Below are 230686 nucleotides of genomic sequence, written 5' to 3' on the forward strand. Positions count from 1 at the left end.
GGCGCCAATGCCAACGCCAGATCAACAAAATGCAAATGTAATTTTAATGTCTGCGCGGGTAGCCTCAACTCACGCAAGTTGTGCAGTAGATCTCGAAGTGTAGGTGCTATGGATAGCGAGTCAGGTCAGACGGATGACGCAGAACAACCGCTCTTTCGCAAGCGGAAGGGGCCGGAGACAACTTCCACACTCGGCGACCTAAAAGATGTGTTTCCCTCGTCCATCCGGATCTGGATTGGCTGTGGCTGTGTGCTTTTCCTCTTGCTGGCCACGTTTGTTCTGACCGCGTCCTACTCCAAGCGGGAGCACGTGTCGGGCCAGATCATTTCGACACATGGGCGAGTGGATATCCGCAGTGGAACGCCTGGCCTCATCCTGTCGACGACATTGAAGCCCAATGCCTTGGTCAAGAAGGGCCAAGTGCTTGCGGAGCTGTCAGCCGACATCACCGACGAAGCGGGTCGCTCTTTGTCCGATGAGACGATCAAGCGTGCGCTCACCCGATCAGAAGAGCTGACCAAGGAGCAATTGCAGACGCATGACTTTTCTGGCCAGCGCGAGCGGGAACTGACGCGTCAAGTCGAAGAAACGACCGGCGCGATGCAGGAAGTCGCTCGCAAGATCTCAATCTTGGAAAAGAAATACGCCAAGAACAAAGAACTTTTGAAGACCATTGAGCCGCTGCTTGCTGAGAAGTATGTGTCCAAATACACCTACCTCACCTACGAAAATGCTCTCTTGGATGCAGAGGCGGAGATCCAGGATGCCCGCGCGCAGCAGTCCACACTTCGTAATCAGCGTGCCGCATTGCTGGGTGAAATCACCGAGATAAAGACAGCCGCCAGCAGACAAGCGAGTGAGATCGAGCGTGAGAAGTCCACGATCGAAGATCAAGTGGCCAGAGCCAAGTCCGATCGGCTGCAAACCATCACTTCACCCTTGAGCGGCACTGTTGCAGCAATCTATGCATCCCAAGGTCAGCGCATTGGCACCGACTCGATCATCGCGTCCATCACCCCAAGCGAGTCGGTGTTCGAAGCCGAAATCCTCATTCCTTCCAGGGCCATCGGACATGTGAATGTCGGCACCGAGGTGCTGCTCAACATCGCCGCATTCCCGAAAGCAAAATATGGCGCCATCCAGGGGCGCATCGCATCGCTGTCAACGCAAACGAGTCCCCTCGGTGAGTTGGAGCGCCGCTATGGTCGCCAGTCGCCCACTGAGCCGGTTTACACCGCCAAAGTCGCCTTGCCTTCCCAGACCATTGGAGTTGCCCAAGAAGCGAAGCCCTTCCTGCCGGGGATGGAAGTGGACGCGGAACTGATCTTGGAGGGCCGCAAGATCTGGGAGTGGATGTTTGACCCCTTCCAAACCATGGGATCGCGCTTAACGGGTGAAAAGCGATGAAGGACGTCTTGACACCATCCGCCGATGGCGATGCCGAGCCGGATCGCTCTGCTGAACCAAGCCTGGTGTTCTCCTCGAAGCGCCGTGTGCCGCATATCCGTCAGACGGAGTCGAGTGAGTGCGGCCTGGCCTGCATTGCGATGCTGCTCTCCTACTACGGCCATGAAACGAGTCTTGGGGAGCTTCGCAACCGCTTTACGGTGTCAACCAGTGGGGCAACGCTCGCCTCGCTGATTGAAATCGCTGATGCCAACGGGCTCACGACGCGTCCGCTTCGCTTGGAGCTTTACGAACTGCCCAAGCTGTCGTTGCCTTGCATGGTCCACCTACACCACGGGCACTTTGTCGTGCTGACGGCTGTGAGGGGAGGGCACGTGCACATCAGCGATCCCGCAGCGGGCGTCAAAAAAATCAAGCTCGATGAGTTCGATGAGCTTTTTAGCGGCATTGCGTTGGAGGCGCATCCGGGTCCGGCCTTCAAGAAGATCAAGAGCGTGCCATCAGTGTCGCTTCGCGATCTGGCAGGCTCGCTTCGGTCCCTGGTGCCCGCGTTCTGGGGTGTGGGCATCTTGGCGCTCTTCTTGGAAGGCTGTGCGCTGATTGCGCCGCAATATCTAAGACTGACCATGGATCAGGTGCTCAGCGTCAAGGACGATGGTCTGGTCACCACATTGGCTATCGGCTTTTCGATCGTGCTCCTGGTCCAGCTCGTCTTGACCGTTGCCAGGAAGTGGACCTTGCTGTGGATCTCTTCGACCACTAGCTTACGGTGGAGCAGCAACTTGTTCCGCCACCTCGTGTCGCTATCCCAGTCGTATTTCGTAAAGCGGCACACCGGGGATATTTCAAGCCGCTTCCAGTCGATCTACTCCATCCAGCAGTCACTCACGACGAAGATGATGGAAGCGGTCATCGATGGGGTGATGTCTTTCCTCATGTTGTTGCTCTTGATGAGCTACGACGCGCCGCTTGCCTTCGCCTTGTTGGCTTTCACCATTGCCTATGTAGGTTCGCGCTACGCCTACTACGCCAAGCTCAAAGAAGCCAACCTTGATCAGATCAACATTGATGCACGCCGGCAAAGCTTGCTCTACGAAACGGTCCGAAGCATCCAGCCCATCAAGCTGTTCAACAAGTCAGCGCTTTGGGCATCGCGCTTCACGAACTACAGCGCGAAAGCCACCAATGCGACCATCGGAGCCGAGCGTATCCGCATTGGGTTCGATTCCGTCCAGCTTCTCATCCAAGGCCTGTGCCGCATTTTCGTGATCTGGGAAGGCACCCGGCTGGTGCTCAGTGGGGATATGACGGTCGGGGTGTTGACGGTCTTTTTGATCTACGCGACCCAGTTCAGCCAACGCAGCATCAATCTGGCCGACTACTTGATGCAGCTCCGGCTGCTTCGCTTGCACACCGAGCGCATTTCAGACATCACGCACAGCGAGCCTGAGTCGTTTCTGCATGGCAACGGCGCACTGGAAGACGCTGCGCCCACCATTGCAATTGCCAACGGCTATTTCCGCTACTCGTCTACGGACAAGTGGATCATGAGCGCCTTGCAGCTCAGGGCCCCGGCAGGCCAGGTGATTGCAATTGTCGGGAACTCAGGCGTGGGTAAGACCACGCTCATCCGCGTTCTGGCGGGGCTTGAAGATCTTCAAGTCGGGGACTTCTTAGTCAATGGAGAGGATCTGCGGAAAGTCGGTAAGTCGAGCTACCGGAGCAAGGTCAGCATCGTCATGCAGGGAGACAATCTGTTGTCGGGAACGCTGTCGGAAAATATCTCCATGTTCGATGAGCACATTGATCAAGAGCGTCTTGTGCAGGCTGCGAAATTGGCATGCATCCACGACGATATTCAGCGTATGCCAATGGGCTTCAACACCAGAGTCGGCGACCTGGGAAATACGCTGTCAGGTGGTCAAAAACAACGGGTCTTCTTAGCCAGAGCCTTCTATAGGCGCACCAAGTTGTTGTTGATGGATGAGCCAACGACTGGGATTGATGAGCAGATGGGCATACAGCTGATGAAGAATATCAAGAGCATCGGCGCGACCACAGTCATTGTGACGCATGACAAGAACATCTCTCGGATGTGCGATATGCACTATCTCTTCGTGGGCGGAGCTCTAAGGCCCTTGATCAAAGAGCAGCCTAGCAAATTTGAACGGGACGAGGCCGGGGAAACGGCTGAGAAATCCAGCCAACAATGAGGGGTTGTAACGCTTATCAAAATAAATTCGAGGGAAAAGGCGGCAAGGCGCATCCAATGAAAAAAACGATCAGAAAAAAAATCTACTCACAGGATGGAGTGCTGTAATGAGAGAATTGACAAGCGAAGAGCTGTTCTTAGTCGCAGGTGCGGCAGCCGCTGCGGACGTCGATCCAAGCGAGCCGCCTACGCTGCCGCCAGTGGTTGTTAACCCGCCACCTTCGGGGCCACCGTCGCTTCCACCCTCTCCGCCGATCGAGTTCCCGACACCGCCTCCGGGAGGTGGTGGAGGTGGAGTGCCTAACCCATTAGACAAGAATACGACCACGGATCTTGGAGCAGAGGTTGATATTTTGGTCAACAAGTCAGCGACCTTAGAAGGACTTGTTCAGTTGGCGCAGGCGAAAGGTTTTCAAATAGCGACCACGGATACATATTCTCGGACCGATTATGCTGCTACGGGCGGCGGAACGGTTTACATCAAAACCTATGCCAACGCGAGTGACACCGCGTCCCAATTAACGCATGAATTAGGGCATTCACTTTTTGATGGGGAGTGGAATACTGTAACAGATCGAGCATCGGCCATTAATATGGGTTTGGCAACTGAAGGTGAAGCAACAATCTACTCCATTGCGGTCCAGAGAGAGCTTACCGCACAGGGTATTGGTTTTAACATTGCCGCAGATCCCGCCAATGTAGCTTCTTACAACGCCACATATGACGCATATAAAGCTGGCCAGATAGGCTGGGATGCCGCTTCAGCGCAAATCGGCGAGTCTTTCAGGAATGGCGAGCATATTGATGTGAATGGAACCCCGGATAATAAAAGTGATGATATTACCTATGAGCAATACTATGGGAACTATTGGGACAGTAGGAATCCCGCTGGGGGCTGATGACATAGTATGAGGATCCTGAATTTATGAGGGTGTCTGGCATGATGTTTTCGAAAAAAATGGCGTTTTTGGTAATTCTCAATTTTTCTGCGGCGATGAGTGTGCACGCTGAAAATAAGGATTCTCAATTGAATTTGGATGAGGTTGTTAGTAAATTTTATAATCCTGCTAAGCCGATCAACTATGAAACTTTCCGTGATATCGGGTTCAGTGATTTTCGGCAAGTGAGTTCAAGCCGGTCCTTGAATATTGCTTTTCGTTCAGCTGCATTGAAGACAAAGGATCAGTATGGAGTCTCCTTTGTTGAGTTCAGGGTTCCACCTGAGCTCGACAAAGGAGTGAGCTTTGCGTATATGGAATTGACGCCCGGACGTTGTTATGAGGTTTCTAAGATCAAGCAGAAATTTGCGCTCACTCCATATGTCCTGCCACCCAATCCCCATGCGCCACTCGCCGATGCCAGCAAGGAGGTCTTTTACAAAACCGATCTTGGTGAAACATCTGTGTATGTGAAAGCGAGTTCAAAGGGTGAGTGCTTGCTTGGGCTAACGAGAAGTCGAAACTAGGAGGTTTGCTGGCGCTAGCCAATTAGGCATCTATCTAATTGGCTAGCGCTGAGATAAGAAGCCGACAGGCTTGGCGTGAAACGATGAGTTCAAGCATTACATAGTCATAAGCAGCCGCTATGGGCTTTGGGAGGCGATTGCGTGATGTCACTACGGCTTGGGCCGCGCTCTGAGGGTGTTGCGAATGATGAGCGAGTAGACAAAGAGGGCAGGCACGCATGTCAAGCAGATGCCAATGAAAAACATGCCATAGCCCCGGATTTGTCCGTAGTGGGTTGTGAGATAAGCCACTGCAAGGCCTGAGAAGCCGGCAAGCACCCTGCCGAAGATCGAGTAGAAGCTGGTTAGCCAAGCGTAGTGCTCTCCTGCGCGTCCAAGCGTGACCAGCTTTGACATGTAAGCAACCAACGCGATGCCGGTATAGCTACTGGAAAGGTTTTGAAAAATAACGCTAGCCCAAAGCAGTTCAGCAGACCGCTCATTGGACGAAAGCAATGCAAGAACGAGGAGGGCAAGGGCTTGGAGAGCTGCGCCAACAAGAATGGTCGTGCTCAAAGACATGCGCTTCAAGCTAGTGCCTGCAGCCAAAATTCCGAGGAAGGCCGCTGGGATCCCAAGCCAAATATGCAGGGATCCGACCACGCTCTTTCCAATGCCAAGGGCATAGAAGAAAGGATTGATCATGGGACCCAGAAGAATATCCGGTAGGCGATAGCAGCCAATGAAGACGATGACCGCGATCCATCCTTGGAGCGTGGAGGGTCGAAGGGATATCAGCGTAGACCCCTGCTTCTTCGCACTCGCGCGATCTGGGGTGAGAGCGCTATCGGGGGCAGATCGCAGAAAGAGCGTTCCGCAGATCGGCACCAACATCAGGGGCAGCAGAATTGCATAAGCAACTTGCCAGGACAGCCGCGCTGCGAGCAAGAACACCAGACCGTCGCTCAACAGCAGAGCAATGCGGTAGCCAAATTGGTAGGCAGTGAGGAGCTTGGCTGGCTGCTGGTGCACTGCCTCTTGTTCGATCCGGAACGCATCGACTGAGGCATCCAGGGTCGCACCGCCAAAGGCTGCTGCGATGCAGCTCAGTGCAATCAGCGGAAGGCTGCCAGCGACAACGCTCAGGACAAGGCCTAGGAGAGAGATGGCGACCATGATCGAAGACAAGACAATCCAGCCTTGACGGTGCGACATGGTGCTTCTAACGACCGGCGCACGACGTTGGTCGAGATGGCGGGCCCATAGGAATTTGAGAGAGTAGGGAAGTGCGGTCCAAGCCAAGGCACCGATGACTGCGATCGAAAGCGACTTTTCGCTGAGCCAATAGCCTAAGGTGCTGCCGATCAGCGGATAGGGCAAACCAGAACCGAAGCCCAGGAACAAAAATCCAGTCCAGGCCTTGGTCGACCTTGATGTCACTTCGTGCATAGGCTGCAACTGCCTTGTCGCTTCGGTTCGTCCATTCGTATCAAGGAAGCAACGTGTCTTCCTCAGCTATTTTTGCGAAGTCTGTGGGTCTTGGTTCCCAGCATAGCGCCCGTCTTATCTCGCACCAAGCGATGCGCTTGCTTGAAGTGAGGGCGCAAGCGATGCCGGAGTGCTCTCGCCAGGCGTCGGTGATGCCCTGGCATAGCCACGAAATCCAAGATCCAGAGTTGATCACCTTCGTTCCAGTCGCTAATTGGCAAGAACGGCGGATCTTGCAGAACCAAATGACTGGCGGTTTCAGGCGTCAGATAAGCCCATAAGGCGTAGCCGGTCCAGACCCCGTCTTCGTCTTTAATCGTGACGAGCTGGCCTAGGCGAATTGCAGGCCATAGCCACACATAAGCCGCTGCGATACTGAACTTCTTGCGGTCAGTCTTGAACAGGAGTTGCATTGCCAGGCCAAGCGCCTGCGCATCAACGGCATTAGGTTGCATGGGCGGTGGTTGAGCTCAATGTTTGCGCTGCAACTGCAGCGTCCGGGAAGGTGAGCAGTGCGGCAGCGATTGATGCACGCCCGTTCAAGCTTAGACCTACCAGGTAGCTGGTGGGTTCGCAGTCGACACGCGCGACGGTTCGATGGCCAGAATTGGTGATGCCGAGTGTCTCATCTGCGACTTCGGCACCGAAGATCAGTGTTCCCCCACGCACGCGTGGCCCCTCCAGCTGGGCTGTATAGGCCATACGATGCGTATCAAAGAAATACAAGGCGGTGGACACGTGATCGCTTGCGTAGCCCAAGACAAGCCAGTGTGGTGGTAAGCCTTTCCAGACACGGCGTGAGACCGCGACCTCGGTTGCGATAAAGGCCGAGACCCGCTCGGGTCCCGACGACCGATCGGCCAATATCGACCGCACCAGCTTGATCGCTCGGCGCTTGGAGACGCGATAGGAAAGGCGTGGTCGTGGTCTCAGCCAGCGGTTGGCGGCACAAAGATGGAGAGCTGCGTTCGGAAGTGCGCGCAGGAGCGAGTTGATCTCCTCGCCTGTCTGAGAGCCCTGGGTTGCTTTGCCTTTGATGTGGTCAGAGAGCCAATCGTGGCGCTCGCCGTGCTTTGTGGGCTGATCGAACGCATAGTCAATGCGCTGTTGCTCGCGGTAGTAGCGCGCAATGAGCGCTTTGAAATGCAACGCCTCTGGGCTTGACTGAGGCAAGGCACACGCTTTCGCACAGTGATGTAGAAACGCAGCTTCCATGTGATGCTCGATCTGGATGAGCAGCTGATCGATGTTGGCGATTGCCTTGTCAAAGCGGGAATACTTCTTGAAGAAGTAGGTAAGCGAGGGAAGCGAGTGGCGAACATCACGCATCTCATCGCCGAAAAAGTGACGATGCCCATCGGTGCCACGCTTCCAGGTGGGAACTGCGCGGAAGCCGCCGAAATCCAGAAACTGCGCGTTCGATGTGATGTTGTCGCTTGTCGGGCGTCCGGTCCAGAGGCGATGCGCGCGACTTGCGGCAATCTGCTCGGCAAGGCGGAGGTAGAGCGCAGACAAGTCAACGCCTAGGTCATTGGGTTTGCCGGCATCGCGCTGCGTGTGTTCGTCGGCAAAGTGGATGGCATCTTTGACCCGCAGGCTATCTTGAAATTGATCGCTGTTTGCACTGCCTGATGTCCCGAAATACAGGCTGCGCTCGAAATGCGCCAAGCGCAGGAAAGCAGGCCTGATCAGAATGGCGCACCGCTCCGGTTCGTCGGCATCGGTGCGCGCCAGGGAGAAGCCGGCATCAATGATGGCAACGATGGGGACTGCCCCATGGGGGAGTTCTGCGTTGAGGATTTCGCTGGCGACTGCCTCGCGAATGGCATCGTAAAGATAGAGACAGCCATGGGAGTGTGACCAATCATGGGCCTCGGAGACCAATGGCGTGGGGCCGGTTCCTTTGGCGACGAGCATGCCATCGGAGCCACAGCGGCCACTCCCCCCGTGGATCGCCCCACCGCTCCCACCATAGCGATCAGCGCCCAGTGTCTGTCCGCCGAAGGTGCCGGCAACGCAGTGGGCTTCGATAGAGGTCACGGCAAAGCGCTCAAGCAAGGACGCTGAGATGCGGGCCCGAGTTGGCGCGTCGTGGATGGCTATGCCTAAGTCGTGAAACCAGCGCTCATTGAGCCAGAGCAAAGAAGCATCCGGCAGTCTTCCCACTGGAAAGGGCACGAGCATTGAGGTGCTCACGCTGGCAAGGCTCAACAGGGTGGGGTGGTTCTTGTCATCCATGTCCCAGTAGTCATTGGGCATTTTGCTTCCTTGTTTCCGCAGCTATTGCGACTTAGCGTTCGATCGGCGTTGGTGATGCTACCAACCTGACGGCAATTCGTCCTGCGGCTGCTTGGATTTCCCGAGGCCACGGGACATCACTTCTGCATGGACAGTCAGCGTAAAAAACGACACATGGCGTTAGGGCGTAATCAGGCTCGTACAGGTCTTATTCATTCTTTGGTATAACTAATATTTATATGTGAAAAGAGCAATGGTTGATCCAACTGTCGCAAAAAAATTCAAAGAAAAAATTAAAGAGCAAGAGCGCACTTATGGTTTCTGCTTTGCAGAAACCGTGCGCCAACGCTGCGCGTCGGTGCGGTGGCTTTCGCCACCTCGTTGCCTATGCTTCGCAATGCAACACAGCCACTTCAAAACCTCGTGACCGAGGTCTCTGTGCTGTCGAGTTCGCTTTTCTCTCGACACGGGATGTTATGCCGCTTCTTTGTGTGCTCCACAAACAGGAGTTTCACAAATGGCGATTTATCACGCAACAATGAAGTCTTTCAGTCGAGGCAACGGCGACTCTTCGGTCGCAGCAGCTGCTTACCGCGCAGGGTTTGATCTGTTCGATATGAGCACAGGGCTTGGCCACAATTATTCCCACCGAGGCGGTGTCGATTTCCATCAGATGCTTGCGCCGAAAGGAGCGCCCGAGTGGTGCTTTGATGCACAGTATTTTTGGAACGCGAACGAAGCGGCCGAGACGCGCAAGAACGCACGCGTTTGCCGAGAAGTCGAGGTGTCGCTTCCGCACCAACTTGATCCACACCAACGGAGAGCGCTCGCTTTGGCGCTTGGCCAATTGCTCGTCAATCGGTTCAAAGTCGCCGTATTGGTCGCTGTGCACACACCAAGCAAATATGGTGATCAGCGCAATCATCATGTGCATTTGCTGATGTCAGCGCGACAAGTCGGACCGGGAGGACTAGGGGAGCGCGCCTGCGCTGAGTTTGATGCGCGACAAGGCGGCGGCACACGAGCGCTGCGGCAAATCCGCAAAGACATTGCAATGGTCATCAATGCGCACTTGAAAAATGCGGGCGCCCCGGCTCGGGTAGATCATCGCAGTCTCCGAGCACAGGCACACGAAGCCGCGCGTAATGGAGAGTTTGAACGCGCCCGCGAACTCACGCGCCGGCCAGGCAAGCACTTGGGCAAAGCCAAAGTGGCGGTGATGCGCAAAACGAAGTTCACAGCAGAAGTGAGAGGGGCAGGTGGGCGAGAAGCAGCACTGGCGCTTTCAAAGCTTGTCGCTGAGCACATGAAAAAAAGCGGTGGTCTCGTGCACGAGGTGCCGCCGTCTCATAGCCATGCGACAGCACTTCGGGATCGGGTCAATGCACAGGCTTCTGGATTGGACGGACGCACAGCGGTTGGGCAGACACGATTGTCAGGCGCAGAGCGGGTGCGGCAGATCAAAGAGCGCTTGGCCCGCCAACCCGCCCCCCGCCCAGGGCTCTACACCCCTTACAGTGGACAAGCGCGGCATCTCAGTAAGGTGACGCGTCTGGCTCGCTCCTCGGGCCGACAAGACGCGGAGGTCCTAAACCAAGAGGCGCAGCTGATCGAAGATTGGCTTGAAGCCCAGCGAGAGGTGGCGCAGCAGTCTTTGGAAGTGCTCCGCCAGATCCCGGGTATCCAGATTGAACCCGAGTTCCAGCGGGCGCACTCCACACTCGTTTGCCGGCGAGCAGATAGCTACGCCACCAAGCCATTTTTCTTTGAAGACACCGAGATGCTTGCTCGCTCAATCAGCAAGTATGCCCATGCGTTGGTGCGACCTTACAAGGCGCGCATGGCCGTGCTAGATGCGAAAGCCAAGCTCTATGAGCAAGAATACGATCCCGATACGAAAGTGGTGGCCAGAGCACAGCGGCGCTTGGCGCGAACGAAGAGGCATGTCTCCCCGCGCATCCAAGCGATCCAGCAGGGGCGGATCAAGCGGGCTCGAAAAGCGATGGTGGAGACGGCTGAGGCCTTGGAGAAGAACTTTGCCCCACAGCCGATCGAGGTGCTGACGCCTGAGGCAACGGTTGGGGATTTGCCTTTGCCTGATGGCGAGGCTGGGGTATGATACGCCCAGGGTTACGTAGACATCTCAAGGCCATGGAAAATGGCAGATCCGGAGGTGTCCATGAGCAGCAAGCGGTATACGGATGAGTTCAAGATCGAAGCGGTCCGGCAAGTGATCGATCGTGGCTTCAAGGTGGCAGAGGTCGCCGAGCGACTAGGTGTCACCACGCACAGCCTGTACGCCTGGCTGCGCAAGTTCGGCAAGCCTGGTGTGGTGCAGCGCGCCGAGGTGGACCAGAGTGCCGAGGTTCGGCGCCTGAAGGCCGAGTTGCGCCGGGTCACCGAGGAGCGCGACATCCTAAAAAAGGCCGCCGCGTACTTTGCCAAGGGATAAAGGCAAAGTACGCCTTCATGCAAGACCATCGCAGGGAATTCCGGTTGTGCGCGATGTGCCGAGTATTGCGCGTCAACCGGGCGGGTTACTACGCGTGGTTGCGCGCGCCCAACAGTGAGCGCGCCAAGGAAGATGAGCGCTTGCTTGGACTGATCAAGCAGCACTGGTTGGCCAGCGGCAGTGTCTATGGGCATCGCAAGATTGCCAAGGATCTGCGCGAGTTGGGTGAGCGTTGCAGTCGCCATAGGGTGCATCGGCTGATGCGCGCCGAGGGGCTACGTGCCCAGGTGGGCTATAGGCGCAAGCCACGTTTCCATGGCGGGACACAGTGCGTGGTGGCGGCCAACCTGCTCGATCGGCAGTTCGACGTGACGGAGCCGGATACAGCCTGGGCGAGCGATTTCACCTTCATCCGCACGCATGAAGGCTGGATGTATCTAGCTGTGGTGATCGATCTGTTTTCCAGGCAGGTCGTCGGCTGGGCAATGCGCGACCGGGCCGATACCGAGTTGGTCGTGCAGGCCTTGTTGTCTGCGGTGTGGCGGCGCAAACCCAATGCTGGTTGCTTGGTTCACTCGGACCAAGGGTCTGTCTACACCAGCGATGACTGGCGCAGTTTCCTGGCGTCCCATGGGTTGGTGTGCAGCATGAGTCGGCGTGGCAACTGCCACGACAACGCACCCGTGGAGAGCTTCTTCGGTCTGCTCAAACGCGAGCGTATCAGGCGACGGGCCTATCCCACAAAGGACGCCGCACGCGCCGAGGTATTCGACTATATCGAGATGTTCTACAACCCAAAACGCCGCCACGGTTCAACTGGCGACCTATCGCCTGTAGAGTTCGAACGGCGCTACGCGCAATGAGGGTCTTGAGTGTCTACGTAACCCTGGGCGTATCAGATGACATTGCTCAACGACCGCAGAACATTGTTCATCGTGTCCGATTGGCTGCCCAAGTCGCGCAAGCCCGGATGCTCGTTCCGGAGCAGCTTGAACAAATTGGTGATGGTCGCGCCGGCGGGGGCGTCAATCCCTTGGGCGTGACAGACCGCTTTGAGGTAAGCATGAAGTGCGGTGTGAATGCGGTCCACCGCGTGGGTCGGTCCTGCGCTTTGGATGAGCGTGTTGGCATCAGCCAATGCGCGCTTCAAGACATCGCTGGTGATAGATGGGCTGCTGTCTTGGACCGAAAGTCCGTCAGCACAGCGCGTGGCCAATTCCAACAACCGGCGGCAAGCCTGTTGGGTTCGAAGATGCTCACTGCCTTGGGGATACTTGCGAGCGATGCCCCGAAGGATCGCTGCTTGTTGATGTCCTTCGACCCCCGTCAGGATTGCAATAAAACGTTCCTTGGTCGTGTTGCCGGTGAAGGCATCCGGATTTAGGTCCAGATCACAAAAGCCAGGGTAGAACTCTCGGTGTGTCTTGTAGGAGAAGTCGCCCAGGTAGCCGCCCTCAACGCCAATGTAGCTGTGAACCACCCAGTGAATCTCGCTACTGCGCAACTCGCCCACAGATCCCCCAGATCGGCTGGAACACGCATTACATTGAGCGCATTATAGGCAAAAGCATTTGAGGAAGGCGCGGTGCTGCATCCCGCGCGTCGCGCTTCCTCTTAGGGGTGTCGATGGATCAGATGGCAGTGGCGCAGGCTGGCGAGGAGACTTCTTCGCTCCGGGGAGCAGGTAGCCTCAAAGACAAGGTTGAAAAAGCCCGTTTGGAGCTGTTGGATCTGTCGACACGCAATCGCCTGCTCCACACACCCAGAGGCGGGCGTGCAAAGACCATCGAGGTTGTCCATGAGCTTGCCAAGGCGATGTATCAGACCTTGGTGACCGAAGGAAAGCGTTTCACCTTTGTTGCTGGCAAGGAGGATCCGAAGCAAGCGAACGCTACTGATAGCCTTGGCGATGACGATGACATTGATGAGGTCCTACTTGACGAGGCACCGGAAGACCCAGGGCTGATCGCGCAACCCGATTTTGAGCTGGATGAGAACGGGCGTGTCAAAGCGCATTGGGATGCGCATCTCACAACACGCCTAACGCCGACAGGTCTGCAGAAGCGCTTATTGGATCTCTACATGGATGCGCGGACGCTTCAAGAAGAGCAGGGCGTCAATGTTCTTTACTTGGCCGTCGGCTACTTGCGTTGGCGTGCTACTTCCGCTCCTCAGACTGACCGCTTCGCGCCCTTGGTGCTCATCCCGGTGCAGTTGGAGCGAAGCACGGCAGGCGAGAAGTTTCACCTCAAATGGACCGGCGACGATATTCAAGCGAACTTGTCGTTGCAGTTGTTCTTGCAGCGCGAGTTTGGCCTTCGCTTGCCGAGCATTGATGAGTTCGAAACGCTCGATGTCGATGCCTACCTGGCCTCTGTGGAAGCCATGCTGGAAGGTAAGGAGACCTGGGGCGTGCTTCGTGATGACGCCATCCTAGGCTTGTTCTCGTTCGCTAAGTTCATGATGTATCGGGATCTTGACCCACAAAGCTGGGAGGCGCTGGGCGGACTCGACGCCATCCCGATGCTACGCGGGGTGGTTCAAGACGGTTTCCCAGGTGCAAGCCTAACCGACGAAAATAGCGAACTCGACCTTATCATCCCGCCAGAGAGGATGCGCCATGTCGTTGATTGCGACTCATCGCAAGCTCTGGTTGTGCACGATGTGCTTCAAGGCAACAACATCTTGGTCCAAGGTCCGCCTGGAACGGGGAAGTCCCAAACCATTGCCAACATCATCTCGGCAGCAGTAGCCGAAGGAAAGCGGGTGTTGTTTGTGGCCGAGAAGATGGCCGCGCTCGAAGTCGTGAAGCGCCGACTGGATCATGTCGGTGTGGGCGTGGCCTGTTTGGAACTCCACAGCAACAAAGCCAACAAGCGTTCTCTACTGGAGGAGCTTCGGCAAACGCTGCACTTAGGCGAGCCCAAACGAACCAGCACTTCGCCAATCATCGAGCAACTAACGGAAAAGCGCGACACACTCAACGCCCATGTTGCGCGGCTCCACGAAGCTCACCAGCCCTCTGGACTGACGCCATACCAAGTCTTCGGACACATGGTGCGCCTGCGTCGCTTGGGCTACACGACACAAAGCCTGCCCCTTGAAGCGCCGACCTCCTGGGCGTCCCATCAAAAAGAGGAGAGGGAATCGCTCCTGCGCGAACTGATCGAGCGAATTGAAGAAATTGGCGTTCCAGATGAGCACGCTTGGAGCGGCGTTCAGAACGATGGCCTCTTGCCGAGTGAGCGCGATCGGTTGCTCATCTTGGTCGCTGGATTGACCGAGCGATTGAACGATTGGGAGGTGTCGACCACTGAGCTTCACAGCGCACTGGATCTTTCACCTCCACTCCGATTTGATGACGCCGGCCTTGCCGTTCAGCGCGTTAAGGCTCTGCTTGAAGCGCCAAAACTTGGCTCCGATTCGCTTCAAAGCAAGGTCTGGGATGCGCCTGGTCGCGCTTCGACAGTCATCGATACGCTTGAAAACGCTCAGAAGGCCAGAGCTGCGGTCGAGGCCAAGATCCAGATGGAGGCGCTCGCGCGAGACTGGGATGCTACCAAGGCCACTTTGCGTGTTCTGCCAAACAGCTTCGTTTTGGGGAAAGAGCTGGCAACGTTGGGTGGGGCACACAGTGCCTTGGTTCGGCTCGGGCCTGATCTGACACGATTGACGCAGCTTCTAGCCGAGAAGGCACCACTTACGCTCGATCTGGCGCTTAGGCTGGTTGCCATCGCGGAGCGCGCCACGACCATTCCGGAACTTGACCGCGATGCGTTGGTCGCCCAAATCTGGGAACGGGGCGTCGATGCAATCGAAGAGGTCGTTGTGGCTGTTGAAACGGTCCAGCAGGCGAAGAGCCACCTGGCCTCTGTATTCCGCGACGCTGCATGGAGCAAAGACAGCGCGGAGCTTGAAGCGGCGCGTGGGCAGTTGGCGATGCGCGGCACGAGCTTGTTCCGCTTCCTAAGTGGAGATTGGCGTCGCGCCAATCAGACCATCCGCACACTCCTTTCTAACCCTAAGCTTCCGGCGTTGGACATGCTTGGATCGCTCGATGTTCTCCTGGATGCCAAGAGCGCTCAGAAGAAGATTGTTGAGCACGACGCCCAAGGACAAGAAGCGTTTGGCTCAAACTGGCAGCGCGAGCGCTCCAACCCATCCTTCCTCAGAGGCGTCGTGGCCTGGATGCGAACGCTCCGACCCTTGGGGAGCGGAGTTCGTGAGCGTTTGGCCGACATCAGCGATCGCGTATTGGCAACCGAAATCGCCAAACGCGTAAAGCCAGTTTTAGAAGAACTCGTTCGCGATTTGGCGCCTGTCCATGAGGCGTTGTTGTCTGCTGAGCGCAACCCATGGGGCGAGGAGACCGTCCTCAAGCGCGTTGCTCTATCGGAACTGGAAGAGAAGTCTGCCCTTTGGCAAGCTGCGTCCCAGCAATCAGCCCTATTGGCTAATGCGCAGGAACTCACGATCGAGCAGGCGCTTGCGGTCATTGAAGAAATCCAGCTGGCGCAAACTGCCATTACCGCTTACGACGCTCTGGCCGCTGATGGGACCTCAGCCTTTGGTCCGTTCTGGGGAGCACTAGATAGCAAGGTGCATGAGCTTCGCCAAGTCGCGTCTTGGATTGAACACAATCCAGAGCTTCGCTTGTTGGCTGTGCGCATTGTTGATCCCGAGTCATTGCTTGATCGGGCTGAGGGAGGTTCTTCTGCGGCAGGACTATTGGCCGGCGAAGTGATGGATCTTCTGCTTGGCTTGCAGTTTGAGGGCAACGCAGAGATCACGCGTAATCCGAGCCATGCACCTTTGGCAACACTCAAACTCCAGCTGGCAAGCTGGCAAGCCGACCCGGAAGGACTTCGGAGTTGGGTGTCTTACCTTGCCATTGCCAAGGAGGCCGAGCGTAAGGGCTTAGGTGCAATAGTCGATGGTCTTGCCAGTGCCAAGCCGACGCCCCCCCGATTTTGAGTAGCACCTCAGTTTGGAGTCCAATTCCCTAACTCGAGGAGATTGGACGTGAAGAAGCGTTTTTCTGAAGAACAGATCATCGGCTTCCTGCGCGAAGCTGATGCCGGTGTGGCGATCAAGGACCTGTGCCGGCGGCATGGCTTCAGCGAGGCTTCCTATTATCTGTGGCGCAGCAAGTTCGGCGGGATGAGCGTGCCCGATGCCAAGCGGCTCAAGGACCTTGAGTCCGAGAACGCGCGGCTGAAGAAGTTGCTGGCCGAGCAGCTGTTCGAGAACGACCTGATCAAGGATGCACTGCGAAAAAAGTGGTGAGCGCACCGGCGCGTCGCATGCTGGTGCGCGAGTGGATCGGGCGTGGTGCCAGCGAGCGTCGTGCGTTGGCAGTGATCGGCATGAGCGCCAGTGCGCTGCGATATTGCCCGAGCGAAGATCGCAACGTCGAACTGCGCGAACGCATCTGTGCGTTGGCGCATCGCCATCGCCGTTATGGTGTGGGGATGATCTATCTCAAATTACGACAGGAAGGACGCATCGTGAACTACAAGCGTGTGGAGCGGTTGTACCGCGAGCAGCAGCTGCAGGTCCGGCGCCGCAAGCGCAAAAAGGTGCTGATAGGAGAGCGTCAGCCGCTGCTGCGGCCATCGCAGGCCAATCAGGTGTGGTCGATGGATTTCGTGTTCGACCGCAGCGCCGAAGGCCGAGTGATCAAGTGTCTGGTGATCGTGGACGATGCAACCCACGAAGCGATCGCCATCGAGGTGGAGCGCGCAATCTCGGGCCATGGCGTGACACGCGTGCTGGATCGGCTGGCGCACAGTCGCGGCTTGCCACAGGTGATCCGCACAGATAACGGCAAGGAGTTTTGCGGCAAAGCGATGGTGGCCTGGGCACATGCGCGTGGCGTGCAGTTACGGCTGATCCAGCCTGGCAAGCCAAACCAGAACGCCTACGTCGAATCGTTCAATGGCCGGCTGCGCGACGAATGCCTCAACGAGCACTGGTTCCCAACCCTGCTGCATGCGCGTACCGAGATCGAACGCTGGCGACGCGAATACAACGAGGAGCGACCCAAGAAGGCCATTGGCGGCATGACGCCATCTGCGTATGCCCAACAGCTGGCCAACACCGATATCATCAACTCCGGACTCTAAACCCGGCCGCTACTCAGAGCGGGGGGACGTCGCCAGGCCCTACATCGTGATTTTTATTTTCTTGGTGCGGCTTCCTATTCATTTCAGAAATTTCCAATAAAATCAATAAATAACATTATTTAATTTTAAGTCAAGATATTGGTTATTGGTAGATTTTTGTATTTATTTTTGTTATTTTTCTAGGCAGGCAATTGCGTGGGACCAGCTGCGCACGCAGTTGGTGCGCGCGATGAAGCTTTGGCTTGCGCTTGGAAAGCAAGCGCCACAGCTGAGGCCATGTCCTCGGGACTCAGCCTCAACAACTGCTTTACCACCTCGTCCACAGCGGTGCCTGCGCCGCCCTGGCGTTCAAGCTGTTCAAGTTTTTTGCCCAGTGCCACGGGATCCGGGTTGAAGTAGCGCATGAAGGTTTTCAGATCCTTGTGGCCTGAGATCCTGGCTGCTTCCGCTGGGTTGAGGTGATGTCCCATTTCCGTGATGCGCGTGTGGCGAAGGTCGTGCATGCGCGCGGTCAAAATCTCTGGGTCTCCTAGCTTCTCGGCTACTTGCTCACGGACCCGATCCCAAGCTTGCGTGACGGTGTCTGCTCGAATACGCTTCCCGCGCGAGGTCACAAAGACCGCTCCCTTCTTTGTTTCGCTGGCCTCGAAGCGCGTGGCGATCAAGGCCATGGGCTCTGAGGTCAACGGGATCACGCGCCCGTTGTATTTGCCGTTTTTGGCCTTGGTTTCGCGAAGTCGCGCCGTTTTCTTCTTGAAGTTGATGTCCGCCCAATCAAGCTTGACGCATTCGGAGCGGCGGGCTGCGGTCATACGCGCAAAGCGAATGACATCGGCCGTTGCCTGGTCGGTCCGCCCAGCATCAAGCTGCGCAACGATGGCGTTCCATTCCTCCTCGGTGAGCGTCCGGTCGCGCGCGTCATCTGAATTGAGCGATTTCAAGCTCTTGATCGGCGAGCGCAGATCAATCTGCCAGTTTTCGTGGGCAATCCGGAAGAGGTTTCGGATCGTGGTCAGGGCTCGCTTTTTGCTGCCCTGGGCCATAGGGAGCGTGGTGCCGTCTCGCTTGACCTTGACGTATGAGTTCACGAACGAGCTGGCATGGCGCCCCAGGAAGTCATCCTGAGTCAAATCCTTGGCCAGCTTGCGGGTGAGGTGGGGCATGCCGGTCTGGCTCAACCCAAGACCTTTGCCGCCTCCCAAGAAGAGATAGGCATTGGAGTGGTCCGTCTTCACCGAAGCGTGCTTGATCAGTCCATCATCGATTTCTTGAACAAACCGGCGCAGCAGATCTCCAAAGGTCCAAGCCTCTGCCGTGTGCGCGTAGGGCGTTTGCCGAAGCTCCAAGGAGGCGTGTTCTCGTCGGACATAGGCCTCGGCCATGAGCCGAGCAGCATCGATGTGATGCTCAGTGTTCGGGGGCGCCTTCGGGTCGATGGGGTAGCGCACCAGCGGGAACTTCAAGGCTTGCCCGTTGAGGGACCTTCGGATGCGCGCCTCCCACCTGAGTTGCCCATCCGTCCTGAGCGTGACGCCTGCCACGGAGCTGATGGTCTGAGAGGCCTTGATGCCGCGCGGAAGCGTGCCATTGAAGGCCTTGGTGCGCCCAGGCTTGACGGCTGTTTTGGCTTTGCTCACTTAGCGTCTCCCTGTATCCTTAGACAGTTGGCCCCGTGGCACAATTGGATAGCGCGCGTCCCTCCTAAGGACGAGGTTGCTGGTTCGAACCCAGCCGGGGTCACCACTTTTTTTGGCAAACGGCGTGAGCAGCCCTGTGGTTACCACAAATTTGCCACAGCCGAGCCAGACACGCACGCAAAGCCTTGCGCTGCTTGGGTCTTAGCCTAGCGACGTTGTCCCTCCTAAGGGGAAGGTCGCCCGTTCGAATCGGGCCGGGGTCACCAGCAATCGATGGCTGATGCGCAAGATGGCAGCACATTCGTAGGAGCGGTCGGCTGGCATCGAGCAAGTCAATCTCGCCTCGCCCAGATGGGCCACGGTATCCGGCAAGGTGCTGCTCTGGTCGAGGGCGCCGCCGCTGCCGCGCTTGCTCGCTCGAAGTTGATAGGCCATGCCGCCATGCACGAATGGCAATACCGAGCCCGACGTCGCAGCCGTTGGACATGATCGAACGCTCCAGTGCCGCAGCCTGATTTACCGCGCGGGCATTAACGCATGGGGCGGTCAATACCACCCAAGATAGAGCGTCGTGACGCCCCAGGTATCGACGAGTCCGTGTGCCAGGATGAGCGCCAACAGATTGCGGTTAGAGCGCAGATACGCATAGCCGAATGCTGCGCCGACGATACCCGTCAGCACGATTCCCGAGATGCCTTGGCTCGCATGCATGGCGCCAAACACGACACCGCCGACAATGGCTGCGGTAAGGCGGCATAGGCTGCTGCGCTTGAACAAGGCTTCCAGTTGATGCATCAAAAATGCCCGAAACACCAACTCTTCACCGATGGCTGCGCTGATCCATGCAGAGCCGATTAGCTGCAGTGCAGCCGGTGCGTTATGACGAAGCGCGCCATAGGCGCTGTAGTCGGTCTTCGTGCCTGTCAGGTAGTCGATGAGCGGCTGAAAGATCGGCGTGATGAGAGCGGTGACCAGCAGCACCAGGACAGCTGTCCACCCAATTGTTGGACCAAACCGTTGCCAGCTCAGGCCGCACGCCCAACGGCTGCGGGTCTCTTGCCACACAAGTGCGGCCCCCATCAGGCCAACTGCTGGCATGCGCCAAGGAAAGGGCAGCCAAGGGAAGTAGGCGAGCGCCATCACCACGCAGATCATCGCCAGCCTAGCGAGTGGATGGCTTAGAACGGACGGGGCATTGCGATTAGCAAGAGCAGACCGCTTTGATTGAGACATGTCGACCGGATAAGCCACGGGCGTTTGATAGTAGCGAGCTGTCGATCGGCAAGACCGTGCCAAACGACACGATGACTTTTCAGCATTTGTCTCAGCGCGGACTTGGTATATGCAGGATCGATGCGCAACTCCGATTTTTTTCAGTGATCTCGCCAGCTCTCAAATCGCTTGCCACAATTCCGCTTTATTGCCGTCCGGGTCGATGACCCAGGCAAACAGGCCGAATTCGGACTTCACAATCTTCTCTGACACGCGGCAGCCCGCAGCTTTGAGCTTGGCAATCAGCGACTCCAGGTCGTCGACCCGGTAATTCACGATGAACGGGGCGGTGGTGTTCTCGAATTGGGCGCTTGTTTCGTCGTGAACAGCCCAGGCCAATGCGTTTTCAGCGCCTTCCACACCCGCGCTGGTGTCGAACACTGTGCCTCCCCACGTTTGCACCTCGATCCCCAGCTGCGTTGCGTACCACTGTTGCAATCCAGGCGCGTCCTTGGATTTGATGATGATTCCGCCGATCCCTGTCACTCCGTGCATGTCTGATCCCTTGCCAGCCTTCGTCAGTGGATTGAATGGCAGGCAACGCTGCCAGTCCTAAAAAAACGCATTGCCCACGGGATCAAGATATAGCATCGTCACTGCAGTCACTTGTCGGATCTTGCGCACATGCCGATCAGCGAAACGGTGCCCCTTACCGTAGTCCAGAGCGTGAACCGTGCGCTGGACTACATCGAGGTCAACCTTGCCGGGCAGCTGTCGCTGTCTCTGATCGCAGGTGCGGCTTGTGTTTCGCCGTTCCATTTTCAGCGCATGTTTCGCGCCGTGATGGGCGAAACCCCGCATGCATTCGTGCTGCGCCGACGGCTGGAAAATGCGCTGGGCGATATTTCCCAAGGCAATCGTCAACCTTTGACAGACATCGCGTTGGGTCGGGGATTTTCGTCGTTATCGGATTTTTCCAGGAACTTCCGAAGACACTTTGGATGCTCTCCAAGAAAACTGGATCTGGAGACGTGCCTGGCCGGCCGTCGGCGTGCGCTGGACGACACCTTGGCAGGTGTATCGGGCCTCGGTGGTAGTGCTGCAGACGATGCACAGGAATTTTCGGTCACGCTGCGCGATCTCCCGGAGCGCACGGTCCAGTACCTTCGCGTGCACCGCCCCTTTGAGGAAGGCTCCGTCCAAGCAGCAGCCATGCGCTTGGTGGCATGGGCACGAGACGCCGGCGTCGAGCATCATCAGTGGTTGGGCTACCTCTGGGATCAACCTCGTCTGGCATCTGCAGGGGATTGCCGGTACGACGTCGCGGTGGAGGTCACGCATGGGCGTCATTGCGGTGAGATCGGCGTTTTCCGATTTCCACCCATGAAGGTGGCCGAGGTCGTGATACGGGGAGGACTGGCGCTGGAAATGCGCGCGTTTGGTTGGTTACGCGATACATGGCTGCCTGCCAGCGGATATCTGCCGAAAGACCTGCCAGCGTTCGAGGCATGGTTGGGTCTTCCTTACGCGCACGGTGCCGAGCATTTCGAATTGGCATGTCAAATTCCCATCCGTGTCCCAACTGCGCCGGGCGGATGGGATCAATGACAACGGACTAATTAATCGTCAGATGGCAAGCCTGACCGATCCAGGAACGGCGGATTAATGTGGTTGTGCAGCGTCGTTGCGCACGCGTAGCGCGCAATGGATCGGCGTTAAAGCCGGCAATACCGTCGTGGCTTTATTATCTTTGCCTCCTGGCATGCCGTAAGTCATCTTGTCCGAAGCGTGCTTCGGGCCTACCACGATTGAGCAATTCCTGTTGCGGATGGCGTCCGAGCGTCTGGTGGATGAACGCCCGGGATTTCTTGATTAAGCCAATTGCTTCGCCTGGACTGGCGCCAATGATGGCTGACTCCGTGAGCGTTGTACTCACGGTCTGCATTGGGCTTATGCGAGCCTGCTGCATCTGGTATGACACTTCCTTGGATCGCCATGACATTATTGACGGCAAAAAAATCGCAATGGTTCGGCCTTCTCGGCTGGTTGGTGCTTTGCTATGCCGCAGCCGCGCTGGGCGCAACTGCATCGATCCAGGCCGCCAGCTTTTATGCGCAGCTGCAGCGGCCGGCATGGGCGCCGCCGGGGTGGTTGTTCGGGCCGGTGTGGATGGTGCTGTACGGAATGATGGCGGTGTCGGTGTGGTTGGTGTGGCGCCGTGGGAGATGGGCTGGTGCGCGCATGGCGCTGACACTGTTCGTCGTGCAGCTGGCGCTCAACGGGCTTTGGAGTTGGTTGTTCTTTGCGTGGCATCTGGGGGCGTGGGCATTCGCGGACATCGTGGCGCTGTGGCTCGTGCTGGTGGGCACCATTGGGGCGTTTGCGAAGAGGCACGCTTTGGCGGGGTGGTTGTTGGTGCCGTATCTGGCGTGGGTGAGCTTTGCGGCGGCGCTCAATTTTTCGGTCTGGCAACTCAACCCTCAGGTGCTTGGCTGATCTGCGCTGCTGACCTTGGCCTGCACCGATTCGGGGTTGCGATAGCGACGATCTGTTGCTTGATGCGAAGTTGTCTATTGCTTGAAGCGACCTGCTGCCTGCAGCGATGTGGTGCATCGAGTGCTGGCGATCCAGTCAGCCTATCGCGTCGGCCGAGCACACGACTCGATCAATGAAGGTTAGAAAGCTGCGCAGCATGGCTCTGCAAGGCCGGTCCAAAAGTTTCCATAGCAATCAATTGCTTGCACGCACAGTGCTTAAATCCCTGAGCAAAAAGGATTTCTGTTCCGTACGCCCAACGCATGCGCCTGCCCATTCACGCAATGCTTGACAGGCCTCGGCCCGGTGATGTCTTTTGCATGCATGGGTAACGCCTCCGCCACCGCTTCGCTTCTCTGCCAGCCGCTACTGCGGGCAGGTGCGGGCGTGGCCGGCATTACCACCATCATTACTACCGCCACCATTCGCCCGGTGCGGTCCGTCGTCTTCGCGTAACTTCCGAAAACAACGGCCCCGCACCCGGATCAGGATGCGGGGGCTTCCCTCTCTCATCCGATGCGGACGGGGCCTCCCCCAACGAGGTCTGTCGATGTCATCGCCCGCTGTTTCGTTCGAACCCGCTGCTGTTCTTGCGTCCTCTGCGCGCACTGTCGTGCACAAATTCGGCGGCACCTCGGTGGCTGATGCCGAGCGCTATCGGCATGTGGCGCAGCTGCTGCTTGCACGCGACGAGACGGTGCAGGTCACCGTGGTCTCGGCAATGAAGGGCGTCACCGATGCCTTGATCGAACTGGCCGAACTGGCGGCGAAAAATCGCCCCGAATGGCGCGAGCGGTGGCACGAAACACGCGCACGCCATCGCGGTGCGGCAGTGGCGTTGCTCGGCGAGCATTCCGGGCCAACGGTGGAGTGGCTGGACGAGCGCTTCGAACATCTGTCGCAGATCCTCGGCGCGCTTGCGGTCATCGGCGAATTGCCGCGCGAAGTGCTCGACCGCGTGCAGGGCCTGGGCGAGGTGTATTCGGCGCAGCTGCTGGGCGATCACTTCCGCGCGATCGGCGAGGACTGCGCGGTGCTGGACGCGCGCGACGTGCTGGTGGTCAATCGCGGCGAACTGGGTGTGGATGTGGACTGGGAGGCGAGTGCGCAACGTCTGGCAACCTGGCGGCAGGCGCATCCGCAAACGCGCGTGGTGGTCACCGGATTCGTGGCGCGCGACCGCGCCGATCGCATCACCACGCTGGGCCGCAACGGCAGCGATTATTCGGGTGCCATCTTTGCCGCGTTGTTCGATGCCGACGAACTGCATATCTGGACCGACGTGGACGGGGTGCTGTCGGCCGACCCGCGCGTGGTGCCTGAAGCGGTGCAACTGGAAACGCTGAGCTACGACGAGGCCTGCGAGCTGGCGTACTTCGGCGCGAAGGTAGTGCATCCGCAAACGATGTCGCCGGCGATCGAACGCGGCCTGCCGATCATCATCCGCAACACCTTCCAGCCCGAGCATCCCGGCACGCGCATCACTGCCAGCAGTGCGGTGAGCGGGCCGATCAAGGGGCTGACGTTGAGCCCGGATCTGGCGGTGCTGAATCTGGAAGGCACCGGTCTGATCGGGGTGCCGGGCACGGCCGAACGCGTGTTTGCAGCGCTGCGCACCGCGCAGGTGTCGGTGGTGATGATCTCGCAAGGTTCCTCTGAACATTCGATCTGCTGCGTGGTCAAGCAGCACGAGTCCGAACGCGCACGCAACGCATTGCTGCAGGCGTTCGCGCATGAACTCACGGTCGGCCAGGTGCAGCGCGTGCAGCTGACCACCGGCATCAGCGTGCTGGCAGCGGTGGGCGATGGTATGGCCGGCCAGCCGGGTGTGGCGGCACGGCTGTTCGAATCGTTGGGCCGCGCGCAAGTCAATGTCCTGGCGATTGCGCAGGGCTCGTCCGAACGCAACATCTCGGTGGCCATCGATGCGGCGCACGCCACCAAGGCCTTGCGGGCGGCACATGCAGGTTTCTGGTTGTCGCCGCAGACGTTCTCTGTGGGCGTGATCGGGCCGGGCAATGTGGGCGCAGCGCTGTTGGATCAATTGCGCACTGCGCAGCCACAGTTGCTGGGCAAGGCCAATCTGGATCTGCGCCTGCGTGCGGTGGTCTCACGCGGTCGCATGCTGCTGGACGAACGCGGCCTGGTCGGCGACTGGCGCGATGCGTTTGCATCGGCCGCCACGCCCACCGATCTGGAACGCTTCACCACGCATCTGCTGTCTGCGCATCTGCCGCATGCGGTGATCATCGATTGCAGCGGCAGCGCCGAAGTGGCCGACCGTTATGCGGGCTGGCTGGCCGCCGGCATCCATGTGGTCACGCCGAACAAGCAGGCCGGTTCCGGCCCGCTGGCGCGTTATGAGGCGATCCGCGCAGCGGCCGATGCCAGTGGGGCGCGCTTCCGTTATGAAGCCACCGTGGGCGCCGGGTTGCCGGTGATCACCACGCTGCGCGACCTGGTCGATACCGGCGATGCAGTCACCTCCATCGAAGGCATCTTCTCCGGCACGTTGGCGTGGTTGTTCAATAAATACGACGGCAGCGTGCCGTTTGCCGAACTGGTGACGCAGGCGCGTGGCATGGGCTACACCGAACCGGATCCGCGCGACGATCTGTCCGGCGTGGACGTGGCGCGCAAGTTGGTGATCCTGGCGCGCGAAGCAGGGCGCTCCATCAGCCTGGAAGATGTGCAGGTTGAAAGCCTGGTGCCGGAAGGGCTGCGTCAGGCCAGCGTGGACGATTTCATGGCGCGGCTCTCCGAAGTGGATGCGGTGTTCGCGCAGCGCCTGCGCGATGCGCGTGCGCGCGGCAACGTGCTGCGCTATGTGGCGCAGCTGCCGCCGGACCGCGCGCCCAGCGTGGGCCTGGTGGAATTGCCCGCCGATCACGCCTTCGCCAATCTGCGCCTCACCGACAATGTGGTGCAGTTCACCACGCGTCGCTACTGCGAGAACCCGCTGGTGGTGCAAGGCCCGGGCGCGGGGCCGGAAGTGACCGCGGCAGGCGTGTTCGCCGACCTGCTGCGCGTGGCGGCAGGCGAGGGCGCGCGACTATGACGCAGACTGTTGTCAGCCATGCCGGCGTGAGCCAGGCAGCGGTGGCGCAGGCGCATCGCTGCGATCGCGCATCTTTGGACAAACACGGCCTGCACGAAGCGCGCGCCTTCGCACCAGCATCGGTTGCCAATGTCGCGGTGGGATTCGATCTGCTCGGCTATCCGATCGATGGCATCGGCGACACCGTGACCGTGCGCCGTATCGAAGCGCCGGTGGTGCGCATAGCTGCGATTCGCGGCACGACGGTGGCGCTGCCCCTGGATGCCGAGCGCAACACTGCAGGCACTGCACTCATTTCGCTACGTGCCGCCTTGCAGCTGCCTTATGGGTTCGAAGTCGAGATCGACAAAGGCATCGCGCTGAGCTCGGGCATGGGCGGGTCTGCCGCGTCATGCGTCGCGGCCCTGGTTGCGGCAAACGCGCTACTGGCCTCGCCATTGGATCACCACCAGCTCTACCAATACGCGCTCGATGGCGAAGCGGTAGCCAGCGGCAGCCGCCACGGCGACAATCTGGGGCCGCTGTTTGTAGGTGGTTTGGTGTTGTGCACGCTGGAACGCCTGGTGCCAATCGCGGTGCCACCCGCTTGGCATAGCCTGCTGGTGCATCCGGATGCAGTGCTGGAAACGCGGCGCGCGCGCGAAGCCTTGGCGGGCAATTATCAATTGCGCGAGTTCGTCGCGCAGAGCACCAATCTGGCGTTGGTGTTGGCCGGTTGCCATGCCGGCGATCCAGACCTGGTACGCGCAGGCCTGCGTGATGTCCTGATCGAACCGCGTCGCGCCCCATTGATCGCCGGCTTCGCAGACGCCAAACAGGCAGCGCTGGACCACAACGCCCTCGGCGCCAGCATTTCCGGCGCCGGGCCAAGTGTGTTTGCCTGGTTTGAATCGCGTGCCGCTGCAGAGGCTGCGGCAACCGCAGTGCAGGCCGGGTTTGCGGCTGCAGGGTTCGATAGCCAGGCCTGGGTCTCGCCGATCGCAAGTCCTGCGGCGCGGTTACTCGGATGAATCGGGACGCATGCAATGAAAACGCGCCGCAGGCAGCAGGCAGCAGGTCTGGCCTGCAGCTCGCCAGGCGCTGTTTAGTCGACGACGACTTCGCTGATCTGCATCACCGGGGTCAGGTCGGTGTAGTTGGCGATGTCGCCCAGGATCTCCGCCGCATGCGGCCCGAAGCTGGCATTGAAGGCTTCCTGCGACGCGCAAAAGATGTGGCACATCCCGATGAACGCCGGCGGGCTGCCGGCCTCGCCGCCGCTGATGCCTTTGTCCACCGTATATTTCAAACAGGCCGGCCCCATGCGCGCGCTCACCAGCGGCATGTGCTGGTCGCGGTAGTAGGCGTGATCGAAGCGGGCGCCTTCGCGGTACGGGTACATCACACTGACCTTGATCATCTGCCGACTCCACGGAAGGGTGCGCGCAGCATAGCCCCGCGCCATCGACCGTGCGCACCCCTTCGGCCAAATGCCGGCGCAGCCCGACGCCCGGCTCCGTCACACGCGGCACCGCTTGTCATGGGTACCGCCCAGCCTTCGCTTTATCTGGAGTCATGCTGATGTTTATCTCCACCCGTGGCGGTGCCCCTGCCGCAAGCCTGAGCCAGGCCATCGCCGCCGGGCTGGCGCCCGATGGCGGCCTCTACGTGCCGCAGACCCTGCCGCCTGCGCGTACGCTGGTTGCGGCCGCCGGCCTGGCCGACACCGCCACTGCGCTATTGCAGCCATTTTTCGAGGGCGACGCACTGGCCGCCGAACTGCCTGCCATCTGTGCTGAAGCCTTCGATTTCCCGGCGCCGTTGGTGGCGCTGGGTACGCCGGGCGATTACGCACTGGAGCTGTTTCATGGCCCCACCGCCGCGTTCAAGGATTTCGGTGCGCGCTTTCTGGCCGCCTGCCTGACCCGCCTGCGTCGTGCCGAAGACCGTCCGCTCACCATCCTGGTCGCCACCTCCGGCGATACCGGTGCCGCCGTGGCCGCCGCCTTCCATCGCCAGCCCGGCCTGCGTGTGGTGGTGCTGTATCCGGACGGCCGCGTGTCGCCGCGGCAGGCGCATCAATTGGGGTGTTTCGGGGACAACATCCAGGCCCTGCGCGTGGCCGGCTCGTTCGACGACTGCCAGGCAATGGTCAAGCAGGCCTTGAACGATGCCGCATTGCAGGCGCAGGTGCCGCTGAGTTCGGCCAACAGCATCAGTCTGGGCCGGTTGCTGCCGCAGATGAGTTACTACGCACATGCCGCGCTGGAGCACCATGCAGCCTCGGGCAGCGCGCTCAACCTGGTCGTGCCTACCGGTAACCTGGGCAACGCGCTGGCGGCGATCATCGCGCGCGCACTCGGGGTGCCATTGGGCCGCATCGCGCTGGCGTCCAACGCCAATCACGTGTTGCCGGACTATTTCGCGGGAGATGCCTACGCACCGCAGCCCAGCGTGGCCACGCTGGCCAATGCGATGGACGTGGGCGCGCCGAGCAATTTCGAGCGGCTGCGTTGGCTCTACAACGGCGACGATGCCGCCTTGCGCGAGGAATTCCGGGCATTGTCGGTGGATGATGCGGCGATTCGCAACACTGTGCAGCAGCGCTTCGCCCGCTACGGCGAGGTGCATTGCCCGCATACCGCCACCGCGGTGCATGTGCTCGAACAATTGCGTGCCGAAGGCGCGGAGGGCGGCACTGGCGACTGGGCGGTAGCGGCCACCGCGCATCCGGCCAAGTTCGAGGGGGTGGTGGAGCCATTGATCGGCCGCGCGGTGGAGGTTCCGCCGGCGCTGGCCGCGCTGCTGCAGCGTCCAGCGCATGCCGAAGCACTGGCGCCGGACTACGCAGCCCTTCGGCAGCGCTTGCTTGCCGATGCCGCCTGACCCAACGCGTTCAGCCACCGGGGTTGGAAAGTGGCCCGCATGCGGCTATTTCTAGCCGGGTGCGGCCCCGTCGTGGCGCCGCGTCCGCTGTGGGTTGTTGCATGTCTTATCGAATGATCGCCGTTGCCGGCTTCTTGTGCGGATGGGCAGCGGCTGGTGCGGTCAGTGCGGCCGATGCATTGGCTGGATCACCGGTCGCGCCACTGGGCGCCCCGCGTGTGGGTCTGGTCGAGGCGCTGGCGCGCCAGGCGCCGTCGCTGGACCGTCAGGTGCTGGCCCTGGCCACCGAGGCGCTGCAATGCGCCCGCCAGCGCCAGCAGGTGGGTGCCGAACGGGTGCTCAGCGTCATCGACTACAGCCGCCCCTCGACCGAGCGCCGGCTCTGGGTGTTCGATCTGGATAAGCAGCGCCTGTTGTTTCGCGAATGGGTCGCGCACGGGCGCAATACCGGCGAGAACCTGGCGGCGAAGTTCTCCAATGACGATGGCAGCTTCCAGTCCAGCCTGGGCGCGTTCACCGCGCAGGAGTCGTACACCGGGCACAACGGTTACTCGTTGCGGCTCAAGGGTCTGGAGCCGGGATTCAACGACCACGCACGCGATCGCGCCATCGTGATCCACGGCGCGCCCTATGTCAGCGAAGCCATCATCCGCAGCCAGGGCCGGCTCGGCCGCAGCCTGGGCTGCCCGGCGGTGCGGCCAGCGGTGGCCAAGCAGTTGATCGATACCTTGCGCGACGGTGCGTTCGTGTTTGCCTACTACCCGGACCGGGCCTGGCTGCGCCAGTCGCGGCTGCTGAGTAGTGGCTGTGGCGGTGCGGCAGCGCGTGCAGTGGCCGGGCGCTGAGTGATCGCGCGTCACCGCCCCGACCGACTGCGTCGACAAGCACGCACCGACGCATCAATGAAATCCATCAATCAGCCGCCAACCCTTACACCGTATCGCCGGCCAGGCGGCGTAGTGCGGCGTAATCCAGGATCTGCACCAGCTGCAGTTGCGGTAGCGCGATCAACTGCTGCTGCCGCAGTTTGGTGAAGGTGCGGCTCACCGTTTCCACGGTCAGCCCCAGATGGTCGGCAATATCGCCGCGGCTCATCGGCAGCGTCACGGTGTCGCCGCTGGCGCCGGGCTGGGTGGAGCGAGCGGCCAGCCGCAGCAGGAAATGCGCCAGCCGTTCGCTCGGTTGCAGGCGTGCCAGCAGCAGGCCGGTGTCCTGCGCTGCAGCCAGCTCCATGCTGGCACGTTGCAGCAGCTTGCGTTCCAGCTGCGGGTAGCGCTCGCGTAGCTGGCGCATTTGCGCCATCGGCGTGCGGCACACCCGGCTGTCGACGATGGCTTCGATATCGTGGCGGTGCTGCGCGGTTTCGGTGAGCCCGACGTAGTCGCCGGGCAGCACGAAGCCGGTGATCTGGCGGCGCCCGTCGGCCAGCGTGCGCACCATGCGCAACGCACCGGAGGTCACGGTATAGACGTTGTGCCGGGTCTCGCCCGCACGCACCAGGGTGCTGCCGGGCGCGTAGGCCGCCGCGTGGGTGACCTGGTCCAGCGCGTCCATCTCCTGCGCCGACAGCGCCGCACAAATAGCCCGGCCGCGCACGGCGCAAAGGGCGCAATCTGAGTTGGGCGTGCCACTGGCGGATGCCGTGCTGGGCGCCGGGCAGGTCGCGCTGGGGTCGGAAAGCTGCCGGTACATGGGCCATGCACTGCTGGGACGCATTGAATGATACGCCATGCGGTCAGCGCGGCCGCCCAGCCGGTAGAATTGTGCGTTCGCCACATTGTCCTGCAGGAGTTTCGCTCGTGATCAAGCCCCGTACGCCGCCCGGCATCATGGAATTGCTGCCGCGCGAGCAGATCGCGTTCCAGCGCATGCTGGACGTCATCCGCCGCAACTACGAGCGGTTCGGGTTCCTGCCGGTCGAGACCCCGGTGTTCGAGCTGTCGGATGTGCTGCTGACCAAATCCGGCGGCGAAACCGAGCGCCAGGTGTATTTCGTACAGTCCACCGGCGCGCTGGCCAATGCTGCTGCGGCAGCCGATGCGGGCGCCGAGAACGGTGGCCTGCCCGAGCTCGCGCTGCGCTTCGACCTGACCGTGCCGCTGGCGCGCTACGTCGCCGAGCATGAGCACGAGCTGAGCTTCCCGTTCCGGCGCTACCAGATGCAGCGCGTGTATCGCGGCGAACGTGCGCAACGCGGGCGCTTCCGTGAGTTCTACCAGTGCGATATCGACGTCATTGGCAAGGATGCGCTGAGCATCCGCTACGACGCCGAAGTGCTGGCGGTGATCCATGCGGTGTTCGCCGAGCTGGGCATCGGCGATTTCAAGGTGCAGTTGAATAACCGCAAGCTGCTGCGCGGCTTCTTCGAAAGCCTGGGCGTGGCTGAGGGCGAGTTGCAGCTTGCCGTGCTGCGCGAAGTCGACAAGATCGACAAGCGTGGCGCCGATTACGTGCGCGACACGCTGGTGGGCGAGGGCTTCGGCATCGCCGCCGAGCAGGTGGCCAAGATCCTCGCCTTCGTGGCGGTGCGCTCTGACGGGCATGCCGATGCGCTGACGCAGTTGCAGGCGCTGGAAGCCTCGGTCGGGGCCAGCGCGACGCTGGGCGAGGGCATCGCCGAGTTGCGCGAAGTACTGGAGCTGGTCAAGGCGCTAGGCGTGCCGGAGAGCGCGTACTGCCTGAATTTCTCCATCGCGCGCGGGCTGGACTATTACACCGGCACCGTCTACGAAACCACGCTGATCGACCACCCGCAGATCGGCTCAATCTGTTCGGGCGGCCGTTACGAGAGCCTGGCCAGCCACTACACCAAGTCCAAGCTGCCGGGCGTGGGCATTTCGATCGGCCTGACCCGCCTGTTCTGGCAGCTGCGCGAGGCCGGCCTGATCCAGGGCATCGCCGAAAGCAGCGTGCAGGCGATGGTGGCGCTGATGGACGAGACCCGCCTGGACGACGCGCTGGATATCGCGCGCCGGCTGCGCATCGGTGGCATCAACACCGAGGTGCAGATGGAGCCGAAGAAGGTCGGCAAGCAGTTCCAGTATGCGGCTCGTGCCGGCATCCGCTTCGTGGTGCTGGCCGGCGACGACGAACTGGCACGCGGCGTGGTGGCGGTGAAAGACCTGGTGCGAGAGCAGCAGTTCGACGTCGCCCGCGACGAGCTGGCCAGCACCTTGCAGGTGGAACTGGAACAGGCCAGGGCAATGCTGGTGGCTGGCGGCGTCCAGGGCGACTGATATCGTCAGTTTGAAGACGTCACAGGCTTGGTGACCATTTCGCCGGCGACCCACGTGCCGTAGCGCAGAACGCGCCCACTGACATCAGATGTCAGTGGGCGTTTTCGTAACAGGCAGGTGGGCGAGCAGTTTCTCCATGAATGATTCGATGCGGTCGACTTGTCCCGAGGCGATGCTTGCGTTAATGTACTAACACGCTATTACATTAACGCAATGAAACAACGACCTGCCCCCCGCGAGAACACCGACATTGCCGCATCTCTGACGATGCTGGCCGATGCGCTGGCATGCCTGCGCGCGCCCGAGGCGGTCGAAGCGTTTCTGCGTGACCTCTGCACGCCTGCCGAGCTGGAAGCCATGGCCGACCGCTGGCGGGTGGTGCCGCTGCTGGTCAAGGGCGTGCCGTATCGCGAAATCCATGAGCTGACCCAGGTCAGCGTCACCACCATCGGGCGCGTTGCGCGCACCCTGGACCACGGTGCCGGCGGCTATGCCGCGGCCTTGCGCGAGCAGTCTTCGCGCCCTGACGCCTCCCACTGAGAGAACGAGATGAGTGCTTCCACGGCAGCGCCGGCACGTGACCGGCTGCGTATCGCCATCCAGAAGAGCGGCCGCCTGGCCGAGCCGGCGCGCAGCCTGCTGGCTGCCTGCGGGCTGAGCTGGCGGCAGAGCCGCGACAAGCTGTTCTGCTACGGCGAATCGTTGCCGGTGGACCTGCTGCTGGTGCGCGACGACGACATCCCCGGCCTGATCGCCGATGGCGTCTGCGATCTGGGCATCGTCGGCCAGAACGAACTGGAAGAGCAGGCCGCCGAGCGTCGCCGCAACGGCTTGCCGGCTGCCTATCACGCCGTGCGTGGGGTCGGCTTCGGCCAGTGCCGCCTGATGCTCGCCGTGCCGGAAGAATGGGACTGGCACGGCGTGGGGCAACTGGCGGGCAAGCGTATCGCCACCAGCTACCCGGCGATCCTGGCCGATTGGCTGGAGCGGCAGGGCATCGACGCGACGGTGGTGGAGTTGTCCGGTTCGGTGGAAATCGCACCGCGCCTGGGCACTGCCGATCTGATCTGCGATCTGGTCTCCAGCGGCGCCACCCTGGCCGCCAACCAGCTCAAGCCGGTCGAACTGGTGATGGAAAGCGAAGCAGTGCTGGCCGGCGCGGTGCGCGAGCCGGCCGATGCGCGTGCCGGCCTGCTGGCAATGCTGCTGCGGCGCATGGACGGCGTACTCAAATTGCGCGACAGCAAGCTGCTGATGTTCCGCGCCGAGCAGACCAATGTCGATGCGCTGCGCCGCCTGCTGCCTGACGCCGACCCGCTGGTGCAGTTGCCCGACGATGGCAACGGCGCGCTGCGCTTGCAGACCATGTGCCATGGCGCGGTGACCTGGCAGCGCCTGGAAGAACTCGAACGCGCAGGTGCGCAAGGCTTGATGGTGTTGACGGTGGAGCGCTCGCTGGCATGAAGATTCTCGATTGGTCCCAACTCGACGGTGCCGCGCGAACCGATGCACTGACTCGCCCGGTACAGACCGTGGCCACGCAGACGCGCGACGCAGTGGCTGCATTGATTGCCGATGTGCGTGCACGCGGCGATGCCGCCTTGCGCGAGATCACCGCGCGTTTCGATGGCGTATCGCTGGAGAGCTTCGCCGTGAGCGAAGCCGACTTCGCTGCCGCCGAAGCGGCCGTGGCGCCGGAGCTGCGCCAGGCCATGCAAGATGCGGTCGCACGCATCGACGCCTTCCACCGCGCCGGCATGAGCGAGGGCTATGCGGTGGAAACCGCGCCCGGCGTGGTGTGCGAAAAGATCGTGCGGCCGATCGGACGTGTGGGTCTGTACGTGCCGGCAGGCAGCGCGCCGTTGCCATCAACCGCCTTGATGCTGGGTGTGCCGGCGCGTCTGGCCGGATGCCGCGAGGTGGTGTTGTGCACGCCGCCGCGCAAGGACGGCAGCGTGGACCCGGCGGTGCTGGTGGCCGCGCAACTCACCGGCGTGCGCCGCGTGTTCAAGCTCGGTGGCGCGCAGGCGATCGCGGCGATGGCGTATGGCACCGAGTCGGTACCCAGTTGCGACAAGCTGTTCGGCCCGGGCAATAGCTATGTCACCGAAGCCAAGCAGCAGGTGGCCCAGTCCGGAGCGGCGGCGATCGACATGCCGGCCGGCCCCTCGGAGGTCTTGGTGATCGCCGATGCGGGCGCGCAGCCGGCCTTCGTGGCTGCTGATCTGTTGTCGCAGGCCGAACACGGGCCCGATTCGCAGGTGCTGTTGCTGTCCGACAGCGACGGGTTGATCGATGCGGTGCAAGTACAGCTGGAAGTTCAGCTTGCGCAACTGTCGCGTGCCGACATCGCGCGCCAGGCGCTGGCGCAATCGCGGATGATCAAGGTGCAGGCGCTGGATGAGGCGTTTGCGATCAGTAATCGCTATGCGCCGGAGCACCTGATTCTTGCGCTGCGCGAACCGCGCGCGTGGCTGGCGCAAGTCGAAGCGGCCGGTTCGGTGTTTCTTGGCGATTACACGCCCGAAGCGCTTGGCGACTACTGCAGCGGCACCAATCATGTGCTGCCGACCAGCGGTGCGGCGCGCGCCTACAGCGGGGTGAGTGTGGCCAGCTTCCAGAATATGGTCAGCGTGCAGGCAGCCAGCAAGGCCGGCATCGACGGCATCGGTCAATGCGCATTGATCCTTGCCCGCGCTGAGGGGCTGGATGCGCATGCCAACGCGGTGGCGCTGCGCATGGGAGTGGCGGCATGAGCGCGTCGTCGATTCTGGATCTGGTACGCGAAGATCTGCGTGCATTTGCGGGCTATTCGTCGGCGCGCACCAGTGCGTTGCAGGGCGATGTGTGGCTCAACGCCAACGAGTCCGCGTGGGCGAATCCCGCCGATCCCGACGCCAGCACGCGGCGCTATCCCGACCCGCAACCCAGGGGCCTGCGCAGCGCGCTTGCGGCGCTGTACGGTTGCGCGCCGGAGCAGCTGTTGATCGGCCGCGGCAGCGACGAGGCGATCGATCTGCTGGTACGCGGCCTGTGCGTGCCAGAGCGCGATGCAGTGCTGGTGACGCCGCCGGTATTCGGCATGTACGCGGTGTGCGCGCGGTTGCAGAACGCACCGTTGGTGGACGTGCCGCTGGTCGATGGGCCAGATGGTTTCCATGCAGATATCCCTGCAATAGTGGCGAGGGCATTGGCCTCGAACGCCAAGCTGGTGTTTCTGTGTTCGCCATCCAATCCCGCTGGTTCGGCCATTGCGCTAGACCAGATCGAACAAGCGCTGCAGGCCTTGCAAGGCAAGGCGCTGGTGGTGGTGGACGAGGCCTATGGCGAATTTTCCGATGTGCCTTCGGCGGTCGGTCTGCTCGGGCGTTACGACAATCTCGCGGTGTTGCGTACGCTTTCCAAGGCGCATGCGCTGGCGGCGGCGCGTATCGGCACACTGATCGCCAATGCCGAGTTGATTGCCCTGCTGCGCCGCTGCCAAGCGCCGTACCCGGTGCCCACACCATGTGCAGCCATGGCCGAGCAGGCCTTGTCTGCGCCGGCGCTGGAGGTGACCCGCCGGCGTATCGCCGAGGTGCGCAGTGAGCGCGAGCGCGTGCACGAGGCGCTCGCGCAGCTGGCCGGTGTGCGGCAGGTCTATCCCTCGCAAGGCAACTTCTTGTTGGTGCGTTTCGATGATGCCGAGGCGGCGTTCCAGGCGTTGCTCGATGCCGGTGTGGTGGTGCGTGATCAACGCGCAGTGCCGCGCCTGGCCGACGCGCTGCGCATCACGCTGGGCACGCACGAACAGAACCAACGCGTGCTGAGCGCGCTGCAACGCACGCAGGAGGCCGCCGCATGACCCCGATTCTTTTTGTCGACCGCGACGGCACGCTGATCACCGAGCCGGCCGACTACCAGATCGACGCGTACGAGAAACTGCGCTTTGTCGATCACGTGATTCCGGCGATGCTCAAGCTGCGCGATGCCGGCTATCAGTTCGTCATTGTCAGCAACCAGGATGGGCTGGGCAGCGAGAGCTACCCACGCGCGTCCTTCGACGGCCCGAACAACCTGATGCTGCAGATCTTCGCCAGCCAGGGCATCGAATTCCGCGACGTGCTGATCGATTGCAGCTGGCCTGCCGACAATGCGCCCACGCGCAAGCCCGGTATCGGCCTGATGGTGCCGTATCTGCAGGACCGCAGCATCGATTGGGCACGCTCGGCGATGGTGGGCGACCGCATCACCGACATCCAGTTCGCGCACAACCTCAACATTCGCGGGTTTCAGCTGCGCACCGACGAGTTCGGCGGCGAGTGGGACTGGCCCGGCATCGCCCATGAACTGGCCGACGCACCGCGTCGCGCGGTGGTCCAGCGCAACACCAAGGAAACCAGGATTCGCGTCGAACTGGATCTGGATCGCGTGGCCGAACCGAAGACCGCCACCGGTCTGCCGTTCTTCGACCACATGCTGGAACAAATCGGCAAGCACGGCGGCTTTGCGCTGGAGATCCGGGCCGAAGGCGATCTGCATATCGATGAGCACCACACCATCGAAGACACCGGCCTTGCGCTGGGTCAGGCGCTGCGTGAAGCGCTGGGCGACAAGCGTGGCATCGGCCGCTATGGCTTCGATCCGGAAAGCAGCCCCTGGCGCGTCGCCGGCGACAAGGCGCAGCATGGCTTCACGTTGCCGATGGACGAAACCATCGCAAGCGCGGCGCTGGATTTCAGCGGCCGGCCGTATTTCGTCTTCGACGGCGAGTTCAAGCGCGAGCGCGTCGGCGACATGCCGACCGAGCTGGTGCCGCATTTTTTCCGCTCGATCTGCGATGCGTCCGGCTTGAATCTGCATCTGACCGTGCGCGGTGAGAACGATCACCACAAGGTGGAAGCCTGCTTCAAGGCCCTGGCGCGTGCATTACGCCAGGCGATCCGCCGCGAAGGCACCGCGTTGCCGACCACCAAGGGTGCGCTATGACCGATGTTGCGTTGATCGATGCCGGTGGCGCCAACCTGGGCTCGGTGCGCTATGCATTGGAGCGCTTGGGCGTGGACGCACGCGTGGTGCGCGATGCGGCAGGTCTGCACGGCGCACAGCGCGTGATCCTGCCCGGCGTCGGTGCTGCGCCAGAAGCGATGTCGCGTCTGCGCACGCAGGGCTTGGTCGAGCCGTTGCGCGCGCTGCAGGTGCCGTTGATCGGTATCTGCCTGGGGATGCAACTGCTGTTCGAACATTCCGAAGAAGGCGATGTCGAGTGCCTGGGCCTGCTGCCGGGCATCGTACGGCATATGACGCCGGCACTCGGTATCCGTGTGCCGCACATGGGCTGGAACCAGCTGGTGCCGATGCGCGAATCTGCGTTGCTGGCCGGTCTGCCCGAGCGCGCCAGTGCGTATTTCGTGCATGGTTACGCTGCGCCGGTGACCGCCGACACCGTGGCCGCCTGCGATCACGGCGGGTTGTTCACTGCCGTCGTGCAGAACGGGCTGCGCTGCGGCGCGCAATTTCACCCTGAGCGTTCGGCCGACACCGGTGCACGCATCCTGCGCAATTTTCTTGAGATGAGCTTCCCATGAGTTTCACCGTTTACCCGGCGCTGGATATCCGCAACGGCCGCGTGGTGCGCCTGCTGCAAGGCGATTACGCGCGCGAGACGCAGTACGGCGACGACGTGCTGCCGCGTGCGCAGGCGTTCGCCGATGCCGGTGCGCAGTGGATGCATCTGGTCGATCTGGATGCGGCCAAGGCGGGCGGCTACACCTTGGCCGGCACGCTCGGCGAGATCGCGCGTGCCACCGGCTTGCGCGTGCAGACCGGCGGCGGTGTGCGCTCGCGCGAGGATGTGGCGCGCATTCTCGATGCCGGCGCCGCACGCGTGGTGATTGGCTCGTTGGCAGTGCGCAACAGCGAGATGGTGGTTGGCTGGCTGCAGGAATTCGGTGCCGACCGCCTGACCATTGCACTGGACACGCGCCAGGATGCCAGTGGCATCTGGCAGTTGCCGGTGCACGGCTGGACCGAAACTGCAGACGCTACGCTGGATCAATTGGCCGTGCGCTACGCGCAGGCCGGGCTGCAGCATCTGCTGTGCACCGACATCGCGCGCGACGGCATGCTGTCCGGCCCCAACATGGCGCTGTATGCGCATCTACGCGCGCTGACGCCGCAGTTGCAGGTGCAGGTCTCCGGTGGCGCGCGCAATCTTGCCGATGTCGCCGCGGCCAAGGCCGCAGGCTGTGCCGGCATCGTGCTCGGCAAGGCGCTGCTCGAAGGGCATCTGGATCTCGAAGAGGCACTGGCATGCTGAGCCGTCGCATCATTCCGTGCCTGGACGTGCGCGATGGCCGCGTGGTCAAGGGCGTCAAGTTCCGCGACCACATCGACATGGGCGACATTGTCGAGCTGGCCTTGCGCTACCGTGCGCAGGGCGCCGACGAACTGGTGTTCTACGACATCGGTGCCAGCCCGGAAGGGCGTTCGGTCGACTACACCTGGGTCGAGCGAGTGGCACGGCTGATCGATATTCCGTTCTGCGTGGCCGGAGGTATTGGCGATGTGGAAACGGCCCGAGCGGTATTGCATGCCGGCGCCGACAAGATTTCCATCAACTCGCCCGCGTTAGGCCGCCCGCAATTGATTTCCGAACTGGCCGATGCCTTTGGCGTGCAATGTGTCGTGGTCGGCATCGATTCGATTCGTGAGGAAGATGGTCAATGGCGCGTGCGCCGCTACACCGGCGACCCGAGCAAGACCCAGGCGTTGCCGATGCGTACACTGGACTGGGTGGCCGAAGCGCAGCGGCTCGGCGCGGGCGAGATCGTGCTCAATTGCATGGATAACGACGGCGTGCGCCGCGGGTACGATATCGCCCAACTGCGCCAGGTGCGTGCGTTGTGCCGGGTGCCTCTGATCGCTTCCGGCGGTGCAGGCGAGATGCAGCACTTTGCCGACGTCTTCGACCAGGCCGATGTGGATGGCGCACTGGCCGCCAGCGTGTTTCACAGCGGCGCGATTCCGATCCCGGAACTCAAGCGATTCTTGCGCGCGCAACAGATCGAGGTACGCGATGGGCAGTAACGAAGTGGCGACGGGCGACGCGCTCGCAACGCTGGATTGGAGCAAGGGCGATGGCCTGTTGCCGGTGATCGTGCAGGACGCCGACACCCTGCGCGTGCTGATGCTGGGCTACATGAATGTCGAAGCGTTGGCCGTCACCCGGCAGCGCGGTGACGTCACGTTCTTCAGCCGCAGCAAGCAGCGCCTGTGGACCAAGGGTGAGAGTTCGGGAAACGTGTTGCGCGTGGTGTCGATCCAGACCGACTGCGACGCCGACACATTGCTGGTGCAGGCGCGCCCGCATGGTCCGACCTGTCACCTGGGCCGCACCAGCTGTTTCCCGTCTGCGCCCGGGCAGTTCCTGGGTAGCCTGGATGCCCTGGTGGCCGAGCGCGAGCGCGAGCGGCCGCACGGTAGCTACACCACCAAGCTGTTCGAACAAGGCATCCGCCGCATCGCGCAGAAGGTGGGCGAGGAGGGCGTGGAAACCGCGCTGGCCGGCGTGGTGCAGGACGATGACGCGTTGCTCGGCGAATCGGCCGATCTGCTCTACCACCTGATCGTGCTGCTGCGCGCACGTGGGCTGGGCCTTGGCGATGCGGTGGCGTTACTGGAGTCGCGGCATCAATAACGTAGCCGCGTAGCAGCGCGCCCGGGCGCGATTGGCGTCCTTGGTAACGCCCCTTCGCGCCCCTTCGCGCCCCGGTGCGCTCCTACGGATATGCGGTCATGCCTTCCAACCTGAGTACTCGCGCTGTGCGCCTGGCGATGGCATGTACAATTTCCGCGGATCTTCGCGCGGGAAAACGCATGCAACCTCGCTTCGCTTTGTTGGCACTGGGCTTGCTCGCGGGAAGCGCATACGCGCGCGACACCGCGGTCGATGGCATCGTCTACGAAGAACGCGACGGGCGCGCCGGCCGCAGCGCCGATGAGCCGGGGGTGGCCGATGTGGCGGTTTCCAATGGCGAGCAGATCGTGCGTACCGATGCGCAGGGCCGCTACCGCCTGCCGGTACGCGACGGGCAGACGGTATTCGTGATCAAGCCGGGCGACCGCCGCTTTTTGCCCGCCGCCGATGGCCTGCCTGCATTCTGGCGCCACTACGCACCGCGTGGCTCGGCCAAGCATCAATACGGCGGTGTCGCCGCGACCGGCCGCAACACGCACAACTGGGATTTCGCGCTGACGCCACGCGCAGACACCGCGGCCGATGGCTTCCAGATGCTGGTGTTTGCCGACAGCCAGACCGCCAGCCTTGCCGACGTTGGCTACTACCAGCGCGACATCGTGGAACCGATCATCGGCAAGACCTCCGCAAGGCTGGGCACCACGCTGGGTGACATCGTCAGCGACGATCTGAGCTTGTACCCGGCCTTGAACAAGGTCACCACGCAGCTGGGCGTGCCGTGGTTCCATGTGCCGGGCAACCACGATCTCAACCTGGACGCGCACGACGATGCGCAGTCGCTCGACAGCTGGCACGCAGTCTACGGCCCGGACACCTATGCGGTGGAAGAAGCCAATGCCAGCTTCGTGTTCCTGGACGATGTGATCTATACGCCGGGCGGCAGGCAGGCCTACATCGGTGGCCTGCGCGACGATCAATTCGCGTTCCTGCAGAATTACCTGGCGCAGCTGCCACGCGACCGGCTATTGGTGCTGGGCATGCATATCCACCTGTTCGATGCAGTGCCGGGGCAGGAAACCTTTCGGCATGCCGATCGCCGCCGCCTGTTCGCATTGCTGAAAGAATTTCCGCATGTGTTGGTGCTCAGTGGTCATAGCCACACCCAGCGCCAGGTGGATCACGGTGCCGACGAGGGCTGGCAGGGTGCACGACCGTTGCACGAATACAACGTGGGTGCGGCCTGCGGCGCGTTCTGGTCGGGCGCCAAGGATGCCGACGGCATTCCCGATGCGACGATGAGCGATGGCACTCCCAATGGCTATGCGGTGCTGCAGGTTGCGCCCAGCGGTAGCTACACGCTGGCTTATCACGCTGCGCGCGCGGCCGACGATGCGCAATTGCTGCTGCACGCGCCCAAGGTACTGCGCAAGGGCGCGTATGCGGCGTGGGGCGTCTACGCCAATGTTTTCATGGGCCAGGACGACACCGTGGTCGAGATGCGCATCGATAACGGCCCATGGCAGCCGATGAAGCGGGTAGAGCGCGGCGATCCGCGTGTGCTGGCAGAGAATGTGCGTGATGATGCGGCCGACGCGTTGCGCGGTTACGACCGCTCGCCGGAGGCCACGCCGTCCACGCATCTCTGGCGCGGTGCATTGCCGACCACCCTGGCGGTGGGCGAACACACCGTCCAGGTGCGCGCAAACCTACCCACCGGGCAGTACAACGCCAGCACCGTGTATCGCCTGCAAACTGCTGAGCCCTGAGGCGGTTAACGATGTCGGTCGTCCAACGCCGCCCTTCTCGCACCGGGAGAGGGTGCCCCAAAGGGATGGATGAGGGTGCACACAGTGCCTGACATCGCCCAATACTGGGGTTGGGGTATCTCGCGCCAAGAAAATCTAGATCGCACCAAGCGATTGCTGGTGACGTTGTGTAGCGGCTCTTGAGCAACGATACGGAACCATGTCGTCGTGATCTCGGCACGGACAGAAGCGCGGCTGCGATAGCGCGACGTTGAAGCATGTGTCAGCTGCGCAGCAGTCTCCTGATCGCCACAAACACAAACGCCTCCACAAGGGAGGCGTTTTGGGATCCGGGCTGGCAGGCGTTGGCGCGCTGGCGAAGATCGTGCTGGCTGGCGGTTGCTGGCTGGCTGGCCGGGCGAGTGTAGCGAGGCCCGGTTGGTGCTGACGAAATGAGAATTAGTCTCAGCACCCGCTCTGGGTTATCGATTGGATGCTGCAGGTGCAGCTGGGAGCGTGCTTGAGGGCTTTGCGGTTGCCGGGGTATTCGAACGCGGCACGTCGCTCACCGGCGCAGCGTCCGCTGAGTCGGTTGAATCCACGCCCTGGTCCGACGCGGCATCCATCTCCACCGGCGGATACGGATACGCCACCGCCGGCCCCAGATGCACGCCCGCACGCCAACGCGCCAGCACCGGCGCGATGCGCTTGCCCAGCGATTGCTGCGGCAACGAGGGGAGCTCGCCTTCCTGCTTCTCGCGTGCGGTGAGGGCGGCCTTGGCAATGTCGAATGCGGCCAAAGGGTCGTCGCTCTGGTTCATCGCATCGATCAACCATGCCTGCCCGAAATAGGTGGCGTTGGAGGTATTGCCGCAGCCGAACGAGGGCCGGTCGGCACGTGCAGCGGTGAGGATCAGCGTTTGCGGCGAACGCAGTGCGGGAATGAAACCTCCCGAATAGCAGGCCGACAGCACGATGATGCGATTGTCGATGCCGGCATCGTCCAGCGCCTGGCGCAGATCCTGCGGGCTGATGAAATCCTCTTCCTTGTCGTCGACCTGCACGTACAGGCTGTGGTCTTCGGTACCGTGGGTGGTGACGAACAGCAACAGCGCGTCTTCCTTGCGATCCATGCGCTTGCCGATCGCGGCCAGCGTGTCGTAGAGATTGTCGTAGGTTGCCAGCGGAGCGTATGGATGCTCGCCCAGATTGTCCGGGTTGTTGACCAGCGTGACCACGCGCCCGCGCGCATCGAAGCGTTGCTCGAACAGCTGTTTGAGGTAGAGCGTCTCGTTGCGGAAGACATCGTCGCTGGCATCGCCGGCAAAACCGACCACGTACAGATCGGTGACGCCGGGGCGCTGCGGTTGCAACGCTTTCAATGCGTGCGCCAGAGCGGCCTGATCGACCGGATCGCCTGCATCGTGGCTCTCGGCAGGCTGGGCCTGCAGCGCAGCACCAGCGTCCGGATGGCAGCCGGCCATCAACGCCACCACGACGATCAGCGTGGAAAGTCGTCGCCATACTGCATGTGGTGCGAAAGGGGAAGGCAGCGACATGGCGCGCGCAGAAGTCCAGGAAAGACGGGTGGGGTGGCCGAGCGCGGTGCCCGCAGTGCAGGCCATTATCCCGTCAGATAGCTGCATGCGGCGCGTCGCAGCCGGAGCATATCAGCGGCCTGCGCGGCGCCAACCACCGATTGCGCTCAAACGGCAACGAGCGCAATCGGCTTGCAGATCGTGCTTACAGCACCAACTGGCTAAAACTCTCCACACGCTGGTGACTGCCGACATCGTCGGCCGAACGCGGCGTGGGATAGTCCTCCCGGCGGTCCAGTAGCGCGGTGCGCATGCCGGCACGCTTGGCGGCATCGAGCTCTTCGATCACATCCGACAGGAACAGGATCTCCGGTCCCGGCACGCCAATGCGCTCGGCGATGCGGCGATAGCTGGCGCTTTCGCGCTTGGGGCCGACTTCGGTGTCGAACCAGTCGGTGATCAGTCCGCTCAGGTCGCCCGCGTCGCTGTGCGCAAAGAACAGTTTCTGCGCCGGCACCGAGCCGGACGAATACACATACAGCGGAATGCCTGCTGCGTGCCAGGCTTTCAACTGGATCGCCGCATCGGCGTAGATATGCGCAGTGAAGTCGGCCGTCTTGTAGCCGTCGCCCCAGATCAGGCCCTGCAAGGCCTTGAGCGCGGTGTGCTTGCGGTCCTCGTCGATCCAGGTCTGCAGCGTGGTGATCAGCACCTCGTCCGGCACGTCCTCGCCGATTTCATCGGCCACCTGGTTGAGCCAATGGCGCACCTGCGGATGATTGCCGTGTTCGCGCACGTAGGCCGGCATGGCGCGGCGCGCATACGGGAACAAGACGTCCTTGACGAACGAAATGCTGCTGGTCGTACCTTCGATATCGGTGAGGATCGCTTGCGGTCGTGTCATCGTCAGCTGGCCTTGTGAGGTTTCTCGGGGGCGTAGCGGGGGAATTGTTTGGCGATTTCGGTGCCGGTGAAATGTCCGACCCAGCCGTCCGGCTCGGTGAAGAAGCGGATCGCCACAAAGTGCGGTTCCGGCCCCATGTCGAACCAGTGCAGGGTGCCGTCAGGCACGGCAATCAGGTCGTCCTTGACGCATTCGATCTCATAAACCTTGGCATCGACGTGCAGCGTGAACAGGCCTGAGCCGGCGACGAAGAACCGTACCTCGTCTTCCTTGTGGAAGTGCTCGTCCAGAAACTTGGCGCGCATTTCTTCGCGCTTGGGGTTGTCCGGCGCGATGCTGACCACGTCCACGGTCTTGAAGCCGCGCTCGGCGCTGATGCGATCGATATCGGCACGGTAGGCGTCCATCACCTGCTCGGGCGTGGCGCCCGGTTCGACCGGCACGCTGGCATGCCAGCGTTCGAAGGTCACGCCAATCTTCTGCAACTGAGCGGCGATCGCATCGCCGTCGCGGCTATCAAACTCGGGAGTGGCGGGATTGGTGTCGGCAAAGATACGCAGTCGGCTCATGGCGGTCTGGCTCACGAATGGGGGACGGACAGTACTCAGCGCGTGCCGCGCAGTTTCAGCAGTTCGAGTTCGCAATGCAGCAGGAATTCGAACGCTTCCAGGTGACGACGTGCCTCGGCCATGTTGCGGCCCCAGGCATACAGGCCGTGTCCTTCGATGAGATACCCCCACATGCTCTGTTTGTCCAGCAAGGCATCGACCTGCGCGGCCAGCACCTGCATGTCCTGGGTATTGGCGAACACCGGCACTTCCACTGCGGTTTCGTGGGTGGTGTTGCCATCGAAGGCCTTGAGCAATTCGTAGCCTTCGAGCCGAATCACACCGCTGCCTGCATACAGGCGGGAGGCAATCGTCTGCACCGGCGAGTGCGTATGCAGCACGCAACCGATCTCCGGAAACCGGCGATACAGCTGGGTGTGCAGCAGGGTTTCGGCAGACGGGCGCAACGGGCGGCCGACGGCCAGGCCATCGAAGTCCACCACCATGATGTCTTCTTCGACCAGGCGACCCTTGTCGCGGCCGGAGACGGTGATGGCCGCGTGCTGTTCGTCCAGACGGTGGGAGAAATTGCTGCTGGTCGCAGGCGTCCAGCCGGCATGGGCCAGCTCGCGGATATTGGCGATCAGCAGGTGCGCCAGCTCGTGCAGACGCGTGGTGCTGTAGGGCAGGGGGGCAGTGGTCGCATTCATGGACCTATTCTACTGCGCCCCCGGTGCATGGGCAGGTGCAGCGCAGCAGGCATCGTCCTGCCGCGCCAGACGCCCGATCATGCGTGGGCTCAGCGGCCGTCGCGCAGACGGCTGTGGCGATACCCATAGCCGAAGTAGATCACCAGCCCGACCAGCGTCCACAGGCCCATCAGCATCCAGTTGTGCAGCGTCATCGCCGATAGCAGCGCAAGGCAGCTCAACACGCCGGCGCTGCAGATCAGCCAGGCGGCCGGCATGCGGAACGGACGCGGCAGTTCCGGGTGCGTGCGACGCAGGATCAGCACGCCGGCGCAGACCGCCGCGAAGGCGATCAGGGTGCCCATCGACGTCAATTCGCCCAGCACATCCAGCGGGAACACCGCTGCCAGCAGTGCGATGCCGACACCGGTGATGACGGTATTGACATGCGGGGTGCGGTACTTGGGGTGGATGCGGGTGAAGATCGAGGGCAGCAGGCCATCGCGCGCAATGATCATGAAGATGCGCGGCTGCCCGATGATCATCACCAGCACCACCGACGATAGCCCGATCAACGCGCCCACTTCCACGACCACGCGCAACCAGGCCAGCTGCGGGTGCGCCGCCACCGCGGTCACCACCGGCTCGTCGGTGCCGAGCAGGGTGTACGGCACCAAGCCGGTCATGACCGCCGCCATCGCGATGTAGAGCACGGTGCAGATCACCAGCGACAGGATCATGCCGATCGGCAGGTCGCGTTGCGGGCGATGCGATTCCTGCGCCGCCACCGACACCGCTTCGAAGCCGATATAGGCGAAGAACACCATCGCTGCGCCGCGCAGCACGCCTTCCATGCCGTACTTGCCCGGGCCTTCGTTGGCCGGGATGAACGGCTGCCAGTTGGAGGTGTCCACGTATTTCCAGCCCACCGCGATCACCAGCAGGATCAAGCCCGTCTTGAGGATCACCATGGCCATGTTCATTGCCGACGACTTGCGGATGCCGACATAGCACAGCCAGGTCAGCAGCAGCACGATCCCGGCCGCCGGCAGGTTGGCGATCGCCCCGGTGGGTTGCAATTTGCCATCCAGCGGCGCGCTGACGAATGCGGCCGGCAGGTGGATGTCGAAATGCTCGAGCAGGCTCAAGAAGTAGCCGGTCCAGCTGACCGCCACTGCCGAGGCGGACACGCCGTATTCCAGCACCAGCATCCAGCCGATGAACCACGCGGCCAGCTCGCCGAAGGTGGCGTAGGTGTAGGTGTAGGCGCTGCCGGAGACCGGCACCATCGCAGCGAATTCGGCGTAGGCCATCGCACAGAACGCACAGCACACCGCTGCGAGCACGAACGAGAGCATGATCGCCGGGCCGGCATGGTCGGCCGCCGCCTGGCCGGTGATGACGAAGATGCCGCCGCCGATCACCGCGCCGATTCCCAGGGCGGTCAGCCCCCAGGGGCCAAGCGCGCGTTGCAGGCCCAGCCCGTCGGCCGCCTCATGGCTGGCGTGCGGGTGTTTGGTGGCCCAAAGTTGTTTGAACATGAAGCGGTTCCGGCTTGGCGCTACGCGCGGTCATTGAACAAGAAGACCGGCGTCGCGCGCCGGTCTTGAGAGAAGCTTAGGCCCGTTTCGCGAGGCGACTGTGGTGGATGCCGTAGCCGAAGTAGATCGCCAGGCCAATCACGGTCCAGCCCACGAACACCTTCCAGTGTTCCTGGAAGGCCTGGAAGAACAGGAACAGACAGGCCAACGCGCCCAGGGGGCAGATCACCATCGCCAGCGGCACCCGGAACGGGCGCGGCAGGTCGGGCTTGGTGAAGCGCAGCACCAGCACGCCGGCGCAGACCGTGGCGAAGGCGAGCAGGGTACCCATCGAGACGAGTTCGCCCAGCACGTTCAACGGGATCACCCCGGCCAGCAGCGCGGCGACCACGCCCACGAACAGCGTGCCGACGTAAGGCGTGCGGAATTTCGGGTGCACCTTGCCGAACAGCTTGGGCATCAGCCCATCCTTGGCCATGGTGTAGAAGATGCGCGGCTGCGCCATCAGCATCACCAGCACCACCGACGACAAGCCGGCAATGGCACCGATTTCCACCGCGGTCTTGAGCCAGGTCAGTTGCGGGTGGGCTTCCAGCGCGGTGGCCACCGGCTTGGCGGTGCCGAGCTGGGTATAGGGCAGCAGGCCGGTCAGCACCGCGCAGACGATGATGTAGATGACGGTGCAGATGGCCAACGACACCAGGATGCCGATCGGCATGTTCTTCTGCGGATCCTTGGTTTCGCCGGCCGAGGTGGAAACCGCGTCGAAGCCGATGTAGGAGAAGAACACGATGGACGCGGCGCGAAACACCCCGTCCCAGCCGAACTGGCCAGGGCCGGTGTTTTCCGGGATGAAGGGGTGCCAGTTCGCCGGGTCGATATAGGAAATGCCAAAGCCCACGAACAGGCAGATCACCACGACCTTGATCGCCACCACGATCGCGTTGGCGAACGCCGACTGGGTGACGCCGACGTAGCACAGGATGCTCACCGCCGCGACGATCAGCACGGCCGGCAGGTTGACCAGATTCCCGGAGCTGACAAAGCCGTGGCCGTCCCAGGCCAGCGGCGCACCCGCCAACTCTGCGGGGAACGGCAACCCCAGGGTGCCGGTGATGAAGCTGATCAGGTAGGCAGACCAGCCGACGGCAACGCTGGACCCGGCGAACAGGTATTCCAGCACCAGACACCAGCCGATGAACCAGGCGATGCCTTCGCCGAGCGTGGCGTATGAATACGAATAGGCGCTGCCGGAGACCGGCATCATCGCGGCGAATTCGGCGTAGCACAGGCCGGCGAAGGCGCAGGCGATACCGGCGAACACGAACGACAGCATCACCGCCGGGCCGGCGTGATTGGCCGCGGCCTGGCCGGTCAGCACGAAGATGCCGGCGCCGATCACCGCGCCGATACCGAGCATGATCAGATGCTTGGCTGTGAGGGTCCGCTGCAGCGTCGCTTCGCCTTGCAGGCTGCCTTCGACCGGTTCGCCTGCATCGACGTGGCCAGCGGGCTCGATCGGTTTGACCCTCAACAGAGACTTCAGCATTCGGTACATCCCTAAGTGGCAAAGCTTGAAGGCGCGGGCGCCCGGACGAATTGGTGCGCCGCATCCCGGTGGGACAGGCAAGCGGCCTACCTTGCCAAAGCTACACGCTCACGACAAGCGCGTACGCAGCATGAATGGCGATAATGGCCGCCTGGCCCGCACCGGGCGACCGAGAACGACAGATGGTGGATGCAACCCTGCAGCAGCAATTGGCGGCGTACCGCCTGCGTTGGCCGGAGGAGGCCGCGCTGGCCGAGCAGTTCGTGCAATTGCTGGACGATGCCACCGATCCGTTCGTGCGCGAGCGTGTCGAAGGTCATTTCACTGGCTCGGCGTGGGTGGTCAGCGCCGACGGCACATGCACCTTGCTGACCCATCACCGCAAGCTGCAGCGTTGGCTGCAGCTGGGCGGGCACGCCGATGGCGACCGCGATCTGGCGCAGGTGGCATTACGTGAAGCGGAGGAGGAATCCGGACTCGTCGGCTTGCGGCTGGCCGACGGAGAGTTGTTCGACCTGGACCGTCACTGGATTCCGGCGCGCGGCGACGTGGCCGGGCATTGGCACTTCGATGCGCGCTACGTGGTGCTGGCCGGTGCGGACGAGGCGTTCAAGGTCAGCGAAGAATCGCTGGCGCTGGCCTGGCGCCCGATCGCCGAGCTGCTTGCCGAGCCCGAGCTCGATCCATCGCTGCGGCGGATGGCGGAAAAGTGGCTGGAGAGCCGGGAGTGGTGATTCGGGATTCGGGATTGGCAGAAGCGGTGGGCCGGCGCCGATCCATTTAGCGGGCCATGTCTGCTTCCCACAGCGTGGTTGGACCGATGAACCCACCGGTTGCGGCGAACCGCTGTTACCAATGCCGAATCCCGATTCCCAAATCCCGCTCAATACAGGACCCGCGTCCGCAAGGTGCCGGTGATCTGTCCCAGCTCGTCCTTCAGCACGCCGGCAAGCTCCTCGCTGGCGCTGACATCGATGACCACATAGCCCACCTTGGGGTCGGTGCGCAGGAACTGGCCGTCGATGTTGACGTTATGGCGCGAGAACAATTCGTTGATCTGCGACAGCACGCCCGGCACGTTGCGATGGATATGCAGCAACCGTAGGCTTTCGGCGTGCTCGGGCAGGGTGACCTCCGGGAAGTTCACCGCCGACAAGGTGCTGCCGTTGTCGCTATAGCGCACCAGCTTGGCGGCGACCTCGATCCCGATGTTGTCCTGCGCCTCCAGCGTGCTGCCGCCCACGTGCGGGGTCAGGATCACATTGTCGTGCGCAGTGAGCGGCGATTCGAACGCGTCGCCATTGCCCTTGGGCTCGATCGGAAAGACATCCACCGCCGCGCCGCCGATCTGGCCGGAGGTGAGCGCCGCGTCCAGCGCGTCGATGTCGATGACGGTGCCGCGCGAGGCGTTGATCAGGTGCGCGCCAGGCTTCATGCGGGCGATTTCGGCTGCGCCGATCATGTCCTTGGTCGACGGGGTTTCCGGCACGTGCAAGGTGACCACGTCCGAGCGCGCCAGCAGCTCGTCCAGGTCGATGGCCGCGCGTGCGTTGCCCAACGACAACTTGGTTTCGATATCGTGGAAGATCACCTGCATGCCCAACGCTTCGGCCAGCACGCCGACCTGGGTGCCGATATGCCCGTAGCCGACGATGCCCAGCACCTTGCCGCGCGTTTCGTGGCTGCCGGCGGCCGACTTGGACCAGCCGCCGCGATGGCATTGCGCGTTCTTCTGCGGAATGCCACGCAGCAATAGGATCGCTTCGGCGATGACCAGTTCGGCCACGCTGCGGGTATTGGAGTAGGGCGCGTTGAACACCGGGATGCCGGCCAGCTCGGCCGCGTCCAGGTCCACCTGGTTGGTACCGATGCAGAAGCAGCCGACTGCGATCAGGCGCTTGGCATGCGCCAGCACCTCGGCGCTCAGCTGGGTGCGTGAGCGGATGCCCACAATGTGTGCGTCGGCGATGCGGGCGATCAACTCGTCTTCCGGCAGCGATTTGGCGTGCAGTTCGATCTGCGAGTAGCCGGCGGCGCGGAACACGTCCACGGCGGTCGGGCTGATGCCTTCCAGCAACAGCACGCGGATGTCCTGCTTGGGAAACGAGGTTTTCTTCGGCGACATGGGGGAACGCAATGCAGCAATCGGGCCGGCAACTATGCCAGATGGGGTGCGCGATTGGGTGGCCGCGATGCGCTGTTCGCACCGGCGAAGCCCTTGCGGCGCAACGGTTTCAGCTGAATCCAACGCTGCGTCGGCCGTGAGTACGCCGGCTGGACGAGGCAGGCCGGCGCTGGCACGCTGTGCGGTTCCTACCGCAGCGCCGCGTGCCATGACCGATCCCCGCCTCCTTTCGTTGCAACAGGCCGTGCCTGCGTTGCGTGTGAAGACCGACCCGGCCGACCTGGAGCATTACGGGCGCGACTGGACACGCCGCTGGACGCCGAACCCACTCGCGATCGCCTTGCCGGGCTCGGTGGAGGAAGTGCAGGCGGTCGTGCGTTGGGCAAATGCGCAAGGCGTGGCGGTGGTGCCGTCGGGCGGGCGCACGGGCTTGTCCGGCGGCGCAGTGGCGGCCAACGGCGAATTGGTGTTGAGCCTGGAGCGTTTGAACAAACCGCTGGATTTCAACGCAGTGGATCGCACGCTCACCGTGCAGGCCGGCATGCCGCTGGAAGCGGTGCACAACGCCGCGCGCGAGCATGGGCTGGTGTACCCCGTAGATTTTGCGGCGCGCGGTTCGTGTTCGATCGGCGGCAATATCGCCACCAATGCCGGCGGCATCCGGGTGATCCGCTACGGCAATACGCGCGAATGGGTGGCCGGGTTGAAGGTGGTCACCGGTGGCGGCGAGTTGCTGGAACTCAACAACGCGCTGGTGAAAAATTCCAGCGGCTACGACTTCCGCCATCTGATGATCGGCTCCGAAGGCACGCTCGGCATCGTGGTCGAAGCCACGCTGCGGCTGACCGACCCGCCGCCGCCCAGCAACGTGATGTTGCTGGCGTTGCCCTCGTTCGAAGTGCTGATGCAGGTGTTTGCCGCGTTTCGCGCGCAGTTGCGCCTGGAGGCGTTCGAATTTTTCACCGATCGCGCGCTGGAACATGTGCTTGCGCATGGCGCGCAGGCGCCGTTCGCTGAGGTTCACCCGTATTACGTGGTCACCGAATTCGCCGCAGGCGATGAGGCGCAGGAGGCGGCTGCGATGGCGGCCTTCGAGACCTGCATGGAGCAGGGCTGGGTCAGCGATGGCGTGATCAGCCAGAGCGATGCACAGGCCGCGCAACTGTGGCGCCTGCGCGAGGGCATCACCGAAGCGCTGGCGCGCTACACGCCGTACAAGAACGACGTGTCGGTGCGCATCTCGGCGATGCCGGCATTCCTGGCCGAAACCCAGGCGTTGCTGCACGATGCGTATCCGCATTTCGATGTGGTGTGGTTCGGCCATATCGGCGATGGCAACCTGCACATCAACGTGCTCAAGCCCGATGGCACCAGCCAGGCCGATTTCGTTGCGGCCTGCGATCAGGTCACCAAGTTGCTGGCGCAGGCCCTGCAGCGTTTCGACGGCAGCATTTCCGCCGAACACGGCATCGGCCTGGTCAAGAAGGCCTATCTGTGGAGCACGCGCTCTGCCGAGGAAATCGCCTTGATGCGCGGCATCAAACATGTGCTCGATCCTCATCTTTTGCTGAATCCCGGCAAGCTGTTCGAGATGCATGACGCACCTGCCAACACGCCTGCCGGTTAGTCTTCCCGCACCTTCACACGGAATCGATCAGCCCATGATGCGCTCCCTCGTGTTCTGCGCTTTGACGCTGCTGCCGCTGGCAGCGTTCGCATCCAGCCTGGCCGGGACGTCGGCAGGTGCCTCGTCGGCTGGCTCGTCCAATTCGTCCGGCAGCAGCTCCGGCGACGACAAGGTGGTGGCCGACGCCCGGGAAGATGCGGCCGGTTTTGTTGCCAGCGACGGCGTCATCCGCGGTGCGCGTCTGGAAGCGGCGTTGCTGCAGTTGCGCAGCCGTAGCGACGCGGCGCGGCTGGCCAGCGACCTGGAGCTGGCGCAGTCCATTCTGGCTCGGTGAGTCTGCGCCGGCGGTGCGGCTGGCTGCTGCTGGCCGCCTTGGTCGCACCGCAGGCGCAGGCCGAATTGTTGGTCGAGGTGGTTCGCTCGGACTTGCCTGCGGCGGAGATCGAAGCAAGCAACGCGCTGGTGCAGTTGGTCGCACGGCGATTGCCGCAGGGCTGGACGCAGCGGATGGCCGCCCCGATCCAGCTGCAATGGCGCACCGATCTGCCGGCGCAGGTACACGGCCGTGCAATCGGCAATCGCATCCTGCTCGATCGCGCGCTGCTGCAGGCGTGGAGCGCGCAATCCGACGACGCACGTTCCGATCAAAACGCAGCTGCCACGCGCGCGGCGATGGCAGCGCTCATACACGAACTTGCGCATGTGTTCGATCGCGGCGCACGCAGCGCGTGGTCGCGCGATCGGCGCCTGCGCGACCTTGCCGGCTGGCAGGTGCGGCCGTGGCGGGTGGGGCGCAGCGACAATCGGTTCAGCGACCGCAGCCCGGACGAATACGAACGCCACAGCCCGGCCGAGTTCGTTGCGGTCAATTTCGAGCATTACGTGCTGGACGCCGACTACACCTGCCGGCGCCCTGCGCTGGCGGCCTGGTTTGCGCAACGCATCGGTCCGCCGCAGGGTGTTACGCCCTGCGAGACCGCGCTGCCGTACCTGCAGGCCGATAACGACGCCGGTGCGATGTCGTTGCTGACGCTGGATCCGGCACGCGTGTATGCGGTGGACTATCTGCTTGCCGAGGGTAACGAGCAGCCGATGAGCCGCTGGGGCCATAGCATGTTGCGCCTGGTGATCTGCGCACCCGGCCGTGCGCCGGGCCCCGCATGCCGGTTGGATCTGCAATACCACCGCGTGCTGTCGTTCCGCGCGTTCGTGGGCGATGTGCAGATTTCCAGCTGGCGCGGGCTCACGGGTTCGTACCCGTCGCGGCTGTTCGTGCTGCCGTTGAACCAGGTCGTGGACGAATACACCAAGGTGGAATTGCGCGCCCTGTCGTCGGTGCCGCTGGCCCTGACGCCCGACGAGGTCGCGGCCCTGCTCGAGCGCGCCGCGCAGGTGCATTGGAGTTACGACGGGCGCTATTACTTCATCGGCAACAACTGCGCGGTGGAAACCTACAAGTTGCTGCATGACGGGGTGCCGCGTCTGGCTGCAGCGAACTTGTCCTCGATCACGCCGCGCGGTCTGCGGCAACGATTGCAGCGTGCCGGCATCGCCGATCTGCAGGTGCTGGACGACCCTGCACAAGCCATCCGCCAGGGCTATTACTTCGAATCGGCGGCAGCGCATTACCAGGCCATGTTCGACGTCCTTCGGCATGGCATCGCAGTGCCGCAAACAACCGTCGCGCAGTGGCTGGAGGCCGCGCCCGAGGTGCGGGCGCAATGGTTCGATCGCGGCGGTCTGCGCGAAACTGCAGCGGCATTGTTGCTGGAGCAGGCGGCCCTGCGTCGAGAGGAATTGCTGGCGCGCGATGCGCTCAAGCGCCTGTTGCAACCGGGCATGGGCGCGCGCGACGCGGTGCAGGGACAGCTGCAAGCGCTGTTCGCGCGCCAGGCGCAACTCAGTCATCCGGCGGTGCTGTTGGGCAGCGCGGGGTATGGCTTGCCACAAGCGGACGAGCAGCAACAGCTGAGCGCGCGCGTGGCGCAGGAAAGCGCGGTGTTGGTCGATGGCTGGAAACAGCTGCAGCTGGCTGGACGCCAGCAATTGCCAGCCAACGTGCGCAATGGACTGCAGCAGGGCGAAGCGAATGTGGAGCGTTTGCGCGCGCGCCTGCGCGTGCTTGCGCGCGGTGATGCCGCCGCCGACAAAGCGCACTCGGAGGTGCGCATCCCTATGCAGGTGCAATAGCACGCGTGCCGGCCCCTCTCCCGCTGGGAGAGGGTTGGGGTGAGGGCAGGGGCAGCCCGGATTCTCCGAATTGCCTCGCCCTCATCGAGCGGGCGGCGCGCCAACTTCTCTTGGCGAGAACGGAACGGCTGCAGTCTTCAGCCGTGAGTTGTGGCGACGCTGCCACTAGCAGGAGTAATCCACCTCACTGGCACGCAGCTGTCAGATCAGCCGATGCATCTCAGCCGGCCGGTTGCAGATCCGCTTGCTTGGAATACTGGCGCAGCCATTGGCTGACATGCGCATCCTTGCGGTACTGCCGCATCAACTTGGCCAGGCGTTCCGGCGCCGGCGTGCAGAACTGTGCCACGGCCACTTCGATTTCATGCCGGCGGTCGGCGTCATACGGCTCTTCGCCGGCGAAGTGCTCGCAGGTGTCGTAGTCGTCGACCAGTTTGCGCACATCCTCCGGCATGCCGCACAGGCCTGCCGGATGCTGCAGCCATTCGTCTTCCACCTTGGGATCGGTGCAGGCCACCGGCGCAGGCGTTGCGGTCTGCGTCGGTGTTTGTTGCACGCTGCAGGCCGCCAGCACACCCACGGCCACGACAACAGCAACGCGACGCATCAGTCGGCGCGACCGGCAAATTCGCCCGTGGTGGTGTTGACCAGCACGCGTTCGCCATTGGTGATGTACTCGGGCACCATGATTTCCATGCCGGTGTTGAGCTTGGCCGGCTTGGGCCGCTTGGTGGCGGTGCCGCCCTTCAATTCCGGCGGAGTCTCTACCACTTCCAGCGTCACCGTCTGCGGCAGTTGTACGGCCACCGGCTGGTCGTCGATCACTTGCACGTAGATGCCGGTCAGACCATCGGTGATGTAGCCGGCGTCGGTGCCGATCACGTCCGCATCCAGCGTGTACGGGGTGAAGTCTTCGTCGTCCATGAACACGAACGCTTCGCCATCCTTGTACGAGAACGTGGACTGCCGGCGCAGCAGCTCCACTTCCGGCAGGTTGTCGTCGGCATCGAAGCTGGCGTCGGTTTTCACCCCGCCCGGCACGCTGTACATGATGAAACGAAAGCGCACATTGCCGCCGCGGCCCTGCGGCGAGCTGCGTTCGATGTCGCGGATCTGGTAAATGCCGCCGTTGTATTCGACGACGTTGCCTTTCTTGATGTCGTTGGCTTTCATGGGAATCGGGAGTAGGGAATGGGAAATCGAAAAAGCCGGGGCCGGGGTGCTGAGAGCAGGGCGCCGTTACGATTCCCCATTCCCGATTCCCCAATCCCCGCTACTTGGGTACCAACCGCACGCCGCCGTCCAGGCGAATCACTTCGCCGTTGAGGTAGCGGTTGCGCAGGATGAAGGCGACGGTGTCGGCGTATTCGTCGGGCTGGCCCAGACGCGAGGGGAACGGGATGGAGGCGGCCAGCGATTGCTGCACGGCCTCGGGCATGCCGTCGACCATCGGGGTCCAGAACACGCCCGGCGCGATCGTCATCACGCGGATACCGAAGCGCGCCAGTTCGCGTGCCATCGGCAAGGTCATGCCGACCACGCCGCCTTTGCTTGCCGCATACGCTGCCTGGCCGATCTGGCCCTCGAATGCCGCCACCGAGGCGGTATTGACGATCACGCCGCGCTCGCCGTCATCGCCGGCGGTGTTGTGTTGCATGACATCGGCAGCGGCCTTGGCCACGTTGAAGCTGCCGACCAGATTCACCAGCACGGTGTTGCGGAAGGTGGCCAACGGCATCGGCGCTTCCTTGCCCAGCACGCGACCGGCGCCCAGGATGCCGGCGCAATTCACCACCAGGTTGAGCCCGCCCAGCGCCTGTGCAGCCTGCGCCACATTGGCGGCCACCTGCGCTTCGTCGGTGACATCGGTGGCGAAGTAATGCGCGTTGCCGGCACCGAGCAGCGCCAGCGCGGCCTGGGCCCTGTCGGCGTTGACATCGAACAACGCGACCTTGCCGCCGTCGACCACCAGACGCTGTGCGACCGCCAGGCCGAGGCCGGAAACGCCGCCGGTGACGATGGCAAGAACAGAAGATGGCTGCATGCGGTGGTTCCCTAAAATAGCGTTGGTGGCCGGTGTTGGCGGCAAACGAACGATCGGCGGAGCGGTCGGCAATTCTAGCCCAAGCCCCTGCGTGATCGCGGTGGTCGGTGATGCACGATTGCGCGGGCAGGAAAACCTCAGCCGGCGGCAGCCAACGCCTTGCCGACCTTGCTGCCGGTGTCGCGACCGAGCAGCTGCGCCAGCCAGCGGCCGGTGCGGGCCAGGGCAGGCAGGTCGATGCCGGTGGGCATGCCCAGCCCCTGCAACAGGTACACCACGTCTTCGCTGGCGACGTTGCCGCTGGCGCCCCTGGCATACGGGCAGCCGCCCGCACCGGACACGGCCGCATCGATCACGCGTACGCCTTGCTCCAGGCATGCGGCGATATTGGCCAGCGCCTGCCCATAGGTATCGTGGAAATGCACCGCCAACGCCTGCATCGGCACCGCCTGCGCCACCGCGGCCAGCATCTGACGCGCCTTGACCGGCGTGCCTACGCCAATGGTGTCGCCCAGCGAGATTTCATAGCAGCCGAGTGCGTGCAGACGTTGCGCCACATCGACCACATCGGCCACCGGCACTTCGCCCTGGTACGGGCAGCCCAGCACGGTGGAGACGTAGCCGCGCACGCGCACACCATCGAGCGCGGCCTGCTGCAGGATCGGCCGAAAGCGTTCGATCGATTCGTCGATGCCGGCGTTGGTATTGGTGCGATTGAACGCCTCCGACGCCGCGGTGAAGACCGCCACTTCCTGCGCCCCGGCCGCGCGTGCGCGTTCGTAGCCCTGCAGGTTGGGCACCAGCACCGGATATGCGATGCCCGGCACCTGCGCGATGCCGGCAAACACCTCGGCGGCGTCGGCCAGCTGCGGTACCCAGCGCGGGCTGACGAAGCTGGTTGCTTCAATCGTGCGCAGCCCGGTGGCCGAGAGTTGATCGATCAACGCGATCTTGTCGGCAGTGGCGATCGGCTGCGCTTCGTTTTGCAGGCCATCGCGTGGGCCAACTTCGACAATGCGGACGAAGTCGCTCATGCGCTCACATCGCGGCGCGCATGACGTCGTGCAGGCATCGCCGCAACTGCGTGCGTGGTGGCGGCCGAATGCGTGGACAAGGAAACCAGGGACATCGGAAAGAGACTCATGCGGGGAGGTGGCAGACCGCTTCGCAGTTGTGGCCATCGGGATCGAGCACGAAGGCGCTGTAATAGTGTGGATGGTAATGCGGGCGCAGCCCGGGCGCGCCGTGATCGCGGCCACCGGCGGCCAGCGCAGCACGATGAAACGCATCCACGCTGTGGCGGTCGCTCGCCGTCAGCGCGACATGGGTGGTGCCCGGCGCCTGCGCGTGGGAGCCCAGCCAGAGAAACGGGCGCTCGGTGCCGAAGCCGGCATGCGCGCGGCCGCCGGTTTGCGCGGCCGTCAGTTCCACCAGCAGCGTGATGCCCAGGGGCGCCAGCGCGGCCCGGTAGAACGCGGTGCTGGTTTGCAGGTCGCTGCAGGCCAGGCCGATATGGTCGATCGCGCTCACGCCATGCTCTCCGGCATCCACGCGGCGCTGCGCTTGTCCAGAAACGCACCCAGGCCTTCCTGGCCTTCGGGCGACACGCGCAGACGGGCAATCAAGGCCGCATTGGCGGCATCGATGGCATCGCGGTCGGCAGTTGGCAGCACCGAGCGCACCAGCGCCTTGGCGCTGCTGGTGGCCAGCGGCGCCGCTGCCAGCAACAGGCGAACCTGGCGTTCCACTGCGATATCCAGCTGGTCGGCGGCCACCAGCTGGTGCAGCAGACCCAGCAACTGCGCGGTGCCGGCATCGAAGATCTCGGCGGTTGCGAACCAGCGCCGCGCCTGGCGCGCGCCGATCGCTGCAACCACATAGGGCGAAATGACCGCCGGCAGCAGGCCGAGCTTGCTTTCGGTCAGGCCGAAGCGCGCCTCGGTACAACCGATGGCGATATCGCAACACGCCACCAGGCCGACACCGCCGCCGAAAGCAGCGCCGTTGACGCGCGCGATGGTGGGCTTGGGCAGTTCATCCAGGGTGCGCATCAGCTGCGCCAGCGCCAGTGCGTCGGCGGCGTTCTCGGCTTCGCTGGCGCTGACCATGCCGCGCATCCAGTTCAGGTCTGCGCCGGCCGAAAAGGCCGCGCCATCACCGGTCAGCACGACGACGCGGACCTGCGACGCCCGGCCCGCCTCGCGTAATGCATCGGTCAACGCCGCGATCAGCGTCGCATCGAAGGCGTTATGTACTGCGGGCCGATGCAATCGCAAGGTGCGGACCGCTCCGTGGTCTTCGACGATCAAGCCGGTGTCCTGCATTGCGTACGTCCATGAATGGGATGCGAACCATGATAGCGGGCCGGGTCGCCGGAGCCATGACGCGGTGCGTCGATGCTAGAATTGAGAACCATTCCTAACAATCAGGCCGTCTTTGTGACGCTGTCCGACATGCCTTTGCATCGCGCCGCCATCGTGGACTCCGTGGAGGATCGTCTCCCCAACGACACGATCGCCCGGCGCTTGCGGGAGTTGGGGTTTGTCGCAGGCGAGGAAGTCACGGTGCTGGCCACCGGGCCGGTCGGCCGCGAACCGTTGTTGGTGCAGGTGGGCTATACGCGTTTTGCCCTGCGGCGCAGCGAGGCTGCGCGCGTGCAGGTGCGCCATGCGGGAGGATCGGCATGAGCGCGGCCACCGTTCCGCTGCGTCTGGCGCTGGTTGGCAACCCCAACAGCGGCAAGACCGCACTGTTCAACCAGCTGACCGGCAGCCGGCAGAAAGTGGCCAATTACACCGGCGTCACCGTCGAGCGTAAGGAAGGCCACTTCCGCGCACCGTCCGGGCGCGACTTTGCGGTGCTGGATCTGCCCGGCGCCTACAGCCTGCAACCGGCGAGCCTGGACGAGGCGATCACCCGCGACCTGTGCCGTGGCTTTTATCCGGGCGAGCCGGCGCCGGACGTGCTGGTCTATGTGATGGATGCGACCAATCTGCGCCTGCATCTGCGCTTTGCGTTGGAACTGCGCGAGCTCGGCCGGCCGATGATCGTGGCGCTGAACATGATGGATGCCGCACAGCGACGCGGCATTGTCATCGACCTGCCGGCGCTGGAGCAGGCGCTCGGCGTGCCGGTGGTCGAAACGGTGGCGGTGCGGCGCGGTGGTGCCAAGGTGCTGGTCGAGCGGCTCGACGCGCAGGCGGCACGCCTGACGGCGCCCGCCGCCAATCCGCCGGCCGACGGTAATTATCACGCGCTGGTGCGGCAGATCCTGGGCGCAGCGGTGACCATGCCCACCCGCACCTCGCGCGTGGACGATGCGCTGGACCGCTGGCTGCTGCATCCGATCTGGGGCCTGGTCACGCTGGCGGTGGTGATGTTCATGATCTTCCAGGCGGTCTATGCCTGGGCTGCGCCGGTCATGGACCTGATCGACGGCGGCACCGCCGCCTTGGGCGAGTGGGTCGGCGCGACGTTGCCGGAAGGTCCGCTCAACAGCTTGCTCAAGGATGGCGTCATCGCCGGGCTGGGCGGGGTGATCGTGTTCCTGCCGCAGATCCTGATCCTGTTCGCCTTCATCCTGGCCTTGGAAGAATCCGGCTACCTGCCGCGTGCGGCGTTTCTGCTCGATCGCATGATGTCGGTGGCCGGTTTGTCGGGGCGCTCGTTCATTCCGCTGTTGTCGAGTTTTGCCTGTGCGGTGCCGGGCATCATGTCCACGCGCAGCATCCAGGACCCGCGCGACCGGCTCGCCACCATCATGGTCGCGCCGCTGATGACGTGTTCGGCGCGGTTGCCGGTGTATGCGTTGTTGATCGGCGCCTTCATTCCGCAGAAGACCGTGTGGGGCATCTTCAACCAGCAGGGACTGGTGCTGTTCGGTCTGTACGCTGCGGCCATCGTCAGTGCGCTGCTGGTCTCGTGGACGATGAAGAAATGGCGGCGCGACAAGAGCGAGCACCCGTTGATGCTGGAGCTGCCGTCCTACCGCGTGCCGCAGGTACGCGACTTGGCGCTGGGGCTGTGGGAGCGCGCCTGGATCTTCCTCAAGCGCGTGGGCGGCATCATCCTGGCGCTGACCATCCTGCTGTGGTTCCTGCTGTCGTTTCCCGAGGCGCCGGCCAATGCCACCTTGCCGGCAATCGACTACAGCTTCGCCGGTCGTATTGGCCACGCAATGGCAGTGTTCTTCGCACCGCTGGGCTTCAACTGGCAGATCTGCATCGCGTTGATTCCCGGCCTGGCCGCACGCGAAGTGGCGGTGGCCTCGCTGGCCACGGTATACGCGTTGTCTGCTGCCGACGACGACGCGGCAGCGCAGGCGTTGTCGCCGTTGATCAGCGACGGGTGGTCGCTGGCCACCGCGTTGTCGCTGCTGGTCTGGTACATCTACGCACCGATGTGCATCTCCACGCTGGCCACGATCAAGCGCGAAACCAACTCGTGGAAGCAGATGACCATCAGCGCCGTGTACCTGTTCGCGCTGGCCTACCTGGCGTCGCTGGTGACCTACCAGCTGGCCGTGCTGCTGGGGGCCGGCTGAGATGACGCTTTCGCTCACGCTGCAATACCTGGTGATCGCCATCGCAGTGCTGGTCAGCCTGTGGGTGGTGATGAAGAAACAGTTTCCCGGTGTGCTGCGTCGCCTGCGTGGCGCGCTTGCGCTTGGGCTGCTGCGCAGCGGGCGGCCGGCATGGGTGCAGGCACTGGGTCGTCGCGTAGCACCGCCTGCCGCCCAAAACGTCTCCGCCTGCGGTGGTTGCGACAGCTGCGGCCCGACACCGCCCCGCAGCCACTGACCCCCGTCGTCTGGTCTACACTTGCGCGGCCGCAGGACGCGGCCAGACAAGGGGGCGGTGATGCGTTTGCTGGTGTTGTTGGCGGTGCTGGCCGCCGTTGCGGGTCTCTATAACTATGGCGGCAACGCGCTCGACGAGAAGCAGGTGCGCGATTTCTATGCCGCGCACGACAAGGCGATGTTGAGCCAGGACGGCGAGGCGCTCTGCGCAATGACCGCGCCGGAATTCGAAATGGTGGTGCTGTACCGCATGGATTCCCATCAGCAGCGGCAGACCGCCAACCGCGAGAAATATTGCAAATCCAACGGCGAATGGGCGCAGGTGCTGCGGCAGATGAGCCACGTGGCCGATCCGGAAGAGCTGATCGACTACAAACAGTCCATCACCAAGATCGATATCGCCGCAGACGAACATTCGGCGATGGTCGAAACGCGTGCCACGCTCGGTCTGCCGGGCGTGCGCATGACCTTTCGCACACGCGACAAGGTGATCCGCAAGCGCTGGAAGACGCTCATCGCCCACAGCGAAGGCACGGCCTGGGTCGGCCCGGCGTATCAATAAGCGCAGCTGACCAAGCGACTGCGCTTGCCCCAGCGGCGCGGTCGTCGCTGGATGCGGCCTGTGCGATGCAGACAGGGCAGCTGCAATGCGCGCTCCACGGTTGGCTGGCGATTGCCGGCGACGTGCTGCCGGTCTCCCGGCTCCGTGCCGGGCCAGGCGAGCGGCCAGCGCTCCGTCGCTGCACTGCACAGCGCCGCAACCACTGGCGTTCGCTATGCTTGCGCCATGACGACTTCCTTCCAGATCTCCCGACGTGCGCAGGCGCTGACCAGTTCGGCGATTCGCGAAATCCTCAAGGTGACCGAACGGCCGGAGGTCATTTCCTTCGCTGGCGGCCTGCCGTCGCCGGCCACCTTTCCGGTGGAGCGCATGCGCGCTGCCAGCGACCAGGTGCTGCGCGACGCCCCGCAGGCGGCCTTGCAATACGGCCCAACCGAAGGTTATGCGCCGCTGCGCGAATGGGTGGCCGCGCGGCTGAGTCGCGATGGCGCCAGCATCCGGCCCAGCCAGGTGCTGATCACCACCGGCTCGCAACAAGGCCTGGACCTGCTCGGCAAGGTCTTCATCGACGAAGGCAGCAAGGTGTTGGTGGAAACGCCGAGCTACCTGGGCGCGCTGCAGGCGTTTTCGTTGTTCCAGCCCGCCTTCGTTGGCATGCCCTCGGACGAGGACGGTGTGGTGGTGGATGCGCTGGATCCGGCGCTGCTGGCCGATGCGCGCTTTCTGTACTGCCTGCCGAATTTTCAGAATCCCACCGGCCGGCGCTTGCCGCTGGCGCGTCGCCAGGCCTTGGTGGCGCGTGCTGCCGAGACAGGCGTGCCGATTGTCGAAGACGACCCGTACGGCGAGCTGTACTACAGCGGGCAGCCGTTGCCGAGTCTGTTGTCGATGAACCCCGAAGGCGTCATCTACATGGGCTCCTTTTCCAAGGTGCTCGCGCCCGGCCTGCGGCTGGGCTACGTGGTGGCGCCCGAAGCGGTGTTGGGCAAGCTGATCCAGGCCAAGCAGGCGGCCGATCTGCATACCCCATCGTTTACCCAGCGCGTGGTGTACCAGACACTGCAGGACGATTTTCTCCAGACCCATATTCCGCAGATCCGTGCGCTGTACGCGCGCCAGTGCAGCCTGATGCTGGAGGCACTGGACCGGCACTTCCCGTCGCAGGTGCAATGGAATCGCCCGGAAGGCGGCATGTTCTTGTGGGTGACCTTGCCGCCGGGGTTGGATGGGACCGCGTTGCTGGCGCGGGCCATCGCACGCAATGTCGCGTTCGTACCCGGCGCGCCGTTCTTCGCCACCTTGCCGCAGACCAATACGCTGCGTCTGTCGTTCGTCACCGTGCCCGGCGAGAAGATCGATGCCGGCATCCAGGTGCTGGGCGAGTTGCTGCGCGAGGCGCTGGCCGAATTGCCAGGGCTGGGTGCGTGACGATGGCGACCGCAGAGCAGGGTGCGCCGATCGCGATCAGGATCGACCACGTCGCCATCGGCAGCGCGCGCGACTTCACTCGACCTGGCAGCCGCAGTGCGATCGACAAACGTCCGCTTCAGGGAGCGGTGCAGGTCGGCCTCGAAGGCCTGGAGGGCGACGAGCAGGGCGACCGGCGCGTGCATGGCGGGCCGGACAAGGCCATCCATCATTATCCGCGCGATCACTACGCCGCCTGGCGCGACGAACTTGGTCCGCACGTGCTGCTGGAGACGGTAGGTGCCTTCGGCGAAAACCTCAGCAGTGTGGGCGTGACCGAAGCCGATGTCTGTCTTGGCGATCGCTTCACCTTGGGCACGGCGGTGGTGGAGGTGTCGCAGTTGCGACAGCCGTGCTGGAAGCTGTCGGACCGTTTTGGTGTGCGCGAGCTGGCGCGCCGTGTACAGGAAACCGGCCGAACCGGTTGGTATTACCGCGTACTGCAGCCGGGCAGCGTCGCGGCCGGCGACCTGCTGACCCTGCAGGCGCGGCCGCATCCGGATTGGCCGCTGTCGCGTCTTCAGCAGGTGCTGTACGCCCGTCAGGTCGATGTTGCAGCTGTCACCGCGGTATTGCAGCTGCCGCTCGTGCCGTCCTGGCGCACGCTTTTCGAACGCCGCCTGCAGCGTAGCGAAGTGGAAAGCTGGAGCAAGCGGCTGGACGGTGTCGGCGATTAGAGCGTGTTATGCACGTTGGGATGGGATGCGTTGGCCGCCAGCGGCACGGAGCAAATGCGGAGCGGCGCCGGCTTGTCTGGCGCCAACGCAAGCCAAGCCGGCGCGCGCTCTCCGTGCGCCGACGGCCAACCCTCCGGGAAGCGCCCTGTGACGCGCCGATGCCGCGTTGCGCCCCTTGCCCAGGCACCCAGCCTGGGGTCGCAGCGCACGCCTTCTTAACGCGCCACGGGACGCTTCGCGCTCACCGCAAGGCGCATAAAACGCTCTAAGCGCGGCTGACAAAGCTGCTGCGCAGTGTCAGGCGGATGTGGTCGCTGCGTCCTTGGCTAGTACAGCACCGTTATGCGCTTGCGCCGCGCATTCCAGGCCTGGGTGACGATGGCGCGCTACGTTGCGATAGCCACGCGTAGAGCGGCCGACATCACCGATTCCATGGTTGGGTGCATGCCGGGTGCGGAGTGGGCAAAGTCCAGTTGCATTCCCGCGGCTCTCTACTTCTCAGCACCCATCCAGGAGCCGTTCGCCAGGCCTCGTCGCCCGCCCCGAAGGCGACCGGTCGCCTCACCACGCAATGCCGCATCGTGCGCAATGCGGCGCCTCGGTGACGACTCGCTAATCGCAAATCCCCAATCCCGGCTATCGTGTACCACCCACATCGCCAAGCCAGCCGCCGCCATGACAACCTCTGCTGTGAAAGTTCTGATCCACGGGGCCTCCGGGCGGATGGGCAAGGCGTTGCTGCGATTGGCTGCCGAAGACCAGAGCTTGCAGGTGGTTGGCGCCGTGGTGGGCCGCTCGCCCTCCCAGCGCGTGGTCGATGGGGTGCCGTTCTTCGCTGCCAGCGAACTCGGCGGCGCGCCTGCGTTCGATGTGGCCATCGATTTCAGTCTGCCGCAGGGCTTCGCACCGATCCTGGCGTTGTGCGCACAGCGCGGCAAGCCGTTAGTGTCCGGTACTACCGGGCTCGACGAGGCGCAGCGTGCGGCCTTGCGCGATGCCGCCCAGCAGATCGCGCTGGTGTGGGCGTCTAACTTCAGTCTCGGCGTTGCGGTGCTGACAGAGCTGGTGGAGCGCGCGGCCGGCACCTTGCCGGGTTGGGACTGCGACATCCTCGAAGCGCATCACGTGCACAAGCAGGACGCGCCCTCCGGCACCGCGTTGACGCTGGGCGAAGCGGCGACCGGCAGCGGCGCCCAGCCGCGCTATGTCAGCTTGCGTGCCGGCGACATCGTCGGCGAACACACCGTGCAGTTCACCGGGCTGGGCGAGCGGGTCGAGCTGGTACATCGCGCAACCAACCGCGACATCTTCGCGCGCGGTGCCTTGCATGCGGCCAAGCGGCTGATCGGCAAGCCGGCAGGCAGCTACCGCGTGCGCGATCTGGTGCTGTAAGCACGCCTGCAGCCATGCATGAACGGTAGCCGCACGCCGCGGCCTATTCATGCCTCGGCATTGCTGCCGCGACTGCATCCGGTGCTCTTCAGACTGGCATGGCGGGGCAGTTGCCTTTACAATTCTCGCTTGCCCGAACCAGCGTCGGACCGGTCCCCAGCACCGCGTCCGCGCTTTGCTGCAACCGGAATTTGACCGGGAGCGCATCGGAGTCCCAGGCAGCCAGAGCGAGACCCCCACGTGACCCAACCCGCAATCCTTGTCCTCGAAGACGGCACCGTGTTCGAGGGCGAATCCGTAGGCGCCAACGGGCTTTCCGTCGGTGAAGTGGTGTTCAACACCGCCATGACCGGCTACCAGGAAGTCCTGACCGATCCCTCCTACGCCCGCCAGATGGTCACGCTGACCTATCCGCATATCGGCAACACGGGCTTCACCGATCAGGACGACGAAGCCCGCAAAATCTGGGCGGCCGGCCTGATCGTGCGCGATGTGCCGCGCCGCCCCAGCAACTGGCGCAGCCAGGTGGCCTTGCCGGAATGGCTGCAGGCCCGCGGTGTAGTCGCCATCTCCGGCATCGACACCCGCAAGCTGACCCGCCTGCTGCGGCAGAAGGGCGCCCAGAACGGTGCGCTGATGGCGGGCGAGATCGACGTCGAAAAAGCACTGGAAGCCGCGCGCAAGTTCCCCGGCCTGAAAGGCATGGATCTGGCCAAGGTGGTCTCGACCGAGAAGACCTACCTGTGGACCGAGGGCCAGCTGGATCTTGATGCCAACGCCTTCGTCAGCGTGCCGGCCAAGTACAAGGTCGTGGCCTACGACTACGGCGTGAAGCTCAACATCCTGCGCATGCTGGCCGAGCGCGGCTGCGACGTTACGGTGGTGCCGGCGCGCACGCCGGTGGCCGAGGTACTGGCGCTGCAACCCGATGGCGTGTTCCTGTCCAATGGCCCGGGCGACCCGGAGCCGTGCGACTACGCGATCGATGCGATCAAGGAATTGATCGCGCAGAAGGTGCCGACCTTCGGCATCTGCCTGGGCCATCAGTTGCTGGCGCTGGCCGCCGGCGCCAAGACGCTGAAGATGACCACCGGCCATCACGGCGCCAACCACCCGGTGCAGGATCTGGACGGCGGCCGGGTGATGATCACCTCGCAGAACCACGGTTTTGCGGTGGATGAAAGCACCTTGCCGGCCAATGTGCGGGTGACCCATCGGTCGTTGTTCGATGGCACCAACCAGGGCATCGCGCTCACCGACGCACCGGCGTTCTCGTTCCAGGGCCATCCGGAAGCCTCGCCGGGACCGCGCGATGTGGGGCCGTTGTTCGATCGGTTCGTGGATCTGATGGCGGCACGCGCCTGATGAAAACGGGGCTGGCCTCGCTGCCGCGCACACGCCATTGGCGGGTGTTTGCGTTGGCGATGCTGGCGCTGTCCGCGTATCCGGCCTTCGTGTTGGTTGCGGTGTATTCGCAGTGGCTGGGTTCGGGCCTCCCCGGCGGGCGCAACGGCCCGGCCGATGCCTACCGACACAGCCTTGCGAGCGCCATCGTCGCCTACAGCTTGTCCCCGCGTTGCGTGGATTGGGTGACTGCCGTGATGGAACGCGGTGGCGTTGGCACGCCGAGCCGCGCGATGGATGCGCATAACAACGGGATTGGCGCGCGCATCGGCGCCGCCGCTCCCAGCTGGGCCGCGATGCAGCGAGAGGTTCGCGCCGCGGTCGACCATGGCGCGATCAATGCCCGATCGCCCGACCAAATTACCTGGCTCGCCGCTACGGCGTGGCAGGACCGACTTTACTGAGGACCCCCATGCCAAAGCGCACCGACCTTAAAACCATCCTCATCATCGGCGCCGGCCCGATCGTCATCGGCCAGGCCTGCGAGTTCGACTACTCCGGCGCGCAGGCGTGCAAGGCGCTGCGCGACGAGGGTTACCGCGTGGTGCTGGTCAACAGCAATCCGGCCACCATCATGACCGACCCGAACATGGCAGACGCCGTGTACATCGAGCCGATCAACTGGCAGACGGTCGAAAAGATCATCGCCAAGGAAAAGCCCGATGCCCTGCTGCCGACCATGGGCGGGCAGACCGCGCTGAACTGCGCGCTGGACCTGGCCGACCACGGCGTGCTGGAGAAGTACAACGTCGAGCTGATCGGCGCCAAGCGCGAAGCGATCCGCATGGCCGAAGACCGCGAGCTGTTCCGCGTGGCGATGGGCGAGATCGGGCTGGATTGCCCGACGGCGGCGGTTGCCCACACGCTGGAAGAAGCGCTGGAGATCCAGACCCGCGTCGGTTACCCGACCATCATCCGCCCCAGCTTCACCCTGGGCGGTAGCGGCGGCGGCATCGCCTACAACCGCGAAGAGCTGATCGAGATCGTTGGCCGCGGCCTGGAACTGTCGCCGACCACCGAAGTGCTGGTGGAAGAATCGGTGCTGGGTTGGAAGGAATTCGAGATGGAAGTGGTGCGCGACACCGCCGACAACTGCATCATCGTGTGCGCCATCGAAAACCTGGACCCGATGGGCGTGCACACCGGCGACTCGATCACCGTGGCGCCGGCGCAGACGCTCACCGACAAGGAATACCAGCGCCTGCGCGATGCCTCGATCGCGGTGCTGCGCAAGATCGGTGTGGATACCGGCGGCTCGAACGTGCAGTTCGGCATCAGCCCGACCACCGGCCGCGTGGTCGTCATCGAAATGAACCCGCGCGTGTCGCGTTCTTCGGCGCTGGCCTCCAAGGCCACCGGCTTCCCGATCGCCAAGGTCGCCGCCAAGCTGGCCGTGGGCTACACGCTGGACGAATTGAAGAACGAGATCACTGGTGGTCTGACCCCGGCCTCGTTCGAGCCATCGATCGACTACGTGGTCACCAAGATTCCGCGCTTTGCGTTCGAAAAATTCCCGCAGGCCGATGCGCGCCTGACCACGCAGATGAAGTCGGTGGGCGAGGTGATGGCGATGGGCCGCACCTTCCAGGAATCGCTGCAGAAAGCGCTGCGTGGCCTGGAAACCGGCAAGATCGGCCTGGATCCGACCGGCCTGGACCTGAGCAGCGAAGACGACATCGCCACGCTCAAGCGCGAGCTCAAGGCACCGGGCCCGGAGCGTTTGTTCTACGTCGCCGATGCCTTCCGTGCCGGCATGACGGTGGCCGATGTGTATGCGCTGTCGTTCATCGACCCCTGGTTCCTGGACCAGATCGAAGAAATCATCAGCCACGAACAGCAGCTGGCCGACGACGGCATGGCGGCGCTGGATGCACCGCGCCTGCGCATGCTCAAGCGTGCCGGGTTCTCCGATGCGCGCATGGCGCAGCTGATCGGCAGCAACGAAGAATCGGTGCGCACGTTGCGCCGCGCGCTGAAGGTGCGGCCGGTCTACAAGCGCGTGGATTCGTGCGCTGCCGAATTCGGCACCAGCACGGCCTATCTGTACTCGACCTACGAGGACGAATGCGAGGCGCTGCCGACCGATCGCGACAAGATCATGATCCTGGGCGGTGGCCCCAACCGCATCGGCCAGGGCATCGAGTTCGATTACTGCTGCGTGCACGCGGCACTGGCGCTGCGCGATGATGGTTTCGAAACCATCATGGTCAACTGCAATCCGGAAACCGTCTCCACCGATTACGACACCTCCGACCGCCTGTACTTCGAGCCGCTGACGCTGGAAGACGTGCTGGAAATCGTCGAGCTGGAAAAACCCAAGGGCGTGATCGTGCAGTACGGCGGCCAGACTCCGCTGAAGCTGGCGCGTGCGCTGGAAGCCAACGGCGTGCCGGTGATCGGCACCTCGCCGGACTCGATCGACCTGGCCGAAGACCGCGAGCGTTTCCAGCAGTTGGTCGACAAGCTCGGCCTGAAGCAGCCGCCGAACCGCATCGCCCGCAATGCCGAAGAAGCCTTGGTGCTGGCACGCGAAATCGGCTACCCGCTGGTGGTGCGCCCGAGCTACGTGCTGGGCGGCCGTGCGATGGAAATCGTCTACGGCGAGTCCGACCTGGCGCGCTACGTGCGCGATGCGGTCAAGGTCTCCAACGATTCGCCGGTGCTTCTGGACCGCTTCCTGGACAATGCGGTGGAAGTGGACGTGGACATCATTGCCGACAAGGACGGCAACGTGCTGATCGGCGGGGTGATGGAACACATCGAGGAGGCCGGCGTGCATTCGGGCGATTCGTCGTGCTCGCTGCCGCCATATTCGCTCTCGCCGCAGACCCAGGCCGAGCTGCGTCGCCAGGTGGTGATGCTGGCCGAAGGCTTGAACGTGGTCGGCCTGATGAACACCCAGTTCGCGGTGCAGGTCAACGAAGCGGGCGACGACATCGTGTACCTGCTGGAAGTGAACCCGCGTGCCTCGCGCACGGTGCCGTTCGTGTCCAAGGCGATCGGCATGCCGCTGGCCAAGATCGCTGCACGTTGCATGGCCGGCAAGACGCTGGCCGAGCAGGGCGCCACCAAGGAAATCGTGCCGGACTATTACTCGGTGAAGGAAGCGATCTTCCCGTTCGCCAAGTTCCAGGGTGTGGACCCGATCCTCGGGCCGGAGATGCGCTCCACCGGCGAGGTGATGGGCGTGGGCCGCAGCTTCAGTGCCGCGTTCGCACGCGCGCAGGAAGCCGGTGGCATCAAGGCGCCGCCGGTCGGCAAGGCCTTCGTCTCGGTGCGCGACCCGGACAAGCAGCGCGTGCTGCCGGTGGCGCAGGCGCTGGTGGAGCGTGGCTTCACGCTGGTGGCCACGCGCGGTACCGGTGCGTGGCTGCAGCAGAACGGGCTGAGCTGCGAAATCGTCAACAAGGTGGCCGAAGGCCGCCCGCACATCGTCGATTCGATCAAGAACGGCGAGATCGTCTACATCGTCAACACCACCGAAGGTCGCGCTGCCATTTCGGATTCGTTCTCGATCCGACGCGAAGCGCTGCAGCATCGCGTGACCTATTCAACCACTGTCGCCGGCGCCAAGGCCCTGGTGCAATCGCTGGAATTCCGCGGCACCGGCCCTGTGTGGTCGCTGCAGGAACTGCACAAGGAGCTGGAAGCATGAGAGCACCCATGACATCGAAGGGCGCGCAGCGCCTGCGCGAAGAGCTGGAGCATTTGAAGTCGGTCAAGCGCCCGGAGGTGATCAATGCGATCGCCGAAGCGCGTGCGCACGGCGACCTGAAGGAAAATGCCGAATACCACGCTGCGCGCGAGCAGCAGAGCTTCATCGAAGGCCGCATCAAGCAGCTGGAAAGCGAGCTTTCGCATGCCGAAATCATCGATATCACCAAGTTGTCGGCCGGCACCAAGATCGTGTTCGGCGCCACGGTGACGCTGGCCGATACCGAAACCGACGAAGAGAAGCGCTACCAGATCGTTGGTGATCTGGAGGCGGACATCAAGATGGGCCTGATCGCGATCTCCTCGCCGCTGGCGCGCGCGCTGATCGGCAAGCTGGAAGGCGATTCGGTCACCATCGATGCGCCTGCCGGCCAGCGCGAGTACGAAGTCGTCAGCGTCGCCTACCTGGACTGACCGGCATCACTGCGCGATGACCACCGCCACGCTGCTGCTGCCGGAAAAACGCCGCCTGCCCGGAACCCTGGGCGACACGGCAGTGGCGCGTGCGCTTGCGCGCGCCGACGGACACAGCGCCGATGCCGGCGAAGTGGCGCAATTGCAGCGCCATTTCAGCCTGACCCCGGCGCACTGGCCAGTGGCCGCGTTGACGCGCCAGCTGGATGCCGGCGATGCCGCCGGCGCCACCTGGGTGCGCGCGGATCCGGCCTATGTGGTGCCGGACATGCAGGGTGCGCGGCTGATGGGCTACGGCGAGGCGCTTGGCCCCACCGCCGACGATCTGGCGGTGCTCTTGCCCATCCTCAAGCCGATGTTCGGCGATGCTGGCTTTCTGCTGGATGCGCCCACGCCATCGCGTTGGTATCTGCGCCTGTCGCCGGATGCGAAGTTGCCGGACTTCGCACCGCCGGATGTCGCCATTGGCGACGACTTGTTCGAGCACCTGCCGGCCGGCGACAGCGGGCGCCGCTGGCGGGCCCTGCTGACCGAAGCGCAGGTGCTGCTGCATCAACATCCCTGGAATGAAGGCCGCGTCGCCAGCGGCAAGCCGGCCATCAATTCGCTGTGGTTCTGGGGTGGCGGCGTCCTGCCGCACGCGGTGAGTTCGCCGCATCGCCAGGTGCGCAGCCGCGAATCGCTGCTGCGCGCGCTGGCGCTGGCGGCAGGTGCCGATGCGCAGGGCGAACAACGCGTCGATGCGCTGGTGGATCTGCGTCATCTGCGTTCGCTGCAGCAGTTCAGCGACGATGCGGTGGCGCCGCTGCTGGCGGCGATGGCGCGCGGCGAACTGGACCGGCTGGTGCTGGACTTCCAGGACGGCGAAAGCGTAGCGCTCACGCATGCGCAGCGCTGGCGTTTCTGGCGCAAGCCGCGGGTGCAGCTGGCGCAATGACGTCGCCTCCGCGGATCGTCCGGCGCCCCTCCGGGCAGGCCGGCAGCTGGCCCGATACCATGTTGCCGCTGCTGCGCCGCATCTATGCAGCGCGTGGCGTCACCGATGCGCAAGGCGCGCAGCCGCGACTGGGCCAGTTGTTGTCGCCGGAATTGCTACACAACAGCGGCGTGGCCGCCGAGCTACTGGCCGATGCGATCGCGCAGCAACGGCGCATTCTGGTGGTGGGCGATTTCGACTGCGATGGCGCCACCGCCTGCGCCGTCGGTGTGCGCGGCCTGCGCATGCTCGGTGCGCTGGATGTGCACCACGCCGTGCCCAATCGCATGGTGCACGGCTATGGCCTGTCGCCTGCGTTGGTCGACGAACTGGCGGCGTTGCAGCCGGATGTGCTGGTCACCGTCGATCACGGCATCGCCTGTCACGCCGGCGTGGCCGCAGCCAAGGCGCGCGGCTGGACGGTGCTGGTCACCGACCACCACCTGCCGGGCGAGATGCTGCCGCCGGCCGATGCGATCGTCGACCCGAACCTGGCCGAAGACACCTTCCCCAGCAAGACCCTGGCCGGGGTCGGGGTGATCTTCTATGTGTTGCTCGCATTGCGCAGCGTGTTGCGCAAACGCGGCGCCTTCGCCGGGCGCGCCGAGCCGGATTTGTCGGTGCTGCTGGATCTGGTCGCAGTCGGTACCGTTGCCGATCTGGTACCGCTGGACACCAATAACCGTGCGCTGGTGTCGGCCGGATTGCGTCGCCTGCGTGAGGGCAAGGGCTGCATCGGATTGCGGGCCTTGATCGATGCCAGCGGCCGCGATGTGGCGCGGCTGAGCGCCAGCGATATCGGGTTTGCGCTCGGGCCGCGCCTCAATGCCGCCGGTCGGCTCGAGGACATGGCGCTGGGCATCGAACTGTTGCTCAGTGAAAACTGGAGCCAGGCCCGCGAGATCGCCGGCACGCTGGAAGAGATCAACGCCGAGCGCCGCGCGGTGCAGCAGTTGATGACCGACGATGCCGAGCACGCCGTCACCAAGGTGGTGCTGGATGGCGATGGTGCATTGCCGATCGCCGCATGCCTGTTCGATGCCGAATGGCACCCGGGCGTGATCGGTCTGGTGGCCTCCAAACTCAAGGACCGCCTGCACCGCCCGGTGATCGCCCTGGCACCGGCCGAGCCGGGCAGCAGCCAGTTGCGTGGCTCGGCGCGTTCGATTCCCGGCCTGCATATCCGCGATGTGCTGGCGGCGGTGGACGCGCGGCATCCCGGGCTGATCCAGAAGTTCGGTGGCCATGCGATGGCGGCCGGGCTGAGTATCGACCATGCGGCATTGGCCACGTTCGAGCAGGCCTTCCTGGCGCAGGTGACGGCGATGGTGGATGCCTCGCTGCTGCATGCCCAATTGCACAGCGACGGCGAACTGGCCGCGCACGAACTCGATCACCTGCATGCCGAAGCGCTGCGCGTGGCCGGTCCGTGGGGGCAGGGCTTTCCAGAACCGCTGTTCGATGGTCAGTTCGAGGTGCTGCAGCACCGCGTACTCAAGGACCGCCACCTCAAGTTGACCCTGCGGTGCCCCGGGCGCGCCGAGCCGCTCAATGCCATCCACTTCAACGGCTGGCGCGGCAGCGACCCAGCGCGCTTGGTGCGGCTGGCGTATCGGTTGGTCGCCGACGACTACCGCGGCGGCACGGCGGTGCAGTTGATCGTGGAGCATTGCGAGCCGGTGACCGTCACTGGCTGATCTGCGATCTGATCGCCGCCCAGGTTTGTGACAGTCGCTTGGCGTCGTCTCGAACGTGCGATTGGCGAGATTGTTACGACGCGACTGCCGTAACACCGAGCCGGCGCGGCGCAGCCTGCGTGCGCCCACGCAAGCCGAACAACGGCCGCAACCAACGCACCCGCCGGATCACGTACTCATGCAGCGCCAGACAGCCGATCACCGTGGCGGCGATCACCAGCGCCGGTTCCAGCCAGGCGTTCAACTGCAACGGCATCAACCAGTACAGCGCCACGATGATCAGGCTCTGATGCAGGATGTACCAGGGAAACACCGCTTCGGTGCAATAAGGCAGCCAGCGGAACGGCCGGTTCAAACGCTGCCTGGCCCAGCCCAGCAGGGTCAGCAGCGCCAGCCAGGTATAGGCCGCGCGTGCGGCGTGTTCCAGGCCTTCCCATGGCAGCGCGGCCAATGCCGGCGGCAGCTGCGCGGGCTGCACGTGCATGCCCAGATAACGAATGCCCAACTCTGTGGTAATGGCCAGCACCGCAGTGACCAGGGTGAGCCAGCGCAGTTGCACGGCCAGCTGCCAGAAGCGTTCGCTGCGTGCCAACAGATAGCCCAAGAGGAACAGTGGGAACGATTCGGCATGCACGAACCAGTCGCCCACCAACGCATGGGTCGGCGGATGGCGCGGCATCACCCACATCACGCAGAACGCTTCCCACAGGATCGGCAACACCAGCAGGGCGGGCACCACCACTGCGGCGGGAAGCGGCGGTAAGGCCGGCAGCCGCACCAGCCTGGCCAGCGACACCAGCGCCATCAGGGCCACGGTGTAGGGCAGCAGGTAGGCCAGGTACCACAGGTGATTCCAGGTAATGCCGTGTTCCCAGCCATCGAAGCTGCCGGCCGGCCATGGGCGCACCTGCCAGTAGCGCAGCAGGAAGCTGCCGAAGCCGGTGGCGACCTTGCCGTTGCTCACGCCCTGGCAGTAGGCCTGCACCGCCACCACCACGAACATGCCGAACAGCAAGGGCGGCAGCAACCGCCCGCAACGACGCAACGCGAAGCGCCACGGCGCGGCTTGCGGCTGCGACAACCCGATCGCAATGCCGGAGATCATGAACAACAACGGCATGCGCCACCGGTTGAGCACGATCATCGGCCACTGCAGCCACTCGGCCGTGTGCACGCTCTTGAGGTGGAACCCCCAGTCGGACACATAGGCCATGCCCACGTGGTAGAGGATCAGCAGGGCGAAGGCGAAAACGCGCAAGGCGTCGATATCGTGGCGGCGCTCGGTCATGGTCGGTAGCTGGTGAAGAAGTGGATGCATCCTGCCCGCGGCCCCGCTCCAGCAGTGGTGTCAGGGGTGGAAAGCCGGGCCCACAGTGACCAGTCGTGCCCACCCGGGGACGAATCGGGATGGCAGGGATGGCGGTTTCGCCTTGCCGCGCAGGCCTCTATGATCGGCAGCTGCCAACAGCGGACGTGTGCAATGCAATCGACCGGGACGCGCCCGCCAATCCTCCACGACAGCGCCAGCCGCGCTGCCACACGCTGGGCGGTGGTGATCTGGTCGCTGGTGTTCTATCTGAGCGCGCTGGGCAACGTCTGGACCGCCTGGCTTGCCGCGCGCCGCGATGGCCAGCCCATCGTGGTGTGGCAGGTGCTGAGCTGGGAGCTGAGCAGCGCCACCGCAGCGCTGCTGCTGTTGCCGGCGGTGGTGTGGCTGTGCGCACGCTGGCCGTTGCATGCCGATGTCTGGGTGCGACGCCTGCCGGCGTATGTGATGGCTGCATTGGGCTGGTGGCTGCTGCATGTCGCCGGCATGGTGGTGCTGCGCATGCTGGTCTATGCCCTGGCCGGCGCACACTACGATTTCGGCGGCTGGCTGCAGTGGGTCTACGAGCTGTCCAAGGACCTGCGCACCTTTGCGCTGCTGGTGGCGGTGCAGCACACACTGGCCTGGTACGCACGGCGGCGTCAGGGCGAGGCGCACCTGCTCGCCGCACCTGACGAAGGCCCGCCAGTGGAGCCGCTGGATCGCCCGGAGCGTTTTCTGGTGCGCAAGCTGGGACGCGATTTCCTGGTCGCGACCGCCGATATCGAGTGGATCCAGGCCTCGGGCAACTACGTCAACCTGCATGTGCGCGGTCACGATTACCCGTTGCGCAGCACCATGGCGGCAATCGAGGCGAAGCTGGACCCGGCCGTGTTCGTGCGCATCCACCGCAGCTATCTGGTCAATCTGGGGCAGGTGCAGGCGATCGAGCCGTCCGATTCCGGCGACGCGCGCGTCCATCTGCGCGATGCCAGCGTGCTGCCGTGCAGTCGCAGTCACCTGGCAGGTCTGCGGACCCATGCCGGGCAGGGCGCTGCTGCTCCGAGACCTGACGCACTGGTGGTCTAACCCCTGCTGCGCGCCCGGGGTGACCAGCGTCTGGTCCCAACTTCGTCCCTGGCCCAGGCGCCGCCAGGTCGCAGCTGCTGCGACACCGACGCGCGACGGTGGCCATCGACGGAACCTGCGTTCGCGCGTGGCAGCCAGGCGCCTGGGGTGTGGCGGGTGTTGCAGCGCGCGCGGCCACGGTTCCACCGCGTTCCGCCGTCGCCGCCCGCTTGCTAAACTATCCCGCTTGTTTGCCGGAAGTCCGTCATGATCGAAACCAATCCGATCCGCCAGCGCATCACCGATCTCAACGATCGCGTGCTCTCGCTCAGGGGGTATCTTTGACTACGACGCCAAGAAAGAGCGTCTAGAGGAAGTCAGCCGGGAGCTCGAAAGCCCGGATGTGTGGAACGACGCCGAACGCGCGCAGGCCCTGGGCCGCGAGCGGTCGATGCTGGAAAAGACCGTGATCGGCATTGCCGATGTGCTGTCGGGCCTGGCCGATGCAGGCGACCTGCTGGAGCTGGCCGAGAGCGAACAGGACGAAGACACTGCGTTGGCGGTGATCGCCGATCTGGACAACTACCAGGCGCATGTCGAAAAGCTGGAATTCCAGCGCATGTTCTCCGGCCAGATGGACAGCGCCAACGCGTTCGTCGACATCCAGGCTGGCGCCGGCGGCACCGAGGCGCAGGACTGGGCCGAAATCCTGCTGCGCATGTATCTGCGCTGGGCCGAATCGCGCGGCTGGAAAACCGAGCTGATGGAAGTCTCCGGTGGCGAAGTGGCGGGCATCAAGTCGGCCACCGTGCGCATCGAGGGCGAATACGCCTACGGCTGGTTGAAGACCGAGATCGGCGTGCATCGGCTGGTGCGCAAATCGCCGTTCGACTCGGACAACCGCCGGCATACCAGCTTCACCTCGGTGTTCGTGTCGCCGGAAGTGGACGACAACATCGAGATCGACATCAACCCGGCCGACCTGCGTACCGACGTGTATCGCTCCTCCGGTGCCGGTGGTCAGCACGTCAACAAGACCGAATCGGCGGTGCGTATCACCCACATCCCGACCAATACCGTGGTCGCTTGCCAGACCGGTCGCAGCCAGCACCAGAACCGCGACAACGCGATGAAGATGCTGGCCGCCAAGTTGTACGAACTGGAAGTGCAGAAGCGCAACGCCGAGAAGGACGCCTTGGAAGCGACCAAGTCCGACATCGGCTGGGGCAGCCAGATCCGCAATTACGTGCTCGACCAGAGCCGCATCAAGGACCTGCGCACCGGCATCGAACGCAGCGATACGCAGAAGGTGCTCGACGGTGACCTGGACGAATTCGTCGAGGCCAGCCTGAAGGCCGGTCTGGCAGCAGGTTCCAAACGCCTGGACGCCTGACCGCCGCGCCAGGTCGCCGTTGCGACGGCATCCTGGCACATCGCTGCAGTGCCTGTGACGCAGCGTTGCCAATGCGATGCGGCTTTCGGGTAACCCGGTGACCGCGTGCCTTCGTCACGTCATCGTTGTAAATAAGCGTGCCGGCACCGCCGGTTCCTCATTCCCCCGGGCACCCGCCCGACCCAAGCAGACCGATCCCCGCCATGACCGAGCAGACCCCCGCGCCGCAGATCCCCGCCGACGAGAACAGCCTCATCGCCGAGCGTCGCGCGAAACTGGGCGCGTTGCGCGGGCAGGGCATCGCCTACCCGAACGACTTCGTGCGCGAACACTTCGCCGGCGACCTGCAGGCAGAATTCGCCGACGCCGACACCTGGACCCCTGAAGCGCTGGAAGCCAGCGGGCGCACGGTCAGGATGGCTGGCCGCCTGATGGCCAAGCGGGTGATGGGCAAGGCCAGCTTTGCGCAGATCCAGGACGAATCCGGGCGTGTGCAGCTGTTCCTGCAGGGCAATGTGCTCGGCGATGCCTATACCGCGTTCAAGGGCTGGGATGTGGGCGACATCGTGGCGGTGGAGGGTGGGCTCACCCGCACCAAGACCGGCGAACTGTCGGTCAAGGCCGGCGCGCTGCGCCTGCTGACCAAGTCGCTGCGCCCGTTGCCGGACAAGTGGCATGGCCTGTCGGACGTGGAGCAGCGTTACCGCCAGCGGTATGTCGACCTGATCGTGACGCCCGAAGCGCGCGAGGTCTTCATCAAGCGCTCCAAGATCATCCGCGCCATGCGCGCCTGGCTGGACGCGCGCCGCTTCCTGGAAGTGGAAACGCCGATGATGCATTACATCCCCGGCGGCGCCGCGGCCAAGCCGTTCACCACCCACCACAATGCGCTGGACCTGGATCTGTACCTGCGCGTTGCCCCCGAGCTGTATCTCAAGCGTCTGGTGGTCGGTGGGCTGGAGCGTGTCTACGAGATCAACCGCAACTTCCGCAACGAAGGCGTGTCGACCCGGCACAACCCCGAGTTCACCATGCTCGAGCTCTACGAGGCCTATGCCACGTACCACCAGATCATGGACCTGACCGAGCAGGTGATCCGAGACACCGCACAGACGGTGCTGGGGACCACCCAGGTGAGCTGGGATGGCGCCGATATCGATCTGGCGCCGGCTTTCCGGCGCTGGCGCATGGATGAGGCCGTTCGCCACCACAATCCGGAGATCAGCGCCGCCGACTGCACCGACCGGGAGGCGCTGCTGCGCCATTGCGAGCGGCTGAAGATCCGGGTCAAGCCGTCCTACGGCTGGGGCAAGCTGCTGCTGGAGATCTTCGAAGCCACCGTCGAGCACACCTTGGTGCAGCCGACCTTCATCACCGACCACCCGGTCGAAGTGTCGCCGCTGGCGCGTTCCAGCGACACCGAGCCGGGGTACACCGACCGCTTCGAGCTGTTCATCAACGGCAAGGAGCTGGCCAACGGCTTCTCCGAGCTCAATGACCCCGAAGACCAGGCCGCACGTTTCCAGGCGCAGGTGCAGGCCAAGGACGGTGGCGACGACGAAGCGATGCATTTCGATGCCGATTACATCCGTGCGTTGGAGTACGGCATGGCGCCGACCGGCGGCCTGGGCATCGGGATCGACCGTCTGGTGATGCTGCTGACCGGCAGCACCTCGATCCGCGATGTCCTGCTGTTCCCGTATATGCGTCCGGAAGCCTGATTTTTTTGTGCCGGCGGTGTGCCGACGGCACAGATACTGCATATGCTAGGGCGGAGCCTCGAACAGCGTATCGTTCGGGGGAGTCGGCACAGGGGCCGGCGTCATCGCTTTTCCGTTCTCGAGATAGAGGAGCAACGGCTATGCAGGATGTTTTAGGGGGTCCGGGCGGCGCATTGTCGACGGATACATGGGGAAGCTGGGCGGAAAAGGCGGATCTGGGATTGAACATCGTCATTGTCGATGACCAGATGTCCGCGCGAACGATGCTGCGCCATGTCATCGAGGACATTGCGCCGGAGCTCAAGGTCTACGACTTCGGCGATCCGCTCGACGCCCTGGCCTGGTGCGAAGCCGGGCGCGTGGACTTGTTGCTGCTGGACTACCGCATGCCGGGCATGGACGGTCTGGAATTCGCGCGTCGGCTGCGCCGGCTGCCCAGCCATCGTGATATTCCGATCATCCTGATCACCATCGTGGGCGATGAGCCGATTCGTCAGGCGGCGCTGGAAGCCGGCGTGATCGACTTCCTGGTCAAGCCGATCCGTCCGCGCGAGTTGCGGGCGCGCTGCTCCAACCTGCTGCAGCTGCGCCAGCAGAGCGAAAGCGTCAAGCAACGCGCGTTGTCGCTGGAGCAGCGCCTGCTGGCCAGCATGAACGAGGTCGAAGAGCGCGAGCGCGAAACCCTGTCGCGGCTTGCGCGCGCGATCGAGTATCGCGATTCGGGCACCAGCGCGTTCCTGGAGCGCATGTCGCACGTGGCCGGCCTGATCGCCGAGCAACTGGGGCTGTCGGAAGAGGAGGTGCGCATCATCGAGATGGCCGCACCGCTGCACGACATGGGCAAGATCGCCATTCCCGATTCGGTGCTGCTCAAGCCCGGCAAGCTTACCGATGACGAAATGAGCGTGATGCGGCGCCATCCGCGCATCGGCTACGAGCTGCTCAGCGGCAGCCAGAACCGTTTCATCCAGGTCGGCGCGTTGATTGCGCTGCGTCACCACGAACGTTATGACGGCACCGGTTATCCGGATGGCCTGGTCGGTGAGGCGATTCCGCTGGAAGCGCGCATCGTCGCAGTGGCGGATGTGTTCGACGCCTTGCTGTCGCCGCGCCCGTACAAGGAGGCCTGGACCATGGACGCCGCGCTGGCCTATCTGTATGCCCAACGTGGCCGCCTGTTCGACCCGCGCTGCGTGGATGCCTTGTTGCGCGGCCGCGCGCAGTTGGAGCAGATCTGTGGCGAGTTCTCCACCGCATCGGCGCGACCCGGGGTGTGAGGTGAGGGCGGCGCTTGCCCAGCTGCGTCGGCGACTCGCACGGCGCCCCGACAGCGAGCACGGTCAGGCGTTGGTGCGCATCGTGATGCTCTGGCTGATCCTGGCCTACACGCTGGTCTGCGCCCCGCATTGGCAACTGAGCGATGGCCATCTGCAGCGATTGCTGTGCCTGGTCGCGATCGGGCACGGTGGGGCATTGCTGCTGTTTGCGTGGATCGTTGCGAAGCCGCGGCCCTCGCACCTGCGCCGGACGCTCGGCATGCTGGCGGACTATGGCCTGCTCAGTCTGGCGATGACCTGGTTCGCCGCTCCGATGGCCTGCCTGTACGTGGTGGTGATGTGGGTCACGATCGGCAATGGCTTGCGCTTTGGCAGGCATGCACTGCACACGGCGGTGGCCATGGCCGTGCTCAGTTTTGGCGCGACGCTTGCCAATAGCCCATATTGGCAACAGCGGATCGAGCTCGGGATCGCCCTGTTGGCGGCGCTGGTGGTCATTCCTCTGTCGTTGTTGCGGCTGATGCAGGACAGTGCCGATGCCGCTGCGCGTATCGCCGCGTATGCCCATGGCGCCGATGCTGCAGGACCGCGCGGCCCACTTTCATCCCCATCGAAGCGACCGCAGGTCTGAGGCGTCTATGAAGTCTCCATTGCCATGGTTGAAGCGGCGTCTTTCGGGGCGGGCGGATTCGGAACACGCGCAGAACCTGATCCGCATCATCATCACCACGCTGTTCATTTCTTACCTGGGGTGGCGCTACCACCACACCCATGGCGATACGCTGATGGCCACCTGGTTGATCCTGGTCGGCGAGCTGGTGGTGTCGCTGGGGCTGATGGTGGCGATCCTGCTGCGGCCGCACGTGTCGCACACGCGTCGCCTGATCGGCATGGTGCTCGACTACACCTGCACCGGCGCAATCATGGCAATCCAGGGCGAACCGGCTTCGCCGCTGTATGCGGTCTGCATGTGGGTGACCATCGGCAATGGCTTGCGCTACGGCAGTCCCTATCTGCGTGCCGCCACGGCGATGGCCAGCCTGAGTTTTCTCAGCGCGATCCTGATTTCGCCTTACTGGAAGGCCAATCCCTATCTGAGCTGGGGATTGTTGCTGGGCTTGATCGCCGTGCCGCTGTACTTCGACTCGTTGTTGCGTGCGATGACGCGCGCGGTACGCGAGGCGCGGCATGCCAACCAGGCCAAGAGCCGTTTCCTGGCCAATATGAGTCACGAATTCCGCACCCCGTTGAATGGGTTGTCGGGTATGACCGAAGTGCTGGCCACCACGCGTCTGGATGCAGAGCAGAAGGAATGCCTGAATACCATCCAGGCCTCGGCGCGCAGCCTGCTGTCGCTGGTGGAAGAAGTGCTCGATATTTCTGCGATCGAGGCTGGCAAGATCCGCATCGATCGCCGCGATTTCTCGCTGCGCGAGATGATCGGCTCGGTCAACATGATCCTGCAGCCGCAGGCCAAGACACGCGGACTGGATTACGCTACCGAGGTGGCCACCGACGTACCGGACCTGCTCAAGGGCGACACCGGCCATCTGCGCCAGGTGTTGCTCAACCTGTTGGGTAATGCGGTCAAGTTCACCGAGCACGGGCATGTGCTGCTGCGGGTCGCGCGGGTTTCCGGCAATGGTGCCGACACGATGCGGCTGCGTTTCGATGTCGAAGACAGCGGCATCGGCGTGCCGATGGACATGCGTCCGCGCCTGTTCGAGGCGTTCGAGCAGGCGGACGTGGGTTTGTCGCGCCGCTATGAAGGTACCGGCCTGGGGACCACGATCGCCAAGGGCCTGGTCGAGGCCATGGGCGGCGCGATTGGCTTTGCGCCCAATCCATCCGGCGGCAGCGTGTTCTGGTTCGAGCTACCGCTGGAGATCGGCGTATTGGAGACGGCGGCGCCGGCTCGCTCGCCGGTCGGGGCGTTGCTGGAGACTCCCGACGAGCTGGAAGCCTCCAACGTCATCGCCTTTTCCAACCCGTTTCTGCGTCACCGCGCGCGCGTGCGCAGCATGCGCATGCTGGTGGCCGACGACCATGAAGCCAATCGCATGGTGTTGCAGCGATTGCTGGAGAAGGCAGGGCATAAGGTGGCGTGCGTCAACGGCGCCGAGCAGGTGCTGGACGCGATGGCCGAGGAGGATTTCGATGCGGTGATCGTGGATCTGCATATGCCGGGCATGAGCGGCCTGGACATGCTCAAGCAGTTGCGCGTGATGCAGGCCAGCGGCATGCGCTACACCCCGGTGGTGGTGCTCAGTGCCGACGTCACGCCAGAAGCGATCCGCGCCTGCGAACAAGCTGGCGCACGCGCGTTCCTGGCCAAGCCCGTGGTGGCTGCCAAGCTGCTCGATACGCTGGCCGAACTCGCCGTCAGCACCCGTGCGCTGGCGACGCCTGCGACGGTGGTGCAGGCATCGACCAGTTTCGAAGGCGTGCTCGATGCCAGCGTGCTGGACGAACTGGCGGCGTTGGGCATGGGCGAAGAATTCGAACGTCAGTTCGTCCGGCAGTGTCTGGATGATGCGCACAACTGCGTGGGCGCGATCGAGCGCGATGGCACGCGCTCGGATTGGGAGCAATTGCGCGAAAGCGCCCACGCATTGCGCGGCGTTGCCAGCAATCTGGGGCTGGCCCAACTGGCCGGCAGTGGCGGTGAGCTGATGCGCATGGCCGATTGGCAGCTGCAGGCCGAATGGCGACAGCGGCTGTCGGCGTTGCGCGACCAATTGCAGACCGGAAAGGATGCACTCGCCGCGCGCGTACAAAGCGCCAACGACGACGAGCGCTCCCCCCGGAGTAGTGAATAGCCCGCCGACGCATCAGCCGGCGTCAAGCCCTGAGCGGCGCGATTGCGCGCGAACCAGACGGTCCATGGTGCGCAATGACTTTTCGCCCAACTGCATCGCCGTATCGACCCAGATTTCGGTGATTCGCATCATTTCCTGCAGCGGCACCGCCGTGGTCATTTCGCGCACTTGCTGCATTGCCGCCCAGGCATGCGGCGTGCGCTTGCTTTCGCGGATCACTTGTTCGACCGCCGCCACGCCCTGACCGCGCGGCACGACGCGATCGACCAGGCCCATGCCGAGCAACTCCTCGGCGGAATACAGATTGCCTTCGAGCATGATTTTTTGCGCCAGTTGCGCACTGACACGCTGGCACATGAAAGAGTAGGCGCCCATCCCCGGGAACAGGTCGAACAGCACTTCGGGCAATCCCATCATCACCCCTTCCTCGGCGACGATGGTGTGGCAGCTCAACGCCGCTTCGAATCCGCCGCCGAGGGCATTGCCCTGCACCAGGGCGATGCTGTGCGCGCGTGCGCCCAGGCCGACATGGAACGCGTGCACACCGCGTACACAGCGTTGGGCGTAATCAAGCAGTCGAGCACGGTCGCCTTCGCGAATGAGTTGACAGAACAGCGCCAGATCGCCGCCCAGGTTGAACACATCGCTGTCCGATGCCAGCACCACGTGCGGAGCCAGCACGCCGGCGTTGTTCAGGCGTTGACCAAGGTTGGTCTGATAGCCGGTAATGTCGTCGACCAGGCGCGTCGAAAAGCAGGCACGCCCCGGGTTTGTGGCCAGGTCGGCATGCATATGGATCCAGTACACGTCACGCTGCGGTTCTTCGATGATGCGTAGGGTCGAGCCGATGTTGGTGCGAATGAAGGGTTGAACTGCAGACATGGTGGTTCTCCGTGATGACCGTCCGGCCGGCAGCCTTTCGGACGGAGATGAGGTTGAACGCGTGAGCGTGCGCCGACATCGGATTCTATGCGTGCAAAAGCGAACGCCCGCAAGGCCTTGCGGCAATGCGGGCGTCAAAGAAGGCTGAACGCCTTCGGGCTGCGGTATAAGCGGTATTACGTCTTCGGCGCGTCCCGTAATTCGCGGCGCAGGATCTTGCCCACGTTGGTCTTGGGCAACTCCTTGCGGAATTCGATCACCCGCGGCTGCTTGTAGCCGGTGAGGTTGGCGCGGCAATGCGCCTTCACATCGTCGGCCGTCAGGGCCGGGTCCTTCTTCACGATGACCGCCTTGACGATCTCGCCGGACTTGTCATCCGGCACGCCCACGGCGGCCACTTCCAGCACGCCGGGCATTTCGGCGATCACGTCCTCGATCTCGTTGGGGTACACGTTGAAGCCGGACACCAGGATCATGTCCTTCTTGCGATCGACGATGTAGACGAAGCCCTGTGCGTCCATGCGCGCGATGTCGCCGGTATGCAGCCAGCCTTGGGCATCCATGACCTTGGCGGTTTCATCGGGTTTCTTCCAGTAGCCCTTCATGACCTGCGGGCCCCTGATGCACAGCTCGCCGATCTCGCCCAGGAGCAGTTCCGCGCCGGCGTCGTCCTTGATGCAGGCATCGGTGGACGGAATCGGCAGGCCGATCGAACCGTTGTAGTCCTTCAGGTCCATCGGGTTGATGCACGCGGCCGGCGAGGTTTCGGTCAGGCCGTAGGCTTCGACCAGGGTCAGGCCGGTGACTTTCTTCCAGCGCTCGGCGACCGAACGCTGGACGGCCATGCCGCCGCCAAGGGTCATCTTGAGCGAGGAAAAATCCACCTGATCGAATCCGGGCGTATTGAGCAGCCCGTTGAACAGCGTGTTGACGCCGGTGAACGCGGTGAAGCGGGTCTTTTTCAGCTCCTTGACGAAGCCTGGCATGTCGCGCGGGTTGCTGATCAGGTGGTTGCAGCCGCCGATCTTCATGAAGACCAGGCCGTTCGCGGTCAATGCGAAGATGTGGTACAGCGGCAGCGCGGTGATCACCACTTCGTGGCCTTCTTCCAGCTTGCCGGTACCCGCCAGCCACTGGTGCGCCTGCTGCATGTTGGCTACCAGATTGCGGTGGGTCAGCATTGCGCCCTTGGCCACGCCGGTGGTGCCGCCGGTGTACTGCAGGAAAGCGATGTCGTCGGGTTCGATCTGCAGCGTCGGCACGCGGTGCTTGCGGCCCAGCGCCAGCGCCTCGCGGAAGCGAATCGCGCCATTGATGCGGTAATCGGGCACCAGCTTCTTGACGTACTTGACCACGAAGTTGAGCAGTGCCGCCTTCGGGAAGCCCAGCATGTCGCCCAGGCCGGTGGTGATGACTTGCCTGACCGGCGTGTCGGCGATGACCTGCTGCACGGTGGTGCCGAAGTTGTCGATGACCACCAGCACGCTGGCGCCGGAGTCGATCAACTGATGCTTGAGTTCGCGCGGGGTGTACAGCGGATTGACGTTGACCACGGTCAGACCGGCACGCAGCACGCCGAAGGTCGCGATGGGGTATTGCAGGCAGTTGGGCATCATCAAGGCGACGCGGTCGCCTTTCTTCAACTGCAGCTCGCCAAGCAGGTAGGCGGCGAATTGCTCGACCAGCTGATCCGCCTCGCGGTAGGTGATGGTCTTGCCGAAGCTATGGTACGCAGGCCGGTCGGCGAAGCGTTTCACGGAGGTGGCAAACACCTCGGCCACCGTGCGGAACTGCTCAAGATCGATTTCGGCGGCAACGCCGGCCGGATAACTTTGCAACCAAGGACGTGCCTGATTCATCTGCCCCCCTCCAGGGTGTTCTCGACGCGCCGCAGTGTGTTCCACGGCGTGACAACAGCTGGCAGCATACCGTCATGGATGGAAAAGGCGAAGCGTGATGCAGAGCAGCATTCAAGTGTCGTGGCGCCTGGCGTGGATGGGGTTTTGCATGCTGGTCTTGCTCGGGTGCACGCGTGCTGCGCCGGAACAACGTCTGCGCGCCACGCTGGAGCAGATGCATCAGGCGATCGAGGCGCGCGAGAGCGGTGATGCGATGGCGCCGGTGGCCGAGGATTTTGTTGGCGAACATGGGCTGGACGCCGCCGGGTTACGGCGCTTGATGCAAGTGCAGATGCTGGGCAATCAACAGCTCGGCGTGACCATGGGGCCGGTCGATGTGGCACTGCGCGGTGATACCGCCACGGTGCGCTTCACCGCGCTGTTGACCGGCGGCAACGGGCGCTGGGTGCCCGATCAGGCGCAGACCTATCAGGTCACCACCGGTTGGCGATTGCAGGGCAGCGACTGGCAGCTGTACCACGCGCAATGGGTGCCGGCAGCGCGTTGACCGCGCCGATGCAGTGGAACGCGGCTGCCGCTTGGTGCGGTAGGACGCATGGCGCCAGGGCATGGAGGGGGCGTGAGGCATCTGGCCTAAGCGCATATCGCCCGGTGACGCCGGCCCGTGGCGCCAAGGTGGAAGGTGGTCCTCCAGCTGGCCGCCGTTGGCTGGGCAATACAGCCTGTTGCCGCCTTCTTCTGCGCCAAATATCTCGCTGGTGAGATCGATGTCCGTGTGCCGGCGATGGCATCGGTCACCACCAACGGCGGAGGAGGGAATTCAGTTCGACGTCGGGATGCACGCGTCCTTTGTTCACCGCCGCGTGATCGCCGTTTTTTTTTTGAGAGGCCGGAAACGCCACTCCCGCCGAGCGGCGGGAGTGCGTTGCATCGTTGCAGCGCAATGCGCGCTGTGGTCAGGCTGCCTTGCGTGCCGCCAGCTGCCGCAGCACATACTGCAGCAAGCCGCCGTGCTTGAAGTACTCCACTTCCTTGGGTGTCAGCAGCAGCACCTTGACCTGGAACTGCTTGACGCTGCCGTCGGACTTTTTCGCATTGACGGTGGCACGACGGCTGGCGCCGTCCTGCAGGCCGGTGATGTCCAGCACTTCTGAGCCATCCAGGCCAAGCGTCTGTGCGTTTTCGTTTTCCAGAAACTGCAAGGGCAGCACGCCCATGCCCACCAGATTGGAGCGATGGATACGCTCGAAGCTTTCGGCGATCACGGCCTTGACTCCGAGCAGGTTGGTGCCCTTGGCCGCCCAGTCGCGCGAGGAGCCGGTGCCGTATTCCTTGCCGGCCAGCACCACCAGCGGCACGCCGTCGGCCTTGTACTTCATTGCGGCATCGTAGATGGCCAACTTTTCCGGCTGGCCGCCGCCGGCTGGGTAATACAGCGTGTTGCCGCCTTCTTCGCCGCCGAACATCAGGTTCTTGATGCGGATGTTGGCGAAGGTGCCGCGTACCATCACATCGTCGTTGCCGCGGCGGCTGCCGTAGCTGTTGAAGTCGGCCGGCTGCACGCCGCGTTCCTGCAGGAAGCGGCCTGCCGGCGAATCCTTCTTGATGTTGCCGGCCGGCGAAATGTGGTCGGTGGTGATCGAATCGCCGAACAGGCCCATGATGCGTGCGCCGTGCACGTCGTCCACGTTGCCCACCTGCATGGTCATGCCGTCGAAGTAGGGTGGGTTCTTGATGTAGGTCGAGGCTTCGTCCCACGCGTAAAGCGCGCCATCGGGCGAGGCGATGGTGTTCCAGCGCGTGTCGCCCTTGAACACGTCGGCATAGTTCTGCTTGAACATCTCCGGGCCGACGGTGGCGGCGATGGTGTCGCCGATTTCCTTGTTGCTCGGCCAGATGTCGCGCAGATACACCGGCTGCCCATCGCTGCCGGTGCCCAGCGGCTCGGTGGTGAGGTCGATGTCGGTGGTGCCGGCGATGGCATAGGCCACCACCAGCGGCGGCGAGGCCAGATAATTCATCTTGACCTCGGGGTGTACGCGGCCTTCGAAGTTGCGGTTGCCCGACAGCACCGAGGTCACCACCAGATCGTCCTTGGCAATGGCCGCAGACACGTCTTCCGGCAGCGGGCCGGAGTTGCCGATGCAGGTGGTGCAGCCGTAGCCCACCACGTAGAAGCCAAGCTTTTCCAGGTCGGTGAGCACGCCGGCCTTTTCAAGATAGTCGGTGACCACGCGCGAACCTGGCCCGAGCGAGGTCTTGACCCACGGCTGCGCCTTCAGGCCCTTGGCCGCCGCGTTACGCGCGAGCAGGCCGGCGCCCAGCATCACCGCGGGGTTGGAGGTGTTGGTGCAGGAGGTGATCGCGGCGATGACCACCGAGCCATCGCGCAGCTGCCAACCCGCACCGCTGGCGCCGGCGCTTTCTGCCTGCGACGCCTTCGCACCGACGGCGGTGCCGCCGCCACCTTCGTTCTTGAGGCGGTCTTCCTGCTTGAGATCGGCCAGCTTCTTGCTGCGCGCGTCGGCGAACGGCTTGAGGCTTTCGCGGTAGTTGGACTGCATGTCTTCCAGCAGCACGCGGTCCTGCGGGCGCTTGGGGCCGGCCAGCGACGGCTTGACCTGGCCCATGTCCAGTTCCAGCGTGGCGCTGTACCGGGCGGGCGGGGTAGTGGCGTCGTGCCACAGGCCCTGCGCCTTGGCATAGGCCTCGACCAATGCAATCTGCTCCTCGCTACGGCCGGACAGGCGCAGGTAGGTCAGGGACTCCTCATCGACCGGGAAGATGCCGCAGGTGGCGCCGTATTCGGGCGCCATGTTGCCGATGGTGGCGCGGTCGGCCAGCGGCAGGTGCTGCAGGCCGTCACCATAGAACTCGACGAACTTGCCCACCACCCCGAGCTTGCGCAGCATCTGGGTGACCGTCAGCACCAGGTCGGTGGCAGTGGCGCCCTCGGGCAACTTGCCGGTGAGCTTGAAGCCCACGACCTGCGGGATCAGCATCGACGACGGCTGCCCCAGCATGGCCGCTTCCGCCTCGATGCCGCCCACGCCCCAGCCCAGCACGCCGATGCCGTTGATCATGGTGGTGTGGCTGTCGGTACCGAACACGGTGTCGGGGTAGGCGACCAGCGTGCCGTCCTTCTCGGCGCTCATCACCACGCGCGCCAGGTTTTCCAGGTTCACCTGGTGCACGATGCCGGTGTTGGGCGGCACCACCTTGAAGTTCTCGAACGCCTTCTGGCCCCAGCGCAGGAAGCCGTAGCGTTCCTGGTTGCGCTGGAATTCGATCTTGCCGTTGAGGTCGAGCGCGTCCGGCTTGCCGAATACATCGACCTGCACGGAGTGGTCGATGACCAGTTCGGAAGGAATCTGCGGGTTGATCTGGTCGGCATTGCCGCCGAGCTTGACCACCGCATCGCGCATGGCGGCCAGGTCCACCACGCAGGGCACGCCGGTGAAGTCCTGGAGTACCACGCGCGCCGGCATGAAGGCGATTTCGATATCGGGCTCGGCGGTGGGGTCCCACTTGGCAACCGCTTCGATGTGGTCCTTGCCGACGGTCACGCCGCCGTCTTCATGACGTAGCAGGTTCTCCAGCAGGATCTTCATCGAATAGGGCAGGTGGCCGATATCGAAGCGTTCGCCCAGCTTCGGCAGGCTGTAGTACGCGTAGCGCTTGCCGTGGACCTCAAGTGAGGTGCGAGTGGAAAAGGAATCGCTCATGCATCACTCCTATGGCATCGAAGGCTTTAGGTAGGTGCCCATTCTGAGCGATTCAGTGTGTACGTACGGTGTGTCCAGACCGATCTGCCAACTTGAGTAGGGCGGTGCAAGTACGTATCATGTGTGCATACTTTCTGGAGCATGCTCATGGAAGCCACCGTTGCCGAACGCGGACAGATCACGCTGCCGAAGGCCGTGCGCGATGCCCTGGGCCTGACCAAGGGCACCACGTTGAAGATCGAGCTCGACGGCGGGCGCATCATCCTGCGCAAGGACGTCAGCGAGGCGCTGCGCAAGGTGCGCGGCAAGTTCAAGCTGGTCGACGGCCTGACCAGCACCGATGCGGCCATGCGCGTGATCCGTGGCCGCGCCCCCGGGGACCCGTTCGACCCATGATCGCCCTGGATTCCTCGGTCCTGCTGGACATCCTGATCGGCGACCCGGTCTATGGCGAAGTGTCGGAGGTCTGCATCGGCGACGCGCTGGCGCGCGACGAAGTGGTGGTCTGCGACGCGGTGGTGGCCGAGGTGCTGGCCATGCTCGACACCCAGGTCGACCTGATGGAAACCCTGGCCTCGATCGGCGTGCGCTACGAGGCCACCCAGGAAGCGGCGGCAGTGCGCGCCGGCCATATGAACAAGCGCTTTCGCGCGCGCGGCGGCAAGCGTGAGCGGGTGGTGGCCGACTTCCTGATCGGCGCCCACGCCATGCTCCAGTGCGACGGGTTGATCACCCGCGACGAGGGCTTCTTCCGCGATTACTTCAAGGGTTTGAAGATCATCGTTCCCAAACCCGCACCCTGATCCACGTTCGCGCTTTACCACCTTCACCGCTGCTTTTTTGGAGAACCCGCATGTTGGAAGCCTATCGCCACCACGTTGCAGAGCGCGCCGCGCTCGGTATCCCGCCGCTGCCGCTGACCGCGCAGCAGACCGCCGAGGTCATCGAGCTGTTGAAGGCTCCGCCGGCTGGCGAGGAAGAATTCCTGGTCGAGCTGCTCAGCCAGCGCGTGCCGGCCGGCGTCGACGACGCTGCCAAGGTCAAGGCCTCGTACCTGGCCGCGGTTGCCTTCGGCACCGAGACCACCGCGCTGATCAGCCCCACCCGCGCCACCGAGCTGCTCGGCACCATGCTGGGCGGCTACAACATCCAGCCGCTGATCGACCTGCTGGACAACGCCGAGCTGGGCGCCACTGCCGCCGAAGCGCTCAAGCACACCTTGCTGGTGTTCGATGCGTTCCACGACGTGCAGGAAAAGGCGCAAGCCGGTAACGCGCACGCCAAGGCCGTGCTGCAGAGCTGGGCCGATGCCGAGTGGTTCACCAGCAAGCCGGAAGTGCCGCAGAGCCTGACCGTGACCGTGTTCAAGGTGCCGGGCGAAACCAATACCGACGACCTGTCGCCGGCGCCGGATGCGACCACCCGTCCGGACATCCCGCTGCATGCGCTGGCCATGTTGAAGAACAAGCGCGACGGCGCGGCGTTCGAGCCGGAAGAAGACGGCAAGCGCGGCCCGATCCAGGCCATTGCCGACCTCAAGGCCAAGGGCCATCTGGTGGCCTACGTGGGCGACGTGGTCGGTACCGGTTCCTCGCGCAAGTCGGCGACCAACTCGGTGCTGTGGTGGACCGGCGAGGACATTCCGTACATCCCCAACAAGCGCTTCGGCGGCGTGTGCCTGGGCAGCAAGATCGCCCCGATCTTCTACAACACCATGGAAGACGCCGGCGCCTTGCCGATCGAGCTGGACGTCTCGCAGATGGAGCACGGCGATGTGGTCGAGCTGCGTCCGTACGACGGCAAGGCGCTGAAGGACGGGCAGGTGATCGCCGAGTTCGCAATGAAGTCGGACGTGCTGTTCGACGAAGTGCGCGCCGGCGGCCGCATTCCGCTGATCGTCGGCCGTGGCCTCACCGCCAAGGCGCGCGAATTCCTGGGCCTGCCGGCGTCGGACCTGTTCCGCCTGCCGATGGACCCGCCGGACACCGGCAAGGGCTTCTCGCTGGCGCAGAAGATGGTCGGCCGCGCCTGCGGGCTGCCGGAAGGCCAGGGCATGCGCCCGGGCACCTATTGCGAGCCGAAGATGACCTCGGTGGGTTCGCAGGACACCACCGGCCCGATGACCCGCGACGAGCTGAAGGACCTGGCCTGCCTGGGCTTCTCGGCCGACCTGGTGATGCAGTCGTTCTGCCACACCGCCGCCTATCCGAAGCCGGTGGACGTCAAGACCCACCACACCTTGCCCGAGTTCATCTCCACCCGCGGCGGCGTCTCGCTGCGTCCGGGCGACGGCGTGATCCACAGCTGGCTCAATCGCATGCTGCTGCCCGACACCGTGGGCACCGGCGGCGACTCGCACACCCGCTTCCCGATCGGCATTTCGTTCCCGGCCGGCTCCGGCCTGGTGGCCTTCGCCGCCGCCACCGGGGTGATGCCGCTGGACATGCCCGAGAGCGTGCTGGTGCGCTTCAAGGGGCAGATGCAGCCGGGCGTGACCTTGCGTGACCTGGTCAACGCGATCCCGCTGTACGCGATCAAGCAGGGCCTGCTGACCGTGGCCAAGCAGGGCAAGAAGAACATCTTCTCCGGCCGCATCCTGGAAATCGAAGGCTTGCCGAACCTGAAGGTGGAGCAGGCGTTCGAACTCTCCGACGCCTCGGCCGAGCGTTCGGCGGCCGGTTGCACCGTGCACCTGGATAAGGCGCCGATCATCGAGTACCTGACCAGCAACATCACCCTGCTGCGCTGGATGATTGCCGAGGGCTATGCCGATGCGCGCACCCTGGGCCGCCGCATCAAGAAGATGGAAGACTGGCTGGCTGACCCGCAGCTGCTGCAGCCCGATGCCGACGCCGAATACGCGGCGGTCATCGAGATCGACCTGGCCGATATCCATGAGCCGATCGTGGCCTGCCCGAACGACCCGGACGACGTGAAGACGCTGTCGGAAGTGGCCGGCGCGGCCATCGACGAAGTATTCATCGGCTCGTGCATGACCAACATCGGTCACTTCCGTGCCGCGGCCAAGCTGCTGGAAGGCAAGCGCGACATCCCGACCCGCCTGTGGGTGGCACCGCCGACCAAGATGGACGCCTCCGAGCTGACCAAGGAAGGCCATTACGGCACCTTCGGCGCGGCCGGTGCGCGCATGGAAATGCCGGGCTGCTCGCTGTGCATGGGTAACCAGGCGCAGGCACGCGAGGGCGCCACGGTGTTCTCGACCTCCACGCGTAATTTCCCGAACCGGTTGGGCCGCAATACCAACGTGTACCTGGGCTCGGCGGAACTGGCGGCAATCTGCTCGCGCCTGGGCCGCATTCCGACCAAGGACGAGTACATGGCGGATGTCGGCGTGATCAAGACCAGTGGCGATCAGATCTACCGCTACATGAACTTCGATCAGATCCAGGAATATCAGAACGTGGCAGAGACCGTCGCCGCCTGATTCTTCCGGCAGGTTTGCTGTCCCGAAATGCCCGGCACTGCCGGGCATTTCGCTTTTCGGGCAATGGTTTCGTGTAGTCGTCACGATGCCCGGCGTTAAAGCAAATACCAGCTGACTGGATTGTGGCATTGCAACAAAAATCTGAAGTGCGCAGGTCTAGAGTCCCGCCGCTCTACCACTGCCCGTTGATGCCCATGCCCACTTGCACAATCTCCGGTCAAACCCTGCATTACACGCAACATGGCCGCGGTTTCCCGGTCTTGCTCGGCCACAGCTATCTCTGGGACGCTGCGATGTGGGAGCCGCAGATCCAGGCGCTGTCGCAGCATTACCAGGTCATCGTTCCCGAGCTATGGGGACACGGGCAGTCAGGTCCGTTGCCGCACGGCACGCAGCAGATCGGCGATCTTGCCGGGCACATGCTGGCCCTGCTGGACGCACTGAAGTTGCCGCAGTGCGCGGTGGTCGGCCTGTCGGTGGGCGGCATGTGGGCCGCCGAGCTTGCCCTGATGGCGCCGGAGCGCGTGCGCAGCCTGGTGTTGATGGACACCTTCCTGGGCGCCGAGCCAGCCGCCACGCGTGCGCGCTATTTCGGCCTGCTTGATGCCATCGAGACGGCCGGGCAGGTGACGCCTGCGCTGATCGAGGCGATCGTGCCGATCTTCTTCCGCCCCGGTATCGATCTGAGCTCGGCATTGCCGGCCGCCTTCGCGCAGCGTCTGGCGGCGATGTCGGCCGAGCAGTTGCGCGCATCCATCGTGCCGCTGGGCCGGCTGATCTTCGGCCGAGCCGACCGCCTGGATGCCCTGTCCGCGCTGGATCCGGCCAATACCTTCCTGCTCGGTGGCGCCGAGGACATTCCGCGCCCGCCCGAAGAGGTGTGGATGATGGCCGAGGCAATCTGTTGCGATTACGAGCTGATCCCGGACGCAGGCCATATCGCCTCGCTGGAAAACCCGGCCTTCGTCAACGCGCAGTTGCTGGGATGGCTGAAGCGGACGGTGGGTGAGACCGAGGTGGAGCTGATGCGAGTGGGATGAGGGTAATGACCTCGCCCGACGTGGGATAAGGCGACTGGTTCCTTCTCGCCGCCTCACTTTCTTACGGACAGGAGGCGGGCCTGAAGCGCGCTCTCGTTGGAGATGGCTGAAGCGCCGCCGTTGTCAGGATGATGTTTCCCTTCTCCGGTCGGGACACTATCCTTCTTTATGGAGGAGAAGGTGCCCGCGGGGCGGATGCGGGTACGGGTACGGCGTCGGCACGATGCGTGGTTGGCCGTACCCTCACCCCAACCCCCTCCCGCGGGGAGAGGGGCTTAAAGCCCTCTTTCGTAGGGGAGGGCTTGCAGCGCGCTCTTCAGCAGGAGAAGGCTCATCACTTGCCACGCCATGGCCCGCCTTTCCTGGCTGGAAGGAAGTTCGAAGCGGTGATCGTTCGGCGGTTGCGTTATGACGGTTGCGCGCCCAGCCAGGCTTCCAGTGCCTGGGCCGGTAGCGGCCGCGAGAACAGATAGCCCTGAAGCACCTCGCAACCCAGGTCGGCGAGGAACAGGCGCTGCGCTTCGTTTTCCACACCTTCGGCGACCACGTGCTTGCGCAGGTGCTCGCCGATGCGCAGCACCGAGGTGGTGAGCGCGCGCGCGTCTTCGCTGTGTTCGATATCGCGGACGAAGCTCATGTCCAGTTTGAGTTCGTCGATCGGCAGGCGATGCAAGTGGCTCAGGCTGGAATAGCCAGTGCCGAAATCGTCCAGCGACAGCGAGATGCCGGCTTCGCGAATGGCGTGCAGGTTTTCCAGCACGCCCGGTTGCCCGGACAGCATCACGCTTTCGGTCAGTTCCAGGGTCAGATCGGACGGCTGCACGCCCAGTTCGGCGATCAGCTGCAGCAGGTCGGGAAGCATGCGCGGGCTTTCGAAGCCGCTTGCCGACAGATTTACCGACACGCGCGCCACCGGCACGCCACGCTGGCGCCAGTCCGCGACCTGTTCGCAGGCACGTCGCAGTACCCAGGCGTTGAGCTGCGGCATCATGCCTTGCTCTTCAGCCACCGGCAGAAACCGCGCCGGCGATACCGCGCCCAGTTGCGGATGATTCCAGCGCAGCAGCGCTTCCACGCCATACAGGGCATGCGGCGCGGCACTGTGCATCTGCGGCTGGTAGTGCAGCTGCAATTGATCGCGGCCAATGGCCTGGCGCAGCTCGGCCTCCAAGGCCACGCGTTCCTGCGCCATGCGGTTCATGTCGGAACTGAAAAAGCGGAAGCGCCCACCGCCTTCCTTCTTGGCGCGATTCATCGCCAAGTCGGCATGGCGCAGCAGGATGTTGATGTCGTGGCCATCCTCGGGAAACATCGCCACGCCGATACTGGCCGAGGGATGCACGGTCATATGGCCAACCGGCAGCGGACTGGCGATGCTGACCAACAAACGCTCGGCGGCGGCGCTGGCCTGCTCTGCGCTGCATTGCGGCAGCGCGAGCGCGAACTCGTCGCCGGATAGCCGCGCCAGCATCGCTGTGGCGGTGATCTGGTCGTTGACGCGCAAGGCGATATCGCGCAGCAGGCCATCGCCTGCGGCGTGCCCCTGGCTATCGTTGATGAGCTTGAAGCGATCGATGTTGATGAACATCAACGCGGCCGGTTCGCCGGCGTATTCGGCCTGAGTCAGTGCCTGCTCGGCACGCGCGCTGAACATGATGCGGTTGGGAAGGCCCGTGAGCGTGTCGTAGAACGCCAGTTGATGCACGCGCTGGCGGATCTGCTCGCGTTCTAGCGCCAATGTGCACAGCTGCTGGCACAAATCGGTGAGCCGCATATGCCAGGCATCGGCACGTTGCGGCTTGCGGTAATACAGCGCGAAGGTGCCGAGCACGCGCGCGCTGTTGGAGCGGATCGGCGTGCTCCAGCAGGCGCGCAGGCCCCAAGGCAAGAGCGTGTCGCGATATGCCTCGAACAATGGGTCGGTGGCGATGTCTTCCACCATCACCGCGCGACCGCGCCAGGCCGCGGTGCCGCAGGCGCCTGTGCCCGGGCCGATCTTCAAGCCGTTGACTGCGTCGGCGTATTCGGGCGGCAGGCTGGGCGCAGCCAGCGAATGCAGGCGACCTTGATTGTCCGCACTCATCACCGTGGCCAGCACATCCGGTGCGATGCGTTCGACCTCGGTGCAAATCAGCGTCATCACCTCGATCAACGGGCGTTCCTGCACCAGGGCCTCCAGCACGCGGTGCTGCAGCACCTCGTGCATCTTGGTGTCGGTGATGTCGGTCAGTACCGCCACGTAATGCGAGGGAGCGTGGTTGGCGTCGTAGATCGGGTTGAAGTTCAGCGAGATCCACAGCGGCGTGCCGTCCTTGCGATAGACCAGCAGGTCGGCACGGGTGTGCTGCAAGGCATCGGCGCGATCGCGAACGCGAGCGACCTCGCTTTGGTCGCTTTGCGCACGGGTCAGGACATCGGAGGGACGCAGACCGACCAGCTCGGCTTCGGTGTAGCCGAACATGCGCTGGAAGCCGTCGTTGGCGTACAGCAGGCGCGATTGCAGGTCGCAGATCAGAATGGCGCTGCTGCTGCCATCCAGGGCCTCGGCGAGCAGACGCGCGCGGCGTTGGTCGGGTTGTTCGCCAGCCTTGGCCATGCCGGCGGTGACCGGGCCGGGCCTGATCTGGCCCGTGCCTGGGGCGTTGGCATGGATCGGCTCAGCCGTCAGCGGGGTGCGGTCCATCGCTGCATCCACGCCAGCGCCCACCACGCTTCCCGGTGCCGGAGGAAGCGTTGGGTTGGTCGGGTGCGAGGGATGCGCGGCCATGCCGGATCAGCGCGCCTGCGCCGACAATGCGAGCAAGCGCTCGGCCACGCGGTCCAGCGGCACCACTTCCTGCGCGGCGCCAAGTTTGTACGCGGCACCGGGCATGCCCCAGACCACGCTGCTGGCTTCGTCCTGCACCAGCGTCGGCGCGCCGGCCTGCAGCATTTCCAGCAGGCCGCGTGCGCCGTCGTCGCCCATGCCGGTGAGGATGGCGCCCACCGCATTCGGGCCGGCATTGGCGGCAACGGAACGAAACAGCACGTCCACTGCCGGCTTGTGGCGATTGACCGGCGGGCCATCGTCGATGCGGCAGCGCCAGCGCGCACCGTCGCGAATGATGCGCAGATGCTGGCCGCCCGGCGGCAGATACGCATGGCCGGGCAGGATGGCCTCGCCATCGGTGGCTTCGCGTACCGACATGGCCGAATGGCGGTTGAGGCGCTCGGCGAATGCGGTGCTGAAGCTGGCAGGCAGATGCTGGGTCATCACCACCGCGGGCGCATCGGCGGGCATGTGTTCGAGCACCACGCGCAGCGCTTCGGTACCACCGGCGGAGGCGCCGATGGCGATCAAGCGGTCGGTCGTGCGAAAGCGCAGCGCGCTGCCGGCCACCGGTGCCGATTGCATATCCAGCGTGACTTTGGGCGCGCTCGGACGATTGAGTGCGCTGACCTTGGCTTTGGCGGCCATCTTGACCTTGCTGACGATTTCTTCGGCGTAGCCTTCCAGCCCGCGTGCGACGTCGATCTTGGGCTTGGACACGAAGTCCACGGCGCCCAGCGACAGGGCCTGCAAGGTGGTGTCGGCACCGCGCTCGGTCAGCGATGAAATCATCACCACCGGGGTAGGGCGCAGGCGCATCAGGTTTTCCAGAAATACCAGGCCGTCCATGCGCGGCATTTCCACATCCAGCGTGATGACGTCCGGATTGAGGCGCTTGATCTTTTCGCGCGCCAGCAACGGGTCGGCGGCCGAGCCGACCACTTCGATGCCGGCGTCGCGCGATAAAATCTCGGTGAGCATCTGACGCACGACCGCCGAATCGTCGACGATCAATACACGCACAGGGGTTTCCAGCGTCATTCGAACAACTCCACTCCACCGGTAACCGGTGCTTTGGACAGACGGGCGCGCACGGCCGATTCGGTGGCGGCGACTTCGGCTTCGTGTGCGTGCGGCAAGCGCTGCACGACGACGCGGCCAGTGGTCGCGAAGAACCACACCTTGCGCGGATGGATGCCACACAGATCTTCAGCGATGATGGGAATATGTTCGGCCTGCAGGTACTGGCGCACGAACTCGGCGTTGCGGGTGCCGACCGGGTTGCTGGTGAAGCCCTTCAGCACGTTGGCGCCACCGAAGACCTTGGCTTCGATGCGTTTGCGGTGCGCGCCGCGCTTGAGCATGTCGTTGATCAGCAACTCCATGGCATAGCTGCCGTAGCGCGTGGGCGCTCCGTCGCCGACCTGGCCTTCGGGCAACAGAAAGTGGTTCATGCCGCCGATCTTGAGCACCGGGTCGCGCAGGCAGGCTGCAACGCACGATCCCAAGGTGGTCGTCAACGCGGTGTCGTCGTCCACCACCAGGTATTGGGTGGGCAGCAGTTTGGCGGCAATGGTCTGGAACCGCGAATCGCGGTAGCGCATGACGTCGTCGACTTGCACGGCAGTACTCATGCTCAGGCTCCTGCGCGCGGAGCGCGCCGATACAGCGTGCGCCCGCACGGCTGGATCAGATCGGCCGCGTGCAGGTAGTTCTCCGAGTGCCCGGTGTAGAGCAGACCGTCCTCGCCCATGTGGCTGACCAGGCGCGACAGGATGCCGCGCTGGGTGGGCTTGTCGAAGTAGATCATCACGTTGCGGCAGAACAGTGCCGCATACGGACCGCCGACGTCGTAACGCGGTGCCAGCAGATTCAACTGGCGGTATTCGATGAGCTGGCGCAGCGCCGGAATGACCCGGCATTTGCCTTCATTGGGGCCACTGCCGCGCTGGAAGTACTTGCGCTTGATCGCTGCATCCAGCGAGGCGACACGGTCGATGGCATAGACACCGCGCGAGGCGGTTTCCAGTACCTGCGTGTCGACGTCGGTGGCGACGATGCTCACCGGCGGGGTCAGCGTGCCGAAGGCTTCGCAGGCGGTGATGGCGATGGAGTAGGGCTCCTCGCCGGTGGAGGCGGCGCACGACCAGATCTTCAACGGCGCCTGCGAGGCGCGCTTTTGCAGTTCTTCGCGCAGCTTGTCGAAATGGTGCGGCTCGCGGAAGAACGAGGTCAGGTTGGTGGTCAGCGCATTGGTGAATGCCTGCCACTCTTCTTCATCGTTGCCGGCTTCGAGCTGGTCGAGGTAGTCGCGGAACGAGCGCAGGCCGAGCACGCGCAGACGACGCGACAAGCGGCCATACACCATGTCGCGCTTGGCCGGCGCCAGTGCGATGCCGACACGCTGGTAGATCAGGTCGCAGACACGCTTGAAGTCGCGGTCGCCGAAATCAAATTCGCGTGTGTCTGAAGCGGAAGTCGTTGTCGTCATATCCATACGCGTCGTGAGCTATAACTGGATATCGGCCACGGAGCCGCGCAACTGAAGCGCCAATGCGTGGATTGGGCGCGGTTGGGCTCGCTAGCTCGTCCGATGGGGACGGCGGCTGGCGATGGGCGCACAGAGGCAAAGATGCCCCATCGGCGTGCTGCCGCAGCGGACGCGGGGATCAACGCAGGTGCCTGTCCCAAATGCACAACGCCCCGGCAGTGCCGGGGCGTTTTGGTGACAGCGGTGAATCAGAACTCTTGCCAGTTACCGTCGGCCAGTGCGGCCTGGGATTTGGCTGGCCGCGACGCGCTTGCTGCTGCGCGTGCCACCGGCTTGGCGGCGCTCTTCACTGCAACCGGGCGCGAGGCGATCGGCCGGACGCGTGCGCTCTGTGGCGCCTGCGTAGCCGAGTCGTCCAGCTTGAACACCGACACCGCTTCGGCCAGATGACCTGCCTGCTCTTCCATCGAGCGGGCGGCGGCAGTGGCTTCTTCCACCAGCGCAGCGTTTTGCTGGGTGGTTTCGTCCATCTGGGTGATGGTCTGGTTGACCTGCTCGATGCCGGACGACTGCTCCTGCGAAGCGGCAGAGATCTCGCCCATGATGTCGGTCACGCGCTGCACGCTGGCCACGATGTCGGCCATGGTGGCGCCAGCCTTGCGCACCAGTGCCGAGCCTTCGGCCACCTTGTGCACGGAGTCGTCGATCAGGCCCTTGATCTCCTTGGCCGCACCGGCCGAACGCTGTGCCAGCGTGCGCACCTCGGAGGCGACCACGGCAAAACCGCGACCCTGTTCGCCGGCACGCGCCGCTTCCACCGCTGCATTCAACGCCAGGATATTGGTCTGGAACGCGATGCCGTCGATGACGCTGATGATGTCGGCGATCTTCTTGGACGAGGCTTCGATGCCGGACATGGTGGTGACCACTTGCGACACCACTTCACCGCCTTGCGAAGCCACGCCGGTGGCGCCGATGGCAAGCTGGTTGGCCTGACGGGCGCTTTCGGCGTTCTGCTTGACGGTGGAGGTGAGCTCCTCCATGGACGCGGCGGTTTCTTCCAGATTGGCGGCCTGCTGCTCGGTGCGGTGCGACAGGTCGCTGTTGCCCGAAGCGATTTCGCCAGCGGCCGAATTGATCGCAGTGGACGACATCTTGATGCGCCCGACGATGTCGGCCAGCTGCTCGGCGGTGGCATTGGCATCGTCACGCATCTGCGCGAACACGCCGCTGAACTCACCATGCATGCGCACGGTCAGGTCGCCACGCGATAGCGCGGACAGCAGGGTCGAAATCTGTTCCAGGCTGCCGGCATTGGCATCCAGCAAGCCGTTGAGCTGCTGCGCCAGCTGCAGGAAGAAGCCCTGCTTGCCGTCGGTTTCCACACGCCCGCTCATGTCGCCACTGGCGGCAGCGCGCACGATGCGGGCCACTTCTTCTTCCACCTGCACTTCGATGGTGCGGTCGCGCCATTCGCAGACTTCGCCGCTGGTCTCGCCCTGTTCGTTCTTGATGGAGGTGACGGTCTGCGCCAGCACCACTTCGCCGAAACGCTCTTCGAAGCTGGTGACGCCATCGCGTTCCAGTGCGGCAATGGCCTTGCGCACGGTCGCATCCGACAAACCCAGGTAGCTGATGTGCTGGCCGATGACCTTGCTTGCGTCGAATTCGGGCGATGCCAGGCGGATGCTGCTTTCGTACTGCGCCACGATCTTCTTGAAGGCGTCGTTGGCGTAAATCATCACGCGCTCTGGATCGGTGATGAAGGTGCCGGTCGAGGACTTGTCCAGCGCGGTGCGGATGCGCAGGTTTTCGTCGGCAATCTCCTGGTCGCGTTCAATGCGTTCCTTCAGGTCGCGCTGCATGCGCTGCATGGAGCGCATCAACTCGCCCACTTCGTCCTGGCCCTGTACGTTGATCTGGCCGTCCAGCTTGCCGCCGGCAATTTCGGTGGCCGTGGTGACCGCGCCGCGCATGCTCTTGACGATGGAACGGGCGAACAGGAAGGCCAGACCCAGGCCGCCGGCGATGCCGATCAACAACACCACCAGGGTCAGCGTGACGGAGGTAGCGTGGACCTTTTCGGCCTTGGTCTTGGCCGCCTGCGCGAGCAGGTTGTCTTCGGCAATCAAGGCAGCCAGCGAATCCTTGGCCTTGTTGTGCAGGGTACGGGTCTCGCCGACGAAGGTGTCGATGGCGTCGTCGGGCAGATTCAGCTCCATCATTTCGTCGACGCTGGCATAGGAGGCCGATGCCTTCTTCCAGTCCGCCACGAACACGTCGAACAGCTTCTTCTGTTGCGGGCTTTCGATCAGACGCGGGTAGCCCTTGATGGTGGCTTCGATCTCGCCATTGAGCTTCTTGGCGCGGACCTTGGCTTCCTGCTTGACCGAATCGCTGGCGCGCACCAGGTTCTGGTAGGCCGCATTCCGGTATTCGCCGAGCATGCCGCGCAGATCGCCTGCCTCGCGCACGCTGGACATGGTGTTGCCGGCCAGGTCGCGGGTGACATTATTGAGCGACGCCAGGCCCGAATAGGCGATGACGCCCTGGACGAGCATGATCAGCAGCACGATGCCGAACGCCAGCATCAGCTTGGGCATCAGTTTCAGATTGTTGATCCATTGCATTGACACGATTCCCCGTAGAAGTCAGTCCGCATAGCCGCAACAGCACATCGCCACGCGCGAGGGCGTGGCGATGTGCGAGGCGATTACTTGATGGTGGCGAGCTTCAGGCTGGCCGGGGAGCTGACTTCGATTTCGGCGCGCGAACTGTCGCGCTGGATCTTGCCGAGGACGCAGACGTCTTTGCCTTCGAGCGTTTCCGGGGCGAAGCTGAACTTGCCGCGGTTGGCGCCGTCGATGCGTGCGGAGAAGGTGTGGCGCGGGAACATGCCGCCCATGTACAGGAAGGTGGGTTCGCCTTCCGAGCTCTGCGCGTACTTGGCCTTTTCGACCTTGCCGCACACCATGCCGTCCTTGCCGACGAAGCGCGTCGCCATTTCTGGCGGAATCATTTCCTGCGACTGGGCCGACAGCGTGGGAGCAACGATCACGAGAGCAGCGACGGGGAGGAGCGAGAGCAGGAACTTCATTGGGATTCTCCAGAAATCAAAAGTCGAACGGTGACCCGTTGTGTGGACGCGGGCTTCATTCAGCTATCGGCTAACCGCCGTTCAACTTGAATCCGGAAAACGTGATTTTTATCTCATTTCCATCGAGTGGTGCGTCGCGTGTCGGGAGCTTCCTGACACGCGATCGTCGTAGATGCGATCGCACAAAAGCGTTGCGGCCGCCGGAGCGGTGCAGTGGGTGCACGGCGCCACCGCATACGCTGAAAAGCGGCTACCGAACGGAGCGAATCAGCCAACAGTGGCGAGGGGCGCAGAAGCCGGAGTGCACATGTGCGACATCGGGATTCGGAGCGCCGACCACGCGCGTTCTGGCGGCCTGGCAGTCGTTTGGTAGCCGCTTGTCGTACATGGCGGCTCCTGCATTCCTCTACACCTCTCCGGCGACCGCAGGCGAGGCAACGCAGCCGTTTGAATCAGGCGGCTTCTTCCACCAGCTGCTGACCCAGCTCGGTGCTGTCCAGCAGGGTTTCGATATCCAGCAGGATCAACATGCGATCGTCCTGGGTGCCGATACCGGAGATGAAACGAGTGTCGACCGACGCACCGAATTCGGGGGTAGGACGGATCTGGTCGTCGTTGAGCGGAATCACGTCGGACACGCTGTCCACGACGATGCCGACCACGCGGTCCTCGACGTTGAGCACGATCATCACGGTGAAAGCGTCGTAGCGCGCTTCTTTCAGGCGCAGCTTCAGGCGCAGGTCGATCACCGGCACGATGGTGCCGCGCAGGTTGATCACGCCCTTGATGTAGTCCGGCGCGTCGGGCAGACGCGTGACCGAATCGTAGCCGCGGATTTCCTGCACCTTCAGGATATCCACGCCGTAGTGTTCTTCGCCCAAAGCGAAGCTGAGGAATTCACCACCTGTGCCGGTGGCAGTGCTTTTATCGTTCATGGAAACTCCGGGCGTTGCGGCTAAGTGTCGGGTTAGGCAGGACTGCGGCAGCAGAGACGGATGCGGGATGCCCTAGCAACATCGGCGGGGTAGGCGGCAACTTTAGGTGCCGGCCCCGCGTGGTACGCGAGGGTTCAGAACACGCCGCTCTTGCGCGCATTGCGCTGGCGGTCGACACGGAAAATGTAGCGCTGGATGGTTTCGTCGGCGCCGCGCGGCAGGTCGCTGAACTGCATGCCGATCCGGAAGCCTTCGCTGCCGTTGGGCAGGGCCTGCTTGTGCTGGCTGCACACGGTCAGCGGCAGCGTGATCGGGGCGGTGTCGGGCAATTGCAGGATGCAGTTGCGGTAGGTGCGTTGCAATTCGAGCAAGGGCATCCCGTCGGTGAGGGACACCGCCAGGCCGCCGCTGCTGATGTCGATCACGCGCAGCTGCAGGTTGAACTCGTTTCCCTGCGCCGCTTCCTGGCGGATGGTGCAGACGGGCGAATCGGTGATCGGCGTTTCCAGCCGGTACGATTCGCGCCGCTGCATGTGGTACATCGCGGCAGGCAGGTCGACGCGGAAGGCGACGTGGATGTCGCGCTCGATCCGTTCGGCGTTCTCCAGGCGGAAGCGGATGTTCACCCGTTCCAGTTGGGCGTAGCACAGCAGGTATTTGGCGCCTTCGATGGCGCGGTTGGAGGCATCGTTATGGCTGCCGTCCAGGATCACGCAGTCGTCGTCTTCGTCCACTTCCAGCACGGCGGTGGGCACGGCCATGTCGCGGCCAGCCACATGCATGGTCACGATGGCGCGTTGGTCGAGCAGCTGGCGCAGCAATCCACGGATCTGCCGCTTGTTGCGCAGCAGGTAGCGCTCGTCACCTTCGACGAGGTGATCGGCGTCGTGGTCCAGCTCTGAGGTATCGCCTTGGGACATGGGCACAAGCACAGTAGAAGCGGGAAGGCGCCTGGCGGGTTGTCCCGGCGTCGCCTTGATATCGGCGGCAAAGCCAAATCTTTAAGGCGGCCGACCAAACTCTATGCCGATCGGTGGCCAGGCGCAGCCGCGATGGTCTGTGTGCAGCGCGTTCAGCCAAGCAAGCGCCAAGGTCTGGCGCAAGGTCTTCGTTCTTCAATACGCCACCAGCGAACTATCTGGTGAGGGCACGGTGCCCTCTACGTGTTGTCGCTCGCTGCAGGATCCTTGCCCGCCCACCATCGCAGGACACGCTGCAACTACGTCCTTGTAAGCTCCTTGGCGGCATCCAAGCCGCCAAGGGTCCCGCGACGGTGGGCGGGCAAGGACCAGTCGCGTTGGTCGGTGTGCAGGGTTTCAACACCGCAACCAGCAACTCCAAGCCGCGCGAAGCGGTGTCCTAAGCACTTCAGCACCGCCACCAGAAAACTGTCTGGCGAGGTGTCCTTGCCGGTAGCCGGGCCGTTGGCGGCATGGATGCCGCCATCGAGCCCCATGGACGGGTTCACGGCGTGTCCCGCGGGCGGTGAGGGCAGCGCGCCCTCGATGCTGTGATCTGGCTGCAATGAATCGTCGTTGCCGTCTCAGCTGTAGGCATGGCGTGCGTTGGCCAGCAGGGTGCTCAGGCGGTCCTGTGGCTCCAGGCGGAACACTGCCACCGCATCCACCAACTGTGCGGCCTGGTCTTCCATCGAGCGCGCGGCGGCAGTGGCTTCTTCCACCAGCGCGGCGTTCTGCTGGGTGGTTTCGTCCATCTGGGTGACGGTCTGGTTGACCTGGGTGATGCCTGCGGCCTGCTCGCGCGAAGCGCTGGTGATTTCGCCCATGATGTCGGTGACGCGCTGTACCGAGGTCACCACCTGCTGCATGGTGCTGCCGGCTTCGGAAGCCAGTGCCGCGCCGTTGCCGATGCGGGTGACCGAGTCTTCGATCAGGTGCTTGATCTCCTTGGCCGCGCCGGCCGAGCGCTGTGCCAACGTACGGACCTCCGAGGCCACCACAGCAAAGCCACGACCCTGCTCGCCGGCACGCGCCGCTTCCACCGCCGCGTTCAAGGCCAGGATATTGGTCTGGAAGGCGATGCCGTCGATCACGCTGATGATCTCGGCAATCTTTTTCGACGAGGCGTCGATATCGGCCATGGTGGTGACCACGCGGTTCACCACATCGCCGCCCTTTGCCGCCACACCGGCAGCATCCAGCACCAGGCGATTGGCCTGGTCGGCGTTGTCGGCGTTCTGCTTGACGGTGGCGGTGAGCTCTTCCATGGAGGCTGCGGTTTCTTCCAGCGCGGCCGCTTGCTGTTCGGTGCGACGCGACAGGTCGCCGTTGCCGGTGGCGATTTCGGTGGCGGCCGAATTGATCGTCAGCGACGAGTCCTTGATGCGGCGCACGATACCGGCCAACTGGTCGGCGGTGGCGTTGGCGTCGTCGCGGATGGTGGCGAAGACGCCCTGCAGCGCGCCGTCCATGCGTGCGGTCAGGTCGCCTTGCGACAGCGACGAGAGCAGGGCGGAGACGCGCGACAGACCGTCTGCGTTGTTGTCCAGCAGCGTGTTGAGCTGTTGGGCCAGCAGCAACAGGAAGCCCTGCTTGCCGCGCACGTCGATCCGCTCGCTGAGGTCGCCGGCCGCGGCGGCTTCCACCACGTGCGCGACTTCCTGTTCCACCTGCACTTCCTGGGTACGGTCGCTCCATTCGACCACATAGCCCATGCGCTCGCCGGTGGCAGCCACGACCGGGCTGACCACTTCCTGCACGATGCGGCCGCCGATTTCGACCTGTGCGGTGTGCGTACTCTTGAGTTGATCCAGCAGGCGTGCCTGCTCGGGATTGCGATGGAACTGGTCGATGCGGGTATTGCCCAGTGCAGCGGCATCGAAGTTGGGAAGATCGTGCCGCAGGACGTCCTGCATCTCCGAAAGCATGCGCTGCAGCGGTCGATTGACGTAAATGATGCGGCGCTCGGCGTCGGCGATCATCACATTGGTGCTGACGTCGTCCAAGGCGGTGCGTACGCGCAGTGCTTCGCTGGCGATCAGGTGGTCGCGTTCCAGGCGCGCGCGCAGGTCATCGCGCATGGTGCGGGCGTTGAGCAGCAGGCGACCGAGTTCGTCATGCCGGTCGATGTCAATCGCGTTGTCCAGGCGGCCGGCCGCCACGTCGCCAAGCACGCGTTCCACTGCCAGCAGCGGGCGGGTGACCATCTTGCGCGCGGCAATGAACACCACCGCGATGCACAGTGCCAGCACCACCAGCGAGAACAGCAGCATGCTGCCCATCAGCGCGTCCAGCGGGCCGTCGATGGCACTGCGCGGCTGCGCGCCAATCACTGCCCACTGCCACGGCGCGTAGCGCTGTGCGGTGACTTCGAAGGCCTGGCTGGCGCCTTTGCCATCGCGCAGCTGCAGGTTGGCGCTGGGCTGCTTGCCGTCCAGCACTGCCTGCAACAGGGCCTGCTGTTCGGCCGGCACCAGTGCCGCCAATGTGGCCGGGGTGCCCGGCGGAGCCGCGATGATCTGGCCCTGGTGATCGCCCGGCGCCATGTCGGCAATGACGAAATAGCCGTCCTGGCCCAGTTTGGTGGTGCTGACCTGGGCCTTGAGCGCGGCCAGGCCTTGGGTGTAGTTGCGTCCGACGAACAGCGCGCCAATGACCTCGCCGGCGGCATCGCGCAGCGGCTGGTAATGGGTCATGTACTGCTCGCCGAACAGCTGCGCCTGGCCGGTGAAGCTCTTGCCTTGCGACAGGGCGGCGTAGGCCTTGCCCTTGCGATCGAGCAGGGTGCCGATGACGCGTTCGTTCTGCTTGTTACGCAGCGAGGTGGTGATGCGCACGAAGTCGTCGCCGGTACGGGCGAAGATCGTGGCAACGCCGCCGGTCGCCTTGGCAAAGCGGTCCACGGCGTCGAAATTGAGATTCAATGCCTGCTTGCCGGCACGCAGCGAGGGGGTGTTCTGCTCGCCGATGGTGACCGTGCTGGCGCTATCGAGTTCGCGCGCGCCGGTGGGGAGCATGTCGTCGAACACGCTGCCCAGACGCTGGGTGCCTTCGCTGAGCGTGACGTCGTACATCGCCACCGACTGCTGCATCAGTCGGGTGCTGGAGCGCAGCTCGGCCTTGACCTGCGATTCGATATCGCCAGCGGACTGGCGATAGATGGTCAGGGCCAGCAGCCCCAGCGAAATGGCGATGACCAGCGTGAGCAGTGCGGAGAGCCGCGTACCGACCGAGAGGCGGTTGAAGGAATGCATGAGGAATCGACCTTGCCCGGGGGAGGGCGTTACGAATGCGTGAGCTTGGTAGCGGCCGTTTATGCTCGAAATTGATTGTTCCCGTTGAAATCAGCACAAAATTAGGCATTCCATTCAGCATTCGCTGGCTGAAAGCGGTTTCACATCGTCCACCTTGTCACCGACGATTGTAAATTTTGGGTGAAACCAAAAGTGTCCTTGAGGGAGGCGACGGGCCGCATACGGCGGGCGAAATGGCGCCTTGCGGCCGCCCGTCCGAGCAACATCCTGGGCAACCAATGCGAGGGTTGCGCAGTCGCCAGGCGGTTATGGCCGGAGCCGGAATTGGCTCACATCCTCGGTTGCTACGCACCGCTTCGCCTGAAGAGCGCTGGTGCGGTCTGTCGGTCTTACTCCGGGATGGCAGCAAAAAAAAGGGCCGCTTCCCCTCGCAAGGGAAGCGGCCCACAAGATCTGCGGAGCGCGGATCAAAGGCTCTCGAAACGTCTGTGTTGCTGGACAACGGTGTTGCGTGAAACGCGCATCGGCAGCTGCGACCGGTTGACGATGAGTACGGCGGCCGAATGCACCACCGCGACTAAAAACGATCCCGCTGGCGGTGCCGGTCGCCCGCCACTGCCGGCGACCGGTGGGCTCCGGCGCCGTCGCTTAAAACTCCTGCCAATTGCCATCGCCAACGGTCGACGTGGTTGCACTCACTGCCACGCGCCGCGGTGTCGCCGCGACCACGGCGGCACGTGCAGCCGGGCGCGTCGCCGGCCGCTGGTGGCTCACGGCGCTGGCGATGGCTGACAACTTGCGTGCCACCGGTGCGTTCGCATCGACCTTGAAGACCGCCACCGCTTCGGTGAGTTGCTGTGCCTGTTCTTCCATCGCGCGCGCGGCGGCAGTGGCTTCTTCCACCAGGGCAGCGTTCTGTTGGGTGGCCTCATCCATCTGCGTGACGGTGAGGTTGACCTGTTCGATGCCGGCCGACTGCTCCTGCGAGGCAGCGGAAATTTCGCCCATGATGTCGGTGACGCGCTGCACCGATGAGACGATTTCGGCCATGGTGCGGCCCGCCTGGTCCACCAGCTGCGAGCCGTCGGTGACGCGCTGCACCGAGTCGCCGATCAGGTCCTTGATCTCCTTGGCGGCGGCTGAGGAACGCTGCGCCAGCGTACGCACTTCACTGGCCACCACGGCAAAGCCGCGGCCCTGCTCGCCGGCACGTGCCGCTTCCACCGCCGCATTCAAGGCCAGGATATTGGTCTGGAACGCGATGCCGTCGATGACGGAGATGATGTCGGCGATCTTCTTCGACGAGGCCTGGATGCCCGCCATGGTGTCCACGACCTTGCCGACGACCTCGCCGCCTTGCGACGCCACGCTGGCCGCACCGATCGCCAGTTGATTGGCCTGGCGTGCGCCCTCGGCATTCTGCTTGACGGTAGAGGTGAGCTCTTCCATCGAGGCAGCGGTTTCTTCCAGGTTGGCGGCCTGCTGTTCGGTACGTTGCGACAGGTCGTTGTTGCCGGCGGCAATTTCGCTGGCAGCCGCATTGATCGAGACCGCCGAGGTCTGGATGTGCCCGACGATACCGGCCAGTTGCGTCACCGTGGCATTGGCATCGTCGCGCATCTGCGCAAACACACCCTGGAATTGGCCATCCATGCGCGCAGTGAGATCGCCCGCAGCAATGGCCTGCAACATGCCCGACAACGCTTGCAGGCTGCCATCGGCAGTGGCCATCAGCTGATTGAGGCTCTCGACCATGATGCGGAAGTCGAACTGGAACTGCACTGCGTCGCCGCGAGCACTGAAGTCGCCGGCCGCGGCGGCTTGTGCCAGCTGCTTGATCTGCCGATTCATCGCGGCCAGGTTGTGTTTGACCTGCGCCATGGTCTCGGTGAGTTTGGCCTGTTCGCCGGGCAGGGCGTCCATGTCGTCGCTGAGGTCGCCGATCGCATAGCGGCCCATGATCTGCGCCAGGCGCGCGGTGACCTGGATGTGGCTGTCGACCAGCGCATTGGTGTCGCCGGCCATGCGGCCGTAGTCGCCGGGGAACACGCCGGCATCCATGCGGAAGCTCACCTGGCCGGCATCGTGGCGCTTGGCCATGTCCAGCTGGGCGGTAATGAGGTTGCGCACCTGCGACTGCATCTTGTCCATGGCCTGCAGCAGACGCCCGGTTTCGTCGCTGGCATCGCTGTGCACAGCGTTATCGAGCCTGCCCTCGGCAATCGCTTCGGCAGCGCGGGTGGCGCGGCTCAGCGGCCGGGTGAGGCTGCGGGTGATCAGCAAGCCCAGGGTGCCGCTCAGCAATACCACCATCAGCGAACCGCCCACCAGCAACTTGCGCGAATCGTCCATGGACTGCAATGCCACTTCGGCTGCTTCGGAGGCGAGCTTGTCCTGAAGGGCAATGTTCTCGCCGATCTTGTCCTGCCATTTCTGCATCGCCGGTGCGGCCTGGGTAAGCATCAGCGGCAATGCTTGATCGCTGTGGCCAGACATCACCAGGTCGACGACCTGGTTGTTCAAGTCGCGCACCGGCTGCCCGAGGCGGTCGATCTCGGTACGGATGCCGATGCCCTGCGGCGAAGACGGGATGGCGTACAGCGCATCGTGCGCCTTCGCGTAGTCGGCGCGCGCCTGCTTGATGGATTCGATGAATTTCAGATTGTCTTCGTTGCTGGTCGGCAACACGACATTGCGTAGCTCCGCGGCGATGACGTAGTTGGCATTCATCATGTCGTTGGAGAGGCGGATCTTGGTCATGTTCTGGTGCACCAGGGCATCCACCAGCGCACGTGCAGAGGTCAGCCCGCGATAGCCGATGAAGGCGATGAACCCGGACAGCAGGATCAGCACGGTGAAGGCGGCAGCCAGGCGCGGCCCGACATTGAAACGCAGCAGAAGAGAGTTCATGGAATCGCTCGGCTCTAAAAGGTGGAATGCGGTTGCGCTGACAGGCTGGAAAAACGCATTGCGCTCACGTTGCTTGTCGCCAAAGCAGCGTTATCGGCGCTGCCTGCAATCGATTGAGTGAGCTCGGACGCTTGATACAGCTGGTTCTCAGGAATAAACACGGCAGTCGTTCGCAACCGACTGCCGTGCGTGACGCTGCCTTTGCGATCAGAACTCCTGCCAATCGCCCAGCTCTGCGGCCGATGTGGCGTTGCCCGCAGGACTGCGACGTGGCGATGCGGCCGCCGGGGTGACGCGTGCTGCCGGGCGCGGCGCGAAGCGGGCATTGGCCGGTGCGCTGGCAATGGCCGACAACCGACGCGCCACCGGTGCATGCGCAGCCACCTTGAAGACCGCCACCGCTTCGGTCAGTTGCTGGGCTTGTTCTTCCATTGCGCGTGCGGCGGCGGTGGCTTCTTCCACCAGCGCGGCGTTCTGCTGGGTGGTTTCGTCCATGCTGGTCACGGTCTGGTTGACCTGCTCGATACCCGCATACTGTTCCTGCGAAGCCGAGGAGATCTCGCCCATGATGTTGGTGACGCGCTGCACGCTGGCGACGATCTCGGCCATGGTGGTACCGGCCTGATCGACCAGGGTTGCGCCTTGCGTGACCTTTTCGACCGAGTCGTCGATCAGGTGCTTGATCTCCTTGGCAGCACCGGCCGAACGCTGCGCCAGCGTGCGCACCTCGGAGGCGACCACGGCGAAGCCGCGACCCTGTTCGCCGGCACGCGCCGCTTCCACCGCCGCATTCAAGGCCAGGATATTGGTCTGGAATGCGATGCCGTCGATGACGCTGATGATCTCGGCGATCTTCCTGGACGAGCCCTGGATGTCGGACATGGTGGTGACCACCTTGGCCACCACATCGCCGCCTTGCGAGGCCACCGCAGCGGCGCCGATGGCGAGCTGGTTGGCCTGGCTGGCGTGCTCGGCGTTCTGCTTGACGGTGGAGGTGAGCTCTTCCATCGAGGCGGCGGTTTCTTCCAGGTTGGCGGCCTGCTGTTCGGTACGCTGCGACAGATCCTGGTTACCGGAAGCGATTTCGCCCGAGGCCAGGCCGATCGCGTCGGCTGCGATCTGGATGCGGCCGACGATGCTGGCGAGTTGTTCTGCGGTGGCATTGGCATCGTCGCGCATCTGCGCGAACACGCCCTGGTATTGGCCACTCATGCGGGCGGTGAGGTCGCCGGCAGCGATCGACTGCAACAAGCCAGAAAGCGATTGCAGGTTGCCGTCGGCGGTGGCCATCAAGGTGTTGAGGCTTTCCACCATGATGCGGAAATCGAACTGGAACTGCTCGGCATTGCCACGCGCGGTGAAGTCGCCGTTGGCCGCAGCCTGCGCCAGCTGCTTGATTTCGGTGTTCATGGTCGACAGGTTGTGCTTGACCTGGTTCATTGCCGCGGTGATGGCCGCCTTCTCGCCGGGCAACTGCTGCATGTCTTCGGACAGGTCGCCGATGGCATAACGCTCGATCAGGTGGATGGTCTGCATCTTCACCTTGATGTGCGCGGCCACCAATTCGTTGGTGTCATTGGCCATGCGGCCGAAATCGCCCGGGAACGCGCCGGCATCCATGCGGAAGCTGATCTGGCCTTCTTCATGGCGCTTGGCCATGCCCAGCTGTGCGGCAATCAGATTGCGCAGCTGGCCCTGCATGTTGTCCATGGCATGCAACAGGCGACCGGTCTCGTCGTTGGAGTTCGCGCTGACGTCGTTGTCCAGGTTGCCTTGGGCAATGGCTTCGGCCGCGCGCGTGGCGCGCGTCAGCGGAACCACCAGGCTGCGGGTGATCAGCCATGCCAGCAAGCCGCTGATCAGCACCACCGCCAGGCCGCCACCAATCAACATGGCTCGCCCGCGGGCCATCGCCGTGGTGGCCAGCGCATTGGCTTCCTGGGCACGTTGGCGCTGCAACGCCGAATACTCCAGCAGCGCGTCCTGCCATGCCTGCGTGGCCGGTGCGGCACGCTGCAACAGCAAGGGCATCGCTTCGTCGGTTTTGCCGGCCAGGTCCAGGTCGATCACCTGCTGGTTGAGCGCGCGGGCGGCCTGGTTGTTGGCATCGATCCTCTCACGTAGCGCCTGAGCTACAGGCGTTGCCGAGAAGGTGTAGAGCTTGTCGTGTGCTTGCTTGTAGATGCGGCGCTGCTCTTGGATGATCGCCACGAAGTGTTGATTTTCTTCGTCTGGCGTCGGCAATACGATGTTGCGCAGCTGCACGGCAATGACCGACACCGCGTTGTTCATTTCCTGCAGCCGCTGGACGATCACCATGTTGCGATTAGCGAGCGTATCCAGGCTTTGGCGCGCCTGCGCCAGCGTATACAGGCCAGCGACGACCAGGGCGCAGGACAGCAGGATCAGCGTGCCGAAGGCGAAGCCCAGGCGCTTGCCGACGTTGTAGCGTTGAAGAAGAGCAATCATGTTGGGATCTCGAGGGCGATGGGCAGGAAAGGGGCAGTGCGCTGGGCGGGGAGGCGTACTGGGTACGCTGGTGGCGCCGATGCGGGCATGCGTCGAACCGATCCATCGAGCGTTGCGACATCAAAAGGTCGCAACGCCAGCGATTGCAGGGCAGGTACACGTGCTTGAGGTTGGTAACGGCGCCCTGTCGGTGCTGCTGAACTCGCTAGCCCGGACGCGTATGGGTTGGCGTCACCGAGGTGAGCCTGGTGTGCACAACCGCCTGGAGATGCCTGTCAAACGGGGCATTCCTGGGGCTCTGAAAGATCGCGCCTTCACTTCCTGCTCACAGGCCTGACAGCCCAGCAGGCGTCTGGATCCAGGGCGGTTTGGCATGTGTGGCTTGGATCTGCGCCCGCGCAGGCCGCTCGACGCCTGCGCGCTGGCAATAGCGCTCTGCCGATCGCACTGGGCGAAGCGCGTACACGTTGAGGATGTGCGGCCGTTGCGCCGGTGCCTGACCGATGCAGGCAGCGGGCAGTGACCAAGGTGGGACGCAGGCGTGCGCGCAGCGTCCCAGGGGCCGGTCGATCGCCAGGCGTTGCCTCAGGCAGCGTGGCCCAGGCGGCGATGCGCAGACCCGGCCTGCAACTGGAACACCGAGACCGCATCGCGCAATTGCTGCGCCTGTTCTTCCATCGACCGGGCGGCGGCGGTGGCTTCTTCCACCAGCGCGGCGTTCTGCTGGGTGGCCTGGTCCATCTGCGCGACGGTCTGGCCAACCTGTTCGATGCCTTGCGACTGCTGCTGCGAGGCCTCGCTGATCTCATGCATGATGGTGGTGACGTTCTGCACCGAATCGACGATGTCCTGCATGGTGCGACCGGCCTGGCCCACCAGCTGGCTGCCGTGTTCGACGCGGCTGACCGAGTCCTCGATCAGGTGCTTGATCTCTTTTGCCGCACCGGCCGAGCGTTGCGCCAGCGTGCGCACTTCACTGGCCACCACCGCAAAGCCACGGCCTTGTTCGCCCGCGCGTGCCGCTTCCACCGCCGCGTTCAAGGCCAGGATATTGGTCTGGAAGGCGATGCCGTCGATGACGCTGATGATGTCGGCGATCTTCTTGGATGCAGTCTGGATGCCGGCCATGGTGCCCACCACCTCACCCACCACCGCACCGCCTTGCGAGGCGACCGTGGCCGCACCGACCACCAGCTGGTTCGCGCGGCGCGCATGCTCGGCGTTGTTGCGCACGGTGGAGGTGAGTTCTTCCATCGAGGCAGCGGTTTCCTCCAGATTGGCCGCTTGCTGTTCGGTGCGCTGCGACAGGTCCTGATTGCCGGTGGCAATTTCGCTGGCGGCATCGTTGATGGCATTGGTGGACTGCTGGATGCGCCCGACGATATTGGCCAGCTGGGTCACGGTGGTATTGGCGTCGTCGCGCATGCGCGCGAACACGCCATGGAAATCGCCGTGCATGCGGGCGGTGAGGTCGCCCGCCGCAATCGCCTGCAACACCGTCGAGAGCGCGTGCAGATTCGCATCGGCGGTGGCCATCAAGTGATTGAGGCTGTCCACCATCGCGCGGAAATCGTACTGGAAGCGCTGTGCGTCGCCGCGTACGCTGAAATCGCCATTGGCTGCGGCCTGCGCAAGCAGCTTGATCTGGCTGTTCATCGCCGACAGGTTGGCCTTGACGGTATCCATGGTGTCGGTGAGCACGGCCTTTTCGCCAGGCAGGCGCTCCATGTCCTGGCTCAGGTCGCCGATGGCATAGCGCGACATGATCTGCGCAAGCTTCATCTTGACCGCAATGTGCGAGCCCACCAGCGCGTTGGTGTCGTGCACCATGGTGGCGTAGGCACCGGGGAAACTGTCTGCCTGCATGCGGTAGCTGATCTGGCCGGCATCGTGGCGCTGCGCCATTTCGCTTTGCGCGCTGAGCACGCGCTGCAGTTGCCCTTGCATCTGGCGCATGGTGTCGAGCAATTGACCGGTTTCGTCGCGGCCGGCGGCACTGACCTGATCGTCCAGCCGACCCTGCGCGATATTGGCGGCCACCGTCGCGGCGCGGCGCACATTGCGGGTCAGGCGCGACAAGGTGTGCCAGCACAGCGCGGCGATCAGCAGCGCCAGCACCGATAGGCCGGCGATCGCTTGCCACATCGCGTTGCGTGCGTCGACCAGGTGACGTTCGGATTGCCGCTGCAGCGCTTGCAGGGACACGTTGCTGAGGTCCCGCATGGTCTGGCCCAGCGCATCGAGTGCGGCATTCCACTGTGCGTCTGCCTTGGCATCGCTGCCGTCCAGGGCGGACCCCAGTGCAGCCAGTGCGGCGCTTGCCTGGGTCGCTTCGGCCTTGGCGGCATCGGCCAGCGCAGGGTCGGGCTGTTCCAACAAGCCCATCGCCTTGTCCAGTTCATGGCGGAAACGCACATGGTTTCGGTCAAGTTGATCGAGCTGCTCGCGCAGCATGGCGCGGCTGTCGCCCGCCTGCGAGGGGTCGCTGGCGGCGTCCAGACGGGTCAGCGATTCGGTGGTCTCGGGGCTGTAGATCAGCGTGGACACCACCAGGTGGTAGCTCTCGATGTACGGGGTGTAGACCAGCTGGCTGTCGTCGCGCAATGCATCGAGCGCGGCGAAGGCCTGCTCGCTCACGGCGGCGTAGCCTTCTGCGGCGGCACCGGCAACATGGCGCTGCTGCAAGGCCAGCAATTGCTTCTGGCTGCGTTCGAAGCCGGGCATGCCGGCCGTGGTGGCGAGCAGCTGGGCGAGATCGCGCTCGGCGCGCTGCGCGGCGTCTTTGGCGGCGCTGCCGCTATCCACATGGGCTGCGTGCAGGTCGGTGATCAGGCCCAGCATTTGGCCAAGCGGCGCGTAGCTGCGCAATTCGTTGCTACTGATGGCGACGCTTTCATTGAGCTTGCCGCTATAGAGCAGCACCGGAATGACCAGCCCCACCAACGCAAGCACGCCGATGATGCCGAGTTTCCTGGCGATGGCCAGGTCGTCCCAACGGCTGGTCCAGCGGCGTGGCGAAGCGGGAACGGTCTGCGGCGACAGGGTGGGTGAGGTGGTCATTGTTGCGTCTCATGGATGTAAGCAGGCTATCGGCTAAGGAGGTGTACGCCTTTAACGGATCAGCAGCGCTGCCGACCCGTCCGGTTCAGTCAGTGCTGGCGATCTGTTCAGAACTCCTGCCAGCTGCTGTCGTTGCTGGGCGCAGCGACGACGGCGCGCAGCGTGGCGGCAGGGGCGCGGCCGGCTGCCGCCGCCCTGGCCGAAAGCGCGGGCGCTGCTGCCGGGCGTCGTGAGGCTGCACGCGATGCCTGCGATGCATCACTGCTGTCGGTCTTGAAGACCGCCACGGCCTCGGTCAATCCGAGCGCCTGTTCTTCCAGCGCGCGTGCGGCGGCAGTGGCTTCTTCCACCAGCGCGGCGTTCTGCTGGGTGGTTTCGTCCATCTGGGTGACCGTCTGGTTGACCTGCTCGATGCCCGACGACTGCTCCTGCGAGGCCGCGGAGATCTCGCCCATGATGTCGGTGACGCGCTGCACGCTGGTCACGATTTCGGCCATGGTGGTGCCGGCGCTGTGCACCAGCAGCGAGCCTTCGGCCACGCGCTGCACCGAATCGTCGATCAGGCTCTTGATCTCCTTGGCCGCTGCGGTGGAGCGCTGCGCAAGCGTACGCACTTCGCTGGCCACCACGGCAAAGCCGCGGCCTTGTTCGCCGGCGCGCGCCGCCTCCACCGCGGCGTTGAGCGCCAGGATGTTGGTCTGGAACGAGATGCCATCGATGACGCTGATGATGTCGGCGATCTTCCTGGACGAAGACTCGATTCCGCTCATCGTCTCGACCACCTTGCTGGCGATCTGCCCGCCTTGCGCTGCAACGCGGGCGGCGCCGATGGCAAGCTGGTTGGCCTGGCGTGCGCTTTCGGCGTTCTGCTTGACGGTGGAGGTGAGCTCTTCCATCGAGGCCGCGGTTTCTTCCAGGTTGGCGGCCTGTTGTTCGGTACGCTGCGACAGATCCTGGTTGCCGGCGGCGATTTCGCCGGTGGCCGCGCTGATGCTGCCGGCCGCGCCCTGGATCCGCACCACGATGCGCGTGAGCTGTTCGGTGGTGGCGTTGGCGTCGTCGCGCATCTTGGCGAATACACCGTGGAAGTTGCCGTGCATGCGGGCGGTGAGATCGCCGGCGGCGATCGATTGCAACAGTGCCGACAAGCTGCCCAGGCTGGTGTCGCTGACCTCCATCATCGCGTTGAGGTCCTGCACCATGCGCAGGAAATCGTGCTCGAACCGCTGCGCATCGCCGCGTGCGCTGAAGTCGCCGGCAGCCGCCGCGCTGGCCAGGCGCTTGATCTCGGTGTTGATCGCCAGCAGGCTGGCTTTGGCCGCATCCATCGATTCGTGCAGCACCGCGCGGCTGCCTGGCAGGCGCCGTGCATCGCGGCGCAGATCGCCGCGTGCGTATTCGTTGAGCACTTCGATGGCATCGACGATGGCGTCCAGGTGCTCGAACATCATCGTGTTGATGCCCTTGCTCAGTTCGCCATACACGCCGGGGAAGTCCTGCGGCATGCGGTGGCTGATGTCCTTGTCGGCGTGCAGCGCGATCATTCGCGTGGTTTCGCCGGAGAAACGCTGCAACTGCGTCTGCATCCTGGCCATGGCGCTGAGCAGCCGGCCCGGCTCGTCGGTGGCGGTGGTGTGCACGTCGCTGTCCAGGCGACCTTCGGCGATGGCCTCGGCGGCACGGGTGGCACGGCTCAACGGCTGGGTCAGGCTGCGGGTGATCCACCAGGCCAGCAGGCTGCTGACCAAGATCACCGCAAGGCCGCCGGCGATCAGCAATGCCCGGCCACGATCCATCGCGGTGTTTGCATCGGCATAGGCCGCCGCGCCACGGCTGCGCTGGCGTGCGGCATATGCATTGAGCGCGTCCTGCCATTGCTGGTTTGCCGGTGCGGCCTGCTGCATCAGCGCCCTGAGCGCCTGGTCGGGCTTGCCGTTCATGCCTAGGTCCAGCACCTGCTGATTGGCGGCACGCGCCTTTTCGCGGGCAAGATCGATTTGCCGACGCATTGCCGCACCATTGGCGTCGGACGGCGGGATGGCGTACAGCTTGTCGTGGATGTCGCTGTAGTACTGCCGCTGCTGCTCGACGATTTTTGCGAAGCCGATGTTCTCTTCCTGCGTGGTCGGCAGCACGATGTTGCGCAGGTTGACGGCAATGTCCGCACTGGCGCTGCGCATCTCGCCGACATATTCCAGGATCGTCATGTTGCGCTTGACGATCGAATCCATGCGCCCGCGCGCTTGCGCCAAGGTCATCAGGCCCGCGACCACCAGGCCGCAGGACAACAGGATCAGAAAGCCGAACGCTGCGGAAAGGCGGGTACCGACGTTATAGCGTTGGAGAAAGCCGATCATGAAACATACCTGCCGGGAAGGAGGAGAGGGAGGCGCTTGGAGGCAACGGCGGCGGCCTCGCGATCACGGTCGGCACCCGCTGCAAGCTAGGGCGGCCGCATGACGCCTGGCGCTGGCGCTGCTGGCGTGCGTCGGCTCCGTCCCGATTGCAGGGCAGGTAGCGGCGACCTGGTCGTATACTTGAGCTCGCTATTTAGCGTTTGTTATAGCTGGCATCGTTCACGGAAGCGGGCAGCGACGCGTGCCGATGCAAGGCCCTGCCGGGCGAGGTGCAGCAGCGATGAGCGCGCGCGAAGGGAAGGGCGCTCGACATGCACGCCGGTCGGGGCGCCAATGCCACCTTGCGGCTGATGTTCCAGTGGGTCTTTGGGGAAGGGCCGATCAGAAAGGGGCAAGTCAGCCGACGCGTGCCGGCTGCAGGCGCGTGTCGCCCTGGCGGTTCGCGCTGGCAGTCGACGCCCTCCAGGGCGCAGCAGTCTGGCCCATCGCCAGCGGCGCCCATCAATGCAATGAGGGCCCGAGCCAGCGCATGCGGGTTGCATATGCTGGCTCGGGCCCTGCGTGTTGCAACGACTGATGTGTGGAGCGGCTGCCTGGCGCACGGCATCAGTGAGCACTCCCACCGACGCCAGTGCGTGCTGATCAGAACTCCTGCCAGCTGGTGTCGACGGTCGTCGATGCAGCAACCGCGCGCGGCTTGGCGGCAGCGCTGCCGCCGATCGAGGTCAGCTTGGCGCGCACGGCCGGCGCCGCCTTGGCGACGGATGCCGTGCGGACCGTGCTGGTGGTGCCTTGCTCGGTCTTGAAGACCGCCACGGCCTCGGTCAATCCGACCGCCTGTTCTTCCAGCGAGCGCGCGGCGGCAGTGGCTTCTTCCACCAGCGCGGCGTTCTGTTGGGTGGTTTCGTCCATCTGGGTGACGGTCTGGTTGACCTGTTCGATGCCGGCCGACTGTTCCTGCGAGGCTGCAGAGATCTCGCCCATGATGTCGGTGACCCGCTGCACGCTGGTCACCAGCTCGCCCATGGTCCTGCCGGCGGTATTGACCAGCACCGAACCGGCGGCCACACGTTCGACCGAGTCGGCGATCAGGTCCTTGATCTCCTTGGCGGCGCCGGAAGAGCGCTGCGCCAGCGTGCGCACTTCGGAAGCCACCACGGCGAAGCCGCGGCCTTGCTCGCCGGCACGTGCCGCTTCCACCGCCGCGTTCAAGGCCAGGATATTGGTCTGGAAGGCGATGCCGTCGATGACGGAGATGATATCGGCGATCTTCTTGGACGAGGCCTCGATGCCGGCCATGGTTTCGACCACTTGGCCGGCGATCTCACCGCCCTGGGTGGCCACGCTGGCCGCGCCGATGGCGAGCTGGTTGGCCTGGCGTGCGCTTTCGGCGTTCTGCTTGACGGTGGAGGTGAGCTCTTCCATCGAGGCGGCCGTTTCTTCCAGGCTGGCAGCCTGCTGTTCGGTACGCTGCGACAGGTCGCTGTTGCCGGCAGCGATCTCGCTGGCAGCGGCCTTGATCGAGATGGCCGACGCCTTGATGCCGGTGACGATTTCGGCCAGCTGCACGGCGGTGGCATTGGCATCGTCGCGCATCTGTGCAAACACGCCATGGAACTCGCCGCTCATGCGGGCGGTGAGGTCGCCGGCAGCGATCGACTGCAACAAGCCCGAGAGGGATTGCAGGTTGCCGTCGGCAGTGGCCATCAAGGTGTTGAGGCTTTCCACCATCACCCGGAAGTCGTGCTGGAAATTCTCGGCATCGCCGCGGGCGCTGAAGTCGCCATTGGCGGCGCATTGGGAAAGGTGCTTGATGGCGTGATTGACCGAAGACAGGTTGCCCTTGACCTTGGCCATGGTGTCGCTGAGAACGGCCTTGTCGCCGGGCAGGGCTTCCATGTCTTCGCGCAGGTCGCCGACAGCGTATTGGCCCATGATCTGCGCCAACCGCATCATCACGGCCACATGCGAGGCGGCCAGGTCGTTGTTGCCGCGCACGATGGTGGCGTAGTCGCCAGGAAACGCTGCTTCGTCCAGGCGGAAGTTCAGCTCGCCCTGATCGTGCCGGCGCTTCATTTCCTGCTGGCCGTGCAAGACTTTCTGCAACTGCTGCTGCATCTTGCTCATGCTGGCGAGCAGGCGACCAGTCTCGTCGGTGCCGCTGCTGTCCACGCTGATGGACACGTTGCCGGCGGCAATCGAATCGGCCACGTGCGAGGCCTCACCCAGGCGATTGATCAGGCGACGACGGATCAGCCAGCCGCTGGCCAGCGCCACCAGCACCGCGACGCCGCTGCCGATGATCATCGACCAACGGCTGCTGGCCTTGGCGGCCTTCAAGGTTGCGCTGCGCTTGACCAGCAATTCGTTTTCCTGCGCTTCGAAGTCGACCAGCAGCTGACGGATCTGGCCCATCGCCGCACGTTCATGGCCGGCCTTGAATTGCGTCAGCAGTGCGGACAGCTCTGTATCACTGCTTTTGCCGCGCAGCGCGATCAGGTTGTCCTCAAAGCCCATGAACTGCTCATACGCCGCATGCAGGCGCTGCAGGCGTTCCTGCTGCACCGGGTTGTCGGCGGTCAAGGTCTTGGCGTTGGTGAATTCCTGTTCGAACTGCACCTTGCCGTTGTTGTACGGCGTGAGATGCTGGTCCTGCCCGGACAGCATAAAGCCGCGCGCGCCCGTCTCGATGTTGACCGTGGCAATGGACATGGCGCGGCCGGTGCCGATGACCTGATAGGTGTGGTCGTTCATGGCCACCGCGTCCGACAGCTGGGACTGCCCACGTAGGCCTACCGTTGCGACGATCAAGAGCACAAGAACAACTGTGCCGAAACCCAGTGCCAGTTGTGTCGAAAGACTTAGCTGTTTCATCGAATGTGCCTTGAGGTGGTAACAATCTGAGTAGTGGGAGCCATCCGTTCGGTCCCCCGTGATCGGCCGTGTGGTGGCGCAGTGCAGTGAGGCGTTCTCGCGCTCGCAGGCGTGCCTCGTTGCTGACATAGCTAGCGGCGCAACCACTCTCGACTGAAGAGTTTCGTCACGCATTCGTCACGCAATTTCGATGGCATTTATGTTCGAAAAAAGCGGGCTCTGCCGATGCGGGCTGTTGGCGATGGCACCCCGGTCTGATCAAGCGCATGCAAAGCCGGGGCGGGGCGTCAGTGCAGGCGCCACCGGAGGTTTTTTGTGTGTGCGCAAGCCCCATGCGGCCGTGCTGCCGCGACGCATGTGATGCCCGGCAATGCGCCTGGCGCCAGAAGCACTGCCCATAAAAAAACACCGCGCTCGCCGGCGAGCGCGGTGTCCAGGTGCAGCCCCGGGGCCGGTATTAGAACTCGGCCCAATTGGACGCGTCGTTTGCGACCGACGCGACAGCGGCGCGTGCCGTCGGGCGCGCGACAGGCGGCTTGATTGCAGGCTTGCTCACCGCAACCGGACGCTTGGCGGCAATCTGGCGCACCGCCGGCGCGGTGCGGGTCACCGTTTCCATGTCCGCCGACAGACGGAACAGTGCCACCGCTTCGGTCAGTTGCTGGGCTTGTTCTTCCATTGCGCGTGCTGCAGCGGTGGCTTCTTCCACCAGCGCAGCGTTCTGCTGGGTGGTTTCGTCCATGCTTGTCACGGTCTGGTTGACCTGCTCGATCCCGGCAGACTGCTCCTGCGAGGCCGCGGAAATCTCGCCCATGATGTCGGTGACGCGCTGCACGCTGGCCACGATCTCGCCCATGGTGGTGCCGGCGCTGTTCACCAGCACCGAGCCTTCGGCCACCCGTTGCACCGAGTCGTCGATCAGGTCCTTGATCTCCTTGGCCGCGCCCGAAGAGCGCTGTGCCAGGGTGCGCACTTCCGAAGCCACGACCGCAAAGCCACGGCCCTGTTCGCCGGCGCGTGCGGCTTCCACGGCCGCGTTCAAGGCCAGGATATTGGTCTGGAACGCGATGCCGTCGATGACGGAAATGATGTCGGCGATCTTCTTGGACGAGGCTTCGATCCCGCTCATGGTGCCAACCACCTTGCTGACGATCTCGCCGCCCTGCGAGGCCACCTTGGCCGCACCGATGGCGAGCTGGTTGGCCTGGCGTGCGCTTTCGGCATTCTGCTTGACGGTGGAGGTGAGCTCTTCCATCGAGGCAGCGGTTTCTTCCAGGTTGGCAGCCTGCTGCTCGGTACGCTGCGACAGGTCCTGATTGCCAGCGGCGATTTCGCTTGCCGCACCCCTGATCGACGTAGCCGAGGCCTTGATGCCGCTGACGATCTCGGCCAGCTGCGTGGCGGTGGCATTGGCATCGTCGCGCATCTGCGCGAACACGCCGTGGAATTCGCCACTCATGCGGGCGGTGAGGTCGCCGGCAGCGATCGCCTGCAACAAGCCCGAGAGCGATTGCAGGTTGCCGTCGGCGGTAGACATCAAGGTGTTGAGGCTGTCCACCATCACGCGGAAGTCGTACTGGAACCGCTCTGCATCGCCGCGGGCACTGAAGTCGCCATTGGCCGCAGCTTGCGCCAGGTGCTTGATTTCGTGGTTCATCGCAGACAGGTTGGCCTTCACTTCGTCCATCGTGCGGGTCAGCAGCGCTTTCTCACCCGGCAGCCGCTCCATGTCCTCGCTTAGATCGCCGACGGCATACCTCGCCATGATCTGCATGAGCTTCATCTTTGTTTCGATATGCCCTGCAACTAGTTCATTTGTTCCACGCGCCATGTTTCCATAGTCGCCCGGTAACAAAGTGGCATCCATCCGGAAGCTGATCTGCCCTTCTTCATGACGCTTGGCCATCTCGATCTGCGCGTCGATCAGGCTGCGCAGTTGCAGCTGCATCTTGCTCATCGCCTTGAGCAGGCGCCCGGCTTCGTCGTTGAAGTGGGTGTCCACGTCGTTGTCCAGCTGGCCGTCGGCGATGGATTCTGCAGCGCGGGTCGCGCGGCTCAACGGCTGGGTCAGGCTGCGGGTGATGAGCACGCCCAGGGCGCCGCTCAACAATACGACCAGCAGCGAGCCGCCGATCAGCAACTTGCGCGAGTCGTCCATGGACTTGAATGCGACAGCCGATGCATCGGCTGCCAGCTTCTCCTGCAGGGCGATGTTTTCGGCAATTTTGTCCTGCCAGACCTGCATGGCGGGCGCCGCCTTGTTCAGCAGAAAGGGAAGTGCTTCGTCGCTGTGACCGGTCATCACCAGATCCATGACCTTGTCATTCAAACCCTTGACTTCGGCGCGGCGCGCATCGATCTCTGCACGCAGGATCTTGCCTTGCTCCGAGGCCGGCATGGCATACAACGCTTCGCGCGCTTTGTTGTAGTCGGCACGCGCAGACTGGATCTTGGCGACGAACTGGCGATTCTCTTCATCGCTGGTAGGCAATACCAGATTGCGCAGCTGCGTGCCGATAATGAAATTGGCGTTCATCATGTCGTTGGACAGGCGAATCTTCTCCATGTTCTGGTTCACGATGCCGTCGACCAAAGCACGTGCTGACGTCAATCCGCGATAACCGATCAAGGCGATCAGGCCCGACAGCACAATCAGCACAGCGAAGGCGGCCGCTAGACGTGGGCCGACGTTGTAACGTTGAAGAAGTGAGGTCATGACAGGGTTCCTGGCAAGCGTTGCGCGATAAAAGCAAGCGATGCGGAAACGCCAGTCGAGTGCAGTCTGACGTCTCGCTATGCCCAATAACGGCGCTTGAGAGCATCTACTGAATACCTCGAAATCAAAAAAAATATAACTCAAGTTAGGCTTGTGAAATAAATTTTTATTCTGCCGGAGTTTTCCCTGTGGATTACAGTTGTCAATCCGAGCTCTACAGTATAAATTTAATTCAAATATAAAATTTATCTAATATTATATTGAATCGTACTGAAGAGTCTGTTTTCGACTGTGCGCCAAAATGAAAGCCGCGCTTTTTGAGGGCGCGGCTTCGATAACAGTTGCCATTTCAAGGCCATGCGGCTGATTTAACGACCGTACAACATGGCGAATAGTCCAACACTCGGAGACCGACTTCAGGATCCGCATACCTACGTAGTATTTGCCAGACCCGGCACAGGTCGCGCCCACCTGGCGGTGAGCGCAGCCGTCTCGCGCGCTTAGAACTCGGACCAATCGGATTCGTTGGACGGCGCCATTGCCACTGCTGCGCGGCCCGCCGGACGCGCGGCATGCGGTTTGGTGGCAGGCGTGCTGGCCGCCACCGGGCGCTTGGCGGCGATCTGGCGTACCACCGGCGTTGCGCGGGTGACCGCTTCCAGTTCGGCCGAGAGGCGGAACAGCGCCACCGCTTCGGTGAGTTGCTGCGCCTGCTCTTCCATCGAGCGTGCAGCGGCGGTGGCTTCTTCCACCAACGCGGCGTTTTGCTGGGTGGCCTCGTCCATGTGGGTGACGGTCTGGTTGACCTGCTCGATGCCGGCCGACTGCTCCTGCGAGGCGGCAGAGATTTCGCTCATGATGTCGGTGACACGCTGCACCGAGGAGACGATCTCGGCCATGGTGCTGCCGGCCTGATTCACCAGTGCCGAGCCTTCGGCCACCTTGCTCACCGAGTCGTCGATCAGGCCCTTGATCTCCTTCGCTGCACCGGCCGAACGCTGCGCCAGCGTGCGTACTTCCGAGGCCACCACGGCAAAGCCACGGCCCTGCTCGCCGGCACGCGCCGCTTCCACCGCGGCATTCAAGGCCAGGATGTTGGTCTGGAACGCGATGCCGTCGATGACGCTGATGATTTCGGCAATCTTCTTGGACGAGGTTTCGATGCCGGACATGGTGGTGACCACCTGGCCGACCACGTTGCCGCCGTGCGATGCCACGCCTGCCGCGCCGATGGCCAGCTGGTTGGCCTGACGCGCGTGCTCGGCGTTCTGCTTGACGGTGGAGGTGAGCTCTTCCATCGAAGCGGCGGTTTCTTCCAGGTTGGCCGCCTGCTGTTCGGTACGTTGCGACAGGTCGTTGTTGCCGGCGGCAATCTCGCCGGCGGCCGTGTTGATCGCCAGGGTGGAGTGCTTGATGCGGCCCACGATGTCGGTCAGACGCTGGGTGGTCGCGTTGGCGTCGTCGCGCAGCCGTGCGAACACGCCGTGGAATTGCCCGTCCATGCGCGCGGTCAGGTCGCCCTCGGCCACGGCGCCGAGCAGCTGCGACAGCTTGCCCAGGTTGCGGTCGCTGACTTCCATCATCGAGTTCAGATCCGACACCATCACGGCGAAGTCGTACTTAAAGCGCTGCGCATCGCCACGCGCACTGAAATCGCCGGAGGCGGCCGCCTGCGCCAGGTGCTTGATCTCGGTGTTGATCGACAACAAGCTGGCCTTGGCCGCATCCATCGCTTCATGCAGCACCGCGCGGCTGGCCGGCAGGCGACGCGCATCTTCGCTCAGGTCGCCCTGGGCATATTGATTGAGGATGCGCACCGCATCGATGATGGCGTCGAGATGCTCGAAGATCATCGTGTTGATGCCGGTGGCAAGGTTGCCGTACACGCCGGGGAAATCTTCCGGCATGCGGTGGGTGATGTCTTCGGCAGCATGCAGGTGCGACATGCGCGCGGTTTCGTCGGAGAAACGGCGCAGCATCTGGGTCATGCCCCCGGTGGCTTCCAGCATCTGGCCGATCTCGTCCTTGCTGGTCTTGCCGACCTGCACGCCCAGATCGCCGCGCGAGACCGCCTGGATGGCGCCCAGCGCCTTGGCAAGCGGGCTGGTGATGCTGCGCGCGATCAACCAACCGAAGGTCACCGACAGGGCGGCCATCAGCAAGGTGCCGATCAGCAGCACCGCGCTGGTCAGCTTGAACGAGCTGGCGCTGGCAGTCACCATGTCGCCCAGCGCCTTGGACTGTTGTGCATACAGCTTGTCCACCGAGGCGAACAGTTCCTTGCGGATCTCGCCCGATTGCTTGCGCGAGAACTCCATCGCAGCGGCGCGGTCGGGCTCTGCATAGAGCTTGCGCAGCTGCTGGTTGGCGGCGAAATAGCGGGCGCTGGCATCGGTGAGCCTGGCGTACTCGGCCTTCAACGGCGAGGCCGCATCGATCTTGGCGTCCAGCTGCTTCTGGGTGTCGGCGTACTTGGCCTGGATTTCATCCATGCGCTTGAAGAAATACGCGTAGCGCTCCGGGTCTTCCAGATTGAGGAACTGGCCCACTTCGTAGACGCGGAATTCGCCGGCAAAACCGCGCAACTCGGACAGGCGGCTCAACACCGGCACCACGTCCTGGTTGATCAAGGTGGTTTCGCTCTGCATCTGCTTCATGCGCGAAAAGCCCAAACCGCCCAGTAATGCGGTGAGCACGGCACTCAGACAGAAGGCAAACATGAGTTTGCGGCGGATTGGCCAGTCGTTGAACTTATTCATCACTTGCTCCGAAACATTGCCTAGCGGCGTTATCCAGCAAGCTAACGGCTGAAACGCCAACTTCTTTAGTTGTGAAGTATTAACGGGCAGGCAAACGCCTGCCGATTACGCGAAAACGCCGCTATACAGCTGTCGCGGCGATGTGGCCGAGTCGCATGGCCGCTAACAGCGCTCTGCGTCACGGCGCCAGATCCGGGCCGCCGTCGCGCGCCGGTCTTGCTCAGAAGTCCTGCCACTGGCTGTCGTTGCCGGCGGTGGCCGCGGACGCGTTCACTGCCGGCTTGCGAGCGCTCGGCGCACGCGTGCTGGGCTTGCTTGCCCGGGCAACGGCGACCACGGCGGGCGTTGTGGCCACAGGCATTGCAGCCTGCGCCTGCGGCGCATCGGCCAGGGTAAAGCGCGACACTGCGTGCGCCAGCTGGCTGGCCTGGTCCTCCATGGTGCGCGCAGCGGCAGTGGCTTCTTCCACCAATGCGGCGTTCTGCTGGGTCGCCTCATCCATCTGGGTGATGGTGAGATTGACCTGCTCGATACCCGACGACTGTTCCTGCGACGCGGCAGCGATCTCGCCCATGATGTCGGTGACGCGCTGCACGCTGGCGACGATATCGGCCATGGTGGTGCCGGCCTGATGGACCAGCTGCGAGCCCTCGGCGACCTTGCTCACCGAATCGTCGATCAGATGCTTGATCTCTTTCGCGGCACCGGCCGACCGCTGCGCCAGCGTGCGCACCTCGGAGGCGACCACTGCGAAACCGCGGCCCTGCTCGCCGGCACGCGCCGCTTCCACGGCGGCGTTGAGCGCCAGGATGTTGGTCTGGAACGCGATGCCGTCGATCACGCTGATGATCTCGGCGATCTTTTTCGATGAGACTTCGATGCCGGACATGGTGGTGACCACCTGCGCCACCACCGCGCCGCCCTGCGAAGCCACACCAGCCGCACCGATCGCCAACTGGTTGGCCTGGCGTGCGCTTTCAGCATTCTGTTTGACGGTGGAGGTGAGCTCTTCCATCGAGGCGGCAGTCTCTTCCAGATTGGCCGCTTGTTGTTCGGTGCGCTGCGACAGGTCGTTGTTGCCGGCGGCAATTTCGCTGGAGGCGGTATGAATGCTGCCGGCGGCCTGCTGGATACGCCCGATCACCAGCGCCAGTTGCTCGGCGGTGGTATTGGCGTCGTCGCGCATCGTGGCGAAAACGCCATGGAACTGGCCCTGCATGCGCGCACTCAGGTCGCCGTCGGCCAGCGCGCTCAGCAGGCGCGACACTTCGGCGATGCTGACCGCGTTGGCATCGAGCAAGGCATTGAGCTGTTGCGCCAGTTGCAGGAAAAAGCCTTGTTTCCCGGTACTGTCGATGCGCTTGGATAGATCGCCGGCAGCGGCGCTGCGCACCACGTCGGCAACGTCGATTTCCACGCGCGCCTCGGCCGTGCGGTCGCGCCACTCGCAGACAAAGCCCAGATGCGCGCCGGCCTCGTCGCGAATTGCCGAAACGTTCTGTGCGATGCAGGTGCTGCGGTACTGCACCTCGCGCTGGGCAGCGCCCTGGCGGTCCAGACGCTGATAGATCTCCGCGTCCTGTGCGTTGCCCACTTCCAGCAGCGAGACCGGTTGGCCGACCAGCTTGGCGGTGCGATTGAACGCGGGCGCGCAGGCCTGGATATCGTCTGCGTAGGTGTGCAGCAGGTTTTGCAGCGCACCATTGGTGTAGATGATGGTGAGGTCCGGGTCGGCGATGTACATGCCGGTGGAAGCGTTATCCAGTGCGGTGCGGATGCGCAGGTTTTCGGCTGCGATGCTGCGCTCGCGCTCCAGACGCTCGCGCAGGTCGCGCTGCATGCGCGCCAATGCGGCCATCAGGCTGCGGCTGTGCTTTGCGGCGACCGGGATCGGTTGGTCCAGGCGGCCTTCGGCGATGTGTTGCGCGGCAGCCATGGCCAGCTGCGGCTCGCCGCCAAGCAGGCCGAATACCGAGCGCAGAATCCAGCCGGCCGCCAGCGCCAGGCACACGAATGCCAGCACCACGGCGCTACCCTGCTGCCACATCACGCGGTGGCTGTATTGCTCGGCCTGGCGGCGGCTGGCCTCGTTCAAGGCCAGGATGCGCTCGCTGATGGCGCCCATGCGGGTTTCAAGCTGGCCGAATTTATCGTTGAAATCCGCGTAGGCCGCTGCGCTGTCCGCATGCGTTTCGGCAGCCTTCACCACCTGGTCGGCGGATGCGATATAGGCCTGCAGCGCCGGCGTCACCGCGTCCAGATCGGCGCGCAATGCGGGGGCCAGCGGCAGTTTGCGGTTGGCTGCCAGCGACTCGCGGAATTCGCCGGCGTGTTCGCCCAATGCGCTGCGCGCGGCCGACACGGCTTTATCGTCTTTCGTGGAGGCAGCAAGCAACGCCGCGGTGACATCGCCGCGCAGGGCGTCGTGCATCATGTCCGCCTGCATATGGTTGCGCAGCGCATCGGAGGAGATGACCTGTGCGGCAATCGCATCGAGCAGGCCGCGTTGGCCGTTATAGCCCACGCCACCCAAGGCGAGCAGCGCCAATGCGGCCACCAGCACCAGGACGCCCAGCATGTGCATGATCTTCATGGTGCAACCCGTGTCAGAAGCGGAAAGACAGGCCCACGCCGAGCGCGTGATCCGGTGAGCGGTCGTTGAGTCCGCGGCTGTAGACAGCGTCCAGTTGGACGTCGTTGCTCAGCAGCCAGGCCGAGCCGACATCGAGCAGGGCCACGGTGCCGCCATCGTCGCTGTTGGCGATCTGCGGCAACGCCACTTCGACGAACGAGCGCACGCGGTCGTTCCAGGCCTTGCCGAGAACGGCACCGAAGATGCCGGCGGTATATCGATTGCCCTGGCCATCGTCGTCCCAGATCACTCCGGGCATCATGCCGGCGGAAATGCTGTCGCTGAGCTCCCATTCGGCCACCAGCCGGAACGAGGGGCGTGCACCATGGCCGCGCAACGCCTGCGCGCCGCTGGGCAGATCCACATGCAGCAACCAGGCCAGCGAGGTCTTGCCATCGTCGGAGCTGGCCAGGTGGTGCTTGATGCCGAGCGAGACGTCGGACATGCCGCTGACCTGCGCATCGCCGGGCAGGTCGATGCGCTGCCAGCCATCGGTTTCCAGCCGCAGTTCCCAGGTCTGGCCCAGGCCGTAGCGCAGTAGGGTGGGTGTGGAATACGCATCCACCGCATCATCGCGTTCCCACGCGACGCTGGTTTCCACCTGCACGCGGCGGTCGCCGACAGTGAGGCTGGATTCCACGAAATCGGGGCGGTCGGTCGCGATCGGGTCTTCAGCGCGGGCATGACCCATCACACCCAACAGCACAAAACAGCTGGCGATAACAGACGGCTTCATGGCATCCCTTGCGTGGCGACCTGCGGAAACAACTATCCGGATGCATGCGCTGGCTGCGTTGGTCGCGACAGCACGCATGCACTGCTGGACCGGCTGCTGCGGTGTGGCGCAGGCAGTCGATGTCATCCACACTAACGGCAACGCTGCATGATTCTTGATGCGCGTCGGACGATCGGAAGGGGCAGGGCATGCACAGCGCGCCGATGACGCGCCGTGCGGGATGCAGTTGTGGAATGCAAGTAACGCTGCGTTCGTGCGATTACGCTTGTGTTCGCTTGCAATCCACTGCGCGCAGGGCGGTTAGAAATCCTGCCACTGGCTGTCGTGACCGGCAGTGCCGGAGGACTTGCCCACGGAGTGAGGCAGCAGTGTCGCCACGCGCTTGCCGCGGGCGGCTGCCGGCTTGGTGGTGACCACCGCGCGCACCGCTGGTTTGACAGTGGACGCAGCCAGCACGGGCTTGACCGCATGATTGAGCTTGAAGACCGCCACCGCCTCGGTCAGCTGGCCGGCCTGTTCTTCCATCGCACGCGCTGCGGCAGTGGCTTCTTCCACCAGCGCGGCATTCTGCTGCGTGGCTTCATCCATCTGCGTCACGGTGAGGTTGACCTGCTCGATGCCCGACGACTGCTCCTGCGAGGCGGCGGAGATTTCGCCCATGATGTCGGTGACGCGCTGCACGCTGGCGACGATCTCGCTCATGGTGGTGCCGGCCTGATGCACCAGCGACGAGCCTTGTTCCACCTTGCTCACCGAATCGTCGATCAGGTGCTTGATCTCCTTGGCAGCACCGGCCGAACGTTGCGCCAGCGTGCGCACCTCGGAGGCGACCACGGCAAATCCGCGGCCCTGTTCGCCGGCGCGCGCCGCTTCCACCGCCGCATTCAAGGCCAGGATATTGGTCTGGAATGCGATCCCGTCGATGACGCTGATGATCTCGGCGATCTTCTTGGACGAGGTCTCGATGCCCGACATGGTGGTGACGACCTGCGCCACCACCGAACCGCCATGCGATGCCACGTCGGCTGCGCCGATGGCCAGCTGGTTGGCCTGACGCGCATGCTCGGCATTCTGTTTGACGGTGGAGGTGAGTTCCTCCATCGAGGCGGCGGTTTCTTCCAAATTGGCGGCCTGTTGTTCGGTGCGCTGGGAAAGATCGTTGTTGCCGGCAGCAATTTCGCTGGCGGCTGCGCTGATCTGCGTGGCCGAGGTCTGAATGCCGGAGACAATGCCGGTGAGCTGCGCCACCGTGGCGTTGGCATCGTCGCGCATGCGGGCGAACACGCCCTGGAAGTCGCCGTCCATGCGTACGGTGAGGTCGCCTTCGGCCAGCGCACTGAGCAGGCTGGAAATCCGCTCCAGGCTCAGCGAAGTGGTTTCCAGCAGGCCATTGAGCTGCCGGCCGAATTCCAGATAGAACCCATGCTTGTCGTCCAGCGCCAGGCGCTGGCCGAAATCGCCCATCAAGGCGGACTGCACCAGCTCGGCCACTTCCTGCTGGGTGCTGACTTCGGCACTGATATTGCGCCACAGCAGCATGCTGCCGCTACGACGGCCATCGGGGGCATACAGCGGGGTCATGGTCAGATCCAGCGTCACCGGCCCGAAGCGGTAGCGCTCGGTGGTGGTGGACTGCAGCTGCCGCAGACGCTGCGTACGCGAGGCGCCTTCGCCATCGTTGCCGAACACGTAGTCCATCGGCTTGCCGACCACCGCATCGGCACTGAAGCCGGTCTGGCCCTTGGCATGAAAGGCGGGCTCGCCCTGCTTGAACGAGGTGTGCAGCGCCTGGGTGATGAACACCGCGTTGTGCTGTTCGTCGGCCAGCAACACTTCCATTTCCGAATGTTCCAGCGCGGTGCGGATGCGCAGGTTTTCGTTGGCCACCTGCGCATCGCGCTCGATGCGCTCGCGCAGGTCGCTCTGCATGCGTTGCATGGCGCCCATCAGGCGGCCCACTTCGTCCTGGCGCTGCACGGCGATCTGGTTGTCGAGCTTGCCCGAGGCGATCGCATCGGCCACGTGCGCAGCGGCCTCCAGCGGCCGCACCACCTGGCGACGCAGCAGCGCAAACAGCGCCACGCTGAGCACCAGCGCCGAGCCAAGGCCGACGGCAAGGATGGTCCACAGCAGGTGATGCGCCTGCTGCATGATCGTGGCATACGGCACCACCACGCCCAGCGCGAAGCGCTCCTGCGCCTTGCCGATCTGTAGCGGAACGTAGGCGCTGACTGCGCCGTCTGCATCGGGGGTGAAATCCAACGCGTCCTTGCCGGCCTTGATCGCCTCCAGCATGGTGCGGTGGCGTGCGTCGGTGACCTGCTTGCCGATGCGCGTGGTGTCGTGCGATGCCAGCACCACGCCGGCAGGCGAGAGCAGTTCGACATAACCGTCCTGCATCGGGCGCAAGGCGCCAAGGCGCTGCTGCAATGCCGCCAGTGCCACGTCCACGGTGACCGCGCCCAGATACTTGCCGTCCTGCAGGATCGGCGTGGACAAGGTGGTCATCAGCACGGTCTTGCCGCCGATCTTGTAATCGTAGGGTTCGGCCACGGTCTGCCGCAGCAGTGCACGCGGTTTCAGATTCCAGTCGCCCAGGCCGGGGGTTTCGTAATCGGTGAGCGGCTCGCGGACCAGTGTCTGCTCACTGCGTCCCCAGTAGGTCATGAAGCGGCCGGTGGCGTCGTGGCCCTTGGCATTGGCGAATGCGCTGTCCTTGCCATCGAAGGCCTGCGGCTCCCACAAGGTGCCCATGCCGACCCACTCGGGGTGGTCCAGCAATTGGTCGTGCACCACTGCCGCGGCGCTGTCGCGGCTGATGCCGCCATTGGCGCGTTGCACCAGCAAGGTGGTGGCCAGCGATTGGCCGGTCGTCAACGCCTGGCCAAGCTCGCTGCCGATCTGCTCGGCCTGGTAGCGCGCGGCATTTTGCATCGTGGCCTGCGCAGAGGCGCTCAATGCGCGACTGCTTTGCCAATAGGTGATGGCTGCGGTCAAACCGAAGCACAGCGACGCAATGACTGCCGTACCGAACATCAGGCGGTACGCTAGGCGTCCGCTGAAACGTGAGTGGGTGGAAGGCGAGGTCATGGGCGTAGCCGCGGAAGGAAAAAGGAAAAGGGAGAAAACAACCCCGCCGGAGCGGGGCATGTGCGGTCAGTAGGCGGCCAGCGCAGCCCGCGCAGGCGCGCGTGTGCCGACATGGCCGAACGTCTTGGAGGTGGCCGCGACGATCCGGAAGCTGGACACCGCCTCATCCAGCTGCTGCGCCTGCTGCTGCATGGCATTAGCCGCTGCGGTGGCTTCTTCCACCAGCGCCGCGTTCTGCTGCGTGCTCTCGTCCATCTGGGTGACGGTGAGGTTGACCTGTTCGATCCCGGCCGACTGTTCCTGCGAGGCGGCAGAAATTTCGCTCATGATGTCGGTGACGCGCTGCACCGAAGAGACGATCTCGGCCATGGTCTTGCCGGCCTGATCCACCAGCAGCGAGCCCTCGGACACCTTGCCCACCGAATCGTCGATGAGGTGCTTGATCTCTTTGGCCGCATTGGCCGAACGCTGGGCCAGCGTGCGTACTTCCGAGGCGACCACCGCAAATCCGCGGCCTTGTTCGCCGGCACGTGCGGCTTCCACCGCGGCATTCAGCGCCAGGATATTGGTCTGGAAGGCGATGCCGTCGATGACGCTGATGATCTCGGCGATCTTCTTGGACGAGGTCTGGATACCGGACATGGTGTCCACCACCTGGCTCACCACCTGGCCGCCCTGCGAGGCCACGCTGGCGGCGCCGATCGCCAACTGGTTGGCCTGGCGTGCGCTTTCGGCATTCTGCTTGACGGTGGAGGTGATCTCCTCCATCGAGGCGGCGGTTTCTTCCAGATTGGCGGCCTGCTGTTCGGTGCGCTGGGACAGATCGTTGTTGCCTGCGGCGATTTCGCTGGCCGAGCCGGTGATGGAACTGGCGGCCTGCTGGATGCGCCCGACGATGCCGGCCAGTTGGGTGGCCGTGGTGTTGGCGTCGTCGCGCATGCGCGCGAACACGCCATGGTACTGGCCATCCAGGCGCGCAGTGAGGTCGCCTTCGGCCAGGGATGCCAGCAGCTCGGACAGCTTGCCCAGGTTGCGGTCGCTGACCTCCATCATCGCGTTGAGGTCGTTGATCATGCGCGCCGAGTCGTGCTTGAAGCGCGTGGCATCGCCGCGTTGACTGAAGTCGCCGTTAGCCGCGGCCTGGGCCAGGCGTTTGATCTCGGTGTTGATCGCCAGCAGGCTGGCCTTGGCCGCGTCCATCGCTTCGTGCAGCACCGCACGCGTGCCGGGCAGGCGCGCGGCATTGCGCGACAGGTCGCCTTGCGCATACTCGTTGAGGATGCCGATCGCATCGACGATGGCATCCAGGTGCTCGAAGATCATCGTGTTGATGCCGGTGGCCAGCTCGCCGTAGACGCCCGGGAAATCGGTCGGCATGCGGTGGGTGACATCGTCGCCGGCATGCATGTGCACCATCACCTTGGTCTGCGCGGAGAAGCGCTCCAAGGTGTGGACCATCTCGTCGGTGGCCTTGAGCATCTGGCCGATTTCATCGGTGCCGTGTTCGGCAGTACGCACGCTCAGGTCGCCGCGCGCCACACCCTTGATGGCTGCCAGGGCCCGCGACACCGGCTCCAGGATGGAGTTGCCGATCATCCAGCCCACCAGCAGATTGATCAGCACCAAGGCGCCTCCGGCGATCGCAACGATGCCGGTGAAAACCAGCGCCTGCGATTGAGTGTCGTCCAGGTACACGCCGGTGCCGATCACCCAGCCCCACGGCTTGTACAGCGCCGCGTACGAGGTTTTCTGCACCGGATCCTTCTGCCCTGGCTTGGCCCAGGTGTAATCGACATAGCCGCCGCCGGCCTGCGCTGCGGTGACGAACGCCGGAAACACGCGCTTGCCGTCCGGGCTGAGCACATCGCTCAACGGCTTGCCGACCAGGTCGGGCCGGGTGGGGTGCATCAGCATCGTCGGCGTCTGGTCGGTGACGTAGATGTAATCCACACCGCCACGTGCGCGCATGGTCGACAGGGTATGCAGCGCACTTTTCTTGGCGGTCTCCACGTCGATCTCGCCCTTTTCGGCGCGCTCGGCGTAGCCATTGACCACTGCAATCGCCATCTCGATCTGGCTCTTGAGCCCATCGCGGCGCGTATCGGTCAGATCGACGTACTGCATGCGTGCGGCGATCACCGCCAACGCAATGATGCCCAGCGCAACCAGAGCAGTCTGGGCGAAGAACTTGCGCTTGAGCGGCACATTGGCCAGCGTTTTTGCAACCGTGGTCTTCAGCGTCATGGCAGATATCCAGCAAAGGAATGTGACCGGCGTAAGTCGAATAGCGACCCGACTCCGAAAATGTTGAGCCGGGCGCACCGCAGGGTTGCGGACGATGTGTGGCGCAGGCCACGTGCGAATGGCCTGACTTTGCTCAGTGCGTTAACGCGCTGGCACGGCGCTTTGCGTGCTCGGCGCAGTGGCAGCGCGCTGGGCATGACAGCGAACCAGACAGTGCCTGAAAGACATGCTGTCACGCGATCGCCGACGGCGTGGGCACGGTGGCGGTTTGCACTTTCGGCGACCATTGAACGGCTCACAGCTGCCCGGCGAATTCATCAGGCAATGCGGTGACGGCGCTCAGCGTCCTGGCGCAGGCGCTGCGCATGCAGCACCGGGCAGCGCGCACGGTGTGAACGGCACCGGCGGGCGGGCCGGGAGATTGTGCAGTCGCCGCGCCGATGAACTCGGCCGCACAAGGCGTGATGGTTCAGCGTGAACTGGCGCGTGCTACGCGTGATGTTGCCCGGGCGCTGCGTGGCAAGGTTTGCCTGCAGCGGCTCAGTTGCGCTGCGCAACGTTCACGCTGGCGACCGATTGCTGCAGGCTCTGCAGTTCGGTCCACAAGACGTGGCGGGTATCGCCGCTATGGCCCAGCGACAAGGCTTGTGCGTATTGCAGGTCGCCTTCGTGCAGGGCGCGATTGGCCTGACGGTGCTGTGCCAGGTACTTGCCCAGCTGCTGCTGCACCAGCGCGAATTTGCGTGCCTGTTCGCCCTGCGGCGCGGTGGCCTGGAAGTAGCCGGCATGCCGTGCGATCCGCTGATGCAGATTGCCCAGACGCTCGTCGTAGGCTTCGATACGCGCCGCATCGTGCCTGGCGGCAAGCTGTGCACGTTGATCGTCGCGCAACTGCGCCAGATCCACCGCCAGCGCCTGCAATGCAGTAACCGGCACATTGTCCAGAAGCACCGAGACCGGCGCTGCCGGGGCGGCGAAGGAGGGCGGCAACGAGACGCCCGCAGCCAGCAACGCGACGGTGAACACACAGCCCAGCACGGTGCGGGCAGAGCGGTTGGAGTTGGCGGTGTGCATGCGGACGTCCTTCGATCTAGCGCGGGCAATGCGGCCCTCAGTGCTTGTTGTATCGGCCGCACGAGCCTGCGCTTGACCGATTTTCGACCAGCGGCACGCTTGCATGGTCGTCGCAATGACTTCCTTCTCCTGCGGGGAAAGCCGGTGCGCAGCGCCGGATGAAGGCACGCGCACAGCCTCATGCGCCCACCGCAAGCTGTCGACAACGACACGCGACACTGCCTCGGCAGGGTTTTCCCCGCCAAAAAAAAGCCCCGACATTGCTGCCGGGGCCTGGGGACCACCTGCCGTCTGATCCGGCGGCCGTGTATCTGCAGTGGGCTTAGAACTCCTGCCAGTTCGATTCGCTGTTGCTGGCCGCGGCAGCCAGCCGGCGTTGTGCTGTGGCGGGGGCGGCGCTGGGTTTTGTAACAGCCGAGCCGGTCACCCGTTTGGCAGCGCTGGCCGACGTGGCGGCGGCCAGGCGCAGCGGTGCAGGGCGCTTGGCCGCGGGCGCCACACCGGCGACCTGCTGCACCTTGAAGATCGATACCGCATCGGACAACTGACCGGCTTGTTCTTCCATTGCACGTGCCGCGGCCGTGGCTTCTTCCACCAGCGCCGCGTTCTGCTGGGTGGTTTCGTCCATCTGCGTCACGGTGAGGTTGACCTGCTCGATCCCGGCCGACTGTTCCTGCGAGGCGGCAGAAATCTCGCCCATGATGTCGGTGACGCGCTGCACGCTGGCGACGATGTCGGCCATGGTCTTGCCGGCCTGGTCCACCAGGACGGAGCCTTCGGCGACCTTGCCCACCGAGTCGTCGATGAGGTGCTTGATCTCCTTGGCTGCGCCGGCCGAGCGCTGGGCAAGCGTGCGCACTTCGCTGGCCACCACCGCAAATCCGCGGCCCTGGTCGCCCGCGCGTGCCGCTTCCACTGCGGCGTTCAACGCCAGGATGTTGGTCTGGAAGGCAATGCCGTCGATGACGGAGATGATATCGGCGATCTTCTTCGACGAGACTTCGATGTCGGCCATGGTGGACACCACCTTGCCGACCACGTCGCCGCCTTGCGACGCCACAGCCGCCGCGCCGATCGCAAGCTGGTTGGCCTGGCGTGCGCCTTCGGCGTTCTGCCTGACGGTGGAGGTGAGCTCCTCCATCGAGGCCGCGGTTTCTTCCAGGTTGGCGGCCTGCTGCTCGGTGCGCTGCGACAGATCGTTGTTGCCGGCGGCGATCTCGCTGGCCGCGGTATTGATCGACACCGTGGCGTGCTGGATGCGCCCGACAATGCTGGAGAGCTGTTCGGTGGTGGCGTTGGCATCGTCGCGCATCTGCGCGAACACGCCGTTGAACTCGCCCTGCATGCGCTGGGTGAGATCACCTGCAGCAATGGCCTGCAGCACCTTCGACAGCGCGCCCAAATTACCGTCGGCGGTGGCCATCAGCCGGTTGAGGCTTTCCACCATTGCCAGGAAATCGTGCTGGAAACGCGCCGTATCGCCGCGTACGCTGAAGTCGCCATCGGCCGCAGCCTGGGCCAGCAGTTTGATCTCGCTGTTCATCGCCGTCAGGTTGGATTTGACGGTGTCCATGGTCTCGCTCAACACGGCTTCTTCGCCCGGCAGGCGGTCCATGTCCTGGCTCAGGTCGCCGATGGCGTAGCGCGACATGATCTGCGCGAGCTTGAGCTTGACCGCGATATGCGCATCTACCAGAGCATTGGTATCGCGCACCATGCTGCCGTATTGCCCGGGAAACGCATCCTGGTCCATGCGGAAGCTGATCTTGCCGCTGTCGTGCTGGCGGGCCATCTCCTGCTGCGCGGCGGCAACGGCCTTGAGCTGCTCCTGCATGCCGCGCATGCTGGTCAACAACTGGCCGGGCTCATCGCCTGGCTGCGGGCCGATCGGGTGATCCAGATCGCCGTGGGCGATCGCATCGGCGACCTGCGTGGCCTGCTTCAGCGGCCGCACCAGGCTGGCCGAGATCAGCCACGCCAACGCGGCGGCCAGGCCGGCCGCGAGCAGGCCGAAGGCGATCAAGGCACGGTTTGCCAGCGCCACGCTGCCCAGGATGGTGGCCGCGCCGGCGGCATTCTGCTGATTCTGCAATTCCACCGCGGCAGCAATCGCCTTGGAGCGGCGCTCCAGCAACGGCTGCGCCTGCCCACTGAGCAGCTGCTTTGCGCCCTCCAGGTCGCCTTCGCGTACCAGGCCCAGCAGCCGGTTGTTGGTGGCGCGGGCAGCGGTGAGGCTGTCTTCGATGGCCTGCCGAGCACGTAGGCCGTCGCTGTTGGTCGGCAGCTGTTTCAACGCGGTCCACAGTTGTGCGTAATGTTCGCGATTGGCCTTGAGCTGCGCATCGACAGCGGGCCGCTGCTGCGGGCTCGCTAGCATGAAGTCGCGGATGTAGCGCTCGCCGAGCATGTTGCTCTCGCGCATCTGACTGAGCAGCGCTGCCTTGCGGTTATTGACCTCGACGATGATCGCGACCTGATGTTGGACGGTCTTGAACTGGGACAGCGCCAGGGCGGTGGAGCCGGCAAGCAACGCGATCAGCAACGCGAATGCCACCGCCAGGCGTCGCCCGACGGTCATGGAATGCAGGAATTTCATGGTGTTTCTCTCTGGGGAGGGTGGAAAAGAGATACAGCGGTAGCGTTCGCCACCCGGAATTCTGAAGTCGCATGTTGCATTGCAGCATGCTGGCGTTCATGGTGCTCGGTGGGGCCAGCGCGAGGCATGGCCAAGCGATGCATCGCGCAGGCATCCCGGCTGCGAGAATCTGCTGCCGTATTGGATGCAGGGATGCGTGCGCGTGAGCGTTGCTACAACCCGCACGCGCCAAAAAAAAAGCCCCGACATCGCTGCCGGGGCTTGCTCATGCTTGGTCGCCTCGTCGCCTGCTCCACGCAGAGGTGGCGCTCAGAACTCCTGCCAACTCGACTCGCCGTTGGCGGCTGCGGCAATCACCGGGCGTGGCGTTGCTGTGGCCGTGGCCGCGACACCGGCCGATGCAGGGGCGCGCTTGGTCGTGGCCGATCTGGCAGCGCCTGGCTTGGCGGCGGCCAGGCGCGGCGGAGCAGGGCGCTTGGCTGCAGTGGCCACGGCAGCGACCTGCTGCACCTTGAAGATCGACACCGCATCGGACAGCTGACCGGCCTGCTCTTCCATCGCACGCGCCGCGGCCGTGGATTCTTCCACCAGCGCTGCGTTCTGCTGGGTGGCTTCGTCCATCTGCGTCACGGTGAGGTTGACCTGCTCGATCCCGGCCGACTGTTCCTGCGAGGCGGCAGAAATCTCGCCCATGATGTCGGTGACGCGCTGCACGCTGGCGACGATGTCAGCCATGGTCTTACCGGCCTGGTCCACCAGGACGGAGCCTTCGGCGACCTTGCTCACCGAGTCGTCGATGAGGTGCTTGATCTCCTTGGCCGCGCCGGCCGAACGCTGCGCCAGCGTGCGCACTTCCGAGGCGACCACGGCAAAACCACGGCCCTGCTCGCCGGCACGCGCTGCTTCCACGGCGGCATTCAAGGCCAGGATATTGGTCTGGAAGGCGATGCCGTCGATCACGCTGATGATGTCGGCGATCTTCTTCGAGGACACTTCGATGCCGGACATGGTGGTCACCACCTGCGCCACTACGCTGCCGCCTTGCGAGGCCACCGTGGCCGCACCGATGGCGAGCTGGTTGGCCTGGCGCGCATGCTCGGCGTTCTGGCGCACGGTGGAGGTGAGTTCCTCCATCGAGGCAGCGGTTTCTTCCAGGTTGGCCGCCTGCTGCTCGGTGCGCTGCGACAGATCGTTGTTGCCGGCGGCAATCTCGCTGGCCGCGGTATTGATCGACAAGGTGGCGTGCTGGATGCGCCCAACGATATCGGCAAGTTGCGCGGTGGTGGTATTGGCATCGTCGCGCATCCGGGCGAACACGCCATTGAACTGGCCTTGCATGCGCTCGGTGAGATCGCCCGCGGCAATGGACTGCAACAGCTTCGACAGCGCGCTCAGGTTGGCATCGGCGGTCGCCATCAACTGGTTGAGGCTCTCCACCATCGCCTGGAAATCGTACTGAAAACGTGCGGTGTTGCCGCGCACGCTGAAGTCGCCGTTGGCAGCGGCCTGCGCCAGCAGCTTGATCTCGCCGTTCATCGCCGACAGGTTGGCCTTGACGGTATCCATGGTGGAACTGAGCACGGCCTTCTCGCCGGGCAGGCGGTCCATGTCCTGGCTGAAGTCGCCGATGGCGTAGCACGACATGATCTGCGCGAGTTTCATCTTGACCGCGATATGCGAGCCGACCAGGCTGTTGGTGTCGCGCACCATGGTGCCGTAGTCGCCTGGAAACGCATCGTGTTCCATGCGGTAGCTGATCTGGCCGGCTTCGTGGCGCTTGGCCATTTCCGACTGCGCTGCGAGCACGGCCTGCAATTGCCGCTGCATGCCTTCCATGCTGTGTAGCAGTTGCCCGGCTTCGTCGCGGCTGTCGACGTGGATGGCGTTATCCAGTTTGCCCTGTGCGATGGCACTGGCCACCCGCGTGGCGCGAGCGAGCGGGCCGGCGATGCTGCGGGCGATGAACCAACCGGCAAATGCAGCCAGCAGCACGACCAGCACCATCGCCGCGAGCATGACCTGCACCGAGCGTTGATAGGTCGCCTCGGCCTGCGCGATCTCGCTGTCCATGTGGGCGACGTTGAACTTGGTCAGCTCCACCAATTTCGCGAACAGGTCGCGCCGCGCCGGGCGCGATTGCTCATCGGAAACGCGATTGGCAGTGACCAGATCGCCGGCACGCACCGCGGCGCTGAGTGCGGCGTTGGCCTTGTAGTACGCGTCCAGTTTCAGTTTGACCTCGTCGTACAACTCGGTCTCTCTGCCGGCCGTGGTGGTCTTGGCGTAGGCGTCCTGCGCCGTCGCGACGTCGGCGCGCGCCTTGTCCATGCGTTCGAAATAATTCTGCACCGCCTTCGGATCGTCGGCGTGCGCCAGCTGGGCAAGTTCGTAGGTGCGGAATTCGCCGAGCAATGCGCGCATTTCGCTCAGTTGCTGCACGGCCGGTGCCCACACGGTGCCGATCTCGCGCAACAGATGTGCGCTGGACTGCATGCGCACGAGCGCAAACCCGCCCAGGCTCAAGGTGATCAACGCGGTAAAGGAAAACGCCACGGCCAACTTGCGGGCAACGGCAAGATTGCGGAACCAGTTCATAGCGGTCTTCTCGTATTGCAGAGAACGACTGGCCTCGTGGGCGCCCGTCAGTGGTTGGGCGAATGACGATGGCAGCGTCGAAAGATCCGGACAAAGGGCCAGAATCTCCGCCGGTCGTGTCGGGCCGGACGGGTGTTGCTGATGCCGGCAGTCCCCATACTGCCGGCGATCGCTCCAGCACCCATCGTGCATCGATGGCGTGGTGGAGCCTTGCGCCGCGGCATCCAGGCCGCGGCGAGTGCATTACGCGGCTTGCGGTACCTTGAGCGAGCGCACCAGGCCACCGATGTCCACGATCAGCGAGACCCGCCCATCGCCGAGGATGGTGGCGCCGGAAACGCCCGGAATCCGCCGGTAATTGTTCTCGATGTTCTTGACCACCACCTGCTGCTGGCCAAGCAATTCGTCCACTTCCAGCGCGATCTTCTGGCCGTCGCCTTCGACCACCACCACCAGCGATTCCTTGGAGGACTGTTGCCCGCCGAAGCCGTAGTAATTGGTGAGCGAGAGGATCGGCAGATATTCGCCACGCACCCGCAGTACCCGACCGTCGCCGGCCATCGCGCGGACGTCTTCCGGTGCCGGCTGCAGGGCTTCGAGCACGTAGGACAGCGGCAGGATCAGGGTTTCGCCGGCGACCGAAACGGTCATGCCGTCCAGAATGGCCAGGGTCAGCGGCAGACGGATCAACACGCGGGTACCGCTGCCGGCGTTGCTTTCCAGCTGCACTTCGCCACCCAGGCCCTGGATGTTGCGGCGGACCACGTCCATGCCCACGCCACGACCGGACAGGTCGGTCACCGCATCGGCGGTGGAGAAGCCCGGTGCGAAGATCAAGTCCCACACCTGCGCATCGGTCGGGTTGTCCGGCACGGCGATGCCGCGTTCGGCCGCTTTTTCCAGGATCTTGGCGCGATTGAGACCGCGGCCGTCGTCGCTGACTTCGATCACGATGTGGCCACCCTGGTGCGATGCCGCCAGGGTAATCGTGCCGGTTTCGTCCTTGCCGGAGGCGCGGCGCGCATCGGGCATTTCCAGGCCGTGGTCGATCGAGTTGCGCACCAGGTGCACCAACGGATCGGCAATCTTTTCGATCAGGCCCTTGTCCAGCTCGGTGCTTTCGCCAATGGTGCGCAGGCGCACTTGCTTGCCGAGGCGGCTGGAGAGGTCGCGGACCAGGCGCGGGAAGCGGCGGAACACCGCATCCACCGGCAGCATGCGCACGCCGATGACCGCTTCCTGCAGATCGCGGGTATTGCGCTCGAGCAGATCCAGGCCGGCGAACAGCTGTTCGGCATGCGCCGGATCCAGGCCGGTGGAGACCTGCTTGAGCATGGCCTGGGTGATCACCAGTTCGCCGACCAGGTTGATCAATGCATCGACCTTGTCGACGCTGACGCGGATCGAGCTTTCGGCTTCGGCAGCGGCGGCCTTGGCCGGTGTCGCCGCGGCGGCAGCAGGTTCGGCAGCGGCGCCCGGTGCAGCGGCAACGGCTGCAACCGGTGCGGCCGCCGGAGCGTCCACGGCCAGGCTCGGCGGCGGGCCGGGCACGGCCATCGGGCGGATGTCCAGTTCGCAGTCGTCCACCACCCAGGCAAAGGTGTCTTCGATCTTGCTGCGCGGAATCTTGCCGATCAGGCCCAGGTCCCACGCCAGATACGCTTCCAGCGGATCGATGTTTTCAAAACCCGGCATGCGCTCCAAACGCGCGGCGATCTGCAGCGGGCCCAGGTGTTCGAGCTCGCGGATGATGCGCAGCGGGTCGTTGCCGCTCATGAACAGCGACGGCGCCGGCGTGAAACCGATGTGCCAGGCTTCGGGTTCTTCTTCCTTGGGCTTGGCGACCGCCGCGGCGGCCGGCGCTTCGCCAGCGAGCACGGCATTCAACCGGGTGTGCACGGCCTTGACCGCAGCCGGATCGGCCGGGGTGCCGTGTTCGGCTTCGCGCAACAGGGCGCGCAGCACATCGACCGAGCCAAGCATGGCATCGACCGCATTGGGTTCGAGCTGGCGCTTGTTGGAGCGCAGCTCGTCCAGCAGCGTCTCCAGCACGTGGGTCAGCCCTGCGACGGCGTCGAAACCGAAGGTGGCAGCGCCGCCCTTGATCGAGTGCGCGGCGCGGAACACCGAGTTGATGATTTCCGGGTCGCGGTTGCCTTCTTCAAGCGACAGCAGCCCGGCCTCCATCGCGTCGAGCCCTTCACGGCTTTCCTCGAAAAAGGTGGCGTGAAAACGTTGCAGGTCCATGCTCATGGGCGTGAAATCCGAAGCTGAAGCGAGGAGGGTTTAACCGAGAACTTTCTGCACGGTGGCGATCAGCTGTTCTGGGTTGAACGGCTTGACCAGCCAACCGGTGGCGCCGGCTGCCTTGCCTTCGGATTTCTTGTCGGCCGCCGACTCGGTGGTGAGCATGAGCATCGGGGTGAACTTGTAGTCCGGCAGCTGGCGCAGCTCGCGGATCAGCGAGATGCCGTCCATGTTGGGCATGTTCACGTCGGTGACCACCGCATTGAAGCGCTGGCCCTTCGCGCGGCCCAGCGCAACGGCGCCGTCTTCGGCTTCTTCGACGGCAAAGCCGGCAGAGGTGAGGGCGAAAGAGACCATCTGGCGCATCGACGCCGAATCGTCCACCACCAAGATACGTGCGCTCATGCGGCGTTCTCCACAGATTTCAGGTTGTCATTGGATGCGGGGAGTCCGAGCGCGTCGGTGACGCCGAGCAGACGCGCTGCATCCCTAAAAGTGTCGTTGCAGCCATCGAATTCGGTGTGCAGGCCGGCCTGGCGGCGGCTCTGCACAAAGGCGCAGAGCAACTGCACGCTGGCGGTGTGGATGCGTCGGACTTCACCGGCATCAAGCACCAGGTCGCCGTCCTGGGTGAGGAATCCGGCAAGCTTTTGCTTGAGGTCGGCGCTGGTCTCGATGCCGAGATCCTCACCCAATGTCACTGTGCTCATTGTTGCTCCGAACGGATGGTTCTATGCGTACTAACGGCGGGGGGCGGAAAAGCTTTAACGGTGAATCGTTGTGCGTGCAGGTGCGAGCAAGCTAGGCGCGCATCAATGCAGCAGATGGGTGGCATCGAGCAGGATCATCGGCTGATGGCCCAGACGTGCGACACCGCGGAACAGGTTGTTGTAGATGCGGCACAGCCGGGCGTTGTCCGGCGGCTCGATCTGCTGATCGGTGAGGCTGGTGACGTCTTCCACGGCCGACACGCGCAGGCCCATGGTTTCGCCGTTTTCTTCCAGCACCACCACGCGGGTCTGCAGGTCCATGTCCACCGGCGAAGAGCCCAGGTGGATGCCCAGATCGATCACCGGGACCACCTGGCCCCGCAGGTTCATGATGCCCAGCATGGCGCTGGGCGTGCCGCGCAGCGGCAGCAGCGGCACCGGCAGCACCACTTCCTGCACCTTGAGCAATTCCAGCGCATAGGTCTGCTCGCCGCAGCGCAGACGCAGCCAGCGGGTGCTGCGTTCGCTGGCGCGGCGTTCGGCATGGATCTTGTCGGCCTGGCCGGGTGCCAGCAGTGCCTGCAGCCCGGTCGGTGCCGGCGCGCGTGCCGGCGCCGGTGCCGCACGGGGGGCCGGGGCGGGCGCCGGTGCCGGGGCGGGTGCAGGCACCGCGACCGGTGCGGCCTCCAGCCCGAAGGCCGGGTCGGCATCCATTTCTGCCAGCAGATCGGCGGCGATCAGGTCCACTGCAGTGGGCGCGGTTCCGAACGCCGGATCGGCATCCATTTCGGCCAGGAAGTCGGCGGCGATGTCGGCGGCGCTGGGCGCGGCCTTGGCCGGCGGGGCGAATGCCGGGTCGGCGTCCATTTCGGCCAGGAAGTCGGCAGCGATGTCGGCGGCGCTGGGTGCGGCGTTGACCGGCGGTGCGAACGCCGGGTCGGCGTCCATTTCGGCCAGGAAGTCGGCAGCGATGTCGGCGGCGCTGGGCGCGGCCTTGACCGGCGGTGCGAAGGCCGGGTCGGCGTCCATTTCGGCCAGGAAGTCGGCGGCAATGTCGGCAGCGCTGGGCGCGGCCTTGACCGGCGGTGCGAACGCCGGGTCGGCGTCCATTTCTGCCAGGAAATCGGCGGCGATCGCATCGGCGCTGCGCGCTGCGGCAATCGCGTTGGAGGTGGCAGCTTCGGAGACGGTAGCGGCTTCGGGAAGTGCGGCCGTCTCGACCGGCGGCTCGGCCAGCGCAAGATCTGCATGCGCAAGTGCCGGCGTTTCGACCGTGGCTGCGGTGGCCGCAGGTGGGGCAACGCTCTCCACGCCCGCATCGTGCAGCAGGCCTTCCAGATAATCGTCCAATTCACCGTTGGCGGTGGGGTTGCTCATGCGGCTTGCTCCATACGCATCGCGTCATCGGCCAGCACCCATTCCAGCGCGCGGCGATACGCGGACAGGCCGCGGCCCGGATAGTCGCCGCCAACGGCGGGCACGGTCAGGGCGGCGGCGTTGCAGATTCGGGTGTCCACCGGCACCGCGTCTTCCCAGACGACCGGGCCGTAGGTGGCCTGCATTTCCTTCAGCGTTTCGGTGCCGGCGCGGGTGCGGCGGTCGAACAGCGTAGGCAGGATCGACACCGGCAGCTCGCGCCGGCGCGAGCGCTGCACCATGTCGGCGGTGCGCACCATGCTGGCCAGGCCATGCAGGGCAAGCGGCTCGGCCTGGGTCGGCACCACCACGCGGTCGCAGGCGGCCAGTGCGTTGATCATCAGCAGGCCCAGGGTTGGCGGGCAGTCCAGCAGGATGTAGTCGTGCTGGCCGGCATGCCGGGTCATGGCGTTCTGCAGCGCCAGGCCCAGGCCGGGCTGGTTGGCGCTGCGGCGTTCCAGCGTGGCCAATGCGGCTTGCGCGCACACATACGACAGGCCCGGAATGCTGCTTTCATGCGCCAGGCTGGCCAGGTCGCTTGGCGGAGTGCCGAACAGGTCCAGCACCCCGCGCGGCGGCGGGTCGATCGCCACGCCGAAGGCGCGGGTGAGCGAGGAGTGCGGATCGAGGTCGATCAACAAGACGCGGTGGCCGAGCGCGGCCAGGCCGCGACCCAATGCCAGCGTCGTGGTGGTCTTGCCGACGCCGCCCTTTTGGTTGGCGATTGCCCAGATACGCATGTCACTGCACTCCTTGAATTACGGCGGGGACGGAACTTGTGCCGCTTTCGGTGGTGACGGCCGTTTGGCCGCCGTCAGACTTGGGAAGCTTGGGCGCCCCGGCGGCGGTCGCATTTAATTGCGATGGCGGATCGGGTGCGAGTGAGCCAGCCGAGTCAGCGAGGATGATCAACACCACACGCCGGTTCGCATTCCGTCCCGCCTCAGTGCTGTTATCGGCACGTGCGCGGAATTCTCCATAGCCCACCATCGCCAATCGTTGCGGGGCGATGCCGTCGTCGGCGAACAGGTGCACCACGCTTGCCGCACGCGCCGCAGACAGCTCCCAGTTGGAGGGGAATTGCGCCGTGGCGATGGGCTGGTTATCGGTATAGCCCTCCACGCGCACGCCATTGGGCGCATCGCGCAGCACCGAGGCCAGCGTGGACAACGTCCCGCGGGCGCCGCCGGCCAGGGTGGCCGAGCCGGTGCCGAACAGGATGTCGCTGTTGATCTCCACCTCGATCCACAGATCGTTGCGGCGGATGGTGATCAGTTGCTTGTCGATCAGCGGGGCCAGCGTCTTGCTCAGCTGTTGCTCCACTGCATCCATCTGCCGCTGTGCGCGCGCCAGTTGCGCCTGGTTGCGCAGCGATACCGGCATGCGCATCTGCGCGGCCATCGACGGCAGCAGGGTGGGGTCGGTCGGGCCATTGGAGGCCGCCATCGGCGCGCCGGCCTTGATCACGGATGGGCGGTCGTAATCGGCGCCCAGGGTCTGGGTCTTGCCCAGCTGCACCGGGCTGGCCTTGTTCGACGAGCCACCAAAGGCGCTGGTCAGCGCTTGCGCCATGACCTTGTATTTGCCTTCGTTGAGCGAAGAGATGGCGTACATCACCACGAAGAACGCCAGCAGCAGCGTCATCAGATCGGCATACGGAATCGCCCACGCTTCGTGGTTGCCATGTTCTTCGTGGTGTTTGCGACGACGGGCCATAACGCGCTAATGCAAGTAGCCTGCCAATTTCGATTCGATGTTGCGCGGGTTCTCGCCCTGGGCGATGGCGATCAGGCCTTCGATCGCCATTTCGCGCTCATTGGTGCTGCAATGGATCACGCTCTTGAGCTTGGCGGCGACCGGCAGGAACAGCAGGTTGGCCGAGGCGATGCCATAGATGGTGGCGGTGAAGGCTGCCGCGATGCCATGCCCGAGCATGGCCGGGTCGGCCAGGTTCTTCATCACCGCCATCAGGCCCAGTACCGCGCCGATGATGCCCAGGGTGGGCGCATAGATGCCCATGCCCTCGAATACCTTGGCCGCGGCAAGATCCTGACGCTCCTGGTTGTCCACTTCGATTTCCAGCATGTGGCGCATGGATTCGGGCTCCACGCCATCGACCAGCATCTGCAGGCCTTTGCGCAGGAAGGCATCGTCCTGACGCGGCAACTGGTCTTCCAGGCCCAGCAGGCCCTGGCGACGGGCGATATTGCTCCACTCGACGATACGCGCCACCAACTGCGGGCGATCGCTGGCCGGCGGCTGGATCACCCAGCGCAGGATCTTGAACGCGCGCCGGAAAACCGCCGGCGAGGTATGCAGCAGGATCGCCGCCACCGTGCCGACGATGACGATCACGAAGGCAGCCGGCGACCACAGCGACGAAATGCCGGCACCTTTCAACACGCTGCCGCCCACGATCGCCACGATCGCCAGCACCAGTCCGATTACGCTGAGTCTGTCCATGCATGCGGTATCGGCCCAGGCCCGGCGGACTTGATAGATGCGCCCGGTTGGCGCGCCAGAAAGTTGTCGTTCTGGGGGATGGGTCTGCGAATTGCCGACGTCGTTGCGGGCAATCGCGCGGGCGGGGACCGGTTCCCCGGTCGTAGAAGGTTGCGATGAACTCAGTGGTGCCGCAGGTCAGCCCATGCGTTACCGAGGCGGACACAGGAAGACACGACCGACGCGGCACTAAAGCCCCTCTCCCGCCGGGAGAGGGGTTGGGGTGAGGGTACGTCCAGGCGCAGCTTTCGGTCCCCGGCTTCGGTGAGGGGCGCGAGCGCGGCCGGGAACCGTCTCTTCGACTCTGCAACATTTTTGATAACTCGCCATCACCGCACGTCCCTGTAATGGCGATAGCCGGCAAGCGACGTGCTGTGGCCATGGGCAAGAGGTGCCGACACGCAGGTCGACCCAGCTTCTTGCTGAGCTCGGTGAGTGATGGAACGCGCGCAGGCGCCTCGGTAAGCCGCTTGCGCCTGGTTGCGGGCGAGGGCGCTTGCGGGCCGCGATCGAGCGGTTGCTGCAGCAGGCAAGCTGTAGCGTGTCGCGTGCAAGCGTGGCGAGCCCGGCCGCAATCGTGGCGCTTGCAAGGCCGCCGGCCTGCTGCGCGGCAGAATGCGTTGGCGCATGGGCTGTGCTACTTAGTTTGCACGGCATTAGAACGATCTAATCGCATCCGCGCAGAAGAGGGGAGAAGACCAGGAAAACCGGGCGCCGCAACGGTGCCGGATGTTTTTGCGTTACTTCGCGTGGCGTTTTTTTCGGTCGTTGGATCGATACAAAGCCGCCGAGGCCGATCACCATTGGGAGAGCACGACCGAAATGAACTGCACGCCATTCGCACGCAACCGCAGCACGCTGTACGCCGGTATCGCCATCGCCTTGTTCGCGAGCGCCGCCTCCACCACTGTCTCCGCCCAGCAGGCCGACGGCACGCCGGCGCCCACGGGCCAGGCCGCGATGCAGGCCACGGACCTGGACGCAGTGACGGTGACCGGCTACCGCTACGCGATCGAAAAAAGTCTGGAGCAAAAGCGCAACGCCAACGCCGTGGTCGATGTCATCACCGCCGAGGACGTGGGCAAGTTCCCTGACAAGAACGTGGCCGATGCGCTGCAGCGCGTGCCCGGCGTGGTGATCAGCCGCGACGGTGGCGAGGGGAAGAACGTCAGCGTGCGCGGTTTGTCCTCGGAGCTGGTGCTGACCGAATTGAACGGCAACTACATCGCCACCGCCGAATCCAACGGCGACCCCACGCGCTCGTTCAACTACACGCTGCTGCCGTCGAACCTGCTGGGCAGCGCGGAGCTGTACAAGACCTCGGAAGCGCGCATCGACGAAGGCGGCATCGGCGGCACGGTGATCCTGCAGACGCGGCGCCCGCTGGAACTGGAGCCAAATTCCGGCTTCGTTTCCGCCGAGGGCACCTGGTCCGATACCAGCAAGAAGACGGACGGCCAGTTCTCCGGTTCGTACTCCTGGCACGACAAGGACAACCGCTTCGGTGTCTTCGTTGGCTACACGCAGCAAAAGCGCACCGCACGCACGCTCGATGCCAGTACCGAGAGTTGGCAGTGGTACGGCCGCGACGAAGTCGGCCCGGCGGTCGACGTGAATGGAAATCCGTCGGACTTCAACGCCAACTGGTGGGGCGGCACCGGTTTCTGGAACCAGGACGGCAATTACTCCACCGGTTTCATGATGCCGACGGCGGTCAGCCTGGACGCCAAGCGCGAGGAGCGCGAGCGCAAGGGCGGGCAACTGACCCTGCAGTTCAAGCCCACCGACGACCTGACCCTGACCGCGAACTACTTCCGCTTTGACCTGTCGCAGAATTCGCAGACCAATACCATCAAGATTCCCGAGTGGAACATTGCCCGCTATTACGGCGACGGCAACTGGCGCGGCGGGCGCCTGCTCGACGGGCTGCAGTTCGATCCCAGCGGCACGATTGTCACTGGCGCCGCCTACAGCCTGCGTCCGGGCAAGACCTACTACTGCAGCGAGGCGCAGGCCGCCGCGGCCGGCCTGCCGCCGGGCGGCTGGGGCTCGGACGACTGCACGGTGCCGACGCCGCAGATCACCGGCAGCTACAACATCGAGAAATCGCAGTCGCAGACGGTGGACCTGGGCGGCGAATGGCGTGGCGAGCAGGTGGACGTGGCGTTCAAGGTTGGCCGCACCTGGGCCAAGGGCGGGCCGGAGCTGCAGTTTTCCTTACCGATCAAGCCGCGCCTGCAGAACGCCGACGGCAGCTGGAGCAACGGCAATTTCGCCAGCGCCTGGGACCTGACCGGCACCCCAAGCATGACCTTCTCGCCGGAGCTGATGCAAAACCTGCGCGACGGCATCCTACAGGTCGACCTGGGCTCGACCGGCTCGTCCTGGACCCGCAACACCAATCAGCAGCAGTACGCGCAGATCGATACCACCTGGCATTTCGATGGCGAGGTCGTCGACTCGCTGCAGTTTGGCCTCAAGCGTCGCGACGGCGGCATCCACCGCAATACCGGCAACAACTACTGGGTGTGCCCAGGCACCGACCCGGGCGACTACGACAACCGCTACTGGAACGGGCGCTGCAATGCCATCGCCACCCAGTTCTCGCCGGGCCTGCTGTTCGCGCAGGACAACCTGGCCGGTGGCGTCAACGCCAGCGCGTTCCCGGCGATCAACTTCCCGGGCTACATCGGCTACTTGAACCAGACCTACGGCGCGATGCAGACCCGCAACGAAGACAACTTCGTCTACAACGTCGACGAGGAGATCTACTCCAGCTACCTGCAACTCAACTTCCACACCGAGCGGCCGCGACGCCCCCCCGATTTTGAGTAGCACCTCAGTTTGGAGTCCAATTCCCTAACTCGAGGAGATTGGACGTGAAGAAGCGTTTTTCTGAAGAACAGATCATCGGCTTCCTGCGCGAAGCTGATGCCGGTGTGGCGATCAAGGACCTGTGCCGGCGGCATGGCTTCAGCGAGGCTTCCTATTATCTGTGGCGCAGCAAGTTCGGCGGGATGAGCGTGCCCGATGCCAAGCGGCTCAAGGACCTTGAGTCCGAGAACGCGCGGCTGAAGAAGTTGCTGGCCGAGCAGCTGTTCGAGAACGACCTGATCAAGGATGCACTGCGAAAAAAGTGGTGAGCGCACCGGCGCGTCGCATGCTGGTGCGCGAGTGGATCGGGCGTGGTGCCAGCGAGCGTCGTGCGTTGGCAGTGATCGGCATGAGCGCCAGTGCGCTGCGATATTGCCCGCGCGAAGATCGCAACGTCGCACTGCGCGAACGCATCTGTGCGTTGGCGCATCGCCATCGCCGTTATGGTGTGGGGATGATCTATCTCAAATTACGACAGGAAGGACGCATCGTGAACTACAAGCGTGTGGAGCGGTTGTACCGCGAGCAGCAGCTGCAGGTCCGGCGCCGCAAGCGCAAAAAGGTGCTGATAGGAGAGCGTCAGCCGCTGCTGCGGCCATCGCAGGCCAATCAGGTGTGGTCGATGGATTTCGTGTTCGACCGCAGCGCCGAAGGCCGAGTGATCAAGTGTCTGGTGATCGTGGACGATGCAACCCACGAAGCGATCGCCATCGAGGTGGAGCGCGCAATCTCGGGCCATGGCGTGACACGCGTGCTGGATCGGCTGGCGCACAGTCGCGGCTTGCCACAGGTGATCCGCACAGATAACGGCAAGGAGTTTTGCGGCAAAGCGATGGTGGCCTGGGCACATGCGCGTGGCGTGCAGTTACGGCTGATCCAGCCTGGCAAGCCAAACCAGAACGCCTACGTCGAATCGTTCAATGGCCGGCTGCGCGACGAATGCCTCAACGAGCACTGGTTCCCAACCCTGCTGCATGCGCGTACCGAGATCGAACGCTGGCGACGCGAATACAACGAGGAGCGACCCAAGAAGGCCATTGGCGGCATGACGCCATCTGCGTATGCCCAACAGCTGGCCAACACCGATATCATCAACCCCGGACTCTAAACCCGGCCGCTACTCAGAGCGGGGGGACGTCGACCGTAGACTTGAACATCGCCATTCGTTCGTTCTGTTTCGAGTGGTTCACGACATACAGAATTCCATGATAGGTCTACACAAGATCAACGGATCGACCACGGAATGGTGGGCAGAAAATAGCGTGAAACAACTGGATGTCGTTGTGGGTTTTGCGATTGAAGCAGTAAGGATTCTTGAGGCTAGAAAAGACGTTGTCTACACGAAGCTGCGGCGCAAGGAAAAAGATCACCACCGAGACGTTTATGACCTCATTGCAGAACTGATGTTTGAAATTGTGTTCCAGGCGTCATCTGTCAGGGCGCCGAAGAACCTATGCTGGGCGGTGCAGCATAATAATGTATGGGGGAAGTTCTTTGGCTCGTTTGCTCCGGACGGGCCGGCGACCAAGATCGTGAAGCACAAGCTGCGGCGATTGATCTACAACGACATCGCCCGGATGAGCGAGTGGCCAAACTTCAAAGGTGCCAGTTTACTTGGCATAACGTTGAACGTGATGGGCCTACGCCACCACGGCACCGACTACGAAAAGTCCGCGAGAGCCTTACATAAAGCGGTTTTAAGCTGGACCAGGAAGCACTACGCTCGAATCGCCGCAGAAAGCCCGCGAGTTGCTGCGGATTGCCTGGTAGACGGGGTGACGTATGAGCCGGACGGGCCGCGCCTTGTGAAGCTTGGCATCCAGATTCTTGATCATCCGCCCTCACGCACAGTCTTGGAGCTTGACCCATCCCCTGAAGGGGATCCATCGAGGGCTATTGCCTAGCAAGGTTCAATGCGAGATTTCAATCGGCATGGCGTTCGGTAGATGTGCATTCGAAATAACGGTTCCAGGTTCACTTCCACTGCAGCCTGGCAGTCGCCAAACCACGCGCCTATGCCTGAAACGCGGCAGTATGGGCGCGACGCTCCCGCGCTCGCATCGGACCGTGAAGGGTCAGGTGCACTTGTCAGGCGAGGGCGCTCGGCTTGCGTGGCCCGTATGGAACTGCTTCATCGGCGCACACAGCCGCGCGAGACCCGCCAGCGTGTATTGACACACCAGACCGTGCACTTGCAATCTACGGCCAAGGAGCGTCGAAACTCCTCTCATAGCGGTACCCACCTCCGTCAAACCGGTGGGTTTTTTGTGCCTGCATCCTGCAGGTACAAGCCGACGCGATGCCTGCGTCGGGAGGGCGGCTAATACAACACCCGCAAGGGGAATACGCCCGCCGGCTATGAGCGGTTTCGAACCTCCCGACATCCCGTCGCCGTTGGCGGCGGTTCTTGGGTTGTTCCAGGAGGGCGTTGCCATGTCTATCGCACCATCCATGCCGGCTTCGGTGCCGGGTTATCTGTTGCCAGCTTCCGCCCACAGCTTTCTGAGCGAAGTAGGCGAAGTACTGCGCCGGCTGGCCGCACGCGCGGCCGTTGATCAGGCCAGCGACGATCTTGCGCAGCAGTTGCTCAACCAGCCCGGCGTGTTGTCGCAGGCTTTGCATAGCCTTTCTGCACGCATCGACGTGGCGTTGCAGCAGTGCGTCGCTGCACCCAGCGCTACCCGCCGTCAATCGGAGGCGCCATGACACGCCACCGCCCACCCACCACATCTGCCAGCACGCGGCCCACCCGCACGCGTGCGCGCCCCACGCCGCCCAAGCGGGTGCAGTGGGTCGTTGTGGAACCCGACCGCACCAAGCTGCCACCGATGCTGCCACCCGACCCGGACGCCTCGCCGCAAGGCCCCGGCACGCTGCGCGCACCCCGCCGCGCCCGCCGCCCGCGCCAATGCACGGTCAGCTACACCCATTACCCCGGCGCCCACGACCACGCCGGCGACCAGCACGTGCCCCACGTCCGCCTCAGCGGCTTGTGGCTGGAACAACTGGGCTTCGCCATCGGCACCAAGCTGCGCATCACCGCCAGCGCGGGGCAGTTGTTGATGGAGGTGTTACCGCCGGCGGAGGCGCCGGCCAGGGGCGCACAGCGTGCGGCGATGATGGTGCGGGTGACAGAGACCTGCGATTGACCTCAGTGCCGCATGCCACTAGCGTCGCAGCGACATCAGCGCACTACGGACGCTTCATGATCGCGCGCCCTCTCTACGCCTTGCTCGCCACCCTGGCTCTGGGAGCTTGCGCCCACGCGGCGGGCGGCGCAGCTCCGGCAACCGTCACGGAGACATCCGCCATGAATTCATCCAGTCCTACCACTGTGCCGCCCAACAAGCCCATTGCGGAAGGCTTGCTTGGTCAGCTGCTTGTGTTGATCAAGGGCAGCCAGAACATCTCCGACTTCACTCCCGAGCGTCTGAATTCCACGATGGGGCAGGTGGTTCAGTTCGTGAAAGGCGACGAACGCCGATATCGGGCCTTCGGCCCGCTCACTAGGGATTGGAGTTATGGATTTGGAGTCGATGAAACCAAGCTTGATGGCAGATGGTTCGAATTCCGCTTCGATCGCAATGTGGCCGGTGCATCGCCTGCGATGACCGAAATTTGTCGCCTAGACTTTGATCGCTTTACCCAGCAGCTTGAGCAGATGGGATTTGCGCGTGAGCGCAACATCGTCGAAGACGGGCGCTGGATGAGTGATTTCTTTACGCGCCCAGGAATGCGAGTAGAGGTCTTTCCGCGAGGTGAGGCTGCGGGACCGCAAGCGTTGGTAGCGCACAAATGCGTCGAATGGGTCTACATCCGTTAAGTCCAAGGAGCGGACATGTCACTCAGTCCTGATGCTTTGAAAGTTTTGAATGATTTCGGCAATGAGCCTGGAGTTACCAAGTGTCACGTCGATCACTGCCAGAAGCCTTGCGATTGACCTCAGCGCCCGATGCCACTAGCGTCGCAGCCACACCAGCGCACAACGGACGCTTCATGATCGCGCGCCCCCTCTACGCCTTGCTCGCCGCCTTCGCCCTGGGCGCATGCGCCCACACGGCGGCCACCCCAGCCCCGGCAACCGTCACGGAGACATCGGCCATGCGTTCCTCATCCGAATCCGCAGTCACTCCCGCTGGCAGTGAGCCCAGTGGGCCGATACGAACGGCAGAGGATGCGCTCACCCGCATGCTTGCATTGATTCAAGCTATTGACGGACTGGACGATCTGACACCTGACTACCTGCAGTCCAAAATGGGGGTCCCGGTGACGCGTGCGGCAGCTGATCCCAAGCGTTACGGCGCCAGTGCTCCGCTTACCAGTGAGTGGGGTTACAGCTTTGGCATGGACCAGACGCCTACTGCAGGGCGCTGGTTCGAGTTCACTTTTATTCCAGCGCAAGCGGGTGCTTCCCCATCCATGACGGAGATCTGCGGGATCGATTTCGATACGTTTACCAAGAAGCTGGAAAACATCGGGTTTGTACGTCAACGCAACATGGTGGAAGACGGGCGATGGATGAGTGATTTCTTCAGCCGCCCAGGCATGCGCGTGGAGGTGTTTCCACGAGGTGAGGCTGATGCACCGCAGGAGCGGGTGGAGCACCACTGCGTTGAATGGATCTACATTCGTTAATCCAAGGGACGGTCATACCATTGAGTCCACAGGCGCAAGCGATTGTTGACGACTTCGGGCGCCAGCTAGGCGTTTATCTTCGCGCCATGCAGCAGGTTGGATTGATTGGCTTCGAGGAATCGTCATTCGAGACAATAGTGGATGCCGTGTACCAATACGGCATGCGTACCATTACAGCTTAAATAGGAAGTCAGCTATGAACTGTGACATCCCGCTGCACTTGGCCAATGGGAAAACATACTTAAGTATTTTTGGCCCATTCGTGTTCGCTCTGGCTTTCGTTGCGTTTCTCTACTTTGCTGGCAAGGCCCCGACACCGCTGAAGAAGGGGGCTCTTGTGATCGTTGTCTTGGCCAATGTAGCGATAGCCGGTTTCTTGGTCTGGCAAGCTAGGAGCGCACGCGTGAGCATCAGTGGGAATGCCCTCATGCTGCGGGCCGGGACGGATAGTGTCGTTGTGCCATTGGGCGCCTTGCGTTGGGACGAAGCAGCAGACGCTAGCGCTATGCGCTTTCCCTTCCGTAAGGCGGGGACCGGCCTTCCCGGGATGCACGTCGGTTGGTTCCGTCGAGAGGGAGGCGGCGATGCCTTCCTGCTGCGCTCTTCGGAGCCCGCTACGCTTATCCCAACCACTAAGCAATTCGATGTGGTCATTCCTACCACAGCTTACGAACAAGCGCGCAAATGCGTTTATAAATAACGGTTCCAGGTGCACTTCTTTCGTCATCCGCACCTAAAAGAAACAGTGCGTCCATCGCCGGTGTGCGCAAGGGCCGCGGGGCCGGCTACGGCGTTCTACAAAACCTTGTTTCAATCGAACCATCCGGCGATGCGGCCTGGAGCCGGAACTTGCTGAAGAAGTGAACCTGGAACCGTTATCTGGAACCGCTATTTGTCGGTGTACTGAAGCCTTGTCCTTCGCTTCGTCCGCAACACTGCTGCTGCTTGGGTAGCTGTCTGTGTTTCATCGAACATATGAAACCGCCACCCAAAGCGGACACCACGGGCGACGACTCAGCGCCATTTTGTCGGCGATCCGGGTGATTCATCGGCCGCTTCTGTGGCTTGGTCGCAAACGGGTTGCCACGCCCCCGCGCGGATGGCAACTTGCAGCGGCGATCACGTCGAGCTAGAGCCCCCATGCCCCCCGTTGCCCTGTATTCGCCCGATCCGGCCCGCGGCTGGCTGCCCTGGGCCTGGCTGACGCCGATCCTGATGATCCTGTTCAACGCGGTACCGGTGATCGCGCTGGACGGGTGGATGCAGTCGCAGCATTGGTCGACGCCGCGCGGCGATCCGATCGGCCTCGCTGGCTTGTATGCGCTGCTGTGGATCGGCTTCGCGCCGACGCTGGCGGCCGTACTCGCCTGGGTACGCTTCGTCGAAGGGCGCTCGCTGGCGAGTATCGGGCTGACCGGTCCGGCGCCGCTGAAGACCTTCCTGCGCGGACTGGCCGTTGGATTCGGCACGATCGCGCTGGTCGCAGTCGCGATCTGGATGGCTGGCGGCATGCAGGCGGCGGGCTTGGGGCAGGCCTGGCGTTCGCCCATCAGTCTGCTGCACATCGGTCTGCTGCTATTGAGTTTCATGTTCCAGGCGAGCGTGGAGGAAGTCATCTTCCGCGGCTGGATGCTGTCGGTGGTGGCGCGCAAGACCAATGTCGCGGTGGCAGTGCTGCTGGTGTCGCTTGTTTTCTGCTTCCTGCATTTCAGTCCGCACCAGCCGCCCCGGGTCATGCTCGGCAAGTTCCTGTTCTCGCTGTTCGCCTGCGCCTGGGCGCTGCGGACCGGCAATATCTGGGGCGTGATGGGCTGGCACGCGGGGTGGAACTGGTTGCTCGCGACCGGCTTCGAACTGCCCGTCACCGGCATCAATGTGCACTTGCCGGCGCTGCTGGTGGCGCTGCGCCCGCAAGGCCTCGACACCCTGACCGGTGGCGCGGAAGGGCCGGAAGGCAGTTACCTGTGCAGCGTCTTCTTCGTCGCCGCGATCGCGTGGATCCAGTGGCGAACGACGCGCGGAGCTCAGAACTTCTCGCAGACCAGCAGATAACGCCACTGCCCGGGCGGCATCGCCCCTGCCACCGATGCTGCCGCCCGACCCGGACGCCTCCCCGCAAGGCCCCGGCACGCTACCCGCACCCCCCCGCGGCGCCGCCCGCGCCAATGGACCGTCAGCTACACACATTACCCCGGCGCGCACGACCACGGCGGCGACCAGCACGTGCCCCATGTCCGCCTCAGCGGCCTATGGCTGGAACAACTGGCTTTGCCATCGGCACCAAGCTGCGCATCACCGCGAGCGCGGGGCAATTGCTGATGGAGGTGTTACCGCCGGTGGAGGTGCCGGCCAAGGCGCGCAACGTGCGGCGATGATGCTGCAACTGCCAGAGACCTTGCGATTGACCTCGGTACCCGATGCCACTAGCGTCGCATCCACACCAGCGCACAACGGACGCTTCATGATCGCGCGCCCCCTCTACGCCTTGCTCGCCATCTTCGCCCTGGGCGCATGCGCCCACACAGCAGCCACCCCAGCCCCGGCAACCGTCACGGAGACATCTGCCATGCGTTCCTCAGCCGATCGCGTACCTGCAGATCCTTCCAAAGGTGGACCACGTACCGCGCAGGAAGCATTGGAGCGGGTACTGGAGCTGATTCGCACAAGCACCAGTATTGAATCGTTCACTGCCGACCATGTGTCTCGAGCAATGGGCCAGTCGGTACAGCATCGCGATGATGGTTCCGGGCGGTTCGGTGCCAGCGGAGTGCTGACCCGAAACTGGAACTACGGGTTTGGTGTCAACAAAACCGAAGTAAAGGGAGCATGGTTCGAGTTCCTGTTCCTGCCTAATCCGCCAGAAGCGTCTCCGACTATGTCGGATATCTGCCAGATCGACTTCGAGGCATTTGCGGCGCACCTCGAGAAAATGGGTTTTTCGCGGCAGCGCAATCTTGTCGAAGATGGGCGATGGATGAGCGATATTTTTCAACGCCCAGGGATGCGCGTAGAGCTCTTCCCGCGTGGCGAGGCTGACGAACCTTTAGCGCGCACTACTCATCAGTGCGTCGAGTGGGTTCAGATTCGCTAGTCCAAGGAGCGGGCATGTTGAGCCAAGAAGCAAGTGCCGTGGTGGCGTCATTTGGTCAGCAACCAGGTGTCACACGTGAGCATCTGGACAACTTCAACCGGGTCCTGAACGATTCGCCCGAGTTGACCCGCCAGATCAACGAGGCGGTGCAGAAAAAGGTGCTGAAAGGCTTCGCGCCGTTAAGCGATCCGCATGCGGGAGGCACCTATGATCCACGCGATCAGGAAATTCACCTGCCGCTTGCAGCGCTGGTGAATGATGCCAACGGCAAGCATGCAGCAGCAGGCGATTTGACTTTCGTCTTGGGACATGAAGTTCAGCATAGCCTTTACAGTCCCGCTGCTGCGCTTGCGCGGGAACAATTCAAAACAGAGGCAATAAAAATTGCCCGTAGCACGCATGATTACACTGCTGCTGGCGAGAAGGTGCTGGCCAGTAACCGTGCGGACGAAGCAACGGCCGAAATAGCCGGATGGAACGCTATCGTGAGCGCGGTCAAGAGTCGTAATCCTAATCCTACGCTTGAAGATGTTTACCTGTTTGCGGATGGTCGGGCCAGAGATTTCGTCACGCGCAGCGGTTATCCAAGCATCTATACGCCCAAGGCAAACCTGACGTTCAATAGCGACCTGACGTTGTCGCCCACGGCGGATAATGTCGAGGCAATGGGAGCGAATTACTTCGACAAGTCGGTCAAGGACACCCGTATCGGTCATGCGGGCCAGTCCGACTACGTCAACCATTACGGTCCTTGGGTGGTCGGCACAGCCGCCATCTACGAGCGACACTACAACAAGTCAAAGCCCGGCGAGCCGGAGCAGCCAATGATCCTGGACATGCAACGCCTGGGATTCAATGAAGAAATTTTGGAGCACAACGGCATTGACCTGGGCAGCGACACCCGTCCCATGCCATACCTGGACAGTAGTAAGCAGCCGCCAACCCCTGGGCTCTTCCAGCACAGCAAGGACACTCACCTGCACGTCTCGCCGATTTCTGCTCAGGCGCTGGAGCAGGAGCTGCGAGAGCGCGACCCACAATCGCCACGGTCCCCGGCGCAGACGCCTTCACAGCCAGGCCACCCAGACCACGCGCTTTACCAGCAGATCAAGGGTGGCGTGACGCAGCTAGACGCCCTGCATGGCAGGGAGTGGGATGCATCAAGCCAGCGCATGACCGCCAGCCTGCTTGCGCTGGCAAAAGAGGAAGGATTGTCGCGGGTGGACCATGTGGTGCTCAATAACCCAACACCGCAGCTAGCCGCCGGCGAAAGGGTCTTCGTCGTGCAGGGCGCTCTGAATGACCCAGCTCACCAGCGTGCCCATATGTCGATCATGGACGCCGTGCAGACACCAGAGACCCAGTCGTTCGATCGCCTGCAGGCAATCAACCAGACTCAGGCCCAGGCGCGCGAGCAGCAGCAGGCGCTGGAGCAATCGCAGCAAGCCGTTACCCAGGCTGGCCCGTCGATGACGCGATGAGATGTTATACATCACCGGTACGCTGGCACTCACAGCGGCGAAGGCTGGAGTGTGTCCGTGAGCGTAAGGGTACTTAACTGCATACTGGTCTTGCTCCTGGTTACAACAGGTTGCACCTCGATATTTGCCGAGACTAGTGCCCATGAGCTGCACGATCTCTCACTCTGTGCAGAGTCCCGGGACTGGGAGAGCGCAGGTGTAAACCGGGCATTGAAAATCACGCCGCAGATCATCGAAGATGAAAATGGGCGCTCATATCACTTTGACCTTGGTGGGAGAGACGGATTGCGCTACCTGGATGCCAGTTGTGGATTCGGTGCCTATGCTGAGTGCAACTTTGAGGTTGCGTCTTCGAACGGCAGAGGTTTTGGATTTTCCGAAGTTTCGACATTCAGTCTTTGGGAGCGTGACCGAGAGTTTTATCTCGTCTACCGTGTCGTTGCCCCAAAGGCGGAGTCTGAAAGAGACCTGCGAAGAGTCGTCAAGGTGGATGAGCCACCTGTGGAGATATGCAATCAGATCGGCGACTACTCAAATCTGATGTAAACGGCCGTCGCAACGTCAAAGGTCTTCTCAGCAGCTTGGGGCTTGGACATTTGGCAAAGAAGGAATCGCCACTTTTGCAAAGATGCGTACACTGCGTCCTTCTGGTAGAAACTCTCCCTCTACCGCAGGAAGGAGCCGCGTCATATGCCATTCGCTATCTTCCGCCCCCACGTTTCGGCAGTGGCCACAGTGGTCGTTGCCGCCTTTGCAGGATGCGCCATGACTGAGCCGCCGATTTCAAAGAAGCAGTTCTCCGAGCATGTTCTGACGCTGTTGGCCGGCAAGGACTCGGCTGTGGTTGAGGCCGGGACGCTGACTGATTTCGCCTGGAAGACGTTGTGCTTCGAGCGCGACGACAGTTTGTTGCTCAAGTTCGATCAGGGCGGGGAGACATCCGTGCTGCCGCTGCCTTATGAAGAGTTCTTCGTGGATGAGGCACATGTGGCCAATTCCCTTGAGGATAGCTGTGTGACGCCATCCGATCGCATCCTGATCAAGAAGAAGTATCCGGGCTATCAAGGGCCTATCGAGTTTCAGAAGGCAGCGCAGGGAGGCTGAGCCATGGTCGATATCACCGATCCGAAGGGCGCCAAGCGTGAGATCGAGCAGGAAGCGTATCGGCACTACGAACAGTTGAGCGGCATCACCTTGGCAAAGCGTCCCGATGGGACGTTCCAGTCGCAGGGGCACAACGATCAGCTCGATGCCTTTCGGCATGCGTATACCAGCGGCCGTGTCACCCAGCTCGCGTTAGGGCAACAGTGGATTGCACGTAAGTTCGGGGATGAGGCCGAGATTGGGCCGGCCCATCCAAATGATCCTTACGAACATCGGATGGACTTGTGGAACAACGAAGCCGGCCGCCGGCTCGGCGATCAGACCTCCGGGCAGGATGCGCTTGCGCGTCAGGCATATGAAGCGCTGCGTCACGGTGATCTGGCGACCGGTTTGAACGATCCACGCCTCAGGCAATTGTTTCCTGATGATCCACGCCTGGCGCGCCCCCAGGGAGATCCAGAACGGGACCTTGTGACCAGCAGCGATGTTGACCGGATCAACAAGGATGTGTCGCGCTTGCAGGACCAGGCGCATGACAGGTTCCCTGACACGCATCCGGATCGTGCGTATTTCAACACCCTGCGTGGACAGCTGCCGGCATCAGTTTCCGATACCAAAGTCGCCGAGGTGATGATTGCCGCAAAGCAGGCCGGTGTGGAACGGGTTGACCAGCTCGCCGGTGCCGTCCTGCGTGATGACCATATCTTTGTGGCTGGGAAGACGCCAGGATTTCGTGTGCAGGTGGACGCAACGACGCCGGCACCCGATATGCGCCAGAGCCTCTACATGGCCGACCAGCAGAATGCCGTGCACGCCTACGACCAAGCGCAGTCGCAGGCCGCACAACAGGCGCCTGCGCCTGGACGTTAGCAACCAAATAACGGTTCCAGGTTCACTTCCACGTCGCCAAATCATCGCGCCCATGCCTGCGCGCGTAGCGGCATAGATCGGCAGCGATGCTGGTAGTGAAACGACAACGGCCGCAGTACGCGGCCGTTGTCATTAGATCAGGCAACCAGGATCGTCTTGACGATTCCCGATTCCCGATTCCCGATTCCCGATTCCCGATTCTCCCAATCCCGATTCCCGATTCCCGATTCCCGAATCCCCAACCTCAATGATCGCTGGAGCGCAATCCATCCACATCCAGGATCAGCGCCATGCGGCCGTCGCCGATCAGGGTGGCGCCGGCGTAGCCGGGCAGGCCGCGCAGGGCGCGAGGGAGTGGTTTGATCACCACTTCCTCGCGGCCGCGGACCTGGTCCACCACCAGGCCGAAGCGGGTTTCGCCGGCCTGCAGCAACACTACGGTCAGCAGCGGCGGTTGTTCGGCCGGTACGCCCAGCCAGCGGCGCAGGTCGATCAGGGGCAGGGTGTGCGAGCGGCGGTCGAGGACGGCGCGGCCGTCGAACCAGCCCAGCGAGGTTTGCGGTGCATGCAGCACTTCCACCACGCGCGCCAGCGGCAATGCGTAGACCGCTTCGCCGGCCTGCACCAGCAGGGTCGGCAGAATCGCCAGGGTCAACGGCACGCGGATCATGAAGCGGCTGCCGCGGCCCAGTTCAGACTGGATCTGGATCTGCCCGCTGAGTTCGCGGATACGCGACTGCACCACGTCCATGCCGACACCGCGGCCGGAGATGTCGGTGACTTCCACCTTGGTCGAGAAGCCCGGCATGAAGATCAGATGCAAGCACTCGTCGGTGCTCAGACGCGCGGCGGCTTCGGCGTCGATCAGGCCCTTGTTGCGGGCGATTTCGCGCAGGCGCTCCGGGTCGATGCCGGCGCCGTCGTCCTGGATTTCGATGCTGACGTAGTCGCCTTCCTGCTGCGCCGACAGGCGCACATGGCCGCTGCGCGGTTTGCCGGTGGCTTCGCGCAGGGCAGGCGATTCGATGCCGTGGTCGATGGCGTTGCGCACCAGGTGCACCAACGGGTCGGCGAGGGCTTCGACCAGATTACGATCGAGCTCGGTTTCGGCGCCGATCAGTTCCAGCTCCACTTCCTTGGACAAGGTGCGCGCAACATCGCGGGCCACCTTGGGGAAGCGTGCGAACACCTTGCTCACCGGTTGCATGCGGGTGCGCATGACCGCGGTCTGCAGGCGTGCGGTGGCGATGTCCAGGGTGCTGACCGCGCGGTCCAGTTCTTCGTCGCGCAGGCGGGTGCGCAAGGTCTTCAGCCGGTTGCGCGAGAGCACAAGTTCGCCGATCAGGTTGACGATGGCGTCCAGGCGCTTGGTGTCCACGCGCACGGTCTGTTCGGCTTCGGCGCCGGTCTTGGCGGCGCCCTTGCCGGCCGCCTTGGGGGCGGGCGCATGCGCATCGTCGCCGTGTGCGGCGGCAGCCGGCTTGGCCGCGGCCGCCTGCGGCGCGGCCTTGACCGCCGGCGGGGCGCTCTTGGCGTCGAACTGCGCGATCAACGTGGCCGGTGCGTGCGGCACGGCTTCGCCCGAGCCCATGGCATCCAGCATGGCCTGCAGATAATCCAGCGATTGTTGCGCGGCATCGAAGTGATGCGCCTGCAGCACCGCCTGGCCCGAGCGCGCCATGCCCAGGGTTTCTTCAGCGGCGTGGCACAGCTCCACCATGGGCTTGATCGCCAGAAAGCCGGCGCCGCCCTTGAGCGTGTGGAAGCCGCGGAACACCGCGTTGAGCTGGTCGGCTTCTTCTGGCGCCTGTTCCAGCGAGACCAACTGTTCGCCGAGGCGATCCAGGATTTCCTGGGCCTCGACGATGAAATCGGCAGCAATATCGTCTGGAACAGCACTCATGGTTACAGCCCCAATCCGGACAGCAGGTCGTCGGCATCGTCCTGCGACACCGCGTGACGGTCCAGGCCCTTGACTGCAGGACCGGCAAGACCGCCGTCGTCTTTCTTCGGTTCGATGTTCTTCGGCGGCAGGCCGAGCGCACCGAAGCCTTCATGCACGCGCCGCACGATACCGGCCACGCGCCGGATGATCTGGCCGCTCAGGTCCTGGTAGCTCTGCGCCAGCGACAGCTCGGTCAGGTTGTGGCGCATCTTTTCCAGCAGCGCGCCCTGGTCCTGATTGAGCCCGCCGTTGCGCAGCTGGTTGGCTAGCTCGCGGCATTCTTCGACCAGATCCAGCGTGCGATGGCTGGCCTTTTCGGTCATTTCCACCACGTGGTCCAGACGCGAACAGGCATCGTCCAGTTCGCCGGCTTCTTCGGGGATGGTGGGCAGCTCGCCCAGCGCCTGGCCGAGTTCGCGGGCGAGCCGGCTCAGGCTCTGCATCATCGGGCGCGTGCGCAGGGCGGCGAGATGATCCACCTCGCGACGCCAGGCGACCTGGTCACCGCTTTCCAGTGCATCGAGTGCGTTCTGCAGGCGCTCGATCAACGCGGCACGTTCGGCATCGGTTTCCATGGTCGCGTTCATCAGGCGGTCGCCGCCAGACGTTCGAACACCTTGCCCAACTTTTCTTCCAGCGTCTGGGCGGTAAACGGCTTGATGATGTAGCCGTTCACGCCGCACTGGGCCGCTTCGATGATCTGCTCGCGCTTGGCTTCGGCGGTCACCATCATCACCGGCAGGTGCTTGAGCTTGGCGTCGGCGCGGATGTTGCGCAGCAGGTCGATGCCGGTCATGCCGGGCATGTTCCAGTCGGTGACCACGAAATCGAACGGGCCGGCACGCAACGCCGCCAGGGCGCTGTTGCCGTCTTCGGCCTCTGCGGTGTTGGTGAAGCCGAGATCGCCCAACAGATTCTTGACGATACGTCGCATCGTCGAGAAGTCGTCCACGATCAGGATCCGCATGTTCTTGTTCACATCAAGCTCCTAACACGAAAAATTACGCGAAAAATTCAGTCGTCGACTTCGACGCCGGCATCGGCCAGTTCGAAGACTTTGAGGCGGCCACGCAAACGCACCACCGCCTGGCCATGGATCTGGCACACGCGCGATTCGCTGACGCCCAGCACGGCGCCGATTTCCTTCAGGTTCAATTCCTGTTCGTAGTACAGCGACAGCACCAGCTGCTCGCGCTCGGGCAATTGGCCGATGGCCTTGCCCAGCTCGCGACCAAATTCGCCACGCTCCATCATCTGCTGCGGGTTGGGGCCACCCTTGGCGGTGGTGTCCAGCTCGCCGTGATCTTCGATGCGCGATTCCAGGCTCAGCACCTGGCCACGTGCGGCATCTTCCATCAGACGCAGGTAATCGGGCAGCGGCATTTCCATCGCGGCGGCCACTTCGGTGGCGGCGGCGGCGCGGCCGGTGTTCTGTTCGATCTTGCGCACGGCGGCGGCAGCGTCGCGGGCGCGGCGGTGCACCGAACGCGGCACCCAGTCGCCCCTGCGAATCTCGTCGATCATCGAGCCGCGGATGCGGATCGAGGCATAGGTTTCGAACGAAGCGCCCTGTTCGGAGTCGTAGCTGCGCGAGGCTTCGATCAGGCCGATCATGCCGGCCTGGATCAGGTCGTCCACTTCCACGCTGGCCGGCAGGCGCGCCGCCAGATGGTGGGCGATGCGGCGGACCAGGTCGGCGTGCTGGGTCACCACGTCGTTGGCGTTGTTGCGCTGCACGGCGCGGTACTGCGCGCTGGCCGTGGTTGCGGTAGCGGTGCTCATGCGGCCACTCCCCGTTGGATGATGCGTTCGACAAAGAACTCGACGTTGCCGCGCGGCACGGTCGGGGCCTGCCAGCGCGAGGTACGGCGTGCGATTTCGGCGATGGCCTGCGCCGACGGACTGGCGGGGTAGGCCTTGATGACCGGTTGCTGGCGCTGCACCGACAGGCGCAGCCAGTCGTCCTGCGGCACATGGCCGAGATAGTTCAGCGACACATCGCCGAGGAACTTTTCGCACACGCGCGAGAGCTTGTCGTACAGCAAGCGACCTTCGTTGGGGTCGCGCACCATGTTGGCGATGATCTGCAGGCGGTCCACGCCGCGTTCGCGCGAGAGCACCTTGATCAGCGCGTAGGCGTCGGTGATCGAGGCCGGCTCGTCGCAGACCACCACCACGGTGTCCTGGGCGGCCTGGCAGAAGGTCAGCACGCTGTCGGTGATGCCGGCGGCGGTATCGATGACCATCACGTCCAGGTCGCGTTCCAGTTCGGAGAACACGTTGACCAGGCCGATGTGTTGGGCCGGGGCCAGTTCGGCCATGTGGCGGCGACCGGAGGCGGCCGGCACCACCAGCACGCCGCCGGGGCCTTCGATGATGACTTCATCGAGCGTGCAACGGCCGGCAATCAGGTCGGCCAGGGTGTACTTGGGCGCCAGGCCCAGCACCACGTCCAGGTTGGCCAGGCCGAGGTCGGCGTCCAGCAGCAGCGTGCGTTTGCCCATGTCGGCAAGCGCCACGGCCAGGTTGGCGGAGATGTTGGTTTTCCCCACGCCGCCCTTGCCACCGGTCACGGCAATGGTGCGCACCGGGCCCAAAGGCTCGGGACGGGTCGCCGACAGGGGGAAGGCGTTGGTCAGCTTGGCGTATTCACGCGACTGCATGGTTGTGCTCCGGAGTACAGGGCTTATCGGCAGCGCGCCGCAAATCTTCAAGGCGAAGAACGAGACTGGCGGCATTGGCGCGGTGCAGGTCGTCAGGGACCCGCTGTCCGTCAGTCACCCAGGTGATGGGCATTTGGTGGTCGACCACCACCGACAAGGCGCTGCCGAAGCGGCCGGTCTCGTCGAGTTTGGTCAGCACCACGCCTTGGGGCTTGGCGTGGGCGAAGCGGCGTACGACCTCGTCGAGGTCGGAAAAATGGGCGTTGGCAGGCAGTACCAGCAGCGAGGTGACCTGCTGGGCGGCACGCAGCCAGTTCAGCTGGGCGGCCAGGGCGCGGTCGCGCTGGCCCATGCCGGCGGTGTCGATCAGCACCAGCTTGTAGTCGCGCAGGCGCTCGAGCAGGTCCAGCAGGCTTTCGGCGCTGTCGGCCTCGTGCACCGCGATGCCGAGCTGGCGGCCGTAGCTGTGCAGCTGTTCGCGGCCGCCCACGCGCTGGGTGTCGGTGGTGACCAGGGCCACGTCGCGCGGGGCGTGCTGGGCGGCAAAGCGCTGGGCGAGCTTGGCGATGGTGGTGGTCTTGCCGGCGCCGGTCGGGCCGACCAGGGCGATGACGCCGCCACGTTCCAGCGGGTCGACCGGGGACACTGGCAACCGCTTGGACAGCAAGCCCAGCATCAGGCCGCGGCCACGGTGCAATTCGGTATCGGCCGGGATCTGCAGGGCGATATCGCGGGTCAGGCCGGCGTCGAAGCCGTAGTCGTCCATCAGTTCCAGCGCCTGGGCGCGCACCGGCGAGCCACGCAGGCGCTCGTCGGTGAGGCGGTTCATTTCGCGCTCGATCATCTGCCGCATCAGCGCCAGCTCACCGCGCAGTTGCTTGAGTTCTTCGTCGTTCTGCGGGATCGGCGCGGCCGCCACCGGCACTGCGGCCAGCGCAGCGGGGGCGGGCGGGGCGACCACGATCGGCGGCAGCGCGGCCGGCGGCAGGATCTGCGGAAGGGCGTCGTCCAGATCGAAGTCGGCTTCGTCGGCGAAGGCGTCGTCGTCCTGGCCTGCGGCAGCAAACGCCGGGGCGGTGACCGTTGCCGCCGCGACCGGCGCGGGCGCCTGCACCGCCGTGGCCGGGACGGCCGGGCGCTGCACCGGGGCCGTGGTCAAAAAGTCGGCGAACAACTGTTCCGGTACGGCCGACAGCGCGTGTTCCTGGCGCGGCGCGGCGGTGACGGCAACCGCGTGGGCGAGTGCCTGGGCAGCGGGCGAAGGAATGCTGGCGGTACGCACCGGCGCGGCGACCGGCGCCTGGCGCGGCACGCTGACCGGCTGGCGCAGCGCCATGGCGGCAATCATGTCGTCGGCGGCGCTGGCGACGCGCTGGCGCTGGCTTGCCTCGGCGTCGGCAGACGGCTTGAGCAGGGCGTGCACCGGTGCAGCGGGCTTGGCCGGGGCTTGCGGGGCAGGCGCCGGCTGAGCGGGAGCCTGCTGGTGCTGTGCGGTGGCCGGGGTGTCGGAGCGCGCGGTTTCCAGGGCGCGCTGCACGAGCTCTTCGTCGTAATTGCTGGCAGCGACGATCTCGATGCCTTCGGCGGTGCGACGGTTGGACAGGATCACCGCGTCCGGGCCGTGTTCTTCACGCACCATGCGGAATGCGGTGCGCATGTCCGGGGCGACAAAGCGTTTGATCTTCATACGAAGTGCCTCCAGGAACGGGACCCGCCGGACGCCGGACGGGTGTGCGATGAATGTGGGTGTGTTGCCAGCGTCATGAGTTGCCTGTCCCGTTCGTTCGTCCAGTTCCGCAGCGGTGGTGCTGGCTGTGGTCTCGGCAGAGCTAATGCATGCGGTGTGCCAAAACGCGGTGCCAGGGTTCCGGCGCGGGGCGCCGGAGCATCAGGGCGGGGTGGGCGCTGTGCGTCTGGCCCGGTTGGAAGGTGTCAAGTCACTGAATCGATTGACGTTTTTCCGGGGCGGTGCGGCGCTGGCGTCTTTCTGCGGACCGCTGCACTCGCAGGCCGGACGTCTAGCCGGGCGCATCGGGAACGCCTCGCAGCGGCCAGCGCCATGCAATCGATTGGAGATCCGGGCCGGTGGCGGCTTTCCGACGCCGGGTGCGGTGGTCGGTTGCGGCAGGTATCCATCGCTGGCTGGCATGTCGGCCGGGCACGGGAATGGCTTGGTAGGAGCGCACTTGGGCGCGACGGGCTGTCCGGTAAAGGCGGTCGCGCCCAGGTGCGCTCCTACGGTGGTGTCGGGGCGGATGGCATGTTTCCCGGTCGCCTTGGATGTCGTAGGAGCGCACCCGGGCGGGACTGGCCGTCCCGGCAAGCCCGGCTGGGGATGGGTGCGTTGTGGTTGGGCGGTCTCAGCTGATCGTGCCGACCAGCTTCAGGCGCTTGTCTTCTGGCACTTCGCTGTAGGCCAGCACCGACAGGCTGGGCACGCTGTGGCGCACCAGACGGGCCAGTGCGGCGCGCACCTGTCCGGGCACCAGCACCACCGCCGGTTCGTTGCGGGCTTCCTGCTTGCCCACGCAATCGGCCAGGCTCTGGTGCAGGCGTTCGGCCAGCCCGGGCTCCAGCGCCACGCCGTTGCCGTGGGTGGATTCCTGCAGGACGCGCTCCAGCTGCGGGGCCAGGGTGAACACCGGCAGCTCGGCCGACATGCCGGCGATCTCCTGCACGATGAAGCGGCCCAGCGAGGTACGCACCGCGGCGGTGAGGGTGGCCGGGTCCTGGCTATGCGGGGCGTGTTCGACCAGCGCTTCGACAATCTTGCGCAGTTGCCGCACCGGAATCTTCTCGATCAGCAGGTTCTGCAGCACGCGCACCACCACCGACAGCGGCAGTGCCTTCGGGGTGAGGTCTTCGACCATCTTCGGCGCGGTCTTGGCCAGCGTGGCCAGCAATTGCTGCACTTCTTCATGGCCGAGCAGTTCGGGCGCATGCTCGCGGATCAGGTGCGACAGGTGGGTGGCGACCACGGTCGCCGGGTCGACCACGGTGTAGCCCATCGATTCGGCATAGGCGCGCTGGTGCGGCTGGATCCAGGTGGCGTCCAGGCCGAATGCCGGGTCCTTGCCGGGGATGCCGTCGAGCTGGCCGAGCGCACCGCCCGGGTCCAGTGCCAGTTCGCGATCGGAATAGATTTCTGCGGTGGCCACCGGCACGCCATGCACCAGTAGCCGGTAGGCATTGGCCGACAGTTCCAGGTTGTCGCGGATATGCACCGGCGGCACCAGGAACCCGATGTCCTGGGTGAGCTTGCGGCGCACGCCCTTGATGCGCGCCATCAGTTCGCCGCCCTGGTTCTTGTCCACCAGCGGGATCAGCCGGTAGCCCACTTCCAGGCCCAGCGGGTCGATCGGGCGCAGCTCGTCCCAGCTCAGCTCGGCGCTGGCCTGGGCGGCGGTCGCCGCGGCCGCCGCCTGCGGATCGGCCGCCGGATCGCCGGACGCCGGCTTTGCGAGGCTGCGCTTGTACAGCTTCCAGGCGATCACGCCCAGGACCAGGCCCAGCGTCAAAAACGCGACGTTCGGCATGCCGGGCACCAGGCCGACCAGGCCGAGGATGGCCGCAGCCACCGCCAAGGCGCGGTGCTGGCCGAACACCTGGCTGACCATGGCCCCGCGCATGTCCTGCGCACGCGAGGCGCGGGTCACCAGCAAGGCGACCGAAGACGAAACCAGCAGGGCCGGCAGCTGCGCCACCAGGCCGTCGCCGATGGACAGCAACGTGTAGGTGGAGGCGGCATCCATGAAGCTCATGCCGTGCTGGAGCATGCCCACCGCCATGCCGCCGATGAGGTTGATGAACAGGATCAGGATGGCGGCGATGGCGTCGCCGCGGATGAACTTGTTGGCACCGTCCATCGCACCGTAGAAGTCGGCTTCCTCGCGCACTTCCTCGCGGCGGGCCTTGGCCTCCTCGCGCGTCAGCAAACCGGCGTTGAGGTCGGCGTCGATGGCCATCTGCTTGCCGGGCATGGCGTCCAGGATGAAGCGCGCGGTCACTTCCGACACGCGTCCGGCACCCTTGGTGATGACCACGAAATTGATGATGGTCAGGATCGCGAACACCACGATACCCACGGCGTAATTGCCGCCGATCACGAACTGCCCGAAGGCCTCGATGACCTTGCCGGCGGCGGCGTGGCCGTCCTGGCCGTTGATCAGGATCACGCGGCTGGAGGCGACGTTCAGCGCCAGCCGCAGCATCGTGGTCATCAACAGCACGATCGGGAAAATGGTGAATTCCAGCGGGCGCTGCACGTACACCACCGCCAGCAGCACCATCAGCGAGATGGCGATGTTGAAGGTGAACAACGCATCCAGCACCGGTGCGGCCAGCGGCACCATCAGCATGGCCAGCATGGCCATCAGGGCCAGCGGGGCGCCCAGGCCGTTGCGCAGCAACTCCATGACGCGGCGGGCATTCATCGGGGCGGGGCGGGCGCTCATGCGCTGGCTCCCTTGCCGAACTCATCCACCTCGAGCGAGGGCAATTCCGGCATCGGGCCGCCGTTCCAGCCACGCAGCTGGTAGACGTAGGAGAGCACCTGGGCCACGACCGAATAGAGTCTCACGGGAATTTCCTTGCCGATTTGCGCTTCCCTATACAAGGCGCGTGCCAAAGGCGGGGCAGTGACGATCGCCACCCGGTGCTGCTCGCCGGCTTCGCGGATGCGGAAGGCCATTTCGTCCACCCCCTTGGCCACCACGATCGGGGCGCGCATCTTGCCGCCTTCGTACTTGAGCGCCACCGCGTAGTGGGTCGGATTCATCAGCACCACATCGGCCTTGGGCACCGCTTCCATCATCTGGCGCTGCGACATCTGCATCTGCATCTGGCGGATGCGGCCCTTCACTTCCGGGCTGCCCTCGCTTTCCTTCATCTCGCGCTTGATCTCTTCGCGCGTCATCTTCAGCTTCCGCAGCCAGTTCCACTTCTGGTACGGCGCGTCGATGGCGGCCAGCAGCACCAGCGCGCCGGCGGTGTAGAACAATAGGCTCTTGGTGAAGTCCAGCCCGTTGCCGATGGCCTGTTCCAGCGGCTGGTTCACCAGCGAGCGCAGGCCGTGCAGGCCCTTGGAAATGCAGAAGCTGGCGGCCAGCCCGACAAACAGCAGGCGCAGCACCGACTTGATCAGCTCAGCCAGGCTGTTGCTGCCCCACATGCGCTTGATCCCGTTGGCGGGGTTGAGCTTGCTGAGGTCGGGCATGATGGCTTTGCCGGAAAAGCGCAGGCCGCTCATCATCAGCGGGCCGGCCAGCCCGGCAGCCAGGCAGATGCCGATCAGCGGCAGCATCACCCACAGCAACTGCAGCAGCAGATCGCCGAAATGGCCGAACAGCGCCATCGGGGTCTCGCGCAGCTTCGGGTCCGGGCTGAGCGCGGTCTTCATCCACACCGCAGCGCCATCGCCGATGCCGCGGGCCAGCACCATCAGCGCGAATACGCCGGCACCGAACACCGCTGCGGTCGACAACTCGCGCGATTGCGGGATGTTGCCCTGCTCACGGGCCTCGCGTAGGCGTTTTTCGGTGGGAAGCTCTGTACGCTCGCCGCCGTCTTCGGACTCGGACATGGAGGTGCCGGTGGGGGATTAATCCAACCGATGCAAGCGGCGTTCCAGTTTGTGGAGCTGGGAATCGGGAATCGGGATTCGGGATTCGGGATTCGGAAAAGCGGTGGCTGCGGGTTGCACCGTAGGCCAGACGCCGGGGCTGCAGCGAGCGGCTCAGCTGGCCAGGCGGCGCGGGCCGTCGCGCTGGGCGACCACGGTGGCGATGAAACGTTCGGCGTCCATCGGCCGGCCCAGCAGATAGCCTTGCAGCTGGTCGCAGCCCAGCCGTTCCAGGGTGTTGCGCTGGGCGAGGGTTTCCACGCCTTCGGCCACCACTTGCAGGCGCATGGTGTGCGCCAGCGCGACCACGGCCGCCACGATGGCGATGTCTTCGGCGCTGCCGTCCATGGCCTGGACGAAACTGCGGTCGATCTTGAGCTCGTGCGCCGGCAGCTTGCGCAGGTAGAGCAGGTTGGAATAGCCGGTGCCGAAGTCGTCGATGGCAATGCGCACGCCCAGCGCGTTGAGCTGGCCCAGGGTGCGCAGGCAGGCCTCGGCGTCGCGCATGGCCATGGTTTCGGTGATTTCCAGGGTGAGCTGGCCAGGGGCCAGCGCATATTCGCTCAGCGTGGTGGCCACTTCGTCCAGCAGGCTGGGCGAGGCCAGCTGGAGGGCCGACAGGTTGACCGCCACCCGCCAGTCGCCGTGCCCGGCCTGCCGCCAGTCGCGCATCTGGCGGCAGGCCTGCCGCAGCACCCAGCTGCCGAGCAGGCCGATCATGCCGCTGCGTTCGGCCAGCGGAATGAAGCTGTCCGGCGGCACCAGGCCGCGCTCGGGGTGCTGCCAGCGGATCAGCGCTTCGGCGCCGATCGGGCGGCCGTCCTCGGCGCAGTACTTGGGCTGGTAATGCAGCACGAACTGCCCCAGTTCCAGCGCGCGCGGCAGTTCCTGCAGCAGCTGCAGGCGGTCGCGGGTGGTGGCCGTCATCGAGCGTTCGAAAAAGCTGTAGCGGTTGCGGCCGGCATGTTTGGCATGGGTCATTGCCGCATCGGCATGCGTCAGCAGCTGGTGCTCGCTACCGGCGTCTTCCGGGTACAGCGCAATGCCAATGCTGCTGCTCAGGCGCAGCTCGTGGTTGGCCACCAGGAACGGCACTGCCAGCGCCTGCACCAGGTGCGCGGCCAGCGCAGCGGCATCTTCCGGGTCGGCGATGTCGGCCACCAGCACGAATTCGTCTGCGCCCAGCCGCGCCAGGCTGCCATGCGCGCGCCGGTGCGCGTTCAAGCGCTCGGCCACCACCACCAGCAGGCGGTCGCCCAACGCATGACCATAGCCGTCGTTGATCACCTTGAACCCGTCCAGGTTGATCAGCATCACCGCAAAGCGCTGCCCCTGGCGCTGGGCGCGTTCGATGTTCTGCACGAGATGCTCGTGCAGCAGGATGCGGTTCGGCAGCCGGGTGAGTGGGTCGTGCAGCGTGGCCAGTGCCAGTTCGGCATTGGCCTTGGCCAGCGACTGCGCCAGCACATCGGTGCGCTGCTGAAAGCGGCGCGACAGCAACGAAATGACCAGCGCCAGCATCAGCAGGACCAAGGTCACCAGCACCACCACCGCCGTCAGCCACGACAACGGCAGATGCGTATCGGCCACCGCGCCACATACGCTACCGGGCGCGAACCGGGCGGCGGCCATGCCGGTGTAATGCATGCCCACGATGGCCACGCCCATGATCGAGGCGGCGATCAGGCGCAGGCTGGAGCGTTGCCCATCGTGGCGCAGCCGGAACGCGATCCACAACGCGGCGGCAGAGGCGCCGATGGCGATGGCGATCGACAGCCCGAACAGCAGCGGGTCGTAGCGAATGGCCGGCACCATGCGCAGCGCATCCATGCCCATGTAATGCATCAGCGCAATGCCCAGTCCCATCAACAGCGCGCCCAGGCCCAACCGGAGCAACGGCAGGTCCGCGCGCGAGGTCAGCCAGAGCGCCAGCGCCGAGGTCAGGATCGCCGCCAGCATCGAATAGCACGTCAGCGCCAGGTCGTAGCCGACCGGAATCGGCAGGCGAAACGCCAGCATGCCGACGAAGTGCATCGACCAGATGCCGATGCCCATGGCAATGGCGCCGCCCACCAGCCACGCGGCTGCGATGCCGCCACGACTGGCAGTGGTGCGTGCGGCCAGATACAGCGCGGTGTAGGAAGCCAGCACGGCCACTACCAGCGACAGCATCACCATGCCAGGGTTGTAGGTTCCGACCACCTATCCACTTCCCACGTCGAAAGACGCGTTGCCCAAGACCTAGCGACCCCTTGGCCGACTTCTTGAGCGCGGGGAAGCGGCCAAGGCCATCAACCCAGCGTTGCCGCCAGAGACGGCACGCTCGAAGGTCCTGCGGCCGCCCTGCGTGCGCTGTCGGCGTACCCAATCACGGCATGGTCGCGCATCGACTGCCGGCGCGCCGTGGCTTGCCGATGAGACGCGTGCGCTGCCTGCCTGCGCGTGCCCGCCGGGCCTGGCCGCCTGCGCGGCTCATGCCACCGAACTTTCCGGTTCCTCCGGCTCGATCCGGTTACGGCCGGAGCGCTTGGCCCGATACAGCGCCTCGTCCGCACGCGCCAGCAGCGAGGCGGCGGTGTCGCCGACACGGAACCAGGACACGCCCACCGAACAGGTCACCTGCAGCGGGCGTGCGGCGCCCACCTCGTAGGGCGCAATGCTGAGCGCTTCGTGGATGGCGCGCAGCCGGTGCTGGCTCTGTTGGCTCATGCCTGGCAGCAACAGCAGCAATTCTTCGCCGCCGTAGCGGCCCACCTTGTCCGAATCGCGCAGGCAGGCGGTCAGCCGCGCGCCCACCTTGGCCAGCACCGCATCGCCGACCAGGTGCCCATGTTCGTCGTTGACCTGTTTGAAGTGGTCCAGATCGATCAACACCACCGCCAGCGGATGCTCGCCGTGCGCGCAGCCCTGCAGTTCTTCGGCCATCGCTTCCAGGATGCCGGAACGGTTGAGCAGGCCGGTCAGCGCGTCGTGGCTGGCCTTCAAGGCCAGCGCCGCACGTGCGTTTTCCAGTTCGCGTTTTTCGCGCTCCAGCTGGTAAGTGCGCTCGGACACCAATTCGGCCAGCATGCGTTCGCGCGCCACCAGATGGCGGTGCCGCCAGCGCCACAGGCCGATCAGCAGGCCGCCGCCGATCAACACGTACAGCGCGATCGCTGGCGGGCTGCGCCACCACAGTGGTGCGACCGCGAAGGGCAGGTCGGCGATCGGCGAGGCGGTGCGACGGTAGCGGTCCAGCACCTGCACCTGCAGGCGGAAGTGCCCGGAAGGCAGCGGTGGCTGGTCGATGGACAGGTTGTCGCTCTGGATCCATTGGTCGTGCAGGCCGAGCAGGCGATAACGCACCGTCAGGCGGCTGGGGTCGTCATAGACCTCCATCGTCGACAGCTCGATGTGCAACGGCTTGTCGCTCCAGCCCAGCAGCTGCCCGCGCTGCACCGGCATGCCGCCGCGGCTGACGCTGTCGATGCGCACGCTGGGTTGGCGTTCGTCGAACAGGCGCGCCGGGTCGCTCACGTGGCTCACCCCGCGTGCGGTGCCGATCCACACCGAACCGTCCGGATCTTCGGCGAACGCGGCTTCGGAAACGTCATCCCAGATCAGCCCCTGCGACTGCGACAGATGCGCCCAGCGCTCGCCGTCGTAGACTTCGACGCCGCGCGCATGACCCACCCAGACCCGGCCGAAGCTGTCGCTGCGCAGCAGGTACACGCCGACATCGCGCAGCGCCTCGTCGCTGATTTCCTGCAGGTCCAGGCCGTCGTGCAACAACATGCCGTGCCACAGGCCGGGGCGATAGAACGCCAGCCACACCTCACCGCTGTCGCTGATATGGAACTTGGCGATCCATGGCTCCGGCGCGCCGCCGTTGACCTTGACCCTGACCTTGGACCACCGCCCATCGCGCAGCTGAAACAAGCCGTTGGAGCTGGAAACCCACAGCGTGCCGTCGGCGGTTTGCTGGATGTCGGTGTAGGCGATGGCAGGCACGTCGGCCACGGCCTGCATGCTGCCGCCGTCGAGCGGGTGTTCGATCACGAACAAGCCGCCGGCGCTGAGCATCCATAGCCGGCTTTGGCGGTCGATCAGCAGGCGGCGCGCAGTGCGCGGCAACTTGGCGATCTGCGCGCTGCGCCCATCCGGCCAGGTGCGGCGCAGGAAACCGGCCGAATTGAGCGTCCACAAGCTGCCGTCTGCGCTGCGCTGCATGCCTACGACCTGGATCCCGGCGCTTTGCAGGGCCGGGACGAAGCGCTTGTCCGGCTCGGCCTGGCGGCCGATGCCGTGCTCGTTGCCGACCAGCAGTGCGCCCTGCGTGTCGCGGGCGATCGACCAGGTCGGCGCGGCCGGCATGCCTTGCGAAGCGTCCCAGTTTTCGATCCATTCGTAGCCGGCCCAGCGCACCAGACCTTCGCCGTCCACGGTCATCCAGATATCGCCATCGCGGTCCACCAGGATCGCGTCGCTGCTGCCGGGCGGTAGCCCATTGTCCGCGCCGAAAGTGCGCCAGTGGCCGTTTTCCCAACGCGCCAGGCCGTCGTTACGACGCACCAGCACGCGTCCTTCGCTGTCCATCACCAGTGCCGCCGGCCGCCCGACCGTGCTGCCATCCAGCAGCGGCAGCGAGCGAACACTGAAGGCACTCGCCCCGCGTGCGCGATAGAGCAGGTTGCCCGCACCGCGCACCCACAGCCCGCCGTCGTGGTCGCGCAACACGCTGTACCACCGGTCGTCCGGCACCCCGTGTTCGGGTCCGAATACCTGCACCTTGCGCTGCGCATCGATGGCGCACAGCTTGCGTGCGCAGCCCACCCACAGCGTGTCGCCGTCCACCGACAGGCTCAGCGACTTGGACAACTCGGGAACGCGTACGCGGGTTGCGGTGTCCAGCAACGGTTCGCTGTGCCAGCGATCGTTGGCGCGGCCCTGCAGGATTTCCAGCGTGCCGCCATTGGCCAGCACCGTGCCCCAGGGCAGGCTGGCGAGCTGCATCTGGTCCCCCAGGTGCTCGGCTTCATCGGGCTGCAGTTTGCGGAAGCCGTGCTCGTCGCCGACGAACAGGGCCTGGAAGCCGGCCACCCATAACCGCCCATCGGCGGTTTCGGTGATCGAGGTGGTGGGCTCGTTGCGCAGGCCATCCAGCGGCACCTGTTGGAAGATGCGCCCGTTGTAGCGATACAGCCCGCTCTCGGTGCACACCCACAGCAAGGTGGCGCGGGTCTGCAGCAGGCAGGTACCGGCAAGCCCGAGCAGGCCCTGGTCGTGGGCATAGCGGCGGATGCTGGCGCTTTGCGCACCGGCCAGGTCGGCCAACGACAGCAATGCCAACAGCACCACGACGGCAAACGGTGCACGCCGGTGCGACGACCTCCATTGGCGGTGCTCGAACCCCACGGACGTTGCAGTCTCCCACGCATCGGCAATGCGGTCCGCGCCCCTCGCGCGGTGTCTCAGGCTTGCCTCGGCAGCCCCCCATCGCAGGCTGCATTGGAATCACTAGCGGCTGCCAACGCGTAATCCTTTAATGCTTCAGCGAGCACGACGGCGTGAGGAACTGGCATACGCGGCTGGTTGCTGGCGTGTTGTAGGACGCAGGTCACATGGGTGCGCAAGCGCGATTCACCTGTCGTCCCTGCCGAGCTTTTGCATGGCGCGGTACTGGGCAGGCACAGGCTTGCGCTTGACCAGGCGTTGCAATCGATTGTCGGCGCTTGTGCGTCTCCGGCATGCGGGTCGAACGGGTGCAACGCGCGGCAAGCTCAGCTGCGCTGCCGTCACACCTGATCGAACGCATCCAGCGGCACGTGGTCGTAATCGACGCGATTGCGGCCACTGCGCTTGGCCCTGTACAGCGCCGCGTCGGCGCGAGCCAGCAGTTGCTCGAGCGTTTCGCCACGCTGGAACCAGGCCACGCCGACCGAACAGGTGACATGCAGCCAGCCGCCATCGATGGGGTAGTCGCCGCAGATGCCGTGGTGCAGGGCGTCCAGCCGATGGGTGGCATCCAGGTTCAGGCCTGGCAGCAGCGCCAGCAATTCTTCGCCGCCATAACGGCCGATGCGGTCCTCGCCGCGCATCAGCGTGTCCATGCGGCGGCCGACCCCGGCCAGGACGGCGTCGCCGGCCAGATGGCCATGCTGGTCGTTGACCAGTTTGAAGTGGTCTAGATCGATCAACACCACCGCCAGCGGACGCCCGGTGTGTTCGGCGTGCAGCAGCATCTCGCGCAACGCGGCCAGGATGCCGGCGCGATTGAGCAGGCCGGTGAGTTCGTCGTGGGTGGCCTTGAGCGAGAGTTCGGCGCGCGCCGCTTCCAGATCGCGCTTGTCCTGTTCCAGCTCGGCGGTGCGCTTGGCCACCAGTTGCTCCAGTTCGCGCTTGCGTCGCAGCAGTTTGGCGGTGCGCCAACGCAGCAGCGCGATCACCGCCGCGATGCTCAGCAGCACGTACCCGACAATCGCCGGAACGCCCCGCCACCACGGTGGCACCAGCTCGAACCCGAAGCGGGTGATCGGGCTGCTGCTGCGCTGGTAGGCATCCATTGCCTGCACTTCCAGCGTGTAACTGCCTGGCGGCAGCAGCGGGTAGGTCAGGTGGCTGAGCGAGGTGCTGGTCCAACTGGCCTGATGGCCTTCGACCCGGTACCGGAAGCTGATGCGGTCCGGGCCGCCTTCCGCCCCCGGGGTGCTGAGCTCCACATCCAGCGGCACCTGCGACCACTCCACCCGGGATTGCGGCAGCAGCGGTTGACTGCCGCGGCGCACATGCAGGATGTCCACCCGCAGCGGCGGTGCGGCGAACAGGCGCATCGGATCCAGCAGGTGGGTCAGGCCACGGCTGCTGCCGAGCCAGACGCTGCCATCGGTGTCTTCGAAAAATGCATTGGCCGACATGTCGTCCCACAACAGCCCTTCCGTGCGCGTGGCCCGCGACCAACGACCGTTCTGGTACACATCCAGGCCCTGGCTGCTGCCCAGCCACAGCCGGCCCTTGCTGTCGTGGCGCAGGATGAAGGGCATCACCCGCGCCACCAGCGGGTCGTCCACGGCGGCAAGCGTCAGCACGCCGTCGGCCTGCAGCCGGCCATGCCACAGCCCGGTATCGCGCAGCGACAGCCAGACCTCGCCATCGGCGCTGAAATCGAGCAGGAAGAAATCCTGGCTGGGCAGGTCGCCGCGCACCTGCACGCGCTGCCAGTTGCCGTCTTTTGCCTGCAGGAACAGGCCTTCGCGCGTGCTGGCCCACAGCCGCCCCTGCGGATCCAGGTCGATATCGCCCACGAAGGCTGCCGGCAGGGCCGTTTCGCGCTCGGCCCGCAGCGGCGTGCCGCGCTGTACGCGGTACAGCCCACGCGGGGTGGTGATCCACAAGGTGCCGGCCGTATCGAACATCAGCCTGTTGATCGGCAGGTCGAGCTGCAGCACATCGGTGGTCTTGCCGCTGCGCGGGTCGCGCCGCGCCACGGCTCCGGACGAGCGCGCCACCCAGGCCGCACCATCGTCCGGCGACAGTGCAATGGAAATGGATTGCAGCAGGGGTTGGCCGTTCTCCAGCGTCCACGGCTGCATGCGCCCGCTACGCGGATCGAGCATATTGGAACCGGCATCGCCACCGACCAACAGCTCACCGCTGGGCAGTCGCTGGCTCACCCAGGTCGGCGCTTCGGCCAGCCCCTGGCTTTCGTCCCAGTGTTCGACGGTGCCGTAGCCCAGCCAGCGCTGCACACCCAGGCCGCGCGTGCCGATCCACAGGTGGCCGGTGCTCTGCATCATCAACGGGCCAACCATGGGGCTGATCTGCAGCCCCTGGCTTTGGCCGAAGTAGCGCCAGTGGTCGCCTTCCCAGCGCACCAGGCCGCGGTCCGAACGCGTCAGCAGGCGGCCCTGCGCGTCTTCCGACAGCGTCGTGGCACCGGAGAGGGTGTTGAATCGGGTGCCCGCCGGCGCCGGACGATTGCGGAACACGCGCTCGCCGGCAGCGCGTGAGAGCACCAGGCCGCCCCCACGCAACCACAAGGTGCCCAGGTGATCGCGAAAGATCGCGCGCCATTGCCGTTCGGGCACGCCATCGTCCTCGGACAGCAGGGTGATCCTGCCGCCGGCATCGATCCGGCAGACGTGCTGGCCGCAACTGGCCCATAACGCGGTTCCATCGGCCAGCAAGGCCCTGCCGGCCGGCAAGAGGCGTCCATCGTCCAGCTGCAGGGGCAGGGGGTTAACCGACCAGCCGCCTGCGGCATTGGGCGACACCCGCAGCAGGCTGTTTTCGCTGACCACCACCACGCCATCGGCGTAGGCGGCAACGACATTGCCGCTGTCGGCACGGATCGGCTTGCCCTCGCGCAGCACCTGCACGAAGTCGTTGCCCTCGCGCACGAACAGGCCATTGGCGCTGGACACCCACAGACGTCCGGCCGCATCCAGCCCGAGCGCGCGGATATAGCGCGCATCCAGCCCGCTCTCCTTGCCGACCGGGGTGAAGTGTTCGCGTTCGAAACGGTGCAGCGCCAGCTCGGTGCCGACCCAGACCACGCCCTGGCGATCTTCGAGCAGGCTGTTGACGGTCATGCCCTGCAGGCCATCGGCCTGGGCGTAATCGCGGAAGCTGTAGGTTTGCGCCCAACTTGTGCCGCAGATCAGCACCGCCGCCAGCAACAGCCATGCCCTTGCACGCAGGCGAGCGCCTTGCAATCGCATCGGGGCCAACAGCGCAGGCACAGTAAGCATCGATTCCCGTGGGATGGGTAAGTGTTGGACGACGATACGCAGCGTCAATCGTGTAGGGGCTTTAACGGCTGCGCGGCCAGAAACTTGAGGCGTGTCACGGTTTGGAAGGGTGCAGGCGGGGCGGCCCCGTCGCAGTGGCGGCGGCGCCGGCAAGTTGGCGGCCTGCTGTGCTTGCAGTGGTCGGCCATTGTCTAGTGTGGGTCAGGCCGTCAGCTCTCTGGCGGCATCGAAGGCGGTATCGAACATGCGTTGCACTGGCGGGGCGAACTCGCTGGCGAAACTCGACAGCAGGAACAGCCCCAGCAACACCGTCAGCGGCAGGCCCAGTTGCATGGGATTCAATGCCGGCGCCGCCTTGGCCAGCGCGCCGAAGGCCAGGTTGACCGCCAGCATCGCCACCATCATCGGCAAGGCCAGGGTCAACCCGCCGCGCAGGATCTGCAGGAACAGGGTGGGCGCCACTTCGGCGAATGCGCCGGCATCGGGCAACGCGGTCCCGATCGGCAACGCCTTGTAGCTGTCCACCAGCAATGCGATCACCGCCAGATGCCCGTTGGCCGCGAAGAACAGCAGCCCGAAGCCGAGATAGAACCACTGCGCGATCACCCCCGACGTCACGCCGCGCATCGGGTCGGACATCTGCGCGAACGACAGGCCGGTGGACTGCGACACCAGTTCGCCGGCCAATGCGCCGGCTTCGAAAATAAGCTTCAGCATGAAGCCCATGCTGGCCCCGACCGCCAGCTCGCGCGCAATGCTCAGCACTGCCTGGGCGGTAAAGCCGTCCCACTCCGGCACCGGCGGCAGGATCGGCGCCAGCACCATCGCCAGCGTCCCGGCCAGCATCACCCGCACCCGTCCGGGCACCGCCCGCGTACCGATCAACGGCATGGCGGTGAGCAACGCACTGGTGCGCAGCATGGTCCACATGATCGCCCCGACCATCGCGAACGCGCGCTGGCCATCGATCACCATCTGGGTTGCAGAATCCATCCGGTCTGGCCCGCTAGCCGATCAGGTGTGGAATGCGCTGGAACAGCGCGATGGTGAACTCCACCAGATGCCCCAGCAGCATGCTGCCGGTGGCAAACAGCGTGGCCGTCAGCGCGACCGCCTTGGCCACGAAGGCGATGGTCGGCTCGTTCAACTGGGTGGCGGCCTGCACCACGCCAATCACCACGCCGACCACCAGCACGGCCAGCAACATCGGCCCGGCGATCCACAGGACGGTGACCAGGCCACCACGCAATTCAGTCAGGGCGATTTCAGGGCTCATGGGAGGTGCTGATGCAAGTAGGGTGCCAAAGGGGCGGGGATTCGGGATTCGTGGTTCGGGATTGGTTGGCGAACGGGGATCTGAGTTGCCTCGTGTTGCACTCGCTGTCGCTGTCGCTGTCGCTGTCGCTGTGCTCTGGCTTTGGTTTGCTGTTGCCTTGCTGTCGGCTTTACGGGCCCCCATACCGCAGCGGCAAGCCGGGTAGATACAACCCGAAGGGCGGCGCGCATGGATGCGCGACGTTTTTGTAAGGGACATGGATGTCCCTTACAAAAATTTCTACCTGGATTGCGGACCTGGAGCGCGCAGCGCGGAAGGCGCGAGGACGGGGTGTGTTTCTTTGGTTACTTGATCAGCCTTCGGCTGCTGTAAAGCGCTTCTTTGCACAAGCAAAGAAAATGACTCGTTCCCCGAAGGGGAGCGAAAGCCCTGTACTTGAGTTTGCTCGGTTTGCAGTTTCGTTTTTGGTGTGAGACAGAGAAATCAACGGCTTTCACGCCCTGCGGGCGCGAGTCACTTTTCTTTGCTTGTGCAAAGAAAAGTAACCAAAAGAAAGCACACCCCGTCCTCGCGCCCTCCGCGCCTACGGCGCTGCGGGTGCGCAAGTCCGGCAGAAATTTTTGTAAGGGACATCCATGTCCCTTACAAAAACGACGCGCATCCATGCGCGCCGCCCTGCGGGTTGTATCTGCCGGCCTTGCCGCTGCGGTATGGGGCCCCGGAGAAGCTAGAAGCCAAAGCGAAGCACAAAGGCAAAAAGCGGAAAGCAAAAAGCGGCAAGCGGAGCTGATGGTTGAGCAATACAACCCCGCAATGCGCAAAAATCAGTCAACTGACAAGCGCTACCGCGCGCACCGCGCGTCCACACCTACGACGCATTAAAGCTCGCAGCCAGCGTCCCCACCACCAGCACCCACCCATCCACCAGGATGAACAGCAGGATCTTGAACGGCGCGGAGATCAGCATCGGCGACAGCATCATCATGCCCATCGACATCAGCACGCTGGCCACCACCAGGTCGATGATCACGAACGGGATGAAGATCAGAAAACCGATCTCGAAAGCGGTCTTCAGCTCGCTGGTCACGAACGAGGCCACCAGCACCGGGAACGGTACTGCGTCCGGGCCAGCGTACTTGCCGTCGCCGGCCATGCCGGCGAAGGTCATCAGATCGGTCTCGCGGATCTGCGCCAGCATGAAGGCGCGCAGCGGCTGTGTGGTGAGCGTCCAGGCAGTGGAAAAATCGATCTGGTTATTGAGGTACGGCTGCAGTCCGGCGCCCCACATCTTCTGCCACACCGGCATCATCACCAGCGCGGTCAGGAACATCGCCAGGCCCAGCAGTACCTGGTTGGAAGGGGTCTGGCCGGTGCCCAACGCCTGGCGCAGCAGGCCCAGCACGATGGTGATGCGGGTGAAGGCGGTCAGCACCAGCAGCATCGACGGCAGCAGGGTGATCGCCGTCATAAGCAGCAAGGTCTGCAACGGCAGGCTCACCGGCTGGTCGCCGATGCGGCCCACGCTCACGTTCGGCAGCGACGGCAACTGATTGGAACCGGCCGGTACCGCGGCAGGGGTCGCCGCCGGTGCCGCGGCCTGCGCCATTGCCGGCAGCGCGGCCGGGCTGGCCGCGGCCAGCAGCGGGCAACTCATCACCAGCAGGATCAGCACCAGGCGCACACTGCGCCCCCAACGATTCCAACGGCTCAACATGTCACGGGTCCTTGCGCAGCTTCTGGGCGAGCAGCTGGGCGAAATTGGGAAGTTGCTTGAAAGTGGGCAGGGTGGGTGCGGGCGTGGGCGGCAGCGGTTCGGGCAAGGTGTGCAAGGTGCTGATGCCGCCGGCGGTGACGCCGAGCAACAACTGCTGGCCGTTCACCTCCACCACCACCACACGTTCCTTGGCACCGACTGCCAGGCTGGTCACCACGCGCAGGCCCTCGGTGCTGCGGAATCCGCTGCCGGGCATGCGCTTGAGCAACCAGCCCAGGCCGACGATCAGCGCGAGCACCAACAGCAATGCAAAGACTGCGCCAAACAGGCTGGGCGAGGACGGTGCCTGCGCGCCGACCCCGGTCGCCTTGGCCGCGACCGGCGCGGCAGTGGCCAGCAGGCCGATCACCGCAGCCTCCGGATCCGTTCGCTGGGGCTGACTACGTCGGTCAGGCGAATGCCGAAGCGGTCGTTGATGACGACCACCTCGCCGTGCGCGATCAGGGTGCCGTTGACGTAGACGTCCAGCGGTTCGCCGGCGCCGCGTTCCAGTTCCACCACCGAGCCCTGGTTGAGCTGCAGCAGGTTGCGGATCGGGATGCGTGCGCGGCCCACTTCCAGCGACAGGGTCACCGGTACGTCCAGGATCACGTCCAGGTTGAGGTCGGCGGCGTTCTGGTCCTGCTCGGCCTGCAGGCTGTCGAAGGTGGCAGGCGAGGCGTCGAGGATGTCGGAGTTGATCATTTGCTGGGGTCCTGGGAGGGAACGGCGCGTGGGGCTTGCACGCCGGGCGGGCGTACGGCGGTGATCTTGACGGCGTTGTTGCCATTGGAAACGCCGAATTCGCCGGTGAATAACGGGATGTCTTCCACGCACAGCGGCACCTGGGCGGGCAGGTCGATCGGCAGGATGTCGCCGACCTTCAACCCGGTGAGCTGGCGCAGGCTCATGCGCTTGCTGGCCAGCACGCTGGAGAGCGTGACCTCGGCGGTGTCCAGCTGCTCGCGCAGCATCACGTTCCACGAGTCGTCGCGGTCGTTGCGGTCGCTCTGGATGCCGGCATCGAGCAGTTCGCGGATCGGCTCCAGCATCGAATACGGCAGGGTGATGTGGATCTCGCCGCCGCCGCCTTCCAGCTCCACATGGAACCGGCACACAACCACATACTCGCGCGGGGTGACGATGTTGGCGAAGTGCGGGTTGATCTCGGAGTTGATGTACTCGAAGTCCACGTCCATCACCGGCGCCCAGGCTTCCTTCAGGTCGGCGAAGGTCTGCTTGAGCATCAGCTGGATCACGCGCATCTCGGTGGCGGTGAATTCGCGGCCTTCGATGCGGGTGTGGAAGCGGCCGTCGCCACCGAAGAAGTTGTCCACCACGGTGAACACCAGGGTGGGTTCGAACACGATCAGCCCGGTACCACGCAGCGGCTTGAACCGGATCAGGTTGAGGTTGGTCGGCACATACAGCGAGTGCATGTACTCGTTGAACTTGACCAGGTCGATGCCGCGCACCGACAGGTCGGCCGAGCGCCGGATCAGGTTGAACAGGCCGATCCGCCACAACCGCGCGAAGCGCTCGTTGACCATCTCCAGGGTCGGCATGCGCCCACGGATGATGCGGTCCTGGCTGGACAGATCGTATTGGCGCGCCTCGCCGGGCAGCGGCTCCGGCTCAGTGTTGACCGCGCCCGAATCCACGCCATGCAGCAGGGCATCGATCTCGTCTTGGGAAAGCAGATCACTGACGCTCATCGGGCAGGCCTTACTGGGTCACGAAACTGGTGAACAGCAATTCTTCGACGCACTTCTTGCCGGTCTCGCTGGTCATGACCTTCTGCGCTTCGGCCAGGGCGGACTTCTGCAGCTTCTGCTTGCCGGCCAGGTCGGCCACGTCGGTGGCCTTGACCTGCGACAGCAGCATCAGCAGGTGCGCACGAATGGCCGGCGCGTTCTCGGTGATGAGCTTGAGCTCTTCGGGGTCGCGGGTGACCAGCTGCACTTCGACCTGCAGGTACTGCGGGCCATCGCCGGGGTCGGCCAGGTTGACCACGATCGCCGGGTCCATCGGGAAGTACTGCGCCGGCTTGGGCACTTCGGCCACCTTGGGGGCGTCGTGCTTGCCGCCTTTTTCCTCGCCCTTGTGGCCCAGGAAGAACCAGGCGCCGCCGCCAGCGGCTGCCAGCACCACCACGCCGATGGCGATGAGCAGGATGGGCTTCTTGCCGCCCTTCTTCTTCTCGCCCTTGTCGTCTTTGTCGTCGGTCTTCTTGGTTTTTTCGGCCGCTGCCACAGTCTGCTCCAGGGGAATGCTCACCCTGTCAATGCAACTGGCATGCCAAAACCGCGTCGGTTTCCTGGCGCAGGCTGCATGGAAACCAGAAAACCCCCGCAGGCCTTGCGCCGCGGGGGTGGAAGGGCGTCATCGGCCAGCGGCCGAGCGCGAGGATCGGCGGCGCCGGGGTATGCCCGGCACGTCGTCTCAGGCGTAGGCGTCCAGCAATCCACGCTGGCGTAACACCACCGACGGAATTCCGACGGGCGGGGCGTCGTCCAGGGTCAGGCCGTTGCCGCTGTCGTTGCCGCCATTGCGATTGCCCGCCGAATGCTGCTGTTGCTGGCCGACGTCGGCCTGGCCAAGCTGGAAGCCATTCTGGCCGAGCATTTCGCGCAGCCGCGGCAGGCTCTGTTCCAGCGCCTGGCGGGTGTCGGCGTTGGCGGCGGTGAAGCTGGCATTGACCTTGTCGCCCTCCAGATGCAGGCGCACCTCGACCGGACCCATCTCGTTCGGAGTCACCTTGATGTGGGCATGGCCGATTTTCTGGTCCGCCAGCCAGCTCATGCGCGCGCCGATGGCATCGTCGAAAGTGTCGCTGCCCAGGTCCGGGGTAGGCGTGGGCGAGGCGCTGAAGATCGGTGCGGCATCCTGCAGGCGGGTGAGTGCCGGCGCGGTGGTGGTCGGCAACACGAACGCCGGGGCGTCCGGCGCTGCGGCAGCGGCGCTGTCGTCGGCGGCCGGCTCCAGCGCCTTGGCGGCCATGCTCATCAACGCGGCCGTCTGTGCATCGCCGCTTACGGCGGTGGTCGAGGTCGGCTTGGCGCCTGCAGCAGCGGCCGGCACCGGCGCTCCCAATGCGGGCAGGGCGGCGCCGGCGTTTGCAGTGGCGGCGGCTGCGGCTGCATCGGTGGGCAGGGCGGTGGCGGTCGCCGCAGCGCCGTTGGCGCCGGCCATGCTGGCCGTCAGTGCGGCGGCTGCGGCCGCCAGCACGTCGCCACCCGGCAGCGCCTGCGCCAGCAGGCCCATGCCGAAGCCACCCAGGCCAGCCGGCGGCCAGCCGGCATCGGTCGCGGTGGCTGCTTCTGCGGGCGCGTCTTCGCCGGTCGCGGCGGCCTTGGCCGGTTTGCCGGTCTTGCTGGCAGTGGCGGCTGTGCTCTTGTCGGTGGTTGCCGCGTCCTTGGCGGCACCTGGCTTGGCCTGCTTGGCATCGCCGTCCTGCGCCCGCGGCCGGGCAGTGGCATCGCCGGCCGCATCGTCGTGGGTGTCCTCGTCGCCGCGGTTCTTGTCGGGCTGGTTGGGCCTGGGCGCGGCCTGCTTGGCAGGCACGCGCTCGGGTGCCTGCGGCGGGGCCTGGTTCGGCGTGTTGGCCGGATTGAGCATGCGCGCAAACTGGTCCTGGCCCGCGTCCGGTTCGGACGACGGGTCGCTGTAGCTGGATTTCTTGCCGGTGCCGGCAAGCGCACCAAGGCCGGCGGCGAAGGCGGACAAGGGGTTCATGCGGATTCTCCGTGGGTGTCTTGGCTGCGGGCCAGGCGCGAACGACGCGCGCCGAGGTCGTCCATCTCACGCTGGTCGCGGCGTTCGATCACTTTGTTTTCCTGGGCACGGTAGCTGGCGGCCAATTGCTCCAGCACCTGCTTCTCGCGGCTGGCCAGCAGCAGGCGGGTGCGCTCGGCTTCCACCTTGGCGATATTGCTTTGCACGGTCTGTGCCTGTTGCAGCACGGCGCTGTCCAGGCGGTCCAGGAAGGCGCGGCGGTTGCTCAGCGCCACCGCGCTGGTGCCGGCCATCTGGCTGTTGGCGTATTCCTCGGCGTAGCGGCGCAATTCTTCCAGGCGCGACTGGTGGGTTTCCAGGACGCGCTGGCGCTCGGCCAGATCGCGGGCGACCTTGTCTTCCTGTTCCTGCGCGCGGCGCAGCAGTGGGTCGATCCGTTTGGACTGCATCATGGATTAGTTCTCGGGTTCGACCAGTTGTTGCAGGGCGGACAGGCTGTCGCTCAGGAGCGAGGCCTTGTGCACGTCCTGGCCGAGGAATTCGACGATTTCCGGCCAGCGCGCCAGCGCTTCGTCGGTGGCCGGGTCGCTGCCACGCTGGTAGGCGCCGATGGCGATCAGGTCGCGGTTGGCGGTGTAGGCCGAGAGCAGCCGCTTGAGCTTGCGGATGCGCAGGCGCCAGGTGTCGTCGGCGATTGTCCTGCACCACGCGGCTGACCGAGGATTCCAGGTCGATGGCCGGATACAGGCCGCTGTCGGCCACCCGACGCGAGAGCAGGATGTGGCCGTCCAGGATGGCGCGGGCAGCATCGGCGATCGGGTCCTGCGGGTCGTCGCCTTCGGTCAGCACGGTGTAGAAGGCGGTGATCGAACCGCGCCCCTTGGCGCCGTTGCCGGCACGTTCCACCAGCGCCGGCAATTTGGCGAACACCGACGGCGGGTAACCGCGGGTGGTCGGCGGCTCGCCCACCGACAGGCCGATCTCGCGCTGCGCCTGGGCGAAGCGGGTCAGCGAATCCATCAGCAGCAGCACGTTCAAGCCCTGGTCGCGGAACCATTCGGCGATGGCGGTGGCGCGGTAGGCGCCATGCAGGCGCGCCAACGGCGGGCGGTCGGCCGGTGCGGCCACGACCACGGCGCGGCGCAGGCCTTCTTCGCCCAGGGTGGTTTCGACGAAATCGCGCACTTCGCGGCCACGTTCGCCGATCAGCCCGACCACGATCACGTCGGCCGAGGTGAAGCGGGTCATCATGCCGAGCAGCGTCGATTTACCGACGCCGGAGCCGGCGAACAGGCCTACGCGCTGGCCACGGCCGATCGGCAGCATGGCGTTGATGGCGCGCACGCCGACGTCCAGCGAGGTGGTGATGGGCTCGCGCGCCAGCGGGTTGATCGACACGCCGGCCATGCCGATGCTGCCTTCGGCGCGGATCGGGCCCTTGCCGTCCAGCGGGGTGCCGTCGCTGTCGATCACACGGCCGAGCAGGCCTTCGCCCACTTCCACGCCGCCGCGGCGCCGCGAGGGCACCACCCGGGCATTGGGCAGCAGGCCATGCAGTTCGGCGCTGGGCATCAGGTAAGTGCGTTCGCCGGCGAAGCCGACCACTTCGGCGTCGACCCAGCCGCCATCGACCTCGACCTTGCAGGTCGCGCCCATCGGCGCTTCGCAGCCGGTCGCTTCCAGGGTCAGGCCGACCGCGCGGCGCAGGATGCCTTCACGGATCAGGGTGCGACCGGCGGTGGGCTCCAGGCCGAGGGTGCCCAGGCGCGTGGCCAGGCGCAGATTGCGTGCATCCAGCCAATCGGCCGGGGTGGCACCGAACAGGGCGCTCACAGGCCCGCTCCGGATTTGCGCATGACCGTCTCCAGCGCAGCCCGCAGGCGCGCGTCCAGGGTGCCGTCGATGCGCACGCTTTCGGCGTGCACACGCAGGTCGCCGCGGCTCAGGCTCATGTCCGGGGCCACGCGGGTGGTGCTGCTGGGCGCCAGATGCGGCAGCAGCGCGGTGATGTCGTCCGGGTGCAGGCGCACTTCGACCTCGCGGCCGGCGCCGCCAACCGCATCGACCGCCTCGCCGACCAGGTCGGCCAGCAGTTGCGGGTCGGCCTGGTAGGCACGGCCGACCAGCTGGCCGGCAATGCGCACGGCCAACTCGCCGAGCGCGCCGACCACTTCGTTTTCCAGCCGCGCCAGCGGGCGGGTGAAGTTGTCCAGGATGCCGTCGATCTGCGCGGTGAGGCGGCGCACTTCCGACTGGCCCTGGGCGAAGCCTTCGGCATGCCCACGCGCGAACCCTTCGTGCTGGGCGGCATCTTCGATGGCCTGGATCTCTTCCAGGGTCGGCGGGCGCAGCACCGGCTCGAGCATGGCCGGTTCTTCGTAGTCCGGTTCCGGCAGGGCCGGGACGAGCTGCAGGTCCGGGGCCAGCCAGCGGGTGACCACCTCGTTCATACCATGGCCTCCGCACCGGCGCCGCCCAGGCTGATGGCGCCTTCGTCAGCCAGGCGGCGGACGATGGTGAGGATTTCCTTCTGCGCCGCTTCCACGTCTGCAAGGCGCACCGGGCCGCGCGCTTCCATGTCCTCGAGCAGGATTTCGGCCGCGCGCTGGGACATGTTGCGGGTGATCTTTTCGCGCACCTTGACGTCGGCGCCGCGCAAGGCCAGCCCCAGGCGCTCGCCGGAGACTTCGCGCAGCAGCGTCTGCAGGCCGCGGTCGTCCAGATCCACCAGGTTGTCGAACACGAACATCAGGTCCTGGATCTTGCCGGCCAGGTCGGCGTCGATCTTGCCGATCTCGCCCAGCACGCCCTGGTCGGCGCCGGTGTCCAGGAAGTTGAGGATGTTGGCCGCCACCTTGATGCCGCCCACGTTGGACGACTTCAGGTTCTGGTTGCCGGCGAATTGACGCTCCATGATGTCGTTGAGCTCGCTCAGCGCATTCGGCGGAATGCCGTCCAGGGTGGCGATGCGCAGCAGCACGTCGGCGCGGGTGCGCTCGGGCAGCAGCTTCAGCGCCTCGGCGGCCTGGTCGCTGTCCAGGTGCGCCATGACGATGGCGATGATCTGCGGGTGCTCGTTGCGCACCAGGTCGGCGACCGCGCGCGGGTCCATCCACTTCAAGGTGTCCAGGCCGGTGGTGTTGCGGCCCAGCAGGATGCGGTCGATCAGCCCGCCGGCCTTGTCGGCGCCCAGCGCCTGGATCAGCACGTTGCGGATGTAGTCGTCGGCGCCCACGCCCAGCGAGGTCTTGCCGGCCAGTTCGCCGTTGAACTCGTCCATCACCTTCTCGACCTGGTCGCGCGAGATGCCGGTCATGGTGGCCATGGCGATGCCGATCTTCTGCACCTCCTTGGGGTCCATGTGCTTGAGCACTTCGGCCGCGTCGCTCTCACCCAGCGACAGCAACAGCACCGCGGCGCGCTGCACTCCAGTCATCGGTTGTGTATCAGGCTTCACTGGCGACCCATCCCTTCACGACTTGTGCGACACGTTTTGAATCGGCTTTGACGGCCTCGCGCGCCAGGCGCATGCGCTCTTCGTAGGCGTCTGGCAGAGCGATCGGGGTCTTCTTGTCCTGACCGATCTGCGCGGTGTCTTCTTCCAGGCGGGGCATCAGGTCGTCGTCTTCGTCGACCATCCGCACGTCGGCGCTCTGTGGAGTGCCATCCTTGCCAGCCTTGCCTTGCTTGTCCTTGACCGCGGTCACGCCGGTGAGCTGACGCAGGGTGGGGCGCACCACACCGAACAACAGCGCCAGCACCACCACCGCACCGACCAGCAGGCGCAGACCGTTCTGCACGCGCGGGTCTTCCCACCACTTCGGGCCTTCCTCGCCCGCCACCGCTTCGCGCACGAACGGGGCATTCATCACCGACACCGTGTCGCCGCGTGCCGCGTCGAACCCCACTGCCTGCTTGACCAGGCCTTCGATACGGGTGAGCTCGGCAGCGGTGAGCGGCTGTTCGACCATCTTGCCCTTGGCGCCTGGGCGCGGGACGTTGTCCAGCAGCACCGCCACCGAGACGCGCTTGATGCGACCGGCCGGCTGGCGGGTGTGTTGCAAGGTTCGGTCCAATTCGTAGTTACGCGTGGCGCTCTTGGAACTTTCGGTCGGCGTGGCCGGGGCCGCGGCCTGGCCATTGGCGGCCGCCGGGGTGCCCGGCGCGCCGGCCACGGCCGGTGCCGGCGGCTGGCCGGGGCTATTGCTGGTGGCGCCCGGAGGGCCCTGCGGGCCGGTGGCGCTGGTGCTGGTGTCGCTGACCTGCTCGCTGCGCAGCTTGGCCGGCTCGCCGTTGTAGAGCTCGCGGGCTTCTTCGACCACCGAAAAGTCCATATCCACGCTGGTTTCCGGATTGACCCGGCCCGGGCCGGTCATCGGCTCCAGCAGCTCGCGGATGCGCTGGTTGTAGGAGCTTTCCTGGCGGCGCACCTGTTCGAACTGGGCGGCGTGCTGGGCCGCGTCGCTGTTCGGGTCGGCAATGGAGAGCATGCGGCCGCTCTGGTCGACCACGGTCACGCGTTCGGGGGTCATGTCCGGGATGCTGGACGCCACCAGATTGACGATGGCATCGACCTGGTTGCGCTCCAGGCCCTGGCCGCCGCGCAATTCCAGCACCACCGAGGCGCTGGCTACATCGCGCTGGCGGGTGAAGGCGCTGGGCTTGGGAATGGCCAGGTGCACACGGGCCTCGCGGACCGGGCGCAGGGTGCCGATGGTGCGCGAGAGTTCGGTTTCCAGCGCGTGCTGGTAGCGGGCGTTTTCCACGAACTGGCTGACGCCGAAGCCCGGGTCCTTTTCCATCAGTTCGAAACCGCCGCCGGTTTCCTTGCCGGTCAGGCCGGAGCCGGCCAGTTTGAGGCGGGCGTCGTACAGACGGTCCTGCGGCACCGAAATGGCGCCGGTGGCCTGGTCGATCTTGTAGGGAATCTGCGCGGTGCGCAGCAGGTCGGCCGCTTCGGCATTGCCCTTCTCATCCAGGCCGGTGTACAGCGACTGATAGCCAGGCTTCTGCGACCAGAAGAACACCGCCAGACCGGCCGCGACCGCCAGGGCGATCATCGCCATCATGGTCAGCTTGCGGGTGATCTGCAGGCTGCGGACACGGTCGAACCATTGCCCCGCCTTTTCGGCGTTCTGGTTCATGTTTTCTTTGCTGATCGCGAGTGCCATGTGTCGTCAACCTTTACAGCGGCATGTTCATGACGTCCTGATAAGCCTGGACGAGACGGTTGCGGACTTCCACGGTGGCGCGGAAGGCCACCTGGGACTGCTGGGAGGCGACCATGACCCGTGCTAGATCGGCATTGGGGTCGCCCATTTCGAATGCTTTGGACAGCGCGCCGGCCTTCTGCTGGGCCTCGTTGACGCCGCCGATGGCGCCGCGCAAGGTCTCGCTGAAGCTCGGTGCCTGCGTCGCCGGTGTTCCCTGTGCGCCGGCCAGGCCCTGGATCTGGTTGCCACGCGCCGCATCGCCCACCGCGCCCATCGGGCCTTGGCCCATCTGCGTCTGGTAGCTGCGGATCTGCGAGAGGATGGAGGTGACGGAATCGCTCATGGGTGCGGTCAGCCAGGGAGGCATCCACACCAATGCAAGCGGCGTGCCGAAATGGCGCCGGGATTCCGGCGCGGGGGCGTTCCGGTCGCGGCCGCGTCGCAGCGATTGGCTTGTTTTCTCCCGCAGCCAGGTGTTCCTTCTCCCGCCTGCGGGAGAAGGTGGCGCGCAGCGCCGGATGAGGGCACTACCCTCGGTGCCACGCGCTGCAGGCATGGCAACCGCGGGCGCCGGAGTGTCGCGCGCCCCCCCATCCGCCCTTCGGGCACCTTGCCCCGCAAGCGGGAGAAGGGAACAGAAGGCCGCCAGTTGCAGTGCGACCGCCAGATCAAAGTACCCAGGCTGTCCTTCTCCCGCCTGCGGGAGAAGGTGGCGCGCAGCGCCGGATGAGGGCAACCCGGTGGGTGGTCAGCTGAAGCAGCGCATCCGCGTTAGTCCGGCAACCAGGCGGCCCGCCAGGTGTCCAGATTGCTGCCGCTGAGCATCCAGTCGCGCCGCACCACCTCGCGCAAGGCCGCACCCTTGGCGCGCGTTGCGTCCAGGTCGGCCAAGTGCTCGCGGATGGCGCCGATCCAGTCGCGGTAGCGGTTCTTCACCAGCGTCACCGGCAGGCTGCCCTGGTAGCAGCGCACGTCGCTGGCGATCACCGGGTAACCGCAGGCGCCGTACTCCAGGAGCCGCAGATTGCTCTTGCATTCGTTGAACAGGTTCTGCTCCACCGGCGCCAGCGCCAGATCCAGGTCCAGCGCCGCCAGCGCGGCGGGGTACTCATCGATCGGCACACCCGGCTGGAACTGGTGAATATGCTGGCGCAGCGCAAACGGGTACATCCCCATGAACACCCATTCCACTTCGCCGGCCAGCTCCTTCACCACGTCGGCAATCAGCTCCAGGTCGCCGGTATGGCTGGCGCCCCCAGCCCAGCCGATCCGCGGCTTGCCACCCTGGCGTTCGGCCCGCGCAGGCAGATGTTCCCACCAATGCGGCGGCAGGCGGTTTTCGGCCACGCGGATATCGCTGTGCAGCCCAGCAAACGCCTCGGCCAGGGCAGGGGTGGAGACCACGAAGCGGTCCACCATGCCGAGCCCGCGCCGCACCGTCTTCAGAATGTCCTTGGGCATGTGCTCGCGGTGCGCATTCTTCAGCGGCAAATTGGGCAGGTAATCGTCCAGCTCGTACACCTTGAATGCGCGCGACAACGCCTTCATCCGCCGCATCGCCTCCAGCCGCGGCTCGCCGACCTGGCGTTGCAGGATCACCACGTCGGGATCCTGGCGCGCCAGCTCGCTGATCTCCAGATAGCCGTTGAACAACACCCCTTCGGCCATCCCGGCCTCGCGCAAGGCGCGCAGTGGCTGGATCACCCGGTAATGCCCGCAGCCTTCGATATCGGCCGGCAGCGCCATCACGCTCGGCAGCGGACGCCACGACTGCAGCGGCCGCCAGCTGGCGCGCGGGTCGGCCAGCTGGAAGCCGGCGCCCGGGTCCAGCGAAAATCCCGGGTTGTAGGCCGGGTCGTTGGCCATCAGCGGCAGCCAACGCGCATACATCGCTTCTTCGTCGAGTGCAGTGGCGGGCGTCGCGTCGGGCGGGTCGATCAACAGCTGCGCGCGCGCGGCGTAGACATTGAGATAGCCGGCCTGCTGCAGGCGCAGACACAGGTCGACGTCGCTCCATTGCGCCAATGCCGGTTCCTGCGCAAAGCCGCCGGCGTCCAGGAACAGCTGGCGCGGCAGCATCAGGCATTCGCCACTGAGCGCGCTGTAGTTCTGATCCAGTTGCAGGCGCTGCAGATAGCCCGATTCGTCGAACGCCGCACCTGCGAAGGCGCGTGCTGCCGGTGCGCCCAGGCCCAGCAGCAGGCCGGCGTGATGCACAGTGCCGTCGCCGCGCAGCAGCTTGCCGGCCACCGCGCCGACCTCCGGGCGCAGCGCGTGGTTGAGCAATTGCTCCAGCCAATCGGCTTTCATCACCGCCGCGCCCGCTGCCAGCCACAACAACACCTCTCCATGCGCGTGCTCGACCGCGGCATTGCACACCGCCTCACGCGGCGGTTCGGCGGCAAAGCGCAGCACGCGGATTTGCTGCATGCCCAGATTCTCGATGCCGCTCAGCCAGCCATGCAGATCCGGCTCGGTGGTGCCGCGATCCAGCAGCAACACCTCGTAATGCGGGTAGCTGGTATTGGCAAGAATGCTTTCCAGGCAGCGCTGCACCTGCGGCAGACGGCCATCGACCGGTACCAGAATGCTCACCAGCGGTTGTTGCGCATGGCGGTAGTCCAGCGCGTGCCGGCCGGGACCGGCACTGTGCACTACGGCGTCCACGTAACCGCGTGCGGCAAGATGGCGCGCAATCGCCTGGCGTTCGTCTTCGTCGTCGTGCTGCGGCGTGGCCGATGCGATCAGGATGGGTTCTGCAATATGACGGATGCAGGCCAACCCGTAACGCTCGATCAGGCCGAGTTGGTAATCCAGCTCGAATGCCGCGCTGGGCCCGGTGGGGAAGCCGCCATCGGCCAACAGCGTGCGGTGCCGGAACGCCCAGTGCCGCGAAAGCGTCGCCGGTGCGCTCAACAGCATGTCCAGATACAGCGCCGGCCGCAGCGCCAGCCCCAACTGGCCATTGTCCAGCGCCATCACTTCATCTGCGTAGACGGCCTGGCAGTCGTCGGGTAACGCGAGCATTTCCAGCGCCAGCATCATCAAGCCGCTGGCAGTGAACAGGCTGCCGGCATCGACCAGCAACACCCAATCGGTCGCATCCTGTGCGGCGATCACCCGGTTGAGCGTCCCTGCCAGGCCGTGCGCCTCGATCAGCACCCCACGCTCGCCGTGCGCGGCAACCTGCTGCGGCGAGCTGCTGATGACCCAGGTTCGATGCTGTTGATAGCAAGCGACCGCGTCCAGGCTGTCGCGCGTTGCAGCGACCGCTGCGGCATCGCCGTGACGGTCGATCAGCAGCACCGCGATGCGCGGCCCGCCGGCATGCGCATGCAGGCGCGCCTGGATCAATGCACGTTGCACCATGCTCGGATGGCGCACGCCCAACCAAGTCGTCGGCGACACGCGCTCGGCCATGCCGGCGCTTTGCATCAACGCATTGACCAGATCCACCGGCTTGAACACGCGCGCCTTGTGCGGGCTGAGCGGGGCCACGCGCACCTGTCGATTGTCGCCAGTCTCGCGTCGCCAGCCGAGCTGGCGGATGCCCTGGCGCAGGTCGTCGTGTCCCTGGTCGCCGACCCCGACCTGATCGCGGCCGCCCTGGCTGAACTGCGCGCTGGAAACGCGGAACTGCGTCAGCGGGCTGGCCAGGAACGCCAGGTTGCCGTGGCGCAGCAGCTTGACGTAGATCGCCAGATCGCCCACCCAATCGATGGCCTTGCCGTTCAACGCCATCAACCCGTTGCCCAACGCCAACAGATCGGCGCGCCGCGCAAGTACGCAACTCGGCTCACCGATGAAATTGATGGTGTGGTCGGCCAGGAACGACACCAGTTCCGGCCCGTCGATCAGCACGTCTTCGTCGAACGGAAAGCTGGTGGCCAGGATGTCCGGCAACGCCGCGCCATCATCGTCGATGCGTTGCCGGCGTGAGGATGCCATCGCCGTGCCCGGATTACGCTCGATCGCTTCCACCAGCTGCGCAATGCAATCGGGCGCCAGCACATCGTCGTCGTGCAGGAACTTGACGTACTCGCCCTGTGCCAGGCCAATCCCCTTGATCGTGCTGACCAGCTCGCCAAGCCGTGGCGTGTTGCGGTGGTAGCGAATGGGGAAGGGCGCATCCGCCAACCTCGGCGCCAGCAGCGCTTCGATGGCGCCATCGGCATTGTCGTCGCAAATCACCAGCTCCAACGCCGGATAGGTCTGCGCCAGCGCGCTCTCCAGCGCCTGCGCAAAGTAGCGCGACTTGTAGGTCGGCATGACGATGCTGACAAGATTCGGTGTCACTTTGCTTCACCCGAAAACCTGCTGAGATAATCCAAATACTCCTTGCGCGTCAGCCCTGGATAGCGCCGTCTAAGGAGTTGGAATTTATCTACCAAGCGCCGAGACATCTCTCCGCCATGCTCTCTCCGAACAACGACTTCGCGGTCCAGATTCTCTACGAGTTCGGTGTAGGCTTCATGTAGCTCAGCTGCAACCGAGGGGCTAGTGCTTTTCTTTAGATCCGGAAATTCAAAACAGGGTTTTTCATGAGGCACAGTGCAAGGAACAAGGCCGACTGCGTCGAGAAAATCAAGAAATTCCTTGTACAAAACCGGGTAAGCGTTGTTCATTTCAGAGAGGTCGAGGTTCTCGAAAACTTCACGGATGTTGCTTCGGCTGTGAATGGTAGGGTCATAAGGGATGCGGAGGTATTCGCAAGTTTCCCTGGCCCTGGAATCCGGGTTGGTCACAATGGCGGGGACGCCGCTATTAATCGAGAGAATTCCGGAGTGAAGTCGGGTTCCAATCGTGAGGCAATGGTCGTTGCTTTTGAAGAACGTGGCCCATCGGCTGTAATCAGAGAAAAATTCCAGCCGTCCAGCCATGGCCTTGGCCAATAGTTGGAAGGACGTGGGTATTTCGTCGAGATTGAAAGGTTGCGCTGTGATGTTGCGGGTCGATGGCAGCGCTTTTTCAAGATAGAGCAAGTTGATGAAATACAATTCATCCTGCAGCAGATGGGATGTCCTCGGCAGCCCGGAATTGAAGAATGTGGCCGTAGTGATGACCTTGTCCGCATCCCACGGCTTTTTTTGCAGAGCCCGGGTGGGTCCGTTCTCGAAATAGCTCGGGCAGCCAATCACTCTGACGTTCTTTATGCCAAGGCTATTCAGGATCTCGGCGGAATAATTTCCGCGAACACCAATTAGCTTGGACTTTTCAGAGAGAAGGGAGAAATTTCGCTTTTGATTGGGGCTGAGGCGCTCGGCCAGGTTCGGGTCGTAGCCGTTGAATGAGTTCGCGCAAAGGCTCACCGGCACGATTGGGATCGTGATTTTTTCAAGAAAGTGCGTGATTCTCTCAATAGGGAGGCCCGAGAAGTCCTCCCGGATGTCGTCCTTCATCGTCCAGACAAGATGCGAATATTTTTGGTTGATCTCTTCTGCAAGTTGATCGGAGAGCTTTGCCTCAAGCGCGTTAGAGATGTGGTCAACTTTCACCGGGCGCCCGAACAGCGCTTTCAAAAAACCGTAGGCGATATAGCCGTTTCCTATATTCTGGCCTCTGACATTGTCTTGGGACGGCCCCATGCCTTTCAGGAAATCCGAAATTTCCAGGGATTCAGGAAGAGCTGAGTTGAAAAGGAAAATCTTGCTTGGGTCAGTCATCGATCCGCTCATTTTTAAGGCAGAGCGTTAATAAAAATAAAGGCAGGTATCCCAGCGATCCGGCGTGTGATGGCGCAGGCCGATCCTGTAATCCGGGTTCAGAGATAGGGCAAAATCGCTTAGATCTAGCAGGTCGGTAGCTCTGTGATAGGCGGAGATCGCCATCTTGGGCTTGCACTGAACAATCGCATTCTGCGCACCTTTCAGTGCCGAAAGCTCCGACCCCTCGATGTCCATTTTGATGAAGGTGGGTGCATCGTCGATGACATCGTCGATGCAACATACGTCGATCATGTCTGCCGGTTCGCAATCCTCACTCGAAGGCTTGACGAAGCCGCCGTGGCCACCCTCATGATTGAATGGGACCCTGCCTGTTGTCTCGCCTACGCCGCAGTCATGCAGACTGATTCTGGACGCCAGAGCTGTGCCTTCGTAGCGGCGCAGTACGTTCTTGAGTGTGCCGACGTTGATCCGATCGGGTTCAATCATCCAAGAACGCGAGAATTGGCCTTTGGTGGCGCCAATCAGGCCTGCGAGCGACTCGCCAATCGAGGCGCCGCAATCAACCATCTTTTCTCCGCTACCGAATTGCAGCAGGCCGGAGCGGAAGTACAACGTGGTGTAGGGGCGTTCGATTTCGTGGTAGTACTCGGGGTCACACGTCAGGTGGAAGTTGAGGACAGAGAACAGGGTTTGTGCCGAATAGGCATCGGAAAAGCGTTCTGCCAGGCGCTGAAACCTGGGAATGTTGCGCACGATCTCCCGTCCCCAATCGTCCACCCGGAAATCTACACGCCCCTGTAGACCGAAAGCGCGAACGGCCTGTTCAAAGTTGATATGAGCAATCCCGTGCTGCCTGCAGACCTGGTCAAAAAATCGCTTGGGCCCGTCATATCGGCAGGTGTTGAGGGCGATGATGTCGCCAGACTTGGTCAGTTCGATGAACCTGTCCGTCGAGATGATCGGAGTGCCGTAATACAGCGCACCGGAGTGATAGCGGAAGTCGTCCACCGAGGCGATCACATTGCAGTGCCGGTCCTGCTTCAGGTTCAGCAAGTGCGCGCCGAACCCCCCGGTTCCTAAAACGATCACCTTGACTTCGTCGCCAAATTTGGCAATGAGGTGGCGAACGTCCTCGGGAATACCGAACATCGGATCACCAGTCAGGCCTTCGGCGGCGACCTGAAACGTCTCTTCCGATGCCTGCGGGTCGATATTTAGTTTGAATTGGATAGCGGTTTGCATGATTGGTCCCCGGCTTAGGCTTCATAAACATGGATTGGAGTGTCGTAGCGGGCGTGGAAATAGGTCTTGGCCGGCACGTCCTCGCAGTAGACACGTGACCAGCCAAGTTCGCAGCTTCGCCCCACCTTGACGCCCCCACTCACGATGGCGCCGGTTCGCAGGATGCTATTGCTGCCGATCTCGACGCCCGCGCCGATTTGCACACCATGCTCTATCCAGCATGACGATTTAACGCGGCATGCGGGTCCCAGGTGCGTGCCGGCGTGGATGACGGTGTTGTAGTCGATCCTGCACCCGTGCCCAACGACAGCATTGGCACCCACGAATGCATTGAGACCAATGGCCGTGTCAGAGCCGATGGCTGCGCTCGGGTGGATGAAGGGTTCGAGCTTGAAGCCACGCTCCATCGCTGCCTGCATCAGTTCCATGCGCTTGAAGTTGCCGAAGCGGTCGTCGAAAGCCACGAACATGGCCCCGTCGGTCGGATTCAGTCCATCCAGCACTTCCAGATCGAATTCGTGTTCCGAGTCTTGTGGTACATCGATCCTGATGACCGTCTCGTCCTGACGCGCGTGCTTCCAGGCATGAAAGGCCAGATCGAGGTATTCGCTGCCGCCGATGATCCACCTAGATCTCATGTTCGGTCTCCATCAGCGCCGTGTACCAGCGCTCAACCAGGCGATTCATGGATTCATAGGCTCCCTGGGTGGGTAGCGGGGCGTCTGTATGCAGTGCCGCCTGCACCCGCTCCATGATGTCCACGTCTTCTCCCACTACCACCTTGCTGCCGTGCATCTGCGCAAGCAGCACTTGGCTGGAAGAACGGTAAGGCTGTTTCTTGCGTGCGCTAAACCAATAGATTTCCAGGTCGGTCCGGTCCGGTGCGACGGGGATGTGGTGTTCCAGAGTGAAGGAATAGCCCCCGTTGGCGCTGGCGATATGCAAATTCGGGAAGGCAAGCCAGTTAAAGTAGGCGTCCTGCTTGCCCCAGCGTTCCACTTTAGCGTGCCAGCCGAAATGCTTAAGGTTGGGGATGGTGGCTTCCGGGCCGCCGAAACTGAAGCGGCGCATCTCGCGCCTCAGCGCTACGGGCGACGTGTCCTGCAAGGCCTCCATGGACTCCTTGGCTTGTTCCTCGTTTACCTGGGGAGTGAAGTTGACGCTTTTGGCCAGGGTCTTGGGGTGGACAAAGCGCGGGTGGTTGGCGTCCCGCAGATTCTCGTAGGCCAGCTTCCAGTTGTACCGGCCATGCCATGTGGTCACCATGACCTCAGTGTCATAGGCGTTGGAACTACTTTCCAGCAAGGCGATGAAGTCTGCCGAAAACTGCTCCTCGATTGGCATGGGGTCTGGATCGAGGTTGACGAACAACAGGTTGCCGATGGCGCGCAGCGAGAATTCGCGCAGCTTCAAGTTGGCCTTTTCACTATTGTCCAGGTGGTAGATCGCATCGCAGTCCGGGATGTTCTTTACCCGGCCTTGTTCGTCGTAACTCCAGGCGTGGTAGGGGCACACCAAAGGCCGGCAACCGAGAGCAGCGGTTTGAATCAGTGCACTACGGTGGAGGCAGACGTTCTCGAACGCACGGATTTGCCCGCGGAAGTTCTGGATCACCAGAGGAACACCCGCGATCTTGCGTGTGATAAAGCAATTGTGATCCTTCAGCAGCGTTTTGAGTCCTGCGAACAACCAGACCCTGCGGAAGATCTTGCGCTGTTCGCAGTCAAAGATTTCCTGCGACAAGTAATACTTGGGGTGCATCCTGGAGCGCATGGATCAGTCCATCTTGATGTTCTTGTGGAATACGATCTTGGCCGGATTGCCAAACACCGTGGCGCCTGCCGGCACATCCTTCAGCACGACCGCACCGGTGCCGACGACAGCGTGCTCACCTACCTTGACGCCAGGTACTAGGGTGGCACGTGGGTGCACGACTGCGAAGTCGCCTATCTGCACACCGCCTCCCATGAAAACCTGTGCGCCCACATGAGCATAATTGCCAATGCGGACATCGTGTCCAATCACCGACCAAGTGAGCAGATTGGCAAAATCCCCGATCCACACATCGGGGCCAACGTGTACCTGGTTGCCGAGAAAGCAACCTGTGCCCAGACGCACGCGACGACTGAGGTGCGCCTCGGTGCAGATTGGGATGAACGCGGCCCCCTTTGCAAGCAGCGGTTGAATGTATTTATGCCGTTCCAATGGGTCGCCTTGCGCGCAGACAAAAGCCTCGTTGCCACGCGGCACGTATGTCAAAGGGTCACCGACGATGGGTACCCCGGTATCGAAGCCATCGAGAATATGCTCGCGGCTGTCCAGGAATCCGGTGACTTCCCATTCCTTGCGATGTGCAATATCACCTTGCATCTGCTCAAGAACCTCCCGGCCCCAGCCGCCCGCCCCGACGATGAGCACGGAATAGGTCATAGGACAGACCCACCGTCCATTACCAAACTGGTCCCGGTTACCCAGCGGCTGGCATCGGACAAGAGATAGATCGCAGCGTTCGCTACGTCCTCTGAGGTGCCCAAACCGAGCGGGTGGCGTTTTCGCTGTGCTTCCAGATGGGTTGCGTCCCAAATGGGCGTTATGACTGCAGAGGGAGACATGCCATTGACCCGGATCTTGCGTTTGGCCTGCTCCATGGACAGGCAGCGAATGATGCCGAGCAGGGCTGACTTCATGGCCGAATACGGTCCTACCCCGGGTGTGCCGATATGGGCCGCAGTGGAAAGCATGAAGACGATGGAACTTTGAGGCGCAAGAGCGTTGGCCTGCAACAGCCGCTGGGTGAGCATGACAGGGGCCAGGAAATTGACCGCATAGACATCGGTCATGAGCTTCTCGGTCAACTGCCTGATAGGGCTCAAGCGCTGCCTGCCAGCGCAGTGGACCAAGCCATCTAGGCTGGAAATGCCCTGTACTAGTCGTTCACGGCCTTCGGCTTCGGTCAGGTCGGCCAGCACTTGAAGGTGGCCTTGGCCATTCAACAAGTTGTAGGTTTCCTGCAGGCGTTCTGCATCCCGCCCGGTGATGACCAGGCGCGCCCCACGCCGCGCGCAGGAAACAGCGATTTGCCTGCCGATGCCTGATGAAGCGCCTGTGACCAAAATGGTCTTGCCATCCAGTGAAAAAGCGCGTTGCGCCGCGTTGGTCATGCGTAGATGTCCATCGGTACAGAAAAACCGCCATCAAGAATGAAGTGGTTGCGCGTGATCCAGCGGCTGGCATCGGAAAGATAGAACACTGCTGCATAAGCCACGTCTTCCGGCTCGCCCATGCCAAGTGGCGTCAATTCAAACAGGCTGTCCATATTGCCGCCGCTTCCCTGCAACCCATCCAACAAGGGAGTGCGTACATAACCCGGTGCAATGCAGTTGGCGCGCATACCTTGCTTTGCTACTTCCATGCCAAGCGAGCGCATCATGCCCAGCAGGGCGCTTTTGCTGGCAGCGTATGCGCTGCTTGCCAGTGGGCCGATATGCGAGGCAATTGAGGCAATGAATAGCAGGGATCCGCCCGGCGCGATCTGCTTCTTCGCCAATAGGCCTCGCGTCAGTAGCATGGGTGCGTAGGTGTTGCTTGCAAATGTCTCGTCAAGGTGCGCTTGACCGATCATTCGAAAGGGGGTCAGCTTGGACATGCCAGCTGCGTGCGCCAGGCCGTTGATGACACCGCTCGCAGCCACCACGTGGTCAATACCCTCCTGTACCGCCAAGTCCGCCACCACTTGCGTGTGGCCTTGGCCGTCCAGTTGGTCGAATGTGGCTTGCAAGCGCTCGGTGTTGCGTCCGGTGATGACAACGCTCGCTCCCATCTGGGAGCAAGTGATTGCAATTTGACGACCAATACCCGATGAAGCACCAGTCACCAGGACGCGCTTGCCTTCTAGGGAAAACGGATCACGCTCGGCGTTCATGCTTCGATCAGTGCCGGAAAAGCCGCGTTTTCGACGTCCACGATCGCCGTGCCCCACGACAAGCCGATACCGAAGCCGGCAAGCAACAGTCGGTGCCTGGCATTGATCAGCGTATCGTTCAGGCGGACGGTCATGGTGACGGGCAGGGAGGCGCCACTGGTATTGCCGAAGTCTCGCAAGGTTGACGGAACTTTCTCCGTCGGCAGCGCCAACTTCTTGCGGATGGTTTCGTTGATCATCTTGTTGGCCTGATGGAAAACGAAAAAATCAACGCTGTCCTTATCAACACCAGAATACTCAAGCAATCTTTCCACCGCTGGAGGTACTCGCTGGGTCGAGAAACTCAATACGGCAGGGCCATCCAGAATGAGTTCACCCGGCCAATGCAGCACACCGTTCTCGTCACGTGTAGGAGAGATATGTTGGGGGCCGTAAGGCTCACGATGTCCGCCTATGGGCAACATGATGGCTCGGTAGCCGCTACCGTCGCTGTTCAAATCGAAATGCATGGGTGGTGCATTCTTGTCGAACTCCAGCGCCGTGGCGGTGCCCGCGTCGGAGAACAATGGGTCCAGAAGCGTGGCCGAGCGGTCGCCGACCAGCAGAAGCGCCTTTTTGATGGTGCCCGCTGCAATCATGCTTCCCACCAGGTGTAGGCCAAAAGGATAGCCGGAACAGCCGAGATTGACATCAAAGGCGATAGCGGTCTGTGGCAATTGCAGCCGGTGCTGCATGATGATGGCCGTGGCCGGGATGGGGTAGTCGGGTGATTGCGTCACGACAATCAGTGCATCGATTTCTTCCTTATCCCATTGCAGCTCTGCAAGCAGCTTTTCCGCAGAGATGAGCGCCAAATCGGAAAATGTCTGCCAGCTTGGGCAAATGCGACGAAACTCGATGCCGATGTTACGCACCAGACGCTCGCGTTCTGAGCGCATCTTCGGCGGGCAATCGGTCAGGTTGGAAATGATCCGCTTGGGCACGCAACTCGCCATGCCCGCAAAACGGACATTGCTAAGAGTGGACAGTCCCATGGCTTTACCCCAGCAGTTTGTGAAGATCGTTCAAGGTGGCGCAGTTCTTGAGATCTTCGCCGGTAATGACCTTTCCGTAATCCACGTCGAACATGACGATTACCCCCAACGCGGAGAGCGAATCCCACTCAGGCAAGTCGGCCAGTGCGGTGTCCATGGTGACCTCCACCGGTTCCTGGAAGTCGGTGGCGGAGAGGAAGTTCTCGATAAATGTTGCCTGGGTCATGCGAGCTCGCCTGGTTGCCTGTTGAAGAGATGGGAGTCTGGAATGCAGCTGCAGCGTGTTGCGATCATGTTGCCTGTGCGCCGGCGATCAGATCGGCAATGGTATCGACCTGGTCGCGGGTCAGGCCAGGAAAGATTGGCAGGCACAATACCTGTGCGGCCACCGAGCGCGCGACCGGCAGCCATGCCGGCGCCGAGGAGGGCAGGGCGCGATACATCGGGAAATCGCTGATCAACGGATAGAAGTACCGCCGCACCAGGATGCCGTGCTCGCGCATCACTTGGTACAGCGCATCGCGCGACAGCGGGTAGTCGTCCTGCACCAGGATCGGAAAGTACGCGTAGTTGGCGCTGGCGTGATCGGGCCGTGCCACGCAGCGCACGCCGCGAACATCGCTCAGGCGCTGCCGATACTGCGCATCGATGGCGCTGCGCTGGGCGATGGCGTGATCGATGTGCTTGAGCTGCAGCAGTCCGAAGGCTGCGCTGATCTCATTCATCTTGCCGTTGATGCCCGGTGCCACCACCGTGGTCTCATCGACAAAGCCGAAATTCTTCAGATGCCCGATGCGCTGATAGGTCCTTTCGTCGGGACAGACAATCGCGCCGCCCTCGAAGGTATTGAAGACCTTGGTTGCATGGAAGCTCAATACGCTCAGGTCGCCGTGGCGCAGGATCGAGCCGCCGTCATCGCGCACCCCAAAAGCATGCGCCGCGTCGTAGATCACCTTGAGGTTATAGATATCGGCGATGCGGGTGATTGCGCTGGTGTCGCAGGCGGTGCCATAGCAGTGCACCGGCATGATCGCGGTGGTCTGCGGGGTGATGGCCGCTTCGATCTTCGAAGGGTCCATGTTGAGCGTCACCGGGTCGATGTCCACGAACACCGGGGTGATGCTTTTCCACAGCAGCGAATGCGCGGTAGCCACGAACGAGTAGGGCGTGGTGATCACTTCGCCGGTGATGCGCAGCGCCTGCAGGGCGGTGATCAACGCGGTGGTGCCATTGGTCAGCAGTGCAAGGTGCGGAACGCCCAGGTAATCGCACAACGCCTGCTCCAACGCCCGGTGCATCTCGCCACCGTTGCTGACGATGCGGCTGGTCCAGATCCGTTCCAGATAGGGCAGGAACTCTTCCAGCGGCGGCAGCAGCGGACTGGTGACGGGAATGGGCATCAATGCCTCGCTGGTGCGGGTGGATGTCGGGATTCCGCCGCAGCCGGCAGCTGCGAGCGGAGTGATCCTGCTGAAGCAAGCGCTATGCCAGCGAGCGGGACCCGAGCGTATGCTGGCTCAGTTGGCCAGCTCGGTCTGCTCGCGATCGATGCCGTACTTGCGCAGCTTCTCCACCAACGTGGTGCGGCGCAGGCCCAGCAGCTGAGCGGCATGCGCCACCACGCCCTGCGTGCGTTCCAATGCTTCGTTGATCAACGCCAACTCGATATTGGCCATATGCCCGCGCAAATCGATGCCATCGTCCGGCAGGCTGGACGTGGCGGCCGGTTCGGCATCGGCGGTCTTCGGTTGCAGCGTCACCACATTGCTCGGCAGGGCGCTGACTTCGACCGGTGCGGCCACCAACGCTGGCTCCGGCGGCAACTCGACCGGAATGGACGAGGCGAAATCGCCGCGATAACGCGCCGGCAGATCCTGCACCCGCACCAGCCCGCCGGGATGCAGCACCGCCAGGCGCTCGACCAGATTGGTCAGTTCGCGCACATTGCCCGGCCAATCGTAACTGCGCAGCGCCTGCAGGGCCTCGTCGGCAAAGCGCACTTCGCCGCGACCGGTGCGTGCCAGCTGGCCCGCAATGGTCTGTACCAGCATGGCCAGATCGTCCACGCGCTCGCGCAGTGCCGGCATTTCGATCGGAAACACATTCAGGCGATAGAACAGGTCCTCGCGGAACTGGCCATCGCTGATGCGCGATTCCAGATTGCGGTGGGTCGCGGCGATCACGCGCACGTTGCAGCGGATGGTCTGCCCGCCGCCAACGCGCTCGAAGCTGCGCTCCTGCAGCACGCGCAGCAGCTTGACCTGCATCGGCAGGCTCATGTCGCCAATCTCGTCCAGCAGCAGCGTGCCGCCCTCGGCCATCTCGAAACGGCCCTTGCGTGCACTCAGGGCGCCGGTGAAGGCGCCTTTCTCGTGGCCGAAGAGTTCGCTTTCCAGCAGATCCGGCGGGATCGCGCCGCAGTTGATCGCCACGAACGGCCCGTCGCGCCGCGGCGAATGCTGGTGGATGGCGCGCGCCACGACTTCCTTGCCGGTGCCGGATTCGCCCAGCACCAGCACGGTGGTGTCGAACGCGGCCACCTGGTCGATCAGCCGGCGCAGGCGGGTCACTGCCTCGCTGTTGCCGGTCGGGCCGGAGTCCTGCTGCACACCGGCCTGGTGCTCGGCGTCCAGCCGCTTGAGGCTGGCACGGCGCAGCAACGCTTCCAGCTGCGCATGCCGCAGGGGAGTGTCCAACGCCCACACATTGGCTTCGTGCAGGCCGTGGGATTGCGCAAACGCGCTCGGGCTGCCCTCCATCAGCAGTACCGGTGGCGGCAGCTTGGCATCGGCCAGCCAGTCGAAGAATTTGTCGGCCTGTGCGGCGTCCTGCGCCGAGCCCACCATCACCGCCATCCACTCATCGTGGCGGTGACGGCCAGGATTGATGTCGGCGCCGTCGGTGACCCAGCGGGGATTGAAGTCCATGAACTCGAGCAGCGACACGGTGCGCTCGGCGCGCACGGCGTCACTGTCGATCAACAGAATGCGGGACTCACTCATTCCTGGCTCCTTCCGTCAGGCCCTCCAGGATTGGCATGACTTCCTGGATATAGGACAGCTTGCTGACAAAATTGTCAGCACCCGCGCGAAGAGCGTGTTCACGATGCTCGGCATCATCGAAGTGGCTCGCAATGACAATATACGGCGGATCGTCCTGCGTCTTGATCAGACGCGTGGCCTGCAGCCCGCCCATCTCCGGCATGGCCAGGTCCATCAGCACGACATTGGGGCGCAGCGACTCAGAGCGCTCGATCGCTTCCAGCCCATTGGCGGCACTGCCCACGATATTGAGCCAATCGACCTTGCGAAAATGACGCATCGCAGCGTTGATGAAGCCCTCGTGGTCGTCGACCAGCAGCACGGTGAGTTTGCTCATAGTAGTCCTTATCCTGCCCGGGCAAGCAGCGGTTTAGTGGTGCGGCGGCGCTCGCGTGCCGGTGCGATATCAAGTTGTTCGCGGTACTTGGCCACGGTGCGGCGCGCAATGTTAACGCCTTGCCGCGACAGCAATCCGGCAATCGCCTCGTCGGCCAGCGGGCGGCCGGCCGGCTCGCTTTCGATCAAGCGGCGCACCATCGCCTTGACGGCCTGGCCGGAGACGCTGGCGCCTTCCAGCCGCACAGCGAAGAAGTGCTTGAGCTCGAAGGTGCCGCGTGGAGTCTGGATGTATTTGCCGGTGGTGATGCGCGAAATGGTCGATTCGTGCATGCCGATCTCGTCGGCGATTTCCTTCAGCGTCAGCGGTGCCATCGCTTCTTCGCCACGCGCCAGGAAGGCGGCCTGGCGTTCGACGATGGCACGCGTGGCGCGCAGCAGGGTCTCATAGCGCATCGACAGCCCGCGGGTCAGCCAGCGCGCTTCCTGCAGCATGTCGCGCAACGGCTGCGCGGTCTCGCCGGCGTCGGCCAGCGCGCGTTCGTGCACCGGATTGATGCTGACGCGATGAGTGGTGGCCGGGTTGAGTGCGACGCGCCAGCTGTCGTCGGCGTGCCAGGCGAGCACATCCGGAATCACGCTGGCATTGCTTTCCTGCAGCAGGTCGTCGCCGGGGCGAGGTTGCAGCGACAGGATCAGCCGCACCGCTTCGCGGGCATCGTCCACTTCGGCATCGTGTGCGCGTGCCAGCACCGTGTAGTCGTGCGCGGCCAGCAGCTCCAGATCGCCGTCGAGGATGCGCGCAGCCAGGTGGCGTGCCGGCACGCGGCCGGGCAGGGCGCTCAACTGGGCCTGCAGACACTCGCGCAGGTCGCAGGCGGCCAGACCGGCCGGGTCGCCGTGCAGCAACCGCTGCCGGATCGCTTCCACCGCCTGCACGGTCATGCCCAGACGGGTGGCGCCCAGCTTTTGCAGCGTCGACAGCGCTTCGGTCAGATAACCGGCGTCGTCGGTCTGCTCCAGCCAGAACGCAGCGGCCCCCAATGCCGCCTCGTCCAGGTCCAGCGCCAGCTCGCGCAGGATGCGCACATGCGGGTCGGTCGACTCGCCGGCGGCCACGCGCTGCATGCGATCGTCGTCCCCATCGTTCCAACTGCCGCCCTGCACGTCCCACATCGTGCTTTCCGGCAGTTCGTCGAACGCGGCGATATCGCTGGCGCCATCGTTGTCGGTGGCGGCCTGATCCCCGTTATCGGCCAGCTCTTCCAACTCCAGCAACGGATTGGTTTCCAGGGCACGACGGATTTCCAGTTCTAATTGCATGCCGTCCAATTGCAACAGACGGATCGACTGCAGCAACTGCGGGGTGAGGTGCAGTTGCTGGCCAAGCTGGGCGGAAATAGTCGTCTTCATGGAAGCGCTTCCGATGGGCGCTGCACGCAGCAGCGATGGAATGCATCTTGCAGGACAACGCGACGGGTTTCTAATCAGGGAGTCAGGTGAGGTGACTCATGATTTTCCCGACAGTTTGTCAGGAACTTCCTGACGTTGCAGGCGGGCTCAAGCGTGCCCGCCGGAATCCCGTCACTGTTTTCAGCGTCGCTGGCCCACGCTTGCCCGGATGGCGCGTCAGACCAACTCGTTGTGATGTTTGGCGGCCAGCAGCACCAGATCGTTGGCGCGACGGCATCCGAGCGATTCCATCATGCGGGCGCGGTGGGTTTCCACGGTCTTGACGCTGATGCCCAAATCGGCGGCGATTTCCTTGTTGCTCTGGCCGCGGCCGATTTCGCGCAGGATCTCGCGCTGACGCGGCGACAGCGCGGCAATGCCGACCGGCTTTTCGCGGCCCAGCATCGGCGCAATCATCTTGGACGAGATCTGCGGGCTCAGGAACACCTGGCCGGCGGCGGCAGCGCGCAACGCCAATTCCAGCTCCAGCGGCGCGGCGTCCTTGACCACGAAGCCGACCGCGCCGCGATCGAGCGCATCGCGCACATGCACCGGGTCGTCGTGCATCGACATCATCACCACGTGCGTGCGCGGCGCGGCGCGCAGCACGTCGGTCATGGCATCCAGGCCGCTGCGGCCGGGCAAAGACAGGTCCATCAGCACCAGGTCGGGCCGGTGCAGGGACGTCATGTCCAGGGCTTGTTGCGCATTGCTGGCTTCGCCCACGACATCGATGCCGGCGAAGGTTTGCAGCAGCCTGGACAGGCCGGCACGGACAAGGGTGTGATCGTCGACGATGATGACTCGCACGGCGCAGAAGAGACCTTTTTCAGTAAAGGGCACCTTAGCTGACCCGGCGCCCGGCGCCAACTATCGGATCAACGCTGGCGGCGGGCGTCGGCGATCTGACGGCGGTGCAAGCGAAACAGGTGGCGTTCCAGCGCATCCTGCAGGCCGGGCGCGAGCGGGGCAAACCGCAGCCACAGCCAGACATCGTGGCCATCGCTCGCGTTCGCCAGCACGGTGGCAGGAAGCTGTACAAGTTCAGGAAGCCAGTCGGACGGCTGCAGGCAAACGGCGCCGGTTGTGCCGGGCGGGTGACTGGTTGCGCAACTCAGGCGGATCCCGCGCACCGACCAGTGCACCATTCCCTGGCTCAGGCCGCTGTCGCCCTGGCGCACCAGGCGGCCGATCAGCGCCAGCATCAAATCCAGTTTGGCGTCCATGCGCTGCACCAGCAGCGGCAGTTCGCCGCGGTCCTCGCTGGTTTCTTCGCTACGCAGGTCTTCGACCTGGCCAAGACTGCGCAACAGGGTTTCAGCGGCGCTGTGCGCGCCCGCATCGCTCCCGGCGCGGAAGCCGGCCGGCAACTGCAATTGGCAACTGAGCGTGTCGGCAAACAGCTCGGCATCGGCCGATGGCGCGAGTGTGCCGAGCGCGCTCATCAGATCCGTCCGACCCGCGCGTAGGCGCGGCTGGCCGACGATGAGGTGCGCTGTGCGCGGATCAGTTCCAGCAGCTTGCGCTGCCGCTCGCGCATCATCCGCATCAAGTCCTGATGCATGGTGAGCAAGGCCTGCAGCGCGTCGCGGTCCTGCTGGATGTCCACCTGCTGCGCGTATTCGCGCAGGTGCAGGTCGTGGTTGTCCAGCATCTGCGGCATCGCCTCGAACTCCTCTTGCGCCATGGCCAGGCGGAGGTCGGCGATTTCTGCTTGAAGGCTTTGCACGCTATGCATGGCAGGACTCACGAAACGGCGGAAAGGCCGCGTTGTTCGAGGGGGATGGAGTTCCACGCCGAGTCAATTTCGCTGAGCAACCCCAGCGCTTCGGTCAACGCGGTCTCGTCGTTGTGCAGGTTGGCCGCGGTCAGCCGCTGCATCACGTAGTCGTACAGGGCCGAGAGGTTACCAGCGATCTCGCCACCGGCTTCGTGATCGAGCGAGCCGTTCAAGTGACCGACGATCGCGCAAGCCTCGCCGATGGCCTTGCCCTTGCGCGCCTGGTCGCCCTGCGCCAGGCAGGCCTGGGCCAGACGGATGCGTTGGCAAGCGCCGGCAAACAGCAGCGAGACCAGCTTGTGCGGATCGGCTTCGGTCACGCTGGTGGACACGCCGACCTTGCGATATTGCTCGGCATACTGACGATTGGAACCGTACATGGATGACTCCTCAATGGGCTGACCTTCGCTGGTCCCGGAGCGCTGCGCTCCTGCGACGACGCTCCTGCCGGAAGGCAAGGCCGAAATCACGATAGGCCTTACTTGTATCGGCAATACCCTGACAGGACTTGAGGATCGTCATCACGGAAATCAGCTTGTCAGCAGGCTGCTGAGCGAGCTGGTGCTGCTCTGCAACTGGCTGATCATGGTTTCCATTGCGGTGAATTGGGCGGTGTAGCGGTCGCTGAGTTTTTCCATGCGCGCATCGAGATCGTCCAGCTCCGACTCATAGCCCTTGATGGTCTTGTTCAAGCTGTCCGAGCGCAGGGTCAGCGTGCCGTTGGTGACATTGACGTTGCTGTCCAGCACTTTGCTCAGCGTGCCGCTGAACTTGCTGTCCTTGCCGAACACCTCGGCCGCGGCGCCACCGTCCGAGGCGATGGCGGTGTCGAACTTGGCGCCGTCGAAACTCATCACGCCATCCTTGTCGATGGTCAGGCCCAGGGCCTTGAGTTCGTTGACGTTGCCGCTGACCTGGCCGCGCAGCTGCTGCTGCAGATTGCGCACCAGCGAATCGCCGGTCAGCGCCGAGGCGGTCTTGGTGGTGGCGTCATAACTGCTGCTCTTGGCCAGCAGCGTGTTGGCCGTGTTGTAGGCCGCGGCGAACGCCGTGAGGTTGCCCTTGAGGCCGCTGGTGTCGGCGGCCACGCCCAGATTGAACTTGGTGCCTTCAGCGGCCTTGGTCAGGGTGAGCACCACGCCGGGCACGATGTCGCTGACGGTGTTGGAGCTGGACGTGCGCTCGAAACCGTCCACGCGTACCAGCGCGTCGGCGGCAGCGACGGTCTTGTTCAGCCCGCCGGTGACGCCGGGGCCGTAGGTCAGGCTGCTCAGGCTGGGGTCGCTGGCGCTGATGGTCAGGGCGCCCTTGGTACCGGAGTCGACCGCATTGAAGACCAGGTGCTGGCCATCGTTGGCGGTGACCACGCTGGCGGTCACGCCCTTGCCGCCGGCGGCCTTGTTGATGGCTGCAGCGATGTCGGTGAGCTTGTCGGTGCCGCTGATGTCCACGGTGACGCTCTGATCGCCATAGCCGATCGTCAGCGTGCCGCTACCCACGGTGGCATCGGCAGCGAATGCACCGGAGGCCAGTTTCTGCGAGGTCGCCAGCGAGACCACTTCCACCGAATAGTTGCCCGGCGCCGCCGAACTGGTGGTGGTAGCGGTGAAGCCGGCATCGGTCGGCACCGTGGCCTTGTAGGCGTTGGTGTCGGCGCTGCTGATCACCTTGTCCAGCGCAGACTTGAGCGTGGTCATGCTGCTCTTGATCTGGCTGATCGCCGATAACTGCGTGGTCGCGGCGGTGCCGGCCTTGTTGATGCGTGCCTGCTCGGGGTCTTTCTGCCGGGACACCAGGGTGGACACCACGGTAGGGATGTCCAATCCGGAGCCAGAAGTGCTGATCACCGATGCCATGTTGCATTCCTCGTCTGGGCGCCCGAAACAGACGGACGCATGGGATTACGTGACGGGTATCGGCCGCATCCGCGAGGACTTTAGCGGCGGCGAGGGGTCACGCGCACGACGGCTATCGATGCAAGTTCCATGCCCGTGGTGGCCGGCGGCGCCCGTCAACAAACCGTCCATGGCGGGCGTGGACGGGCTGCGGCCACAAAAAAGCCCCTCCGAAGAGGGGCTTTGGACGTGCTGCGGAGCACTGCCGCGTTGCGGCGGCAGGTCACTGCCAGTTACTGCAGCAGGCTCAGCACGTTCTGCGGAACCGACTTGGCCTGGGCCAGCATCGCGGTACCGGCCTGCTGCAGGATTTGCGTGCGGGTCAGTTCGGCAGTTTCCTTGGCGTAGTCGGTGTCGCGGATACGGCTACGCGAGGCCGACAGGTTTTCCGAGGTTGCGCTCAGGTTGGCGATGGTGGAGGTGAAGCGGTTCTGCACCGCACCCATGTCGGCGCGCGAGGAGTTGACCGCGGTCAGCGCCTTGTCGACGATTTCCAGGGCCTTCTGCGAGCCGGAGAACGTGGAGATATCCAGGCTGCTCAGGGTCGAAGCGGTGGAGCCGGAAGCGGCCGAAGCGGTGGTGATGCCGGCGCCGACGGTGATGCCAGCGGCGCTGGAGGTGCCAGCCGACAGCGAGGTGAAGTCCTGGCCAGCCTTCAGCGATTCGATCTGCAGCGAACCGTCGCTCTTGATCGAGGCGTACATGCCGGTCTGGTCGAGCTTGTCGTTGATCGCCGAGGCGACCTTCTTGTTGACGTCGGCAGCGGTGTCGCCGGCGCCGATCTTGACGTCGGCAATGGTGACGCTCTTGGCCGAGCCGCTGGCGTCCTTGAACGACAGGCTGATGCCGCTGACCGAACCAGAAGCGGTGGCGGTGCCGGTGACGCCGGCGCCGGAGACGGCGGCAGCGAAGTTGGCCTTGCCCAGCGAATCGACGTTGGCGTCGACGATGCTGTTGATGCCGATGGTCTGGCCGGCGTCGGCGCCGACCTGGAACAGCGCGCCGGAGAACGAGCCGTCCAGCAGCTTGGTGCCGTTGAAGTTGGTCTGGTTGGCAACGCGGTCGATTTCCGCGGTCAGCTGCTTGACTTCCGAGTTCAGCGCGTCACGGTCGGTGGACGAGTTGGTGGCGTTGGACGACTGCACCGACAGCTCGCGGATACGCTGCAGGTTGCTGCCGATTTCCACCATCGCGCCTTCGGCGGTCTGGGCCAGCGAGATACCGTCGTTGGCGTTGCGCGAGGCAACGTCCAGGCCGCGGATCTGCGTGGTGAAACGCTCGGAGATCGCCAGACCTGCGGCGTCGTCCTTGGCGCTGTTGATGCGCAGACCAGACGACAGACGCTGGATGCTCGTCGACATGCTGGCGCTGCTGGTGTTGAGGTTCCGCTGAGCGTTCAGCGACATTACGTTGGTGTTGATTACCTGTGCCATTTTGATTTCTCCTAAGCGATTTTTCCGGCAAGGGGGACTTGCCTGGAGCCTCCGCAGGGGGGCCATCAAGTTGGCCGTTGCCGCTGCTGAGATGAATAACGGCGTTGCGTCGGGAACCTTTAGCGAAATTCAGTATTTTTTACTGTCTTTCTGCGTCGGGACGAAATACGTAAGCGTTGTGTATCAAGGGGTTTGGTTTATTCGGCAGCACCCCGCCAATCTTTAGCGTTGGTATAACTCTTCGAAAAATAAACTCCGTCCGCCTGCGCAAGCGCTCACGCGCAGGAGCGAAGAAAACCCAGGTTTTCTGCGGCAAAATCAGCGGATGATGTTGAACAACGACGAGGACTGCATCTGCTGAAAAATCGTTTGAGCGGCCTGCAACGAGGCCTTCTCGAGTTGGTACTGCCCAATCGCCGAGGCGTAATCCAGGTCGCGGATCGACGACAGGCTGGTCTTGAGCGTGACTTCGTTGGATTCAAGCAATGAGTTGGCATTGTCGATGGCCGACAACTGCGCGCCGCCGGAGGCGCGCGCATCGATCATCTTCGAAGATGCCTGGGTGATGTCGCGCATGGACGACTGCAGCGTGTTGATCATCGCAGCCTTCTGCGGCGCGGTCAGCGTATCGGAGTTGAGCGCGCCGACCAGGTCGTCGATGGTGGAGAACACATCCTTGGTGCCGGAGGCGCCAATCTGGAAACTGTCGCCCACCGCCGGGGCGCCGCTGATGCGCATGCGCACGCCGGCGGCGTTGATGTCTTCGCCCTCCTTGTAGGTGCCGGTGCCGACCACCGTATTGGTGCTGTCGCGCACTTCATAGGTGTCGGCGGCGGTGAACTGCACGCTGTAACTTCCACCGTTCCAGCTGCCGGTGCTCGCATCGCGGCTGAAATCCAGCAGCAAGCCGGTCCCCGTGTTGGCGGCGTTGGCGTGCGCATCCACGGTGCCGTCGCCGGTGCGGATGCGCATGAAGATTTCGCTGCCGGGCAGGGTGTCGCTGACGAAGGTGTCCGGCGCCACTTCGACCTGCTTCTGGGTCTGGTCGCCGTTGTAGGTGACGCTGCCATTGCTCTTGATGAAAGGCGCACTGCCATCGGCGGTGCCGCCGAACAGGTAGCGCCCGGTGCCGTCGGTGCTGTTGGCCAGGCTCACCATGCTCTCGCGCAGCGCTGTCAGTTCCGAGGCGATCGCCTTGCGGTCATCGGGGCTGAGCGAAGAGTTGCTGGCCTGCACCGCCAATTCGGTGACGCGCGCCATTTTGTCGCCGGCTTGCGACAGCGCGTTTTCCTGCAGCCCGAGCCGGTTCTGCACGTTGTTGGCGTTTTCGCCGAAGCGCGTGATCGCCGCCAGGGCACGGTCCAGGCCGACCGCCGTGCCCGCAGCCACCGGGTCGTCCTTGGCGGTGACCAGGCGCTGCCCACTGGAGAGCTGCGATTCGAGCTGGTTCAGCCGCGACTGCTTGGCGCCCATCGAGGCGACCGACTGGCTGTACATCATGCTGGTGGAGATACGGTCGGTCATCAGCGTACGGCACCCAGGATGGCTTGGAAGACGGTGTCGGCGGTAGAGATCATCTGTGCGGCGGCCTGGTAGGCCTGCTGCAGCTTCAGCATGTTGGCGGCTTCCTCGTCGAGGTTGACGCCGGAAATCGAATCGCGGCTGGCCTGCGCCTGGTCGTTGATGACCTTCTGCGCATCGGCCGAATAGCTGGCCGCACGCGCGGCCGAACCCACCGAGGTGGTCAGGCCGGAGAGCGCGCCATTGAGGGTGACCGTGCCACCGCTGAGCGCCTTGGCATCGTCGAAGTTGGCCAGCAATTTGGCATTGCCGTTGTCGCTGGAGCCTGCGCCCATTGGGCCGACGCCGAAGGTGTCGCCGGCCTTGGGCGCGCCGTCCAGCGCGAAGCTCCAGCCGTTGGCGCTGATGGTCTGGCCGGCGGTGTAGGCGAACGGGCCGGCGCCATCGATGGTGTACTGGTTGGCGTCGATGAACTCGATCGACGAGGGGGTCAGCAGCGCGGGGTTCTGCGCATTGGTGACCTTGACGTCGCTGATCTTGCCGGTGCCCAGGTTGGCGACCGTGGCGGTGGCCTTGACCGGGGTGGCGGCGGCAATCCGCGAGGGATCGGTAATGGCCACCGACAGGCTGCCGGCCAGCCCGGCGGTGGGCTGCAGCAGGAACTTGTCGCCGCTGGCCGGCGTGCCGCCCACCACCATGCTGACGCCATTGAGCACCAGCGGGTCGGCGGCGGTGCCGGTACCGGTCATCGGCACGGCAGAGCCGGTACTGGCATTGATGGCTTTCCAGGTGGTGCCGTCGAAGCTGAGCGTGACGTTCTGGCCGTCAACGGCGCTCACGTTGCTGAAACTGGCGCTCAGCGATGCGCTGCCGGTATTGCTCGGATTGGCGGCAACGGTAGGCGAACCGATATTGAAGAAGTTCCCGCCCATCGCGCCATACAAGTCCATCCCCTGGCTGTGGCCGGCATTGAAGGTGCTGGCCATGCCCACGGCCAGGCGGCCGAGTTCGGCCTGGGTCGGCTCCAGCACGCTGCTGCGAAATTCCAGCAGACCGCCGATCTGGCCGCCCAGCGAACTGGCGCTGAGGCTGACGTTCTGGCCTTGGGTCTGCATCGCCACCTGCAGCTTGGTCGGCTGATACGGGTCGGCAACGGTGACGAGTTTGGAAGAGGTGGTACCGACCACCAGCGGCTGACCGCCGGCGGTGAAAACATTCATGAAGCCGCCGTCCTGGATCACCGCCGTGCCGCCGGTAAAACCGACCAGCTTGCTCACCAGCGCGTCGCGCTGATCCAGCATGTCCGGCGCTGCCGCCTGGGCACTGCTGCCGATGGTGCCGTTGAGCTTGGCGATCTGCTGCGTCAAGCGGTTGACTTCGTCCACCGAGGAGGTCAATCCGCTGTTGACTTCGTTGCTCAGGCTGTCCATCTGCCCGTTGAGCTGCTTGAAGCGCGTCGCCAGCGAATTACCGCTGTCGAGCATGCTCTGGCGCTCGGCGGTGGAGGAGGCGTTGGACGACACCGCGCTGGTGGAATCGAAGAAATTCGACCACAGCCCGGCCACGTTGGTGGCGGTGTTGGAGTACAGCGCGTCGACGCGGTTGGACAGCGAGGACAGCTGCTGCAGGCGCGAGAGTTCGCCGCCGCTGTCGAGCAGGCGCGAGATGGCCAGCTGGTCGGCGACCCGGCCCACATCGGTGATCTTGGCGCCATTGCCCACGAACGCGTAGCCCATGTCGGTGGGCGTGCGCGTTGCAAATTCCACACGTTGGCGGCTATAGCCTTCGGTATTGATGTTGGCGACGTTATGGCTAACGGTCGACAACGCCCGTTGGAAGGCGATGAGCGCGCTGGTCCCGGTGGACATGATGGACATGAGCGTTTACCTCAGCGACGGATGGTGCCGAGCCCGACCGGCTCGACGGTACTGGCATAGCGGTTGGACAGATCGGCCGCCGCGTTGCCGATGGCGGCCACCGCACGGTCGATGGTCGGGCCGTTGGCGATCGCCGCGATCTTGGCCGCATAGCCCGGATCGGTGGCGTATCCGGCTTGTTGCAAGCCGCGTGCAAAACCCTTGATATCGGTGCCGGCCTGCAGCGCGGGCTGGTAACGGCTGTTGTTCTTCAGCAGCCGCACGTAGTCGGCAAAACTCTCCTCGGCCGAGCCATAGGCGCGGAAATCGGCGGTTTCGGTGGTTTTGACGCCGTTGACGTATTCGTGGGTGCCGGTGGTGACCTTGTCGCCGCTCCAGCCGGTGGCCTTGATGCCGAACAGGTTGTTGGAGTCGCCACCGTTGCCGATGCCGCGACGGCCCCAACCGGTTTCCAATGCGGCCTGGGCCACCAGCGCGCGCGGGTCCACACCCAGTTCGCGCGCAGCCTTTTGCGCATGCGTCCAGATCTTGGCGACAAAGCCTTCCGGGGTGCGTTCGCCCAGGCTGGCAGCGGCGCTGCTGGCGGCGCTCGCATTGACCGCGGCATTGGCATCGGCTGCATCGCTGGCGGCCACATCGGCCCAGCGATCGTTGGCCGACGGCCAGCTCAGTGCTGCAGCATCGTCGCTGCCGGCTTCGCCAGCGCCGGTACGCCCGGCAATCAGATCCAGCACCTGGCTCATGCCGATGCCGCTCAAGTTGCCTGCGCCCAGGGCCGCCTTCGCCACGCTGCTGGTCGTGATGCCGGTGGCCGCGCCGTCGCGGGCGGGCAGCGGCAACGAGGCGTCGCGCTTGCCGGCAACCAGGGCGTACGCCTTGGCCGCTTCGGCAGTGTTCAACGAGGTGTTCAAGGCCGGGCCGCCAGTGTCGCCACTGAGCTGCTTGGAGATCATCGCCGACAGTCCCAGCCCCTTGCCGTCGGTCAACGCCTTGGCCATCTGCTGGTCGTACATTTCGCGGAACATCTGGTTTTGGCCCGGAAACATCGGGTCGCCGGAGCTCGCATCGCGCATGCTCTTGACCAGCATCTGCGCGAACTGACCTTCGAGCTGACGGGAGACCTTGTCGATCTTTGCCGGATCGGCCTTGGTGCTCGGGTTGAGATCAATGGGCGAGGCTGCGATACGCATGTCAGATCACCTCTAGCTCCGCCGTCAGCGCACCGGCTTGCTTGAGCGCTTCCAGGATGGCCACCAGGTCGCCGGGCGCGGCGCCCACTTCGTTGACTGCGCGTACGATCTGATCGAGCGTGGTGCCGCCTTCGAACTTGAACATGCGGCTGCCTTCGGAGGTGGCCGTGATCGTCGATTGCTGGGTCACCGCAGTGCGGCCGCCACTGAAGGCGCCCGGCTGGCTGACGTTGGTGTTTTCGCTGATGGTGACGGTGAGCGAGCCATGCGCGATGGCGGCCGGCATCACCCGCACCAGCTGGCCGATGACCACGGTGCCGGTACGCGCATTGACCACCACCTTGGCCGGTGCATCGCCCGGGGAGAGCTCGACGTTTTCCAGCCGCGACAACAGGCCGATCCGCGCACCCGGGTCGGTCGGCGAGCGCACCGCCACGGTCACGCCGTCGACCGCACGCGCGGTGCCGGCGCCGAAGCTGCTGTCGATCGCCGCGACCATGCGCGAGACGGTGGTGAAGTCGTTCTGGTGCAGGTTGAGGGTGATCTCGCCGGTACCGGCGAACACGTCCGGCAATGCACGTTCGACGGTGGCGCCGTTGGGAATGCGCCCGACGCTGGGCACATTGACCGAAACGCGCGAACCGTCCTTGCCTTGCGCACCGAAGCCGCCAACGACCAGGTTGCCCTGCGCCATCGCATAGACCTGGCCATCGGCGCCTTTCAGCGGTGCCATCAGCAGCGAGCCGCCACGCAGCGATACCGCGTTGGCGATCGAGGAAACGGTGATGTCGATGGGCTGGCCGGGCTTGGCGAACGGCGGCAATTCGGCATGGATGGCCACGGCCGCGACGTTTTTCAGCTGCGGGTTGACGTTCGCCGGAACATTGACGCCCAGCTCGCCGAGCAGGTTCTTCAGGCTCTGCACGGTGAAGGGTGCCTGGCTGGTACGGTCGCCGCTGCCGTCCAGGCCAACCACCAGGCCGTAGCCGACCAGCGCGTTGCCGCGCACGCCGCCGACCTGGGCAAGATCCTTGATGCGCTCGGCGCTGGCCGGCGCGGCAATCGCGCACAGCGCGACGGCGGCAGCCAGCAGACGGAAGGGCAGGGAAGACAGGTTCATGGTCGCAGGCTCAGTAGGGCGACAGACGGGAATTGAAGAAGCGGCTCAGCCAGCCCATTGCATTGGACTGCGCGATCGCGCCGCGGCCGCCGTAAGCGATGCGGGCGTCGGCGACCTTGCTGGAGGGCACGGTGTTGTCCGGGGCGATGTCGGCGGCGCGCACGATGCCTTGCACCTGCACCAGTTCGTCGCCCTGGGTCAGGCGCAGGTTCTTCTGCCCCTGGATCACCAGGTTGCCGTTGGGCAGGCGTTGCATCACGGTGACGGTGACGCTGCCCTGCATGCGGTTGCTCTGCGCGGTGTTGCCCTTGCCGGCAAAGCTGCGGTCGCCGCTGGTGCTGTTTTCCAGCACATTCAAGCCACCCACGGTGAGCGGTGCGCCCAGCAGCGTCGGCGCGCCCATGGTAGTGGCGTCCTTCTTGCTGATGCTGGTGTTGGCGGTGGACGAGGCGGTAGTGCTTTCGACCAGGTTCACCGTCAGCAGATCGCCGACATCGCGGGCACGGCGATCGCCATACAGGTTCAGGCTGGGGCCGGCGGCGTAGATCGCACCGGCGGTCGGCTGCGCCACCGGTGCCACCACCGGCACGATCGGCGCCAGTTCGGCGAACGGACGTACATCGCCGGCGGCCACGCAGCCACCCAGCAGCGCGCTGCAGGCAATGGCGAGGCACAGGCGGGAGAGAGAAGGCAGGCGTGACATGGCGTTGATTCCTGAGAGGGCGAGGAGCGGCGAGCCGATCAGACGTTGTTGTTCAAGTAACCGAGCATCGAGTCGGTGGTGGAGATGGCCTTGGCATTCATTTCGTAGGCGCGCTGCGTCTCGATCATGCTCACCAGCTCTTCCACCGTATTGACGTTGCTGCCTTCCAGCGCGCCCTGCACGGTGGTGCCCAGGCCGTTGAGGCCAGGCGTGCCGTTTTGTGCGGGGCCCGAAGCGGTGGTTTCGACGAACAGGTTTTCGCCCTTGGCCTGCAGGCCCGAGGGATTGATGAAGTCGGTCAGCGTCAATGCGCCGATTTCCTGCGCGGCGGCCTGGCCGGCCAGCGTCACGCTGATGGTGCCGTCGTTGCCGATGGTCAGCGACTGCGCGCCTTCCGGCACCTGGATGCCCGGCTGCAGCGGGTAGCCGCTGTTGGTGACCAGTTCGCCCTGGGCGTTGATCTGGAAGGTGCCGTCGCGGGTGTAGGCGGAGGTGCCGTCGGGCATCTGCACTTCGAAGAAACCGCGACCGTTGACCATCACGTCCAGCGCGCGGCCGGTCTGCTGCTGGCTGCCCTGGTCGAACCCCTTGAAGGTGGACACCACGCGCACGCCGGTACCCAGTTGCAGGCCGGTCGGCAGCTGCGTCTGCGCGGAGGTGGAACCGCCGGGCGCACGCACCTGTTGGTACAACAGGTCTTCGAACGCGGCACGGTCGCGCTTGAAGCCGGTGGTATTGGTATTGGCCAGGTTGTTGGAAATGACCGACATGCGCGTCTGCTGCGCATCCAGCCCGGTTTTGGCGACCCACAAAGCCTGATTCATGACCCGATTCCTCGTTAGACCCGGGGATGTGTTCCGGGTACGGGTGGGTATATGCACGTGCCGTGCCAAACCCGCGTCGGATTTCTGCCGGGTGTGCAGTGGGTCACGTGGAGTGGGGGTGCTGCGGGCTGCGTGGGGCAGGGCGGCAGCTGGGAGCAGGTGTCAGCTGCAGCAGGGGGGCTGGCGATGGATCCGCTTTGAAATCTGCCCGATCAGGTGGCGGACGCGCTTGGCGGCAAGCGGGTGGGTTGTTGGCCGTGTCTTGCTTGAGCTTGGTCCGGGCTTGAGGCAAAAGCTGGATCTGTCGAGTGCGCGGTGCCCTCTCCGCTCGCGGGACACGCCGTGAACCCATCCCTGGGGGCTCGATGGCGGCATCCATGCCGCCAACGGTCCTGCAAGCGGCGAGGACACCGCACCAGAGAGTTTGTCGGTTCCTCCCTTAAAACTTGTCCATTGCCAGGTCTGAGGCCTGCATGGAGAAGATGACTGGATGGGCCGTGATCCCAGCAGCCCACGTCAGGCATTGTGTGCACCATGCGCACCGACCATCTCGACAGATCCTGGCCCGCCCACCGTAGCGGGACCTTACGCGGCATGGATGCCGCGTAAGAGCCTACAAGGACGTACTTGCGGCGTGTCCCGCGATGGTGGGCGGGCAAGGACCCTGCAGCCAAGTCACAAACCAGCTGCTCTGCAGCGAACCCGGGCGCGGCCATCAAGGTGCTCGGCAGAGCGGTGAGCCAACCGAGGGTGCGGCCGTGGGCGCCAGTGGCGCTTAGCCGCTCACCCGCAACAGCGAATTGGCCGATTGCGCGTTGTCGTCGCCGTTCTTGATGATCTTGACCTGCATTTCGAACTGCCGCTGCAACTGGATCATTTCAACCAGCGCGCCGGCCGCGTCCACGTTGCTGCCTTCCAACATGCCGCTGTTGATGGTCTTGCCGGTGGCCACCGCGAACGCCTGTGCCGGGTCGGTGCTGGTGTTGCGCATCAGCCCGTCGGGGCGCCGCGTCAAACGGTCGGCGGGCGCATCCACCACCTTCATCTTGCCGACGATGGCCATGGTCTGCGGGCCTTCGCCCTGCGGAATGATAGAAATACTGCCGTCGCTGCCGATCTCCATCGCCTGGTGCGGTGGGACGGTCATCGGGTTGCCGCCTTCGTCCAGCACCGCGTGTCCGTTGGCGGTGACCAGCTGGCCATTGGCGGTGAGCGCCAATTCGCCGTTGCGGGTGTAGGCCTCGCTGCCGTCGGGCGACTGCACCGCCAACCAGCGGTCCTGTTGCAGCGACACGTCCAGCGGGTTGCCGGTGACCTTCTGATGGCCCTGGCTACGATCGAACCCTTGGTCTACATGCAGCGCATCGATCCGCGACGGATAGCCCTTGCCCTGGATCTTGAACGCCTCGGTGTTGGCCAACGCGGCCTTGAATCCCACCGTATCGACATTGGCGAGATTATGCGAGACGGTGCTTTGCGCCTGCAGTGAGGCGCGGGCACCGGTCATCGCGACGTAGAGGGCTTTATCCATGGGACACCGAGACTTGAGATTCGGGATTGGGGATTCGTAAAGGCGGACTGTTGCGACTCGGGATTTGAGGGGGCAGGGCCGGTCACCGATTGACGGAGTGCCGGCTTTTACCAATCCCTAATCCCGAATCACCAATCCCGGCTTTTAACGAATATTGATGATCGTCTGGGTGACCTGGTCCTGGGTCGAGATCATCTGCGAGTTGGCCTGGAAGTTGCGCTGGGCCACGATCATGTTCACCAGCTGCTCGGTCAGGTCCACCGTGGAGGCTTCCAGCGAGCCGGATTCGATCTGGCCCAGGTCCGAGGTGTCCGGCGCGCCGGTGCGGGCGGCACCGGAGGTGTAGCTCTCGGCCCACATGTTGTTGCCCTGCGACTGCAGGCCCTGCGGGTTGACGAAGCTGCTCAGCGCCACCTGGCCCAGCGGCTTGTCGGCACCGTTGGAATAGCGCGCGAACACCACGCCGCTGGTGTCGATGCTGATTTCGTTGAGCTTGCCGCTGGCGTAACCGTCCTGGCGCGTATCGCGCAGGGCGAAGGCTTCGCCGTACTGGGTGGAGCCAGTGACGTTGAGCTGCATGTTCAGCACGCCCGCGCCGGTGCTCGGGGTGAACGGGTCCATCGCGATGATGCCGTTGGCCGGGGTTGTCAGCGCGCCGGTATCGGAGAACTGCAGGGTGGTCGGGGCACCGACCGCAGCGCCGTCCACGTAGTTGTAGACCTGCCACTCGTTGGGGTTGGCGGTCTTGACGAAGTAGGAGGTCTGCACATGGCTGACGCCCAGCGAATCGTAGACATTGATGCCGCCGGTGGAATGGCTATAGGTCTTGTCGTCGGCCGGGTTGAACGGGGTCACCGTCGGCGCGGTGGCATTGCCGGGCAGGGTGAAGGCCAGGTTGACCGTGGAGGTGGATTTCGGCGGGCTGTCGGTGGTCAGCAACTGCAGGTCCGACAGGCGGCCCACGTCAAACCCGTTGCCGCTGGGATTGGGCGCGAACACCTGCAGGCGTGCGCCCTGCGGGTTGACCACATAGCCGTTGGCATCGGTCTGGAAATTGCCGGCGCGGGTGTACATCTTGGCGCCGTTGGACGAGACGGTGAAGAAGCCTTCGCCGGAGACCGCCAGGTCCAGGCTGCGCCCGGTCGGGTCGATATTGCCCTGCGAGAACTGCTGCGCCACGTTGCTGACGCGCACGCCCGAACCGACCGCATTGCGCGACAGGCCATAGCTGGTGCTCTGGAACATGTCGGCAAATTCGGCGCGCGATTCCTTGAACCCGGTCGTGTTGACGTTTGCGATGTTGTTGGAGGTGACGTTCAGATCGGCATTGGCTGCGTTGATGCCGGACAACGAGGTATTGAAGCCCATGGATGAGTTCCTTTAGGTGTTGGTTGCCGGCTCAGCTGACGCGGAGCACGTTGGCGAGCGGGGAAGTGCCTAGCCCGGTCAGGTTGAGATACAACCCGTCCGAGCCGATCGTGACGCTGTCCACCGGTGCCTGGACATAGGTAGACAACTTGCTTTTGGAGCCGGCGGTGTCGGTCTGGGTGGCAGTCACGCCGTATTTGCCGGCCGCCATGCGATTGCCGTTTGCGTCGGTGCCATCCCAGTCGAAGGACACCTCACCGGCGGCGCTGGCCGGCACGCTGATCTGTTTGACGAAGGTGCCGTTGGCGTCGGTGATTTCGAAATTGACGAAACCGGCCGAAGTCGCGGCCACCACGCCCTTGGCCGAGCCGGTGGCATCGATCGCTACCTGCGCCGAGGGCACCAGCACGTTGTGGCCAACCAGCGCCGCGCCCTTGAGCACCTGGTCGCTGTTCATCGAATCGGAAAAGTTGCTGACCTTGGTATTGAGGTCGCCAATGCCCTGCACGGTGGAAAACTGCGCCAATTGCCCGAGAAACGCGCTGTTTTCCATCGGCTTGAGCGGGTCTTGATGCTGCAGCTGTTCGGTCATCAATTTGAGGAAGTCGGCCTGGCCGAGTGCCTCCTCCTTCTTGGCGACGGTGCTGCTGGTACTCAGGCCAAGGCTTTTGTAGAGATCGCTGCCGATCGTGCTCATGTGGAGTATTCCGTTGGTAAGGGTCAGCTAGGAAGGGTCAGCGACCCATGGTGAGGGTCGCGAGCGCCAGTTCCTTGGCGGTATTGAGCATTTCCACGCCTGCCTGGTAATTGCGCGAGGCGGAAATCATGTTGACCATCTGCGAGACCGGATCCACGTCGGGCGAGAACACGTAGCCGTCGGCGTCAGCCAGCGGGTGGCCGGGTTCGTAGCGGCGGATCGGCGGCGCATTGGTGGTGGTGATCTCCTTGACGTTCACCGAGGTCAGGCTGGGGTCCTGGCGGCTTTGCTGGGCCTGGAAGATCGGCTCGATCGGCTTGTAGGTCGCCTCGGCCGAGCCTGCGACCGAATCGGCGTTGGCCAGGTTGGAGGCAATGGTGCTCAGGCGCACCGACTGCGCGTGCAGCGCCGAGCCGGCCACATCGAAGATGGGAAGATTGCTCATGACTTATTGGCCCGTGATCGCGGTGAGCATCGAGCGCACCTTGGATTCGAGGAAGCTCAACGACGCGCGGTATTCCAGCGCGGCGCGGCCGTAGGCGGCGCGTTCGGCATCGGGATCGACGGTATTGCCGTCAAGGCTGGGCTGATCGGCTTCGCGGGTGAACTGGAAGGGGTTGAGCCCGGCGCCGCCGCCCACTTCGTAATGCCTGGCGTCGGTGGTCTGCAGCAGACCGCCATCCTGCTCGCCCTGCGCCGACTTCAGCGCCGCCTCGAAGTTCAGGTCCTTGGCCTTGTACCCGGGCGTGTCCACGTTGCTCAGATTGCTGGCAATGAGCTTCATGCGCTGCTCGCGCAGCGTCAACGCGTCGCCATGGACGCCGAGGAACGAAGAGAAGGGGCTGGACACGGTGCTCTCCCGCGAAGTGTTGCCAGGGAGGAAGCAATGTTTGTGCCAATCGAGGTGGTACGGGCTATGGAACGCGGAGAATGATCGACGCTGCCGGCGCACGGCAGCTTGCTGTCCGGAAACGCGATGGCCACGCCATCCGTCGCGGAATTGGCGCGGTCACACTCACAGGCCGGAAGGTTCGACAGTTCCGAGGCGCAGTCTGGCGTCAGCAGATGTGACGTCGAAATCGCGTGGACGCGCTTGCCTCACCTTTCTGCGCTGCAGTGCTTTTGCAGCTAGGCAGCACCTTGTGGTTGCCATCGGCTCCGACCCGGCAGCCGCTTGGTCTTGCTCAGGCCGCTTCGGCGACCACTTTCAGGCGGGCCAGCACATAGTCGGCCAGTTCATGGGCGCTGTATTTGGCCACGAAGGCATTGGCGCCCACCTGCTCGACCATTGCGTTGTTGAACACGCCCGACAGGGAGGTGTGCAACAGCACATACAGGCCTTGCAGGCCCGGCGTGCGCCGGATTTCCGTCGTCAGCGTATAGCCGTCCATTGCCGGCATTTCGATGTCGGAGATCACCATGGCATAGCGGTCGGCCGGGTTTTCGCCCGAGGCGGCCACCTGCAGCAGGTGATCCAGCGCCTGGCGGCCATCGGACAGCAGGGTTGCCGAAACACCCAACTGGTCGAGCACGCTGCGGATCTGCTGCCGCGCCACGCGCGAATCGTCCACCACCAGTACCTGGAACTGGCGGTCGTAGGCCACCAGCTGCAGCGAGGGATCCAGCTGCACGTCCTTGCTCACCTTGGCGATATCGGCCAGCACGCTCTCCACGTCGATGACCTGGATCAGCTCGCCCTGGAAACGCGTCACCGCCGTCAAATAAGTGGCTTCGGCACCCAGTTCCGGCGGCGGGTGGATATCCTCCACCGCGATATTGACGATGCGTTCCACTCCGCTGACCAGGAAACCCTGGACCGAGCGGTTGAACTCGGCAACGACCAAATAGCCGGGGCCGTTTTCCGAATGCGAATCGCGTTCCGGGTGGCCGATGGCCAGGCCCAGATCCAGCACCGGCACCGAGCGCCCGCGCACGTCGGCCACGCCGGCGAACTCGGTCGGCAGGCCAGGCACCTGGAACAGTTCCGGCCGGCGCAGCACTTCCTGCACCTTGAAGACGTTGACGCCAAAAAGCTGGCGTCCGCCCAGCCGGAACAGCAGCAGGGCCAGTCGGTTGTGGCCAGCCAGTCGCGTGCGCTGGTCGATGCGGTTGAGCAGATCGTGGGTCATGGGGCAGATATCGACAGCGCCCTCGGGAAACTTGAGGGCTTTATGGTTGGTCGGGGCGCTGTTGGGATTGGGGATTGGGGATTCGCTCAAGCGCCGGGATGAGGTGATTTGGGATTAGGGATTCGCTTAAAGCGTGCATTAGCGAGTTTGTCTGCCGCTGCTGCTTCTGCATCCTTGAGAGCTCGGTATGGTTGTCGAAGAGATCCGGTCGGTGAAGGGGCTTCGGCAGTGGATAAATGAATCACCCGCAAGGCCGCTTTTACGAATCCCCAATCCCGATTCCCCAATCCCGGCAAAAAACAGGCACGCCGCTTGCAACGCCTGTCCCGTCTTCCTCCGGATCTGGTCCCATGCGCCTGCTCCTGCTTGTCATCTTGTTGGCTGCCGCTCCGGCCTGGGCCCAGAGCTATCAGTCCGTCGATTCCATTCGTGCTGCGGCGCTGGCCACCGTCGGCCCGGACGCCGAGGCCGAGGCCACGCTCGATCCGGGCCTGCGCATGCCGGCTTGCCCGATCGCGCTGCAGGCGCAGCCCACCGGCACCAATACGGTGGAAGTGGCGTGCCCGCAGCCGGCCGGCTGGCGCCTGTTCGTGCCGTTGAAGGTGCGTCGCAACCAGGACGTGCTGGTCTTGCGCCGCGGCATCAGCGCTGGAGAAACCATCTCGCTGGCCGATATCAGTATCGAGAAGCGTGACGCCGCCCGCATCGTCGGCGCGGTGCTGGCCGACCCGGTCGCTGCGGTGGGCAAGACCGCCCGCCGCGTCCTGCCGGCCGGCTCGCTGCTCTCGGCCAACGATCTGGTGACACAGCGGCTGGTCCGGCGCGGCGACACCGTGCCGCTGGTCTCGCGCAATGGCGGGCTGGAGGTGCGCATGAGTGGTCGCGCCCTGTCGGACGCCGGCGAAAACGAGCGCGTGTCGGTGGAAAATTCGTCCTCGCGCCGGGTGGTGCAGGGCATCGTTGAAGCGAGCGGAACCGTTGTGGTCTCCAGGTAAAAAATTTCTATAAAGTTTTTTTTCTGGGTGCCGTTATCCCCTACGACCTGTAGAGGAGTTCCTGACATGACCCAGAAAATCGAAGGCAATCTACCGACCGCTGCCACCCTTCGCACCACGGCCACCAGCAGCAAGATCGCTTCGGCCGGCGAAGACCGCGCGTCCCCGGTTGCCGCAACCCCGCCGACCGACAGCGTCAAGTTGACCGGCGAAGCCACCAACCTGCAGAACCTGCAGCGCGAGCTTTCGCAGTCCTCGGCGATCGACACCGGTCGCGTCCAGGCGGTGAAGGATGCATTGCAGAACGGCAGCTATTCCATCAACCCGGACGCCATCGCCAGCCGCATGATGGATCTGAATCAGCAACTGGCGGGTTGATCCCCGACGGAAAGGATGAACGTGAACGAGTTCCTGCAACGTCTCAGCGATGCGCTGGCCGGCGAACGCCAGGCATTACTCGAGAACGACATCGATGGGCTGATGCGACACACGCAGGACAAGCTGTCGGCGCTGCAAGCGCTGGAAGCGGCGATGCCTGCAGGCGAAGAAGAGCGGCTGCGTGAGCTGGCCGAAGCCAACCGCGCCAATGGCGCGCTGCTGGCACGCCGGCGCCGCGAAGTGAACTGGGCGCTGCGTCACCTGGGCCGCACCGAAAGTGCGCCGTCCTACGATGCCAAGGGGCAATCGAGCGTGCTGCGCGGCGGGCGTTCGTTGGCAGTGGCCTGAGGTGCACGCTGTTCTGCAGCACGCCAGGTTGCAGATGGTGCGGCAAGCGTGGGCGAGCAGGCAGGTGCCGTTGGCTCTGCGTCCCATCGCCGGGTAATGCAAGACGACAATACGGAGCGTCAATGGTTCGGCGTATATTGAGGCATCCTCTACGCCGCCTGCTCCCGTGACCGCCAAGTTTTTTCTCAATCAAGCCTTACTGCCTTCCCCGGATATCCTGCGCGCCTTCGGCGACCAGATGATGGAGGGGCTGCTGTTGTTCCGCGCAGACGGCAAGCTGATTCTGGCCAATGCCATCGCACGCCAGAGCCTGTGCAAGGAAGACCCCACCGACGACCGCAATCTGGGCGAGCGCATTTCGCAGGTATTGCCATCGGACGCACTCAATCAGGCGCGCAGCAAGGGCAGCTGGACCGGTAGCCTGCCGGTCGCCGACCGGGTGGTCATCGCGCATCTGTATTACAACGAAGAGTCCGGGCCCGGGCATTTTCTGGCGCTGTTCCACAACATCGAAGGCCAGCAGGATTACGAGCGCGAGCTGCAACAGCGCCATGCCGAATTACGCCAGGCCTATCTGCGCCTGAACGGTGCGCAGGACAAATTGCTGCAATCGGAAAAGATGGCCTCCATCGGCCAGCTGGCCGCAGGCGTGGCGCACGAAATCAACAATCCGATCGGTTATGTGCACTCCAATCTGGGCAGCCTGCAGGAATATCTGCGCAGCTTGTTCACCCTGATCGAAGCCTACGAGCGCGCGCTGCAGGCGCCGGATCCCAAGGCGCTGATTCCGGAAATCGACGAAATCCGCAACCGCGCCGACATCGACTTCATCAGCCGCGATCTGCCGCAATTGATGGCCGAATCGCGCGAAGGCATCGAGCGGGTGACCCGCATCGTGCGCGACCTCAAGGACTTCTCGTACTCGGACCGGTCCGAGTCGTGGAAGATGGTCGACCTGCATGC

At 64.1% G+C, this 230686-nt stretch carries 181 protein-coding genes, 1 tRNA gene and 6 pseudogenes (1 of these 188 cut by a window edge); 73 read left to right on the top strand and 115 right to left on the bottom strand.

Annotated elements, in window-relative coordinates:
* The first annotated feature begins 108 nt into the window (after window positions 1–108).
* The 4 genes from AC1POX_RS10025 (at window position 109) to AC1POX_RS10040 (ending at window position 5084) form a co-directional block, all read left to right on the top strand.
* The gene (locus tag AC1POX_RS10025; RefSeq protein WP_372357056.1) at window positions 109–1407 is read left to right on the top strand and encodes an HlyD family secretion protein; all 1299 of its coding nucleotides are present in this window, start codon (window positions 109–111) and stop codon (window positions 1405–1407) included.
* Entirely contained in the window at window positions 1404–3620 is a 2217-nt protein-coding gene (locus tag AC1POX_RS10030; RefSeq protein ID WP_014089914.1) for a peptidase domain-containing ABC transporter, read from the top strand. The genes AC1POX_RS10025 and AC1POX_RS10030 overlap by 4 nt, the downstream gene beginning before the upstream one ends.
* Before the next feature lie 106 nt (window positions 3621–3726).
* Window positions 3727–4518, top strand: coding sequence for a hypothetical protein (locus tag AC1POX_RS10035; protein WP_126952882.1), 792 nt, complete (start codon window positions 3727–3729; stop codon window positions 4516–4518).
* 41 nt (window positions 4519–4559) lie between these two features.
* On the top strand, window positions 4560–5084 hold the full coding sequence (locus AC1POX_RS10040; protein WP_014089916.1) for a hypothetical protein: 525 nt from the start codon (window positions 4560–4562) through the stop codon (window positions 5082–5084).
* A gap of 150 nt (window positions 5085–5234) precedes the next feature.
* Here the strand turns inward: AC1POX_RS10040 and AC1POX_RS10045 are convergent, their stop codons facing one another.
* From AC1POX_RS10045 to AC1POX_RS10055, 3 genes are all read right to left on the bottom strand, one after another.
* Complete coding sequence (locus tag AC1POX_RS10045; RefSeq protein ID WP_372357057.1) at window positions 5235–6512, bottom strand: MFS transporter; 1278 nt, start codon at window positions 6510–6512, stop codon at window positions 5235–5237.
* A gap of 62 nt (window positions 6513–6574) precedes the next feature.
* Window positions 6575–7006 carry a toxin-activating lysine-acyltransferase gene (locus AC1POX_RS10050; protein ID WP_033484430.1) on the bottom strand — a complete coding sequence of 144 codons (432 nt, stop codon included), beginning with the start codon at window positions 7004–7006 and terminating at the stop codon, window positions 6575–6577.
* Window positions 6996–8810, bottom strand: coding sequence for a protein adenylyltransferase SelO family protein (locus AC1POX_RS10055; protein WP_372357058.1), 1815 nt, complete (start codon window positions 8808–8810; stop codon window positions 6996–6998). Before AC1POX_RS10055 ends, AC1POX_RS10050 begins: the two co-directional genes overlap by 11 nt.
* A gap of 595 nt (window positions 8811–9405) precedes the next feature.
* Here AC1POX_RS10055 and AC1POX_RS10060 point away from each other — a divergent pair.
* Window positions 9406–9867: pseudogene (locus AC1POX_RS10060) on the top strand (MobA/MobL family protein); the annotation flags it as partial.
* Here AC1POX_RS10060 and AC1POX_RS10065 read toward each other — a convergent pair.
* Complete coding sequence (locus AC1POX_RS10065) at window positions 9760–9984, bottom strand: hypothetical protein (protein WP_326520851.1); 225 nt, start codon at window positions 9982–9984, stop codon at window positions 9760–9762. The pseudogene AC1POX_RS10060 and the gene AC1POX_RS10065 overlap by 108 nt on opposite strands.
* A 984-nt stretch (window positions 9985–10968) precedes the next feature.
* On the opposite strand from AC1POX_RS10065, the gene AC1POX_RS10070 reads away from it, so the two are divergent.
* A protein-coding gene (locus AC1POX_RS10070) for an IS3 family transposase (protein WP_127170426.1) occupies window positions 10969–12104 on the top strand; the annotation gives its coding sequence in 2 pieces (ribosomal slippage) (window positions 10969–11206 and window positions 11206–12104; 1137 coding nt in all).
* A 32-nt stretch (window positions 12105–12136) separates the two neighbouring features.
* On the opposite strand, the gene AC1POX_RS10075 is transcribed toward AC1POX_RS10070, so the two are convergent.
* On the bottom strand, window positions 12137–12754 hold the full coding sequence (locus tag AC1POX_RS10075; RefSeq protein WP_372357059.1) for a hypothetical protein: 618 nt from the start codon (window positions 12752–12754) through the stop codon (window positions 12137–12139).
* Window positions 12755–12867: 113 nt separating this feature from the next.
* Between AC1POX_RS10075 and AC1POX_RS10080 the strand changes: the two genes are divergently transcribed.
* Together AC1POX_RS10080 and AC1POX_RS10085 are read left to right on the top strand one after the other, a co-directional pair.
* Window positions 12868–16215 carry a DUF4011 domain-containing protein gene (locus AC1POX_RS10080; protein ID WP_481108603.1) on the top strand — a complete coding sequence of 1116 codons (3348 nt, stop codon included), beginning with the start codon at window positions 12868–12870 and terminating at the stop codon, window positions 16213–16215.
* 48 nt (window positions 16216–16263) lie between these two features.
* Window positions 16264–17366 (top strand): IS3 family transposase gene (locus AC1POX_RS10085; protein ID WP_372356259.1). Its coding sequence is split into 2 segments (ribosomal slippage): window positions 16264–16522 and window positions 16522–17366, totalling 1104 coding nucleotides; the frame shifts between segments, so codons are not numbered across the junction.
* 179 nt (window positions 17367–17545) lie between these two features.
* Here the strand turns inward: AC1POX_RS10085 and AC1POX_RS10090 are convergent.
* Window positions 17546–19003, bottom strand: a complete 1458-nt coding sequence (locus tag AC1POX_RS10090) for a tyrosine-type recombinase/integrase (protein WP_372357060.1) — start codon at window positions 19001–19003, stop codon at window positions 17546–17548.
* A gap of 29 nt (window positions 19004–19032) precedes the next feature.
* Here AC1POX_RS10090 and AC1POX_RS10095 point away from each other — a divergent pair.
* A tRNA-Arg gene (locus tag AC1POX_RS10095) sits at window positions 19033–19109 on the top strand.
* A 440-nt stretch (window positions 19110–19549) separates the two neighbouring features.
* Here the strand turns inward: AC1POX_RS10095 and AC1POX_RS10100 are convergent.
* A complete protein-coding gene (locus AC1POX_RS10100) occupies window positions 19550–20101 on the bottom strand; it encodes a CPBP family intramembrane glutamic endopeptidase (protein ID WP_218532423.1) in 552 nt (183 codons plus the stop codon).
* 294 nt (window positions 20102–20395) lie between these two features.
* Window positions 20396–21034 (bottom strand): annotated as a pseudogene (locus AC1POX_RS10105) (VOC family protein).
* Between AC1POX_RS10105 and AC1POX_RS10110 the strand changes: the two are divergent.
* The 4 genes from AC1POX_RS10110 (at window position 20942) to AC1POX_RS10125 (ending at window position 26818) form a co-directional block, all read left to right on the top strand.
* Entirely contained in the window at window positions 20942–21823 is an 882-nt protein-coding gene (locus AC1POX_RS10110) for an AraC family transcriptional regulator (RefSeq protein ID WP_231503127.1), read from the top strand. The pseudogene AC1POX_RS10105 and the gene AC1POX_RS10110 sit on opposite strands and share 93 nt — an antisense overlap.
* A gap of 387 nt (window positions 21824–22210) precedes the next feature.
* On the top strand, window positions 22211–22711 hold the full coding sequence (locus AC1POX_RS10115; protein WP_218503140.1) for a TspO/MBR family protein: 501 nt from the start codon (window positions 22211–22213) through the stop codon (window positions 22709–22711).
* 589 nt (window positions 22712–23300) lie between these two features.
* The gene (gene thrA / locus AC1POX_RS10120; RefSeq protein ID WP_372357061.1) at window positions 23301–25808 is read left to right on the top strand and encodes a bifunctional aspartate kinase/homoserine dehydrogenase I; all 2508 of its coding nucleotides are present in this window, start codon (window positions 23301–23303) and stop codon (window positions 25806–25808) included.
* Window positions 25805–26818, top strand: a complete 1014-nt coding sequence (locus tag AC1POX_RS10125) for a homoserine kinase (protein WP_218557454.1) — start codon at window positions 25805–25807, stop codon at window positions 26816–26818. The genes thrA and AC1POX_RS10125 overlap by 4 nt, the downstream gene beginning before the upstream one ends.
* A gap of 74 nt (window positions 26819–26892) precedes the next feature.
* Here AC1POX_RS10125 and AC1POX_RS10130 read toward each other — a convergent pair whose 3' ends face one another.
* The gene (locus AC1POX_RS10130) at window positions 26893–27207 is read right to left on the bottom strand and encodes an EthD family reductase (protein ID WP_008571555.1); all 315 of its coding nucleotides are present in this window, start codon (window positions 27205–27207) and stop codon (window positions 26893–26895) included.
* Between the two features lie 155 nt (window positions 27208–27362).
* On the opposite strand from AC1POX_RS10130, the gene thrC reads away from it, so the two are divergent.
* Complete coding sequence (thrC, locus tag AC1POX_RS10135; RefSeq protein WP_208596891.1) at window positions 27363–28673, top strand: threonine synthase; 1311 nt, start codon at window positions 27363–27365, stop codon at window positions 28671–28673.
* A 101-nt stretch (window positions 28674–28774) separates the two neighbouring features.
* The gene (locus tag AC1POX_RS10140; protein ID WP_218534308.1) at window positions 28775–29518 is read left to right on the top strand and encodes a murein L,D-transpeptidase catalytic domain family protein; all 744 of its coding nucleotides are present in this window, start codon (window positions 28775–28777) and stop codon (window positions 29516–29518) included.
* Window positions 29519–29603: 85 nt separating this feature from the next.
* Here AC1POX_RS10140 and AC1POX_RS10145 read toward each other — a convergent pair whose 3' ends face one another.
* A complete protein-coding gene (locus AC1POX_RS10145) occupies window positions 29604–30269 on the bottom strand; it encodes a Crp/Fnr family transcriptional regulator (RefSeq protein WP_173363318.1) in 666 nt (221 codons plus the stop codon).
* Window positions 30270–30472: 203 nt separating this feature from the next.
* Between AC1POX_RS10145 and hisS the strand changes: the two genes are divergently transcribed.
* The 11 genes from hisS (at window position 30473) to AC1POX_RS10200 (ending at window position 41353) form a co-directional block, all read left to right on the top strand.
* Window positions 30473–31909: a histidine--tRNA ligase gene (hisS, locus tag AC1POX_RS10150; RefSeq protein WP_071117283.1), complete on the top strand. Its 1437-nt coding sequence runs from the start codon at window positions 30473–30475 to the stop codon at window positions 31907–31909.
* Between the two features lie 213 nt (window positions 31910–32122).
* Window positions 32123–32449 (top strand): YerC/YecD family TrpR-related protein, encoded by a 327-nt coding sequence (locus AC1POX_RS10155; protein WP_014090043.1) that lies wholly within the window; start codon window positions 32123–32125, stop codon window positions 32447–32449.
* A gap of 9 nt (window positions 32450–32458) precedes the next feature.
* A complete protein-coding gene (gene hisG, locus AC1POX_RS10160) occupies window positions 32459–33373 on the top strand; it encodes an ATP phosphoribosyltransferase (protein WP_011347184.1) in 915 nt (304 codons plus the stop codon).
* Window positions 33370–34665 carry a histidinol dehydrogenase gene (hisD, locus tag AC1POX_RS10165; protein ID WP_011347185.1) on the top strand — a complete coding sequence of 432 codons (1296 nt, stop codon included), beginning with the start codon at window positions 33370–33372 and terminating at the stop codon, window positions 34663–34665. Before hisG ends, hisD begins: the two co-directional genes overlap by 4 nt.
* A complete protein-coding gene (gene hisC, locus AC1POX_RS10170; protein ID WP_031422399.1) occupies window positions 34662–35753 on the top strand; it encodes a histidinol-phosphate transaminase in 1092 nt (363 codons plus the stop codon). The genes hisD and hisC overlap by 4 nt, the downstream gene beginning before the upstream one ends.
* Window positions 35750–36877, top strand: a complete 1128-nt coding sequence (hisB, locus tag AC1POX_RS10175; RefSeq protein ID WP_031422401.1) for a bifunctional histidinol-phosphatase/imidazoleglycerol-phosphate dehydratase HisB — start codon at window positions 35750–35752, stop codon at window positions 36875–36877. Before hisC ends, hisB begins: the two co-directional genes overlap by 4 nt.
* The gene (gene hisH, locus AC1POX_RS10180; RefSeq protein WP_011347188.1) at window positions 36874–37476 is read left to right on the top strand and encodes an imidazole glycerol phosphate synthase subunit HisH; all 603 of its coding nucleotides are present in this window, start codon (window positions 36874–36876) and stop codon (window positions 37474–37476) included. The genes hisB and hisH overlap by 4 nt, the downstream gene beginning before the upstream one ends.
* Window positions 37473–38207 carry a 1-(5-phosphoribosyl)-5-[(5-phosphoribosylamino)methylideneamino]imidazole-4-carboxamide isomerase gene (gene hisA / locus AC1POX_RS10185; RefSeq protein ID WP_014090048.1) on the top strand — a complete coding sequence of 245 codons (735 nt, stop codon included), beginning with the start codon at window positions 37473–37475 and terminating at the stop codon, window positions 38205–38207. Before hisH ends, hisA begins: the two co-directional genes overlap by 4 nt.
* Window positions 38201–38977 (top strand): imidazole glycerol phosphate synthase subunit HisF, encoded by a 777-nt coding sequence (gene hisF, locus AC1POX_RS10190; RefSeq protein WP_008571446.1) that lies wholly within the window; start codon window positions 38201–38203, stop codon window positions 38975–38977. The genes hisA and hisF overlap by 7 nt, the downstream gene beginning before the upstream one ends.
* The gene (gene hisIE / locus AC1POX_RS10195) at window positions 38967–39587 is read left to right on the top strand and encodes a bifunctional phosphoribosyl-AMP cyclohydrolase/phosphoribosyl-ATP diphosphatase HisIE (protein WP_011347190.1); all 621 of its coding nucleotides are present in this window, start codon (window positions 38967–38969) and stop codon (window positions 39585–39587) included. The genes hisF and hisIE overlap by 11 nt, the downstream gene beginning before the upstream one ends.
* 179 nt (window positions 39588–39766) lie before the next feature.
* The gene (locus AC1POX_RS10200) at window positions 39767–41353 is read left to right on the top strand and encodes a calcineurin-like phosphoesterase C-terminal domain-containing protein (RefSeq protein ID WP_127167848.1); all 1587 of its coding nucleotides are present in this window, start codon (window positions 39767–39769) and stop codon (window positions 41351–41353) included.
* Window positions 41354–41814: 461 nt separating this feature from the next.
* On the opposite strand, the gene AC1POX_RS10205 is transcribed toward AC1POX_RS10200, so the two are convergent.
* The 6 genes from AC1POX_RS10205 to AC1POX_RS10230 all read right to left on the bottom strand — a co-directional run bounded on the left by AC1POX_RS10205 (window position 41815) and on the right by AC1POX_RS10230 (window position 48101).
* A complete protein-coding gene (locus AC1POX_RS10205) occupies window positions 41815–42891 on the bottom strand; it encodes a C13 family peptidase (protein WP_218532372.1) in 1077 nt (358 codons plus the stop codon).
* 184 nt (window positions 42892–43075) lie between these two features.
* Window positions 43076–43774 carry an acireductone synthase gene (mtnC, locus tag AC1POX_RS10210; RefSeq protein WP_008571450.1) on the bottom strand — a complete coding sequence of 233 codons (699 nt, stop codon included), beginning with the start codon at window positions 43772–43774 and terminating at the stop codon, window positions 43076–43078.
* Between the two features lie 2 nt (window positions 43775–43776).
* Window positions 43777–44343 (bottom strand): 1,2-dihydroxy-3-keto-5-methylthiopentene dioxygenase, encoded by a 567-nt coding sequence (locus tag AC1POX_RS10215; protein ID WP_057680758.1) that lies wholly within the window; start codon window positions 44341–44343, stop codon window positions 43777–43779.
* Between the two features lie 35 nt (window positions 44344–44378).
* Complete coding sequence (locus tag AC1POX_RS10220; protein ID WP_029819274.1) at window positions 44379–45032, bottom strand: methylthioribulose 1-phosphate dehydratase; 654 nt, start codon at window positions 45030–45032, stop codon at window positions 44379–44381.
* An 89-nt stretch (window positions 45033–45121) separates the two neighbouring features.
* On the bottom strand, window positions 45122–46552 hold the full coding sequence (locus AC1POX_RS10225) for an amino acid permease (RefSeq protein WP_008571455.1): 1431 nt from the start codon (window positions 46550–46552) through the stop codon (window positions 45122–45124).
* A gap of 76 nt (window positions 46553–46628) precedes the next feature.
* Window positions 46629–48101, bottom strand: coding sequence for an amino acid permease (locus AC1POX_RS10230; RefSeq protein ID WP_057680757.1), 1473 nt, complete (start codon window positions 48099–48101; stop codon window positions 46629–46631).
* A 143-nt stretch (window positions 48102–48244) separates the two neighbouring features.
* Here AC1POX_RS10230 and AC1POX_RS10235 point away from each other — a divergent pair, with 143 nt between their 5' ends.
* Complete coding sequence (locus AC1POX_RS10235; protein ID WP_031422418.1) at window positions 48245–48835, top strand: NUDIX hydrolase; 591 nt, start codon at window positions 48245–48247, stop codon at window positions 48833–48835.
* 149 nt (window positions 48836–48984) lie between these two features.
* Here AC1POX_RS10235 and serA read toward each other — a convergent pair whose 3' ends face one another.
* Window positions 48985–50226, bottom strand: a complete 1242-nt coding sequence (serA, locus tag AC1POX_RS10240; RefSeq protein WP_014090052.1) for a phosphoglycerate dehydrogenase — start codon at window positions 50224–50226, stop codon at window positions 48985–48987.
* A gap of 208 nt (window positions 50227–50434) precedes the next feature.
* Here serA and AC1POX_RS10245 point away from each other — a divergent pair, with 208 nt between their 5' ends.
* The 3 genes from AC1POX_RS10245 to AC1POX_RS10255 are packed head-to-tail and all read left to right on the top strand — an operon-like array spanning window position 50435 to window position 54043.
* On the top strand, window positions 50435–51853 hold the full coding sequence (locus AC1POX_RS10245) for an FAD-binding oxidoreductase (RefSeq protein WP_041855044.1): 1419 nt from the start codon (window positions 50435–50437) through the stop codon (window positions 51851–51853).
* A 34-nt stretch (window positions 51854–51887) separates the two neighbouring features.
* Entirely contained in the window at window positions 51888–52187 is a 300-nt protein-coding gene (locus tag AC1POX_RS10250; protein WP_008571460.1) for a DUF2388 domain-containing protein, read from the top strand.
* A complete protein-coding gene (locus AC1POX_RS10255; RefSeq protein WP_057680753.1) occupies window positions 52184–54043 on the top strand; it encodes a DUF7844 domain-containing protein in 1860 nt (619 codons plus the stop codon). The genes AC1POX_RS10250 and AC1POX_RS10255 overlap by 4 nt, the downstream gene beginning before the upstream one ends.
* Window positions 54044–54263: 220 nt before the next feature.
* On the opposite strand, the gene AC1POX_RS10260 is transcribed toward AC1POX_RS10255, so the two are convergent.
* From AC1POX_RS10260 to AC1POX_RS10285, 6 genes are all read right to left on the bottom strand, one after another.
* Window positions 54264–54650 (bottom strand): hypothetical protein, encoded by a 387-nt coding sequence (locus AC1POX_RS10260; RefSeq protein WP_014090056.1) that lies wholly within the window; start codon window positions 54648–54650, stop codon window positions 54264–54266.
* Window positions 54650–55216: an elongation factor P-like protein YeiP gene (gene yeiP / locus AC1POX_RS10265; RefSeq protein WP_008571463.1), complete on the bottom strand. Its 567-nt coding sequence runs from the start codon at window positions 55214–55216 to the stop codon at window positions 54650–54652. The genes AC1POX_RS10260 and yeiP overlap by 1 nt, the downstream gene beginning before the upstream one ends.
* 100 nt (window positions 55217–55316) lie before the next feature.
* Window positions 55317–56087 carry an SDR family NAD(P)-dependent oxidoreductase gene (locus tag AC1POX_RS10270; RefSeq protein ID WP_372357062.1) on the bottom strand — a complete coding sequence of 257 codons (771 nt, stop codon included), beginning with the start codon at window positions 56085–56087 and terminating at the stop codon, window positions 55317–55319.
* Between the two features lie 137 nt (window positions 56088–56224).
* Complete coding sequence (locus AC1POX_RS10275; protein WP_008571466.1) at window positions 56225–57121, bottom strand: hydroxymethylglutaryl-CoA lyase; 897 nt, start codon at window positions 57119–57121, stop codon at window positions 56225–56227.
* Between the two features lie 106 nt (window positions 57122–57227).
* The gene (locus tag AC1POX_RS10280; protein ID WP_008571467.1) at window positions 57228–57617 is read right to left on the bottom strand and encodes a VOC family protein; all 390 of its coding nucleotides are present in this window, start codon (window positions 57615–57617) and stop codon (window positions 57228–57230) included.
* Window positions 57614–58411, bottom strand: coding sequence for an enoyl-CoA hydratase-related protein (locus tag AC1POX_RS10285; protein WP_014090058.1), 798 nt, complete (start codon window positions 58409–58411; stop codon window positions 57614–57616). Before AC1POX_RS10285 ends, AC1POX_RS10280 begins: the two co-directional genes overlap by 4 nt.
* 114 nt (window positions 58412–58525) lie before the next feature.
* On the opposite strand from AC1POX_RS10285, the gene AC1POX_RS10290 reads away from it, so the two are divergent.
* The 13 genes from AC1POX_RS10290 (at window position 58526) to recJ (ending at window position 73188) form a co-directional block, all read left to right on the top strand.
* The gene (locus AC1POX_RS10290) at window positions 58526–58774 is read left to right on the top strand and encodes a FeoA family protein (RefSeq protein ID WP_003486267.1); all 249 of its coding nucleotides are present in this window, start codon (window positions 58526–58528) and stop codon (window positions 58772–58774) included.
* A complete protein-coding gene (gene feoB, locus AC1POX_RS10295; RefSeq protein ID WP_031422431.1) occupies window positions 58771–60630 on the top strand; it encodes a ferrous iron transporter B in 1860 nt (619 codons plus the stop codon). The genes AC1POX_RS10290 and feoB overlap by 4 nt, the downstream gene beginning before the upstream one ends.
* Before the next feature lies 1 nt (window position 60631).
* On the top strand, window positions 60632–60886 hold the full coding sequence (locus AC1POX_RS10300) for a DUF6587 family protein (RefSeq protein ID WP_008571471.1): 255 nt from the start codon (window positions 60632–60634) through the stop codon (window positions 60884–60886).
* Window positions 60887–60946: 60 nt separating this feature from the next.
* Entirely contained in the window at window positions 60947–61447 is a 501-nt protein-coding gene (locus AC1POX_RS10305) for a hypothetical protein (protein ID WP_008571472.1), read from the top strand.
* 225 nt (window positions 61448–61672) lie between these two features.
* The gene (locus AC1POX_RS10310) at window positions 61673–62875 is read left to right on the top strand and encodes an aminotransferase-like domain-containing protein (RefSeq protein ID WP_029819289.1); all 1203 of its coding nucleotides are present in this window, start codon (window positions 61673–61675) and stop codon (window positions 62873–62875) included.
* Window positions 62872–63591, top strand: coding sequence for an MOSC domain-containing protein (locus AC1POX_RS10315; protein WP_029819290.1), 720 nt, complete (start codon window positions 62872–62874; stop codon window positions 63589–63591). The genes AC1POX_RS10310 and AC1POX_RS10315 overlap by 4 nt, the downstream gene beginning before the upstream one ends.
* Window positions 63592–64266: 675 nt before the next feature.
* Window positions 64267–64983, top strand: coding sequence for a 4-hydroxy-tetrahydrodipicolinate reductase (dapB, locus tag AC1POX_RS10320; protein WP_014090062.1), 717 nt, complete (start codon window positions 64267–64269; stop codon window positions 64981–64983).
* Window positions 64984–65223: 240 nt separating this feature from the next.
* Window positions 65224–66348 (top strand): glutamine-hydrolyzing carbamoyl-phosphate synthase small subunit, encoded by a 1125-nt coding sequence (gene carA, locus AC1POX_RS10325; RefSeq protein ID WP_029819292.1) that lies wholly within the window; start codon window positions 65224–65226, stop codon window positions 66346–66348.
* Window positions 66348–66791 carry a hypothetical protein gene (locus tag AC1POX_RS10330; RefSeq protein WP_078537339.1) on the top strand — a complete coding sequence of 148 codons (444 nt, stop codon included), beginning with the start codon at window positions 66348–66350 and terminating at the stop codon, window positions 66789–66791. Before carA ends, AC1POX_RS10330 begins: the two co-directional genes overlap by 1 nt.
* 8 nt (window positions 66792–66799) lie before the next feature.
* Complete coding sequence (gene carB, locus AC1POX_RS10335) at window positions 66800–70042, top strand: carbamoyl-phosphate synthase large subunit (RefSeq protein ID WP_029819293.1); 3243 nt, start codon at window positions 66800–66802, stop codon at window positions 70040–70042.
* A gap of 8 nt (window positions 70043–70050) precedes the next feature.
* Window positions 70051–70515, top strand: coding sequence for a transcription elongation factor GreA (greA, locus tag AC1POX_RS10340; protein ID WP_003486289.1), 465 nt, complete (start codon window positions 70051–70053; stop codon window positions 70513–70515).
* A gap of 16 nt (window positions 70516–70531) precedes the next feature.
* The gene (locus AC1POX_RS10345; protein WP_008571480.1) at window positions 70532–71452 is read left to right on the top strand and encodes a hypothetical protein; all 921 of its coding nucleotides are present in this window, start codon (window positions 70532–70534) and stop codon (window positions 71450–71452) included.
* Entirely contained in the window at window positions 71449–73188 is a 1740-nt protein-coding gene (gene recJ / locus AC1POX_RS10350) for a single-stranded-DNA-specific exonuclease RecJ (protein ID WP_218532380.1), read from the top strand. The genes AC1POX_RS10345 and recJ overlap by 4 nt, the downstream gene beginning before the upstream one ends.
* A gap of 73 nt (window positions 73189–73261) precedes the next feature.
* On the opposite strand, the gene AC1POX_RS10355 is transcribed toward recJ, so the two are convergent.
* Window positions 73262–74476 carry an acyltransferase family protein gene (locus AC1POX_RS10355; protein ID WP_372357063.1) on the bottom strand — a complete coding sequence of 405 codons (1215 nt, stop codon included), beginning with the start codon at window positions 74474–74476 and terminating at the stop codon, window positions 73262–73264.
* 159 nt (window positions 74477–74635) lie between these two features.
* Here AC1POX_RS10355 and AC1POX_RS10360 point away from each other — a divergent pair, with 159 nt between their 5' ends.
* The 6 genes from AC1POX_RS10360 (at window position 74636) to rpfC (ending at window position 82772) form a co-directional block, all read left to right on the top strand.
* Window positions 74636–75583: a LytTR family DNA-binding domain-containing protein gene (locus tag AC1POX_RS10360; protein ID WP_033478479.1), complete on the top strand. Its 948-nt coding sequence runs from the start codon at window positions 74636–74638 to the stop codon at window positions 75581–75583.
* Window positions 75584–75829: 246 nt separating this feature from the next.
* Window positions 75830–76955 (top strand): peptide chain release factor 2 gene (gene prfB / locus AC1POX_RS10365; protein ID WP_104613799.1). Its coding sequence is split into 2 segments (ribosomal slippage): window positions 75830–75904 and window positions 75906–76955, totalling 1125 coding nucleotides; the frame shifts between segments, so codons are not numbered across the junction.
* A gap of 203 nt (window positions 76956–77158) precedes the next feature.
* Complete coding sequence (gene lysS, locus AC1POX_RS10370; RefSeq protein ID WP_338334436.1) at window positions 77159–78676, top strand: lysine--tRNA ligase; 1518 nt, start codon at window positions 77159–77161, stop codon at window positions 78674–78676.
* 140 nt (window positions 78677–78816) lie between these two features.
* Entirely contained in the window at window positions 78817–79953 is a 1137-nt protein-coding gene (gene rpfG, locus AC1POX_RS10375; RefSeq protein WP_007963604.1) for a cyclic di-GMP phosphodiesterase response regulator RpfG, read from the top strand.
* A 1-nt stretch (window position 79954) separates the two neighbouring features.
* Window positions 79955–80584, top strand: coding sequence for an RpfH protein (locus AC1POX_RS10380; protein WP_218488548.1), 630 nt, complete (start codon window positions 79955–79957; stop codon window positions 80582–80584).
* 7 nt (window positions 80585–80591) lie between these two features.
* Window positions 80592–82772: a sensor histidine kinase RpfC gene (gene rpfC, locus AC1POX_RS10385; protein ID WP_011347214.1), complete on the top strand. Its 2181-nt coding sequence runs from the start codon at window positions 80592–80594 to the stop codon at window positions 82770–82772.
* 12 nt (window positions 82773–82784) lie between these two features.
* Here rpfC and rpfF read toward each other — a convergent pair whose 3' ends face one another.
* Both rpfF and rpfB read right to left on the bottom strand, forming a co-directional pair.
* Window positions 82785–83654, bottom strand: a complete 870-nt coding sequence (gene rpfF, locus AC1POX_RS10390) for a diffusible signal factor synthase RpfF (RefSeq protein ID WP_008571490.1) — start codon at window positions 83652–83654, stop codon at window positions 82785–82787.
* Between the two features lie 176 nt (window positions 83655–83830).
* On the bottom strand, window positions 83831–85513 hold the full coding sequence (rpfB, locus tag AC1POX_RS10395; RefSeq protein WP_218195675.1) for a fatty acyl-CoA ligase RpfB: 1683 nt from the start codon (window positions 85511–85513) through the stop codon (window positions 83831–83833).
* A 97-nt stretch (window positions 85514–85610) separates the two neighbouring features.
* Between rpfB and AC1POX_RS10400 the strand changes: the two genes are divergently transcribed.
* Window positions 85611–86060: a hypothetical protein gene (locus tag AC1POX_RS10400; RefSeq protein ID WP_372357064.1), complete on the top strand. Its 450-nt coding sequence runs from the start codon at window positions 85611–85613 to the stop codon at window positions 86058–86060.
* Window positions 86061–86469: 409 nt separating this feature from the next.
* Here the strand turns inward: AC1POX_RS10400 and acnA are convergent, their stop codons facing one another.
* Window positions 86470–89238, bottom strand: coding sequence for an aconitate hydratase AcnA (acnA, locus tag AC1POX_RS10405; protein ID WP_008571493.1), 2769 nt, complete (start codon window positions 89236–89238; stop codon window positions 86470–86472).
* Window positions 89239–89385: 147 nt separating this feature from the next.
* On the opposite strand from acnA, the gene AC1POX_RS10410 reads away from it, so the two are divergent.
* The 4 genes from AC1POX_RS10410 to AC1POX_RS10425 all read left to right on the top strand — a co-directional run bounded on the left by AC1POX_RS10410 (window position 89386) and on the right by AC1POX_RS10425 (window position 93723).
* Window positions 89386–89634: an AbrB/MazE/SpoVT family DNA-binding domain-containing protein gene (locus AC1POX_RS10410; protein ID WP_003486316.1), complete on the top strand. Its 249-nt coding sequence runs from the start codon at window positions 89386–89388 to the stop codon at window positions 89632–89634.
* Window positions 89631–90041, top strand: coding sequence for a type II toxin-antitoxin system VapC family toxin (locus tag AC1POX_RS10415; RefSeq protein WP_008571495.1), 411 nt, complete (start codon window positions 89631–89633; stop codon window positions 90039–90041). Before AC1POX_RS10410 ends, AC1POX_RS10415 begins: the two co-directional genes overlap by 4 nt.
* A 50-nt stretch (window positions 90042–90091) precedes the next feature.
* The gene (acnB, locus tag AC1POX_RS10420) at window positions 90092–92683 is read left to right on the top strand and encodes a bifunctional aconitate hydratase 2/2-methylisocitrate dehydratase (protein ID WP_277572057.1); all 2592 of its coding nucleotides are present in this window, start codon (window positions 90092–90094) and stop codon (window positions 92681–92683) included.
* Window positions 92684–92877: 194 nt separating this feature from the next.
* A complete protein-coding gene (locus tag AC1POX_RS10425; RefSeq protein ID WP_014090072.1) occupies window positions 92878–93723 on the top strand; it encodes an alpha/beta fold hydrolase in 846 nt (281 codons plus the stop codon).
* A gap of 406 nt (window positions 93724–94129) precedes the next feature.
* Here the strand turns inward: AC1POX_RS10425 and AC1POX_RS10430 are convergent, their stop codons facing one another.
* The 31 genes and pseudogenes from AC1POX_RS10430 to AC1POX_RS10580 form a co-directional block, all read right to left on the bottom strand.
* Entirely contained in the window at window positions 94130–96418 is a 2289-nt protein-coding gene (locus AC1POX_RS10430) for a sensor domain-containing protein (protein WP_031422456.1), read from the bottom strand.
* A 78-nt stretch (window positions 96419–96496) separates the two neighbouring features.
* Window positions 96497–97573 carry a protein-glutamate methylesterase/protein-glutamine glutaminase gene (locus tag AC1POX_RS10435; RefSeq protein ID WP_003486327.1) on the bottom strand — a complete coding sequence of 359 codons (1077 nt, stop codon included), beginning with the start codon at window positions 97571–97573 and terminating at the stop codon, window positions 96497–96499.
* Complete coding sequence (cheD, locus tag AC1POX_RS10440) at window positions 97570–98166, bottom strand: chemoreceptor glutamine deamidase CheD (RefSeq protein ID WP_003486330.1); 597 nt, start codon at window positions 98164–98166, stop codon at window positions 97570–97572. The genes AC1POX_RS10435 and cheD overlap by 4 nt, the downstream gene beginning before the upstream one ends.
* Before the next feature lie 2 nt (window positions 98167–98168).
* Entirely contained in the window at window positions 98169–99029 is an 861-nt protein-coding gene (locus AC1POX_RS10445) for a CheR family methyltransferase (protein ID WP_008571499.1), read from the bottom strand.
* Window positions 99030–99271: 242 nt separating this feature from the next.
* Window positions 99272–101653: a methyl-accepting chemotaxis protein gene (locus AC1POX_RS10450; protein WP_057680744.1), complete on the bottom strand. Its 2382-nt coding sequence runs from the start codon at window positions 101651–101653 to the stop codon at window positions 99272–99274.
* Between the two features lie 83 nt (window positions 101654–101736).
* Window positions 101737–102120 (bottom strand): hypothetical protein, encoded by a 384-nt coding sequence (locus AC1POX_RS10455; RefSeq protein ID WP_003486337.1) that lies wholly within the window; start codon window positions 102118–102120, stop codon window positions 101737–101739.
* Between the two features lie 452 nt (window positions 102121–102572).
* Window positions 102573–103055, bottom strand: coding sequence for a chemotaxis protein CheW (locus AC1POX_RS10460; RefSeq protein WP_003486339.1), 483 nt, complete (start codon window positions 103053–103055; stop codon window positions 102573–102575).
* Window positions 103056–103189: 134 nt separating this feature from the next.
* Window positions 103190–103975 (bottom strand): flagellar brake protein, encoded by a 786-nt coding sequence (locus AC1POX_RS10465; RefSeq protein WP_057680743.1) that lies wholly within the window; start codon window positions 103973–103975, stop codon window positions 103190–103192.
* Between the two features lie 623 nt (window positions 103976–104598).
* On the bottom strand, window positions 104599–107268 hold the full coding sequence (locus AC1POX_RS10470; RefSeq protein ID WP_057680741.1) for a methyl-accepting chemotaxis protein: 2670 nt from the start codon (window positions 107266–107268) through the stop codon (window positions 104599–104601).
* Between the two features lie 648 nt (window positions 107269–107916).
* Complete coding sequence (locus AC1POX_RS10475) at window positions 107917–110178, bottom strand: methyl-accepting chemotaxis protein (protein ID WP_372357065.1); 2262 nt, start codon at window positions 110176–110178, stop codon at window positions 107917–107919.
* Window positions 110179–110385: 207 nt separating this feature from the next.
* Window positions 110386–112647: a methyl-accepting chemotaxis protein gene (locus AC1POX_RS10480; protein WP_372357066.1), complete on the bottom strand. Its 2262-nt coding sequence runs from the start codon at window positions 112645–112647 to the stop codon at window positions 110386–110388.
* A gap of 585 nt (window positions 112648–113232) precedes the next feature.
* Window positions 113233–115707, bottom strand: coding sequence for a methyl-accepting chemotaxis protein (locus AC1POX_RS10485; RefSeq protein WP_372357067.1), 2475 nt, complete (start codon window positions 115705–115707; stop codon window positions 113233–113235).
* A 107-nt stretch (window positions 115708–115814) separates the two neighbouring features.
* The gene (locus AC1POX_RS10490) at window positions 115815–118064 is read right to left on the bottom strand and encodes a methyl-accepting chemotaxis protein (protein ID WP_372357068.1); all 2250 of its coding nucleotides are present in this window, start codon (window positions 118062–118064) and stop codon (window positions 115815–115817) included.
* Between the two features lie 193 nt (window positions 118065–118257).
* Window positions 118258–118550 (bottom strand): annotated as a pseudogene (locus AC1POX_RS10495) (hypothetical protein).
* Between the two features lie 156 nt (window positions 118551–118706).
* Entirely contained in the window at window positions 118707–120818 is a 2112-nt protein-coding gene (locus AC1POX_RS10500) for a methyl-accepting chemotaxis protein (protein WP_122273540.1), read from the bottom strand.
* A 577-nt stretch (window positions 120819–121395) separates the two neighbouring features.
* A complete protein-coding gene (locus AC1POX_RS10505) occupies window positions 121396–123654 on the bottom strand; it encodes a methyl-accepting chemotaxis protein (protein WP_372357159.1) in 2259 nt (752 codons plus the stop codon).
* 500 nt (window positions 123655–124154) lie between these two features.
* Window positions 124155–126413, bottom strand: coding sequence for a methyl-accepting chemotaxis protein (locus AC1POX_RS10510; protein WP_042841309.1), 2259 nt, complete (start codon window positions 126411–126413; stop codon window positions 124155–124157).
* A gap of 220 nt (window positions 126414–126633) precedes the next feature.
* Window positions 126634–129006: a methyl-accepting chemotaxis protein gene (locus tag AC1POX_RS10515; protein WP_372357113.1), complete on the bottom strand. Its 2373-nt coding sequence runs from the start codon at window positions 129004–129006 to the stop codon at window positions 126634–126636.
* Window positions 129007–129019: 13 nt separating this feature from the next.
* Window positions 129020–129781 (bottom strand): transporter, encoded by a 762-nt coding sequence (locus AC1POX_RS10520; protein ID WP_008577050.1) that lies wholly within the window; start codon window positions 129779–129781, stop codon window positions 129020–129022.
* A gap of 300 nt (window positions 129782–130081) precedes the next feature.
* Complete coding sequence (locus tag AC1POX_RS10525) at window positions 130082–132871, bottom strand: methyl-accepting chemotaxis protein (RefSeq protein WP_372357114.1); 2790 nt, start codon at window positions 132869–132871, stop codon at window positions 130082–130084.
* A 66-nt stretch (window positions 132872–132937) separates the two neighbouring features.
* Window positions 132938–135115 carry a methyl-accepting chemotaxis protein gene (locus AC1POX_RS10530; RefSeq protein ID WP_372357115.1) on the bottom strand — a complete coding sequence of 726 codons (2178 nt, stop codon included), beginning with the start codon at window positions 135113–135115 and terminating at the stop codon, window positions 132938–132940.
* Between the two features lie 540 nt (window positions 135116–135655).
* Window positions 135656–136189, bottom strand: a complete 534-nt coding sequence (locus AC1POX_RS10535) for a hypothetical protein (RefSeq protein ID WP_008577780.1) — start codon at window positions 136187–136189, stop codon at window positions 135656–135658.
* A 322-nt stretch (window positions 136190–136511) separates the two neighbouring features.
* A complete protein-coding gene (locus AC1POX_RS10540; RefSeq protein WP_372357116.1) occupies window positions 136512–138785 on the bottom strand; it encodes a methyl-accepting chemotaxis protein in 2274 nt (757 codons plus the stop codon).
* Between the two features lie 309 nt (window positions 138786–139094).
* On the bottom strand, window positions 139095–141380 hold the full coding sequence (locus tag AC1POX_RS10545) for a methyl-accepting chemotaxis protein (RefSeq protein WP_372357117.1): 2286 nt from the start codon (window positions 141378–141380) through the stop codon (window positions 139095–139097).
* Window positions 141381–141623: 243 nt separating this feature from the next.
* Entirely contained in the window at window positions 141624–143633 is a 2010-nt protein-coding gene (locus tag AC1POX_RS10550) for a chemotaxis protein CheA (protein WP_008577777.1), read from the bottom strand.
* Window positions 143634–143666: 33 nt separating this feature from the next.
* Window positions 143667–144032 carry a response regulator gene (locus AC1POX_RS10555; protein WP_002806565.1) on the bottom strand — a complete coding sequence of 122 codons (366 nt, stop codon included), beginning with the start codon at window positions 144030–144032 and terminating at the stop codon, window positions 143667–143669.
* A complete protein-coding gene (locus AC1POX_RS10560) occupies window positions 144029–144337 on the bottom strand; it encodes an STAS domain-containing protein (RefSeq protein WP_003489692.1) in 309 nt (102 codons plus the stop codon). The genes AC1POX_RS10555 and AC1POX_RS10560 overlap by 4 nt, the downstream gene beginning before the upstream one ends.
* A 102-nt stretch (window positions 144338–144439) precedes the next feature.
* Complete coding sequence (locus AC1POX_RS10565; protein WP_057680728.1) at window positions 144440–145714, bottom strand: chemotaxis protein CheW; 1275 nt, start codon at window positions 145712–145714, stop codon at window positions 144440–144442.
* Window positions 145711–146493 (bottom strand): ParA family protein, encoded by a 783-nt coding sequence (locus AC1POX_RS10570; RefSeq protein WP_011347246.1) that lies wholly within the window; start codon window positions 146491–146493, stop codon window positions 145711–145713. Before AC1POX_RS10570 ends, AC1POX_RS10565 begins: the two co-directional genes overlap by 4 nt.
* Window position 146494: 1 nt before the next feature.
* A complete protein-coding gene (gene motD / locus AC1POX_RS10575; RefSeq protein WP_011347247.1) occupies window positions 146495–147469 on the bottom strand; it encodes a flagellar motor protein MotD in 975 nt (324 codons plus the stop codon).
* 6 nt (window positions 147470–147475) lie between these two features.
* Window positions 147476–148216 (bottom strand): flagellar motor protein, encoded by a 741-nt coding sequence (locus AC1POX_RS10580; protein WP_008576379.1) that lies wholly within the window; start codon window positions 148214–148216, stop codon window positions 147476–147478.
* Window positions 148217–149023: 807 nt separating this feature from the next.
* On the opposite strand from AC1POX_RS10580, the pseudogene AC1POX_RS10585 reads away from it, so the two are divergent.
* The 15 genes and pseudogenes from AC1POX_RS10585 to AC1POX_RS10655 all read left to right on the top strand — a co-directional run.
* Window positions 149024–151069, top strand: a pseudogene (locus tag AC1POX_RS10585) (TonB-dependent receptor); the annotation flags it as partial.
* Window positions 151070–151134: 65 nt separating this feature from the next.
* Window positions 151135–152237, top strand: a protein-coding gene (locus AC1POX_RS10590) for an IS3 family transposase (RefSeq protein ID WP_126952755.1) whose coding sequence is annotated in 2 segments (ribosomal slippage) — window positions 151135–151393 and window positions 151393–152237 — 1104 coding nt in all. Because the reading frame shifts where the segments join, the coding sequence is not laid out codon by codon here.
* Window positions 152238–152391: 154 nt separating this feature from the next.
* On the top strand, window positions 152392–153033 hold the full coding sequence (locus tag AC1POX_RS10595; RefSeq protein ID WP_372357118.1) for a hypothetical protein: 642 nt from the start codon (window positions 152392–152394) through the stop codon (window positions 153031–153033).
* A gap of 529 nt (window positions 153034–153562) precedes the next feature.
* A complete protein-coding gene (locus tag AC1POX_RS10600; protein WP_372357119.1) occupies window positions 153563–153835 on the top strand; it encodes a hypothetical protein in 273 nt (90 codons plus the stop codon).
* Window positions 153832–154278, top strand: a complete 447-nt coding sequence (locus AC1POX_RS10605) for a SymE family type I addiction module toxin (protein WP_372357120.1) — start codon at window positions 153832–153834, stop codon at window positions 154276–154278. The genes AC1POX_RS10600 and AC1POX_RS10605 overlap by 4 nt, the downstream gene beginning before the upstream one ends.
* A gap of 56 nt (window positions 154279–154334) precedes the next feature.
* Window positions 154335–154952, top strand: a complete 618-nt coding sequence (locus AC1POX_RS10610; protein WP_014090097.1) for a hypothetical protein — start codon at window positions 154335–154337, stop codon at window positions 154950–154952.
* A gap of 173 nt (window positions 154953–155125) precedes the next feature.
* The gene (locus tag AC1POX_RS10615) at window positions 155126–155764 is read left to right on the top strand and encodes a hypothetical protein (protein ID WP_209262020.1); all 639 of its coding nucleotides are present in this window, start codon (window positions 155126–155128) and stop codon (window positions 155762–155764) included.
* A 196-nt stretch (window positions 155765–155960) separates the two neighbouring features.
* The gene (locus tag AC1POX_RS10620; protein ID WP_029819334.1) at window positions 155961–156464 is read left to right on the top strand and encodes a hypothetical protein; all 504 of its coding nucleotides are present in this window, start codon (window positions 155961–155963) and stop codon (window positions 156462–156464) included.
* 440 nt (window positions 156465–156904) lie between these two features.
* Window positions 156905–157816 carry a CPBP family intramembrane glutamic endopeptidase gene (locus AC1POX_RS10625; protein WP_029819335.1) on the top strand — a complete coding sequence of 304 codons (912 nt, stop codon included), beginning with the start codon at window positions 156905–156907 and terminating at the stop codon, window positions 157814–157816.
* 34 nt (window positions 157817–157850) lie between these two features.
* Window positions 157851–158139: pseudogene (locus tag AC1POX_RS10630) on the top strand (SymE family type I addiction module toxin).
* Between the two features lie 86 nt (window positions 158140–158225).
* Window positions 158226–158855, top strand: coding sequence for a hypothetical protein (locus AC1POX_RS10635; RefSeq protein ID WP_372357160.1), 630 nt, complete (start codon window positions 158226–158228; stop codon window positions 158853–158855).
* Between the two features lie 14 nt (window positions 158856–158869).
* Entirely contained in the window at window positions 158870–160336 is a 1467-nt protein-coding gene (locus AC1POX_RS10640; protein WP_372357121.1) for an XVIPCD domain-containing protein, read from the top strand.
* Between the two features lie 210 nt (window positions 160337–160546).
* Window positions 160547–160882 (top strand): hypothetical protein, encoded by a 336-nt coding sequence (locus AC1POX_RS10645; protein ID WP_338339274.1) that lies wholly within the window; start codon window positions 160547–160549, stop codon window positions 160880–160882.
* A 144-nt stretch (window positions 160883–161026) separates the two neighbouring features.
* Window positions 161027–161440 carry a hypothetical protein gene (locus AC1POX_RS10650; protein ID WP_029819338.1) on the top strand — a complete coding sequence of 138 codons (414 nt, stop codon included), beginning with the start codon at window positions 161027–161029 and terminating at the stop codon, window positions 161438–161440.
* 3 nt (window positions 161441–161443) lie between these two features.
* Window positions 161444–162310 (top strand): DUF6973 domain-containing protein, encoded by an 867-nt coding sequence (locus AC1POX_RS10655; protein WP_051370111.1) that lies wholly within the window; start codon window positions 161444–161446, stop codon window positions 162308–162310.
* 244 nt (window positions 162311–162554) lie between these two features.
* On the opposite strand, the gene AC1POX_RS10660 is transcribed toward AC1POX_RS10655, so the two are convergent.
* The 57 genes and pseudogenes from AC1POX_RS10660 to AC1POX_RS10940 all read right to left on the bottom strand — a co-directional run bounded on the left by AC1POX_RS10660 (window position 162555) and on the right by AC1POX_RS10940 (window position 228002).
* Window positions 162555–164213: a chemotaxis protein CheA gene (locus AC1POX_RS10660; protein WP_029819341.1), complete on the bottom strand. Its 1659-nt coding sequence runs from the start codon at window positions 164211–164213 to the stop codon at window positions 162555–162557.
* A 2-nt stretch (window positions 164214–164215) separates the two neighbouring features.
* A complete protein-coding gene (locus AC1POX_RS10665) occupies window positions 164216–164842 on the bottom strand; it encodes a protein phosphatase CheZ (RefSeq protein ID WP_005918195.1) in 627 nt (208 codons plus the stop codon).
* Window positions 164842–165234: a chemotaxis response regulator CheY gene (gene cheY / locus AC1POX_RS10670; RefSeq protein ID WP_002813536.1), complete on the bottom strand. Its 393-nt coding sequence runs from the start codon at window positions 165232–165234 to the stop codon at window positions 164842–164844. The genes AC1POX_RS10665 and cheY overlap by 1 nt, the downstream gene beginning before the upstream one ends.
* Before the next feature lie 35 nt (window positions 165235–165269).
* Window positions 165270–166037 carry an RNA polymerase sigma factor FliA gene (locus tag AC1POX_RS10675; protein ID WP_008576048.1) on the bottom strand — a complete coding sequence of 256 codons (768 nt, stop codon included), beginning with the start codon at window positions 166035–166037 and terminating at the stop codon, window positions 165270–165272.
* On the bottom strand, window positions 166034–166918 hold the full coding sequence (locus tag AC1POX_RS10680) for a MinD/ParA family protein (protein ID WP_005918202.1): 885 nt from the start codon (window positions 166916–166918) through the stop codon (window positions 166034–166036). The genes AC1POX_RS10675 and AC1POX_RS10680 overlap by 4 nt, the downstream gene beginning before the upstream one ends.
* Complete coding sequence (gene flhF, locus AC1POX_RS10685) at window positions 166905–168605, bottom strand: flagellar biosynthesis GTPase FlhF (protein WP_277575063.1); 1701 nt, start codon at window positions 168603–168605, stop codon at window positions 166905–166907. The genes AC1POX_RS10680 and flhF overlap by 14 nt, the downstream gene beginning before the upstream one ends.
* A gap of 673 nt (window positions 168606–169278) precedes the next feature.
* Window positions 169279–171351 carry a flagellar biosynthesis protein FlhA gene (flhA, locus tag AC1POX_RS10690; RefSeq protein WP_029828960.1) on the bottom strand — a complete coding sequence of 691 codons (2073 nt, stop codon included), beginning with the start codon at window positions 171349–171351 and terminating at the stop codon, window positions 169279–169281.
* A 17-nt stretch (window positions 171352–171368) separates the two neighbouring features.
* The gene (flhB, locus tag AC1POX_RS10695) at window positions 171369–172499 is read right to left on the bottom strand and encodes a flagellar biosynthesis protein FlhB (protein ID WP_008572477.1); all 1131 of its coding nucleotides are present in this window, start codon (window positions 172497–172499) and stop codon (window positions 171369–171371) included.
* 153 nt (window positions 172500–172652) lie between these two features.
* Complete coding sequence (locus AC1POX_RS10700) at window positions 172653–174740, bottom strand: putative bifunctional diguanylate cyclase/phosphodiesterase (protein ID WP_029819346.1); 2088 nt, start codon at window positions 174738–174740, stop codon at window positions 172653–172655.
* Between the two features lie 270 nt (window positions 174741–175010).
* Window positions 175011–177932, bottom strand: coding sequence for a diguanylate cyclase (locus AC1POX_RS10705; RefSeq protein ID WP_277575064.1), 2922 nt, complete (start codon window positions 177930–177932; stop codon window positions 175011–175013).
* A 380-nt stretch (window positions 177933–178312) separates the two neighbouring features.
* Complete coding sequence (locus tag AC1POX_RS10710) at window positions 178313–181264, bottom strand: diguanylate cyclase (protein WP_372357122.1); 2952 nt, start codon at window positions 181262–181264, stop codon at window positions 178313–178315.
* Window positions 181265–181465: 201 nt separating this feature from the next.
* Window positions 181466–182257, bottom strand: coding sequence for a flagellar biosynthetic protein FliR (gene fliR / locus AC1POX_RS10715; protein ID WP_372357123.1), 792 nt, complete (start codon window positions 182255–182257; stop codon window positions 181466–181468).
* 13 nt (window positions 182258–182270) lie between these two features.
* A complete protein-coding gene (locus AC1POX_RS10720; protein ID WP_005917968.1) occupies window positions 182271–182540 on the bottom strand; it encodes a flagellar biosynthetic protein FliQ in 270 nt (89 codons plus the stop codon).
* Between the two features lie 868 nt (window positions 182541–183408).
* Window positions 183409–184254 carry a flagellar type III secretion system pore protein FliP gene (gene fliP / locus AC1POX_RS10725; protein WP_005921349.1) on the bottom strand — a complete coding sequence of 282 codons (846 nt, stop codon included), beginning with the start codon at window positions 184252–184254 and terminating at the stop codon, window positions 183409–183411.
* Window position 184255: 1 nt separating this feature from the next.
* A complete protein-coding gene (gene fliO / locus AC1POX_RS10730) occupies window positions 184256–184663 on the bottom strand; it encodes a flagellar biosynthetic protein FliO (protein ID WP_011347264.1) in 408 nt (135 codons plus the stop codon).
* Window positions 184660–184998, bottom strand: a complete 339-nt coding sequence (gene fliN / locus AC1POX_RS10735) for a flagellar motor switch protein FliN (RefSeq protein WP_007969679.1) — start codon at window positions 184996–184998, stop codon at window positions 184660–184662. The genes fliO and fliN overlap by 4 nt, the downstream gene beginning before the upstream one ends.
* The gene (fliM, locus tag AC1POX_RS10740) at window positions 184995–186008 is read right to left on the bottom strand and encodes a flagellar motor switch protein FliM (protein WP_008577203.1); all 1014 of its coding nucleotides are present in this window, start codon (window positions 186006–186008) and stop codon (window positions 184995–184997) included. The genes fliN and fliM overlap by 4 nt, the downstream gene beginning before the upstream one ends.
* 10 nt (window positions 186009–186018) lie before the next feature.
* Window positions 186019–186570: a flagellar basal body-associated FliL family protein gene (locus AC1POX_RS10745; RefSeq protein ID WP_008577202.1), complete on the bottom strand. Its 552-nt coding sequence runs from the start codon at window positions 186568–186570 to the stop codon at window positions 186019–186021.
* Window positions 186571–186735: 165 nt separating this feature from the next.
* Window positions 186736–188028 carry a flagellar hook-length control protein FliK gene (locus tag AC1POX_RS10750; RefSeq protein WP_372160640.1) on the bottom strand — a complete coding sequence of 431 codons (1293 nt, stop codon included), beginning with the start codon at window positions 188026–188028 and terminating at the stop codon, window positions 186736–186738.
* A complete protein-coding gene (gene fliJ / locus AC1POX_RS10755; protein WP_005918178.1) occupies window positions 188025–188480 on the bottom strand; it encodes a flagellar export protein FliJ in 456 nt (151 codons plus the stop codon). Before fliJ ends, AC1POX_RS10750 begins: the two co-directional genes overlap by 4 nt.
* Before the next feature lie 3 nt (window positions 188481–188483).
* Window positions 188484–189861 (bottom strand): annotated as a pseudogene (locus tag AC1POX_RS10760) (FliI/YscN family ATPase).
* Window positions 189858–190478 (bottom strand): FliH/SctL family protein, encoded by a 621-nt coding sequence (locus AC1POX_RS10765; RefSeq protein ID WP_011347268.1) that lies wholly within the window; start codon window positions 190476–190478, stop codon window positions 189858–189860. Before AC1POX_RS10765 ends, AC1POX_RS10760 begins: the two are co-directional and overlap by 4 nt.
* The gene (gene fliG, locus AC1POX_RS10770) at window positions 190475–191464 is read right to left on the bottom strand and encodes a flagellar motor switch protein FliG (RefSeq protein WP_005918162.1); all 990 of its coding nucleotides are present in this window, start codon (window positions 191462–191464) and stop codon (window positions 190475–190477) included. Before fliG ends, AC1POX_RS10765 begins: the two co-directional genes overlap by 4 nt.
* A gap of 10 nt (window positions 191465–191474) precedes the next feature.
* Window positions 191475–193199 carry a flagellar basal-body MS-ring/collar protein FliF gene (fliF, locus tag AC1POX_RS10775; protein ID WP_011347269.1) on the bottom strand — a complete coding sequence of 575 codons (1725 nt, stop codon included), beginning with the start codon at window positions 193197–193199 and terminating at the stop codon, window positions 191475–191477.
* 13 nt (window positions 193200–193212) lie between these two features.
* Window positions 193213–193584 carry a flagellar hook-basal body complex protein FliE gene (gene fliE / locus AC1POX_RS10780; protein ID WP_008574166.1) on the bottom strand — a complete coding sequence of 124 codons (372 nt, stop codon included), beginning with the start codon at window positions 193582–193584 and terminating at the stop codon, window positions 193213–193215.
* A 428-nt stretch (window positions 193585–194012) separates the two neighbouring features.
* Window positions 194013–197510, bottom strand: a complete 3498-nt coding sequence (locus tag AC1POX_RS10785) for a glycosyltransferase (protein ID WP_372357161.1) — start codon at window positions 197508–197510, stop codon at window positions 194013–194015.
* Window positions 197511–197533: 23 nt separating this feature from the next.
* The gene (locus AC1POX_RS10790) at window positions 197534–198904 is read right to left on the bottom strand and encodes a polysaccharide pyruvyl transferase family protein (RefSeq protein ID WP_071117949.1); all 1371 of its coding nucleotides are present in this window, start codon (window positions 198902–198904) and stop codon (window positions 197534–197536) included.
* A gap of 27 nt (window positions 198905–198931) precedes the next feature.
* Window positions 198932–200149 (bottom strand): FkbM family methyltransferase, encoded by a 1218-nt coding sequence (locus AC1POX_RS10795; RefSeq protein ID WP_008575933.1) that lies wholly within the window; start codon window positions 200147–200149, stop codon window positions 198932–198934.
* A 14-nt stretch (window positions 200150–200163) separates the two neighbouring features.
* Window positions 200164–200787, bottom strand: a complete 624-nt coding sequence (locus tag AC1POX_RS10800; RefSeq protein ID WP_057681721.1) for an LbetaH domain-containing protein — start codon at window positions 200785–200787, stop codon at window positions 200164–200166.
* A complete protein-coding gene (locus tag AC1POX_RS10805) occupies window positions 200777–201922 on the bottom strand; it encodes an aromatic ring-hydroxylating oxygenase subunit alpha (protein WP_057681720.1) in 1146 nt (381 codons plus the stop codon). The genes AC1POX_RS10800 and AC1POX_RS10805 overlap by 11 nt, the downstream gene beginning before the upstream one ends.
* 3 nt (window positions 201923–201925) lie before the next feature.
* Entirely contained in the window at window positions 201926–202579 is a 654-nt protein-coding gene (locus AC1POX_RS10810; RefSeq protein ID WP_008575938.1) for a NeuD/PglB/VioB family sugar acetyltransferase, read from the bottom strand.
* Window positions 202576–203310 (bottom strand): SDR family NAD(P)-dependent oxidoreductase, encoded by a 735-nt coding sequence (locus AC1POX_RS10815; RefSeq protein ID WP_008575940.1) that lies wholly within the window; start codon window positions 203308–203310, stop codon window positions 202576–202578. The genes AC1POX_RS10810 and AC1POX_RS10815 overlap by 4 nt, the downstream gene beginning before the upstream one ends.
* Window positions 203307–204071, bottom strand: coding sequence for an SDR family NAD(P)-dependent oxidoreductase (locus AC1POX_RS10820; RefSeq protein ID WP_033479028.1), 765 nt, complete (start codon window positions 204069–204071; stop codon window positions 203307–203309). The genes AC1POX_RS10815 and AC1POX_RS10820 overlap by 4 nt, the downstream gene beginning before the upstream one ends.
* On the bottom strand, window positions 204068–205105 hold the full coding sequence (locus AC1POX_RS10825; RefSeq protein WP_033479029.1) for a ketoacyl-ACP synthase III: 1038 nt from the start codon (window positions 205103–205105) through the stop codon (window positions 204068–204070). Before AC1POX_RS10825 ends, AC1POX_RS10820 begins: the two co-directional genes overlap by 4 nt.
* Window positions 205106–205109: 4 nt before the next feature.
* Entirely contained in the window at window positions 205110–205331 is a 222-nt protein-coding gene (locus tag AC1POX_RS10830) for an acyl carrier protein (RefSeq protein WP_008575943.1), read from the bottom strand.
* A 64-nt stretch (window positions 205332–205395) separates the two neighbouring features.
* Entirely contained in the window at window positions 205396–206505 is a 1110-nt protein-coding gene (locus AC1POX_RS10835) for a DegT/DnrJ/EryC1/StrS family aminotransferase (RefSeq protein WP_008575944.1), read from the bottom strand.
* Window positions 206506–206622: 117 nt separating this feature from the next.
* Window positions 206623–208107, bottom strand: coding sequence for a sigma-54 dependent transcriptional regulator (locus AC1POX_RS10840; protein ID WP_372357124.1), 1485 nt, complete (start codon window positions 208105–208107; stop codon window positions 206623–206625).
* A complete protein-coding gene (locus tag AC1POX_RS10845) occupies window positions 208100–208483 on the bottom strand; it encodes a response regulator (RefSeq protein WP_003482992.1) in 384 nt (127 codons plus the stop codon). The genes AC1POX_RS10840 and AC1POX_RS10845 overlap by 8 nt, the downstream gene beginning before the upstream one ends.
* Before the next feature lie 8 nt (window positions 208484–208491).
* Entirely contained in the window at window positions 208492–209895 is a 1404-nt protein-coding gene (gene rpoN / locus AC1POX_RS10850) for an RNA polymerase factor sigma-54 (RefSeq protein WP_218560631.1), read from the bottom strand.
* Window positions 209896–210111: 216 nt separating this feature from the next.
* Window positions 210112–210744, bottom strand: coding sequence for a response regulator transcription factor (locus AC1POX_RS10855; RefSeq protein WP_003482986.1), 633 nt, complete (start codon window positions 210742–210744; stop codon window positions 210112–210114).
* Between the two features lie 68 nt (window positions 210745–210812).
* Window positions 210813–211379: a PilZ domain-containing protein gene (locus AC1POX_RS10860; RefSeq protein ID WP_008575948.1), complete on the bottom strand. Its 567-nt coding sequence runs from the start codon at window positions 211377–211379 to the stop codon at window positions 210813–210815.
* On the bottom strand, window positions 211379–211672 hold the full coding sequence (locus AC1POX_RS10865) for a hypothetical protein (protein ID WP_008575949.1): 294 nt from the start codon (window positions 211670–211672) through the stop codon (window positions 211379–211381). The genes AC1POX_RS10860 and AC1POX_RS10865 overlap by 1 nt, the downstream gene beginning before the upstream one ends.
* An 8-nt stretch (window positions 211673–211680) precedes the next feature.
* Entirely contained in the window at window positions 211681–212094 is a 414-nt protein-coding gene (fliS, locus tag AC1POX_RS10870) for a flagellar export chaperone FliS (RefSeq protein ID WP_014090121.1), read from the bottom strand.
* A gap of 150 nt (window positions 212095–212244) precedes the next feature.
* On the bottom strand, window positions 212245–213570 hold the full coding sequence (gene fliD, locus AC1POX_RS10875) for a flagellar filament capping protein FliD (protein ID WP_372356148.1): 1326 nt from the start codon (window positions 213568–213570) through the stop codon (window positions 212245–212247).
* A gap of 272 nt (window positions 213571–213842) precedes the next feature.
* Window positions 213843–215042, bottom strand: coding sequence for a flagellin (locus tag AC1POX_RS10880; protein ID WP_016848727.1), 1200 nt, complete (start codon window positions 215040–215042; stop codon window positions 213843–213845).
* Window positions 215043–215360: 318 nt separating this feature from the next.
* On the bottom strand, window positions 215361–216566 hold the full coding sequence (gene flgL / locus AC1POX_RS10885) for a flagellar hook-associated protein FlgL (RefSeq protein WP_003482970.1): 1206 nt from the start codon (window positions 216564–216566) through the stop codon (window positions 215361–215363).
* On the bottom strand, window positions 216566–218440 hold the full coding sequence (flgK, locus tag AC1POX_RS10890) for a flagellar hook-associated protein FlgK (protein WP_372356149.1): 1875 nt from the start codon (window positions 218438–218440) through the stop codon (window positions 216566–216568). Before flgK ends, flgL begins: the two co-directional genes overlap by 1 nt.
* Before the next feature lie 11 nt (window positions 218441–218451).
* A complete protein-coding gene (locus AC1POX_RS10895) occupies window positions 218452–219630 on the bottom strand; it encodes a flagellar assembly peptidoglycan hydrolase FlgJ (RefSeq protein WP_008575959.1) in 1179 nt (392 codons plus the stop codon).
* A 1-nt stretch (window position 219631) separates the two neighbouring features.
* Window positions 219632–220750 (bottom strand): flagellar basal body P-ring protein FlgI, encoded by a 1119-nt coding sequence (locus tag AC1POX_RS10900; RefSeq protein ID WP_007971976.1) that lies wholly within the window; start codon window positions 220748–220750, stop codon window positions 219632–219634.
* A 10-nt stretch (window positions 220751–220760) separates the two neighbouring features.
* Window positions 220761–221453 (bottom strand): flagellar basal body L-ring protein FlgH, encoded by a 693-nt coding sequence (flgH, locus tag AC1POX_RS10905; RefSeq protein ID WP_005914445.1) that lies wholly within the window; start codon window positions 221451–221453, stop codon window positions 220761–220763.
* Window positions 221454–221491: 38 nt separating this feature from the next.
* Entirely contained in the window at window positions 221492–222277 is a 786-nt protein-coding gene (flgG, locus tag AC1POX_RS10910; protein WP_003482961.1) for a flagellar basal-body rod protein FlgG, read from the bottom strand.
* A gap of 775 nt (window positions 222278–223052) precedes the next feature.
* Window positions 223053–223808, bottom strand: coding sequence for a flagellar basal-body rod protein FlgF (gene flgF / locus AC1POX_RS10915; RefSeq protein WP_372356150.1), 756 nt, complete (start codon window positions 223806–223808; stop codon window positions 223053–223055).
* A gap of 144 nt (window positions 223809–223952) precedes the next feature.
* Window positions 223953–225176, bottom strand: coding sequence for a flagellar hook protein FlgE (gene flgE, locus AC1POX_RS10920; protein ID WP_003482957.1), 1224 nt, complete (start codon window positions 225174–225176; stop codon window positions 223953–223955).
* Window positions 225177–225207: 31 nt separating this feature from the next.
* A complete protein-coding gene (locus AC1POX_RS10925; RefSeq protein WP_005914450.1) occupies window positions 225208–225873 on the bottom strand; it encodes a flagellar hook assembly protein FlgD in 666 nt (221 codons plus the stop codon).
* A 37-nt stretch (window positions 225874–225910) separates the two neighbouring features.
* Complete coding sequence (flgC, locus tag AC1POX_RS10930; protein ID WP_005914451.1) at window positions 225911–226318, bottom strand: flagellar basal body rod protein FlgC; 408 nt, start codon at window positions 226316–226318, stop codon at window positions 225911–225913.
* Between the two features lie 3 nt (window positions 226319–226321).
* Window positions 226322–226723 (bottom strand): flagellar basal body rod protein FlgB, encoded by a 402-nt coding sequence (flgB, locus tag AC1POX_RS10935; RefSeq protein ID WP_122272769.1) that lies wholly within the window; start codon window positions 226721–226723, stop codon window positions 226322–226324.
* 334 nt (window positions 226724–227057) lie between these two features.
* On the bottom strand, window positions 227058–228002 hold the full coding sequence (locus tag AC1POX_RS10940) for a chemotaxis protein CheV (protein WP_003482947.1): 945 nt from the start codon (window positions 228000–228002) through the stop codon (window positions 227058–227060).
* Window positions 228003–228352: 350 nt separating this feature from the next.
* Here AC1POX_RS10940 and flgA point away from each other — a divergent pair, with 350 nt between their 5' ends.
* From flgA to AC1POX_RS10960, 4 genes are all read left to right on the top strand, one after another.
* Window positions 228353–228997 carry a flagellar basal body P-ring formation chaperone FlgA gene (gene flgA / locus AC1POX_RS10945; RefSeq protein WP_008575794.1) on the top strand — a complete coding sequence of 215 codons (645 nt, stop codon included), beginning with the start codon at window positions 228353–228355 and terminating at the stop codon, window positions 228995–228997.
* A gap of 66 nt (window positions 228998–229063) precedes the next feature.
* A complete protein-coding gene (gene flgM, locus AC1POX_RS10950) occupies window positions 229064–229375 on the top strand; it encodes a flagellar biosynthesis anti-sigma factor FlgM (protein ID WP_003482943.1) in 312 nt (103 codons plus the stop codon).
* A gap of 15 nt (window positions 229376–229390) precedes the next feature.
* Complete coding sequence (locus AC1POX_RS10955; RefSeq protein ID WP_003482942.1) at window positions 229391–229723, top strand: flagella protein; 333 nt, start codon at window positions 229391–229393, stop codon at window positions 229721–229723.
* Window positions 229724–229889: 166 nt separating this feature from the next.
* Window positions 229890–230686 carry the 5' portion of an ATP-binding protein gene (locus AC1POX_RS10960; RefSeq protein WP_008575791.1) on the top strand. The gene runs 430 nt beyond the window's last position, so the window shows 797 of its 1227 coding nt (coding positions 1–797); the start codon lies at window positions 229890–229892; the stop codon falls past the right edge of the window.

It is taken from the genome of Xanthomonas sp. NCPPB 3442 (assembly GCF_056725145.1).

Bases quoted from the DNA above. Each gene is read 5' to 3' on its own strand.
- recJ (WP_218532380.1), top strand. From the start codon at position 71,449: ATGACGTCGCCTCCGCGGATCGTCCGGCGCCCCTCCGGGCAGGCCGGC.
- AC1POX_RS10225 (WP_008571455.1), bottom strand. From the start codon at position 46,552: ATGTTCAAACAACTTTGGGCCACCAAACACCCGCACGCCAGCCATGAG.
- flhF (WP_277575063.1), bottom strand. From the start codon at position 168,605: ATGAAGATCAAACGCTTTGTCGCCCCGGACATGCGCACCGCATTCCGC.
- AC1POX_RS10465 (WP_057680743.1), bottom strand. From the start codon at position 103,975: ATGTCCCAAGGCGATACCTCAGAGCTGGACCACGACGCCGATCACCTC.
- AC1POX_RS10665 (WP_005918195.1), bottom strand. From the start codon at position 164,842: ATGAACGCGACCATGGAAACCGATGCCGAACGTGCCGCGTTGATCGAG.
- AC1POX_RS10125 (WP_218557454.1), top strand. From the start codon at position 25,805: ATGACGCAGACTGTTGTCAGCCATGCCGGCGTGAGCCAGGCAGCGGTG.
- AC1POX_RS10435 (WP_003486327.1), bottom strand. From the start codon at position 97,573: ATGACGCTGGAAACCCCTGTGCGTGTATTGATCGTCGACGATTCGGCG.
- fliE (WP_008574166.1), bottom strand. From the start codon at position 193,584: ATGAGCGATTCCGTCACCTCCATCCTCTCGCAGATCCGCAGCTACCAG.
- AC1POX_RS10860 (WP_008575948.1), bottom strand. From the start codon at position 211,379: ATGAGCGCGCTCGGCACACTCGCGCCATCGGCCGATGCCGAGCTGTTT.
- AC1POX_RS10330 (WP_078537339.1), top strand. From the start codon at position 66,348: ATGAAAACGGGGCTGGCCTCGCTGCCGCGCACACGCCATTGGCGGGTG.
- AC1POX_RS10895 (WP_008575959.1), bottom strand. From the start codon at position 219,630: ATGCGTATCGCAGCCTCGCCCATTGATCTCAACCCGAGCACCAAGGCC.
- AC1POX_RS10765 (WP_011347268.1), bottom strand. From the start codon at position 190,478: ATGAACGAGGTGGTCACCCGCTGGCTGGCCCCGGACCTGCAGCTCGTC.
- AC1POX_RS10140 (WP_218534308.1), top strand. From the start codon at position 28,775: ATGTCTTATCGAATGATCGCCGTTGCCGGCTTCTTGTGCGGATGGGCA.
- AC1POX_RS10445 (WP_008571499.1), bottom strand. From the start codon at position 99,029: ATGGATATGACGACAACGACTTCCGCTTCAGACACACGCGAATTTGAT.
- AC1POX_RS10055 (WP_372357058.1), bottom strand. From the start codon at position 8,810: ATGCCCAATGACTACTGGGACATGGATGACAAGAACCACCCCACCCTG.
- AC1POX_RS10650 (WP_029819338.1), top strand. From the start codon at position 161,027: ATGCCATTCGCTATCTTCCGCCCCCACGTTTCGGCAGTGGCCACAGTG.
- hisC (WP_031422399.1), top strand. From the start codon at position 34,662: ATGAGCGCGTCGTCGATTCTGGATCTGGTACGCGAAGATCTGCGTGCA.
- AC1POX_RS10790 (WP_071117949.1), bottom strand. From the start codon at position 198,904: ATGACTGACCCAAGCAAGATTTTCCTTTTCAACTCAGCTCTTCCTGAA.
- fliJ (WP_005918178.1), bottom strand. From the start codon at position 188,480: ATGATGCAGTCCAAACGGATCGACCCACTGCTGCGCCGCGCGCAGGAA.
- mtnC (WP_008571450.1), bottom strand. From the start codon at position 43,774: ATGACACGACCGCAAGCGATCCTCACCGATATCGAAGGTACGACCAGC.
- AC1POX_RS10625 (WP_029819335.1), top strand. From the start codon at position 156,905: ATGCCCCCCGTTGCCCTGTATTCGCCCGATCCGGCCCGCGGCTGGCTG.
- AC1POX_RS10300 (WP_008571471.1), top strand. From the start codon at position 60,632: ATGACGCTTTCGCTCACGCTGCAATACCTGGTGATCGCCATCGCAGTG.
- AC1POX_RS10410 (WP_003486316.1), top strand. From the start codon at position 89,386: ATGGAAGCCACCGTTGCCGAACGCGGACAGATCACGCTGCCGAAGGCC.
- hisF (WP_008571446.1), top strand. From the start codon at position 38,201: ATGCTGAGCCGTCGCATCATTCCGTGCCTGGACGTGCGCGATGGCCGC.
- feoB (WP_031422431.1), top strand. From the start codon at position 58,771: ATGAGCGCGGCCACCGTTCCGCTGCGTCTGGCGCTGGTTGGCAACCCC.
- AC1POX_RS10840 (WP_372357124.1), bottom strand. From the start codon at position 208,107: ATGAGTGAGTCCCGCATTCTGTTGATCGACAGTGACGCCGTGCGCGCC.
- AC1POX_RS10635 (WP_372357160.1), top strand. From the start codon at position 158,226: ATGATCGCGCGCCCCCTCTACGCCTTGCTCGCCATCTTCGCCCTGGGC.
- AC1POX_RS10620 (WP_029819334.1), top strand. From the start codon at position 155,961: ATGAACTGTGACATCCCGCTGCACTTGGCCAATGGGAAAACATACTTA.
- carB (WP_029819293.1), top strand. From the start codon at position 66,800: ATGCCAAAGCGCACCGACCTTAAAACCATCCTCATCATCGGCGCCGGC.
- AC1POX_RS10505 (WP_372357159.1), bottom strand. From the start codon at position 123,654: ATGACCTCACTTCTTCAACGTTACAACGTCGGCCCACGTCTAGCGGCC.
- dapB (WP_014090062.1), top strand. From the start codon at position 64,267: ATGACAACCTCTGCTGTGAAAGTTCTGATCCACGGGGCCTCCGGGCGG.
- AC1POX_RS10310 (WP_029819289.1), top strand. From the start codon at position 61,673: ATGACGACTTCCTTCCAGATCTCCCGACGTGCGCAGGCGCTGACCAGT.
- AC1POX_RS10605 (WP_372357120.1), top strand. From the start codon at position 153,832: ATGACACGCCACCGCCCACCCACCACATCTGCCAGCACGCGGCCCACC.
- AC1POX_RS10785 (WP_372357161.1), bottom strand. From the start codon at position 197,510: ATGCCGACCTACAAGTCGCGCTACTTTGCGCAGGCGCTGGAGAGCGCG.
- AC1POX_RS10795 (WP_008575933.1), bottom strand. From the start codon at position 200,149: ATGCAAACCGCTATCCAATTCAAACTAAATATCGACCCGCAGGCATCG.
- AC1POX_RS10500 (WP_122273540.1), bottom strand. From the start codon at position 120,818: ATGAACGACCACACCTATCAGGTCATCGGCACCGGCCGCGCCATGTCC.
- AC1POX_RS10115 (WP_218503140.1), top strand. From the start codon at position 22,211: ATGACATTATTGACGGCAAAAAAATCGCAATGGTTCGGCCTTCTCGGC.
- hisB (WP_031422401.1), top strand. From the start codon at position 35,750: ATGACCCCGATTCTTTTTGTCGACCGCGACGGCACGCTGATCACCGAG.
- serA (WP_014090052.1), bottom strand. From the start codon at position 50,226: ATGTCGCCGAAGAAAACCTCGTTTCCCAAGCAGGACATCCGCGTGCTG.
- AC1POX_RS10080 (WP_481108603.1), top strand. From the start codon at position 12,868: ATGGATCAGATGGCAGTGGCGCAGGCTGGCGAGGAGACTTCTTCGCTC.
- hisA (WP_014090048.1), top strand. From the start codon at position 37,473: ATGAGTTTCACCGTTTACCCGGCGCTGGATATCCGCAACGGCCGCGTG.
- AC1POX_RS10515 (WP_372357113.1), bottom strand. From the start codon at position 129,006: ATGAAGATCATGCACATGCTGGGCGTCCTGGTGCTGGTGGCCGCATTG.
- AC1POX_RS10220 (WP_029819274.1), bottom strand. From the start codon at position 45,032: ATGAATGCGACCACTGCCCCCCTGCCCTACAGCACCACGCGTCTGCAC.
- fliF (WP_011347269.1), bottom strand. From the start codon at position 193,199: ATGGCACTCGCGATCAGCAAAGAAAACATGAACCAGAACGCCGAAAAG.
- flgE (WP_003482957.1), bottom strand. From the start codon at position 225,176: ATGGGCTTCAATACCTCGTTGTCCGGCATCAACGCAGCCAATGCCGAT.
- AC1POX_RS10480 (WP_372357066.1), bottom strand. From the start codon at position 112,647: ATGATTGCTCTTCTTCAACGCTACAACGTCGGCAAGCGCCTGGGCTTC.
- flhA (WP_029828960.1), bottom strand. From the start codon at position 171,351: ATGAATGCCCGCCGCGTCATGGAGTTGCTGCGCAACGGCCTGGGCGCC.
- AC1POX_RS10035 (WP_126952882.1), top strand. From the start codon at position 3,727: ATGAGAGAATTGACAAGCGAAGAGCTGTTCTTAGTCGCAGGTGCGGCA.
- AC1POX_RS10130 (WP_008571555.1), bottom strand. From the start codon at position 27,207: ATGATCAAGGTCAGTGTGATGTACCCGTACCGCGAAGGCGCCCGCTTC.
- AC1POX_RS10345 (WP_008571480.1), top strand. From the start codon at position 70,532: ATGACCACCGCCACGCTGCTGCTGCCGGAAAAACGCCGCCTGCCCGGA.
- AC1POX_RS10270 (WP_372357062.1), bottom strand. From the start codon at position 56,087: ATGCAGCCATCTTCTGTTCTTGCCATCGTCACCGGCGGCGTTTCCGGC.
- AC1POX_RS10655 (WP_051370111.1), top strand. From the start codon at position 161,444: ATGGTCGATATCACCGATCCGAAGGGCGCCAAGCGTGAGATCGAGCAG.
- flhB (WP_008572477.1), bottom strand. From the start codon at position 172,499: ATGTCCGAGTCCGAAGACGGCGGCGAGCGTACAGAGCTTCCCACCGAA.
- AC1POX_RS10275 (WP_008571466.1), bottom strand. From the start codon at position 57,121: ATGAGCGACTTCGTCCGCATTGTCGAAGTTGGCCCACGCGATGGCCTG.
- AC1POX_RS10245 (WP_041855044.1), top strand. From the start codon at position 50,435: ATGACCGATCCCCGCCTCCTTTCGTTGCAACAGGCCGTGCCTGCGTTG.
- AC1POX_RS10215 (WP_057680758.1), bottom strand. From the start codon at position 44,343: ATGAGCCGACTGCGTATCTTTGCCGACACCAATCCCGCCACTCCCGAG.
- motD (WP_011347247.1), bottom strand. From the start codon at position 147,469: ATGGCCCGTCGTCGCAAACACCACGAAGAACATGGCAACCACGAAGCG.
- AC1POX_RS10925 (WP_005914450.1), bottom strand. From the start codon at position 225,873: ATGAGCACGATCGGCAGCGATCTCTACAAAAGCCTTGGCCTGAGTACC.
- AC1POX_RS10900 (WP_007971976.1), bottom strand. From the start codon at position 220,750: ATGAACCTGTCTTCCCTGCCCTTCCGTCTGCTGGCTGCCGCCGTCGCG.
- flgM (WP_003482943.1), top strand. From the start codon at position 229,064: ATGACCCAGAAAATCGAAGGCAATCTACCGACCGCTGCCACCCTTCGC.
- AC1POX_RS10490 (WP_372357068.1), bottom strand. From the start codon at position 118,064: ATGATCGGCTTTCTCCAACGCTATAACGTCGGTACCCGCCTTTCCGCA.
- fliG (WP_005918162.1), bottom strand. From the start codon at position 191,464: ATGACTGGAGTGCAGCGCGCCGCGGTGCTGTTGCTGTCGCTGGGTGAG.
- AC1POX_RS10050 (WP_033484430.1), bottom strand. From the start codon at position 7,006: ATGCAACCTAATGCCGTTGATGCGCAGGCGCTTGGCCTGGCAATGCAA.
- flgF (WP_372356150.1), bottom strand. From the start codon at position 223,808: ATGGATAAAGCCCTCTACGTCGCGATGACCGGTGCCCGCGCCTCACTG.
- AC1POX_RS10810 (WP_008575938.1), bottom strand. From the start codon at position 202,579: ATGACCTATTCCGTGCTCATCGTCGGGGCGGGCGGCTGGGGCCGGGAG.
- AC1POX_RS10825 (WP_033479029.1), bottom strand. From the start codon at position 205,105: ATGGGACTGTCCACTCTTAGCAATGTCCGTTTTGCGGGCATGGCGAGT.
- AC1POX_RS10865 (WP_008575949.1), bottom strand. From the start codon at position 211,672: ATGCATAGCGTGCAAAGCCTTCAAGCAGAAATCGCCGACCTCCGCCTG.
- AC1POX_RS10750 (WP_372160640.1), bottom strand. From the start codon at position 188,028: ATGAACCCCTTGTCCGCCTTCGCCGCCGGCCTTGGTGCGCTTGCCGGC.
- AC1POX_RS10030 (WP_014089914.1), top strand. From the start codon at position 1,404: ATGAAGGACGTCTTGACACCATCCGCCGATGGCGATGCCGAGCCGGAT.
- thrC (WP_208596891.1), top strand. From the start codon at position 27,363: ATGCTGATGTTTATCTCCACCCGTGGCGGTGCCCCTGCCGCAAGCCTG.
- AC1POX_RS10675 (WP_008576048.1), bottom strand. From the start codon at position 166,037: ATGAGCACCGCTACCGCAACCACGGCCAGCGCGCAGTACCGCGCCGTG.
- cheD (WP_003486330.1), bottom strand. From the start codon at position 98,166: ATGAGTACTGCCGTGCAAGTCGACGACGTCATGCGCTACCGCGATTCG.
- AC1POX_RS10805 (WP_057681720.1), bottom strand. From the start codon at position 201,922: ATGCGCTCCAGGATGCACCCCAAGTATTACTTGTCGCAGGAAATCTTT.
- AC1POX_RS10845 (WP_003482992.1), bottom strand. From the start codon at position 208,483: ATGAGCAAACTCACCGTGCTGCTGGTCGACGACCACGAGGGCTTCATC.
- AC1POX_RS10450 (WP_057680744.1), bottom strand. From the start codon at position 101,653: ATGCAATGGATCAACAATCTGAAACTGATGCCCAAGCTGATGCTGGCG.
- fliR (WP_372357123.1), bottom strand. From the start codon at position 182,257: ATGGATTCTGCAACCCAGATGGTGATCGATGGCCAGCGCGCGTTCGCG.
- AC1POX_RS10360 (WP_033478479.1), top strand. From the start codon at position 74,636: ATGATCGGCAGCTGCCAACAGCGGACGTGTGCAATGCAATCGACCGGG.
- AC1POX_RS10550 (WP_008577777.1), bottom strand. From the start codon at position 143,633: ATGAGCATGGACCTGCAACGTTTTCACGCCACCTTTTTCGAGGAAAGC.
- AC1POX_RS10835 (WP_008575944.1), bottom strand. From the start codon at position 206,505: ATGCCCATTCCCGTCACCAGTCCGCTGCTGCCGCCGCTGGAAGAGTTC.
- AC1POX_RS10555 (WP_002806565.1), bottom strand. From the start codon at position 144,032: ATGAGCGCACGTATCTTGGTGGTGGACGATTCGGCGTCGATGCGCCAG.
- AC1POX_RS10570 (WP_011347246.1), bottom strand. From the start codon at position 146,493: ATGCGTATCTGGGCAATCGCCAACCAAAAGGGCGGCGTCGGCAAGACC.
- rpfG (WP_007963604.1), top strand. From the start codon at position 78,817: ATGCAGGATGTTTTAGGGGGTCCGGGCGGCGCATTGTCGACGGATACA.
- flgA (WP_008575794.1), top strand. From the start codon at position 228,353: ATGCGCCTGCTCCTGCTTGTCATCTTGTTGGCTGCCGCTCCGGCCTGG.
- AC1POX_RS10880 (WP_016848727.1), bottom strand. From the start codon at position 215,042: ATGGCACAGGTAATCAACACCAACGTAATGTCGCTGAACGCTCAGCGG.
- AC1POX_RS10455 (WP_003486337.1), bottom strand. From the start codon at position 102,120: ATGAAGTTCCTGCTCTCGCTCCTCCCCGTCGCTGCTCTCGTGATCGTT.
- hisH (WP_011347188.1), top strand. From the start codon at position 36,874: ATGACCGATGTTGCGTTGATCGATGCCGGTGGCGCCAACCTGGGCTCG.
- AC1POX_RS10250 (WP_008571460.1), top strand. From the start codon at position 51,888: ATGATGCGCTCCCTCGTGTTCTGCGCTTTGACGCTGCTGCCGCTGGCA.
- AC1POX_RS10600 (WP_372357119.1), top strand. From the start codon at position 153,563: ATGTCTATCGCACCATCCATGCCGGCTTCGGTGCCGGGTTATCTGTTG.
- hisIE (WP_011347190.1), top strand. From the start codon at position 38,967: ATGGGCAGTAACGAAGTGGCGACGGGCGACGCGCTCGCAACGCTGGAT.
- AC1POX_RS10510 (WP_042841309.1), bottom strand. From the start codon at position 126,413: ATGAATAAGTTCAACGACTGGCCAATCCGCCGCAAACTCATGTTTGCC.
- AC1POX_RS10680 (WP_005918202.1), bottom strand. From the start codon at position 166,918: ATGCAGTCGCGTGAATACGCCAAGCTGACCAACGCCTTCCCCCTGTCG.
- hisG (WP_011347184.1), top strand. From the start codon at position 32,459: ATGAGTGCTTCCACGGCAGCGCCGGCACGTGACCGGCTGCGTATCGCC.
- AC1POX_RS10545 (WP_372357117.1), bottom strand. From the start codon at position 141,380: ATGAACTGGTTCCGCAATCTTGCCGTTGCCCGCAAGTTGGCCGTGGCG.
- AC1POX_RS10615 (WP_209262020.1), top strand. From the start codon at position 155,126: ATGATCGCGCGCCCCCTCTACGCCTTGCTCGCCGCCTTCGCCCTGGGC.
- fliD (WP_372356148.1), bottom strand. From the start codon at position 213,570: ATGGCATCGGTGATCAGCACTTCTGGCTCCGGATTGGACATCCCTACC.
- AC1POX_RS10955 (WP_003482942.1), top strand. From the start codon at position 229,391: ATGAACGTGAACGAGTTCCTGCAACGTCTCAGCGATGCGCTGGCCGGC.
- AC1POX_RS10100 (WP_218532423.1), bottom strand. From the start codon at position 20,101: ATGCCAGCAGTTGGCCTGATGGGGGCCGCACTTGTGTGGCAAGAGACC.
- AC1POX_RS10540 (WP_372357116.1), bottom strand. From the start codon at position 138,785: ATGAAATTCCTGCATTCCATGACCGTCGGGCGACGCCTGGCGGTGGCA.
- AC1POX_RS10520 (WP_008577050.1), bottom strand. From the start codon at position 129,781: ATGAAGCCGTCTGTTATCGCCAGCTGTTTTGTGCTGTTGGGTGTGATG.
- AC1POX_RS10235 (WP_031422418.1), top strand. From the start codon at position 48,245: ATGGCCGCCTGGCCCGCACCGGGCGACCGAGAACGACAGATGGTGGAT.
- fliN (WP_007969679.1), bottom strand. From the start codon at position 184,998: ATGATCAACTCCGACATCCTCGACGCCTCGCCTGCCACCTTCGACAGC.
- AC1POX_RS10305 (WP_008571472.1), top strand. From the start codon at position 60,947: ATGCGTTTGCTGGTGTTGTTGGCGGTGCTGGCCGCCGTTGCGGGTCTC.
- acnA (WP_008571493.1), bottom strand. From the start codon at position 89,238: ATGAGCGATTCCTTTTCCACTCGCACCTCACTTGAGGTCCACGGCAAG.
- AC1POX_RS10260 (WP_014090056.1), bottom strand. From the start codon at position 54,650: ATGCGTCGCGTTGCTGTTGTCGTGGCCGTGGGTGTGCTGGCGGCCTGC.
- AC1POX_RS10580 (WP_008576379.1), bottom strand. From the start codon at position 148,216: ATGGACAGACTCAGCGTAATCGGACTGGTGCTGGCGATCGTGGCGATC.
- AC1POX_RS10560 (WP_003489692.1), bottom strand. From the start codon at position 144,337: ATGAGCACAGTGACATTGGGTGAGGATCTCGGCATCGAGACCAGCGCC.
- AC1POX_RS10355 (WP_372357063.1), bottom strand. From the start codon at position 74,476: ATGACCGAGCGCCGCCACGATATCGACGCCTTGCGCGTTTTCGCCTTC.
- flgK (WP_372356149.1), bottom strand. From the start codon at position 218,440: ATGTCCATCATGTCCACCGGGACCAGCGCGCTCATCGCCTTCCAACGG.
- lysS (WP_338334436.1), top strand. From the start codon at position 77,159: ATGACCGAGCAGACCCCCGCGCCGCAGATCCCCGCCGACGAGAACAGC.
- hisD (WP_011347185.1), top strand. From the start codon at position 33,370: ATGAAGATTCTCGATTGGTCCCAACTCGACGGTGCCGCGCGAACCGAT.
- AC1POX_RS10485 (WP_372357067.1), bottom strand. From the start codon at position 115,707: ATGACCACCTCACCCACCCTGTCGCCGCAGACCGTTCCCGCTTCGCCA.
- rpfF (WP_008571490.1), bottom strand. From the start codon at position 83,654: ATGTCTGCAGTTCAACCCTTCATTCGCACCAACATCGGCTCGACCCTA.
- AC1POX_RS10425 (WP_014090072.1), top strand. From the start codon at position 92,878: ATGCCCACTTGCACAATCTCCGGTCAAACCCTGCATTACACGCAACAT.
- AC1POX_RS10640 (WP_372357121.1), top strand. From the start codon at position 158,870: ATGTTGAGCCAAGAAGCAAGTGCCGTGGTGGCGTCATTTGGTCAGCAA.
- flgC (WP_005914451.1), bottom strand. From the start codon at position 226,318: ATGAGCAATCTTCCCATCTTCGATGTGGCCGGCTCGGCGCTGCACGCG.
- AC1POX_RS10230 (WP_057680757.1), bottom strand. From the start codon at position 48,101: ATGCTGAAGTCTCTGTTGAGGGTCAAACCGATCGAGCCCGCTGGCCAC.
- rpfB (WP_218195675.1), bottom strand. From the start codon at position 85,513: ATGAATCAGGCACGTCCTTGGTTGCAAAGTTATCCGGCCGGCGTTGCC.
- AC1POX_RS10155 (WP_014090043.1), top strand. From the start codon at position 32,123: ATGAAACAACGACCTGCCCCCCGCGAGAACACCGACATTGCCGCATCT.
- AC1POX_RS10525 (WP_372357114.1), bottom strand. From the start codon at position 132,871: ATGACCTCGCCTTCCACCCACTCACGTTTCAGCGGACGCCTAGCGTAC.
- AC1POX_RS10720 (WP_005917968.1), bottom strand. From the start codon at position 182,540: ATGAGCCCTGAAATCGCCCTGACTGAATTGCGTGGTGGCCTGGTCACC.
- AC1POX_RS10285 (WP_014090058.1), bottom strand. From the start codon at position 58,411: ATGCAGGACACCGGCTTGATCGTCGAAGACCACGGAGCGGTCCGCACC.
- AC1POX_RS10475 (WP_372357065.1), bottom strand. From the start codon at position 110,178: ATGAACTCTCTTCTGCTGCGTTTCAATGTCGGGCCGCGCCTGGCTGCC.
- AC1POX_RS10415 (WP_008571495.1), top strand. From the start codon at position 89,631: ATGATCGCCCTGGATTCCTCGGTCCTGCTGGACATCCTGATCGGCGAC.
- AC1POX_RS10460 (WP_003486339.1), bottom strand. From the start codon at position 103,055: ATGAACGATAAAAGCACTGCCACCGGCACAGGTGGTGAATTCCTCAGC.
- flgH (WP_005914445.1), bottom strand. From the start codon at position 221,453: ATGTCACGCCTGCCTTCTCTCTCCCGCCTGTGCCTCGCCATTGCCTGC.
- rpoN (WP_218560631.1), bottom strand. From the start codon at position 209,895: ATGAAGACGACTATTTCCGCCCAGCTTGGCCAGCAACTGCACCTCACC.
- AC1POX_RS10530 (WP_372357115.1), bottom strand. From the start codon at position 135,115: ATGACGCTGAAGACCACGGTTGCAAAAACGCTGGCCAATGTGCCGCTC.
- AC1POX_RS10830 (WP_008575943.1), bottom strand. From the start codon at position 205,331: ATGACCCAGGCAACATTTATCGAGAACTTCCTCTCCGCCACCGACTTC.
- fliP (WP_005921349.1), bottom strand. From the start codon at position 184,254: ATGTTGAGCCGTTGGAATCGTTGGGGGCGCAGTGTGCGCCTGGTGCTG.
- AC1POX_RS10800 (WP_057681721.1), bottom strand. From the start codon at position 200,787: ATGAGATCTAGGTGGATCATCGGCGGCAGCGAATACCTCGATCTGGCC.
- AC1POX_RS10045 (WP_372357057.1), bottom strand. From the start codon at position 6,512: ATGCACGAAGTGACATCAAGGTCGACCAAGGCCTGGACTGGATTTTTG.
- flgL (WP_003482970.1), bottom strand. From the start codon at position 216,566: ATGACCGACCGTATCTCCACCAGCATGATGTACAGCCAGTCGGTCGCC.
- AC1POX_RS10025 (WP_372357056.1), top strand. From the start codon at position 109: ATGGATAGCGAGTCAGGTCAGACGGATGACGCAGAACAACCGCTCTTT.
- AC1POX_RS10400 (WP_372357064.1), top strand. From the start codon at position 85,611: ATGCAGAGCAGCATTCAAGTGTCGTGGCGCCTGGCGTGGATGGGGTTT.
- yeiP (WP_008571463.1), bottom strand. From the start codon at position 55,216: ATGAAAGCCAACGACATCAAGAAAGGCAACGTCGTCGAATACAACGGC.
- AC1POX_RS10710 (WP_372357122.1), bottom strand. From the start codon at position 181,264: ATGCTTACTGTGCCTGCGCTGTTGGCCCCGATGCGATTGCAAGGCGCT.
- flgG (WP_003482961.1), bottom strand. From the start codon at position 222,277: ATGAATCAGGCTTTGTGGGTCGCCAAAACCGGGCTGGATGCGCAGCAG.
- AC1POX_RS10565 (WP_057680728.1), bottom strand. From the start codon at position 145,714: ATGAGCAACCCCACCGCCAACGGTGAATTGGACGATTATCTGGAAGGC.
- AC1POX_RS10040 (WP_014089916.1), top strand. From the start codon at position 4,560: ATGATGTTTTCGAAAAAAATGGCGTTTTTGGTAATTCTCAATTTTTCT.
- AC1POX_RS10200 (WP_127167848.1), top strand. From the start codon at position 39,767: ATGCAACCTCGCTTCGCTTTGTTGGCACTGGGCTTGCTCGCGGGAAGC.
- acnB (WP_277572057.1), top strand. From the start codon at position 90,092: ATGTTGGAAGCCTATCGCCACCACGTTGCAGAGCGCGCCGCGCTCGGT.
- AC1POX_RS10205 (WP_218532372.1), bottom strand. From the start codon at position 42,891: ATGTCGCTGCCTTCCCCTTTCGCACCACATGCAGTATGGCGACGACTT.
- thrA (WP_372357061.1), top strand. From the start codon at position 23,301: ATGTCATCGCCCGCTGTTTCGTTCGAACCCGCTGCTGTTCTTGCGTCC.
- AC1POX_RS10660 (WP_029819341.1), bottom strand. From the start codon at position 164,213: ATGAGTGCTGTTCCAGACGATATTGCTGCCGATTTCATCGTCGAGGCC.
- AC1POX_RS10610 (WP_014090097.1), top strand. From the start codon at position 154,335: ATGATCGCGCGCCCTCTCTACGCCTTGCTCGCCACCCTGGCTCTGGGA.
- rpfC (WP_011347214.1), top strand. From the start codon at position 80,592: ATGAAGTCTCCATTGCCATGGTTGAAGCGGCGTCTTTCGGGGCGGGCG.
- greA (WP_003486289.1), top strand. From the start codon at position 70,051: ATGACATCGAAGGGCGCGCAGCGCCTGCGCGAAGAGCTGGAGCATTTG.
- AC1POX_RS10940 (WP_003482947.1), bottom strand. From the start codon at position 228,002: ATGACCCACGATCTGCTCAACCGCATCGACCAGCGCACGCGACTGGCT.
- AC1POX_RS10815 (WP_008575940.1), bottom strand. From the start codon at position 203,310: ATGACCAACGCGGCGCAACGCGCTTTTTCACTGGATGGCAAGACCATT.
- AC1POX_RS10820 (WP_033479028.1), bottom strand. From the start codon at position 204,071: ATGAACGCCGAGCGTGATCCGTTTTCCCTAGAAGGCAAGCGCGTCCTG.
- fliM (WP_008577203.1), bottom strand. From the start codon at position 186,008: ATGAGCGTCAGTGATCTGCTTTCCCAAGACGAGATCGATGCCCTGCTG.
- fliS (WP_014090121.1), bottom strand. From the start codon at position 212,094: ATGTACGGTTCCAATCGTCAGTATGCCGAGCAATATCGCAAGGTCGGC.
- AC1POX_RS10535 (WP_008577780.1), bottom strand. From the start codon at position 136,189: ATGCACACCGCCAACTCCAACCGCTCTGCCCGCACCGTGCTGGGCTGT.
- AC1POX_RS10470 (WP_057680741.1), bottom strand. From the start codon at position 107,268: ATGCATTCCTTCAACCGCCTCTCGGTCGGTACGCGGCTCTCCGCACTG.